Below are 229909 nucleotides of genomic sequence, written 5' to 3' on the forward strand. Positions count from 1 at the left end.
AATAAAGCTTATAGATTATGTTCAATTGAATAATCATCAACCCTAGTAAAAATGAGCTATACTTTACCATTGACAAAGCTAAAAGTAATGTTATGAGTCGGTATTCGGCACAGCACTTACTGCTAGCAATCATAAGGTAAAGTTGAGGAGGAGGCTATTCCTGAGCAGCTAAACCTGACTGTAAGCTTAAGAGGCTCCCGCGAAGTCAGGGAAAACTATCAAATATTTCGTCTAACTGGGTTACTCGATGCCTTTTCAGAACCAGCATTCCGTAAGGTTATTGGTAACTGTATAGACGAGGGACCAAAAAACCTAATTTTGGTTCTTGCACAAATTGATTTTATCGATAGTTCTGGTCTGGGAGCTTTGGTGCAGCTCGTGAAAAAGGCGCAGACAATAGGAGGTAGTTTACAGGTTGTTACTAACCCTAGGGTTACACAAACCGTTAAGCTAGTTCGTTTAGAGAAATTTCTTTCTCTCCAGCCTTCTGTAGAAGTAGCCCTAGAAAGCCTAAAAAAATAACGTCCTTGATGGATGCTTTTTTACCAGAAGAATAAACTCGATAATACGCCAATAGACACGGCTCATACTTAGGTAAAGTTCGGAGTTATGGGAGATTCGACCACGACAAGTCAATTAAATCAAATTGAATGCTTGTCGCCGATCGCTCTAGCGTATATAGGAGATGCTGTATTTGAACTATATGTTCGCACCAAATTCTTAATGCCCCCGAAACGTATGACTGATTATCATGGTCAAGTCGTCACCCAAGTAAGAGCCGAAAGTCAGGCGATACATTTATCTAATTTATTGCCTTGCTTAACTGATGGGGAAAAAGAAATTTTACGCCGAGGACGCAACGCTTGTGTAACTAAGCCTCGTCGTCTATCTCGTCACATTTACCAGCAAGCAAGCAGCTTGGAAACATTAATTGGTTATCTTCATTTAACTAATCCTCAGCGTTTACAAGAATTGTTGGCTAAATTGGATTTTGCTTTCCTTGACGGTGGAGAATAGATATTCAGCTCTTTTTTGTAACAGGCATCAAATAATGAAACCCAAATCGTCTCCGCCAAGGAAAAAAATTCAATCAAAAATTAACTCTGATGGTAATAATACTCCTGAAACTTTTACTCAACCAGCAGAAGAAATTGATTTAACCTATGGTCGTCATCCAGTTTTGGCTGCTTTAAAAAGCGATCGCCAGATTAATCGAATTTGGCTTACGGATAAACTACTTGCTCACGGACAGTTCTATCCCTTAGTTAAAGAGGCTAAAGCCAACGGCACAATTATTGATGAGGTAGATTCCCGTCGTTTAGCTCAACTAACCCAAGGAGGCAATCATCAGGGCATTGCAGCCCAGGTTGCTCCCTATTCTTATTGGGATTTGTCCGTTCTAATTGACCATGCTAAAAAAACTTCTGACCCTGTAATTGTAATTGCCGATAGTATCGAAGATCCTCATAACTTAGGAGCAATTATCCGTACTGCCGAAGCGTTAGGAGTTCAGGGAATAGTTATTCCCCAACGACGCGCAGCAGGAGTTACTTCAACGGTAATGAAGGTGGCAGCAGGGGCATTAGAAAATATGGCGATCGCCAGAGTAGTAAACTTAAACCAAGCAATTATCAAGCTTAAAGATGCTGGCTTTTGGATCTATGGCACAACAGCCGATACAGATACGATGCTGCACCAGACCAACTTTAGTGGCTCAGTGGGTTTAGTTATCGGCTCAGAAGGTCAAGGCTTGAGTCAGTCAACCGAGAAAAACTGCGATCAGTTAGTAGCTATTCCTTTAGTTGGTAAAACACCTAGTCTTAATGCTTCTGTGGCAGCAGCGATCGCTCTTTACGAAGTATTTAGACAGAGGCAATAATTAATTACTAACTACGGAACTTCAATTTCTGACAACCACACAGAATCTCCTTGATGAATAGTGCCTCCTTGAATAACTGACAATCTTATTCCTGCAATAACTTCGTTATGCTGTGCCGTCGTTTTTAAAATAGTCAGATCTTGTGGCAATCCTACCTGTGCCAAGGTGGTGACAACACATCGAGGACAGGCTGTATCAATCTTCAGCCTGACAGAATCTCCAATCACAAGAGTATTTCCCACCCAAGCATTTTCGACAAAATCATTCTGCGCCGATGGGGTATCTATCAACAAGTTAGGACGAAAGCGACAGGGAGCAAACTCACCATCAGGGTAAAGTTCTTGTAAGCGATTGAGAGTAGCGGTAGTGATAGCGTGGATCGGGCAAGAATCAAAAAAAGTTCCAGGGGGCATAAACAATTGAGTCACCGTATCTTGATAGGCAGTACCTTCTACATCTGGCCAATATTGATCGAGGCTAGGAGTTTCAGGGACAGTAGCCAGAAACTTTACTTCTCGGTTAATCCAGTTAGATAGCTGGGTATCAATATCAGGCTGTTCGCTGGTTACAGTAGAACCATCAGGGAGAGAAATATGTACGGTAGGTATGAGTTTATCTACCTGGGTTGTTTGGGCTAAGGTTGCATGACAGTTAAGTAAAGACGACCATTTTCGTGGATTTTTGGCACTGGCAATACGCTTAGTTTCTACGTCCCAAAGGGCATAAGCGCGATCGCCTAATAATCCTTTTGTCCCAATATCTGACTTATCTAATTTTTCCCCCTGCATAGATTTGACTGGATAACGCCACAAGGTTTTGAGAGTACCAACAAATGTACGTTCCATAAAAGATATTTTGCCAGATTGCATTTTTCAAGGATATTTGGACTTAACATTACCATGGGGTTTTGACTGTGGCAGTAGCGATGTTTACGTTTAACGAAACATATATAATCTTCCTAAAGGAACGCGATCAACTGGTTCGCAGATTGCTAGTTCGCCATCAACTCTAACCTGAAATGTGTCAGGATCGACTTCGATATCTGGACAAATATTATTGTGTGTTAGGTCAGACTTCGATAATGAACGAGTACCACTGACGGCTAAAGCAGGCTTTTGCAAGCCTAATTTATCAGGGATACCTTTATCTATGGCAGCTTGGGTCATAAAGCTAAAAGAAGTGGCTTGAGGTGCTATACCAAAACTACTCCACTGTGGTCGATAAATAATTGGTTCGCAAGTCATCAACGAAGCATTAGATTCTCCCATTGGCGACCAAGCAATAAAACCACCTTTTATAATCAATTCTGGCTTGATACCAAAGTATCCAGGTTGCCATAGTACGATATCGGCGATTTTTCCTGGTTCTAATGAACCTACATAACGATCTATGCCATAAGTGCGAGCAGGGTTAATTGTATATTTAGCTAAATAACGTAAAGCTCTTTGATTATCATGGCGATCGCTATCTTCTGGTAATATTCCTCGTTGGTCTTTCATTTTAGAAGCCAGTTGCCAAGTACGGCAGATAGTTTCGGCGATGCGCCCCATTCCTTGACTATCCGAACCCATCATGGAAATTGCTCCCATATCGTGCAAAATATCTTCGGCAGCAATAGTTTCGGCTCGAATACGCGAATCGGCAAAAGCAATATCTTCAGGAACTCTAGGATTGAGATGATGACAGACCATCACCATATCTAAATGCTCGTCAAAAGTATTTACCGTATAGGGATTGGTCGGGTTGGTAGAAGAGGGTAAACAGTGAGGATAGGAAGCTACTTTGATAATATCTGGTGCATGACCGCCCCCAGCCCCTTCTGTATGGTACATATGAATAGTACGGCCCGCGATCGCATCTAGCGTATCTTCCACATATCCCGATTCATTAAGAGTATCGCTGTGTAGCTGTACCTGAAAATCGTATTCATCTGCCACCCTTAGACAAGTATCAATGGCAGCAGGCATTGCCCCCCAATCTTCGTGAATCTTCAAACCAATTGCACCACCTTCGATCTGTTCGACTAAACTGGCAGGTAAACTAGAGCTACCCTTACCCAAAAAGCCAAAATTAATCGGAAAGCTTTCTGTGGCTTGCAGCATAATTCCCAAATTTCGCGCCCCACCCGAACAAATTCCCACGGTAACAGGGCCTAAACCACCACCAATCATGGTAGTAATACCGCTAGAAAGAGCTTCAGCGCACAACCCAGCACTATCAAAATGAACGTGACCATCAATACCTCCAGCCGTAGCAATTAAGCCTTCTGCCGAGCGCACATCTGTATTGGCACTGACAATTAAATTAGGTGTGACCCCATCCATAATATCTGGATTACCAGCCTTACCAATGCCGACTATCTTGCCGTCTTTAATGCCCAGATCGGTTTTAATAATGCCCAACATCGCATCCATGACGATGACATTGGTTAGAACTAAATCTAATGCCCCTTGGGCTGCCGTTACCCCTGGTGCTAAACCCAAACCATCCCGTAACGTTTTCCCGCCACCAAAAACACATTCATCACCATAAACCCCTGTATCCGCTTCAATTTCAATAATTATCGAAGTATCTCCCAGACGCAGGCGATCGCCTTTAGTCGCACCGAATAGTTCTCCGTAACGTTCGCGGTTTATTCTCATGGTTTGGTTAGTCGTTAATGGTCAATGGTAGGGGCGATTCGCCCTTATAGTTATTGATAAAAACCCGATTGTTGGGCTTGAGCGATCGCTTGAGCCTTAGTTTCAGGATTATCCAATACACCGTTGGTTAAATTATTAAGTCCGATAACTCGTCTATTTCCTCCAATAGCAACTAGAGTAATTTCTTTGGTATCTCCAGGTTCAAAACGAACTGCCGTCCCCGAAGGAATATCCAAACGAAACCCAAAAGCAGCAGGGCGGTCAAATGCTAAGGCTCGATTGACTTCAAAGAAATGAAAGTGAGAACCTACTTGTATCGGGCGATCGCCTGTATTATCTACCGCGATCGTTTTCTTCTCTCTACCTGCATTAATTTCAATCTCATCCTCTGCAAAAAATATTTCACCTGGAATCATTATTTAGTAGTTAGTGATTAGTGGTTAATGGCAGACCGCTAAAGCGATCTAATCGGATTATGAATACTAATTAACTTTGTGCCATCAAGAAAATGTGCTTCTACTTGAATTAAGGGAATCAATTCTGCTACTCCTGGTAAGACATCATCCATTGTCAGTAATTGGGCCCCCTCACTCATTAATTGAGCTACGGTTTTATCTTCCCTCGCCCCTTCTACCATGACATCGGTAATATAGGCGATCGCTTCAGGGACGTTTAATTTAATCCCTTTTGCTTTACGACGACGAGCAATTTCCGCAGCGGTAAATATCGTCAAGCGCTCCATTTCTTTTGGTGTTAGATACATAAATTTACCATTTTTTATAAGGCAAGAATTTCCCGCACATCACTATTTGGACGCGATCGCCTTTAGGATCTTCTACTTTCTCTACTTCCACCGAAAAGTCGATCGCACTCATAATTCCATCCCCAAATTTTTCATGGACTACCGCTTTGATAGGCATTCCGTATACCTGCATAATTTCGTAAAAACGATAGATCAATGGATCGGTAGGTATTTGAGGATCGAGAGAACCTTTTAGAGGTGCTACGGTAAGAGGTTCAGCCATTGATTCTGGTAAGCCCAAGGTAGTAACGATTTTGGTTGCTTCGTCCATATCTGCACTAGCTTGACGATAGATAACTGAAGCAATCCAGGTTTCATCTTGTCCCACTGCTTTTTCTAAATCCTCAAAGGTAATACCTTTTTCTTTTTTAGCTGCTAATAGTTTTTCAGTAATTTCTGAAATAGGCATAATTCTTGCTCCTTGTTTTTCGTTAATTGGGGAGGGCGAACAACCGTTCGCCCCTACGGTTTAATTCTTAATTTTTCTACCGCCCTAGTTTCTCGATACAAATGGTCTTCCATTTCTTTTTTTAGCTTTGGATAATCGGGATGGTTGGCGACGGTAGTGCGATCGCGAGGACGAGAAAAAGGGACTTCTAAAACTTGGGAAATTTTGGCAGCAGGTCCTTTAGTCATCATGGCAATGCGATCGGACAGCAGCAAAGCTTCTTCAATGCTGTGAGTAATCATCACGGCAGTTTTACGCTGTTTGTTCCAAATATGTTCAATGAATACCCATTTCTGTCAGATCTTCGTCATGTTTACTGGATCTTTGAGCATACCCTCTGTTATGAATTTCTAGTGATCGTCCGTTAGGTGAAAACCACCACAATCCCTACATCTTGAATCTAATTCGCTCAGATTTCCTCGCCAGGAGTTAAGATTAATCCCTTTATCTGTAGCGTTTGTACTTGAGGAAATTACCATAACTGTAACCAATATTTTCGTTATGAGTAATTAGAACCTTTTTTGTATTTCCAGGCTGTAGCAATTTTTACGTAATTTGCATCACCTTATATGTTTACACAGCAAAACAAGCGATTTTGTAGATTTATTTTTTTATAATTACCCCGCTTCTGTCACTCTCGGAAAATAAAACTACAATAGAAAAAGTTCTTGGTAGCTGTGAGGTAGATAGGGTAATAGATGTAGAATTACAGATTCTCAACAGGCGCAAACAAAGGCGCGCTTCCGTATGTAATGCTTTTTGATGCTGAACCATGCGCGGGAGTCTTCTCTCATTTCCTCGCCTCAGACATTTTTATTTTTATATTTAATTGGGTTTAATTGAGACTATGCCAAAATTTTTTTTAAATAAATTCATAAATTCTTTGTTCTCGGCTAACTTCTCGACTAATTATGTCCCTGGCTTGATTTCCTTAACTATCTGTAACTGATAAAGATGCTCCGCTACTAACCAATAACTCAACTATTTCCATTCTGGCGTTGCCAGTGGCATACATCAAAGCAGTCTTACCATTTGGCGTTTGAGCATCGATTTCTGCACCACTTTCGATTAAGTGCATAATTATTTGTAACTTGTCCTCGATTGGTCTGGCATCTTGAATACCTAAGATAGCCGTTTTCATCAAAGGAGTAATGCCATTTTTATCGCTAAAATTAGGATCTGCTCCATGAAGCAATAATAGCTTAACAATATGAGGCATACACCAGAGAATAGCTACTTCTAAAACACTACGCCCCAAACTATTCCTTACATTTGGGTTTGCTCCATATTCTAGTAGTAACCGCAGACACTTCTCTTTGGCTGTAATATAATAACTGCTTCTTGAGCGATCGCTAATTAACTCCTGAGGCAAGGTGAACCAAACTTTCTCAAATGCCGAAAATATCAGTGATTGAGATGCTTGCCCCACTATTTTTGTATTGGGATCTACTCCCTGCTCCAATAGCTTTTTGAGAGCAGCAACATCATTAGCTGCCACTGCCTTAGCTAGTCTTGACTCTTCTCTTTGGGAGTAAGGTCTAATTTTTTCGACAACATTGAAAATAATCCAACTCATAATATACGCTTTAAGTGAATTAGCGTCGTTTAAAGCTTACTAGTTCGTAGCTCTTAGCTCTTAGCTTTTAGCTTTTAGCCTTTAAACTAAGAGCTAAGGATTGTTCGCTCCTAACTGTTCAACTCGCGCGTTCCCTTGCTAAGTCAGCATTCCCTTGCGTCTTACGCCGACGCGGGGTCTGACTTCTGACGGCGACGCGGTGAGACAGTTGCGGTGGTGAGACACTTGCGTTGCGGACGGCAGTTTTTGGGACAGAATACTCTGACCCAACCTCGACAGTTCCTTTAAGCGGGGGAACCCCGCCAACGGACTGTCTCGCAAAACACGCCTCGTCTATGACACGTTGCGAGACACCCTCAACAGTCCTCTGCGGAGGGAAACCCTCCTGCAAGGCTGTTTCGCAAAACCGTTGCGGGGGTTCCCCCCGTTGAGGTACCTGCGGGGGGTACCCCTTGATTGTCGAGGGTGAGCAAAGTGTCGAAAGGGTTTCCCGGCATAAGCAAACTGTTGAACCCTTTAGGGGGTCGCTCGTCAATGCTCAATGTTCACTGGCGTGCGTCCATAAAGATAAGTTAGATGTCGCAAGCGACCGCTCAACTCGTCATTGAATGCCTCTACCCGACAACGCCAAGACCAATTTCCTGTAGGTTGAGCAGGAGTATTCATTTTAGCATCTGTACCTAATCCTAGAATATCTTGAAACGGCAACACCACCGTATTTCCCACAGAAGCCAGTGCCATGCGAATTAATGCCCAGTGAATACCATCTTGACCAATACAGCCTAAGTAGTCTATGACCTTAGCCTTATCTTCAGGCGATCGCTGTTCATACCAGCCTACAGTAGTATTGTTATCGTGAGAACCAGTGTAAACAACACAGTTGCGGTCTGTATAGTTATAAGGTAAAAAACCATTGTCACGGTCAGAATCAAAGGCAAACTGAATAATTTTCATGCCTGGAAAACCAAATTTGTCACGCAACGCTTCTACCTCTGGCGTGATTACTCCCAAATCTTCCGCCACAATTGGTAGCTTACCCAGTTGTTTTTCTAACTGTTGAAAAAATTCATCTCCAGGAGCCTCAAGCCATGTACCGTCCATTGCCGTATCTGCTCCTTGAGGCACTGCCCAGTATGCTTGAAGCCCTCTAAAATGGTCAATACGAATAATGTCTACATATTCTAGGATGCCTTCAACTCTCCTAATCCACCACTTAAAGTCTGTTTTGGCTAGTTCTTCCCAGTTGTAGACAGGATTACCCCAGAGTTGACCAGTGGCACTAAAGTAATCTGGAGGAACACCAGCCATTAATGTTGCTTCTCCCGTTTTTTGATCTAAACAAAAGATTTTGTTGTGCGCCCAAACATCAACGCTATCGTGCGCCACGTAAATAGGAATATCGCCAAATATTTTTACTCCTTTTTGATTAGCATAGTGCTTGAGGTTCTTCCATTGAGAGAAAAACTGATACTGGACAAATTTGTGAAAGAATATCTCGTCAGCCAACTCATTTGCCCACTTGACCATGGCTTGAGGCTGACGATAAGCAATATCTTGTGACCATTGATTCCAACTGGCATTATTATGAACCTTCTTGAGGGACATAAACAGAGCATAGTCACTTAACCAGTCATTTTGACCATCACAAAAGCGTTGAAATTCTTTATCTGTTTCTGAACCCTGTTCTTTAAAGCGATCGCTTGCCAGTCGTAACAAAGGCATTTTACTATCAATTACCGAGCCAAAATCAACATGATCTACAGGAAAGTCAGGTAGTCTGTCTAATTCTTCCGTGGTCAATAATCCTTGACCTTGTAAAATTTCAGGGCTAATTAATAGCGGATTTCCTGCCAAAGCAGAATAAGATAGATATGGTGAGTTTCCGTAACCAGTGGGTCCAATTGGCAAAATTTGCCATATCTGTTGGTCGCTGTTGGCTAAAAAGTCGATAAATTGATATGCGTTCCCGCCCAAATCGCCGATGCCAAAACGGCTAGGCAGAGAAGTTGGATGAAGCAGAACACCGCTAGCTCGAAAATCTAACATTTATGATCGGGAAATTTTAGTAATTTTTACCTAAATTTATCAGAAAAATCAAAGCTTTCTGGTAAATTCAAGATTGTTCTATCTTACAAAGTTTACAGAGGTTTGAGTAAAGTTATCTAGCATAGTGTCAAAGATCCCTTCTCAGATGTAGTCAATTTTTGGTAGCGTAATATATTAGGAAAAAAAACCAAATTAAAACATTATTTAAAGATTTGCCAGTTGACCTTGGCTATCTTACATTTAGGAGAATCAAACAATGACTATTTTATTTCAGTTGGCATTAGCTGTTTTAGTTTTATTTTCGTTTGTCATGGTAATTGGCGTGCCAGTTGCCTATGCTTCCCCCCAGAACTGGGAACAGTCCAAATCCTTGATCTACGTTGGTTCGGGAATTTGGACTGTTTTGGTTATAGCAGTTGCTGTTTTAAACTTTTTTGTTATTTAAAGAATAAATTTATCAAGATGATCGCTTTGCTAGCAGAGCGATCGCCTTATTTAAGATTAAACATACAAAATTACTATACTTATTGTCGAACATTAGCTTATGGCTGTTTTTGAAGGGACTTTCACAGGGGATATATCTACTTGGCGTATGGCGATCGTCATTGGTCGTTTTAATGATCTGGTTACAGAAAAACTTATTTCAGGCTGTCAAGACTGTCTAAAACGTCACGGTATAAACATCGATCCCGATCATGGTCAGATAGACTATGTATGGGTTCCAGGTAGCTACGAAATTGCTATGGTAGCCCGACAGTTAGCCCTTTCTGGTGGTTATAACGCTATTATCTGCCTCGGTGCAGTAATTCGTGGACAGACTCCTCACTTCGACTATGTGTCCTCTGAAGCTGCTAAAGGGGTAGCAGCAGCAAGTTTTCAGACAGGCATTCCCGTTATTTTTGGGGTGCTAACTGTTGATACTATGCAACAAGCCCTAGAGCGTGCAGGTATCAAAAGTAATTTGGGTTGGAACTATGCCCTAAATGCCTTAGAGATGGCTAGTTTAATGCAGCAGCTAGGAAGCAATAACTCAACTAGGCTTCGTACCGATTTACCTCCAGGAAACGAAACTATTGCTTTACCTAGAGTTTCTACTCAAAATGTAAACAATGGCTAAAATCATCTGAATTATGATTGAAATCGCCGTCTTATATTGCTTTGAATTTCGCTTTTAAAACTTATTAGAGATAGTCTAATAAATAGGTAGGGACGATTAAAGTTAACTGTGACGGCAGGAAGTCAAAATTCAGAAAGCTTTGAGAGATTCATTTTATTTGTATATGATTAAGTTCATTAGTCTTACATTATGAAATAGCTGAGCTTTTTTGGGTTTAAACTGGGTTGAACGCTTGCGCTAAACTGGATTATTTGCCAGCAAAATTTCTAGCTTGTTTAAATCTGTCTTATTATTTTGCGGTATTGCAGATGCTGAAACTAAATCCTTTCTGCGAGAAGTAGTTGCACATCAATTCACGTGTGAATAGCTTTGGAGTTGAGAAACAGAATTAGATTGGCGAGATCTACTGACCAAGTTTGTAGTGTTTTGAAAAGAAGTAAAACAGATAAAATAAAAAAACTACTTCTTATCAAGTTAAAGATTTATGACTAGCGCTGCACTCCCTAAGACAGAGTATGAAGCAATAATTGGCTTAGAAACTCACTGTCAACTCAGTACCAAAACTAAAATATTTAGTCGCGAATCTACTAAATTTGATGGCGATAACCCCAACACTAATATTTCTCCTATCTGTTTAGGATATCCAGGAGTACTCCCCGTATTAAATGAAAAAGTGCTGGAATACGCCGTCAAAGCTGGATTAGCTCTTAACTGTCAAATTGCTCCCTATAGTAAATTTGACCGTAAGCAATATTTTTATCCTGATTTACCCAAAAATTATCAAATTTCTCAATTCGATCTGCCGATCGCCGAACATGGCTGGATTGAAATTGAGATTGCCGAAAAACCTAATACCGAACCGATCAGAAAAAAAATTGGCATTACTCGCCTACACATGGAAGAAGATGCTGGGAAACTAACCCACGGCGGTAGCGATCGCATTGATGGTTCTACTTATTCCCTGGTAGACTTTAATCGTGCTGGCATACCTTTAGTAGAAATAGTTTCCGAACCAGATCTGCGTACAGGCAAAGAAGCAGCCGAATACGCCCAAGAAATACGCCGTATTATGCTTTATCTAGGCATTAGTGATGGCAAGATGCAAGAAGGCTCTTTGCGCTGTGATGTGAACATTTCTGTGCGCCCTGTGGGTCAAGAGCAATTTGGCACTAAAGTAGAAATCAAGAACATGAATTCCTTTAGCGCAATTCAAAAGGCGATCGATTACGAAATTGACAGGCAAATTGAAGCTGTAGAAAATGGCGAACCGATCTATCAAGAAACTCGTCTTTGGGAAGAAGGCTCACAACGAACTAAGAGTATGCGCCTCAAAGAAGGCAGCAGCGACTATCGATATTTTCCAGAACCCGATTTACCTCCCATTGAAGTATCTTCTAAACAATTAGAAACCTGGAAAGCAGAATTACCAGAACTTCCTATAGCTAAACGTTATCGCTATGAATCTGAATTGGGCTTGTCAGCTTATGATACTAGAGTACTAACAGATGATCGCACCGTGGCGGAATATTTTGAAGCGGCGATCGCTGCTGGCGGAGACACTAAACAGGTTGCTAACTGGGTAATGGGAGATATTGCAGCTTATATAAACAGTAATAATCTTAAGATTACCGAAACTGAATTAAAGCCTGAAATCCTAGCAGAACTTGTTAGTTTAATTACGGCAGGAACAATTAGTGGCAAAATTGGTAAAGAAATTTTACCAGACTTGTTAACCAAAGGTGGTTCGGCAAAAGCTTTAGTTGAGAAAAAAGGTTTAATTCAAATCTCTGATACGGACGAAATTGAAAAGATTATTGATGAAGTGATTGCTAACCATCCCCAAGAGTTAGAGCAATTTCGTAATGGTAAAACTAAGCTCAAAGGTTTCTTTGTGGGGCAAGTAATGAAGAAAACTGGTGGACGCGCCGATCCTAAATTGACAAATCAAATGTTAGGTAAAAAACTGCAAGGTTAATTAAATAGTAGATCTACTTTTATTGGTTGATATTTTCTCAATCTTAATTACAGTAAAAGTTTCAGGCTTGGTAACAATAAACAGAAAAAATCCCACCCTTGAAAAACAAGGAGTGGGATACATAAGAAGGACACCACAAAGCACACAATATTTATAATTTACTGATTGTTTATAAAATAGCTGAAATACCAAAACACTAATGTTTCTATACAGCTTGACTAAATAGCTTATTAAAATTACTCTTTTTATTACTTATCATTATAGACAAGTATAGTTAAAAATAACTAATTCTTTTCTTGTCTTTATCAAACTATTAAAAAGCTAATTCCAGAAAAGCTATTAAAACCGTTGATTTAAGTGGCGTAAAACAGTATTTATTAAAGCTAAAATAATCTTTATCTACCCAAGAATATTTCTACTTATTTTCTAAAAAGCTTACAGGAAGAGTGTTTTGCTCGTAAATATTACAATGCCGAAAATATATGCAGTTTTTAAAACGAGCTTTCTTAATCGTGTTTTAGATTATTTGTATAGCAAGGCTATTTCATTCTGACTATAATCAACCAAGAAATGAATTTAACGAGCGACCTTGCTGCTTGGTAAGCAGCTAAGGAACGCGCGAGTTGGCTTAAAGTCCAAGTCCGTTTAAACGGACTTAATATATAAGATGCGAGAATTTATTCTCTGGCTTTCGAGAATAAAATAGCCCTGTTTGTATAGTTATCTTAACTTTATAAATGTATCTTAGTATTGCTAACTATATTCAATACCAAAAGCTAGATATATCTAGTTTATAGAGTTTTGAAATCAAAATAATAACTATTAGTCAACTGTACTGAATAATTTGAGCAAGTCCGTTTAAAACATAAACAATAATTAAGTGAAACCCTTAGTAAGTAGTTGTTTGCTAGTTAATTTAAGTTATTAATCAATTTGATGAAAAGCAGTAAACTCAAATGGCTAACCTTAATTATCCTAGCGTTAAGCGTTGTTTATTTTTCTTCTATGACTTTTGCTTTTGAAAAACAAGTGCCTAGCTATATGAATGATTCCTTGTTGAGCGATCCTTTTCTCCAGCTACCGACCCAAACAACTGTAAATGTTGTCTGGTTCACAGAATTTGCAGGAGATCGCCATTTAGTTAAATATGGCACAAGATTTGAGCAACAAGCTGTTGCCAATACTGCTAAACTAAGTCGAGTTAGAGAAGATCCAGACTCGCAATTAGATAATCCTCCCACTCAATCTACTTCTAGAAATATTTGGCGACATGAAGCAACTATCAAAGGCTTAACTCCTAACCAACGTCTGCCCTATAAAGTAATTAGTAGAAGCGGGCAAAAAAACATCAGTAGCAAAGCTTTTACTCTTGCTAGTCTACCTACAAAAGAAATAGCTTTAAAAATCTTACTCACTTCAGATCATCAGCTTATGCCTATGACGACGGCTAACTTAGAACAGGTTGTAAAAACTGTAGGTCAAGTGGATGCAGTTTTCTTTGCAGGAGATTTAGTTAACGTTAGCGATCGCGCTTCAGAATGGTTTGATGATCGCCGTGGAGGAGCATTTTTTCCTGCTTTACAGGGTAAAGCTAATTATGAACTGGAAAGTAATGGTGTCAAAACTATCTATCGCGGAGGAGAAATTATTCAACACGCTCCTTTATTTACTGCCATAGGTAATCATGAGGTTATGGGGCGATTTTCTACCGAAGCAAAGCTGAAGGAAGTATTTAATAATCCTATTCCTCGTAAGGTAGCTACAGAGTCTTATCAATCTGTGGCGACAAAAATCAATCCTGCTAATAATGCAGAATTTAAAGCCGGCTGGATCGAGAATAACTCATTCAATACCGATACCTACGAGGAGATATTTAGCCTCCCCCAAAACACTAATGGCACAAAGCGTTATTATGCCACAACCTTTGGTGATATCAGGTTGATTTCTCTATATGTAACTAATGTTTGGCGCAGCCCTAGTTTAGAAGCGGATGAGCAAGGCAGGTACAAAGAAAGCGATTTAGACCTCGAAAACTCCAAAGCATGGGGATATGGACAACATATATTTGAACCTATAGCCCAGGGAAGTTCCCAATATGAGTGGCTAAAACAGGAATTAGCTAGCGAAGCCTATCAACAGGCAAAATATAAAATAGTCATGCTGCACCATCCGCCTCATACTTTAGGGGGTAATATTGTTCCAGCCTATACCGATCCGCAGCCCAAGCTTTATTACGCTGAAGACGACAAGGTAATTGGGCGATATTATGACTACCCAATTGAAAATGACTATATCATTCGTGATTTAATTCCCTTACTCGAATCAGCAGAAGTACAGCTAGTTTATTATGGGCATTCTCATTTATGGAATCGCTTTGAAAGTGATTCGGGAATGCACTTTTTGGAGTCTTCTAATGTGGGTAATAGTTACGGGGCGCACTTGGGAGATAATAAAAGACCAATTCCTACTTACAATCAACACAACTACGCTGAAATAGGCGATCCAAATGGTTTAAACCCAATCGTACCCAGCATTGCTCCTATTACTGATAAATTAGGTGAGCCTCTACCATATATTGCTAGTAACGATATTACTGTATTTAGTATTCTGGAAACTCAAACAGGAACAGTTAGCAGCTATCGTTATGACACCCGTAAACCAAACTCTTCTGCAATCAAATTTGATGAGTTTGAACTGATTCGGTGAACTTAATAAACGGCGTTGCTGATTTAAGTAGTAACGTACAAAATAATACCTTTCGTAGCTCTTGGCTCTTAGCTATCAGCTATTAGCTTCTTGGCAATCATACATTCAGTTAACAACGTCTAAGATAGCCTGTAAACGTTTGCGAAATTCTCCTTTAGGGTGACCACCTTTAACATCGCCAAGAATTTGAAAATCTGCTTCAGGGGAGTTACAAACGATATATGTTGGCCACCCCATTTCTTCTTTATTGGGATATTGCGCCATCAAAATTTGCCGATACTTACGATAGGTAGAAGCATCCTGCATTTTGACATCTATAAATTCTAAATCTAGTTCTTTAGCAACTTTGGCATCATAAAAAGACATTTTGTGGCAGACACCACAGTCTTCAGAAGAGAACTTAACAACGGCTTTAGTCATTTTATTTCATTTAACAATTATCATTGTTAATTTCAGAGAAATTTAGCATAAAGATAAGCTAGCCCGTAAATTGACAAATAGCAAATCTAAAAAACTGTAGGGACACTAAAAATAGCATCCCTACTATGGTCAAATATTGCTTTTGTTGAGTTTTAGGCTTCGCCTCGCTTATCGCGCCCTTGACGACGGCGATCGCGCCATCGAACTATAGTTAGGTATGAAATCCCCAAACTAACTAGCCCTAGGATGCCTACGGCAGCAAGAAATAGAGTGTTTAGTAATTGGTTTGTTTCCACGACTTAGAATCCGTTACGACCCCAAACAACCATAGCAATCGACCATGTAAACAAAGCCAGGATTGTCACCCAGCCTAGCGTCAAAATATCCATATTAGTATTTTTGGGAAATATGTAATTAATCTGGCAATATAAACCCTATCATACTTCTTAAGTGGTCTTTTGTGGTGAGGATTGTGCCTAGTTTAGTAACTGAAAGAATAGAATCTGTCAAAGCAGGAATATTAGGTGCGATCGCTTTTACTGTCGCCGAATTAGTGATTGTTTTGATTAAGACTTTAATTATCGATCTACTGATAGAGCAAGAAACAACAGCAGTATTAAACTGGCAATTGCCGATACAGCTAGCTATTGGTGCAATTAGCGGTTTTTTATTTGGCGTTACCTATCGGTATATTATTCGCGACGATCGCAACTTTCATTTAAATGATGGTGCAGTATTGGCATTTGGCTTGGTTAGAGGACTTGCCCTGGTTGAGGTAAACTTTGTTTTATCTGAGCTATTATCTTTATTATTTTTAGTCTTTCAAAGTATTATCTGTTTTGCGATCGCTCGTTCTATTCTTGATTTGGCAATTGCTCGTAAGCTGCTCAAACCGTTTGTTTGAAGGGATGAGGTACGTCCAGTAAAAGATACAAGTGCTTTTGCTAACTGCATCTTTACTACTTTTGATAGATGGCAAAATATGTCTTTGTAGAGATGTCATAAGTCGTATAAATTTCTAAGATGTTTGGTATTAATTATTAAATACTTCTTATGCTTACTACTTCTAACACAAAATTTATACGCAAATATATTGCGATCGCTCTAGGACTTTTATTAACAAGTGTTTATAGCGTGCAGGCAAATGCCCAGACTAATCCTTCACAATCCACAGGGAATTCGTCCACCACACCTGCTGGTAACTCAACCCCTAATGATTATAATTCTGGTTATCTTGAGGGTATTGAAGCTGGGCATAGTAACTGGGGTTTTTCTAGCGCATCAGAATCTAAATCTCTAGACAATAATCTGAATAAACTAGGTCAGTATAATATTTCTGAGTCGGATTCAGATAAAAAAGATGTGATTATAAATAGAAGTTGGGGCAATCAAGGAGATGTAAAAAATCGCTCTGTAGAAACACCCGTGTATAAATTTTAATAGGTTGATTGCATACGCCCATTTACCGCCAAAAGCGACTAAATCAAGAGTGCGTCTCCAAGTATTGTCCGTCTTCTCTTTTGTCTTGTTTGCTTATGTCGAACTCACGTTATTTAAACGCACCACGTACCACTGCAAATATTGATCTGCACCTATATCTAACTCAAAATAATTATCTAATAAATGCTGTGCCTGCAACTCCAGCGAATCAAACTTCTCTAATTCTCTAGGAATAATTATTTCTTCTAATAACAGAAGATTAACCAGTTTGGCTTTTAATTCTTCAGCAGTCATAAATTGTTCTGTGCGGTCTGATTCGAGGACAACATAGCCATCCTCTTGATACATGATCGGGTCTGCCATGAGATAAATAAGTTAAGTGAATTGAGTGATTAGACGATACATTAATTCTAAAGCCAGTTAATTGTCTAATCTTGTAACTATATATGGAAATTAATCCCAATCCTTTCCTCAATCTTGAATATGAACCAGTGATGGAGAATTTGGGAGATGATTATTATGATCTAGTGGCAGCGGATGAGTTTCCTGCACATTGGTTACGCTTTCGCAACGATTTATTGTTACCTTTATTAGGTTTACAGCCAGCCAAGGTTGACGATGCTGATTTTATTAAAGCTTTTGGTAAATTCTCAGGAGTACACCCTTTTTTAGCTTTACGCTATCACGGTTATCAATTCGGTGCGTATAACCCTTTTTTAGGTGATGGCAGAGGCTTTTTGTACGGACAGATAAGAGGGAAAGACGGTAACCTGTACGATTTAGGGACTAAAGGTTCAGGCAGAACTCCGTATTCTCGTACTGCCGATGGGAAGCTAACCCTCAAAGGTGGAGTAAGAGAAGTTTTGGCTGCCGAAGCTTTACACCAATTAGGAGTAAAAACTTCTCGTTGTTTAAGTTTAATTGAAACAGGGGAATCTTTATGGCGTGGTGATGAACCTTCTCCAACGCGATCATCTGTAATGGTGAGATTTAGTAGTTCTCATATTCGTTTTGGCACATTTGAAAGACTTCACTATCTTCAGCGTCCAGATTTGATTAAAAAGCTATTAGATAGCGTTATTGACACCTATTATGGTGATATTGTTGATACTAAAGCTAAATATCACCAATTCTACGCTGTATTAGTTCTTAGAGTTGCCCAACTAGCAGCACAATGGATGGCAGCAGGCTTTTGCCACGGCGTACTCAATACCGATAATATGTCAATTACAGGGGAAAGCTTTGATTACGGCCCCTATGCTTTTATTCCCAATTATAATCCTCGTTTTACAGCAGCTAGCTTTGACTATGGTGGACGCTACAGCTATGGCAATCAACCATATATTTGTAAATTTAATTTAGAGATGCTGCAATTACCTCTAGCAATGGTTACAGACAAAGTAGAGCTTGAAGCTGGATTGGCACAATTCGATGATTGCTATCAAGAACACTATCGAATGTTGATGTTGCAAAAGCTAGGGTTTGAAGTCGAGAGAGGCTTTCGGTCAGAAAGCAACTCTCCCCTCGACAATAGCTATTTGTTGGAAACCAACAAGACCGCTTTGTCTCGCAATCGACTTGTTGAAGCCTCTTCTGAACCATCTTACTCTCAGTTGTTAACTCAAACTATTGAATTATTGAAAAGTACTGATATTAGCTATCATGGCTTTTTTGCTGCCATAGCTGAAGAATTTAATTATGGTTGGCGAGAAGACAGCAATTTGATTTTAGAAAATGCTGCTTTTACTCAGCAGATCAGCGATCGCTGGCGCAACTCATATCATCAATGTTTAAATCAATTACCAGCAGCAGAAATGAAAATAATAGGCGATCGCTTATTATTTTATAATCCTCCCACTGCTTTGCTACGTTCCACTATTGAATCCGTATGGCAAGCTATTAGTGAAGACAATAATTGGCAACCTTTTAATGATTTGGTTTATCGATTACAAACTAAAACATAATTTGGATAATTTCACTTTTTAGTTAGGGTAACATGACTAGAGCCATCTTCACTCACGGGAAGAAAGCGTACAAAAACGTTATAAAAATGCTTAGTACCTCTTAACAGGCAAAAAGCAGCAATCAAAAACACTTGAGGGTTCACGATCAAAGATAAGTCACGCTCATTGGCTGCTATTGAGCCGATTAATAAAAGATAGATTAATAAGCAAAAAAAGTATCTAGGAAAGTCCATTGGCCAGCTGCTATTTTTGCCGCCTAAATAACGATACAATATATACTGAATTGAGCGAGTTACAATGTTGCTGACCAACAGCATTAAGCCTACAGTATTGGTAGTCATAACTGCCAAAAAACCTAAGTATCGACAGGCCTGTAATAATGAATAAAACCAAACTCGGCTTTGTTTATTAATCTTATTGTATACGTGAAATAAAAACCTCAAGGTTAGTAAAAAAATAAGCCATAAAACTAATTCTTGAGAAACCCAGCTTAAGTCATACCCGTATTCATGAAAGGTTGTTATTCCCGCGCTATTTCTAATACCTCGATCCTTGGAAATTGCCAGAATGCCGAAAAAAGATAATGCGATAGACCATACCCAAGGCTGCCAAAGCCTGAACGAGTATTCATAGCATTTGTAATTGTAAGAAAGAACGGCTCTATGCTCAAATTTCTCGCCGATTATGTCATTTTCTATATAACCCAGTTCGTAAATGCACCAAAAAGCTATTTGCAAAAAGAATAAGCCAAGAATATCTAGCGGCAGGTGAGAACTTGAATAAGCAAAGGATAAAAGCAGGATTAAAAAATCTTCTCCAATAATATTATTTAAGAAGTATTTTCTATCTGGTCTTTTTACTTTTTCCGAATATAGAAGCGGAATATAAATTTTCACTTTAAATATATAAATACTTAGCTTTAGTAAATGTCGTAAACCACAGAGCTAAAATTACTTATTTTTTAAACAATAAAATGTTTAAAGATACTGTTCTAGTTTAATCTATAAAAAGCAAGTTCAACTAAGTTTAGTTATTGACTGTTGCAAAACATTTAATAACTTTTGATGATGCAGTTGCTATTGGCTTACTATAGCAAGTAGCAAGATAAAAGAATAAAAATCTTAAAATATTGTTGGCTTATCTTAGACATATTTTAATCAACTTTAGCTATAAATTAATGTTATCGTTATTACTCCTTCTTTGTATAGTATTTTTACGTTAAGTACTATAGGCAACTAAAGAAATGTATTATGTTGATAATATACAATTTCATATTGCTCAACACAAGCAAATACTAAAAAAAATACCTTATCTTCATCTTAATCTTTATGAAGATAGAGTATTTTAAATGTTTAATATAAATTATTTATTTTCATGCTCATGGTGTTTGCTTTTGATGTTAAGCTTTACAGCCATCAAATCTCGGTTTTCTTAGGAAAAGATAATTAACTAGTATTAGGCTAAATTAATTACGACAGATGACTTAAGAATATTATATATATATTTAACCGAGATTTTTGATTGATTCTTTCAAATCTTTGCCCGACTCAAAACTATTTTAGTTAACGACTCAAACTATTAGTGCCACTTTAACTAAAGCTTAAAAAGTAAGTCTTACTATAGAGGGATAAAACAATTCTATCTGAGCAATATTTTAGAGATAGGTTGTGTAAAATATCCTAAGACTATATAGGCAAACTCCTAAAGCACTAAGCAATGACCAATACCAAATCCGTTGATAAAGCAATTAATCTTGATGACCCCAAGTATTATTTCAATCGAGAATTAAGCTGGCTAGAGTTTAACCGCAGGGTTTTGGCGGAGGCATTAGACAAAAGGACACCATTATTGGAACGTCTCAAGTTCATGGCAATTTTTAGCTCTAATCTAGATGAGTTTTTTATGGTTAGGGTGGCAGCACTAAAAAAACAGATGGCAGCAGAAGTAACTAAGCTGTCTATGGACGGACGCAATCCTCAGCAACAGCTAGAAGCGATCACTGAAACTCTCACCCCCATGATTGAGCAACAGCATCAGCATTTTGAAAAAGTATTAAAGAAAGAACTAACTAAGTCTGGCGTGTATCTGCTTAATTATGTAGATTTAAATCAAGAACAAAGAACCTACATTAATCAATTTTTTGAAGACTATATTTTTCCTGTTTTGACTCCCCTGGCTGTCGATCCGTCTCATCCTTTTCCCTATATTTCTAATCTCAGCTTGAATCTAGCTGTAGTATTAAAAGATCCCTTCCTAGAGCAAGAATTGTTTGCTAGAGTCAAAATCCCCCAGGTATTGCCCCGTTTTGTAACTTTCCCCGCAGAACTGAGCCAAAAACATCGAGGCAAAGATGAGATTTGGACTGGCGTGCCAATTGAACAGATTGTTACTCATAATTTAGAGTATTTGTTTTCAGGCATGAATATTTTAGAGTCTTATGCTTTTCGGGTTACACGTAATGCCGACTTATCGGTAGAAGAAGATGAAGCAGATGATTTACTACTGGCGATCGAAAAAGAACTACAAAAACGGCGCATTGGCGGTTCTTCGGTACGGTTAGAAATTGAAGCTTCTATTCCTGCTGAACTTCGTAGCACAATTATTCAAGAATTAGCTTTAGAAGAAAGCGATGTTTATGATGTTGACGGTTTACTGAGTTTAGGAGATTTGATGTCCTTTTTAGGATTACCTTTGCCTGAACTAAAAGATGAACCTTGGAAGTCTGTACTTCCTCCCCGTCTTAGTTGGTTGAAAGAAAATGAAGAAGAAGAAAGCGGTGAAGGACAAAACTTTTTTAACGTCATCCGCCACGGAGATCTTTTTATTCATCATCCCTATCATTCCTTTAGCAATACTGTGTTGCGCTTTATAACTGAAGCTGCTTATGACCCTGATGTTTTAGCGATTAAGATGACCCTGTATCGTACTTCTGGAGACTCACCAATTCTTAAGGCTTTAATTGCAGCAGCGCAAAATAACAAGCAGGTGGTAGTTTTAGTTGAGCTTAAGGCACGTTTTGATGAAGAGAATAATATCCTGTGGGCAAGAAAATTAGAAAAGTCTGGAGTTCATGTGGTTTATGGGGTAACAGGACTCAAAACCCACACCAAAATTACCTTGGTGGTACGTCAAGAAAAAGAAAAAATACGCCGTTATGTCCATATCGGCACAGGAAACTACAATCCTAAAACGGCAAAAATTTATACCGATCTTGGTCTTTTAAGCTGTCGAGAAGAATTGGGGGCAGACTTAACAGATTTATTTAACTTCTTGACTGGTTATTCACGGCAAAAATCTTATCGCAAGTTACTAGTTGCACCCGTTAGCTTACGGGGACGGATGATTGAAATGATCGACCGTGAAGCAGAAAATTGCCGTCAGGGAAAAACTGGGCGCATTGTGGCTAAAATGAACTCACTAGTCGATCAGCAGATAATCCAAGCTCTCTATAAAGCTTCTCAAGCAGGGGTAGAAATAGACTTAATCATTAGAGGTATTTGTTGTTTGTGTCCTGGCAAATCTGAAATAAGTGATAATATTCGCGTAATTAGTATAATTGGGCGTTTTCTAGAACATTCTCGTATTTTCTATTTTCATAACAATGGTAAAGAAGAGATTTATATTGGTAGTGCTGACTGGATGACTCGCAATTTAAGTCGTCGAGTAGAAGCGGTAACGCCGATTGAATCTCCTGAAATTTTTAAAGACCTACAGGAAATCTTGGGAGTGATGTTAGCAGACAACCGTAAAGCCTGGGAACTACAGCCAGACGGTAGCTTTGTGCAAAGGAAACCGAAGAAAGACGAAGAAACACGCAGCACTCACGACACCTTTATGGAAATGGCACTTCAGTCCGCAGGAATCTCCCCGAATTAAATTAGATGATGAAAGTTGCAGTATTTAGTGCTGAACCCGACGACAAGCTAGAGAATGAATCAAGCTCGGATACGCCCTCGGCAATAGCTATATCGGGACAAAGGCGTGAGCCGCATGTAACCCTCAACCGCTTTGCCTCGCAAATGAGAATAATTCCTATTTGTATCCGAGCTTGCCACCATCTATTCTTAGAGATAATAATTTGCGGGGGCGATCGCTATTTTGTTGAGCATTGGTTTTTGAAGTCAGTAAAATTCTTGCTGTAAAACCTTCTAGCCATTTGAGTAAAGAACGTCGCTCCATAGTCAGATAACCACTAATGCTGCTAAAACTTTTGAGACACGGTAATATTAGACCTTTTGCACGAATCAGAAATATCGGTTGAGAATGAGGTTAGAGGTTAGAGGTTAGAGGTCAGAGGTCAGAGGTCAGAAGTCAGAGGTCAGAAGTCAGGAATTTAAAACTAGTATCGAAAAAATATATTCACGCAAGAAGTCTATTCATAGTTCATCGATAAACTCGGTCGATTATCTTTTCTTCTCCCGTTGTCTCCACTTCAATCAAAGATAGTCCTTGCTCAATTTCTCCTTTTAAGTACATTTCCCCTATTGACTCTCCACCCAGATCTATATTTCCTAATAGTTTTTGGGTTGTCGGAGCGAAATTAAATTCAAAATAAGTTCCCTGAGAAACTCCATCAACAATATTGTCGTAGCTGGCAATTATTTCACCAGAAGGCTTATAAAAACTGACCTTCATTGAATCTATGACATTAGTTTTACCTACTCCCTGTTCCTTAATTATCATCGGAGTTTGATTCTCATCGTAGCTAAACGTTGTTTCGACTATGTAACCCGCTGCGCTATTAAGCTGTAGTTTTTGGGTTACGGCAGTTGCAGGGGATATAAAACACAAGCTAATGATAACTGCGCTCGCCAAACTTGTAACTAGCTTTACAAAAAGATTTTGATAATTAGACATACTAAATATTACGAATATAGATAAATAAATTTATCAAGAAACTATAACCAAAGAAAGAGTGGCGGTAATATGAATTTGTGATAAATTAAGAAATATTACGCAAAGAGTCTTTTTCCTTGACATAAAGACTGATATATAAATCAATCAAAAAATAAAGAGGTTTTTCAATGGTATTTGCGGAAACAACAAATATTGCCTTACAGTCTTTAGCAGTCGATTTTTTCCGTAAGTCGGCAGGTAGTTGGGATTCCCACAGACGCTACTATAGTCTTAACAAAGACGCAGAACCTCAAGAGGTAGAAAGCTTACTTAATATTTCATTTTTAGAACAAGGCGCACCTGAGTTAGCTGAACTAGCTCAAAGCCATGAATTAGAAGATTTATCAGCCTTAGTTTGTGGAACTAAAGTTACTTGGGAAAGCAACTATACTAGCGAAAGTCGCAAGCCTGTTACTGGTTCTACTGTATTTGGGATAAAAGGTAATATACTATATCGCGATCGCGGTTTTGCCACCCCCAAACCTATTATCGCTGTTTGTTCTTTTACTAATCCAGACACTATGAGTTTGCGTACCGAGTATAATTCCAACGTCTTTGAAGAAGAAATCAAGTTAGTTGGTAGTAAGTATCGCACTAGACAAACTATTATTTCCCGCGCAGGACAAGAGATTACTATTGGTCAGTACTTAGAAAAGCGAGTGTAGATTGAATCACGTTTACCTTTGTTTTTAAGTAAAACTTAGGCGTTGGTGAACTTAGGGATGATTTTTGATTTTTTCAGATCTTAAAACTAAATTAAAAAAGCTAAGAGCTAAGAGCTACGAACAGAAACGCTCTGTACGTCACCTCATTTCTTGAACGAGTCGCTCGTCCGCTAAATCACCAACGCCAAAAAAAACTATGCTTCGACTTTTGCTTTTTCTAAAGCAGCTTTTAAACTTGCCTCATCTGATTTTGAGAGAGAAGTTCGTAGCAGTTTTCCGCCATAAGGACGTAATTCTTCTAAAACCTTATCAGGAGTAGCTTTGCGTACTAAGAGAAATAAAGCCGATGTACTTGGTTCTATGGTTTTGCCTAAATCTTTGATAAACTCGTCGTCAACCCCTACATCAGTTAAGGCACCGCTCAAAGCTCCAGTAGCAAGTCCTGCTGCAACTCCTAAGAGGGGATGGAGAAATAGAAGTCCAATTAGCGAACCCCAAAAACCACCGCTGAGCGCACCTGATGTAACCAAGTCATAAGACTGTTTTACCTTGACCTTTCCTTTTTCGTTTTTAATAACGACTACGGCATCATCTAGATCGACTAAATGCTCTTTTTGCATATCTCCTAACTTGTGTAGCACTTCATCGGCCTTTAGTTCGTTATCAAAACCAACTACAATTAGTTCGCTCATGATTTATCTCCTGTAATTTTTAAATGACTCAACTTTGAATAAAACTTTAGCATCGGTACAGAAAAAGCGATCAAACCGTCGCATTTAAGTATTTTCAAGTGCTTGTTCCAAACCAGCAATAATTTAGAATTAGATTAGATGTAGCTTAATCCATCTGTTCTGCTCCTTTTTTTACATAATAGGGCAATAAAAGACCAGAAAAAGCAAGAAAAGAAAAGAAATTCAATATTTAATTGGATTATATTGCTACTAGTTGGAAATTTTACTAATCAAAGCCATCTGATAAGTAAACATATCTCAAAAATGCTAATAACTGGATTCAACTTTGAGACAATGTTTGTTTATCACACCGCCAAAGTTAATGATCTGAAGCTCCACTTAAATTAAAATGAATCTAAAATTTGGTCGAGAAATTTGCGGGGACTTAAATGTAGCCGAACAGCGAGAATGGTTGGTAACTAATCGCATTGGTGGTTATGCCTCTGGTACTGTATCGGGATTATTAACTAGAAGCTACCACGGCTTACTGTTGGCTGCTCTTGAGCCTCCTTCTGGCATAACTTTATTACTAGCTAAACTCGATGAAACTGTCGTCTATGACGGCAATTCCTACCCTCTGCATACTAATCGCTGGTTGAATGATGTAGTCTCTCCTCACGGTTATAAATATCTAGAAAAATTCTATTTAGAAGAGACGACACCTGTATGGATTTATGCTTGCGCCGACGCGAAGCTCGAAAAGCGAATCTGGATGCAGCAGGGAGAAAATACGACCTATATTCGCTACAAGATGCTGCGTGGTACTCTACCTTTGACTCTTTCTCTCAAAGCTTTAGTTAATTATCGCGATCGCCATAGTACCACTCAGGAGAGCAATCGCCATTTTGAAATTGTTAATCAACAGCAGGGTATTAGAGTTAAGGCATCAGCAGATGCTACAAATCTATATTTGTCTGGGGTAAAAGAGCAAGAAATAGTAAGTTGGCAGATTAACCATGAATGGTACAAAAATTTTGCTTTGGCAATAGAAGAATACCGAGGCTTAAGTAATATTGAAGATCATTTATATGCAGGAAACTGTAGCGTTACTCTCAAGTTAGGTGAGTCGGTGACAATTGCTGCCAGTACTGAAGAGAATAGGAGACAGGGGGAGGAGAAGACGGAGAGACTAGAGGACAAAAAGTTAATCGACCTTTTTTCTAGACATCAGCGTAAAACTATACCTAGTTGGATCGAACAATTAGTTTTAGCAGCGAACCAGTTTATTGTCGATCGCCCTTTGGCAGATGGATCTCAGGGTAAAACCGTTATTGCGGGGTATCCTTGGTTTGCAGACTGGGGAAGAGATACGATGATTAGCCTACCAGGATTAACCTTGACTACAGGTCGTTTTGAAATAGCTAAAGTTATCTTGCGTACTTTTGCCAAATATATTGATCGAGGAATGTTGCCCAACGTATTTCCCGACCGAGGAGAAACCCCTGAATATAATACCGTTGATGCAACTCTATGGTATTTTGAAGCTATTAGAGACTACTACGCTCATACTCAAGATAAACAGCTATTAACCGAGCTTTTTCCTGCTTTAGCTGAGATTATTGACTGGCATCGTCGCGGAACTCGCTACAACATTCATCTCGATGCCGATGGTTTAATTTACGCAGGAGAAAAGGGAGTTCAGTTAACCTGGATGGATGCCAAAGTAGATGATTGGGTAGTTACACCCCGCATTGGCAAACCCATAGAGGTGAATGCCCTTTGGTATAACGCTTTAATTATTATGTCTCAGTTTGCTGGCTATCTCGGTAAGTCACAGACAGAATATAAAGAAATGGCTGACAAAACCAGAGAGGGTTTCGGACGTTTCTGGAATCAAGATAAGCAATACTGCTATGACGTATTAGATACCCCTGATGGTAATGATGATGCCCTACGTCCTAATCAGATTTTTGCCGTCTCCTTACCTGTTACCAGCAAAGACTATTCTTTGGGCGAAGGATACTCACCGCTTTTAAATGCTCGACAACAAAAACAAGTAGTGGATATTGTTGCTCAACGTTTATTAACTTCTTATGGATTGCGATCGCTGTCTAGCGACCATCCTGATTATATCGGCATTTATGGTGGCGATCGCTATAAACGAGATGGGGCATATCATCAGGGAACTACCTGGGGCTGGTTAATTGGACATTTTGTCCAGGCTCATTTGCGAGTATATAACAATCCTCAACTAGCTCGTAGTTTTATTGAACCAATGGCAGATCACTTACAAAATGGTTGTTTGGGAAGCATTAGTGAAATCTTTGATGGAGATGCGCCTTTTGTGCCTAGAGGTGCATTTGCTCAGGCTTGGAGTGTAGCCGAAGTGTTACGTGGGTGGCAATTGGTGAATGGGTAACTAATATTAACGTGAGTTCGGGTTAACAAGATTAGTCTGTTAAGGTAGCTATTAGCTGTTAGCCATCAGCTTTTGAAAGATTTTTCAATTCTCTAAATTTTAAGACTTTTGGAAAAATATTTAGCCCATTATAACTGCCGAAGCGGGTGTGGAACAGCGAGAAAGGACGCTTCGTCCGCATCTCAGTCTTGCAGGAACGGCGGCTTTTGAGTATGAAACTTCATACTCAACCTCGACAGTTTGCTCAACGGGGGGAACCCCCGCAACGCAACTGTCTCGCAAAACGCGCCTTGGCTTTCCCTCCGCAGACAAACGAACAAAGGGCTTGCCCGCATGTACTTGTCCGCACGTACTTGTCCGCATGTACTGTCTCAAGACAGCTTCTTAAACACAAAGGCGCTTTGCGAGACAGTTGCGTTTCCACCTGCTCTAACTACTTTAGATATCGACAATTCCCCGTTGGTAGGCAGCAACAACAGCTTGAGTGCGATCGCTCACGTCCAATTTGTGCAAAATATTAGTGATGTGAAATTTAACCGTTCCTTCGCTGACGTATAACGCAGCACTAATTGCTTGAGTGCCATTGCCTTTGGCTAACAGCTTTAACACCTCAATTTCGCGCTTGCTTAGTTGTGGACTATTCATACGGCTGGCTAATTTAGCACCTACAGATGTCGAAACGTAATTTTGTCTAGCGTGTACTGTCCGAATTGCCCCTAATAGTTCAGCGCGCTCGGCAGTTTTGAGTAGATAACCTTTAGCTCCAGTTTGCAGCCCCTGATAGATGTTTTCGTCGCCATCATAGGAAGTGAAAATGGTGATGTGTGCGTTGGGAAAATCTTGGAGAATCGCTGCGATCGCCTCGACTCCTGTCTTAGCTTCACCGATAGGTTCTAAACCTGGCTCTGAATCGAGGATCATTATTAACCCGCTTCGCACCATCGGATGATCATCAACTACTAAAACTTTGATTTTGGGGGATGAAGTCATGATGATGGAGACGTAAGTGGAATCTGAACGATGATACAGGTTCCCTGTTCAGGTTGACTGTGGAGGGCAAATTGCCCCCCTAAACGATCGCAACGCTGCTGCATTGATACTAAGCCAAAGCCACGGCGATCGTTAGCCAGTTGCGGATTAAATCCTTTGCCCTTATCTTCAATACGAAGGGTAATCATATCTGTCGCCAAGCTGAGTTCTACCTTCAGGTTTTGTGCCTGAGCGTAACGCAAGGCGTTGGTAATGGCTTCTTGTCCAATTCGTAATAGATTCATGCCGATGTCGGGTGGCACAGGCTGCACCCTTCCCACCAGCTTGAAGCTAACCTATAGGTCAGTATTAAGGGTGAGTTGAGTTAGAGATTGCTGTAGCGACCCTGCTAAATCTCGGTACTGCTCGGCATCGGGATGCAGTGACCACACCGAACGACGAGCTTCGATTAGTCCAGAATGGGCTAAGTTTTTGACCTGTTCAATAATGTCCCAGGCGATCGCGGGGTCATGAGTGGAGTAGTATTGAGCGTTATTGAGTTGCAGCGAAATACTATTTAAAGTCTGGGCGAGGGTATCGTGAATTTCTCGCGCTATACGGTTGTGTTCTTCAACCACCGCCATTTGTTTTGCATCCTCCGCCAAGCGAGTCAGTTGAATTGCTAAAACGACCTGCTGCCTTAGAGCAGCGAGAAGATATAAGTATTCCGACGAACAAAAATAACTTTCTAGATAGCTAATCGTTAAGGTACCCAAAAAGCCGTCACCAGAAACGAGGTGAATCAGCACCATTGTTTGAACGCCGTTGCGCACGGCTGACCAAGGGCGAAAAAGCTTTAGGTCAGGATGGTTGGGAAGATCTGAATATACAAACGGCTGTGCTGCCTGACAAGGGATTCCCAAGCTGAACCCTGCTCAAAAACAGACAAAGGAATCGGATTACTCATAAATTGCTTATCCAACAAACATTTTTAATGTTAAAAATCTCATTTTAGCGATCGCCCTTTTCTCGGTTCACCAAAATTGTGCAAGACCCTAATGTGGTCTCAAAATAGTCTTGGTTAATCAAGTATTGACGATCAAGCTTGATGTCGTCTAGATCTGCCTCTAGTGGTGGTACAAGATTGTTCCTGCACCACTCAAAATATTGTCTGCTTTGGCAGAGATAAGATTTAACAGTATCAATTGATGCTGCTCCATCTCCCACCTCAAGCTCAAGAAATTTAGCAAAAACCTGCTCTATGTCAATGTCAATAACTTCAGGAATAATAGCTTCAGTTGAGATTTCAACTAGATCCAGATATTTTGGTTTTATACTTGATTCTACTGGGGTTATGTTAATTCCCATACCAATATCTTTTTACTTTTATAAAGCAGCATCACCACCACGGTTCAGAGTCCAAATGCTTCGATTAGATTAAAATTTATCTTTTCTGAGTCATCATCACTCAGTTTACGGGGTTTGAATAGGTGCGATTCGTTGATGTCAGGAACTTCTAGAAAATAGGAGGGTATGGACATCCAGGGGATGATAGAGAGAAAACTATAAGTACCCTGAACTGATACATAGATGGAGGTGAAAACCCTTCCCTTAAGGAGAAAAGTGACTCCCAATCTGCCCACATCGAGTAAGCTCGGAATCTTACAGAGTGAAGCTGGGAACAGGACGCAATCAGAGCCAAAACAGATAGGCACAAGCCGCGTTAACGGGGAGACAGCATGGATAAAATAGGTTCTTAAAAAGTGTCTTAAACGCGAACCACAATCTGAATAAACAATGTGGATTTCATTACCTAAACTCACGGCATTTCTACTCCATAGCCGTACTCTCCGAGTTGGTAATAGGCAAAGTGAACCGTCCTAAACTGTCAGACAAATCTAAGTATCGGAACGAATAAAAACGTAGCACCAGGTCTGGGGGTCGAAACTTCAGTAGGATGGACGAGCATCAGAAACCCTGGCTACGGGTAGGATGAGGCGTGCAGAGTGCGAAGCACTCAGATCGTCGTCTTCGACGACTGGGAAAGCTTTGCTTTCCGCGCCAAAAGGAAATCAGAACAAACATTGTTGAGTAGAGTATGGTTGGACGCATAGAAAACTATAGCGAACTATGGGAAAGAGCCGATTGGAAGCAATTCCAGAAGGTACTATTCCGCCTACAACACCGTGTAAGGACAAAGCAGTTAGAACTGGAGACATGGCGAAAGCTAAGAACATCCAAAAGCTGATTCTGAAATCTCATTCATCAAGAATGTTAGCTATCAGACAAGTAACACAGTTAAATCAAGGGAAAAAAACTGCTGGAGTAGATGGCTCGGCAAAACTAACATTTGAAGAAAGATTTGAGCTTGAATCTACGCTCAAAAAATCAGCTAGTGAGTGGAAACACGAAAAGTTGAGAGAAATTCCTATCCCTAAAAAGGATGGAACAATGCGGATGTTGAAAGTGCCTACTATCGCAGATAGAGCATGGCAATGTCTTGTCAAATATGCTCTAGAACCAGCTCACGAAGCACAATTTCATGCTAGAAGCTACGGATTTAGAACTGGACGTTCGGCACACGATGCCCAGAAGTTTTTGTTTTGTAATCTCAGAAGTAACTGCAACGGAAAAGATAAAAGAGTACTGGAACTCGATATCGAAAAATGCTTCGATAGAATAAGCCACAAAGCAATCATAAAAAGAGTTATAGCGCCTCAGTTTATTAAACAAGGAATATGGCTCTGTCTCAAAGCTGGGATAAATCCTCAATTTCCCGAACAAGGAACACCCCAGGGCGGAGTGTGTTCACCACTTTTAGCCAATGTAGCCTTAAATGGGATAGAGGATTTAGGCAAAAGCGTTAGATATGCTGATGATATGGTGTTTATTCTCAAACCCAATGAAGATGCTGACAAACTACTAGAAAAGATCAAAACATTCTTAGCAGAAAGAGGAATGAAGATCAGTGAAAGGAAAACCAAGCTGACAGCCACGACAGACGGATTTGATTTTTTAGGTTGGCATTTCAAAGTGCAAAGCCATGGAAAGTTTAAAATTACCCCTAGCGAGGAGAATTTTAAGGCATTTCAACAAAAAGTCAAAAAAGTCGTCAATAGTTCAAATTATGGTGCAACTGAAAAAGCTGACAAGCTAGCCCCCATTATACGAGGATGGCGTAACTACCATCGCTACTGCGATCTGAGTAGTACTAGAGACTCCCTTTGGTTCATAAATCATCGAACTTTCAAAGTATTCAACAAAGAAAAGAAGCAAACTAAGTATAGTGCAGAAGCATTGGTTAGAAGAGCTTTTCCAAAAGTTGGATACAAAGAGAGCAAATTTATTCCCGTCAAGGGTGAAAAATCTCCCTATGACGGTGATGTGATTTACTGGAGTCAAAGGAATAGCCGACTATACAATGGAGCAACAGCTATAGCTTTGAAGGAACAAAACCATTCATGTGGAAGATGTAAATTAAAATTCATCTCAGGTGAAAGAGTACATTTACATCACTATGATGGAAATCATGGAAACTGGGACAAGAGCAATCTTCTAGCAATACATGAAAGCTGCCACGATTATATCCACATGGGCAAAAGTAAAAGCTAAGATTTTCGGAAGCTGGATGCATGGAAACAGGCACGTCCAGATTTCACAGAGAGGGGCGAAGTGTAATAACTTCCTTCGACTCTAACCAACTGATACGCTCGTCGCGAACTTAACAAATACAAGTAGAGCGATCGCGAACTTTGAAAGATATATAGCTATAGCCAGAAGTGTTAGGATGTAGCATCTTTAAGAACCGATTCAATTACAAATCTTCAAGAAGTTGAGTCTGTCAAGCGATGACGAATACGGCTTTTGAGCCATGCCCAACACTTTTCAATTCGATTTAGATCTGGAGAATAGGGTGGTAAATACAAAATTCGACAGCCAGACGATTCAATTAATTCTTGAATCCGACCCCCTGCTTGGTGCGCCTTCCCTTGCGTCTTACGCCGAACGGCGCTGTCCGCGCCATCGTCATGCGGAGCATGACTTGGCCTCCGAAGGAGGCTGTGGTTCGCATCCGCTTTATGAAAAGTGGCATTATCTACGCAAGAATCATTTTCAGTAAAGGATTTTGAAGTTGCTGAATTAAATAATCCTGGAGAAGACCATTTTTAAATTGGTAAACAGTAGAATAGTTGGCGATCGCTAATGCTTTTAAACGAAGCCAAACTAGTAAAGCACAACCAATATGATTACGTTAAATTCTAGCTTTGCGACACTGGCATTTTTCCCATCCTGTTAGTTGTTTTCCTTCACGGTGTAACTTTTTTGCCTCTAAGAAAAAGATTTATTTTATCATGGCTAAACTTGCTGCTATGATTGGCAAAGTTAGTCAGAGTATAGTTTATCTGAGTTACCAGAAGTTATTGGCAGTAGTCCAAACAAGTCATTTTATTTGCCATATTCTGACCTTAACTCGTTCGTGCTTCTATAATCAGATTTTTCTTTTGCGTAAGTCCTAAACAGTTTATTTAGATGAAGCGATCGCTATTTCATTCATTCATTTCCCTGATGTAGCGGAGATCGCTTTTTTTAGAGTCTATCCCCATCCCAAATGCTCGTGAGCAATTACTTTAATCCTTTTGTCAGTGGCAGCATACTTTTTAGCTATTTCTACACTTCTATCAGTTGAGCCATCATCCAAAATTAGTAATTCAAAATTTGGATAAGTTTGCCCCAATACACTTTCTATAGCTGATGCCTAAGTACCGTTGACGATTGTAGACGGTAATAATTAGGGAAATTGGTGGTGATGGTGACATTTGAAATGATAGAAAGCTATCCTTTAATAATTCCCAAAATTCAGCTTTTATATACTATTAATTGTGTTCTATTAAAGCTTTTTTGTTAGCGTATTCTATTATTTTTTTAGGTTTTATAGTTTCACTCATGTCATGTCTGTGTCCGACTAATTGAAAAGCTACTAATTGGTTGAGCAAGCTTTCTAATTAGTAGTTTTCGTACCTAATTGGGACAAGTTATTTCGTTCATTAATCCTTCAAGCGTCGAGTAGCTCTTATTGCATATTCAATACCAGAAGTGATTGAAGCTATAACTTCCTTATTTTAAGCAACTGTGGGAGCTGGCTGCCTGACACAAGTAGCTAAAAGAGTCGAAATGCGGTCAGAAAAAAGAAAAGGTAGAGCAATTATGGGAAGCTGAAAATGAATAGTTTTAGCCTTATATTCCATGTCAAGATCTACCCCTCTTTATCATCAACTGCTGAGTCTACTGAGTCAAGATTCCACATACAGAGATTTCAGGCAGATCAAAGCGTTAGCTTGGATGATCAACGCGCTGATATGTAGCAGCAAAATTAACCTTAGTGAGTGGGAATCTTACGTGATAAGTAGGGCGAACCAAGCACAGAGTATTGAGCGAAGATGGCAAAGATTCGTTCATAACAGTCGAATTAAAGTCAAATCTCTGTATGTACCTCTAGTAATGGCGGCAATTAGTAACTGGAGTGGACAACGCCTCTATCTGGCACTGGATACAACAGTTTTATGGAATCGATACTGCATGATTCATCTTTCTGTGATTTGTGGTGGTAGGGCAATTCCTTTCTTATGGAAAGTAATGGAACATAAAAGTTCAACAGTAGCATTCAAAGAATACAAAACCATGCTGAAATTTTCACGTAGATTACTCCGCAAGTATCCTGATGTGATGCTTCTAGCTGACCGAGGTTTTGCCAACCATCAGTTGATGAATTGGCTCATCACTAGTCAATGGCACTATTGTCTACGCTTACCCTGTGACGTAACTATTCAGGGGGCAAGGAGACATCTTATTGAACTGAAATATCTTTATCCGCCAAAGTCAGAGGCGATTTTGTATCACAATGTTGGACTATGGCTCGATGGAGAATGCCGAAGCAACTTTGTCTTAGCCAATGTCAAGGGGACAAAAGAACCTTGGGCTGTTATTACTGATGAAGACCCGACTCTACAAGCTTTATGGCAGTAGGCTCTAAGATTTCGTATTGAAGAATTATTTTTAGATTCTAAATCTGGAGCTTTTCAATTGGAAGAATCTAAAATTGCCAGACAGCCCGTTGCGCGGGTTTCCCGCGTTGAAGGGACTGTCGAGGTCGCGATCGCAAGGCATTGGAACGTTTATATTTGGTGGTAGCCTTAGCACTTTTATTTGCGACTACTCATGGCATGACAGTTCAATTGAAGGGACTTAGAAGTCAAGTAGATCGGCATTGGGAGAGAGGTTTAAGTTATCTCAAAATTGGGATCAGATGGCTCAAAGGAGTTTTACATAAAGGTCGTAGTTTGTTTGACCCTACACCTTTATTTTCTCAAAATACTTTGCCCTGTTTTGCATCTTCAAAGGCTAGAAGAAAATACTATGATGCCATTTCGTTTATCAGAATTTCGGAATTAAAGTGCTTAAGAGTTTAACTGTCCTCAAATAAATGTGTCAGGCAGCCAGCTGTGGGAGTCATAATTGACTTTACTGTACTAGTTACGGATATTAATGATACGAGGGACTTGGGTTGGCAGGAACAGCAATAGCTGGTGCTGCTGGACTGAACAAGTAGAAGCGAACAAGATTTTTCTGTCAAACAAGATGGAAATTTAGAAGTTGAAACTCCAGCAGATTGTTAAGGCAACTAAACCTAGTTGTTGACACAAACAAAAACTATAGTCATTCCAATTAGTTTCCGTAGGTTTGAATGATCCGATCTAGTGTGGTGCCAAGAGGAGCATAAGCTCTTCAAGCTTTAAAACTTACAACATAGTCTTCGAGGAGAGAATAATGAAAAAAAATTTTTCTAAAGCAATTGCCATGTTATCTTAAAAAGCCCAAGAAGACTTTATTATCGGTATCGTAATCGGTTTATGCGTAGTAACAATCAGTTAAATTATACATAGTATTCTTCCCGACTTAACATTTACGAAAACTGCTAATTTAGCAGAATTTTTTGGTGCTATTTTTGCGAGTGCTTATTGTTTGTTGTACTGTGGCAAGCAATTAGAAAATACCATTAGCTTACCTTTGATTCGCTGATTAATTATGTATGAGTCATTAGGCTGTGATCTCATGAAAATAATTGTTACAGCCTAATCAATGACAGCATAAGCTATATGATTAGCTATGACATTATCTGTCTTTTTGTTGGCGGCACTATAGAAATATATTCTCAATTGCTTGAAGAAAAAAGCAAATAACGATTTATTTTTAATAAAATCAAATGTTTCTTTACAAAGATATATTTTAAGCATCGCCTTTTGGCGATGCTTTTTTATTTGCCAGCTTTTTTAACACCAGTGCAATCCTAAGTTTAAAAGCTTAGTGATTTAGCTACAATTCTTTCGAGCAACATCCACAAGTGCATAAGTTGTTTTTATGGTCAGCTATTAATTAGAAGACAACACAACCAATTCAGGATAAAGTTATGCAACTTACCTATCGCGGTATTTCTTATCAACCTATCACCACATATTTAGCAACCGTTGAACAAAAAAACAATGTCAAATATCGAGGAGTTTGCTATCAGCTATCAAAGGTTAAAGAGAAAAAAATCGCTGATATTCGTATTTTGAAATACAGAGGTGTTGAATTTATTAAAGTTCTCAGTCATTAAGAGGAGCAATTCATCAAGGATCTAGTTACCAAAAGGACTAGTAATTAAAGGTTATGACTAATTTTAAAGAAACAACACAGTTATTAGTATTTTTGTCGTTTGCTTTAATTGCAGTTTCTACCAGATGCGGTAATTATTTGGAAACTCTTTGACTGTTTGGGCATCTGAAAATTTAAAATAATTGCACCATCCTCTGATAACAGGGTTAAGCTCAGTTATTAACTTTGCTTGAGGGGAGCTTTTATGCTTCCTGATAATGCTATTAATTTTTTCTTGATGCCTTTTACATGAGTCTTTAGAAGGGGTTATGAGTGTAGTAAAACCAACTAGGTCTTTATTAGCTTTTATGGCTGATTTGTATTTACCGACAGGATATTGTCGGATACTGTATCCAAGAAAGTTAAATCCTACTATACCGTCTTCGCTTGACTCTGAATGCAGAGTGTGGGCGATTCTGGTTTTTGCTGGTTTTAATTCTAAGCCTATGTCTTTTAACCACTCCGAGATTAATTCTCGGCATCTTTGGACTACCTTTAGGTCATAATGTATCAGTAAAAAATCGCCCGCATATCTTATAAAAGTCAAGGACTTGACTTTAGACTGCCAACTGATTTGATTGCCTTTATGGTTTCTCATATCGAGAGTTCTGGCGAAATCCATCAACATTTGTTCCATTCCGTGTAGTGCGATATTCGCTAATAAGTGCGAAATCACGCCACCCTGGGGTGTTCCTTCAGATATAGCAGTGAATGCCCCTTGATCTATGACTCCAGACTTTAGCCAGGATTTAATTTGTTGCCTGACTTTCCCCGTATGAGCGAGTTTCTGAAGTAGGGCTGTGTGGTTGATGCGGTCAAAGCATTTAGCAATGTCAGCATCAAGAATATACTTGGCTTTTTGCTTAATTGCTATCTTTATTTGACAAATTGCATCGTGACATGACCTTCCTGGTCGAAAACCAAAACTGTTTGGCTCGAACCGAGCTTCTCATTCTGGTTCAAGGGCAGATTTTACTACTCCTTGTAAGGCACGGTCGTAGTTAAACTAAGCCAGATTGTTACCAACCTGACTCGTCAAATGAACGCAGCATGAGACTTTTACCTCACTGCGCTCCTCTCCGACAAACCCCTTGTCATGGGTACAAATCATCATCAAATTATTAATATGTCGTACTCATTCCATCGCCAACCGTCAGGTAGTTTGACTGGTTTAAATGGTTTATCATACGAGCCATCTGTTTTTGATTTCTTATCATGGCAATGTCGGTGAAGTAGTTGTAGATTATTATATGTATCCTTAACATATTTCGGTTGGCTACGAATAGCCAGGAAGATTGCTTCTATGGCATCGTGTCCTGACCTGGCTGGTCGAAAGCCGTAACTATTTTCCTCGAATTGTGATTCCCATTGTGGTTCTATTGCCATTTTTACTAGGCATTGTTTAGCTCTTTCCTCCAAGGTGGGTATTCCAAGAGGTCTTTTTTCTCCATTGGGTTTTGGTATCCAAACTCGTCGAGTTGGTTTACTTTTACCTGTAAGTTTGAGTTGTCCTACGAGCTTCATACGCGCTAATGGTGATAGGGATTTAATTCCATCCACTCCTGCCGTCTTTTTGCCACGGTTCTCTTGTGTTACCCGACGTACCGCTAAAACCAACCTTATTTGACCAAGACCTCAATAGTGTTTTTTGGAGTCTACGTACTTGTTTTATTTCTCCGTATAGGAGAGGCAGCATAAATGCGCGTTACGGACGCGAATGCGTCCCAGTCGTCTTACGACGATCTGCCGCGAATGCGGCTGTGCTTGTAGACATATCTATCGACTTGATGCCAATTGATGTTGTCCCATCCCACAGTCTTCTTGTTTGAATCTGTATTAGGCTTATGCACTGTTAATTACACCTTTAGCTTTGATACATTTGCGAGTCACGTCTGCATATCCTGGGCGTTACCCCATCCTTTTTCTGATATTACCTGTTGATTCAGGTTAGGCATTAGCTTCTTGACCCATCCCATCCAATCACACCATACGGTTTGATACCTACCAGTTAATCTGGGGATGCAATTGGGTTACTTCGTTCCTACAGCCATTTATTTGAGTTCTTTAGGGTTCATCTGTCCACCTATTGAGCTAGTTGTGCGTTACAGGAAAGCCGAAATCCTATAAACTTAAGCTCTATCTGATATTTCAGACGCAGGGTGTGGCATTATCCACTAGCTTATGTCCCCTGCACACCTTTTAAGATGGTTCATTAGATGATTCGTTTATCTACCCCACGATGTCCTTTTCCTTGATGTAAATCTTAGTCTAGGGTCGGATATAGAACTCTTGCTCTAATCTCCCCTATCTTTTCTATTCCATTGAGCGCAATGTTTGCTAAAAGCGGTGATATCACCCCGCCCTGTGGAGTTCCTTGATTGGGGAATTTAGGATTTATGCCTGATTTTAAGCAATAGCTTATGCCTTGTATTATAAACTTTGGAGCTATAATCTCATGGCGTTGGTAATTTAATATATGACGTACAAAGTGTTTCTGCTCGTAGCTTTAAGCTATAAGCGCAGGGCTAACGCCCAGATCGTCGCCTCAAGGGGACGACTTCGCTGCATCCGCAGCGTGCAGCTTTAAGCTTTTTTTGAATAAAGTTTGATACAAAATTGAAAAACCATACTTTGATTTACCAACGCCAATCTCATTTAAGATTGCAGCATGGTTTATTCGGTCGAAGCATTTTTCGATGTCTATTTTTAAGACTCGTTTTTTTGCTCCGTTAGCTTTGCTGTTAAGATTTAGAAATAGGACTTTTTGGGCATCGTGTGTGCTTCGTCCTGGTCTAAATCCATAACTCTTGGCATGGAATGTAGCTTCGTGTGCTGGTAAAGTGAGCATATTTGACAAGACATTGCCAAGCTCTATCGGCTATTGTTGGGACTTTTAGTAGTTGACACATTTGCTAGTTGAACCATCCTTTTTGGGGATGGGTATCTCTCTTAGACCTTGATGTTTCCATGTCTTTGTATTTTGATTTAGAGTTTCCTCTAATTGGAATCGTTCCTTGAACGTTAAAGACTTTTTGCCATCAATCCCTGCCGTCTTTTTCCCAGTGTTGAGCTGGGTTACTTGCCTAATTGCTAGCATTCTAGCTGAATGAGAGGAAAGAATTAGCTTTTGAAGCCTTCTTGCTTTAGCCTTGTTTCCATCTCTAATTGCTTTGAATATTCTCTTTTGTAGGCGAAATAATATTTTCTGGAATTTCTTCCAGTCTCTAAATTCCCAATCATCGCTATAACTTAAGGCGGCTTTTTTGTAAGAGTACTCTTACAAAAAACGCGCCGTGCGCTATGCGTCATAATTATTTCCTACTCGATTGAACATTGTCTAGTTTCCTAAAGGCAGTTACGCCCTGTCCTACCCGTAGCCAGAGTTTCCGATGCTCGTCCATCCTATTCAGGTTTCTTACCCCTAAAATCTGGGGCTACGTTTTTATTCGTTCCGATACTAGGATTGACTGATGTTTTAGGGTGGTTCACTTTACCTACTACCTTCTCGGAGAAACAGCTAGCCAAATTAAACTTCTGTGAGAGTTGCGGTAGTGAAGTCCATATTGTTTGTTCAGATTATGGCTCAACGTTGAGGCACTTTTGTAGAACCTGTTTACCCATTACATCTCCCCGTCAACGCCAGTGTGGTGTATCTGCTTTACCTCTGATTGCGTCCTGTTCCCAGCTTGAGCCTGTAAAATTCCGAGTTTACTCACTGTAGGCAGATAGGGAGTCATTATTCTCTTTAATGGTGGGGTGCGATTCGTTCCTACGAAATCTTCTTTGAAGAGAGATGTAGGGCTTCTGTTAAGTAATCCAATAATGGATTGAGTTCGCACTTTAATCCTTAACAGAATGATAACTTGTATTTTCTTCAAGGTGAGGCTATTAACCTAGAACGTCAAGTCCTTGTCCTCTTGTGCGGAGGAAAAAGCACACAGCGTCCCTCTCGGCGACGAGAGAGAGAAGTTTCCCTTATCTCTGGGATGACAACCCAGATTTAAAAGCGGGAGTGAACGCGAGAGAGTAAATTGCTGAAAACGCCTACTCGCTAGCATGAGTTCTATAACCGACCTGGACTAAGGGTAATACCAAGGAATAGGAAATCGTGGGGTAGAAAAAACGAATCATCTTCTGAACCATCTTTAAGAGATAGCAAGGAGTATAAGCTAGTGGTATCAAAGACCACACCTTGCGACCCGAAACATCGGGACGAGCCTACATTTACGAAATTTCCCTCCTTTACGTAACGCACAATTAGCTCACATAGGTGGATAGATGAACCCTAACGGACTCCAATCAACTATATATGCCGTCATATACAGCAAAGGAATACAGGAACGAAGTAACTCAACCTCATCCCCAGACTAACTGGTAGGCATCGTCAAAGCCGTATGGTGAGATTGAGAAAGATGGGTCAAGAAGCCAACGCTTAACCCGAATCAACGGGTAATGCCTGAAAAGGGATGGGGTAACGCCCAAGATACGCAAACGTGACTCGCAATATATCAATGTGTAAAGGTACGAGTAGTAGCAAATATGCCTAATACAGATTCAATTAAACCGAATACTGTGGGATGGAACGATATCGATTGGCAATCCCCCCTTCAATTCCGCCCTTAATAAGGGGGGCTAGGGGGGATTTAAGCAACAAAAGCGCATTTACGCAGCATCTCGTCATGGAGATGTAAAACAAGTTAGAAAACTCCAAAAGACATTAATGAGGTCTTGGTCAAATAAGGTCTTAGCGATTCGGCGGGTAACTCAAGATAATAGAGGGCAAAAGACAGCAGGAGTGGATGGTAAGAAATCACTATCTCCAGAAGCACGTCTTAGACTCATAGGACAACTCAAACTTATAGGAAAAAGTAGACCTACTCGAAGAGTTTGGATACCCAAACCTGGAAAGGATGAAAAACGTCCACTTGGAATCCCAACAATGCACGACCGCGCCTTACAAGCGTTATTAAAACACGCCATAGAGCCAGAATGGGAAGCTCTCTTCGAGAGCAATTCCTACGGATTTCGACCAGGACGTTCCTGTCAAGATGCTATCAAGCAAATAAAAAATGCAATTCAATCTAAAGCCAAATATGTGCTGGATGCTGATATTGCAAAATGCTTTGATAAAATCAACCACTTAGCCTTACTACAGAAACTCGGTTACACGGGCAAATTCAGGCAACAACTTAAAGCTTGGTTAAAATCTGGAGTCATAGACCAAAAGGTATTTACTGCCACATCCGAAGGAACACCTCAAGGTGGGGTTATAAGCCCTTTACTTGCTAATGTTGCTCTACACGGGATGGAAAAGATGTTAATGAAGTTTGCCAAAACTCTTGATGTTAAAAGGAAAGATAAACCAAACAGCCAGATTAGCTGGCAACAAAAGGTCAAATCTCTTACCTTTATCAGGTATGCAGATGACTTTCTTCTAATACATCATGACCTAAATGTAGTCAAAAGATGCAGAGAATTAATCTCTGAGTGGTTAAAAGACATGGGACTGGAACTAAAACCTTCAAAAACCAGAATCGCCCACACTTTAATTTCAGAGCAAAGCGAAGATGGACAAGCTGGGTTTGACTTTTTGGGCTATCACATTCGACAGTTTCGGGTGGGAAAATACAAAAGTTCAATACATCCCAGCACCAAAGAAAAACTTGGTTTTAGAACATTCATTATTCCATCAAAATTTGCCTGTAAGAAACATCAACAAAAGATTAAAGATGTTTTTAAGAAACACAAATACTCCCATCAAGCAAAACTTATAGTTGAGGCGCACGGAAGCCTCGATGCATCGAGGCTGTCCGCCGTCGCCTGCTTGCAGCTTAACCCGATTATCCGAGGATGGACAAATTATTATTCATTTTCTGATGCTCAGGGAACAGGAGTACTAACAGGTCAAGATTACCTCGTATTCCAAAAACTTAGAGCTTGGAGTCGTCACCGTACTGGTGATTGGGGAAAAGCAATTAAAAAGTATTGGACAACCATTGGTAATAGAAACTGGGTATTCGCAACCAGAAAAGGAGATAAAAATCCCCTTCGGTTACTAACACATACTGAATTTGGAAGCAGTAGCATTGAATATGTGAAAGTTAAAGGTGATGCCAGTCCATTTGACGGGAAATTAATCTATTGGAATACCAGGATGGGACGTAGCCCCGATATGCCTTCTCGAAAAGCATTACTGCTCAAGAGACAAAAAGGTGTGTGTTCCTGGTGTTGCTTACGCTTTCGTGAAGGAGATTTGTTAGAAACTGACCACAATATTCCTCGCGCCCTCGGTGGTAAAGACGAATATAAGAATCTACAACTCCTACATGGGCATTGCCATGACGAAAAAACTGCCCTTGACATGGAATTTATTAGAAATCAAAGATTCATAAAATACATGGATTACATCAACCAAACACTAGCTAAATCTAACTGGCTTTGGAATGAAAATGATTTTCTAATAGTTTCAGACAACAAAGAGTAGGATGTCCCACTGACAATGGGGAATATGTTGAGTAGCCGAGTGAGGAGAAATCTCTCACGCTCGGTTTCGGACGGGAGGGGTGTAGTGGTAACACTCACCTCGACCTTTCTACTTTAACCCATATCCTAGTGTCAGTTCAGGTTACATTGCGGTTTTATCTCCGCCTTCTCCTGGAGTTTCATACATTCCTATTTTCTAGGAATTCCTAAACCCGACGAACCGCACAATTTATACGTTTTTATTCAATAATTGTACCATGAATACTACATCAAAAGTCGCCGTTCTACGGCGAGGCTTTAGACCCAAAATTATCGGTAAATCCGCTGGCTATGTCTACGTTGGTTCAAATCCAACTCGGCTCATACCATCTATATGTAAAAAAGAGGCTTTAAGCCTCTTTTCTTATTGTTTATTGGATATTGATTTACCAAAGGATAACAATCGATATCTAGAAGTCGATCGCCAAAAATGTCGTTACCGTTTTGACTTGTGAAATATTTTCCCAAAAAAATAAGATGAGACTTGCCCACCTTACAAAAACGTTTATTTTTTTTTTGAATCTAGCGATCAACTGAACCCATAATGATATCTATACTGCCAAGAATAGGCATGATGTCTGCTAATTTAACTCCCTTGAGTATATTTGGCAGAATTTGTAGGTTATTAAAGTCAGGGGCGCGAATTTTCCAACGCCAAGGAAAGACATTATCATTGCCAACAATAAAGATTCCTAGTTCACCCTTGCCACTTTCTAGGCGAACATAGTGTTCTCCTTCAGGTATTTTGAACGTCGGCGCAACTTTCTTGGCTATATACTGATACTCAAAGTCGTTCCACTTAGATTTGCGTCCCTCGTCCATCCTGCGTGCTTCAAGGTTTTCATAAGCACCGCCTGGAATACCTTTTAGAGCTTGACGAATAATTTTAATCGATTCGCGCATTTCACGGATACGCACCAAATAACGGGCAAAACAATCTCCCGCAGTTTCCCAATGTATATCCCAGTCGAAGTCGTCATAGCATTCATAGTGATCTACTTTGCGTAAGTCCCATTTAACCCCAGAAGCTCTTAACATTGGTCCTGATAAACCCCAGTTAATAGCTTGCTCACGGCTAATTGTTCCTACCCCTTCAACGCGACGACGAAAAATAGGATTATTGGTAATTAGCTTTTCATACTCATCAATCTTGGGATCGAAGTAATCACAAAAATCTTCACATTTGTCGATCCAACCGTAGGGTAAATCAACAGATACTCCACCAATACGGAAATAATTATTGTTAATTAATCTTTGTCCAGTAGCAGCTTCCCATAAATCATAAATCAACTCCCGTTCACGGAAAATATAAAAGAAGGGAGTTTGTGCGCCCACATCTGCCATAAATGGACCTAACCACAGTAAATGATTAGCAATGCGGTTTAACTCTAGCATGATCACCCGAATATACTGGGCGCGCTTGGGTACTTCAATACCAGCTAGCTTTTCGGGGGCATTGACTGTAATTGCTTCATTAAACATCCCCGCAGCATAGTCCCAACGGCTTACATAAGGAACATACATAACGCTGGTGCGGTTTTCGGCAATCTTCTCCATACCTCGATGAAGATAACCGATTACGGGTTCACAATCGATTACATCTTCCCCATCAAGAGTTACAATCAGGCGTAAAACGCCGTGCATTGAAGGATGATGAGGTCCCATGTTGAGAATCATGGGTTCGGTTCTAGTTTCTATCTGTGCCATAAATCAGCAATATTTCTATGATTAAGAAATGAATTAGTTCTTACCTGCTACTAGTTATCTATCTTATCTAGTTTCTGGACGGGATAGAAACTTAAACTGATTGTTTGAGCAAAAATTTCAACTTGTTATTTGTTTGGCTGGGTTTGCTGCTGTGCTACGTATAAAGCGATCGCAATTACGAAAATTTTATTAAATTCAAGATTTGAATATTACTGCATTACGCTTAATCTACAATCTATAAATTATTTAATTCACGACCTTTAGCTGTTGTTGATCTTATCTCTGTGTCTTTAACTGAAATATGCTCAAATCATTTTTTTGCTTTTTAGGTTAATTACCTATGGAATCTTGGGTACTATACGGACAGTCTCATAAAGGTGAATCATGTATCGGGCTAATAAAGAGCGTACTGGAATTTATAAAACTCAAGGTCTTCGCAACTTAAGGGGAATAAAGTGGAAGCTACTAATAGATTCTAATCCAGAAATAATCCCATCAAATACTGGTCTTAACTGTCCTTTAGTTATTACTGATCGAGTAATTTATCTATGTAATAAAAAAGGATATTTGTATGCAATAAATGCTCAAATTGGAGAATAAAAATAGGTAGTACTAGCATAGATAATTTAATATTACATAATCAAACAATCTACGCTAGTGAAAAGAATGGAAACCTTTACGCAATAAGTATTGAAACACGGAGGATAAAGTGGAGGTCATCAATCAATTTTATTCGCTATTCCAATCCAGTAATTTACAATAATGTTCTTTACGCTAATTGTATAGATGGAAATCTTTATGCTTTAGATGTGGAGACTGGTCAGGAAAAATGGAGATTTAAAACTATTAAAGATATGGCCGTAACTCCTCCTACATTGAGAAATGGAGTTCTTTATATTGGTAGTGAGAATGGTAATATTTATGCCGTAGATGTTAATACAAGGCAAAAAAAATGGAAATTTGAAATAGGTCAATTAAGATGGCTATTTTCCCTTCCTGTTATAGTTAATAATGTGGTTTATATAGGAGTTAAAAATAGTATTATCTATGCCATAGATGCTGAAGAGGGAACAGAAATCTGGCAATCTCAGATAGAGGATACATATTACCTTTCTCCGTTATGCCCACTAGTAGTTGACGACGAGTTTATCTATATAGGGATAGGCATTGGTTCTCTGTGTGCGATAAATATTAAAAGCCAGGAAAAATCATGGCAGAAATTAGGGCGTGCTATTCAACGAATCAACAGTATTTCACTAGCAGATGGAATTATTTATTGTGAGCGTTCAGGAGCTATCAATGCAATTGAAGCAGAATCGGGAAAAGAGTTATGGGAGTTTGCTGCACCCGAACCCGATTGGTGGATCTTAAAACCTAATCTCTGGCTACCTCAAATATTCAATAACTTAAGTAAGAGATTTGCAGGAAGCTCAACAATCCAATTTTCTTCTCCTGTAATTGCTGATAAAGTCATCTACACTTTCTGCGATAATGGATATTTATATGCTTTACATTAAGTTTAAATCGTACATTTATAATTGAATTAATCATATAGAAAGCAAGTTATTTCAGACATATCTTAAAAATGCAGCATGAGTTAGAAAAACTAATAGTAGAGCAATATCGGATTATAGATTTTTTGGGAGCAGGTCTAGGCGGGGAAACTTACAAAGCACTCGATCTTAAAAACGAACAATTAGTAGCTTTAAAGGTTTTATCTCTACAGCAGACAAGCAACTGGAAAATATTAGAAATGTTTGAAAGAGAAGCTAGTATTCTCGCTCAATTAAAACATCCTAGAATTCCTGATTATCTAATTATTTTCAGATAGATAATACCCACGAAAAACACTGGTATTTAGTTCAAAAATTCATCTCTGGGAAATCTCTTTTTACTTTAGTAGAAAATAGTTGGCGGACAACTGAAGCTGGTTGACTGACAAAAGATGAAGAGAAAAACCTGAGAATAGAGATTCAGTAAAGAGTTGAGGGATTGACACAAAGCAAGGGGAGTCAGCACTCTGAGATTAGATACCACTCATAATTTCAGAATACTGTGAATCAAAACTCCCGTCTCTACAATGCCTTGAATCAATGGATGAGTCAATAGAAGTTTGAAGACAGAAGTATGAAGGCGCGAAGTTTCAAGTTTGTTCGAGGGCTTGTACCTCATACGAAGGAAGAAGTTTGAAGTTTGAAGGAAGAAGGAATTCGGAATTCGGGAAGGATTTTTTGTAGCTCATACCTCACACCTCATACTTCGCGCCTTCATACCTCATACACAGGGCTATCGCCCAGATCGTCCGTCCTTCGGACGACTTCGATGCTTCGCATCGTGTAGGGCGAAGCCCTGGTACCTCTACCAAACTAAGAGCGATCGTGAACGACGGGGCTTGCAACTATAGTGGAACAAAGGACTTGTCCGCATGTAGGAGGAAGTAGCTGTTTACGAAGTTTGAAGGAAGAAGTTTGAAGGAAGAAGGAAGAAAGATTTTTTGTACCTCATACGAAGGAAGAAGTAGCTGTTTTACTTCATACTTCATACCTCATACTTCATACTTCATGCAGCTGTTTTACTTCATACACGGACTCTCTGTCCGTCGCCGTTCCCGAGGAGACGTCGGAACGCAGAGAGCGTTCACCTCACACTTCGCGCCACAGGGCTATCGCCCAGATCGTCCGTCCTTCGGACGACTTCGATGCTTCGCATCGTGTAGGGCGAAGCCCTGGTCAAGCTACTGACTGGTTACATTTATGTCATCTTCAAACTTGTATTTGGATGATAATTGCTTTAATACACACGGGCAATGTCAACCTGACAAAATGGTCGATGTACATCCCTGGTCGAGGGAAGTTGGCTGGGGGTAGACAGAGACGTATTCAGCGTTGGCTAAACAATCCTCGAATCAATGTCCATCGAATCAGAAAGTCCTTGGTCAAAGCAGCACTTGATGATTGGTCAGAATCAAAAATATTTTTGGCATTAGACACTTCACTGTTCTGGGATGAGTATTGCCTTGTGCGGCTTTGGGTTATTCATCGAGGGAGAGCTTTACCGTTGGTGTGGAGAGTGATGAACCATGAAAGTGCTAGTATTTCAGTTACCGATTATCGAGAGATGATTAAGCAGGCACAAGTTAGGCTACGAGAATCAGTTAAGGTAATTTTACTCGCGGAGCGAGGATTTATACATACCGAATTGATGACCATGCTGACAACTCAACTAGGATGGCATTATCGTCTCCGAATTAAGAGTAATACCTGGATTTGGCGTGGAAGTTGGTGTCAACAGAAGTTTGAAGACAGAAGTATGAAGGCGCGAAGTTTCAAGTTTGTTCGAGGGCTTGTACCTCATACGAAGGAAGAAGTTTGAAGTTTGAAGGAAGAAGGAATTCGGAATTCGGGAAGGATTTTTTGTAGCTCATACCTCACACCTCATACTTCGCGCCTTCATACCTCATACACAGGGCTATCGCCCAGATCGTCCGTCCTTCGGACGACTTCGATGCTTCGCATCGTGTAGGGCGAAGCCCTGGTACCTCTACCAAACTAAGAGCGATCGTGAACGACGGGGCTTGCAACTATAGTGGAACAAAGGACTTGTCCGCATGTAGGAGGAAGTAGCTGTTTACGAAGTTTGAAGGAAGAAGTTTGAAGGAAGAAGGAAGAAAGATTTTTTGTACCTCATACGAAGGAAGAAGTAGCTGTTTTACTTCATACTTCATACCTCATACTTCATACTTCATGCAGCTGTTTTACTTCATACACGGACTCTCTGTCCGTCGCCGTTCCCGAGGAGACGTCGGAACGCAGAGAGCGTTCACCTCACACTTCGCGCCACAGGGCTATCGCCCAGATCGTCCGTCCTTCGGACGACTTCGATGCTTCGCATCGTGTAGGGCGAAGCCCTGGTCAACCTAAAAACTTTCACTTTCATTTAGCAGAGGCAATTTGCTTACACAACGTACAGATTCACAAAGGTGAATTTTCTGGCAAAGTTCATGTGATTCTTGGTCGCAACAACGTTAACGGCGAACTATGGGCAATTGTCAGTAATGAAAAAACTACTCTACAAACCTTTGCTGAATATGGATTACGTTTTGATATCGAAGCGAATTTTTTAGATGACCAATCTGGTGGTTGGAATGTTCAACGCTCGATGATTCGAGATGTATGCGCTTTGTCCCGTTTGTGGTTTATCTTATCTGTGGCTACTCTCTACGTTAGTGCCCAAGGTGTTGAGGTAGTTCGTATTGGCAAACGAAGATGGGTTGATACTCATTGGTTTCGTGGTAATAGCTATTTTAGGATTGGTTGGGATTGGGTCAAAGCTGCACTCATTAATGGTTGGAATTTACTTCATTGCGTGACTTTCTCTAGTAATCAAGATCCCTCACCTGCAATGGCATCACGATCGCAATATCAAAAACGAGCAGATCAGTTGGAGTTCAAAGTTTTAACTTATTCCTACAATATTTCTTGAAAGTTTTGTCAGTCAATCAGGATCTAATGATACGTAGTATTTTAGCTGTTCCAGTAGTAACTGCTTTATCTTATTTTTCGTTCAATTATTTTTTCTCTACTTTTGGAGTTACCAAGCTTGAAATTAATCAGCAAAACTTTTATTTAACATATAGTTTGTTTGGCTTAAAGCGAAAAATATCTGGTGAGACGAAATATATTACAAAAGCAGAAATTGGGTATAATTTCTTATCTGGTTACTCTTATGATGAACAATATTATTCACGTTCAGTTGTTGCTAGATGTTTTATTGTTGAAGGAACAAAGGCTAAACAATTTGGCAGATACATAAAACGAGTTGAAAAAGAATGGTTAATTAAAGAAATCAACTACTTTCTTGATAAGTTGATAATTGATTGATCTATCATCAAGGGTTAATAAAATACTTGTTTTGAGCGAATAGTAAAAATAGGATAAATTCTACTATTCGCTCACTTTTTAAAGATCAACATAAAAATCATTATTAGACCTCTTGCACGAATATATTTTTTCAACTACAAAGGCAATTTTTACCAGAGGAAAAATGTAGTTCAACAATTAACGCAGGCTAAATCAGAAACAACCTTCATTTCGATGGGTGAGTAGTCTACAACTTCACCATCCACCACTAAAATACCCTTGTCAGTTAACGGCTCAAGTCGAAAAGCACTAACTTTGTAGTATTCCATGTGGGGTAAATCTAAATGTTGACCTTTACCGCAGCGCAACAAGGCTTTGAGTAATTCTAGACGGGATGTTCCTTGACGCATAATTAGCACATCCATCGCCCCATCGTTTAACTGGGCATGAGGCGTAACGTTCATATCCTCGGCTGCCCAAGGCACATTCATTGCCCAAAGAAAAATAAAATCAGCTTCAATTACGCGCCATTCTCCTTGGCTAGAGATATTCTTGTCTGAGGGAATATTGCATTCTGGATGAGGAATAAAAGAAAATCTACCTTTATAGGTGCGTAATAAACTAATCAGCATCAAGGCATATACATCGAACCTTAGAGAACCTAAAAACTTGAGCTTTTCCGACTCAATATCAGCATCGCTAATCAATCCCCAAGCTAGAGAGAGAAAGCTATAATAGTATTCTTTGCCATTTTGCTTGACCGTAGCCAGATCGAAGGTTTGCTGTCTACCTTTAGCAATCAAAAAAGCAGCGTTTAAAGGATGATAAGCTTCTTTAGACAATTCCAATAAAGTTTTGCAAAAGCCATTGCCTGTGCCTCCAGGAATGATACCTAAAGGGAGTTTAATTGCCGTTTCCCAATCTGAACGACTCATCAAATCAGCGATCGCATCATGAATTGTGCCGTCTCCTCCCACAATAACTAGTCCGTCTGTATCTGACAAGTTTAAGTTGTGAACTAAGTTTTTGGTATCTGCTGCACTACGGGTTTTAGTAACGGTATATTTTAGGTTGCTCTTGTCAAAAAGAGGACGTACCTGCTCAAATATTTGAGCAGCTTTGTTCTTACCACTAGTGGGGTTAATAACAACCTGTAAATGTCGGGGTTTAACGATGGCATCGACAGGCTTTGCTCTTAGTGTATTGATAATTGCCCTGTGCCATTGCGATCGCACTTTTAAATTTGGACAAGCAAAACAGTATTCACGCAACACTCTTGGCTGGCTTCTAGCTGAATGATCGGTTTTAGTCAGAAGATAAGTATGAACTAAGATACAGGGAAAATCTATTTGTTCTTGCTCAACTAAAGAAACACCCACCACGTCTTGAAGAGCCAACTGTTGTTTTTGACCGTTTTGCAGCCAAAACAAAGTGTCTTTGGTTAAAAATGCAGGTTCTTCAAAATTTTCTGCCCCAAAAGCCAGCTTTTGTTCAAATATGACAGTGTTTTTCATTTAAGTTAATTTTAGATTAAAAAGAATTTAATTTCTCTGAAACTAAAGATTAACAAAAAAAGTTGTGCTTATTTATTTATAGTCATCAATTTAAAATATATTTCCAATTTTAGTAAATCTGAAAAGCCAAGCAACAAAGTCTATCTAAACTGAGAGTTAGAGTTGGTTTTCTCTTTATTATATTGTCTGTTTAGATGCTCAATTATTTCGAGATTTCAGAAGTAAAAATTGGTTTTTTAGGGTAAGAAGCATTAATATTTTGATAAACCTTCTTCAAATCTAGTTTAGATGCCAATTTATTAACGAAAACATAAAGCAGTCTACTAGTTACATCTGCCAAAAGATAAGGTTTCTCAACTATCTGTTGATAAATTCTCTGTATTTTTTTGCTCATGATATTTTCTAATAAATGATGATAAGCCAATCTTCTTTCAAAAGCTGCTAAATTTTGAGCTAAAGCTTCAAGCAATTTACTATCTGTAGAGACACAGTTTTCCTGATTGATAAAGCGTTGAGTTATTTCACAAGACTGAGATAGATATTCTGTAGGTTTTCTGGTAGATAGAGAAAGAGAGCGAGTTTGATAATAGTAGTAGGCTTCGGGAATAAGATAAAAACGTCCTCGATGTCTTAAGCATTCCAAGTAGAAACTAAAATCTTCACCAACGTTTAAAGCTTCATCGTACCAAATATTGTTTTTAATTAAAAATTCTTTTCTAATTAGAGGTTTTAGATAACCGAGACTCCAGTTGCGTTTAGCACCAATAGAAGATGGGCGATCGCTTGTCACAAATTCTACAGCATTAATCAGTTTTGCAGAAGATAGATCCTGTGCATTTTCTTGCAAAAGGGTACTCCAATACTTTGTTGCTTGCTCTTGAATAAGCAACAAATTATCTGCAATCATGTCTACACAGCGTTTTTTCGCTACAGACAATAACCTTTCAAGTCGCTGAGGTGCATACCAATCATCAGAATCCAAAAGTGCAATCCACTGTCCTTTTGCTTGTTTGATGCCACAGTTGCGTCCATAACTCACGCCGCGATTGTATTTATTGGCAATTATTTTGAGTCTTTTATCGTTAAAGCTACGGGCAATATCCACCGTAGAGTCGCTTGAGGCATCATCAATCAATATTATTTCAAAATTACTGTAGGTTTGATTCAAAACAGATTTTAAAGCTTTAGCAATATAATTCTCGCTATTGTAAGTGGGGATTATTATCGATACTTCTGGATTCATAGATCTAATTAATTTTAAGTTTGGTATTTTTTTCTATATGATGTAGTTGACTATATTATGCGCAGGACTATTGCTTGAAATTTTCTAGTGTTAAATAAAAAACAGCAAAATAGTATCATTTGCCTGAAAAACAATACATTTTACTGAAAGATCAATTTCAGCAAAAAATTTACTTATCTAGTTTGTAGTATAACTTGTTGCCTATTAAAAATTATTAACTTTCAATGAAGAGTTTGGCAAAAAAGAATAAGATATGACTAAGTTTCGGCTTATTGCACAACAAATCCAGTCATATCAAGGATTTTAAGACCCGAACTCAATTTATACCTTTTTGAATGGCTGAAACTTTTACTCAAGTTTTGAGTTTAAAGTAATTTGCTTCTAGGGCTATTTCATTCTCACTAGCCTTTGTCAACATTTCTTTACTTGTTTAGTGCTTAATTACTCTTAATTAAAGGAGACTGAAAATTGGCTAAATAGAGATTTGAAGACTTAAAGATAATTTATTACCTACTCGATCCTTTTTAAAGTCCTCCATCAGGTACAATTAAATGTCGATCTCTAAGCAAGTATTTTTAGCTTCATGATTTCTAGTAATGACTTTCGCACAGGGGTTACTGTTGAGCTTGATGGCTCTGTCTGGCGAGTAGTAGAATTTCTTCACGTCAAACCAGGCAAAGGTTCTGCTTTTGTCAGAACTAAGCTCAAAAATGTGCAAGGGGGTAATACGGTAGAAAAAACCTTTCGCGCTGGTGAAACTGTTCCCCAAGCAAATTTAGAAAAGCGCACCATGCAGCACACCTACAAAGATGGAGAAGAATTTGTCTTTATGGATATGCAAACCTATGAAGAAACGCGCATGAGTGGAGAGAACTTGGGCGATCGCATTAATTTTCTTAAAGAAGAAATGGAGGTTAATGTTATTTTCTGGGACGAAAGAGTATTGGAGATCGAGTTACCTACTTCAGTAGTCTTAGAAATTACCGATACCGATCCTGGAGTTAAAGGAGATACGGCGACAGGAGGTACAAAACCTGCCATCGTTGAAACTGGAGCGCAGGTAATGGTACCTTTGTTTATCTCTATCGGTGAAAAAATTAAAGTTGATACTCGTGATGGTTCTTACTTGGGTAGAGAAAATTAATCTCCTCCTGAATTGAGCAACGAGTTTCTTAATCTCTTAGATATGTAATACTACACAGCTATCTTGGAGATCTGGCAAAATTACTAGAATAATGGTTGTATAGTTTGTGTCTATAAATTTTCAAGAACTTCGTGATTTGCTAAAGGCGATCTCTCAAACTGATATTACAGAGTTAACTCTCAAAAATAGCGATTTTGAATTGGTTGTCAAAAAACAAACAGGGCAAAGTGCAGTTTCTATTCCTCAAGCTACTGTCGCACCTTCCACTGCTGTTGAGTCAATAAATATCCCTGGAGCGATCGGCAGTCAAACTGTGGCTACCCCAGAAGTAGCACCTATTACTCCTACCGTAGATGACAAAAAATGGGTAGATATTACATCGCCTATGGTAGGGATATTTTATTCTGCCCCTGCTCCAGATGAAGACTCTTTTGCTGCCGTAGGCGATCGCATTAATAAAGGAGATACGGTCTGTATTATTGAAGCGATGAAGCTAATGAACGAAATAGAAGGAGAAGTATCAGGACGAGTTATGGAAATATCTGTCCAAAATGGCGAACCAGTAGAGTTTGGGCAAGTTTTGATGAGAGTCGATCCAGGATAATGAAGGGGTAAGGGATCGCGGATGAGGAGATAGCAGTCTTCTTGCTTTTTATGGTTAATCCCTTATAGTTAAATACTGCTTTAACTGCCCTAACTGCCGAAGCGGGTGTGGAACAGCGAGAAAGGACGCTTCGTCCGCATCTCAGTCTTGCAGGAACGGCGGCTTTTGAGTATGAAACTTCATACTCAACCTCGACAGTTTGCTCAACGGGGGGAACCCCCGCAACGGCTTCTTGAAGCGATGGCTGCACAACGCGAAGCGTTGAGTCGCGTCCAGCGACGCTCTGGGCTGTACCCAGCCCTGCGGGGAAACCCCCAAGACCGCCTCGCTTCGCTTTTCGCGCTTGTCCGCATGTACTGTCTCAAGACAGCTTCTTAAACACAAAGGCGCTTTGCGAGACAGTTGCGTTTCCACCCGCTCTAACTTGCCCTAACTGCTAATATCTCTATGGAAATTCTGACAATAGTGCTAGCTGGGTTGCTGTCTCTGACCTCAAGTGGAGGCACAATTTTGGATTCTGTAGCTGCTCATCGAATTAAGTCCCAAATTATTAGTTCTCAAAAGCAAGCAATTAGAATTGACAACACTCCTAATTATCAAATTGCTCAAGGAAAATTATCAAAAGTTAGAATTGCTGCTAGAGACTTAAAAGTTAAGCCCAATCTAGAAATTGCAGTTTTAGAACTGGAAACAGATCCCTTAGATGTTGATTTAGCAAAATTAAATTTTAATAACATCGGTGAATTAAGAGAGTCTTTGAAGCAGCCTTTACAGGGAGCGGGGAAACTAGTCTTAACCGAAGCTAATCTGAATCAAGCTCTAGAATCTCCTGAAATTTTGGCAAAATTGTCAAAAAACCTCAATCGCCTTATAGCTCGTAGGGCTGGTTCAACAAATATTGCCTATCAATTACGAGATCTTCAGGTGGCATTACTCCCTGCAAATCGCTTAAGAGTCAAATTTAAATTAAATAGACCCGTAAATAATTTCGAAGTCGATGAAACTGCCAAAGGTTCTCTTTCTAGACCTAGTAGGGAATTAGCGATCGCCTTGGAATTGAAAATCAGAGTTTTTAAGGGTAAAACAATTCGCATTACCGAGCCACAAGGAACTGTAAACGGTCGTCCTATGTCATCCAGGCTACTTAATGGTTTTGCCGAAGGCATTAGCGATCGCCTTGATTTAGACTCTCTACAAGCAGACGGAATCTTAGCTCGTGTCTTACAATTAGAGATCGACGAGGATAAACTAAAGTTAGTTGGCTTCCTCAAGCTGGAAACAAAAGGATCACAATTGTCTTCAAAGGAGATAAAAGCAATTCCCTAACTTTAAACTTGTTTTTTTGTCTTTTACCTATTTCTCTTAAGCAGGAGTATTATCCATGCAGGATCAAAATAAAAATCGCTTTTCTCTGCCTGTGGTAGCAGTAATCACGGGGATTATTCTGGCTGCGGGGGGAGGTGCTGCTTGGTGGGCAAAATCTTCTTTAGAGCGAGACGCTAGTAAAACTCAGCCCCATCCTTCTCCCATAGTAGAAGACCAAACACCAAGCGCGCCCAAACCCATTACGCAAGAAAAAGTTGTCCAGATTTGCTGGCTCAATCCCCAAGGAAACAAGATTGAATTGGTTTCTAAGACGATGACTTTTGAAAAGTCGGTTAAATCTGAGCAAGTCTTAGAAACTGCTTTTAAAACTTTGTTATCTAGTCCACCTGAAGACTCTCAATACACTACGGCTATTCCTCAAGGAACTAAGTTATTGGGTTTAACTGTAGATAAAAAAGGCATTGACCTGAACTTATCTAAAGAATTTGTTGCTGGTGGCGGTAGTGCCGCTATGAGCAGTAGATTAGCCCAAATTATTTATACGGCTACTAGCTCAAATCCTGATGTTCCTGTCTGGATTAATGTTGAAGGAAAACCGCTTAAAACATTAGGTCAAGAAGGATTGATAATTAATCAACCTATGACTAGACAAGATTTTAAAAATAACTTTACTCTGTAAAATCGATTTTTTTACTCTCACATTTACTCCTATTCCTCACACTCTTAATATTAATAGATAGAAATTCATCTATTAGTCAATTTTATAAGCTCAGTAATTATGGCTCTACCGAATCTGTGATGTAAAACCAATAAAAAGTTTAAAGAAACATTAAGTATAAAATAAGCCTTTTGTAACTTAAATCAATCTCAGATTTTATCTAGTTCTGACCGTGGAAGGTTTAGTATTCCGAAGATTAAATTTTAAATCAATTAATAAGAAATTATTTTCTATCCTTTTTCTGCTGAAAAGCTTCGTTCCAAAATACACATCACTATCTTAAGGAGGATGAATTCAAAATTGCCTTGTGGTGATATGAAATAGCGAACTAAACCAAAGAATTTACCATTTAGTTTGCTAATAAAATAATGAATTTAGAAAACATTCCTCAACAAAGCAAAAAGTTAATGAATCGAGTCACTGGTGCAGTTGAGAAAACAGGTAAGAAAGTCGCAAATCAAGTTTCTAACATTACCGACGGCAAAATAGAAGAAATTACGGAGGAAGCTATCCAAGCTGCGGTCGATCAAGCTTTAGATGTGATTCAAGTGGCTGGTCAACGAGTACGAGAAAAAGAGCTAAATGGCGAGCGAGTGACATTAGAAGTTGGTGTCGGCGTAATGAACGTAGCTCATCTCAAGATAACTACTGACATACCAGGAAGTAAGGAATCTGAAGAAGTTAATGTTGAACTTAGCTGACATCAATTATCAAATAATTTTTTGAGCATCAGAATTAAGCAAATTTAAAAAACTAATTCAAGAGGATCGACATGGGAATTAAAGATGTGTTTGACCGAATTTAACGCGGTTTAAGAAAAGCCAATCGCGATCGCGACTATGATAACCGCCGTGATTGCCGCGATCGCGATGATGACGACAACTAAGAATCAAGCTTAAGCAAATCTTTTTGGAGAGATTGGACGTTAGTTTAATCGCTAAGGCTATTTTAATTGAGGTCTATTTTGATTTGACCTCTACTCCAGGTAAATTATCCAATTGTTCATCAGCCTGAACTTCAAACTCTAGGGGAACAAAAACAGTTAATCCACCAGGGATACACTTAACTTCAATCGGCATTGTGCCAATTATTTCTCCATCTAAAACAACTTTTTGTGGCGGATCGGTAGTCACTTTTACTCAACGCCAATATTATTGACGAACAAGTCTAGTAAATACAATACTCAAACAGGGCTGCCTAAACCCTCATCCGAAAATATGAGTCAGCGCGATCGCAGTTTAGAATATTGGAGACAAGACATGGTTAGACTGGAACGGGAAGCAAAACAATATTGCGACTACAAGCAAACATGATGTTGACTTTTTTGAAGAATCTTAATCAAATTTAGGTATTTGAATATTGGAACTATATGCTGGTTTATAACCCAGAAGTAGGAAAATTATTCAAGAATTTACTTAGTTAGCTGTCTAAAAGATTACTCTGCAAAAAATAATCTTTTCTTTTGAGCCTTGAACACAGTTTAAGGCGATCGATTATCTTGAATATATAAGCTTTTTATAAGCAGTTCTATAAATATAAAGCATTATTTGCTACATCTCAATAAATCCAAGAAATTATAGATTTTAATTAAATATTAAGTAATTTTCTCGCTTGGATGGGAACTATATAAATAGATATCTAGAGAAAATTAAAATAATGGAATTTTTAAATCCATCTATCGAACAGCTAGTCACAGAAATAATAGCTGTAAATCGTGCTTGGAAAGAAGCTAAAGATTTATTTGACCATGCAGATAACTCTTTAGCTAATTCTCTACGAGATTTAAAAGCACGTTTACAGGTAAGACTCTTACATAGCTATGCGCCAAGTCGAGTTTATCTGACAGTAGACACAAACCTAAATTCAGATTACGACGAACCCCTTTATGGTTTGCAGTTAATGAAATCAATACATGGTAGAAAAGATGCTGCACATATGCCTGTAAGAGTCGCGGAAAAAAATTTGTCAGCGCAAGAGTTGCAGCAGTTCGTTAAAGGTTGATTTTAAAGGAGTAGACAAAAATGATTAATTTTTTATTTTGTTTGATTATTGTCGGCGTAGCAATTTGGATTGGGTTAGAAGAAAAAAAATTTGTAGATGAATATAAGAATAAAGAATTGCAAATTGCTAAAAGTTCTATTAGTGAATTAGCTAATAACTACAGCCAAAGCAATCATAATAGATTCATAATAAAAGCTCAAGAGGAAAAAACCAAAATTGTTAGATGGTTATCAGAACATCTTAAAGGAGAATTTAGGACATCTGATTTTCAGCCAGAACGAAACAATAATGGTGATTTTATTTTACTGTCTTACCCGTCTATTTTAGGAAAACCAGTACCTCAAAGTCCCGTTAGTTTTGCTCCTGCACTATTAACCGCAATTGGTATTTTAGGAACTTTTACTGGTATTTTCTTGGGTTTACAAGGTATAGATTTAGGAAATATTAGCGAAACTCAAAACTTAATAGCTGCAAGCACTAAGTTATTAGCAGGAATGAAAACAGCTTTTTTAACTTCTCTGTTTGGCATGGGGACTGCTATTTTTTTTATTGGATATTTATCTTTTGGAATCCAAGAACGGACTAAATCTCGCAATAAGTTACGCAAAGAACTGAGCGATATTGCCTTCTTAGAAAGTCCCAACCGTCTTTTATCACAATTAGATAACGAAGAAAATTTAGAAGTTGCTAAAACTCTTCAAACTGTTGCTGATAATTTATCTGGTTTGAGTGCCGATGTAATTGCTAATGCCGTTAAAAGTGCGATTGCGGAGCTAGCCGAAGGCATCGCACCACTAATTTCAGAATTAAAATCTTTAGAAAAAATCGAACAGCTTGTAGACAATACATCAAGTTTATCTAATTTAACTCCCAAGGCGATCGCTTCTGCGACAAGCGATAATTTCACACTCTTAATTAATCCGATTTCTCAAGAGATAAAACAACTTCGCGAACTCCAAGAAAGTCAAGGACAAACTGTAGAAACTTTGGTTAAACAGTTACGCAATGAGTTAATCGAACCTGTTGTTATTAGATTGGATCAAAGTGCAGAATTAACCAAAGAAGCGTCCGCAGCAGTAACAGATTTGAAAAACGAATTAGGCGGTATTAGTACAAGTTTAGCTGGTGCGGTAGAAACTATTCAAAGTTTCCAACAGGATACTTTAACTCGTCTTCAGGAATTTGCTGCTGATTTACAATCTATTCTCGGTCAATTTCGTACAGATACTCAAGGAGTAATGGAACAAGTTGCTGTAGAAATTCAGCAAGCAGTAAACCAAAGTATTACGGGAATGGAAGCACAACGAACTGCTTTTGAAGCCAGCGCAAACCAAGCATCTCAAACTTTTAGAGGAATCAGAGAAGACTTACAAGCAGCACTTAATACCCAAGCCGAACAGCAAAAGCAAATGTTGCAGGATGTTCAAATCTCTACCGAAAGTGTTTTAGTTAAAGCCAACGAAGCCTTCTTGAATCAGTCTAATACTTTGGTAACAGTAGGAAGAGAAGCTTCGGGATTGATGAGCCAAGCTAACGATAATTTTCTCGGTACATTAAGCAATATTGGCGGAATGCTGCAAAATACTCGTCTTACAGTGCAACAGGAACTAGAACAATTCCGCATTGATTATCAAGCAGCCTTACAAGATTTCTTTACCCAGCAGAACAACCTACTCAACGACACATTAGGAGAACAAAGAGAAGGATTAGCAGGAGTAGTAGTCAACCTACAGCAAACCTTTAGTGAAGAAGCAACACAACGGAAAGAAATGACCGCACAAGTAAACCAAAGTTTAAACCGAATTGGAGAAACAGTCAAAACTGTAAATAATTTGGCTAGTGCAATGGGTATGACTTCTAGCGAACGTTTAGGTCAACTACAAGAACTAGCTCGCACTATTGGTAGTGAAGCACACCGCGTAGAACATAGTTATCAAAGTATGACCGAGCAATTTAATGAAGCTCTAGAAGATGGCAACAAGCATCTAGATGATTACCTAAAACAAGCTAATGAAACTTATAGCAAAAGTATACAGGATGCCGATAAAGCTGCCGCCGAAGTTTGTAATAAATTAAATGAAACTTCTCACGGTTTGATGAGTGTGGCTGAATTTTTGGTTTCGGCTGCTAATGACCTAAAAAACAGCAATGTCGGTAATTAATTATGAACTCTTTTGAACACTTTGAACCAGATACAGAACTTGAAGAAGATAACTCAGGTATTTGGTTATCTATTAGCGATTTGATGTCTGGATTGTTGATGTTTTTTGCTTTGCTATTTATTGTTGTTCAAGTTCAACTTCAAGAATATCAAGAATTGTACAAAAAACTTCCTCTTGCAATTCAACAAGCACTTCACCAAAAACTGGGGGATAAATATGCTTTTGAAGTCGATCCAGAAACAGGAGGAGTAACTATTGGGGACAGCATTCTGTTCGATGAGGGAAGTGCAAATTTAAAACCAGCAGGAAAGCTTTTTCTAAAAGAATTTATACCTGTTTATAGCAATATAATTTTCTCAGATGAATTATTTGACCGCCAGATTACTCGTGTCGTTATAGAAGGTCATACTAGCTCTAAAGGCTCAGATAAAGCAAATATGGAATTAAGCCTTAGACGTACTTTGTCGGTATCAGATTATATCTTTTCTCAACAATTAAACTTCGATACTAAACAACAGTTTAAGCAAAAAATTCTGGCATCTGGCAGAGGTGAAATAGATGCAGACAAGAGCAAAGATAATCTAAGCGATCGCAAAGTTGTTTTCCGTTTTTAATTCCGACAAGTAAACTTTGAGAATTTAAAGCAAGATACTGTTAAGCCATAACTACAAAAATGAATATTCAATTTCGCAAAATACATTTACCTCCACTTCCAGAAGTTAATGCTGATGCTCTAACTAAGCTAGTAGAAAACGATAGAAATATTAGTTTTAAACCGCCCTCTTTACCTGCTGGTGTACCCAAAAGCCAGATTGTTTCCCGTTCTAATCTAGATGAAATTATTCAAGATATTGAAAATAGTAAAACTGAAAATATTACTGTTTTAGAATGGGTTCATTGTCTTTATAACAAAGATAAATGGGATGCTAAAAATCCAGGTAGAAGTATATCTACATCCAAAAAAATTTGGAAAGCAGCCGAACAAAATACTTGGCTAAAACAGCGATTGTTTTGGAATTTAGTTCTTAACTATAATGGCAAACAAGCTTTAGCTTCATCTTTAGTGGAAAATCATTCTGCTTTTTCACCTCAAAATATATTAGACAAAGAAAAACTAAAAATAATTCAAGTTCTTACAACATCTGAACCAGTTAATGGGTTAGTAAAACTGTGTCTTCAAGAATTTCTTACGCCTTATAAACTATTTCAAAAACATCAACTTCCGACCAAATCTTTAATTTTAGAGCAAGCTTTAGACGATATTGTCATTGTATTTTCTCTAATACCTACTCCCAATCAAAAACAAGTTAAATGGCTGTTGCAATGTTTAGAGGAGATTGAAGACAATACAACAAATTAAAGCTGTAGAACTTGTACTTACTCTAGTTGATCCTAAACTTGGTGCAGAACATCCAGGATTGATTAATTGGTTAAGTCAACATTATGGTTCTCCTGTAACTAACTCTCGTTGGAATGAATTGTCTTCAGAAGCTAAAGCAGCAATGCGAAAGTGGCTTGGTGCAGTCAGCTATCAAGATTTCCAAAAATTAGCAAACCTTGTTTTAGATCGAGTAAGCTTAGAAAAACACGAACATAGACGATTGAAAAGCCGTAGTGGATTTTGGTCAAACTATAGCGATCGCTTTGAACGTATTCAGATTTTATTACCTGAAAGTTCAGTCAATATTTTAGGTAATTATCTTAACAATCAGGATGTCAGTATTTTACTAAATGATGGCAGCGACCCGACAGAAATATGCGTTTTTGACTTCGGTAATTGGTTTGTAGTTGAGTTTTTTCGTGGTGATGGTAGTGAAACTTCTATCATTAGAAAAGATAATGAAAATGAACAAACACTTTTTCACACTCAATTATCAGTTAAACGTCTTCGTTGCTTAGAACGCGATATTCACGATCATGAATTTTGCTGGCAATATTTCTGCGAACAATTACTAAGATCGAAAGGCATTTTTCCTAATGACAATATTCAGGATTTTGAAGGTTTACCCGATCAACATAGAAAATATAATCGACAAACAGGTTTACCTAAACCTTCATCCGAAAATATGAGGAGGCGCGATCGCAGTTTAGAATATTGGAGACAAGACATAGCTGAGTTAGAACGAGAAGCAAAACAATATTGCGACTACAAGCAAACATGATATTGACTTTCTTGAAGAATCTTAATCAAATTTAGGTATTTGAATATTAGAACTATAAGCTGATTTATAACCCAGAAGTAGGAAAATTATTTAAGCAGCTTGGCAAATAGTAGTTTTCTCTTGCTTAAATAATGGTCAAAATAATTAAACAAACAGCATCAATGCAAACTAGGGACGGAGTAAGATTAGATGCAGATATCTATCGTCCCGATACTGATGAAGAATTACCGATACTGTTAATGCGTCAGCCCTATGGCAGGGAAATTGCCTCTACAGTAGTTTATGCTCATCCTCGTTGGTATGCAGCCCAAGGCTATATTGTGGTAATTCAAGATGTACGAGGTAGAGGAACATCGGGCGGTGAGTTCGATCTGTTTACCCATGAAGTTGCTGATGGCTTAGATACAATTAACTGGGTATCGCAGTTACCGAACAGTACAGGTAAAGTAGGGATGTACGGTTTTTCCTATCAGGGGATGACGCAGCTATATACTGCGGTGCATCAGCCAGAGTGTTTAAAGGCGATCGCACCTGCTATGGTAGCTTACGATCTTTATGCCGACTGGGCTTACGAAAACGGAGCATTTTGTTTGTATGCTAATTTAGCCTGGGCAATTCAGCTAGCGGGGGAAACTGCAAGGCTCAAAGGAGATGAAGCAGCATATTTAGAATTACGCGCTGCTTCGGGTAACTTGCCGTTAAATGGCTCGATTCCCGCCAATCCTGAACTGATGGAGAGGCTAGCCCCCGATTCTTTTTATCACCAGTGGTTAAACAACCCCGATCCCACGGCGGAGTATTGGCAAAGGCGATGCCTTCGGCTAGCTTCGCAATCGCCTAAATACCTTCTAGCCAACGTCAACATTCCGATGCTGCACGTTGGCGGTTGGTTCGATCCCTACCTACGGGGTACATTAAATCTGTATCGAGCCATGACAGCCAAAAGTAAACAACCACAGCATCTTTTAGTAGGGCCTTGGGCGCATCTTCCCTGGGGAAGAAAACTTGGGGCGGTAGATTACGGCATCGAAGCTCAAAATCCCCTTGATGAAATTCAAATACGCTGGTTTGATCATTGGCTCAAAGGCAAAGACACAGGACTATTAGAAGAGTCACCGATTTCCCTATTTGAAATGGGTAGTAATCAATGGCGCGAATTCGATTATTTTGCTGATAACTTGAAAATTTATTACTTAGCTAGCGATGGTTTAGCAAGTATGCGAGAAGACAGCGGAATGCTCTGGGAATACGAAGAAGCGATCGCAGAATCTATTTCTCCCAGTGGATTATTAGAAACTAACTTAACTGAACAAGTGACAGAATTTGCTAATAATACCGATGTTTTAGTTCACGATCCTTGGCGACCAGTACCTGCATTAGGAGGACACGCTAGTTATCCTGGTGGCTCTTTTGAGCGTTCTGGTTTGGACTGTCGTTCAGATATTCTTACCTATACTTCTGCACCTTTAGACGCAGATTTACATATTGCTGGAGCAATAACTGTAGAAGTTTACTGTACCGTAGAATATGCTAGTTTCGATCTTTGTGCAGTACTGTCAACAGTTGATGCTGATGGTAGAGTATTTAATTTTACCCAAGGTTATCTTCGAGTAGCTTCTCCTGCTCAAGATACGAACATAGTTTCTATTCCTCTTCAGGCTACCTGTATGTGCATTAACCAAACTCAGAGCTTACGTTTAAGCCTTAGTGCTGCCTGTTTTCCTGCCTATCCTGTTAATCCTGGTACGGGTAAGCTGCCTCATGAATCTCGTTTGATAGATATGCAGATAATTACTTTGTCAATTCATTCTGGTGTTGATTATCCATCCCAAATTAAGTTATCGGTTGCTAATCTTTAAAGTCAAATTAGCCCCCGAATCTCATCTACAGTACGGTTGCCTAGCTATCAACTATTAGGAAACTCTTGAATTGTGGTGCGAGCAGCCATAGTCATTTTTCCTTGACCTATATCAAGTCGATCGATGTGTAAAGTCATTTTACCAAGTTCAAAATTTCGTAGATCTAATAATTCTTCAGTGCTACGCAACAAAGCGTCTGTTAGTTGAGGATCTGTGTTCTCACCATCAGGATACTCTACGTCTTCGATAACAATTTTATTACCCTGTTCATTTATAGTTGGTTTGGCTAAAAGAGCAATCTGCTTTGTTTGTTGCGACTCGACTATTTCAAGTTCTGCCTTGAGGCTAATTTTTCCCTCTCCTGGTAAAGCAAACTTCACATTACTTGCGTTGACGGTAACTGTTTCACCGTCCAAATTCACTTTTTGATTTTTGAGCTTATCCTTGATATATTCAGAATTGAAGGCTTGCTGTAAATCAGATTCTAATAAAACTATTTTAGTTTCAGCATTAGTAGAAGTCTCTAACTTAATCTTGCCAAGGGCAGCTTTAAGAGGATCGATATTTATACTATCGGTCTGTAAAATTACTCTCTCTGCTCTTAGCTCTTTTTTCATCACCATACCTTTGCCGTCGACGATCACAGATTCTAGCTTTCCTTGAGCCAATTCTAGGGGATCTGCTCTTATATCTACATCCAAATTGTCTACTTTGTCTAGCTGACTTTCTAATCCAATTTCTACTGCCTTACTAAGTGCTTGTTCGCCAATATCTGGTGTACTCACTAACTTTTTTTCCTTTAAATACTATGATTATCTATATTATTTAAGGTCAAATATATAAATTAAATATCCTCCCAAAGTGATAACTTTTATTAGTTAGTAGATTTATTTTAATGACGCAAAAAACTAAAGACTACTAGCAATTAGCTAATAGCCTTAAAATTAAAAAATGATCTAGTAATTAAACGATCGTCAATCTAGATTCCTGCACCAGATTTTGGTTCTGCACCAGCATTAACCACTGCATCTCTTAAGAAAGTAATTTGCTGTTCAAATTCCATTTGTTCTGTTTGAGATAGCAATTCTGTTACACTACCAGCAGGTTTGTAATCGTCGGGTACAGGAATAATAGTTCCAGCCTCCATTCCTTGAGCCAAACGATACCAAAAATATAGCTTCGTATTTTCGCTTAAAGAGCCGTATTCACGAGAAATCAGGCTGTCTTGTCCTTCAATAATCTGGCGCTGTACTTCCAACTGTTCTTCTTGAGATAATTCTTTTACTTGATTGAACAATCCTCCAGCAATCTCGTCTGCTGCTGCTCCTGGTGCTGCGGGAGTTACAGATTCTCCCATTTTAGTATAGACATACCAAAGCAAAGCTAATTTTTCGTCTGTGGATAAGCCATTGTAGCTGTTTAATGCTTGGGTGACGTTTTGATCTGAAGCTGCTGTAGCCATATTATTTACTTGTCTCCAATATTATATTTTTAAAGCTTTGATTATTTATAAGAGTACAAAGCTGTTAATAACCACGCTATACATTTTTATGTTTAAAAGTAACCGTATAAAGACAGATAAACATTTAAAATAAGCTTCAACCACAGATAGATGTGATAATATTCAATGGCTATCAACTTTCTAAAAGTAAGTGAAAAAGATAGTAAATTGAAATTTTAGATTCTCGTTAGGCAAGGTTAATGTTACTTGTCTTGCTTTTTTGACTGTAAACCTAGTAATTCTTGTGGTGATGCTAGTAATTTGATCTGTACTTGAGTAATTTGCTGCTGAGTATTTAAGCTAAAGTGCCAGGCTACATTAACACTAAACAAAGGCGTTTTAACTTTTCCCCTTACCTTTATTTCCTCAAGATCATTTTCAATTATTTTTTCTCCTTGTTTTGGAAGTAGCTGCATTCCTTTGGCTTCTTTAGTCAAATAAGATGCGATCGCACTTCTACCTATGATAGGCTTTTCAAAGGGTGCCAATAGTTCTCCTGCTTCGGCAAATAGTTCGGCAGTTAATTCAAACTCTTCTCTATTGATAGTTGCAAAGTAATTAACAATAGCTGATTCTTCTATTCCCTCAATAGTTAGAGGTTGCTCTTTTGTATCTGTATAAGTCATGTAGTTGATAAATATAGTTTCTCTAGCTAGAAATTAAGCTAAATACAGATGCGATCGCTTCTATCTAAAGATTTATACTGGCGATAATTTACCTTTTGTCTAACAGTTCGCTGACGGTGACGATACGATAATCTCTTTGTCTTAAGTCTTTTAAGATAGTTTCTAGAGCGAGTGCCGTATTTTGGGCTACTTTCAACGAATTGGCATGAAAGACTAAAATTGCCCCAGGAAAAATCATTTGTCTAGTATACGTTGCCGTTAACCAAGGATGATTAGCAAAATCGAAAGTATCAAAAGGAATCATCGAAGCCAGCACTAGCCTAAGATCGTAGTTTTCTGCTGCCGTTAAATTGGCGATCGCCTGGAGCATTTTTTGATTATACAAGCCTCTTCCAGGGCGATACCAGCGAATCTCATTATTCCCCGTAAGCTCTAATAATTTTTCATGAGCCTCTTTTAACTGTTGTTCAAACTGTTGGGGAGTCAACCACGCATGAGTCTCATCAATAACGCCATGATTGCCTATTTCATGACCATTAGCGACAATTTCGGGTATAATTTGCGAATCTGGACACAAATGACTGCTAATGATAAAAAAAGTGGCTCTAGCTGGTTCTAGTTGACTATATTGCCGATTATGCGTTGCGATTGCCTTTAAAATCAGTTTAGTACCAAAATCTTCTCGATCCTGATAACAGGGCGCATCGTCAATAGTTAAAGCAACTACTTTTTCGGTAGTTTTTTTATAGAAAATAGCATCAGGAAACATTTGAGCTACACCATTTGCTAGTTCCTGAGTTAAATTCATCATTAGCTTAATAATTCATCTCAATAGGTTTAGGCTGTATTACTCTAACAATTAACATTTATTGTGGGCAATCAACTTAATCAATTTCCCATGCGAAAAAAAGCTAATTCCTAAAATAAAACTCCATGACTTTATTCGCGTCTATAACTTTGTCTACTACCCTGACGACAAACCAAATCATAGTCACAATAGCGACAGGCTTTGCGGTCTACGTCAGGGGCGACGGGATAATGTCCCTGTTCTAAATGAGTTTTTACCTGTTCGGCAAAAGTAGCTAGTGATTCAGCATCTTTTTGAGGACGGCTAATAGTTTTTTGCTTAGTTACAGAGTAGTATGCTGCGTCATCTATAGCTTCACCAGGATATTTTTTGGCGATCGCATCTTGGTATACTGCTAGCTGGATATCAAGATTGGCTTTACCCGTAGCATCTTTTACCCCCGCAGGAATTACGCCACTAGTTTTGTAATCAATTACCGTTAATCCTGTAGTGGTGCGATCGATTCTGTCTACCCGTCCTTTGATGTTTAAGCCGTACCATTGGGTAGAAAATTTGGTTTCTCTGGCAATGACTTCCCTTTGGTTGGGAAGAAATTCCGCTGTAGCTAAATTAAGTGCCAATAAGTTTAAATGTTCTTGGCGTTGTGCCGACCATCCTGGTAGTTGAATTAAGTTTAATTCTGCTTCGGCTTTGGTAAAGGCTTTTGCTAATTGTTCCTGGTTGAATTTAGCTAGATCATCAGCAGTTTTAATCTGTTCCAAGGATAATTCCAAACAGCGATGATATAGGTTGCCTCGCACAGCAGCACCAAGATCTAATTCGGCTTCGCTTAATTCTTTGAGCTTGAGCAACCGCGCACTAAACCATTTAAAGGGGCATTGACCTAACTGAGTTAGCTGAGAAGCACTGAAAACATTGCTTTGAGGATCGATTTTAATCCCCAGCATCCCCTCGTATTCATTGGGTGTCCCCCCCGTTTCTCGATGTGCCTCTACCTGCCAAGCTTTAATTATTTTGGGCAAAAGCAATGATGCGCCTGTTGGCTGAGTCAACAGACTTGGTTGACGTAGATATGATTGTCGAGCTAGTTCAACACTAGCAAGAGGCAAGGTGTCCAAAGAAGTAACTTTCAGTCCCAGGCGGGTTAAATAGGGACTAGGTAAAGTTAAACGGCGAGCGATTAATTCAGGATAAGAAAAGATAATACTGTAGGTGGGAATACCCAGCAGACAATAAAAATAAAAGGTTTCTCTTTGAGCGATATCTACGGCGGTTTCAATTTCTAGGTCTTGTTTGGCTAGCTGCTTGCGACTATGAAAATCTAAGATTGGGTCGTCACAAATTGCTGTCGGCAAAATTCCTTCTGCACTACCCAAAACAAATACATAGGGATATTGAGTACCTAGTAAAGAAGTAGGATTGTATAATTCAACTCCTCCCATACCCGGTTGGGCAGGAACGGTCAATAAAGCTAATATGTCGTTGATTTCTTGAATAAAGACTTGTTTACTTAACTTTTGCGCCTCTGGCTTGGCTAATTCTTGTAAAGCTTCCTGAAAACGATAAAAGGCTGCAACTTCTTTTGCCCAGCATTTTCCTTTTTCCAAAACATCCCATGCAGCTAAGATATCCTGCAAATATTTAATCCAACTTGAGCGACTATAGCTATTGTCTTCTAGCTTCAACAAGCTCAAATCTACGCCTAATTTTTGCCAAGCATCGACCCCGTGAGGATGTAAATGTCTAGCTTCTGCCCAAATTTCAGCAGACATATATTTGGCTAAAGGATGAGCTAGTAGTTTAGCCGTTGCTTCAAAAGAAAAGTTGTCCCCAATTACCTCTAGCAATAGTTTGAGCCATGCACCTATGCGAGTTTGTTCTAGGGGAATTTCATAACCTACCCGCACAGGAATACTATATTCCCAGGCAAGATCAATTAAAGTCTCGCCGTATAGTTTTTCGTCTCTAGTTACTAAAACAATATCTTTAGCTTCGACCCCTTGAGTCAGTAAAATCTTTACCTGAGTCAATACGCCTCTTACTTCTTCTAGCAAATTAGGAAAGACCTGAAGGCTAACTCCTGCTGGCAATTCTCCTGTCTGCTTAAAACACTGCTGTAACCGTTGATTAAATCCCGTAGGCTGTATTTGGTTTTTTTGTGACCACCCTTGAGCTTTTAGCCAGTCTAACGCTTTTTGATTTTGAGTCAACAAATTATCTACGGGCAACACTAATATACTATCTTGAGCAGCGATCGCATTTATCAAAGCCAGTTCATCTTTATTCGGGGCAAAATAGCCATAAAATAAATAAACTTTTTGATAAACAACTTTGGCTGCACCCTGCCAATAAAGTTCGGCACTATCGAGCTTATTTCTCTGTCTTAACAGTTTTTGATAGGCGATCGCGATCTTGGCTAATTGCTGCATTTTAAGATCGGAATTTTGCTGTAACTGAGCTAAATTTATACCACTACGAAATAGATCTTTAATAGTTGATAAATAGGCTTTAGCCGTACCTTCTACATCTGGGGTTTTAATTACTTCTGTGACCGCATTTTGGAGTAGACGACGGCTTAATAGAGTAGAAGCAATTCCCCATCCCTGACGACGGACGATATTTTGCGCCAGACTTTCCAAGCTACAAGAAGATTGACAAGTAGATGGAATAAGCTGGCGAGTATGTCGGGCGATCGCTTCTTGAACGGCGCATTCGCGCCAGCGTCCCGAAGGGACTTTGAGCCGATAGGCTCTGTGTCGCTCATGGGGGAGACCCCCGCCCTCGACAGTTCCTATAACGGGGGGAACCCCCGCACCCTCGGCAATAGCTCTATGAGGGAAACCCTCAAGACCGCTTTGCCTCGCAACGGACTCAGATGCGGACGAAGCGTCCTTTCTCGCAAGACCGCGCTGAATCGCTTTTGTTGGCGTAATTATTTGGATATCAGGCGGGAGCGAAACTGACGGACTAAACTCAGGTAAGATATATCTGCCCATGTTTTTGAGGAATTAGTCAAGGAAAGGTTAAAAGCTGGTTAATTTTTGCAGCAAAAAGTCTAGAATAGACTGAATGTAATCTGGCTGTTTGTTTAGAGGAAGATGTCTAAAAAAAATATTGGTTTTTTAAACAAAGTGTTGAAATTTTAACCAGATGAAAAGTTCGTATAAAATTAGCAAAGCAAATCTGGTTTTTATTTTACTTTGCACTATTCCTTTCGCGCATCTTTGCTATCTAATATTTACTCGCAATTATCCTCAGTTCGACTCGCAAGTATTACAAATATTGCAGTCTCAAAGGCGGGTGTTGCTCAACTTTTTTTTTATAGGTCTCTATACAATTGGTAACACATATATTGCTGGATCTTTAGTGCTTGCTACCCTAGGATTTTTGATTCGTAAACGATATTGGCAAGAAGCCAAAGCTCTAGCATTTGCTACGCTAGGTATTTTAATAATGGTTGATAGAATCCTCAAGCCTATTTTTGGGCGTTCTCGTCCTCCACAACCCAGATTAGTACACGATTTAGGTGGAGATAGTTTTCCTAGTGGTCATGCAGCAGGAAATCTGGTTTTTTACTTTTACCTGGCTTTTTTGTTAGCTGCACAATACCCTAAATCAACCAAATATATTTATATTCTTGCCACCATAATCGTCTTATTAATCGGCTTTGGCAGTATCTATACCAAAGCTCATTGGGCGACAGATGTTATAGGAGGGTATCTTTTTGGCTATTTATGGTTATTAGTTAGCCTGAGCGTTTTAAAATTTTTAGATCGCAATTCAAGAGTCAAAAGTTAGCAAGGGGTACTAGATCCTGTTTGATGAAGCTCACGCCTAATAGCTGGGTAAAGCCCTTTTACCTCTGCTTGAGCTTAATAAACTTCAGCAAGAATTTAGACTCTGGCAAAAAATCTATGCAGCAAATTACTTTGACAAGCCCAAGCTTGCCAATCAATCGATCAAAGTAACATTGAATCCCATTTGACATTCATAGACTGTAGCTTGTCTGGGAGTAGATTTTGCTAAAGCTTTTCCACAACCTAACTGACCACTATACCAACGAGGTAAACCGCTATTATCTGCCATTAAACAACTTTGACAAACCTGTTTAGCTGATAAAATTTGCTGGTCTGCAATCATAACTATCATTACGTTAGTCTCATCAGAAGCTTTGTAAATAATTGTAGTTTTTTCGTTGCTTCGATTGCAGTTTTATCCATATAGCTTAACAGTAAATAAAGTTAAGATCCTAATTAGTTAGATAGAGAATAAATCTGACCATCAATCAGTAATCTAGTAATACCCTTATTTTGAAGATAATGGGAAGTTTTTTGCAGCATACGCCCATCAGGAACTTTGATTACTCGCTCACGACGATGAGAAAAACGCTTAGCAATACGATGATTATCAAATACAGGCAAAGTCGTTTCCCTAACTTCTGCTTGAGGAATTGCACCCAAATCAGCAAAATCGGCTAAAGGTTTGACAATCAATTCTGCTGAGCGATCGATAACTAAATAGCAAGTTCTCGGAAAAGAGGCTTGAGAAAGAGGCAGAATTTGAACGTCACTTAAATTGGAACTTTTGCTATGATAAGTTATTCCATCTTCGTTATCGTCTTCCCAATCATCATCATCATCATCGTTATCGTCATTGATGTCTTCTAGGTCTTCTCCCAGCATTTCTTTGAGAGTAATGATGTCTACTCCATTATCGTCATCGTCATCGTCACCGTCCTCATCTTCAAGATCGACTCGATCGGCTTTGAGAATTAAACTATTGCTTTTATAAGAGGCTAATTCCTCCGTGTCTTTACTTGAGTTTTTGACAGTGCCACGAGGCTGTTTATCAATTATTAATTTATTGGGTTGTTTTGCTGTCAAGGGTTCTTCTGAATTGCTTGTCTGGGCTTCTACCAATTCTTCAGGCTGATTGTCTTCAGTCTGTGTCGGAACAACCTCAGCGACTATAGGTTCTTCGGTAACGTTGGAACGACGACGACGACGAACAGATGGTTTTAATTCAGTTTCGGGCTTGTCAATAGCTTCTTCTATCACTGAAGGCATTGTGACTTCGGCAGTAGCAGCATTTTTAGACTTATCTAATTTGGTTTTAGGAGATTTTGTCTTAGTTTTTGACTCTTTTTCAGAGGATTTTTCACCTCTAGGTGTACGTGCTAAACGTTTTTGCTGAATTAAATCTTCATATTCTGAAGTAGATAGTTTGTTTTTAAGAAAGCGACTAATCGTCGAACTGCTTACCTCATAATTATTTGCCAAAGTTGAGGTGGTTGCCTGGGAGTTACGATATAGCTGAAGAATCTCTTGTTTATCGTCTTCGGTTAGTTTTCTAGGACTCATGCTTTCTTAATCAAATTCGCGTTAGTTTGGCTGTGATATCAATATCAATATTAAGTTAAATCTCTCTAACTATGTCATCTACCTATGTGAACAGTTTATCTTGTTGGGCAGGTCTTAGTAACCATGACTACAGTAAAGATTTTAAAAGCCTGAGTAAATCAAAGAAATAGTCCATCTTATCTTTACCGATAACTGCTAGATTATTTTGTGGTCACAGTAATTTAGTCAAGCTCGTAAATTAATGGTCAATATGCTCAAACCAAATACCAAACCAGCTTTACTGGTTCTTGCCGATGGAACTGCTTATCATGGCTGGTCTTTTGGTGCCGAGACAACTGCGGTGGGAGAGATAGTTTTTAATACAGGAATGACGGGATATCAAGAAGTTTTGACCGATCCTAGCTACTCTGGTCAAATTATTACTTTTACCTATCCTGAACTAGGAAACACAGGAGTCAATCCTGCTGATGAAGAATCTAGTATTGTGCAGGCAAAAGCAGTAATTGCCCGAAATATCACTTATCGTCCTAGCAACTGGCGTTCTACTCAGTCTTTACCTGACTATCTTAAACAGAAGCATATTCCTGGTATTTATGGCATTGACACCCGCTCTTTAACGCGGAAATTGCGAGATTATGGCGCGATTAACGGGGCAATTTCCACAGAAATTCTTGACCCTGAAGGGTTGCTAAATTTAATCCGCCAAGCACCCGATATGATGGGTTTAAATTTAGTCAAAGAAGTAACTACCCCAGAAGTCTACCAGTGGTCTGAAGAAACTGATACGAATTGGGAGTTTGCTCCTGCTATGAATAAAAATAATTCTTTAACCGTGGTGGCAATTGACTTTGGGATTAAGCGCAATATTCTGCGCCGTCTAGCAAGCTATGGCTGTAAAGTAATTGTTGTTCCTGCTAATACTCCTAGTGAGGAGATACTGGCTCATAATCCTGATGGTATTTTTCTCTCGAATGGCCCTGGCGATCCTGCTGCTGTTACTGAGGGCATAGCTATTACTAAAGAGCTATTAAAAGCTAACAAGCCGACCTTTGGGATTTGTATGGGTCATCAAATTTTGGGCTTATCTTTGGGCGCAGAAACCTTTAAGCTCAAGTTTGGACATCGTGGCTTAAATCAACCCGCAGGCTTGAAAGAACAACAGATTGAGATTACTAGTCAAAATCATGGTTTTGCGATCGCCGAAAAATCTTTAGGGGCAGATGTAGAAATAACTCATCTTAATCTCAACGATAGAACTGTAGCGGGCTTGCGTCATAAAACCCTACCTTTCTTTTCAGTACAGTATCATCCTGAAGCTAGTCCTGGTCCTCACGATGCAGATTATTTATTTGCTAATTTTGTCAAGCTGATGCAGCAAGCAAAAAATAGCTAGTATGGCTGCCAAAAATCTTACTTTTTGGCAGCAGATAGGTTGGAACTAGAGAAACATACCGCCAGAGACTTCAATTCTTTGGGCATTTACCCATCGGTTGTCTTCAGAAAGCAAAGAAGCGATCGCACCTCCAATGTCATCTGGCACTCCTGCTCGACCCAAAGCCGTTTGCGAGGCAACAAAGTCGTTCATCTTTTGATTGTCCCGCACTGCGCCACCACTAAAATCTGTTTCAATCGCACCAGGGGCGATCGTGTTGACGGCAATTTGTCTTTCACCCAGTTCCTTCGCCAAATATCGGGTCAACACCTCTACTCCTCCCTTCATGACTGCATAGGCAGAAGAGTCTGGGATGGCAAAGCGAGCCAAACCAGAGGAAATATTGACGATCCGCCCACCATCTTTGATCGAAGGAAGAAGTTTCTGCGTTAGGAAGAAAACACCCTTTAAGTGAATATTCATCAAGCGGTCAAAGTCTGATTCGGTTGTTTCTGCAAAGGGTTTATGAAGGCCAATTCCAGCATTGTTGACCAAAAAATCAAACTGCTCTGTTTGCCATTTCTCCTGAAGCAACTGCTTAACTTGCGCCACAAAGCCATCAAAGATTTTTGTGTTACCAGTATCTAGCTGTAACGCAGCAGCTTTGCGACCTATTTCTTCAATTGCAGAGACAACGCTTTTAGCTTCTGCTTCGCTGCTGTGATACGTCACGATAACATCCACACCTTTTTTCGCCAGAGCCAAAGCCGTATTTTTGCCTAGTCCTCTGCTTGCCCCCGTTACTAAAGCGATTTTTGTTTTGTCTTGTGTCATGTCTAATCCTTTGATTATTTTTTTTCTATGTATTCATCTTAGGAATAGCAGCAATGATTCTAAATACATAAACCTCGCAGATTATTGCCTAATTCTCTAGAATGATCCTATAAGGATAATTTCATCAAAAGTTAGCATGGTAGTTAAAATATCTAAACACGATGCGCCCGTTAATGAGTGTCGAGAGTTAGCGACATTACTAACCCAGCACACCGACGGCAAGGGAAACGGCCTTCATAAAACGGCTATAGATAAGCTGGAATTTATGCGAGAGTCTTCTATTTCCACCTCACTCCACAGTGACAATAAACTCGACCTATGCATTGTCGTTCAGGGAAAAAAAGAAGCTTTGCTTGGTGAAAAACTATATCGATATAGTGTGGCTCAATATATTGTTGTCTCAGTTGAATTGCCCATAACTGGATTTGTAGTGGAAGCGACCCCAGACAAGCCATATTTAGGATTTAAACTGAATTTAGATCCTGCTCAACTTTATGAGATTATCATTGCTCAAACCCAATTGAGTAGACGTAAGCCAGAAAACTCTGTTAAAGGCTTTTTTGTTAGCAATGCCGATAAATCATTAATCGATTGTGCTATTAGACTGACCAAACTTTTGGATACGCCACAGGATATTCCTTTTCTAGCACCGATAATTCTCCGCGAAATCTATTATCGTCTTTTGATGGGCGAACAAGGGGAGGCTCTGCGTCAAATTGCCATACCTGGCAGTAATATGCAGCGCATTGCCGAGACAATTAAACTGATCAAAGTTGATTTTACCAAACCTATCGGGGTCGAGCAGCTAGCTAAACACGTTAGTATGTCTACTTCATCTTTTTATCACCATTTTAAAAAAGTGACATCCATGAGTCCACTTCAATATCAAAAGCAATTAAGGCTATTAGAAGCACGTCGTCTGATGCTTACTGAAAATTTTGATGCAGCCAATTCTGCCTATGAGGTGGGTTACCAAAGTCCTTCCCAGTTTAGTCGCGAATATTCTCAAAGGTTTGGTGCGCCGCCTATTAAAGATGTGGAACGTCTACGTACTACTTGAGTGTAAATAATTACACTTCCATCCCACTCCAAGATTATCTAACTAAATCACAGATATGACGAATAGTATTCTTAATCTGTTGCGGTTTCTTTTGAAGGATACTCTTTACTAACTCCCAAATCAGTATGAACTGTTTTATATTCCTGATAATCAATTCCTAATAAACCTGCAAAAGTACCTGCACCACGATAAATATAGAGTAATGCACTGACAACCGCCTGTTTACCCATCAATAAGGCAGGAAGCAATTTAATGCTGCCAATCAAAACCAACGCTAATCCTTTCAAGGCTCTAATAAATTGCACCCACAATGAAGGATATAGTTCTTTCTCTAATCGGCTATGACTCCCCCAGGTACGATAACCTCTGTATAAAATCCATTTTGAGTTAGTACGTGATAAAGGAATCGAGTCATAGACTACCGCTTCATCTGCCCAGATAATTTTGTATCCTGCTTTATTAAGGGTAAGAAAAAAGTGAGAATCTTCACCTCCCGTAATCGCAAAGCGATCGTCAAAAACCTGCTCTTGCTGACGAATAATTTCACCGCGAATCAGGACATTATTGGTAAAGGCAACATGACGCTGTTCTCCAGTTGCGTAGCGAGGAGTATCAAAAAAGCCTCCCTTTATTATCCATTCAGGAACATCGCTATCTTGAAAGTGAGGTACAACAGGGCCAGTTACTACATCTGCATTATATTTCTGCTGTGTTAACAATAATTTTTCTAGCCAAGATGGCTCTGTTACTTCATCATCATCAATAATGGCGATAAAATCTGCTTCTTTTGAAGCCAAGTTAAGTGATTTGTTACGAGCATAGGTAATTCCTCGCTGTGGTTGCACATCCGTTTTTAGCGACCACTTAAAATTTAGTTTTACTTTGCTGCAAATTTCTTCTGCCACACCATAAGTATCATTATCCACCACAATAACCTCAATTTCTGGAGTGTCTATGGTTGCAAATGTTAACTGGTTGACGCTTTCTAAAAGGCGTTTTAATCCTTCAGGGCGTTTAAAAGTAATAACACAAATAGAAATTAGCATACTTTGTTTGGATTGCGAGTTATGAAAGCTAGCTTAGTAGAACAATATATTAATTCACTAAACCTGGAAGAATTTGAATTGCATGATTTAACGATAAGCATTGTCTTTGACCAAATACAGTTAATTGCCAAATCTATGTTGTCTCTATTACCTATTATCTATCTCACCAAACTTAACACGGTTTTCATAAGACACCTAGCGTAAATATAAAGCTGTTTAAAAAGGCGATTTACAACTTTACTAAGAGTTAGAGGTTAACATGGTATTGCTAATTGATAAACGTTCAAAATTATCGAGTTATAAATAATTATTCAAATGAATCTTATATACATTATTAATATCGCTTTCCTATTAACAGGCGGAATTTTAATTATTCCCTGTCTAATATTTTTTATAGAATGCTTGGCTGCTTTTGTTTCTGACTCATCTGATTCAGATCTAGCAAATATAGAAGAACTAGAACGACCAAAAACAACGGTTTTAATTCCTGCTCATAACGAAGCCGAACAAATTAAAGAAGTATTAGAAGTATTGCTGCAACAAATTACAGAACAGGATCGAGTTATTGTCATTGCCGACAATTGTCATGATGATACGGCAGAATTAGCCAGAGCAACAGGAGTCACAGTATTAGAAAGAGAGCATTTAACTGATCGCGGTAAAGGATATGCTTTAGATTATGCAATGCAGCAAATTAAAAATAATCCTCCTGAAGTATTAGTAATTTTGGATGGGGACTGCATTATCAAACCCAATACTATCAAAAATATTACCTGTAAAGCGATCGCCACAGGTAGACCAGTACAATCTACCTATCTGATGCAACAGCCAGAAGATCCTAGCCTCAAGGATAATATTTCGATGTTTTCGATTAAGGTAAAAAACCTAGTTAGATTATTAGGTTTAAATCGTCTTGGTTGGCACTGTTTGCTTACAGGTTCGGGTATGGCTTTTCCTTGGTCATTAATTAATCAGGTTTCTTTAGCAGGAAGCAAAACTACTGATGATATGCAGCTAACGGTGGACTTGGCTTTGGCTGGTTCTACGCCTGTATTTTGTGAGAATGCTTTTGTAGTTGGTCGCCTGATGAAAGACAAAGATGCTGCAAGTCAGCGATCGCGCTGGGAACACGGACACTTAGAAATGATCTTAGTAGAAGTTCCCCGACTCCTAAAAGCCTTTTTAAAAACTGGTAATTTTGCAGCTTTAGGATTAGCTTTAGATATTTCTGTTCCACCTCTTTCCTTGTTGGTAATGGCTTGGATGGTGAGCATGATTATTACTTGGTTAGCAGCCATTGTTGGCGGAATTTCTAACATTCCTGCAATTCTTGTCAGCATTGCGGGAGGATTTTTAATGACGGGAGTATTACTCGCCTGGGTTAAATTTGGTCGTTCTGATTTGCCTCTCAAAAATTTAATCGCTATTCCCTTCTATATCCTGGGCAAAATTCCTATTTATTTTAAGTTCCTAATTAAACCTCAAAGCAGATGGCTAAAGACAGAAAGAGATTTACCTAAGAATCAATGATCAATTGTAAGGCGGCTATCTGTGCTTCGGCTTTGCTTAAAGACTCGTACCATTCTTGTTCTGGATCGCTGTCGGCAACAATGCCAGCCCCAACCTGTCCATACACTTGAGCCAGATCATAATCAGCAGTTTTGACGTATAGCAAAGTACGGATAAGAATATTTAAATCTAAATTACCTCTGCGATCAAGATAGCCGCAAGAACCATAAAATAGACTGCGACGCACTGGCTCTAATTCTTCAATGATTTCCATGCAGCGCATTTTAGGACAGCCTGTAATTGTTCCCCCTGGAAATATGCTCTGAATTAAATCTACAGCATCATAATCAGGCTGTAAAATTCCTTTGACGTTACTTACCAAGTGCATTACGTGGCTGTAGCGTTCTATTGCTAATAACTCATCTACTTCTACTGAACCCCATTGACAGACTCTACCGAGATCGTTGCGCTCTAAGTCAACAAGCATGATGTGTTCTGCTTGTTCTTTAGTATTACTAAGTAATTCTGCTGCCAAAGCGCGATCGCTTTCTTGATTCTCACCCCGTTTTCTTGTCCCTGCAATGGGTCTAGTCTGAGCTTTTTTTCCTTCAAGCAATACTAATCTTTCAGGAGAACAGCTGATCATATCTCCCCAGGGCGATCGCCAATAACTTGCAAAAGGAGAAGGGTTTATCTGCTGTAGCTGACGATAAATTGACCAGCTATTAGCGGTAGTTTCTGTCTGAAACCGCAAGGATAAATTAGTTTGAAAGATATCTCCTGCCTGAATGTATTGTTTGGCTTGTTTAACGGCCTTTTGATATTGTTGTTTATCGGTTGAAAAACGTATTTGTGTAGGGGCGTGTCTTGGTGCGCTTTCCCTTGCGCCTAACGGCGACGCGGGGTCGCACCGCTTTCGCGAAACGCCCCTACTTTGCGAAACGCCCTTACACAAAGTCAGTCGGTTTTCTAAATTATCTAATTCTTGAAATTCACCAGCAGCTAACCAGAGGATTTGTTCTACATGATCGAGGACAGCAAAACAATCTGGCTCATACCAATATGCGACAGGAAAAGGTAGAGTATCCTGATTTAAATTAGGTAAGCGTTCAATTTCCCAAGCCAAATCATAACCCAACCAACCCAACCAGCCACCCGTAAAAGGCAAGTGAGCAACTTCAGGGTTATCTAAAGTAGGTTGTTGCAGGCGCGATCGCAAAAAAGGCAGAATTTTACCAATTTCAGGAGTCCATAATTGAGGCTGTCCAGCAACAGTGCGGGGAGAACCTGCACAAATAGAATAGCGAGCTAGCTGAGGATATTCTGGATCGGCTATAGCAGGGCTTTCTAATAGGGTGGCAATCTTTTCTTGGGCAAATAAGGCGGTAAATATATCTGAAGCGGTGCGATTTTCTAAATTCTGCGATCGCCAGAGCCATGACTGTATTTTTGTGGCTGGGGGCGTAGCTGTCTTATTGGTCATGCTTAGACTCCCCCCACAAACCAACGCGCACACCAAAAAGGAATTAAAATTCCTAAAGCTAGCCAATCGCGCCACCGCAACCGTAGCTGATGCCATTGAACCCGATGTTCATTTGGGGTAGTAAAACCGCGAACATCCATGGCTGTAGCTATTTGTTCGGCTCTTAATAACAAATTCTCCAATAGCTTCTCCGAGACAATTAACCATAGCTGTGTGCTACGACGTATACCTAGTTTCTTCCAGTCTATTGCCCTAGTACGGATGGAGCGAACTAAATTCTGGACTTCTTCTAAGACAAGGGGAATAAAACGTAAAGAAAGAGTTAGAGTCAGAGTAATTTCGGAGATTGGCAGATTAAAACGGCGTAGAGGACTCATCAGATCTTCTAGACCTGCGGTAATTTCTTCAGGAGCGGTGGTTAAAAGATACAGGCTAGTACTGTAAATCAGAGTAAAAATTAAAGTAGAAACTCTCACTGCTACATCTAAAGAGCGTCGGGTAACTACTAAACGAGGAATAAAAACAAACTTAGGCTGATCGAAATAGACATAACGGTAGCTTGTTGGTTGCGGTAACTGGGATTTGCACTCAAGCTGCTTGCTCGGCTTTTCGGCTGTACTACTTACGGTAGCAACATCAGCGCAAAATTCAGGCACTCTAGGCTGGGGTTTAGCTCCCAAGGAGTCAGGAGCAACGCAGGCAAACAAAAACATAAACAAACAGAGCAGCAATAACCAACCCATCTGCTTACTCCAAGCCCTAAAGGGAATGCCAGCGACAATAGTTAGCACAATTAAAGATGCAGCCAGACCGATACGCCACAAAGGATTGCCCAACAGCGGAGCAATCAAAAAAGTCATTAACCAGACTAATTTTACTCGCGGGTCAATCTTGTGTAGCCAAGTGACAGGCTGTTCGAGATATGAACCAATAGGAAGCGATCGCAATAAATCCATTTTAAAAGGATGAGGATTGAGGGAATAAAGGCTGAAGCCCTATCTAGAATGACAAACTACGCAAGTACCAAGTTATTTCCTTGGCACTCACAACTTATTTTTTATCCTTTCAGTTGTAAAAGTTTTAATTATCTGGATGATAGCCTTATCGTTCTTATTTTATAATTTTAAAAGATAGGAAAACTCTAAAGCTAAGAGCTAACAGCTTATTTAATCATTGTTCACTGGTATATTGATAATTGTTCATTGTTCATTGTTCATTGTTCATTGTTCATTGATTCCTTTGGCGGCGAATTTCTTTGGTGGCTGCTTCATGTTCATTCAAAGTTTTACTAAAGACGTGAGTACCATCATAACGAGCCACAAAGTATAAATAGTTTGTCTTTTCAGGGTTTAGGGTCGCTTTTAGGCTGGCTATGCCAGGGGAAGCAATAGGAGTAGGGGTTAAGCCAGTGTTCATGTAGGTATTATAAGGAGACGGTGTTCCTACTTGAGAATAGGTCAAGGGTCGATCTGCTGTTTGTCTAATATTTAAACCATATTCTACGGTGGGATCGGATTCTAACTTCATCCCTTGTTTAAGTCTGGCGGTAAATACTCCTGCAATTACAGGACGTTCTTTGCCTATTACTGCCTCTTTTTCGACGATACTAGCTAAAGTTACCCAGTCTAAAAGGCTCATTTTTGGTTTTGCAGCCTCGTAAACGGGCAGAGCATATTTTTCAAAGCGATTTAGCATCGTGTCAATTATTGCTTGGGGGTTGCTACTGCGATCGCTAGAAATTTTATAGGTATCAGGATATAAAAATCCTTCTAAAATAGGCAAGTTTGGTGGCAGCCAGGGGTATTTATCATAGGGAATTTTCTTGACTGCGGTGGCAAATTCCTCGGCAGAAAAATAGCCCAAAGATTCAAAATATTTTGCCATTTGCTTTGTAGACCAACCTTCAGGAATAGTAAAGTTAGTCTGCATAATGTCTCCATTCCAAATCTTGCTGGCAATATCTGGTAAAGACTCTTCAGGGGATACTAAATATGTACCCGCTTTAAAATCACCAGATGAATCTGTAACCTGCTTCAGCTTTGTCCAAAGCTTCCAGCCATTATTAGATTTAATCAAACCAGACTGTGCTAATTCACTCCCAATTTGATTGCCAGATGTCCCAGGCTTAACTGTAAACTGAACCTGTTTTTCTTGGCTTGATTGTTCACCTTGAGTTTCTACGGGAGCGGTCAAACCATGCCAACCAGCCCAGCCTACAAGTAATAAAACCCCTATACTTGCTGGGATTAGTTTAGCAGCCAAATTACTTTTAATTTTTTTTTTAGCAGCTTTTTTCTTGTTCGATCTATTACGAGTCATCATTTTGGATAGATATATTGAAATAGTTCAGTAAAATTATTAATAATTAGTGAGCTGAGGTGCAATCCCAAAAGTAGCGTAGCTAATCGCGCTTCATCTTACCTTGCTTTTTTAATAATTGCCCGATTTTTGTAATATCTATACCAAAAATCTGTATAACTAGTAGCAACAGTTAGGATAGAGACAAGCCTTGTCTGTACTGGACTTTCGTTATTTAATCTTCTGACAACAATTCTTCGAGGATAGGCATTAAATTCTCCTGATCGGGAGAAACTAATTCTAGATGGTTTTGTGAGTCGTATCTAGCAAAAAATAAGAGGGGAGTTAAGGGTGTATAGATCCCGTATTTTTGCTCGTCGTGATAGAAATACGCCAAAGATTGCAATTCTTCTTCTTCCATATCACCATCATCTTCGAGGGTTAAGATTTGCTCTTCTTCGATCGGCGGAAGTTCTCCTATTGCCGTCAGAGTGTAGGCAGTATGATGTAGTGCCAGGTTTTGTTCTGCCAATACCGCTTTAGCATTGTCAAAAATTTCGGCGATCGCTTCATCATCATCCAGCAATGCTGCTTCTAATTCTTCATCACTGTCGCTGTTGATGCTCATAATCACCACGGGGATATCAACGGGAAACAACAGCAAGTAGGTCATATCGTCGATTTCTAAAGACTGTTCAATGTAGCATGGCAGAGATCGCCCAAGTTCATCAACAATAGTCAGAGTTTCTTCTTCATATTCCTCGTTTCGATTAAACTGAGATGGTGACATAATTTTTAAGTCTAAAAAAGTTTTTAACTAAACTAAATAACTTTAAAACCTGCTTTAATCCTAATGATATTAAGCGTTAAGTATTTTTACTATAAATTCCAGAATAGCATTTTTTAGAGGATGAAAGATGAGGAATGATTTAATTAACGGTAAGCAGAACAAACAGAGCCGATTGAGAAATTATCAAAATGAGAAATCGAGAAGCTAACGAAAGTCTACCGCCAACAATTGTTTATCCTCATGACATAAATCGTAGAATTGTTGCTCAAAAAATTGCTCATCAAGGAAGCTTTGTTGTTTCTCATCATTTTGAACTTGACAATCAAAAAGAAGTAGCTGCTACCAATCATCATTGGCTGTGTTATTTGTTGAGAGATTGTAACTTGCAGCAAATTACTCGAATTGGCGATCGCGAATATACTGGTGAAACAAAACGGGGCGATATCTGGCTCAAGCCTAATTCACATCATGGTTTTTGGTCGTCGTCAGACTCTGATGAATGCTTGTCCCTGATATTCAAGATTGCGCCAGATTTTCTCCGGCAAATTGCCTTAGAGAATGATTTTGCTAACGCCGATAGTGTGGAAATTTTACCCGTTTTAAATAAACACGACTCTCAGCTACAGAATTTGGCGATGTTGTTTCAGCAAGAGATTGCTCACACTCAGTCTGGCAATCAAATGTATATTGAGTCTCTTAGCAATATGCTAGCCGTACATCTATTGAGACACTACTGTACCTTCCCAGTCAAGGTAGCGGAATATACAGGTGGATTACCTCCTTATAAACTCAAGCAGGTAACTGATTATATCAATACTTATTTGGCAGATGATATTTCCTTGGGTGAATTAGCCAGTCATGTAAAACTAAGCCAGTCGCATTTTTCTCATTTGTTTCGTCAAAGTACGGGAAAATCTCCCTACAAATTTTTAATACAACAAAGAATCGATCGCGCTCAAGAATTACTGCTCAAACAAGATATGGCGATCGCCGATGTAGCCAGTAGCGTTGGTTTTTACGATCAAAGTCACCTTAGTCGCCATATGAAAAAGCTATTAGGTGTATCTCCCAGACAATTAAGGCAGCAAAGATAATTAAACTAATCGTCTTCATAGTTTATTTACCCTAGCGGGATTTAAGCAATTTGATTTACCAGTTTCAATATTATTAATCCTCGCTACTTTTGCTGTCTCTATTATTCAAATGGTTTTAACGCTGAAGTGTTGGCGCGATTTTGCCTAGCTGTAACTATTTGTAAAGAACGTTGATAGCCAAAATAATCGTAATAATATCCTGCAATCGGCAAAATGTACAAGTTTTTACCTCCTTACTTTGTGCATAATCATAACTGTCAACCTTACAAGTAAACTGAGAAAACCAAGATGAATAAAAAACTAATCAATCCTCCTGAATTATTTGATGGTGCTGCATTTGGTATGTCACAAGGTGCGATCGAGACTCAATCGGGACTTATTTTTCTCTCTGGTCAAGTAGATTGGAATCATCAATATGAAACTACAGAACAGTCTGTTGAAGGTCAGATGCGAAAGGCTCTGGCAAATTTAACCATTGCCTTAGAAAATGCTGGGTCATCAGTCGATAAGTTATTGCGAGTTCGTATTTATATTCGAGGCGAATTCGGTGAATACACAAACGCGATTGTACCTATTTTCAATGATTACTTTGGCGAATCTCGTCCTGCTATGACATGGATTGGAGTTGCTTCTCTAGCATCACCAGAAACCCTTGTGGAAGTGGAAACGATCGCCTTTTGTTAGTTCTTATCTAATGGTCAGCGTGATTTTGTACAGATCCCGTCTTGTTGGCGATGAATAGGTTGTAGTGAAAGAACGGGTTGTAATTTCTCTAATTGATGAAAGTTACCTTAATTGGCACTTTCTTGGGCTTTGTCTTGATAAAGTAGTGCAATTGCTACCAATTCCAGAAAGAGGACAGCGATCGCATCATGTTCTGGAATAGTGCTACCAACTCATAGTTTATTTACCTAAGCGGGATCTTAGCAATTTGATTTACCATATAATAAATGGGTTTAAAGCCCCGCACAAAGAGTTCGATTGGGACTGGGGACTGGGGACTGGGGACTTCTACGTAGCTAATCAATCCCTAATCCCTAATCCCTAATCCCTAGAATCACCGTTTTTTTTAGGGCGGTGAGCAGTCACCAGTCTTAATTTAGAAATCCAAAATGAATAAAAAACTAATCAATCCTCCTGAATTGTTTGATGGTGCTGTATATGGTATGTCCCAAGCTACTATAGAAACTCAATCGGGACTTGTTTTTCTCTCTGGTCAAATAGATTCGCAGCGTCAATCTGAAACTAAACAGTCTGTTGAAGGTCAGATGCGAAAGGCTCTGGCAAATTTAACTATTGCCTTGGAAAATGCTGGGTCATCGATCGATAAGTTATTGCAAGTTCGTATTTATATTCGAGGCGAATTTGGTGAATACCTGGAGGCTCTCACGCCTATTCTCGCTAATTTCTTTGGCGAATCTCGTCCTGCTATGACAGGGATCGGAGTTGCTTCTCTAGCATCACCAGAAATTCTGGTGGAAGTGGAGGCGATCGCCTTTTGTTAGTTCTTATCTAATGGTCAGCGTGATTTTGTACAGATCCCGTCTTGTTGGCGATGAATAGGTTGTAGTGAAAGAACGGGTTGTAATTTCTCTAATTGATGAAAGTTACCTTAATTGGCACTTTCTTGGGCTTTGTCTTGATAAAGTAGTGCAATTGCTACCAATTCCAGAAAGAGGACAGCGATCGCATCATGTTCTGGAATAGTGCTACCAACTCATAGTTTATTTACCTAAGCGGGATCTTAGCAATTTGATTTACCATATAATAAATGGGTTTAAAGCCTCGCACAAAGAGTTCGATTGGGACTGGGGACTGGGGACTGGGGACTTCTACGTAGCTAATCAATCCCTAATTCCTAATCCCTAGAATCACCGTTTTTTTTAGGGCGGTGAGCAGTCACCAGTCTTAATTTAGAAATCCAAAATGAATAAAAAACTAATCAATCCTCCTGAATTGTTTGATGGTGCTGTATATGGTATGTCCCAAGCTACTATAGAAACTCAATCGGGACTTGTTTTTCTCTCTGGTCAAATAGATTCGCAGCGTCAATCTGAAACTAAACAGTCTGTTGAAGGTCAGATGCGAAAGGCTCTGGCAAATTTAACTATTGCCTTGGAAAATGCTGGGTCATCGATCGATAAGTTATTGCAAGTTCGTATTTATATTCGAGGCGAATTTGGTGAATACCTGGAGGCTCTCACGCCTATTCTCGCTAATTTCTTTGGCGAATCTCGTCCTGCTATGACAGGGATCGGAGTTGCTTCTCTAGCATCACCAGAAATTCTGGTGGAAGTGGAGGCGATCGCTTTTTGTTAGCTAGTGCTAAGAATATTTTCTTAGTTCTTACCTAAGCCGAAAGGCGCAAAACAAAGGCACACTTCCGCATATACGCGCGAGTTGGGGAATTTAGGGGGTGGATGCGTAAGTCCTAAACATTATGACGTTACCTACAAACTCAGTCCTTCTTTGGTTTGTAGGTAGAGGCTATTTCTAGTTCTTTTAGCTGTTTGGCATCGACTGAGGCTGGCGCATCTGTGAGTAGGCAGCTTGCTTGTTGAGTTTTAGGAAAAGCAATTACATCGCGAATAGATTCTTCTCCCGCCAATAACATCACCAAACGATCCAAGCCGAAAGCTATACCGCCGTGGGGAGGTGTGCCATATTCAAACGCTTCTAGTAAGAAACCGAATTTGTTATAAGCCTCTTCAGTAGAAAAACCAATCGTTTCAAAGACTTTTTCTTGAATGTCTTTTTGATAGATTCGTAGGCTTCCTCCACCTATTTCGATGCCGTTGTATACCAGATCGTAGGCTTGCGCTCTAGCGGTAGTTAAATCTTCAATATCTTCAGGATAGGGTGCTGTGAAAGGGTGATGCAATGCTTCGTAGCGTTTTTCATCGGCATTCCATTCAAACATCGGAAATTCTGTTACCCAGATTAAATTAACCTGTTCGTTATCAATTAATCCCATCTCTTGAGCAATAAATAAACGCAAGCGGTCTAGAGATTTATTGACTGTGACTGTATCTCCCGCTCCAAACAAGAGTAAATGTCCTGGTTTTGCCCCAGTACGGCTTAATAGCTCTGTTTTTTGCTCCTCACTCAGATTATCTTTAATTGCACCAATAGTATCTATTTCATTATTTTCTCGGACGCGAATATAGGCAATGCCTTTAGCCCCGGCGGTTACGGCTTCATTGAAAATATCTCCTTTGGGTTTGATGCGAACGTTGGAAATAGCGTCATTACCGCCAGGAATAGGCAAGACTTTTACTTGTCCACCACTTTTTACAGCACCCGAAAAGACTTTGAAACCAGAGTCTTGGACAATATCTGAGACATCTACTAATTCCATGGCAAAGCGGGTATCTGGTCGATCTGTACCGTAGCGAGCCATGGAATCTGCATAGGTAATGCGGGGAAAAGGACGAGGCATCTCAATATTTTTGACAGCCTTAAAGATGTGGCAGATTAAAGCTTCGTTGAGTTTAATAATCTCATCTTGAGATAAAAAGCTCATTTCCATGTCTAGCTGAGTAAATTCTGGCTGTCTGTCGGCGCGCAAATCTTCATCACGGAAGCAACGAGCAATTTGATAATAGCGATCGCATCCCGACACCATCAATAGCTGCTTGAACAACTGCGGGGACTGGGGCAAAGCATACCATTCACCAGGATTCACCCTAGAAGGTACAAGATAATCCCGCGCGCCTTCGGGGGTAGAGCGAGTCAAAATTGGGGTTTCGATCTCGATAAAGTTTTCTTCGTCTTCTAAAAAACGACGCATTGCTTTAACTACCTGATGACGTAGCTGGAGGTTTTTTGCCATGCGATCGCGTCGCAGATCTAGATAACGATATTGGAGACGTAGTTTTTCGCCAACATTTTCTGTGTCGGCTGTAGATACTTGAAACGGCAGTTGTTTGTTTACGGCGTTAAGTAACTCAATGGATTCGGCATAGATCTCTACTTGTCCTGTAGGTAGCTTATCGTTTAAGGATTCAGGGGGACGCTGGCTGACTTTTCCAACTGCTTTAACTACATATTCGCTGCGTAAAAATTCCGCGTCGGCATAAGATTGAGGCGTGCGTTGTGGATCGCTAACAATTTGAACCGTGCCAGTGCGATCGCGTAAATCAATAAAGATTACTCCTCCGTGATCGCGACGGCGATCGACCCAGCCATAGATGGTAACGGTTTGGTCTATATGTTCGGCTCGCAATTCGCCACAGTAGTTTGTTCTCATGCCTGGTAGCTAAAGTAATTAAAATTGGAAACACAGCGTATTCAAGAGTAACAAAATCTGAGTCACTCTTGTTTATTATTTCTGCTCTAAAATGATGGTTTCTTAATATCTAGGTCTGAAGTTGCTCTAGACGCTATTCTGCCCGATGATTACAATGCGATAAACTATACTCTCTTTTACTGCTAATCATGACTCAGATTATGACTCAAGCTCTATTGTCAGTCGCCAATCTTCGAGTTGCTTATCCCCATAAATTGAATCAAGCTACTGTTTGGGCGGTAGATGATGTTTCTTTTAGTCTTAAGCCTGGAGAAAAAATGGGGCTAGTGGGCGAGTCTGGTTGTGGCAAGTCTACTTTAGGGCGAGCAATTATGCGCTTGTTGCCAGAGGGAAGTCAGGTAGAAGGCAAAGCCATATTTCAGGAAAAGTCGGTTTTTGAGTTGAATAAAGCAGAATTACGCCAATTTAGGGGAGAGGTAGTGGCTTTAATCTTTCAAGATCCGATGACGAGGCTAGATCCTTTGATGACTATTGGCGATCACTGTCTAGAAACTATTAAAGCTCATCAACCTCAGCTATCCAAATCCGCAGCCAAAAAGTTAGCAATCGCAACTTTGGAAACTGTAAAAATCCCTGCTAACCGTTGGGGACAATATCCTCATGAGTTTAGTGGTGGCATGAGACAGCGAGTAGCGATCGCTTTGGCATTATTACTCAATCCGAAAGTAATTGTCGCCGATGAACCGACAACCAGCCTAGACGTTACGGTTTCAGCCGAAATTCTGAAGGAATTAACCAGACTATGTAGCGAAAGAGAAATGGCTTTGCTGTTAATTTCTCACGATTTAGCAATGGTAGGTGAATATTGCGATCGCCTTGCGGTAATGTACCAGGGTAAAATGGTAGAAACAGGAGATGTAAAGTCTATTCTCTATCAGCCCCAGCATGAGTATACTAAGTCTTTATTAAATGCAGCCCTTCACCTCCAGGTAGTTGATGATAGCCCACCAGAATTTACTAAGCAATCAGCAATTTTAGAAGTCAAAAATTTAAAGCAGCACTTTACTTTAGAGGCAAATTTTTTCCAGCAGTTATTTTCTCAAAAGAAAGCATCAATAATTAAAGCTGTTGACAACATAAGTTTTGAGCTTTATGCAGGAGAAATACTAGGGCTGGTAGGAGAGTCTGGCTGTGGTAAAAGTACTCTTTCGCGGACAATTTTACAGTTAATTAAACCGACGGCGGGACAGGTAAAATTTCTGGGACAAGATCTAACTACTCTTTCTAATTCTGCCATGCGGAGTCAACGACGACAGCTACAGATGGTGTTTCAAGATCCTCATGCTTGTCTAAACCCTCTAATGACCGTGGGAAAAAGTATTGCCGATCCTTTGTTAATTCATAAATTGGCTACTGCTACTGAAGCCAAACAGCAAGTAGCAACCATGCTCGAAAAAGTCGGTTTAACGCCGACCAAAGAATATGCTCGACGTTATCCTCATGAACTTTCTGGAGGACAACAGCAAAGAGTTGCGATCGCTCGTGCCTTAATTACTAAGCCTAAATTAGTAATCTGTGATGAACCAGTCAGTATGCTTGATGCCACGGTACAAACTCAAGTATTAGAGCTTATGTTGGCTTTAAAAGCGGAATTTGACTTAACTTATTTATTTATTACCCACGATCTTTGGGTAGCCAGATTCTTTTGCGATCGCATTGCCGTAATGAATGCAGGTAAAATCGTCGAAATAGACACCACCGAAAAGATATTTACCCAAGCACAACATCCCTACACCAAAAAGCTTCTGTCCGCTGCACCTTTGTTAGCTAATACAAACTAAGATTAGCGGTTTAACAATCATAAATTAAATCGCCGAATCAGACTCCCAAATTAATTCATCTCCGTCATACAAACAAATTTTAGTAATCTGCAAAGGTTTGGCAAACAGTGAACTCAAACTACCAAAGAAGTTATTATCTGTTGCTCGATCGGTGTTTAATTTCAAGGAAATCTGCTTCATATATTTCTCGTTTCCGCCAGGATAAATAACCGTTCCTCCACAGGCAATTTCAGTATAGTAAAGACCTTTTTTCAGCTTGACTACGGTTGCCGAATCAATAGAACAATCGTTAGACGTTGCCGACGCTGCTATATCTTCTACCTTATTTGAACCAGCAGTATAAAATACCCGCATTAAAGGATCTTCCCAGCCTTGTGCTGGTGCAGCAGATTTATTAACTATTGACAGATTAATTTCTGTAGCATTTTTGCTGGCTTGACTAACTCTAGATTCTACGTATATTTCTGGTTCATCATCTAATTGAGGAAAAGACACTTTAGTTAAAGGTTTTCCGCCAAACTCTTGATACATTTTGGCTAAAGCACCTGCAAACCCAGCATTATAGCTAACGCCGACTTCATTACGTACCCAGTCGTTGCGATCGTCTGCCCAGTGTTCTTGTTCATCGGGACCTCCAACTAAGGCACCGATTAAAAGATTACGTGTTTCTGTAGGCTCGTTCATTGAGTTTAACCAGCTACCATGAGCAGTACGATGATGAGGATTGTGAGGATAATTATCGCCGTAGCCAATTAGGTAACTGCGTTTTGCGGGATTTTGTCCCAAAATATAGTTGATTTGATTAACGCCAAAATCAAAATAACCTTCGGCTTTTTGTGATTTTCCTTGAGTTTGTAACCAATCACTATAGATAAAAGCGAGAAAGCTCGTGTTGGCTGCTAAAGGTAAAGAACCCCATTTCGCTAAGAAAGCTAAACCCCCTGGAGTATATTTAATCTGTTCACCTTCATGTCCTATTGTCCAAAAGTTTAACCAGGCTTCGGTGCGTTGTTGATATTCTATTTTTCCTGTTTCTTGTGCCAGTAAGACGTAGATTCCATAGGATTTGTCATCAAACTGATAGGTGTAATTAAAGGGTTTGCCCATTTGCTGATATTCAGTTTCGGCGATCGCCAAATATTCAGCAGAATAACTAGAGTTTTGGGCTTTTTTGGCTTTATGCAGCCAAATTGCTCCCCAAATTAGTTCATCTAGATAGCCATTATTGGAGGTGTAAAAAGGCACTGCTTCTTTTAGACAGTCAGAATATTTACCGCGATATTTATTAGCAAAATCAAACAGCTTCTCAGCTTTATCTACCAACAAATCGGCGTATTCTGTATCGCCATTCTTGCGAAATAAAATAGAGCTAGAAGCCATGGCAGCAGAAGTTTCCCCTGCTAAATCTGTTCCAGGACAACTCGTATCAATTTTAAAAGCGGGGCGTTCCATTTGGTAGTTAACTACTTCAACTGACCCCCACCATTGATGATCTAGTTCACCATTACCTACCTGTCCATAAAGCACATATTCTCCAGGAGTATCATTAGCAAAGGCGTTGAGAAAATAATCTGTAACCCATTTAAGGTTTTGCGATAAATGAACTAATTGACCTGATTTTTTATAAGCATCATAATATTCGATTCCTCCCCAAGCTAGGGTTGTGACGCTAAATGCCAGGGGAAAATTAAACTTGACGTTATCTCCAGCGTCTACCCAACCACCGCTTAAATCTACCCCTACGTCTGCACCATCTTCTAGGGTTGCGTCTCCTCGCCAAGGTACACGATTCCATTCTGGTAGCCTTCCTGTTTGCTGTGCTTCATAAAAGAGAATAGCTTTTTGTAAAGCTTCACCATAGTTTTCTGTGGTTTGACTAATAGTAGGTGCAGAGATTATGACTACCATTATTAATGCTAGTAATCCTGCTAAAATCTTCGATTTACGCAGTTTTTTTAACGCTTGTTGGCTAATAGATATTAAATACATAGATAAATATATAAAACGTCTGATGTGAATTAAAAAATGTTTATTCTCGCTTCTAAATGAAATTGGTCTATAAAAAGCGTGGTTTATTCCTGGGGGAACTTTCCCCCAGACCCCCAGTTGGGGACGTTACGACCCTCCCCAAACCCCTTCCGTAAACATTAACATTGATTCTTATCATAATTAGGTAGAGTCTGAATCCGCATAATTAATACGATTAAAATTGCTTGAATTTTATTTAAATAATAAATCTCTTTATTCACGGAAATATATAGATTTTTTCTAAGCTAAAAAAGAAACTTAATTCATATCAGGCGTGCAAAAAAGTGATTTTAGATAACTAGGCTAACGTGCAGTTTGTTATAAATTGAGTAAGGTTTAACAAAAATACGCCCGAAAAATTAGTATATGCAACGTTGATTCAAGTTAGCGATATTTGCTCGGCAGTAGAATTAGCTACTCCCGTGACTAGTTGACACTCCTGATTGTCATGAATGGACTGTGATTCGTAGGTTAAAGGATGGAGTTAACTGACTACGTAGCCAATTAATCGATCCTTTACCCCTTACCCTTTGTCCCAATCTTCATCAGTGACAAGGCTTTAAACCCATTCATTAAACCGTATCGCATCATACCTTAACTACAAACTTAGTTCGATCTTAACACTTAGTATTTATTGAGAATTATTTGCAATAATTGTGCGGGTAATGATATCTTGATATTAAACAAAAATAGCTATATTGAGCTTATTGCTGTAACCAAAAAATCGTAAACAATTACCAAAGTAAAACCTATGAGTAGAGACAAAAACAACCAAAAAAATAGTATTCCTCAGTGGCAGTCAGAAAAGATGAAAACAATTATTGTAGAGAGATGGAAAGAGATTAGACAAGTTGTTGAAGCAAGACAAGATCGAAATTAATAACCAGATGTTATTCTGCGCTTGATACGCCCCGCCCAATTCCGCGATTAAACTTTACAATATAAGACTGGAGCAATTATAGAAGAAATAGCAATGAGCGATTTTGATTACGATTTAATTATTATTGGCGCGGGTGTGGGTGGACATGGTGCAGCACTTCATGCAGTTAAAAGCGGTCTAAAAACGGCAATCATTGAAGCGGGGGATATGGGAGGCACTTGCGTTAATCGTGGCTGTATTCCCTCTAAGGCTTTGTTAGCAGCATCTGGCAGAGTTAGAGAGTTTGGCGATCGCCATCACCTACAGGACATGGGAATTCAGCTAGGAAATATTCAGTTTGATCGTAGCGCGATCGCCGATCATGCGACAAATTTAGTTAACAAAATTCAAGGAGATTTAACCAACAGCCTTAAACGTCTCAAGGTGGATATTATTCGCGGTTGGGGTGAACTTGCAGGGACACAAAAGGTTAAAGTTGTAAGTCAAGAAGGTGACAAAACCTACACTACCAAAGAAATAATGCTTTGTCCTGGATCTGTGCCTTTTGTCCCGCGTGGTATAGAAATTGATAACAAAACTGTCTTTACTAGCGACAACGCGGTTAAATTAGAGTCCCTTCCCAACTGGATTGCTATTATTGGTAGTGGCTATATTGGCTTAGAGTTTTCTGATGTTTATACCGCCTTGGGTTGTGAAGTAACCATGATCGAAGCTTTGGACACTTTGATGCCTGGCTTCGATCCTGACATTGCCAAAATTGCCAAAAAAATTCTACTCGATCAGCGAGATATTGAAACTTACAAAGGTGTATTTGCGACCAAAATTACTCCTGGCGCACCAGTACAAATTGAATTAACCGATGCCAAAACAAAAGAAGTTGTTGAAGTCTTGGAAGTAGATGCTTGCTTGGTAGCTACTGGACGTATTCCCGCCACCAAAAAAATTGGTTTAGAAACTCTGGCGGTTGAAATAGACAAGCGTGGTTTTATTCCCGTCAACGACAAAATGCAGGTATTGCGCGACGGCAAACCTGTTCCTCATCTTTGGGCGGTGGGTGATGCTACAGGTAAAATGATGCTAGCCCATGCTGCCTCTGGACAAGGAGTTGTGGCGGTAGAGAATATCTGTGGCGCAGACAAAGAAATAGACTATCGCTGTATTCCTGCTGCTGCTTTTACCCATCCTGAAATTAGCTATGTGGGTCTTACTGAAGCACAAGCCAAAGAAATAGGCGAACAAGAAGGATTTAAAGTATCTACGGTCAAATCTTTCTATAAAGGCAACTCCAAAGCCTTGGCAGAGGGAGAAACTGAAGGGGTTGCTAAGATTATTTATCGCCAGGATACGGGAGAACTTTTAGGAGTACATATCATTGGTATTCATGCTTCAGATCTGATTCAAGAGGCGGCAAATGCGATCGCCAAACGAGAATCAGTCCAAAATCTCTCCTTTAATATTCACACTCACCCTACTCTTTCCGAAGTTTTAGATGAGGCATATAAACGCGCTCAAGTAGTAGGTGTCTAGATTAATTTAGGTAATCACGAACATCTAATAATAAATATATGATAGTCTTTCAGGTAAATTACTGATAACTAAACACTGGTAAGCGTAATGGCTAAAGCCATCTTTCAACCACCAAGATTACGACGGGAAGAATGCGAGGAAGGAGAGCGTAGCGCAACCTGGCTAGAGTTATTTTTTGATTTAATCTTTGTGGTAGCGATCGCCCAATTAGCTCATAATTTCAAATCAGACTTTAGTTTTTTAGGCTTTGCTAAACTAGCACTATTATTTGTACCTGTTTGGTGGTGCTGGATCGGCGCAACCTTTTACGATACACGTTTCGATAATGATGGCTTAGTAGATCGTCTAATTACGCTGTTGCAAATGGCGATCGCAGCAACGATAGCTGCCAATATTCATCATGGATTAAGTTCTTCTTCAGTTGGTTTTGCCTTGAGCTATATTGCTTTTCGTGGAGTGCTAATCTGTCAATATCTTCATGCAGGATATCATGTACCTCAAGCAAGACAATTAACCAATTGGTATGCCTGGGGTTTTGCTGGAAGTATTGTCTTTTGGCTGGCTTCTATATTCGTTCCCCTCCCCTGGCGTTTTTTGTTTTGGGGTATAGGACTAATCATTGATTTTGCTACCCCCCTGACAGCCGGAAAAAGAGTGGTCAACGTGCCTCCTGATATGGCGCATTCTACCGAAAGAATTGGATTATTTACCATTATTGTTTTGGGTGAGTCGATAGTTGCGGTGGTAAGTGGAGTAGCCGATAGAGAATGGACTCCTGTATCGGTGGCGATCGCTTTGTTAGGTTTATCGATCGCCTTTAGCTTCTGGTGGATGTATTTTGACACGGTGGACGCATCTCCCCTTCAGGCTATGAAAAAAGGTCAAATGAAAATTGCTCTTGCTTGGCTTTATTCTCATCTTCCTTTGACAATTGGTTTAACTGCCACAGGGGTAGGAGTAGAAAAGATGATCCATGGTCTAAAACATGACTCAGCTAGTGGGGAGAAGTTTCTGTTTTGCCTAGCAGTAGCTCTGTGTTTGCTTATCCTTTCTAATCTTCATTGGACAAGCTGCGAACTTGGACAAACTAAGTGCAAAAGAATTTTAACTTTTTATCGTCTGGGTGCAGCAGCGTTTATTCTAGCTTTGGCTTTAGCTAGTAATATTTTATCTTCCTTGGTAATAATTACTCTTGTCGCGTTCGCCTGTGCGATTCAGATTGTTTTTGATATTTTCAACACCTGCCCTTGAGTCACTAATAGCCGAAGAAGGAGTAGTGATCTTGGGTTGAGAAAGACTAGAATCAAATCTGGTTCTATATCATGTTGTGAAGATTCTATTTGACTTTCCGAGAAATGGCGATCGCCCGTTGAAGAAATATCTTCCTGTTAAATACTCATCTTGCCCCAGGAATGCGTAAGCTACCTTCGGAGCTTGATGTACAAATTATCCAGGCACTTATTGCTACTGAGCTTGAGAAAAATGGTAGCAAGCCAGCAGGAGAGGAGCTACTGGCAAAATTAACCTCAAATCCTTATTTTGCTGGGAATTATGACTCTGGTTTTGGTGGGCAAGGATCTTTACCTAAAACGCTTGTCGATCTCAATTATGTTTTGCCCACCCTACAAGGCTTTTTCAATCAATGAAATTGAATCCTTGACTGGGCTAGATTTCTTCTCTGAAATTCCAGATGAACTGGAAGATCAGCTAGAAAGTAGAGATGACTCTAATAAAATCAATTCAGCAAATCTGCTCGCCTCATCATTCATTGATCGTGGGTCATTCGACATAGACTCCATTGGGCAAAGTAACTTTCCAGAAGAAAGCCTGTTCATGGGTGAAAAATCCTCTGACATCAACTTTGGAGAAGTCAACTAGAAAAATAGTAGCAAGTTCGAGATCGCCATTGCTGAAATCAGCACCATCAACAGTACATTGGCACATAGTAACACCGTACATGTTCGCCCCAGTAAGGTCGGCACTGAGATAACTACCTGCCAACATATTCGCTCCAGTCAAATCAGCGGAACGAAGACTAGATAACCACAAACAACTAGCTCTCAACATAGTACCGACAGCGACAACCTCATCCAGATTAGCTTCCCGCAAGCTGGCGTAACTCAAGATAGCCCCACTCAAATTAGCCCCATGCAAATCGGAACCACAGAGATTAACCCCTCTGAGGTCAGCACCACCAAGATCGACCCTACCCCGTCTACTTTCAATATCACGGACAAATCTAATAGCAGAGAAGTTTCTCTCTCCAGCAGCATACCTGCACAACAGCTCGTCAACAGTCATTTCAATCATACAAGTACCTCATCGCAAGCCTTCTACTGCCATCGATCGCTTTGCTTTATCTGCTTCTGCTTAAACCGAACTCATGTTACTTAAACTCGTAAGAGCGGTCATCGCCATCGATTAAAGATCTTTACGAACAAAATCAAAGTTAGTAATTTTAATTTCACTGTCGTCAAAACGAGCAGTAATTTCTAACTCGCCTCCCATAGCCTCAATAACTTACAGATGCAATATTACATTGATGTAATACTTTTGGCTTGGCATTATCTAAGCTTCCAAATCCAAAAAAGTGGGGTGAAGTTCCTCAACCGCTGTTTTAGGTTTAGAGAGCGATCGCGGTAGCAAACAATTTCTAAAAATCTCTTAGGCTGTCAATTAACAATTATCAATCAAGCCTGAGGTGGGCAAGAAAAATAATTGTGTTCCTAATAACAGTACAAAGTAACTAATATTCACCATAAATTGTCTGCATAATTAGTCCAAATTAATTATTTCAATCGGTTCAATTGGTTCTGCTGGTTGAAAACCAAAGACGCGGGAATAAAAGTAGAATTCGCTGTCCAAAGCTTTTTTAATATTGTCTGACATCCGAAAGCCATGTGCCTCTTCCTCAAAAGACACATAAGCCACGGGTAAGCCTTTTGCTTTAATCGCCTCGAACATCATTTCTGCCTGATTGGGAGGAACAACCTTGTCTTCCAAGCCTTGAAAGAAGATAACGGGACAGTCTAATTGTTCGGTAAAGTGAATTGGCGATCGCTCTTGATAAATTTCTCGATCTTCAGGATATTTGCCAATCAGGCGATCGAGATAACGGGACTCAAATTTATGAGTGTCTTTTGCCAATATTTCCAAATCGCTTACGCCATAGTAACTCGCACCAGCTTTAAACGTATCGCGAAAAGTTAATGCTGCCAGGGTTGTATAGCCTCCTGCACTGCTACCCGTAATTACAAGCCGATTTTTGTCTACTTTTCCTTGGTTAACTAAATATTTAGCAGCATTAACGCAATCATCTATATCAACAATGCCCCATTTGCCATCTAGTCTTTGGCGATATTCTCGACCATAACCAATACTACCGCCATAGTTAACGTCTACATAGCCAAAACCCCGACTAGTCCAATACTGAATACGCAGGTTTAAATCTACCGAGGCTGCTGCGGTAGGTCCTCCATGACTCTTGACGATTAAAGGAGGAAGTTCGTTTGTTGGGGCGGTATAATCTTTATTGGTAGGGGGATAATACCAGGCGTAGGCAGTCAGATCGTCGGTAGTCGGAAAAGCGATCGCCTCTGGCAAAGAAAGATACTCAAGATCGATAGTTAAATCTCCTGTTTGCTTTAATACCTGTTCTTGACTACTATTTAAATCCAGTTTGATCACCGCAGTTGCTTCTGTGGGTGAGCCACCAATAAACACTACACAACCGCTTTTTGTACTTTGTACATCAGATATATTGGTGTATCTAGTTTTAATTTCGCTAAAGTTTTTAGTCTCGAGATCGATAACGCCTAAATTCCAACTTCCATCAGCCGAATAAGCACAGACCAAGCGATCGCTGCCGACAAAAGCATAGCTAGACAAGCCAAACACCCAGTGAGGATAAGCAAACTCGGCTGCCATTTGGTGTAATATTTCTACTGAACCATTAGGATTGCGTCGATAGATATTCCACCAATTAGTGCGATCGCTGGCAAAATAGAGTCTACCATCTTTATGCCATTTTGGTTCACAGATAGACTCAGCTTCTCCACCTGCTACTAGTTCAGGTTTGCCGACACCGCGATCGTCAATCTTAGCTAGCCATAGATAAGTACTGTCCCAAGGCATATCTGGATGATTCCAGCTTAACCAAGCTAATTGTTGACCATCAGAACTTAAACGAGGGGAAGAATAAAAGTCACTACCTTCAATTAAGGTTTGAATTTTTCCTGTACCCAAATCAATTGTAATAATGCTGTTTTTAGCTTCAGCGTCATTTTGGGAATGATCTTCACAGACACAAATCAAACGATCTCTATTTTGATCGACAATAATATCTGCATAGCGTTGCTGTAATTTATTGGTCAGAGGCTGAGGCTGCTTGTTTAGAACCTGCTGATATATTCTCCCGTCTTCATAATTAGAAAAATAAACTGTCTCTTTGGCTACTGTATACGCTCCTCCACCATACTCGTGTATTTTGTTGCGAACGCTTAGGGGAGAAGGGGTGATATTTTTAATTCCTCGCTCGTTGAAATAACCCACAATTAGATTGCGACCTTTTTCCTGAGGACGTTTTTCTAACCAGTAGATATCATTATTATTTACGGTAATTTCCCCAATTCCAATTGTTTTTGAGACAATTAGATCTGAGGTGATAGGAGATTTCCAAGAACCATAAGTAACTGTTTGAGACATAATCATGATTTTATTGCTTCGCTTTAAATATAATTCTTTGCGTTTACGCTTAATTATTTTTACAGCTTTGAGAACACAACTCTTATAGTAATATTTTAGGTAGCACTGTATAGCAGAAGACCTAATTTAGTAGTTTAAGTAGAATCAGTGGTTCTCTATAATCACTTACAAATTAGTTCTTTTAGTAGACTTATTGCATGAATATATTTTTTCGATACTAGTTTTAAATTCCTGACCTCTTTCGAGACCCCGCGTCGGCGTAAGACGCAAGGGAATGCTCGAATTGACCTCATTCTCAACCAATATTTCTGATTCGTGCAAGAGATCTAGTGTTATATCTTCTACAGAATTTTGCCACTACAAAACGCAGCTAATTTAAGCAATTAAGTATTATAAAGAATAAAACCTCAATTTATAAGGTTTTTTGTTGCAAATATTGCATTTATAACTAGCTTTTATCTGTATGATCGGTGTTTAGGGAAAAAACGAAGTTTTAATTTATTTAGTTTTGTAAGCAATTTTTGCTAATAAAAGTTACATAAGTTAATAAATATCGTGTATTGTAGAAATAAGTAATTGAAAAGATAAAGATTTTAGTTTTGTCTATTTCAAGGAATTTTGGTAAAAGCTGATACCAAAAAATCAAGACAAAAAATTGCTAAAAATACTAAACCTGGAAGTCAGAGATTACTCCGCCCTAAACGGACGGAGCCTTCTTGCTCAATAGCCTCAACGGGGGCAACCCCCGCAACGGCTTTTCGCGCTGCTCTGACCGTTGGTCAAAGCCATATTCTTAACAAAAGTAAACATAAATTCTCATAAAACTCTGGGTTTTATCAGTTTAAGGCTTTTCAAGGCTTAAGATTCCAGTAAACGAGAGAATTTCATTCTTACCTAACCAATAACAGTAAGTAAATCGCGTCATGAAAACAGCACAAAAATCTAACGACTTAGTTAGGAGCTATCTTAAAGAAATAGGTCGCGTTCCTCTGCTGACTCACGAGGAAGAAATTCTATATTCCAAAAGAGTTCAAAAAGCGATCGCTTTAACTCAAATCAAAGAAGAGCTAGAAGCAGAACTAGGGATAGAACCGACAGTCGAAGAGTGGTCGCAAGCTGCAAAAGTAACTCAAGAAGAGCTACAAACCCTAATTGAGGCGGGAGAGTCTGCCAAGCGCAAAATGGTAGAGGCAAACCTGCGTCTGGTAGTTTCAGTTGCCAAAAAATACCTCAAGCGTAACCTCGATCTGTTGGATTTGATCCAAGAGGGAACGATTGGGATGCAAAGAGGAGTGGAGAAGTTCGATCCCACTAAAGGATATCGCTTTAGTACCTATGCCTACTGGTGGATTCGTCAGGCAATCACCAGAGCGATCGCTGAAAAGGGTCGTACTATTCGCCTGCCGATTCATATCACTGAAAAGCTCAACAAAATCAAGAAAGCTCAAAGGCAACTAGCTCAACAAAAAGGAAGAACAGCAACTATTGCCGAATTGGCAAAAGAACTAGAGCTAACGCCCAAGCAAGTACGGGACTACCTAGAAAAATCCCGTCAGCCTATTTCCTTAGATGTCAGGGTTGGTGACAACAATGATACCGAGTTAGGAGATATGTTAGAAGACACAGGACAATCTCCAGAAGATTTCGCCACCTCTTCATCTCTTAGAAGAGACCTAGAAAAGCTGATGGCAGATTTAACACCCCAACAAAGGGAAGTGCTGTCTTTGAGGTTTGGTTTAAGCGATGGTAAACCGATGACTTTAGCTAAAATAGGCGAATGTTTAAGCATTAGCAGAGAGAGAGTTAGACAAATAGAGAGAGAAGCACTATCAAAGTTACGCAAGCGTAAAATAGTGATTCGCGAATATTTAGCTAGCTGAAGGCTTGCTTATTTTAGAGTTAGATCGGGAAACTTGCCGAGCATAGTTCGGTTCTACGTAATCCTTAATTTGACTTATGGTGATTAAATTAAGTAACGATTAAATAAATATGATCTAAGATCAATCTTAAGTATAGAGGTAAGAAAGTGCAGAGCCAAAATAGTTCTCAGAACGGTTTTATGCAGAATAAAGAAGATAACCATTTATGGGAGTATGTCCAATCTTTAAGCCCAGAAGCCACGGCTCAACTCTCCCAACCCGAATCGAGAGAAGTTTTTCAAATCATAGAACAAAATATAGTTGGATTATTAGGCAATTTGCCTACAGATAACTTTGAAGTAGCGATCAGCACTAATCGCGAAAGCTTAGGTCGTATGTTAGCTTCGGCGATGATGAGCGGTTATTTCTTGCGTAATGCAGAGCAAAGAATGACCTTTGAAAAATCTTTATCGGCAGCTCAGGTAGATAGTCAACAATCTTAACTGTAAATTAGATTTGTGAATTAAATTATTCATGTAGGCAACCTTTATCGACGTAAAATAGAGGTTGCCGTTTGTTTATAATCATTAAGTCAGATCTCAGTAGATAAATTAAGCTTCGACACTTCATGGCAAAATCACCAACTCCTCATAAGCAGATTGGGGTAGCTGTAATCACTAACCAGCAGGGAAAAATTCTAATCGACAAAAGAAAACCTGAAGGGGAGATGGGAGGCTTATGGGAATTTCCTGGAGGAAAAATTGAACCAGGAGAAACCATCGAAGAATGTATCCAGCGGGAAATAAAGGAAGAGCTAAATATTGAAATATTAGTAGGCGATCGCCTGACAACTATCGTTCATAGATATAAAACGTTTAATATAACTTTATATGTCCATGATTGTCAGCATTTGAATGGAACACCAGAATGCCTAGAATGTGACGAAATTCATTGGGTAAGTCCCTTGGCGATGAATCAATATCAATTTCCTCAAGCTAATATACAAATTATTAATCTTCTGCAACAAAGAGGCATAACTAGATGAATGCCAAAACTACTTCTAATAGCCTAATCATCAGAGAATTTACGGCCTTAAAGCAGCTTAAATTATTTAATTCTTTACAAGAGTCTCAGGTAAGCGGAAAGTTAACTTTTACCGAGCCGATGCAGAAGAGCGAATGGCATTTATATCTTCACTTGGGCGCAATAGTTTATGGTACGGGGGGAGTTCACCCCATTCGCCGTTGGCAAAGAAATCTCATTTCTAATTTACCTCAAGTTCCTTTTGGGCTTTCTAGCCTGCAAGAAGAGCTAACCGAGCGCGAAGCTGACTTAGACGACAATATCTGGGAGTACGAACAGCTACATCATTGGGTAGAACAAAACATAATCACTCCTCAACAAGCAAGAAATACAGTTTTGTTTGCCTTAAAAGAGATATTGTTTGATATAACTCAAGCAAGACAGATAATTTGTCGCCTTAGCCAAAACGATGCTCTCGCCCCTCAGCTTGAGCCGATTGAACCTGAAGAACTTGTCAATCAGACTCAACAGGTTTGGCAAAGCTGGGAAAATGCGAGGGTGGCTGATAGATTGCCAAATCTAGCTCCTGTAATTTTACAACCCCAAGAACTACAGAAAAAAACTTCTATCTCTGCTTACCAAAGTTTATGTAAACTACTCAACGGTAATAGAACCATGAGGGATCTTGCCGTACAGCTAAGGACATCACCTCTACAGGCGGTTTCTTCTCTGTTACCCTATATTCAGTCTGGGATCTTTGGTCTGGTAGACGTTCCTGATTTCCCAGATGATGGAACAAATTATCGGCATGGCAGGTTATCGTTTTGTAGCAGTTAACGATCCTACACAAGCGACATCCACCCTCATTGAGCGTCAACCAGACCTGATATTTTTAGACGTTGTTATGCCCAAGGTAAGTGGGTACGATCTTTGCGCTCAACTGCGTAAATATCCTGAGTTTGCCGAAACCCCAATTATTTTCCTGACTAGCAATTCGGGTATTATTGATCGCCTTAGAGCTAAAATGGTTGGCTCATCGGATTTTCTCAAGAAAACGGTGGATGCTGATGAACTATTACAAAAGATTGTTGAATATTTACCTTGATTTTCAGCCATAGATTCTTAGGGCGTGTCATCAATTAGTAAAATTAAACATAGTTTTAGGAGCGATCGCAATTTGCGCATAATCTACCTATGCTCAATCGTTAAGCGCAACCTATTAAATAGCTTTTGTTTACTGATTACAATCTTAATATAAGACTGCCCAAAATTGATGACTACTGCTACTGATAAATTAACTCTAGAAGAATACTTTAACTATGAAAATAGTGAAGAGCAACATTGGGAATTATCGGCAGGTAATTTGATTCAAATGCCACCAGAAAGCCCCCAAAATGCTGAGATTGCCATCAAATTGCTCTTGATTTTTGCTCAATTTGTTGCCCCTGGTTTGCTGCGCTGCAAAGATACCGAAATTGTAGTTAGTGGCAGTCGTACCACAGTTCGTTTACCAGATTTGATGGTGCTGACGGCAGAATTAGCCGATGCTTTACGTAGTTTTGGACGCAGTACGATTATGTCGGATATGTCTCCTCCTGCTTTAGTTGTGGAGGTGGTTTCTCCTGGGAAAGTTAATCAAGACCGAGATTATCGTTATAAGCGATCTGAGTATGCAGCTAGAGGCATTGCCGAATATTGGATTGTCGATCCTCAAATTAATAAAGTGACGGTTTTGATTTTGAACGAAGGACTTTACGAAGAGAAGGTATTTGAAGGGGAACAAGCGATCGCATCTTGCCTTTTTCCTCAACTTCAACTTACTGCCGAGCGAATTTTCTTTAGTTAAGTTTACTTGTGAGCAAGCTTAGTTGTTGCCCAAAAAACAAAAAAGTAATCTTAAATCAGAAAGGGATGTCTTTAAAAAGACATCCCTTTTTGCTGTTGATTGACTAACGGTCACTGTTCCGTTTTACGCTGGAGTAATTTGTGACAATTTATTAGTCATGATTAATTACGTTGTTTTCCTGACTGTATGCTTCCAAACTGATTTCAACTGGTTGTAAATCCCAGATTTGCTCACAGTATTCTTTGATAGTGCGATCGCTAGAAAATTTACCCATCCTCGCAGAATTAAGAATAGACATTTTTGTCCACTTGTCTTGGTCTTTATAGGTTTCTGAAACCATATCTTGACAATAAATATATGCCTGATAGTCTGCCAACAGCATATAAGGATCGTCATAAAGTAAAGAATCAACAATTGGCTTAAATAGCTTAGTATCACCATAGCTAAAGTCACCTTTAGCAACGCGATCGATTACCGCTTTTAGTTCTTCATTACTATTGTAATAAGCCATGGGATCATATCCTTCTTCTTTCATTTTGTATACTTCTTCAGCAGTCAGACCAAACAAGAAAAAGTTATCCGCGCCAGCTTCTTCACGGATTTCAATATTTGCTCCGTCTAGAGTACCAATGGTTAAGGCGCCATTCATGGCAAACTTCATGTTACCAGTACCAGAAGCCTCTTTTCCTGCGGTAGAAATCTGTTCTGATAAATCAGCAGCAGGATAAATTTTTTGCCCCAAGGAAACATTAAAGTTAGGCAAGAAAACAACTTTTAAACGACCTTTAACATCAGGATCTTTGTTGACTACTTCTCCTACTGCGTTAGCAAATTTAATGATCAACTTTGCCATAAAGTAACCAGGCGCAGCTTTACCACCAAAGATAAAGGTGCGAGGTACGATATCAATATTAGGGTTTTTCTTGATGCGATTGTAGAGAGTAATAATGTGTAACACCATCAAATGTTGACGTTTATATTCGTGAATTCGTTTGACTAGAACATCAAATATCGAATCAACGTTAACGTCAATATTTTTAATTTTCTTGATTTGTGCAGCTAGAGTAATTTTATTTTTGCGCTTAATTTCCCGCCATTCCTGGCAAAATTCAGGATCGTCAAGAAAGTTCTCTAATACTCGCATCTCGTCTAGGTTTTTTAACCAGCTATCGCCTTCGGTTTTTTCCGTGATTAATTTTGCTAATCGAGGATTACTTAACAGAATCCAGCGACGGGGAGTAACACCATTAGTTTTATTAAAGAATTTTTCAGGCCAAAGTTTAGCAAAACCTTGAAGCGTGTATTTTTGGAGTAATTGTGTATGCAGTGCAGCTACTCCATTAATAGCATGACTACCAACACAAGCTAAGTTTGCCATGCGAACTTTTTTGTCTGCGCCTTCTTCAATGATCGAAAGCTCAGAAGCAAGCTCCTGATCGTCAGGAAACCAGGTGCGAATATCTTCTAAGAAACGATGATTAATCTCGTAAATGATTTCAATATGTCTGGGTAGCATTCTAGCAAACAAAGTTACCGACCATCTTTCTAAAGCTTCTGGTAATAAAGTGTGATTTGTATATGCCAAAGTCTTTTGAGTAATATCCCAAGCCTGATCCCAGTCTATGCTGTGTTCGTCGATAAATAGGCGCATCAACTCGGCTACCGCTATCGCTGGGTGGGTATCGTTTAGCTGAATTGCTGCTCGTTCGTGGAAGTTGCTGAGATTAGGATGAACATTAAGATGAATCTGAATTAAGTCTTGCAGAGAAGCAGAGACAAAGAAATACTGCTGCGCCAGACGTAGTTCTTTACCCTGTGGAGTATTGTCGTTGGGATACAGCACTTTGGAAATCGTTTCCGAACTCATTTTTTCGCCTACGGCGCGGTCATAGTTACCTGCATTAAATGCCTCGAAGTTAAATTCTTCACTGGCTTCGGCTTTCCATAACCGTAGGGCGTTGACTGTATTAGTACGATATCCTGGTACTGGTGTATCATAGGGAACGGCCTTGACTTTGCGATCGCAAATCCAACTAACGCGGCTGTTTCCTTTTTCATCGCGATAGACTTCGGTATGTCCGCCTAGCTTAATTTCCGCTGAATCTTCAGGACGAGCAATTTCCCAAGGATTTTGGAACATCAACCAGTTATCAGGAATTTCTGCTTGCCAACCGTCTCTCAACGCCTGATGGAAAATACCAAATTCATAGCGGATACCGTAACCGATAGCTGGCATTTCTAAATTAGCCAAAGAATCAAGAAAACAGGCAGCCAGTCTACCCAAGCCACCATTACCCAAGCCTGGATCTGGTTCTTGTTCGATCAGATCCTCAATTTCTAAACCCGACTCGTTGACTACCTGACGCATTTTTTCGTAGATACCCAAAGAAATGAGGTTGTTTTCTAAATGACGACCCATCAAAAACTCTGCCGAGAGATAAGAAACCACCTTGACGTTTTCTTCGTAGTAGGTGCGTCCTGTTTTAATAAAGCGGTGTAACAAGCGATCGCGCACGGTATATGCCAATGCTTGGTAGTAATCGTGAAGAGTGGCAGTAGATTCGTCTTTTCCCTGAAGATAAAACAGATTGTCGGCGAAGGCTCGTTTGAGAGTCTCAACGCTCATTCCTGTGCGATCGTCTTCTATTTGAATATTCTGTGCCAAATTGCTAGTAGTAACGGTCTGATTAAGCTGTTGAGAAGATTTTATTTCCATGTTTGCCTAAATTATAGTGTCTGAATGAATAATTGTTGAGGTTATCGAGTAATTTTTTAAAAACCTTTGTAGGGGCAAACGCTGTCTAGATTAAATTTCATATAACCTGTTTATTTATTTATATAATGCCATGCCAAGTTTAACTCGACTGTTTATAGGTTACTATTAGATTTGCGATTAAAGCCTGGGAGCAACCCAAGCCTTAATCTTTGGTTTAGAAACTGAGGTTATGAGTTTAGCTTTTAGGACCCAAACCAACTTTGCCAGCATAAACAGCGCGATCGCCTAATTCTTCTTCAATTCTCAATAAGCGATTGTATTTAGCTACTCTTTCGCTACGGCAGAGAGAACCAGTCTTAATTTGTCCTGCACGGGTGGCAACCGCCAAGTCAGCTATAGTAGTGTCTTCGGTTTCTCCTGAGCGATGGCTAATCACTGAGCGATAGCCACTGCGAGTTGCTAGTTCAATAGTTTCTAGGGTTTCAGTTAAGGTACCAATTTGATTTAATTTAATTAGAATGGAATTAGCTACTCCAAGCTCAATTCCTTTTTGAAGTCTGGTTTTATTGGTCACAAACAAATCATCGCCCACTAGCTGAATTTTGTCACCGAGCTTTTCAGTTAAGGTTTTCCAGCTATCCCAATCATCTTCGTGCAGGGCATCTTCAATGGAAATAATCGGATATTTTTCCACTAATTCAGCCAGATAAGTAATAAATTCTTCAGGAGAATGAGCTTCACCGTCATAGGTATACTTACCATCGGCATAAAATTCACTAGCAGCTACATCCATTGCCAAAGCCACTTCCGTTCCTGGCTTATAGCCTGCTTTTTCGATGGCTGTAATCAACAAATCTAAAGCCTCTTGATTAGAACCCAAATTAGGCGCATATCCGCCTTCGTCACCTACCCCTGTTAGGAGATTTTTATCACCCAAAACTTTACTAAGAGAGGCGAATACTTCTGCACCCCAGCGCAAAGCTTCCCTAAAAGAATCTGCTCCTATAGGCATAATCATAAACTCTTGGAAATCAACGTTATTATCCGCGTGCGAACCACCGTTGATCACGTTCATCATCGGTACGGGGAGCAGATTAGATAATGGTCCTCCTAGATAACGATAGAGGGGCAGTTCCAGCACTTCAGCAGCAGCTTTTGCTGTAGCTAAAGACACCGCTAAAATCGCGTTTGCGCCCAAATTCTTCTTATTAGGAGAGCCGTCGCGGTCAATCATGATTTGATCGACGGTTGCCTGTTCTAAAGCATCTACGTCCAGCAATTCAGGAGTAATTTTTTCTTTGACGTTGCGAACTGCAATTAAAACACCTTTGCCACCGTAACGATTTTTATCGCCGTCTCTTAATTCATGTGCCTCAAAACTGCCTGTTGATGCGCCACTGGGTACTTGAGCTAATCCCACAACGCCTGACTCTAAACGTACTTCGGCTTCAATGGTAGGACGACCACGGGAGTCTAAAATTTCTCTAGCAGCGATCGCTTCAATAGCAGCTTCTGATTGGTTTAGCATCGATTCTCCTCTTTAATTTTCTAATTATCTATTTCTTTGTCGTAATGCCAGCGGAAATTAATATATCTTTTTTTGAGACAATCAGGTTAATCAATAGCTACAAATGTGCCTGACCATAAAAGATGCACCTTTGTCTACTTTTTGCATCAGTGCAAAATTTTAGGTTAAATCAAAAGTATAGAATAGATAGAGATTGCATACTGTCTAGATCTATACAGCAATTAATATTTATGTTTTCTGAGCTACTATCGCTACAATCAATATTAATCCCACTATTGTAGTAACCTGATTCAATGAACAATAAACCTAAAGAAAATATTGATTTAGGTCGCACTATGGTTAATAAAGCTGTCGAAACGGCGATCGCAACTCAAGTAGAATCTGCTGAAAACATCAAGATCAATGTTGATAGTCAAGCATCTCAAACAATTCAGGGAAAAGCAGAGTCGATAGAATTTTTTGGTGAAAAGATTGTTGCTTTTAAAGATATTCAGCTAGAACAAATAAACATTACTTCTGATAATATTTCTCTCGATCTAACTCAGGCGATCTTAGGCAAGATTGCTTTTGAACAGCCAGGCAACTTTAAGGTCAAAATCATCTTTACTGAATCGGATTGCGATCGCTTATTAAATTCAGAGTATGTCAGAATTCTCTTACAAAGTTTAGCCTTAAAAATAAATCACTCCTCAGCAAATTTTTATCTCCAACAGGCGAAATGTCATTTAAACGACAACGGTAAAGTATCTTTGATGGCCACTGCCGTTTTAAATCGAGAACAGCAAATTAAAACGGCAGAATTTCAAATGGCACTTCAGTTTAAGCAAGATGGTGCAGTAATTAAGTTCAAAGGCGGTAAATATTTAGACAAACAGAGTTTAGATTTAGACGAAACAGTAGCCATCCTGAACAAAGTTCGAGATCTATTTTATCTGCGTCACTTTTCTAATGCTGATTTGGCTATCGACATCACCAGCATCGAAATTAAATCTCAACAGCTTACTCTACAGGGAAATATGCAAATCAAAAAATTACCTGATTCTCTGGCTGAGTCCATCAAGTCTGTCGCCTCAGAAATAAATAATAATTAATTCTTGCTAAATAAAAATTTTAGATGTCAGTTTTAAGCTCCTACGATTAAACTAAGTGGTCTGAGGTTTTAAAATAATCTATAGGAGTAAGGGCAATTGACAGAACAACATAGGCAAGTTCCTCAGCTACCAAAACTACCTACTTCAGCTATTGAGCCAGAGCAAGGGTTAGAGGCTCAAAGTCAGGGATGGTTTGAGTACCCAGTCAAAGCTCAACCCCACCACACAGATTATGCTGGTATTGTCTGGCATGGTACATACTTAACCTGGATGGAGGAGGCTAGGGTAGAGTATTTACGCTCTGTTGGCGTTGAATTTGCTGATTTAGTAGCGTTAGGTTGTGATTTGCCAGTAGTTGAAGTGTCTTTGCGCTATCACTTGCCAATTCGCTTAGGAGTATCAGCAATAGTCAAAACTCGCTTGATCGAAACCAAAGGAGTCCGTATCAACTGGGATTATGAAATTCAGTCTTATAACAGAGAAGAATTATTTGCTTCAGGAACAGTAGTTTTAGTAGGAATAGATCGCGAAAAAGGCAAAATTATGCGCCAGCTTCCTCCTGTAGTGCAAGATGCTTTGGTCAAACGCACTATACTCTGATTAAGGTTACGGCAATATTACCGCCAAAGCATACGTCTACATCTGTTCCTGAAGTGCGATCGCGCTTGGCGTATTCTCCTTGATAATAATACATATCTCCTTCAACTCGAAAATCTACAGGTAAAGGCGCAGTACTAGGTTCACACAGAATAATTTTGGGTTCTGGCTGTTCTGGTTCTAAATGGGGTAAATTAACATTCCAAAAACTATTAGGGGGGGAAGGACGAGATAGCAAATCTTTGAGTACCCTACTTGTCCACAGAGTAGCCACTTCCCAATCAATCAGCAAAGGTCTTTTAATCCAGTGAGAAATAGCAACACCAGGAATACCGTGAATTGCGGCTTCTCTCACCGCAGCTACCGTCCCTGAAATATAAACATCTACACCCAGATTTCCCCCCGCATTAATTCCTGACAGGACTAGTTTAGTATTTGTAGCTATTTGCTTGATTGCTAAGCGGGTACAGTCAACAGGAGTACCCTCTAGGGCATATTCTGTGTTCGATCTTCGTTCTAGCTTAATTCCTCGCTGGGTAGTCACCCGATGTCCGCAACCCGAATGCGGTTTCTTGGGAGCAACAATTATAGTTTCTCCCGTGACGGCTTTTTGTAAGGCACGAATCCCAGGCGCGTCGATTCCATCGTCGTTAGTCAAAATAATTGTCATTGATTATTGTCCGAGATAAGCTTCTAGTACCGACTCATTATTCTGAATCTCTTCAGGTGTACCTTCTGCCAAGTTAGTACCTTCTGCCAAAACCCAAACGCGATCGCATAAGCTCATAATTACGTCCATGTTGTGTTCAATTACTAAAAAAGAAATTCCCTGCTGATTCCAGTTAACTATATGTTCGCAAATTTGATTGATTAAAGTCGGATTGACTCCTGCTGCGGGTTCATCTAATAAAATTAGCTTGGGGTTGGTCATTAAAGTTCGAGCCATCTCTAAAAGCTTTCTTTGTCCTCCCGACAATGCGCCTGCATAGTCATGAGCTTTGGCTGCCAATCCCACAGACTCTAAAATATTCATTGCCCTTTCTTTATTTTCTCTTTCTTCTGTTTTCAGTTTAGATTGTTGAAACCAAACTCGAAAAAAGTTTTCTCCTGTTTGATTTGGTGTAGCCAGCAACATATTCTCTAATACTGATAAACGAGCCAGAACTCTAGCCACTTGAAAAGTGCGAATAAATCCTCTGGTAGCAATTTTGTGAGACGGTAGATGATGAATTGGCTGATTATCAAACAAAATCGTACCACTATCAGGCTGAATAAAATTAGATAGTAGATTAAATAAAGTCGTTTTACCTGCTCCGTTTGGACCAATCAAGCCCGTAATACTGCCATAATTAACTTCTATATGAGCATTATTTACTGCTTTAATTCCACCAAAGCTCTTAGACAGTTTTGTTGCCTGAAGTAATGATTCGGCTGATAATTTTTTTTGCACGACTCAATCAAATAAATTATGTTTGTTCGGTAATTTATTTAAATTACCAAAAATTTTTGTTTAATTCTTAAGGAAATCAAACATGATGACAACAATGACAACTAAGTAAGTGTCCCGCTTGTAACACACATTTTGTTAAAGAAAAATTAAGCTAGTAAATAGAATGAGTATAATCTTAGTTCATTAATGACTCAGCTAGAACCATCCAAGAACTCAAACAGTTTATCTTCAAAACAATCAAAGGAACTAAATTCTTCTGTATCTCCTTGGGTAGCCAAAATAATTTATCCCCTAGGATGTTATTTTGTGTTGCCTTTTTTCTTTAGCAAAATCCAAATTACTGGACAGGAGAATATTCCTCAAGATGACCCCGTTATTATTGCCCCAACTCATCGTTCTCGTTGGGATGCCTTTATTGTTCCTTATGCAGTAGGAAGATTAGTAAGTGGCAGAGATCCTAGATTTATGGTTTCTGCCAATGAGGTCAAAGGAATACAAGGCTGGGTCATTCGCCGTATGGGAGGTTTTCCTGTAGATACTGAACATCCTCAACTAAAGAGCGTGCGTCATAGTGTTGAACTTTTGAAAAATGAGCGAGAAATGTTGGTTATTTTTCCTGAAGGGGGAATTTTTGACGACTACCAAATTCATCCGCTTAAAAGAGGTGTGGCAGCGATCGCCTTGCAGGCAGAAACAGATAAGTCAAAGGTTAAAATATTACCGATGGCGATTCGCTATAGCAAGCTTTATCCTACTTGGAGAACAGAAATTAGAGTAGATATAGGCTCACCTTTAGCCGTAGCCGACTATCTCGATAGTTCATTGCGTCAAAGCTCTTTAAAGTTAACGGCAGCTTTGGAGAAAAGTTTAAAAAAACTATATGAATATTAAAACTGGATAGAGCAATAGTTGCCGATTGAGACTGACATAAAAATTGCAAAATTTTCGACTACCATAGAGATTCATTTACTAAACTATTTGAAGCCATAAACCGCTCGATGAGTTTATAATATTTGTCTAAAAGTTACAGATTAAGATCGAGTTTATGTGATTGCTATTTGTATACAAGCTTTAGTAATCCTTGTGTCCAAACATGATCTAATCTCCAATAAATATGGAGTATGCTCAATAGCTCAAAATATCTATGCCACATCCTGAGCCTAAAATACAATGCTCGAATCCTCAATGCGCAGCGTCTAACCAACTAGAAGCTAATTGTTGCCATCGATGTGACACTCCACTGATTAGAAGATATCTATGGAGCAACAAAGCAGTATCTTCAGAACACAAGCAAGCTTTAATTAACGGTAGATATTTGGCGTTAGGCACTCAAATATTTCTCGATACTAAACCAAATAAACCCCCCATCACTCCAGAAGAAGTTCCCCAAGAAATTGTAGTTTATTTACAGCTTTTTTCCTGTTATCCTCACGTACCGCAAGTGTACGGACTTTTAGATGGTACGGATGTTTGGCTGTTTGATTATGGTACTGTGCCAAGCAATGCTACAGGAAAACTAGATTATCCTCAGCAGCTTATTCCCAAACTAGATGGTTTATGGATCGAGGCTAACGCTTTTCAACAAATCAGTTGGCTGTGGCAAATAGTTAAACTCTGGAAACCTTTATTAAATAAAAAAGTAGCTTCTACCTTACTTAATTCAGACCAGATCCGAATTAATGGACAAATAGTTCAAGTTATTCAGCTACAGCAGGATAATGATCTTCAGCCGACTTTAAAAGATTTGGGAAGTTTATGGACGCAGTGGGCAAACAATGCTCGCCCTGAAATTAAAGAGGTGTTAGGACAAATTGCCTCTTGTTTGGAGACTGGCAAAATTGAGCGAGTTAGTCAAGTACTGGCACTATTAGATAAAGTAGCAGACCAATGCAGCAAAGCCAGAAAGTACTCTTATCGTATTTATGCTCTTAGTGATTCAGGACCTAATCGCTCTAACAACGAAGATGCAGCCTATCCTATCTATCATCAACCAAATGAAATTAATGGGTTAGAAAGTTCCTTAGCCATTGTTTGTGATGGAGTGGGGGGACACGATGGTGGAGAAATTGCCTCTCAAGCAACCATCAAATATTTGCATGACCAAATATCAGCTTTAAAGCCAAACGAGCAAGATCATGATCCTCGGAAAATATTAAAGCAGTTGACCAAATATATTAATGGGTCTAATGATATCATTAGCGATCGCAATGACAGCGAACAGCGTCAGGAACGACAGCGCATGGGAACTACCCTGGTCATGACTCTTGCTTATGCCCATGAAATGTATCTGGCTCACGTTGGTGATTCTCGTATTTATTGGATTACCCCAAATAGCTGTCATCAAGTAACTATTGATGATGATCTAGCTTCTAGGGAGGTGCGTTTAGGTTATGCCGTATATCGAGATTCTTTGCAGTATCCTTCGGCAGGAGCTTTAATTCAGGCTATAGGTATGAAAGATTCAGCAACGCTTCACCCCAATATACAACACTATATGATTGACGGTGACTGTGTTTTCTTACTTTGCACCGATGGTTTAAGCGATTTTGACCGAGTTGAACAACAGTGGCGACAAAAGGTATTACCAGTATTAGAAGGAACTCAAAATCTTACGAGCGCAGTTCATGATTTAATTGATTTTGCTAATCAAGTAAATGGTCATGACAATGTGACAGTAGCCCTAGTTCATTGCCAAGTAAAAGATCGCGATCGCGATCTAAGCACAACTGTTTCTTGGTCGGATATTGAATATGCTCTTAAAGAATCAAAAGAATGGTCTGGGGATAATTCGACTGATTCTTCTGCAAAAGAGCAGAGTCTGGTTGATAATACATCTGCTACAGCCTCTCTCCCAGAACAGCAAATTGGCAAACCGACAATTGGCGAGCCACTAGCAGCGAAAAAACAACCAAAGTTGCTCAAACCCTTGATTATAGCTTTAGCCACAGCGACCGTTATCGGACTAATCGCCTTTATTATCTTGCAAGATCGCATTGACAAACCAAATAATAAACCACTGCCAGACTCTGACTCAGAAATCAGGCAATGAGATTAGCTGATGAATAAGTAGGAAGTAGGGAATAAAATCTTGCTTATTCAGTTTTATACGAATACGATGCTGTGTTAGGACACTTAATTACTTACGAGCAATTAAATTTTCTGTCCTAACCGATTAACGTACTGCGATATATTTAATTCTGCCTACTTACTTAGTTTTTGAAAGCTGATAGCGCGACACTGCGGTCTTGTTGGTTTCCGTGACTTGAGCAAGTGTCGTAAGAAGCTGAAAGCTAAAAACCAACAAATCTAAGCAAAGCCTGATTCACATTAAATGTATTGGTATGAAGGGGAATTAATTAATTCTGAGCGACTGCAACTCAATATTAATGAGCCAGGATTACTTTATGGTGCTAATGTTTTTACTACGCTGCGAGTATATGAAAAATCATTGGAACATCCTCTTACCTATTGGCAATCTCACTGCGATCGCCTTAGTCAGAGTTTGAGCGCATTTAAATGGCAGCAGCCTAATTGGCAAAATTTTAGTCAAGGAGCAAAAGAACTAGCTGCTTATTTTCCCGTCTTAAGGATGGTAGTATTTCCTGATGGCAAAGAACTAATTTCAGGGCGTAATTTGCCAGGTGATTTAAAACAGCGGCAAACTGAGGGGATAACTGCCTGGGTGGCTACGGGTAATTTATACAAAAGAGATTTAGCTAGCCATAAAACGGGTAATTATTTAGGGGCTTACTTAGCCCGAAATCAAGCCTTGAGCTTTAATGCCACCGAAGCAATTTTAATTGATCGCCACCAAAATTGGTTAGAAACCAGTACTGGGAATCTCTGGGGGTTGCGAGATGGCTGCTGGTATACTCCTAGTTTAGATGTAGGAATCTTACCAGGTATAGAGCGATCGCATCTACTCAAGTTTTTCCAAAAGCAAAATATTCCAGTCAAAGAAAACCTTTGGACTCCTCAATTTACCAGAACCTTGGAAAGCTTATTCTACAGTAATTGCGTCGTCAAAATGATACCAGTCAAAAAAGTTTTGGATTCAGGGGAACATATACATTACTCTGTTGGCAATTTCCCTTAAATACTATTTAATTTATGTAGCGGTTATTTCGTTAATAATCTGCTCTATTTCCAGAACAGCTTTTCCAGGTTCTGCATCATTTGTTATTAATTGCTCCATTTGCGAAACTTGATTACCGATAGCATCTAGAGCATCTTGTAATGGCTGTAGCTCTTGCTGATAAAAATCAATCTGAGACTGTATCTGAACTACATCAAAATTTAATTTACGCCAAGTGTCTTGCTGTTGAACGAAGGCTGACTCTAATTCGCTTTTTTCTGTCTGCTGCTTGTTTAATTTAGCTTCAAGGCTTTTGATATTCTCTTGGACTTGAGCTACTTCTTGAGCTAGTTCTTGCTGCTGTTGCTGTAGCTTTTGAGATTGTTTCTCCAATCCCTGTTTGATAGGTGTCAAATCAATATCCTCAATCGCCGATTCCAGGTCAAAATCAATTATGCCCTGACGACGTTTAAGGACTCTTGAATGTTGTAACAAAAAATTATATCTTTCCTTAAGCGATCGACGTTGACCAACTAGAGTTTGATCTAACATCTTTTTAGCCTCAAGCTCATCTGCTAATTCTTGCTCTAAAGTAAAACGCTCAAATTCTGCCATGTTCGCAATTTTAGCTTCTAGCTCTTCCACGGCTTTACATTGCCACCCTAGTTCCTCTTCCTGATCGTTGACAAATAGAGCCACCTTCTCCAAATCTTTTTTCAAGTTGGCTACCATCTCCTCTAAATTTGGTAGAGGCATATTCTCTAGCTCTTTGATGCTCACTTTTTGCTCTGCATTAGAGTCAGATTCAGAGCCAGCCAGCATCGATATCATACTGTTTTGAGCATCTGATTGAACATTGAGAAACTGCGTTAACTCTTGTTTAGCCTCTAATGATTTTTGTTCGATACCTAATTGTCTCCCTATTTCGGCGATCGAAGCTATTAAAGGCTGTATTTTTTGATTTTTCGCCGCTAGTTCCGTATCAGTAAGTTTTAATTCTTGACGTTTTATTTGCAAATCCTGAGAATATTGTGTCAGATTTTGCCAGTGAGGTTGCAAAATCTCTTGTTGATTTTCAACTGCTTCAGCAGCTAAATCAAGCTTACTTTTAAAAGATTTACTGGAGTCTATGACCATAGCTAAGACAGACAAATTTTCCTTGATTGTCGCAGCCTGAGATTCATTTAATACTTTAGATTCTTTTAACTGCTCATCTAAATTTTGCTGTTGTCCCCGTAACTGTTGCCAAGCACCCTGAAGTTCTGTGCTTTTTGTTGCAAATTCGGCTCTAGCTTTTTCTGTTTCTGCTTTAGCTACTGCGATTTCTTCTCTCTGCTGTTCAAATTGCTCAAACTCTTCTTCCATATGTTCGACTTGCTCAAGACGAGTTTCCATCTCAATTTGTCGTATACTTAATTCTTCACTTTGTCTTTCTAGTGACTCTTTCCACTGTTCAATTTCTTGTTCTTGATCCTTGGTCTTTTCCAAAAGACGAGAAAAGTTCTTTAAAATACCAACAATTTTGGGAGAAGCTAATTCCATATTACCCTGTATCTGACGGTTAACACCTAGGTTAACGGCAACTAAAGCACCATCGCCAAAATCACTAGCATCGTTAATCGCAATAGATTCATTGCCGACAACACTCCAACTTTCATCGTTACGTTGACAAGCTATGAGCTTTAGCTTAGTGTCGGTACCGCCCATAAATCCCTTACTTTGTTTTTGTACTTCTGCCAGATATAGCACTATGCGCCTTCCTCTTGATTTTTTCTGTGCTGAAACTCAGAAAAATTAAGCTTTTCTAGTTTACTGTCGATTTATTGAAACATCCAGATTAGAATCTAATTTAATCTAATAGAGTTAGTGATTAATCAATTTTAATTTCCTTAGCATAACCAGCATTAGAATAGGTTGCCAATACTTTTGCTCGAATATCGCTCTTAAGTTAAATTGCCAAACATTAAATACCATAACTATAAGTATCAATTAAGTTCGTCCGTTAATTGACTAGAGTTTACACATCTAGTTTTATTTGTTACGTAATTTCAACTAGATTTATCTTACAAATAAAGCAACGTTATTTTAAAAGACAAAAAAGCAATATATATTTATTAAAATGCCTTAAACCTGAGCAATCTTTAATTAAAACTCAAAATTTGACCGCGGAAGGCGGTCAGCGCAGGCACCGCCTTTTCAAGGCGGTGTACCGCTGACTTTATTGGTAATTTCCTGCCAACAAATTGTTTAAAACTTAATTAATTAAAATACAAACCCGATCTAGTTTATGTTGCTCGTGACGTGGCGATTGGTTGAAAAGTAGAGTATATTCTGAAGCAAAGAAGTTAGTAGTCTACTTTTTATTGATCAATTCGCTTTACTCGATTAAAAAAATCTTGTAGATTGAACCAAAGCTTAATCTCTGCTCAACTTATTAATTTTGCTCGGTTGAATGTAGCTTTAATAAAATGGAGGAATATATGTGGTGAGTAAGTTATTCTCTTATAGGGTAATTACCAATTAGTAAATTAGGCAAAAAGTTTGATTTTCCTATATTTAATAAACTACCAAGTAGATTTAAACTTGAATGTGACTTTTGTAGATAGCGTGTTATGAGCAAAGTTCTAATCGTAGAAGATAGTTTGGCACAAAGACAAATGATTTCCGATCTTTTAAAAGGTAGCGGTTTGAAGGTGACTGTTGCTTGTGATGGAGTAGAAGCTTTGGAGCATTTGGAATCATTTAATCCTGACATAGTTGTTATGGATATTGTTATGCCTAGAATGAATGGCTATGAGCTATGCCGCCGTTTAAAATCAGATCCCAAAACACAGAATGTTCCAGTAGTTATGTGTTCTTCTAAAGGAGAGGAATTTGATCGCTACTGGGGGATGAAGCAAGGCGCAGATGCTTATATTGCCAAACCTTTTCAGCCAGTTGAATTAATTGGCACCGTCAAACAACTGCTACGGGCTTAAGATTACCATTTATATTTAATAATATAGTTAGCAGTGGTTGAGTAGTACATAAAAAAGAAATTATGGTTAGTAATTCAGAACCGTATACGGATGATCTAGATTTATCTTTAGATATACAGCCCTTAGAAAATCCAGAGGGTGAATTACATCTTCGTTTCTATCTGCCATCAGGAGAAGCTTGCGCTTTTCCCGCTACAGGTATTGCTGAGGTGATGCAGCAAACCCCCGACCAGATTGCGCCGATTCCTAATGCGTCGCCCTTATTGTTGGGGACGATCAACTTGAGAGGAAGAGTAATTTGGGTAGCAGATCTTGGTCAGTTTTTAGGAGATCAGGCTGTGCTTAAAACAGATCGACCGACAATTCCTGTAATTGCGATCGAAGATCAAGAGCAAATACTAGGTTTAGCCATAAATAGTATTGGAAATATGGATTGGTTGAACGTGGAACAACTAAAAATTAATTATCCTCTATCAGATACTATGGCTCCTTTTGTTCAGGCTCAATGGCAGCCAGAAGATGAAAGTGGTGTAGTCGTGAATTTATTAGATTCAGCAAAAATCTTGCGTTCGGCACGATGGGCAACCTAAGAATATACTGCGCATGATTAATTAATGCGTGGGTTTAAACTTATACTTATTGGGCAATATTAATTAAAGAAAACATCATTATTTATTTTAACTTTCTTATTTTCTTATAAAAATTGACTGTCATTGACAAGTCTAAATTTTAAAGCAATATCATTCGTCAGCGCAAGTAATAAATAACTTAGATTAATTTGGCAAGAAGCACATGGCATCAGGAACTAACTATTCACAAGAATACGAACAAGCAGAAAAGGCTTATTTAGAAAGTAATTTTGCTCAAGCAGCAGAAATAATCAATCATTTAGCTGAAGAATTTCCCAACGATCCTAATGTCTTGTTGCTGCGAGGTCATATTTATTGTTATGGATTTCAAAACTACGATCTGGCTATAAGACAATATGAAAATGTATTAGAATCAAGCGCACAAAAAGATTTGCTTGATTTTGCCCGTAGTGGAATTGAACAGGCAGAGCAGCTACAGCAGCAGTTGGGTGAGCCACAATTAGCTTTCGATCAAACTAATTTTGCCCAGACACAAATGCTGAATGTAGGGCAGATTGACGAAGTAGAAGATTCAGTAGAAATTGATTTTCCTGACGACGAAGAATTTGCCAAAAGCTTTGGTGACGATGATTTTGATTTTGACCAAGAATACGATTTGAAATTAGATGATGGTGCAGAATCAGATATTAAGCATAATTTTATTCCTGAGGGTGATAACTCTTACGGAAATTCTTTTGCAGAGTCAGGGTTGGAAGATGCTGAGGATTTGACATCAATTGATGATGATACTAGTTTGAGCAATCCTTTTACGCCATTTGAATCAGAGCCATCTCCAGAGTCTCAAGATTTTCCCTCATCGCCAGTACAACCAGGAATTCAGACTAGATCTACCTTTATGATAGATTCTGATGATGATGATTCACTTCCTGATTATACTGAAGAAGACTTTGCGATCGCCAATCAAAAGGAATATGAAAATGATTATGATGACAGTTCTGAATTAGAAATTGATACGGTTTTAACTGAACCATTCTCTATGGATGGCAGTCAAGAATATGGAATAGAAATGCCTGATGTTTCCGAGCACGAGGGCTTAGATTATCAAGATGAACTGGAATTTGATGAAATTGACAGTAGCTTTTTTGACCTGGAAGAATTGGAACAAGGTTTGCCTGATACTGGTTTATTTAATGTTGCCGAAGAACCAAGCAGCATTAGCGCGAATTTATCTAACGATTTAGCTTCAGAAACAGATGCTATTGGTATCGATGAAGTTGCTATTAGTGAAATAGGAGTGGAAACAAATGCTTCAACCTCTTTGACAGCAGATAAAGTAGAAGTTCAGCAAGGAGCTTTAGCTGGGTTTATTAATGCGCCGATTCAGAAAAAACAGTTGATTACGGCTGGAGTTACAGGAGTAGTTTCGGCGATCGCCGTTTTATTAATCGGCACAGCGGGTTCGGCTATTATCAATCCCAACCCTGATGAACCCCTTGAGGGTGCTAGAAATAGCCTGCTTTTAAGTTTAATTGCTGGGGTTACCAGTTTTGGCACAGCAGCCGCTTTGGGTAAAATTACCGCTAAACACGTAACCAGAGCTAGTCATAATTTACAGGCTCAGTTTGATGATGTCTATCAAGGAAATCTCAACGCCAAAGCGACGGTATATGCTCAAGATGAATTTGGGCAGCTAGCCAGTGGTTTTAACCGCATGACTGGGGTTATTTTGACCACCACCCAAGAAGCCCAAAGAAGAGCCGAAGAAACTGAGCAGGCAAAAGAAGACCTCCAACGTCAGGTAATCCGTCTTCTAGATGATGTAGAGGGCGCAGCTAGAGGAGATTTGACCGTACAGGCTACCGTAACTGCCGACGTATTGGGCGCAGTGGCTGATGCTTTTAACTTAACCATTCAAAGTCTAAGAGAAATTGTCCGTCAGGTAAAAGAAGCAGCAGAACAGGTAAATAAAGGTTCTACCGATAGTGAACTGTTTGCCCGTAATCAATCGAGTGAAGCATTACGGATGGCAGAAGAGCTTGCTGTTACCTTAAATTCGGTGCAGATGATGACCGAATCTATTGAAAGGGTGGCAGACAATGCTCGTGAGGCAGAAGAAGTTGCCCGCTCATCTTCTGTAACTGCCCTCAAAGGCGGTAAAGCGGTAGAAAGAACAGTATCGGGAATCTTTCAGATTAGAGAAACAGTATCAGAAACAGCCCGTAAGGTAAAACGTTTAGCCGAAGCATCCCAAGAAATCTCGAAAATTGTTCTGTTGATTTCGCAAATTGCTGAAAGAACTAATCAGCTTGCACTTAATGCCTCAATTCAGGCAGCAAAAGCAGGGGAAGCAGGTCGTGGTTTTGCGGTAGTTGCCGATGAGGTAAGGCAATTAGCAGATAGATCGGGTAAATCTCTCAAAGAGATTGAGCAAATTGTACTGCAAATTCAAAGTGAAACGGGGTCGGTAATGACCGCCATGGAAGAAGGTATTCAAGAGGTAATTGACGTAACAGAAAGAGCAGAACAGGCAAAAACTGCCCTAGAGGATATTATTCAAGTATCTAATCGCATTGATACTCTGGTGCGATCGATTACAGCCGATACTGTCGAACAAAAGGAAAACTCCCGTGCTGTGGCTCAAGTAATGCAGTCTGTAGAGCTAACGGCTCAGGCTACTTCTCAAGAGTCTCAGAGGGTTGGAGGCGCACTCCAAAATCTTGTGGGTATTGCTCGTGGTTTGCTATCTTCAGTTGAAAGATTCCGCATTGATCGAGGTGATAAGTGACCTACCTTCACTAAAGCTACTTTCTAATTAAGACAATTAAACGGTTGAGGTAGCTATAGGCTCTAAGCCTCATTTAGTAATTTTTAACTCTTCCAAATTCCAAAAAGCACCGCCTAAAGCCGAATACTCTACACCTTTTATCTTATTGCGTATTGCTGCCATAGAATAGGGATTTACCAGACAAATTACAGGTAGTTGTTCTGATACTAGCTGCTGCACTTGGCTATAGGTTGCTTTGCGTTTTTTTCGATCTAGTTCTCTTGCACCTTCAATATAGAGTCTGGCTATTTCAGATTCCCAGTCAGCTATTTTTCTATCTTTCAAATCTGGAACGTTTTGATTAAACAAATGAGAGTTACCATCAACCGCCCATAAGTTATAACCGTTATTAGGCTCGTTGCCACCAGTAAAACCTAATAAAATACAGTCCCAATCAAGAGTGTTATCTAGTTTGCCGATTAACACGTTAAAGTTAACGGTTCTAAAGTTAACTTTAATGCCAATGGTAGCCAAGTCTTCTTCGATCTGATTACCCATCGCCTCGCGGATAGTATTGCCTGTATTGGTGTTCAGAGTAAAGCTAACGCGATCGCCTTTTTGGTCAAATAACTGACCCTGCTTGTTGTATTTAAATCCTGCTTCTAACAGTAACTGTTTGGCTTTTTCAGGATTGTAGGGATATCCTTCAATGCTTGCATCATAAAAGGGAGACTGCTTGGGCATAAAGGAATTTTGTGGCGCACCTAAGCCGCGAAAGATATTCTTGATCATGCGATCGCGGTTAATTCCATAGGATACGGCTTGCCTAAAATTAACGTTGTTAAACCAGTCTGATTTATTAGGACTGATTACAGGTTTGCCATTTTTTTTGCCTTGATTGAGGTTAAAGGCGATAAAGGTCATGCTGTAAACTTCTCCGCCTTCTTCAATTCTAAAGTTTCCTTTCTTCTCTTCTTTTTTAAGCAGGGAAAAATATTCAGGTGAAACGCTCAGAGAATCTAAACTTCCAGAGCGAAACTGCACCAAAGAAGTATCTGTAGATTCAACAATTTCCCAAATAACACGCTTGATATAAGGGAGAGGTTCGTTGACGACCTCTTTTTTCCAATAATTAGGATTTGCTTCAAAAACTAGTCTTTCGGAGGTAGCGTAGCTTTTTAGCTTGTAAGCACTACTAGCAACAATATTTTCTGGAGGAGTATCCAACGACCAAGTAGAAAGAAACTTTAAATTCCCATCTTTGCCCTTTTGCTCGACAGTTTCTCGCAAGATATGAGCGGGATATATAGATGCTCCAGTTACTTCTAGAAATGGGGCGAATGGTTCGGGGATAGTAAACTTGACCTGAAGATCATTAATCTTGATAATTTCAGGAAAACCTTCGCTTTGCCCAATTTTCAAGATATCTCTCATACCTGTAGGAATATCTGGATTGAGATAAATCTGATTATAGGTAAAAACTACATCATCTGCGGTTAATGGATAACCGTCAGACCATTGAAGATTTGGTCTTAGAGTATAGACAATTTCGAGATTATCGTCGGAAATTGACCACGATTTAGCCAACGCTGGTTTTACTTCCCCTGTGATGGGATTTTGGGTAGTCAAGCCATCGAATAGCATTCCTCCCACACTGCTACTAGTTTCATCAGTGGCGATTACAGGATTAAAGGTTTTGGGGTCGCTGAGAATTGTCATGACTAGTTCGGGTGGTTGATTAGGGTTGGCAGTCAATGCAGCAGGGTTACAGGCGGTTAAGGGAATTAATAGCACCGTAACCCAAATTAAGATCAGACATTTAGTGACCAATGTGCGGAGAGAATTTAGTAAACCCAAAACCAACAATTTCCCTTACTCAGTTTTATGACACATTATATTTGTTACTTTCAATTTGAGGTGCCAATTTGATGGCGATCGCCGTCTGTCGTAGATTTGAAATGAAGTCTCAGACAAATTTATTCCAGGCTAAATTAAAGATGTACAATCATTTTTTATAAATTGATTACCAAATTGCCTCATCATTTAACAAATCTTTCAGAGAATGGCAGAGTTTTAATTCCTGCCGAAATCAGAAAATCACTCAATCTTCAGGCGGGCGATCGATTAGTCATGACCGTTATTGATGGTGAGATTCGGTTAGTGCCTCAGTTTGAAGTCATTAAACGCGCTCAAGATATCATTGCCAAGTATGTTGACTCTAAGCGATCGCAACATCTTTCTACTTGTTTCTCCTATGTCTTATCTAACTTCAGGTAAGTATAGTTATTAAGGCTACTAGAATAATTTTCCAACAGCTTTCTCGCCTCTGGCAAAGTTATACTTTTGCTTTGCAAAGCTGCTTCAGTACGACAGCGCATAGTTTCTAATAAATCTTTACTTTCATACTGCACGTAGCTTAAGACTTCTTTGATACTGTCCCCTTGAACCACAGAATCTACTTGATAGCCATCAGGGGTAATTTTAATATGTACTATATTTGTATTGCCAAAAAGGTTGTGCAGATTACCCATAATTTCTTGATATGCACCAACTAAAAACATCCCTAAATAATAAGGAGTTGAAGCTGAATGAGAATTATCTAGAGGGTGCAACTCTAAAACATTTTTAACATCTTTGCGATTAATAAACCGATCGATCTTGCCATCACTATCACAGGTAATATCAGCTATAATCCCTTTGGCGGTTGGTTTTTCATCTAAGCGATGAATGGGCATAATCGGGAAAAGTTGGCTAATTGCCCAGGCATCGGGGGCAGATTGAAAAATAGACAAATTGACGTAATAAATAGCTGACATGATCTGTGACAAATCTGCTAAATCATCTGATACATAATCACAGTTATTGACAATTGCTGCAATCTTGTCACAGCAAGACCAAAATAGCTCTTCTACTTTAGCTCGATCGCCTAAACTCAAATAACCAAAGTTAAAAAGGCTCAAAGCTTCTTGCTTAAATTGAATAGCATCGTTATAGCTTTCTTGGAAGTTTGTTTCGTCAATAGATTGATAAGTTTCCCAGAAATTGCGAATAATCAAGGGTGCGTTAGATTTTGGCGCACAAATCTTAGGAGACGACACGCTACTTGTTCCTAATACATCAAAGATTAGCACCGACTGATGGGCTGCGATCGCTCTACCACTTTCACTCACCAAAGTTGGCACGGCTATATTACCCTGATCGCAAGCATCTTTTACCTGTGCCACAATATCGTTAGCATAATTTTGCATATTGTAGTTTTTAGAGGCAGCAAAATTAGTTTTCGAGCCATCATAGTCTACTGCTAATCCGCCACCCACGTTGAGATAGCGCATATTTGCCCCTAGCTTGACAAGCTGTACATAGATCTGGCTAGCTTCGCGGATAGCGTTTTTAATCACCCTAATAGCAGAGATTTGAGAACCAATATGGAAATGCAGCAGTTGCAAACAATCTAAGCGATTTAAAGTTTCTAATCGCCTGACTACCTGAAGAATTTCGGCGATCGTTAAACCAAACTTGGCGCGATCGCCTGTAGAATCACCCCATCTACCTATGCCCTTAGAGTCTAGCTTGGCACGAACTCCCAAGACAGGCTTGATATCTAACTCTTGACTAATGGCTAAAATCAAATCGAGTTCTTGCGCCTGTTCAATGATAATTATCGGTTTTTGCCCTAGCTTGGTTGCGAGCAAGGCAGTTTCAATGTATTCTCTGTCTTTGTAACCATTACACATTAACAATGGTTGAGTAGCAGCTTTTTCTGTGTGTAAACACGCCAAAGCAATCATTAGTTCTGGTTTTGAGCCAGCTTCTAAGCCAAACTGATAGGATTTGCCGTAATGCACCAAAGCCTCAATAAAATGGCGGTTTTGATTGCATTTAATCGGAAAGACTCCCTGATATTTACCAGAGTAATTATATCTGGCGATCGCATCTTCCATGCAGCCTTGTAGCCTTGCCATTCTATCTGCCAAGATGTCGGGAAAACGGATCAGCAACGGCAAACTAATATTGCGTTTTTTCAAAGATTCAATTAGTTGAGCTAAATCTATTTGGCTATCTTGCTTGTCCAGAAGCGACACCGTGACGTTTCCTGCTTGGTTTATGCCAAAATATGGTTCTCCCCAACCTTCAATGTTATATAGTTTGGCACTGTCTGCAACTGTCCAATCTACTTCACTTTTAGATACTAAACAGGAATCTACAACAGTATTTTGTGGCTGTGGCAATTGAAAATTAGATTCAGATTGGCTATCAAGCATGAAAAATTTATGGCATCGTTGTTTACTTAAACATTAAACATTATAGTTATAGGCTCTAAAAATTTGAATAAATAAGTAGGTGGGCGAAATCATTTATAAGATACCAATACTAACTTTTGCCCTGACCTCTGACCTCTATCAAAACCATTCTATATTTAATTACACCTACTTACTTAATGAATACTTTGATATGCCAGTTTCGCTGAAATAATCAAGAAGTAATAACTAAAACATACTACTATAATGTTTCTATCGAATAAATACGCCAAACTTTTTACCAAGATTTCAACTAATTTATTTGATTATTGTATTTGAAATTTATTTAGTTTGCTCAACATCATTTAGTAACTTAAAATAGTTAATAAAATATTTTGTCGCTAGTTGCTAAATACTCAAGTAATATCTTCCTAATTTTAGCGCAAGCTTTTTAAAAACTTTTTTTGTATAGTTTTAAAAATATAATTTTTACCTTTAAATTGCTCACAAATATTAAGCTAATCACACAACTTTATAATATTAACTAATATTATTTACTCATTAAAAATCAACATTTGCTCTTATATTTATCTATTTTATCATGCATAATAATTCAATAAAAAAGTGCAATTTAAGCGAAAACATTAAGGTAATAAATCTAATTAAAAATGCTGCTCAAAATACGCCGATAATTTTAGATTTTGACGAAACGCTGTTATTAAGAAATTCTACGGCTGAATATATTAATAGTTTGCGTCCTCGTCTCATCGGATTTATTTTAGTAAGCATTTTAAAAGTTTTTAGACCTTGGCTTTGGCTACCACAACCATTTAGAGGCGATAAAATTAGAGACTGGTTTTTAGTTGTTATCCCTACGATTTTATTACCTTGGACGCTTTTTTTATGGCAGAAAAAAGCGCAAAAGCTGGCTCAAAATCAGGGTAATTTAGAATTAATTGAAGCAGTAAAGCAAAATTGCGATTCACCAATAATTATCGCTAGTTTAGGATTTAACTTTGTCATCAATCCCATTCTCAAACATCTGTCAATTAGATACGATCGCCTGGTTGGCTGTCGATTTTGGCAAGGAGCAAGCGATCGCCATCAAGGTAAACTATTAATGATGCGCTCAGTATTGTCAGAGTCCCAAATTCACTCAGCAATTGTGGTTACTGATTCTGAGGATGATATTCCGTTATTACAGGTTGTGGCTCACCCTTGTTTACTAGTTTGGTCTTCAGCTAAATATATAGATCCCTTTAGTGATTTTTGGTTATTTAATTTATTGAGGAAAATCAAGAAATAATCAATGATTTTACCAAAAGAAGCTGTCAGCTTTTAGCTCTAAAGATTACCTAAGTAAAAGGCTGAGAGTTTTTAAGCTATTGGGTTTAAAGCTCTGTCTAATTGGCTGATAGCTGATAGCTAGGGCAAAGCCCGTTACCATTATTTCTATTAAGTTAATATACCTGTTATTTGGTTAAAGTAACCCGTCGAGGGATAATAGGATTATAAAAGAAGATGAACTAAGACACTATCGTGCAGTATGGTACAAGCCGACAAAAAGCTAACAGAGCCAAAAAAGTTTGACTTAAATAATTATTTAAAGCAAAAAAAAGTTCTTGTTGAACAAGCGTTAGATAGCTCAATTGCGATCGCCAGACCAGAGAAAATCTACGAGGCAATGCGTTACTCATTGCTAGCTGGAGGCAAACGCCTACGCCCAATTCTTTGTTTGGCAACTTGTGAACTAACTGGTGGCACTATAGAAATGGCGATGCCTACTGCCTGTGCCTTAGAAATGATTCATACCATGTCTTTGATCCACGATGACCTACCGTCCATGGATAATGATGATTTTCGTCGGGGAAAGCCAACTAATCACAAAGTTTATGGCGATGATATTGCCATCTTAGCAGGAGATGGCTTGTTAGCTTATGCCTTTGAATATGTTGCCACTCAAACCCAAAACGTCAAAGCAGAAAATATCATCAAAGTTGTAGCTTGTTTAGGACATACCGTAGGTGCTGCGGGTTTGGTTGGCGGACAGGTTTTAGATTTGGAATCAGAGGGAAAACCAGACATTACGGCTGAAACCTTAAGTTTTATTCATACTCATAAGACAGGGGCGTTACTAAATGCTTCCGTCGTGTCAGGAGCAATTTTAGCCGATGCCCAAAAAGCTGATATAAACAGGCTGTCCAACTATGCTCAAAATATTGGTCTGGCTTTTCAGATAATTGATGATATTTTAGATATTACAGCGACAGACGAACAGTTAGGCAAAACTGCTGGTAAGGATTTAGAGGCACAAAAAGCCACCTATCCAAGCTTATGGGGATTAGAAAAATCACGTTTCAAAGCACAGGAGTTAGTAGATAGCGCGATCGCCGAGCTATCTACCTATGGTGCAAAAGCCGAGCCTTTAAGAGCAGTAGCTAAATATATCGTCACTCGCGATCGCTAAAACGAAACTCTATTTATCTAATATTTTTGGGGCAAGAAGATAAACCATGCAGGAAGTTGCTGGTATTTTACACAATCAGATACTAATGGTGGCACTCTTAGCCTGTATTTCAGCACAGGGATTAAAGCTAGTCATCGATCTTGTTAGAAATCGTAAGCTAAACGTAACTTACTTAATGTCTCCTGGAGGAATGCCTAGCGCCCATTCAGCTTTAGTCGGTGCGTTAGCTACTAGCGTCGGCTCACTAAAAGGTTGGTCTTCTGCCGAATTTGCGATCGCCTGTTTATTTGCCATCATTGTCATGTATGATGCTGCGGGGGTACGTCAAGCAGCAGGGAAACAAGCAAAAATTCTCAATCAGCTAATTGATGAACTGTTTCAAGAAAAGCATAATTTAAATGAAGAAAGACTAAAAGAGCTATTAGGACACACGCCTTTTCAAGTTCTAGTTGGTCTGAGCTTAGGAATTAGTATTGCCATGGTATTTTCTAAGTATGTGTGGGTGAGCGGTTAGTTGTCATACCAAGTTCATTTTATATCCATCGAAGGAAGCAAATAAGAGTCTAAATACAGCATGATAGGCTGATGTTTTTTATTGTGTGATTTTAATGACAAAATTTAATAACGTTCAGCAATTTTATCATCACCAATTATTATGATTCCTTCCTGGCTAGCGATCGCTATTGTTACTCTGATTGTTCCCTTTGGTTTAAATCGTTTAATTTCAAGTCAAGACTTTCGTTGGTTTAAAAACTTGCGTCGTCCTAGCTGGTTAACCTTTGAAGGAGCTATTCCTATTATCTGGACAGTTATTTTTATCTGTGGTGCATGGTCTGCCTACAACGTCTGGGAAACTAAACCTGGTGGCAATTCTCCTTGGTTACTAATGGGTTTTTATTTGCTGGTTGAAATATCAATTTCTCTTTACACCTTGGTAATGTGTAAAACGCGCAGCCTCAAGGTAGGCACAATTATTGGTGGGACTGGCTTCTTTTTAGGAGCAATCTTAGCGGTAATAGTTTTTCCTATATCTACTACTGCGTTTTGGCTACTAGTTCCTTATCTACTTTGGAGTCCAGTAGGAACTTTTGTTACGTGGAAAATGATGCAGTTAAATCCAGGTGATGTTTGATGCTCAACCTTATACTAAATCCTGTTCGTATAGGTGAGTTATTTATTCCAGAGGTCAGAGGTCAGAGGTCAGAGGTCAGAGGTCAGAGGTCAGAGGTCAGGAAGTTAATACCTACCTTTGTTAATCTGATTTAATCTTATTTGGTAATTAGTTGCTAATGAGCAAAAATAATGACAATTTTGATTAGTTCTAATCCTCGATATATTACCCATATCAACCCTACTTTCAGGTTAAAGACAATTAATACGGTTGAGGTAGCTCTAAGCCTTGGAGATAAATGTAAGAACCAGTATTAAGAAAATGTCAGTTCGACGAAAACATTTAAGAGGCTCGTTAGAGATTGATTCAAAGGAAAAGGGGACAAGGGAAGAGCTTTATTTTTCCTTCCTTGAACCTTTTCCCCCGTATTTAACCGATGCTTTTTGACCCATTGAAGAACGTAGAACCACGCTCACGCAAGGGTCTTAAAACACTATTGTTCGGTCGCTCTTAACTGCTAAGACACTTTTATTCTCAACTAGTCAGTTTTGGTGAGTTTATTTCTTTCTAACATTCAGAATCTAAGTTCTTTGGACACTCACGTTAAATAAAGTAACAAAAAATAAATAAATAACTTTTACTTTAACTTACTGTAAATAGTAGGCAAACAAGTAATTGTTTTAACCAAACTTATATTTTTAATCAGTAATACCTTATTTATGCCATGATGCACTGCCGTTAGAACCATTATTATTGTTATTTGTTGGTAAAAGAGAATTAGGCAGTTCTTCAAAATTTTGTTTTACTGCCTTGCAAAATTGCCTCATTTGGGAAACTGTCATGGTAGGTTCAGCTTGTCCCTTTTCCCAGCGTCTAATAGTTGAAACTGCTACGCCGATTTCTCTAGCTAATTGTTCTTGAGAAAGTTTGACGTTTAATCTTAATCTTTTAAATGGAGAATTGGTTTCTTGATGCTGAGATTTTTTTGGTCTGGTCATAGTCATAAATTACGATAGAACTGAGTATTAGAAATATCAAACAGCAAATAGTATACATATTGAATTTACTTTATTTCAAGATGCTATGTATAGTGGTAAAGCTAATAACTAATGTTTTTTAGCTGCTACTAACTATAAAATCCAATGCTTAATATGGCAATATACTTTGGTACTGCTGTTTAGATAAAATAAGAGTAATTAGCGAATTAGAAAATATATTTGCTAGGCACTATCAAATTAACAGCTTTATTTAGCTTAAAAATAGATTAGGGAAAAAATATAGAGATAACAATCCGCTTTATTTATCCGTTCAATTTTGTCTATACTAACAAAAAAAAAAAAGAACACTATTAGCAAAAACACCTAAATTCAAAAGTTTGATATTAAAGTTAATCTTAAATTAAGCGATAAACTACGCAACACATAGCGAATATATTTAAGCAAATTCAGTAATTGTTCTGAAGCGGTTTAGCAAACAAACTAATATTTAAGCTTGAAAATGGACAACTAATTGAGATTTAAAAATAATTAGTCAAAAAAATGATTAGCGTTGGCTGGATTTCAAATCCGTTCAAGTTTAAAATAATTAAGATTTAAATCTTTTGGCTATCAATAAGCATCTATGCTTTGTATTTATTCAAGCATATTCGTGTATTTGAAAAATAATTTCCTTTGCTGTTCAAAAACTGTCTTAATCGTAAATAATTAGAGTAATATAAACATAAACATCTGTAAAACGTAAAAATTCAGGTATCAAAAAGAGAGAAATGGGTAAGGATTTAGGTTAAAAAAAATCAGTTGTGATTCGCGTTCTATGGCGCGATTTCAAGACACCGCCATTAATTTGAGTGTGATACAGACTTCTCGCTTTCAAAGTCGCTCTGTCGTGCATTTTTTTGCTTCTGCTAAGGCTTATGTTGGAGTTGAATAACAACTCTGTTTAATTCTTGATACCTGAATTCTGACGATGCTTTTTTGCTTTGATTAGCGATACAAGTGTTTGATTATGTTTATCAAAATATTAAGAGTCGTAGAGAAAAGCTGCTTTCTTTTAACACTAGTGTAAATAAGCAGCTTGCTTCATATTCTCAAAGACAGTATTTTATACTATAAAAATGTTGAGTTATTTATGGAGTTGCCCTATTAAATCAGGTAGCTAAAAAAGTTTATGAGGATATAATATCTCTAGTGCCTGCTTTGCCATCTAAAGACTAACTGTTTTTAGCATCGCTTTAGGGCTACTAATTACTGATATTTAACAATTCGTGCAAAGTTAGCTGCTTCCAAGCTTGCTCCTCCGACTAATGCTCCATCAATTTCTGGTTGTGCCATAATTTCGTCAATATTACCTGGTTTTACAGAACCGCCATACTGAATTGAAATATCTTTATTATCAAGCTGTTGGCGAATAACACCGATGACACGGTTTGCTTCTGTAGATTTGCAAGTATCGCCTGTACCAATTGCCCAAATTGGCTCATAAGCAATAATTAAATTACTCTGGTCTATTTCTAGCAAACCTTTTTTTAGCTGATTGATAATAATATTTTCTGTTTCACCAGCATCTCTTTGTTCTTTAGTTTCTCCAACACAGAGAATAGGTTTTAGTTTGTATTTTTGAGCAGCCTTCAATCGCAGGTTTACTGTCTCATCGGTTTCACCAAAATACTGTCGTCTCTCACTGTGACCAATAACTACATAATCTACGCCGATTTCAGTCAGCATTTCTCCTGAAATTTCTCCAGTGTAAGCACCTTCTAATTCCCAATGAACGTTTTGCGCACCCAGCTTGACTCTACTACCATGTAAGTTTTTAGACATTACAGTAAGAGAGGTAAAAGGCGCACATAAAATGATTTCTCGTTCTTCTGCGGTATCCTCAATCTCCGATTTAAACTCTTGCACAAATTTCAAGGACTCCGCTTGATTTTTGTACATTTTCCAATTGCCAGCAATAACTATTTTTCGCACAATATAAAAAACATCTCAAATTCTCTGCAAATCCCAGTTTAAAGCTTTGTGGGGAGTTAAAGCTAGATTTTGATTTTTGCTCGTGTTTAATAGATGCTTGATTTTAAACAGAGTGAATGTTGTTGTCTATGTAGGTATAGATAAAAGTTAGGTCACATATAAATAACGCTACTTTCGGGTTATGGACATAAAATAGTTGGGCTGTAACCTATATAACCTATAACCTGTAATCTATAACGGAAAATCCTTTGAAAGATTTGTTGATTTTTCTAACCTAAAATTTCATCATCGAAAAACGGTTTTTCAATTACCTCTCTTTACAATAGTTCTACTCTTCCACGCGAACTCACGTTGAATAGTTGTTTTATTAAAAAACTTAACTTTAATTGGCGATCGCCTGTATTAGAGAGCGATCGCTCTTTTGCCGAGCGACAATCAAAAAATATTAAAGATCATCCTTTGTTAGAATACAGATATTCATACAAAGGATATCTATAATTAATGCAAAGAAAAAGTTCTTTTAACTCCTCTCAAATCATGTATCGTTCTGAAGAACTAGTTAGTGCTGCTTCTAATCGCTACCGTATCACTGTCCAGGTAGCCAATCGCGCTAAACGTCGTCGTTATGAAGAACTTGAAAGTTTTGACGACCCAAATATGAAACCCGTAATTCGCGCCATTATCGAAATGTCAGACGAATTAACTCAGCCAGAAATCATTGGCGACTAAGTAAATTGCCAGCTTTCAGTTTTCAGGTTCAAATTAGATTCAAAACCAAAAACATTGTCACGTATGATGAAAAGTGGGGATGGTTGGCGTGTTGGCTGGCATCCTCATGGTTCAAAATATCAAGGTTTAATAGGTGCAAACAATTGGGCAATTGAGCTTACTAAAGCCGAATTAAATGATTTTTACCGTTTATTAAATCAGCTAGTCGATACTATGAGAGAAATGGAGGCTGAGTTGATGGACGAAGAAAAAATTAGTTGCGAAGCGCAAAGCGATCGCCTGTGGCTAGAAGTAGAAGGATATCCCCAAAGTTATACCTTAAGAATAATTCTTAATGGCGATCGCCGTTGCGAAGGAAACTGGACAGAAGGCATAGCCCCTAAAATAGTTGCTGCCCTTAGCTGCTTTGATTTAAGCTGAGTCTTCTGCAAACACTTAAGATTTAAAGTGATTAATAGAATATTATCTACGGCAGTTAAGTTTTATTTACGATCGCAAGTTTCACAGGTAAAAGATTTACAGGTAAAAATTGTTGGTAAAAATAGGCAAATTCTTCAGGGCTATATTCCCCAAGTCTTGCTTAGTTGCGATCGCGTTATATATCAAGGGCTGCACTTAAATCAAGTTGAAGTTAAAGGAGCTAATATTGGCTTTAATTTACCAGAAGTTCTCAAAAAGAAACCTTTTCAGCTTTTAGAGCCAATCGTAGTAGATGTTAAATTAAGCATCAACTCTGCTGACCTACAATCCTCTTTGACTTCGCCTTTATTACAAAGTGGATTAACAGATTTGTTGCGCTCGATCCCGTTGATACAAGATCGAGCTATCTCAGAAATTAACTGGCAATCAATTGCGATCGCTGCTCAAAGACTAAATTTAACAGGGATTTATCAAGATATCGAAAATCAAGCGCAAAAGCTGTATTTATCTACGGGTATTAAGTTGGCTGATTATCATACTCTTGATTTATCACCTGTAGAAATCGAGAGCGTTTTAAAATTTAAAGAATTTGCTCATTCTTTAAAAATCGATTTGGGACAAGACGTGGCAATCAAAGAATTAGTTGTTAAATCTGAGCAAATATTATGTTCAGGTAAAATAACAATTAACAACCTCGACAGTACATGCGGCTAAAGCCTTTGTTTCAACGCGGGAAACCCGCGCAACGGACTGTCTCGCAATGATTATTGATCAATTACAAAGGGCTTCTCAGCGTATTCATGCCATTGACGCTGATGCCATTGGGCTACATAAGGATTGACAACAAACTCAGGCTGCTCTCCAGCCTGGACATCAATACGTAGAAAAGAATAGGGTCTTTTGGTATTTCTACCTTTACCATGGCGACCAATAAATAACTGAGACTGCCCTATGGGCTTGGAATCGAGATCGCCATCTTGAAATAACACTGCGCCTTCTCTTCTTTGCCGACGCAAACTATGACCACTTCCACCACAGACAATCCAGTCTGTATATGAATCAGCGTAACCTGTATCTTTAGTATACAAATGCTCCATACAGTGAGCGTGACCTGATAAAACTAAATTTACTACAGATCTGCCTGGCGGTAATTCTCCTATATCTTTGACCACGTTATCAAATACTTGACGCAAGCGATCGCGAATTGCTATAGTTTGTCCCTGATTCCATTTTGTAGCTTCGGTAACATAGGGAGGATGATGGAAAAAAACAATTCTGCCTCGTACAGATTCATCCTGCCAAGATGCGATTAAGCTATCCCTAAACCAATCTAATTGTTCCCAATCAGTTGCTTGTTGCACTTGATTTAGCTGCTTTTCTATATCTCTCTGACTTTCGGCAGTATATTCTAATTTTGCGTAGTAATCATCTATTTGTTCAGCATCTTCATAGTTATTGGGATCGAGCTTGTCCATTGCTGCTTGAATCGCTTCTTCTCGCTTGGCTAACTCACGTTGACGCTCTAATAGTTTGACTCTTTTATTTTTTCCTGCTTCCGTATCAGGAATCACTAAAGGCTCATTGAAAGTATTGGAATCTAAGGCAAAAAAATCAATCCCACCATAGCGAAAAGTATAGTAACGATTGGGCAAGCGAGTAAATTTGCCTGGTTGATAGTTTAAACAGCGATCGCCTTGATGTTTAGCTGTATAGTAATTATCTAAATGCTGTTTTAAATTGACCGTACCTTTAATATCTAATAAATAGTCTAGAAAAGCCCTAGCATAAGCATTTCCTTGCTCTGAGCCGTGCCAACCCACATCTAAATCTAATCTGCCTCGCAGCAATCGACGTGGCAACCAGGTAGCCTGAAACAAGATGCCATAAACAAGAGATAAATCATAGTAGTCGTGATTACCTGGAACAGGGAAAAATGGTAATTTAAACGTTAAGTCATCGTATTTGAGGTGTTGGGGATTTTCTCCGCCAACTAAAAACTCTTTATAAGGATTAATAAAATTATTGTGATAATATTCGCTAGAACCTACTTGATAGACTACATCTCCCATATGCAGGATAAAACGTGATTGCTGATGTTCTAGCATCATCTCGGTAATTTTACGTTGGGGGTGATGTTTTAAGTGTGAGCCACAGCCACTATCACCAATTACTAAAAAAGAAAATTGAGGATTATCTGTATCCTTCTCGTCAATTACTAATTTAGTTTGAGCGATCGCCTCTTCTTTAAATAAAGATTCTTGCCAACGCACTCTACGCTGCATCTGGTCTATCTTGACCGATATTTGCGGATCTGAGACAAATTCAAATTTCATATACGGTTAGCGATCGCCTGATTCATGCAAGAAGTCCATTATCGTTTTTTTGTTCTTACTTTCAGTTACTCTTCCACCTTTTAAGGCTATCTTATGTGCTTCTTTGATTAAGTATTTGATATCAATGCGATCGCTATTATTTACTATTGCTTCAGCTGAGATTTCGGCTATAGCTGTCAATATCCAATTCTTCAATTAAGTATAGTAGATATTTTAGAGGAACGGAGTCAATAGAAAATCATGGAAGTCGTGAATTCAAGGAGAGGAGAAATACTTAATAAAATTGAATATATAAGTATAGACTTGTGGAAACCGTACAAAAGTCTGGTAAAAAAGCTAATGCCAAATGCACAAGTAGTAAGCTGTTATTTACTGAAGAACTTTACTTATAACTCTCCACAACGCTACTAAAACATAACGCCTAATAAGATACCATGTTCGCTCAAACCTTTGAAAGAATAAAAAAAATTCAGAATATTGCCGAATTAAGATTGCCAGTATTATTTTTTGGGTTTGCTGTTTGGGTATCATTTCCGATTTTGGGAATTATTCCCATGCTCTTAGCTATTCAACTAGATTTTTTAAGACCATCTAAAAAGTACAGTAAGCTTTTATCTTTAAATAATTTTGTTTTAATTTTAATCGTTTTAACTATCTCGCTTTATCTTACTAGCATTGATGCTTTTGCTGATACTAAAGTTTATTTAGATATTTATGATAACTTAGACCGCCAAAGTCCTTTTGATAACTATATTGCTAAAGATCGTTCTGAAGTTGTCTTATTTTTATTTTTTGCAATCATTCACTATCTAAGTAATGAATCTACATTTTGGTGCTTATTTTCCTTTGCCTTATTTAATAATTCTGTAATCGTTTTTTATATTAGTAAAAATCTATCGCCGAGGTATTATCCTACTTTACTTATAATTCTCTTTTCTAGTTACTTTTATTACTCACAAGTATTTTATATGCGCCAGTTTTTTTCTCTTGTTTTTGTACTAGCTGCGATCGCTAGTATGGAATCAAATTGGCTTTTATTTTGGATTTTCTCTTTGTTAGCAATTTTTTCTCATACCAGTAGCGTTATTTATATAGGAGTTTGCTTAGGAGTTCAAACAGCAGGAAATATTAGTCAAATTATTAAAAAAATTCAATGGAAAAAAGAAGATAAAATTTTCTTATTGATTGGGTTAGGATTAGCAGTAATTACTTTGCTGTATATTGGATTGCAAGTATATAAAAATCCTCAAAGTGTATATCGATTTATAGGTAGTATTTTAGAGATTGTACCTAAAGCTCAAATAAGTAGATCGATACAGGGTAGAGTCGAAAACAATGATCGACGAGATACGGAACTATTTAGCTTAAATATTTTTCTGGCTATTGCTATTTTGTCTGTAGGAATTTTTATAGTATCTAGAAATTACAAAAAAATTACTCCTAAAATATGGTCTTTTATCTCTATTTATTTTATGTCTTTGCTACAAATTTTGTTTATTTTAGTGACAGGATTTAATCAAAGAATCGTTTATTTATTCTTAGCTTTTTTTGGTTTGTTTTTTTGTATTGGGTTAGATGACCAAAAGTTAAATGAGCCTAATAAAATCAAAAATTTTGCCGTAGTTTCTGCCATAACTATTTTTATGGCGGCATCTAATACATTTAACTTTATTGGGGTTCAAGCAAAGATGCAGGATATTGTAGGCATAACCTTTTTTGATAAGCATCCTTTAGGTATGTCTTTATTTGATTATATTGTTTACTTTTTTCAGTCAATTTAAAAGTTTTGCAGCAAATATTTAGAAGCTGCAAAATTCAATAGCTTTATTTATCTTGCGCTAGTTCAAATATTGGCGTTGCTGAATGAGTAATGATAAGTACTGCACGTAAAGATTCAGATACTAAATTGAGGGATTAAAGAAGGACGTTGGTAATACGGTTTCTATTTGTGTAGGCTACAAATGACTGACTTGGAGACTAGGGGGCTAAGGGATGGGGAGAAAGATTTGTAGCAGCGATTTTTATAATTGGTATAAAAGATCACTGTTTACTGGTTAGTAGAAATTTGCCGATTAAGAATAACAATTTTCCACTGTCCAAGTTGACTAGCTTGAAAAGCAATTTTGCTACCGTCACCGTTGATTGTAGGCTGGGAAACAGAGCCTTTAATGTTTACAGTCAATAGCTCTGTTTTCTGTTGTTGGCGATCGTAGACAAAAACATCTGTTTTTCCTCTTTCCGTAGAAACATAGGCAATATAGCGACCATTATCACTCAAGGCAGGTTGATCTTGACTAGAATCTCGCCGATTGAGGTTGGGCAAAGATACAAGCTGTTTAGATTCTAAGTCGTAAAGAAAGATATTTCTGCGACCACGACGATCTGAGGCGAAAGCTAAGTAACGACCATCCGAACTATAGGCAGGATATTCTTCTACAGAATTGCTGTTGATACCTCCAGGAATAATTTCTGGTTGAACTAATAAACTACTGCTACAACCATTAATTAAAAAAAAACTTAGCAAGAATAATCTTAAAATCATGCTTGACAATCTACCTCCAGATAAACTCGCATTTCTCTGGCAAACTACGGTAAAACATACTACAATCATGCGTTTTATTTTTTAGATAAAGTGTAATTTATCCTCACTTCCCTACTTCTCTATCTTTTGGTTTTTAAAAATTAGCAGACGCAGAACATCAGTTAGTAAACTAATTGTCTAGCCTATTTTTTGATATTGATTTAATATTTGGCAACATTCCAAGATCGCCATTATTTAATTGATTTATAGATAAATTTGACTAAATATATATGCCCTGATTCTATGATTTCTCGTACCAGTAGTTTCACTGTTAATAACAATTAAATTAAAACAATGCTTTTTAGGTGTTTTTACTGTTTTTCTTGTAATATGAATCTTAATTATAAAATTTCCTGAACTCAATATTCTGTTTATCAATGCTATACAGTAAACAACGGTCTAAATATTCATCGACCTTGCTGGTATATAGTAGTACCTCCCGTGTGGTTATTGTCTCCTTACTAATTATTGGAGACATCCTTGGTTTACTATTGTGTTTCAATATAGCTCTTAAATTACGACTATCCAAATCCCTTGACTTAGGTTCGCCAGTTCTCTATGCTTTGATAGCTATATATCTGTTTGGATTATATTTAACCGACACTTACAAGCTAAATAGACAGGTTTCTGGTGTACGCCTTTCAGAAAGAGCCGTCTTAAGTATTGTGATAACTATGGCAGCAGTCACCTCTGGTATCTACCTTACAGGTTTGTGGGGTAGTGAGTTTCTAGTTGGCAGAGGCGTACTATTAATTAGTGGGTGCCTTTTTTCTATTTGGGCAGTAACCAGCCGAATGGTTGCTGATAAATGGTTTAAAGCAAATCAGCAAAATAGTAGATTTTTAGTATTAGGAGACTATCAAAAGGTTATCGAGTTTGGTAAGGAACACCGCAAGCTAAATTCGCGTGCTGAATTTGTTTCCTTTTCAGATAAACTGGCTACCAATAGTTCTAGTTCTCTGGAGCAAAATTTTAGCAGAGGAGATAACAACTCTTTAATTTTAGACAAGATAAATAGTCTAAGCTCAACTTGGAAACAGCAACATTGGTCAGGAATTTTGATTGATGGGGCAGAGCGTAATTTATCTGAGCAAATGATTCGAGAATTAATGGATATAAGGCTCAAAGGGGTATATGTCTATAGCATAGCTGATTTCTGCGAACAGTTTTGGCAAAAAATTCCCCCCGCTTATGTTCAAGATGATTGGTTTGCCTTTACCTCTGGTTTTAACATTTTACACAGCCGCATTAAGGCAAAATTAAAGCAGCTAATCGACTTTTTGGTTGCAGCAGTTTTGTTGATTGCAACTTTGCCTATTACAGTTCCCATTGCCTTAGCCATTAAGTTTAGCAGTGAGGGCCCAATATTTTATTCTCAGATAAGAACGGGTCTAAATGGTAAAAAGTTTCGGGTATATAAATTCCGTTCTATGTACCAAAACGCTGAGGCTAAAGGCATTCAGTGGGCAAAGAAAAAAGATCCTCGCATCACCCGTGTTGGCAACTTTATCCGCTTAACTAGAATTGATGAACTACCTCAACTGTGGAATGTCTTTAAAGGAGATATGAGCTTGGTAGGGCCTCGTCCTGAGCGTCCAGAATTTGATATTAATCTCAGAGACGAAATACCTTACTATGATGTTCGCTATTTAGTTAAGCCAGGGATTACTGGTTGGGCGCAAGTTTGTTATCCTTATGGTGCTTCAGTTGAAGATTCATATCAGAAGGTAGCTTACGATCTTTATTACATCAAAAATTACTCTCTCTTTTTAGACTTATCGATCGCCTTGAAAACTCTTAGAGTAGTGTTCTTAGGCAAAGGCAGATAGTTATCGCAGTACGTTAATCGGCTGAGAAAAAATTCAACTGTTCGTAAGTAATAAGTCTTTTAATACAAGCCCGTATAGCTTTACTTTTCCTAAAAATTACTTGCCAATACAAAAACGGCTAAAAATACGTTCTAAGACAGACTCTGTGACCTCTTCCCCCGTAATTTCCCCTAAAGCCTGAATTGCGCCTCGCAGATCGATTGTCCAGAAGTCTAAGGGTAGTTGATTAGCAACAGTCTCTTGTACCTGCTCTAAAGATGCTTTGGCTCGAACTAAAGCTGCGGCTTGCCTTTGATTAACGGCTATTTCAGCATCAGCAGCAGTTGCTCCTTGATTAACCAAGGACAAAATAGCTTTTTCCAAATCTTCAATTCCCTTATAGTTAGCTGCGCTGGTATGAACTATCTGCTTAATTTCTGAAGGATAAGCATCTTGAGGAATAGCTAAATCAGTTTTATTAATTACTAAAATTAAAGGTCGGTGTTTTACCTGCTGATATATTGCCCGATCTTCGCTTGTCCAGCCTGTGGTTGCATCGATGGTTAACAGAATCAAGTCGGCTTTGGCTGCTGCGGTGCGCGATCGCTCTACACCAATTTTTTCTACCCGATCGGCAGTATCTCTAATACCTGCGGTGTCTAATACCTGAACGGGAATTCCTCCCACAACTAGAGTAGATTCAATCACGTCGCGGGTTGTACCAGGAAGCTCGGTAACAATGGCGCGATCGCTTTTACTCCAGGCATTGAGCAAGCTAGATTTGCCAACATTTGGACAGCCAACGATCGCAACTTTTAAACCACTCCTCAGTAATTCCCCTTGCTCTGCGGTGGCTAAAATATTCTCTACCTGGGTTAAAACAGCCTGTATTTGTTGTTTGGTTTCAGCCTCATTTAAAGGCGGTAAATCATCTTCAAAATCGATCCGAGCTTCTACCTCTGCCAATATATCAAGACAGGCAGCCCGTAACTCATTTATAGGACTGCTTAATTTTCCCTGTATTCCTGCCAAAGCTAATTGGGATGCTTCAACTGACTGGGCAGCAACAAGTTCGGCAATACTTTCAGCCTGGGTTAAATCGATTCTGCCATTGAGGAAAGCCCTTAAGCTAAACTCGCCTGGCTGTGCCAATCTTGCTCCTTGAGCAATAGACAATTGTAAAACTGATTGGACTGCCATGATTCCCCCGTGACAGTGAAATTCAACTACATCTTCACGGGTAAAAGAGCGAGGCGCAAGCATTAATAGTAGCAGTGCTTCATCTACAGTCTCTTTAGTTAGGGGATGGCGGATATAACCATAAATAATTCGATGACTTGACCAATCTTGTTTCCCTGGGGCAGAGAATAGGGCTTTGGCGATCTCTAGAGATTTTGCTCCTGATAAACGAACTATACCCACACTGCCCTGCTGGGGGACAATTGCCGTGGCGATCGCTACTATAGTTTCTCCCTGAATTAAAGACATTTAATTTGCCTGATATAAGCTAGCCTAATACGTTACATATTAACCTTTTAAAGCCTTTGCTCTTGTTGTATAAAGATAAGAGGTAAAAGGTAATAGGTAATAGATTATGAAAAAAGCAGTAGTTTTACTTTCTGGAGGTTTAGATTCGGCTACCACTGCTGCAATTGCTATTGAGCAAGGTTATCAGTTAATTGCTCTTTCTTTTCGTTATGGTCAAAAACATCATAAAGAGATAGAGTCTGCCAAAAAAATTGCCATTGCCCTCAACATCCAGAAGCACTTTATTATCGATGTTAATTTGTCTCAGTGGGGTGGATCTTCATTAACCGATGACTCGATGACTATTCCTCAAGCTGGTTTGCAAGCAGATGTAATTCCCTCTACCTATGTACCAGGGCGCAACACGGTTTTTATTGCGATCGCTCTTTCTTTAGCCGAAGCTCAAAATGCTCAAGCAATTTACCTGGGCATCAATGCAGTAGACTATTCTGGTTACCCTGATTGTCGTCCCGAATATTTGCAGTCGTATCAACACTTAGCCAATTTATCATCTAAAGCTGGAATTGAAGGTCACGCCCCGCAGCTAGTTGCTCCTTTGGTGGAAGATTCTAAAACAGATATCGTGCGTCGCGCCCTAAATTTAAACGTTCCCATTGCCGATACTTGGTCATGTTATCAAGGTGGAGATACTCCCTGTGGTTTATGTGATTCTTGTCGTATCCGCGATCGCGCTTTAATTGAAGTCGGACGCTCTGATTTAGTTACTCAAGCACTTAATTATGATTAAATAATTAATAATTAATTCCCAACTTTATGTTGATAACATTCCTCTTTAGATCATTCCGCAGAGATGCAACGCCCAGAATATTTTAATAGTGAATAAAGTTTGATATACTAATTGAGCATTACGCGAAAGTGTAGGGCGACATAGCCAAGCGGTAAGGCCGTGGATTGCAAATCCATTATCCCCAGTTCAAATCTGGGTGTCGCCTCTGAGTGTTTGTGATCTTGTTAATCACAATGAGAATAAAAGCAAAAAACAGCCAGCACGATAGTAGTCACCATAAATTTTTGGTTGACACTAATCAACAAGGTAACGACAGTGCGATCGCGCTAATTAATTAGCCTTAGACGGGAATTATGGCTCTTTGGCGTATCTTCTAGCAAACAATAGGGACGACTATAAGATAAAGGGGACTCTAATGAATGCTGTACCAAAAAATCGGGATTACTCATAATTTTTTCAGTTGCTCCATCGTATACAATCTGACCTTGACTTAAAACGACAGTGCGATCGCAAAGTTCTAAAGCTAAGTCTAAATCGTGGGTTGCCACTAGTTGAGTTAAAGACAAATTTTTTAATAGCTCAATCAATTGACGACGAGAACGAGGATCTAACTGTGCCGAAGGTTCATCTAAAACTAACACCTGGGGTTCCATTGCCAAAACCCCAGCGATCGCAATTCGTTTTTTCTCTCCCCCCGATAAATTTTCGGTATTTCTTGACCCATAATATTCTGGATCGATATCAACCATCATCATGGCGTTTTTAGCTCGCTCGGCTAACTCTTCATCTCGCCAGCCACGATTTTTAGGACCAAAAGTGACATCATCCCAAACTGTAGGCATAAATAGCTGATTATCTGGATTTTGAAAGACTAAGCCGACAAAATTGCGAATGTCGCGCAAATTATCTGAATCAATTAACCATTCTCCTACTTTAATACTTCCTGATTGGGGCAAAATAATTCCATTGAGGTGTAATTGTAAAGTTGACTTGCCCGAACCATTAGCACCGATAAGTGCTACTCGTTCACCCGCTTCGATGGCTAAATTAATGTTGTTTAAAGCCTTGGTTCCATCAGGGTAAGCATAGGTAAGATTTTTAATAACGATGGGATTGTGGTGCATTAAGATTTGAGTAATTAATTTTTAGGTAGGATGGGCAATAATATTTTTGAGTACGCTATCAAGTCAAATTTGGGTGTTGCCCACCTTACTAGGTTTTCCCTGCTACCACTGCGGTAAATAAATAGCTTGTCCTAGTAATGCTAAAGCTGTGGTCAAGGTAATTACAATTGCATCTCGTCGTCCGCCAGATGGTACTTTTTCGACTACAGGTATTCCCTGATAACCACGGGCTAGCATCGCTTGATAAACTCGTTCTCCTCGCTCGTAAGTGCGAATAAATAAAGTACCCATCATGTTGCCAATAACGAGCCTTTGCCAAACGCTACTATTAGATAGGTTGCGAGACGCAGCAGCTTTACGCATTGCCTGAAACTCTCTAATTAAAACGCCGATATAGCGATACATTGATGCCAAAGTAGCAACCAACAGTGGAGGTACTCGTAAGGCGGTCAAAGCATTAAGCAGGGCTGGAACTGAAGTAGTAAGAGTTAGTATGTTTAGCGTCAGCAGCGATAATAAAGCCTTGGTCGTGACACTACCCAAAACAGTTAAGCCTTCTGTGGTAATTCGTAGTATTCCCCAAGACCAAAGAACTTCACCGCCGTCTCGAAATAAAGTTCCCAGCAGCACAACACCAATAAAAGCAAACTCAACGACGATCCTTTTAAACAATACTTTTTTGGTTACGCGACTGAAAAAAACTACGCCTAATACTCCTAACCCGTAGATTGCCCAAGTCCACCAGCGTCCATTTGGGGTTAGGGCGATCGCAAATACCATGAGTAAGGCACACAATAGACGAGTACGGGGAGCAAGAGAATGCCAGAAAGTAGCTTGTTTGCTATCGATGTCTAAATAAAACGCCCCAAGATGTAGCAATAGCATTCACTTACTTCTTAATTGATTTAATTTGCTCGTTTGTTACTCTTCTCGATGAGAAGAAAGATGATTATCGGCAGATGAATGGGATTTTCTAACCACTAGTTTGCCAACTCCCCACGCCAAACCAAAAGTAACTAAAGTTCCAACTAAACCTGCCATGGGTGTAGCTATTCCTTCGGGTACGCCTTTAAGAGAGTATTCATCGAATACTCGAGCAAAAGGCAATTTGTGGGCTGGTGCGTCTTCAGCAGCGCGATTTCCGAACTTCAAATCTTGGGAAACGCGATCGAGTCCATCGGGATTTGGGCTGGCAAAAGGAGAAACAAAAATGGCAATTAGCAATGCCACACCTAAGCCAGTAATAATAAAAGCGAAGTTACGATCTGGATGTTTATTACTCATAAATTTAAAATCCTATTTAATTAGATCTAATTAACGCTGTACTACTGGGCGTGAACGAGATAATTTGTTTTGGCGAGGATCGTAAAGCAAATCTGGTCGAGTCCGCCAAATAAAACTGACTACCGCTACGGTAATTAATGCTTCGCCGATTCCAATTAGCACGTGCCAAAATGCCATTGCCGATATGGCTACGTTTAGAGGTACAGTTCCTGATAGGGCTAGTTCTGTAGCAGCTACAAGTGAAGCAATAAATACACTTGTCCAAGCACTTATGGCTGTAGCGATCGCCATTCCCCGCCAGCTATCGCGACCGATCGCCGAGCGAATTGCCCGATAAAGATAATAACCGCCAAAAGTGCCTATTAGCCCCATATTGACAATATTTGCTCCTAATACAGTAATTCCGCCGTCTTGGAAGAAAACCGCTTGAACGATAAACACTACGCTTACTACCAAAGTACCCGCCCAAGGACCGAGTAAGATTCCCGCTAACGTCCCTCCGAGTAGATGACCAGAAGTTCCTCCTGGTATGGGAAAATTAATCATTTGAGCAGCAAAAATAAAAGCAGCGCAGACTCCCATAATGGGAACTGTCCGCTCTTGATATTTCGCCTGTACTTGATTCAAAGCGACGGTGATTAGGGCGATCGCAATAACCCAAGTTACTAAACTAACTGGCAGGTTTAAAAACCCATCTGGAATATGCATTGCCAATTGAGGCTGCCAATTCCAAAATAACCAGTTACTGAAAGATATAGTAGATAGCACAATACTAATTGTTTATATTTTGTGGATTTTGGCAATATTTCTAGTTATTGCTATTTCTCTTGTAGATTTTAAGTATCTTTACCGAATAAAAGCAATCCCGTGGGGGGGTATTTTGGCAATTTTTACTAAAAGATTTAACTTTTTACCTATTACTTATTACTTCCGCACAGCAGTATTAGTTAAGAGCTTTTTCTGAGTTTTCGCTTGAGTTCAAAGCAGCAAAATAAGATAATTGCAGTCAACAAAGGCAATAAAAAACGAATTGCTCGATATGCCAAAAGTGAACCTAAAATAGTGGTTGTAGGAATCTTGGGTAACAAAAATACAATGATGGTTTCAAATATACCAATCCCACCAGGAATATTACTCAAAATTGATATAGCCATACTAAACAAATAAATACTAAAAAAGCTCAGGTAAGATTTACCTACATAGTCAGGAATTAGGCAATATAAAACTGCTGTTGCCGATGCCCAATCTAATGAAAATATGGCAATTTGAGACAGCGAAATAGTAAGTTTAGGAAAAGAAATTATGTTTTTGCCAATTCTTAAACGTTTTCTACGTTTGCATAAAAATAGATAAATTCCAATTAAGATTAAACAAACAATTCCTAAATAGCGAATTAGTGAGATATCAAAACTTATAGATTTAGGTAACTGTAGGGGATTAAGAACAAATGTCAGACCACTTAAGGTTAATAGTCCTAACCAAAAACTAAGATTACCTAAAGCAATTATCTTGGCAATACTTTTAGCTGGGACACCCCAGATAGAGTAAAAACGATAGCGAATTCCTCCGCCAATAAGTAGAGTAAAACCTGTAGTGTTGCTAATAGCATAGGTAATAAAGGTGGTAAATAAAATTCGCTTGATACTCAGATAATACTGGAGATGTAGAAAAGCAATTAAATCATAACTACTAATTACTAAACAATTGAGAATAGTAAAAGCGATCGCAGCATATAATTGGCGATCGCTTATTCTAGATAAGCTATCTAAAATATCATCCAGGCTATATCGCCCTAATTCTCGGTTGAGTATGTAAAGACAGAAAACCAGCAACAGAGATCCCAAGACAGGATAAAGCCAACGAGTCAGGCGATCGCGATTCATTAATTAGTTAGAGTTATTGACAGGCACTTCTTGACACTTGGTTAATTTCAGTAAAAACAACTAACAAAAAAGAGAATTATCAAGCAAATTCTCGTAAATATACTGTTGTTATTTATAGCAATAAACAGGATGATAATTCTGTTCACTAAATAAAATAGTTGAATACAAAATTTTTTTGCCGTTAGCCTAGTCCAAGATAAACATTGCTCTTCATAGCTAGCCTAACTATCATAGTCTTGCTCCAGAACCTAGCCTTTAAGCTAGGTTTTTTCTTGTCAAAACAATGAACAATATTGTAAATTGTAACCTTGCAAACATAAAAATTAACTCAATTGCAACCCTAATTAACTAGAATCTCCACCAATTGTGACATTTTTGATTCTTAAGCTAGGGCCACCACAGCCTACAGCAAGACCAGATTGACCTCCTTTGCCACATCCTCCAGATTCGTCCCAAATAAAATCATCGCCAATTGCTTCAATATCAGCCAGAGTTTTGAAAACATTACCAGAAAGAGTAACGTCCTTGACAGGTTCAGCTAATTCTCCATTACGAATCATCCAAGCCTCTCCTGCACTAAAGATAAATATTTCGCCATTTGTCATTCCACCCAACCAATTGCGCGCATAAACTCCCTTAGAGATTCCTTGAAATAATTCTTTTACTGGAGTATTGCCTCTACCAATCCAGGTATTAGTCATTCTGACTATCGGCGAGTAGTGATAGTTAAGACAGCGTGCATTGCCTGTGGGTTTTGTATCTAATTTACCTGCGGTTTCTCTAGAGTGGAGTCTACCAACCAAAACTCCATCTTTAATTAGTTGGGTAGTGGTAGCGGGAGTACCTTCGTCATCATAATAGTAGCTACCCCGATGAATATAGTTCTGCTCGGATTCTCTGGGCGCAGCACCATCAAATATCTGTAAATCATCTGTACCAAAACGTTTTCCCATACTCATTGTTTCGAGCAGATCGGGATTTTCATAAGCCATATCTGCTTCAGATAAATGTCCAAAAGCCTCATGGACAAACAGTCCTGTTAAAATGGGATCGATGACTACGGTATAAATATCCCCTTTAATTTTGGGCAAGGACAAGGCATCTACCGCTCTTTGTGCCGCACTGTTTACCTGTGAGTCTAACTGAGTTAAATCTTCGTAAGCCTGACGAGATCCCGTTGTTTCTCTACCTGTTTGGATTACCTCTTCTTTTCTAGCAGTAGCTGAAAAGCGCATTTCCATATCTGACCAAGATTGCTCAATGACGCTGCCTTCGGATGTGGCGATAATTATCTTTTGGGAACTGTCACTGTAGCCCACAGTGGTAGTGGTTAGACAGTCATGATAACCGCGTAGTAAGTCATTATAGCGATCGCATAACGCTTTTTTATCTGCTAAAGGTATTTCACGAGGATCGCTGCCTTTGAGGGGAATTTGACAGATTGCTTGTACAGGTTCAACTGGGGCGAGTATAGTTTCTGAATCACCTACTATTTTTGCAGCAGCAATTGCCTCCTCAAGTCTAGCTACTAGGGTTGTCAAATCATCGAATGCTGCAAAACCCCAACCACCGCGATAACAGGCGCGAACTTGTCCCCCCAAAGCAATACTCTCGCTTAGGGTTTCTATTTTATTGCTACGTAGAAAGATGTTTGTTTCTTCTGCCTGTTCTAGGCGAATAGTCAAAAAGTCAACGCGATCGCTATAGGCAGCAATCAGTTCAGTTAATCGATTTTTGTGTTCAGCAAATAGCTTAGACATTACAATTTTAAATAGGCTTAAGCTTCAAGTTTACCGCTTTTTCAAGCTCGATAAATTGAACCTAATATTTAACAGCTATCTAAACCTTAATTTTGTAACAAGGGCAAACATTGATATAGTTTTTCATCTAAATACAAAGATTGCGGATAATTAATTGCCAAATCCATAGCTTCCAAAATGATGGCAGCATCACTTTCTTTGGTGCAGAAAGAATTGACTCCCAAAGAATACAAAAGCTCAATTACTTCTGGATGTTGATAATCACTCCAGTGAATAAAACTTGTTTGGGGGGAAATAGCTTTGATTAAGCTCAAGTTATCAGTATCAGATTCTTCTTCAATATCAAAAAATAAGACATCAATGGTCATCTCACCATACATTAAAGAAAATACCTGTTCTGAATTATTTAGCAAAATTACCTGAAGATTTGGTCTGGCAGTTTTTATAAGTTGATTTAACTGTTGTCCTTGTCTATGAGATTCAATTATGACGACGTTTAAGGATTTAAATGATGATGGTTTTGGGGCTAAAATATCATCTAGCATAATTTTTAAAACGTATATTTTGCGTATATTTATTTAGATATTATTACCTACATTATTACACGTCTTATTTATCCTTAAGTATTTTTACGGTCAATTGTTGAAAACTTGATATAATTGCCTCTCTTTTTAAAATTTGTTTAAAGATCTGATCTAGGTATTTAGACGCTCAGGACGAAATAGTTGATTTAAAATATTTAAATCAATAGGCATATTCTTTACATTCTGTTACAGTAGTGAGCGTAATTAAAAAATCGGGCAAAAAGCTCAATCAAAAATATAAGCTATGATACCAGTTCGGTTTTTGATTAAGACTTATTTTGCTTGTGTTAGATATTAGCTTTTAGCTCTCAGCCATTAGCTTTTAACTATTGCTGACAAATTTTTTTTGTAACTCAAGCTCATTTTTGATAATGTCTATCAATCCAATTAGAATTAATGGCGAAAAATCATTCATTGTCGAAAAGCTGCCAAAAATTTCCTTAATACCCAATAAAAATAGCCAAATTTTGTGTCAGCTTGATTTTATAAATTCTCATCAATGGCTGCTGTTAGGTATTATCAGTACTATCTGTTTAGTTTTTATTATTGTTTCTTGTACTTGGATTGCCTAAACAAAGATAATAAATAAATATTGAAGCTACTAAGTTATTTTCAACTATAGATAGCTGGCAAAAAGATAAACTAAAGGCGCAATAGCGATCGCAGGTAAAAAAGAAGCGACGCGAATTTTAACAATTTCTAATAAGTTAAAGCCGATCGCCATAATTATTAGACCACCAATGCCCGTAATTATTAACAGATAGGGATTATTACTAGGATCGGGAATAGTATCGGCTACTAAACCAACAATTAAAGATAATCCGCCTTGATAAATCCCAATTACTAAGATAGAAAAAGCAACTCCAATGCCATAAATATTAGCCAGAGCAATAGAAATCACTCCATCCATAGTTGCTTTTAAAGTTAATAAAGTATTGTCGCCATTTAGACCATTATTAAAACTACCAATCAAAGCCATTGGACCAACACAAAATAACAAACTACTAGCAACAAAACCTTCGGTAAATAATCCTTTGCCGCGAAACTTTTTCTTGAGCCAATTACCAATATTGGTGAGTTTTTCTTCAATTTGCAATAATTCTCCCGCAACCCCTCCCAGCACTATTGACAGTAGTCCTAAAATTGCGCCATCAATACCTCCAGACTGAACTTTGCCTAGACTGTTTGCCATAGTTAAACCAATCCAAATCGTCAATAAGCCAATGCCTTGAGTAATGATAGTTTGGAGCTTAGGAGAAAGGCGATCGCTGAGTAATAAGCCCAGACTACTCCCTAACAAAACGGTAAGAACATTAATCCAGGTACCGCTTGTCTTCGCCCAAAAGTTTAAATTCGCAATCAAGTAGATTGATAAAATAACGTTCAAATAAATATTTATCTAAGCCTGCGTAGATTATTACATAATGAAGCTTTAACCTGGACAAATAAGGTTTTAAGGATGTTCAAGTTTTACTTTGGTCTTTAGTGATGCTGATGTAAGATATATCCTGGGAATCAGATCGGCAAATATAAAAGAATAATATCAGGAGATAGCTTTGGATAATAATCAGCCTGAAAAGTTAGCAGAAGTTTTGAAGGTGGCTCGTTCTGTCGCCTGGGGAGCAGCAGACATTCTTAGCTCTTTCTATCATAAAGATACTTCTGACTTGGATATTAAAAATAAAAAGGATGGTCCTGTTACTGACGCTGACATGGCTGCGAATAAATATATTCTTGGTCGGTTTAAAGAAGAGCTAGGTACAGAAGATTTTGGTTACTTGTCCGAAGAAACTTTTGACGTTAAAAAAGCCGAACCAGTTGACCACGATTGGGTTTGGATTATCGATCCTTTGGATGGTACACGAGATTTCATTGACAAAAATGGTGAATATGGGATGCACATCGCCTTGGTTTATCAAGGTCGCCCTGTAATTGGAATTGTAGCTATTCCTGAAGCCGAAAAAGTTTATTTTGCCTCAAAAGGTAATGGTACTTTTGTGGAAACTAAAGATGGTACGGTTACACCGATCAAAGTATCTGAACGTAACACTATTGAGAATCTATATTTAATCGTTAGTCGATCGCACCGTGACGATCGCTTTCAACAGCTAATCGATCGCTTGCCCTTTGCAGGTAAGAAATATATGGGTGGAGTTGGAGGAAAAATTTCTACCCTTTTAGAACAAGAATCAGATGTTTATATTTCACTCTCAGGTAAGTCGGCAGCTAAAGATTGGGATTTTGCTGCACCAGAATTGATTCTCACCGAAGCAGGTGGCAAGTTTACCTATGTCAATGGTGAACCCGTTTATTATAATCAGGGAGATGTGAAACGCTGGGGTTGTATTGTAGCTACTAACGGACATTGCCATGAAGAACTTTGTACTAAAGCCAGTGCTATTATCGATGAGATCGATCGTGGATAATATGTTTGGTTAGGCTAAATACTCTAGCAGCAGGTAATTTTTGCTTCTTGAATTTAATCATGATTTCTTGGAGTAAGCTAAATATCTAGAAAAATATTCTTGATAAACAACGGTATTGATTCAAATACTATTTATCCCGATCTAAAGGCTGCTGCTGCTGCGGTGTGTCGTAGGTGGTGTGAGCAACATGGCTATAGCGATTGTTTCTATCAACAGGGAAGTTGGTGGGCATTTCCTGCTAACGGCGTGCTGCCTATCAAAATTTATGATGTAATCGATCTAGAGCATACTAAAGCCGAGCGGATTCAAGTTAAATATTACTCTATTGCTCTATCAGTTGCCTTACTTCCAGATGGCTGTATTGCACCTCATAATCATCCTGAGATTTAATTTATTTGCCAGCGTTCGAGATGATAGGCACTATCCCAAAACATCCATTCAAACTGAGAAGCGCGATAAAATACCTGATTCATTAAAGCCAATTCGGAATTGCTAGCCTTAGTTGCCATGTCATTTGCCACGTTAATGACACTTTCAACAGATGCTTCAAAATCTTTATCAATATAGGTATCAATCCATCTTTGATAAAAATTATCTTGCTCATTTACCTGTTGATAAATATGTTTGCCTACTTCCAAGTAAATCCAAAAACAAGGCAAAACAGCAGCAACGCTAATAGGAAAACTATGTTGATAGGCAGTGGCTAATAAAAAATTAGTGTAATTCAAACAAGTAGGAGAAGCTTGACTGGATAATGCTACTTCTGGCGAGATATTAAACTCCCGAAAAAACTCTGTATGTAAACTACGTTCAACGGCGATCGCAATTTGAGCATTAAGAGCAAACTCTAACTGTAAGTCGGCAGTTGGTGCTTTGGCAGCAATAATAGCTAATACGCGGGCAAATTCCCCCAAATATATGCCATCTTGAATTATGTAATGCTGAAATATCTCTTTGCTTAATGAACCTTGCTCAAGCTGCTGAATAAACTCCATCTTCAAGATAGAGCTATAGATGTTATCAATGTTGTCCCAAGCCTGAGCAGAAAAATTCATATACACATTAAATATTGAACCTTAAGTATATTGACTGCGAAAAACTATTGAATATAATCTATGATTCGATTTGTACATCTAGCTAATCAGCTTGTCATATTTTGCATGAGTACAAACCCACACCCCTGAAATACCATCTTTAACTTCAACTTTCAATGGCTCTATAACCTTTCCCAGCAAGAATCGATCAATATTGTCTAACCTTTTTGAAGTGTAGCGATTGATGTCATGGATCTGTTTTTAGCAATTCATAATTTTCGTCTGCTATTCGCTTATAGACATGACTTAATGAGCTTTGGTTTAGTATTATCCAATTTTATCAGAAAGTCTCAGTCAGATTTTGTTTAGAGATTTTGCACTCACTCAATTGATAGCTTTTTCGGCGATCGCACTCAAGCAGCGATTTTTGCTACTCAACGTCGATTTTTGTAGTAACTGTCTAAATATTTGACAAAGTATTTAACCAATTGCTATTATTTATAACAATTGTTCGATATAAATAAAATATGCCCAAGATTGTCGACCGCGATCGCTATCGAGAAGAATTACTTAGTAAGTGTTTCGATCTCTTCGCAGATAAAGGTTATGGTTCGGTAACGATGCGTCAAATAGCCGAAGAATTAGAAGTTTCTACAGGAACTTTGTATCATTATTTTCCTAGCAAAGAAGCATTGTTTGAGCAGTTAGTAGAAGCGTTGTCTCAAAAAGACATTAATCAAGCATTGAAAGAATTGGATGGAATGCAAACACTGCAAGAAAAAGCAGCAGGAATTGGAGAATATTTGCTTAAAAATGAAGATTATTTTATCAAGTGGACTTGTATTATGGTCAATTTTTATCAACATCAAGACGCTAAAGAATTTAAAAAAAGTGGTGTATTTAGGCGAGCAAATGAAAACTACGCTAAGGCAATTTACGATCTATTAGGTGTTAAAGATAGAGCATTGGCTATATTTATTTATTCTTTTATTGATGGTCTAATTCTCGAAAGATTATGGGGAGATGAATCAGTTTCTGTTCCCGAACAATGTCAATTATTAGGCAAAATGCTTACTGCTTATTTAGAAAAGTAAGATTTACGTTGTTGTACAAAAACTTAGAAAAAATTTTATTTCTGTTAAGGAAGAAGAAATTATGACTTTTAAGCTATTTGTGAAATCTAGAAATAAATGGTTAATTAGTTCGATAATTACCGCTACTGCCATTACTGGTGGAATTACAATCTACGGCATTTCTCAGTATGGACAAGTAAATCAAACGACATCAAATTCAGTGCCAACTAAACCGCTCGCGCCGAAAATAACCTCATTAGGAAGACTCGAACCAGAAGCAGAAGTAATTAAATTATCTGCACCCTTAGCATTAGATGGCGATCGCCTTGCGGAATTATTAGTAGAAGAAGGCGATCGCGTTAAAGCAGGACAAGTAATTGCTATTCTCGATTCAAGAGATTCCTTGCAAGACGCAGTGCAGCAAGCACAAGAACAAGTAAAAGTTTCTCAGGCTAAACTCGCTCAAGTTCAAGCTGGTGCTAAATTGGGGGAAATTCAAGCTCAAAGAGAACAGATTTCTCGCTTAAAAGCCGAATTAATTGGCGAAATTAAAAGTCAAAATGCAGCGATCGCTAGTTTACAGGCACAGGTAAATAATGCCCGCAGTGAATACAATCGTCATCAGCAACTATATCAAGAAGGTGCGATCGCAATTTCGACTTTAGACAGCAAACGTCTGGCTTTAGAAACGGCACAAGAACAATTGAAAGAAGCACAAGCAACGCAAGATCGCACCAATAGCACTCTTAAAGCGCAGTTAGCCGAAGCTAAAGCAAATTTAGATCAGATTTCTGAAATTCGTCCAGTAGATGTTAATGCAGCACACACCGAAGTTAATAGCGCGATCGCTGTCTTAAACAAAGCAAAAACTGACTTAGCACAGGCTTACGTTCGTGCGCCGATGGATAGTCAAATTCTTAAAATTCAGACGCGATCAGCGGAAAAGATAGGCGATTCGGGTATTGTCGAATTGGCACAAACGGATTCCATGATAGCCATAGCTGAAGTTTATCAGAGTGATATTGCTAAAGTAAAAGTGGGACAGTCAGCAGAAATTACTGGTCAAGCTTTTGAGGGAATAGTCAGAGGCAAGGTCGTTCAAATTGGCTTACAGGTTAGCAGACAGGATGTATTTAGCGATCGGCCTGGAGAAAATTTAGATCGCCGTGTGATTGAAGTAAAAATTCGTCTCAATCGAGAAGACAGCAAACGGGTTACTGGTTTGACTAATTTACAAGTGCAGACAGCAATTAGCAGCGCAAGGCTTGCGCCCTGAAAAATAATGAGCGATCGCCTTTTTCTTTCAATTTATTTATATCGAACGTTCGATCGTATACGAACTTGAAATGATGTCCACAGATAAATATTTGCTTGCTAATCACTTAATAAACAGATGAGATTGATACTATGTTTTCTAAACTATTTCGCAGAACACCGTTAGCACTTAGACAAGTAGTGAAAGACAAGACTCGTTTAATGGTGGCGATCGCGGGAATTGCTTTTGCAGATATCTTGATGTTTGTGCAGATGGGATTTGAAAACGCGCTTTACGATGCTGCAATTAAACCGCATTTGAGTTTACAGGCGGATTTGGTGATGATTAATCCCCAATTTCAAACTCTATTTTCCGTCAAAGATTTTTCTCGCGATCAACTTTATCAGACATTAGGAAATAACGCAGTTAAATCAGTTAGTCCTGTTTATATCTCCACTGGACAATGGCGCAATCCCCAAACGAGACAGGAAAGAGCAATATTAGTCTGGGGAATCGATCCTACTGTCAGTGCGTTTAAGTTTCCTGAAGTCGAGCAAAATCGAGATAGTTTAAAACAATTAAATCAAGTATTATTCGATCGCGCTAGTCGTCCCGAATATGGTGCAATTCCAGACTGGTTAAAACAAAAAGGTAGTGTCGAAACTGAGATTAACGATAAAGAGATCGCTGTCAAAGGATTATTTACTCTTGGTTCGTCTTTTGCTGCGGATGGCAATATTATTACTAGCGACTCAACCTTTTTGCAAATTTTCCCCCAACGCCAAAGCGATCGCATTGACGTTGGCTTAATTAAATTAAAGCCTAAAGTCGATCCCAAACAGGTGCAGTTGCAATTAGAAGCAATGTTACTCCATGATGTCAAAATTTTAACCCCCAAAGAATTTGCTGAAATTGAAAAACAATATTGGGCAAACGGTACAGGTATCGGCTTTATTTTTGGACTGGGTGTAATCGTAGGTTTTATTGTCGGTATCATCATTGTCTACCAAATTCTTTACTCCGACGTTTCTCAACATCTGCCTGAATACGCCACTCTCAAAGCAATGGGTTATAGCGATCGCTATTTATTATGGGTTTTGCTACAAGAAGCCTTACTTTTGGCTTTATTAGGTTATTTTCCTGGACTGCTTCTGGCTTTCGGACTTTATCAAATTGCCTATGCTGCTACTCTACTGCCGATCATTATGAAGTTAGAAACAGTAATATCCGTTTTGATCCTAACTATAGTCATGTGTAGCGTTTCAGGAGCGATCGCGATGAAAAAACTGCGCTCGGCAGATCCAGCAGATGTTTTTTAAAAAAGTAAAAAGTAATTTTTCAGGTAACAAGTAGCTAGTAGCAAACTAAAATGATTATTTCTATCGACAATCTCAATCACTATTTTGGTGCAGGCGCGCTTCGCAAACAGGTCTTATTCGATATCAATTTAGAGATCAAAACAGGAGAAATTGTAATTATGACAGGGCCTTCTGGTTCTGGTAAAACTACTCTTTTAACCTTAATGGGTGGCTTGCGCTCGGCACAAGCAGGAAGTTTAAAAATATTAAAACAAGAAATCTACAATGCTAGTAAACGACAATTAACCCAACTTCGCCGTCAGATTGGTTATATTTTTCAAGCGCATAATTTAATGACCTTTTTAACAGCTAAAGAAAATGTGCGTATGTCTTTAGAATTGCATAACGAAATTTCAGATCGAGATTTAGATAATAAAGCGATCGCTATCTTAGAAAAAGTTGGCTTAGAAAATCGGGTTGATTACTATCCTGAAAGTTTATCAGGAGGACAAAAACAAAGAGTTGCGATCGCCCGCGCCCTTGTTAGTAATCCTAAAATAGTTTTAGCAGATGAACCGACTGCTGCACTCGATAAAAAATCTGGGCGGGATGTAGTAGAGTTAATGCAGCAGTTAGCTAAAGAACAAGGTTGTACCATTCTTTTAGTTACTCACGATAACCGTATTTTAGATATTGCCGATCGCCTTGTTTATCTGGAAGATGGTCGTTTGATTCAAAATTGAGTCGACAAATATCCGTATGGGCAGCTTGGTAACTTTTATAATCAAGTATTTAGGCAGCAGAAGATAAATTATATTTTGCACTCACGACGCTACGATAATACTCCTGTAGCTGCCTAGTAGCAGCAGCCCAACCCCATTGTTCAGCTTCAGAGCGAGCATTTTGACGTAATTTTTCTCTTATTTTTGTAGCTGATAACAAAGATTTGGTGGCGTTAATTGCACCATCAGGATCATCTGGTTCAAACAAATAACCATTCACTCCATCTGTCACAATATCAGGAATACCGCCCGAACGAGCAGCCACTACAGGACAACCCGCAGCCATTGCTTCGAGTAAAACTAAGCCTAGGGTTTCGGTGCGGGAAGGGAATACAAAAGCATCAGCAGAAGCAAAAGCCGAGGCTAATTCTAATCCTTGTAAATAACCAACGAAATTAGTCTTTGTACCTGCAAAATGCGCCTCTAATGACTCTCTGCTAGGACCGTCTCCCACTATAGCCAAACGAGCTTCGGGAATGGCTTCGAGTACAGGCTTGATCTGATCGATCTGCTTTTCTGCTGAGACTCGACCAACATAGAGCAATAAAGGAGCATCAGGGTTTCCTTGAGATAGGCGCGATCGCATTTGGGCAGAAGCTAAATGAGGCTGAAACATTTCTGTATCTACCCCCCGTTGCCACAAGTCCACCCTTTCAATGCCATGATTGACTAATTCTTTGACCATCACGCTAGAGGTACAAAGATTTAATCTAGCTTTATTATGAGCAGCCTTTAATAATTCCCACAGCAGCCCTTCTAAAGCACCTAAGCCGTAATGCTGAAGATATTGAGGTAAATGAGTATGATAAGAAGCTACTAAAGGTATGTTCATGGTTTTAGCGTAGTAAATACCGCCCACTCCTAAAAATGCAGGATTTACTACGTGGATCAAGTCTGGCTGAAATTCTTTGATCGCATTTTTTGTTCCTAGAGGCAAAGCTAATTTGAGTTCTGGATATAAAGGCAGAGGAACACCACGCACACCATATACTTTTGCTCCTTTATACTCGCTTAAGCCACCTTCTGGCGCAACTACTAAAACGCGATCGCCATTTCTTTCTAAATGCTCAATCGTATGTTTAAGACGAGTAACAATACCATCAACCTTTGGTAAAAACGTTTCTGTAAAAAGGGCAATACGCATAATTTGTCAATTATAAATAGAGTCAGTCCAGAGTAGAAGATAATTTAGTAATACTGTAGGTTGCAATTTTTAATCTTGATTAAGATTTTACAGCTATTTTTGGCGAAATATGCTAACAATTTCTTATGTTCTCATTAATTGTCTTAACAAAGCAAAAACTGCTGCCGAGAAAAACCAGAACAGGTTAGTATTTTTCAATGACTCTTAAAGTTTTGATACGGATTTATGTCGATCAAGAAAAATTTATTACCGACAGAAATTATTCTGACACCTGCTCGTCAATGTATTGCCAAGCTTAATATTGATCGCCGACTTCAGCCAGGCGGCTATATGGATTATGAGGGTAAAACCTATGCCATCCTTGAACGTCATCACTTTTATCAATATCGGGTAGGTGGCTATCGTTTTAATAAAGCCACTCTTCATGTCCAAGAATCAAAAAGACCAGAAGAAACTACTTTAATTGGCGATCGCTATGTAGTTGGCAACGCTAACTGTCGCTTTAATGCTCGCTCAGAAATTATGCGCTGTGCGGTTGTCCCTGAAGGTCCTTGTAAAGGATGTCGTTATTTTGAACCAATAGACAATTAGTACGTGACTTAATTTTAAGAATCACAATTCATTCTAGTTGAAAATGATTATAGCGTCCTGATTTATGGAGAAACTATTCTGAAAACTAAGAATATAAAATTAACTTGAGAACTTGAAATTATGTTTCGCTCTAACTTTCAAAGAACTGGAGTTTATAGTACGTCAGAAATTCGTCAATTCAATAGACTTAAGTGGCGATCGCCTAAATCTCCTGATTTTTTGACTTGGTGTTTTGGTTTTACTGCTGGAGAGGGGATAGTTTGTATTGCTAGTAGCGATCGCCATGTATATGGATTGGATTCTGAAACTGGACAACAATTGTGGATATATCAGCTAGGCGAAAAAATTTCCTCTTCCCCAACAATTTGTGATGGAATAGTTTATGTCATTAGCCTTAAATTTAATGGAGCGATAACAGATCAATATCTTAGAGCAATAGATATTAAATCTGGACAAGAGTTATGGCAATTTAAACTAGAATTTCAACCATCATCTTTAATTTATGGTTCTGTGCCTTCATCACCAGTAGTATCCCAAGGAGTAGTTTATATCGGCGCAACAGATGGCTATCTTTACGGAATAGATATTTCTTCAGGAGAATTGGTGTGGAGTTTCAAGACAACTAAAAATATGCCATTGACTCCTCCTGCACTTCAAAATGACATTATTTGTGTAGCTAGTGGCGATGGCTATTTATATGCCATTGACCTATCAACAGGACAACAAAAATGGAAGTATGAAATTGGCGGTTTAAAGCCTTTTTCGCCTTCTTTTCCAGCGATCGCTAATCAGTCAGTCTACATCATCAGCAGTGATAATACTCTTTATTCTTTGAACCTTCAGACAGGAGAATTAATCTGGACATTTAAAGACAAGGGAATGTGTTTATACGCACCTATAGTTACTGAAAAAGCCATATATATTTGTGGTTCTAATACTCCTTTGTCCGCTTTAAATATTGAAACAGGAAAAACTTTGTGGGCATTTCAAAGTGATGTGAAGTATCTTTCTAGTCCAGTAATGGTAGGAAACATAATTTACATTGGAGGTCAAGGATTTTTACAAGCATTAGATTTAAGTACGAGAAAAGAGCTTTGGCAATTTTCAACTCCTTTGCCTGAAAATATAATGTTAGAACCACAATTTTTGATTGGTAAATTGGGAGAACAAATTTTATCTAAATTAACAGGAGCTACATTTCGTACCGAAAAGTTTTCGACTCCAATAATTTATGAAAGTGTAATATACGTTGGGTGTAAGAATGGATATCTTTATGCTCTACATTAAAAATATGACTTTTAGTTAATGAAATTTGTTTTGCCGCAAATGATTAGTGAAAATATAATTATTTGTGCTTTAATCAGTACATCGACCATAAAAAAAAGTCATTACTTCTTCTACAAAGCATCCTTTCTGTACTCTCTTTTATTCTTTCGGCGATGCCACATCTAGCAATAGCTGAAAAAATAGAATATTGATCACTAGGTATGAGATTATGTACTATTTTTGCTTCAGTGATACTTTTAGTTTCGCCAATAATTGCACGCTGTAAACCAAATAAAATATTAAGTCAAGTAAAAGTTTTTTATGTTGATAAGAAATGTATTTTTTTTCTTTTCCTTATGATGTTTTCTATCCTTCTTTTTACCTAATTAAATTGAGTCTCGTCCAAGATAATTTTTGTTGTTTATCCCAATGCCAACGTAACAGGTTAGCTGGTTGTCCAATACCAATTCCTGATAAATTGATTGCTTTGCGGGGAGATTCTGTTGCCATAGCGATCGCTTTTTCGACATCGCAACCCCACTTGACTAAATTGGTTACGCCGACTAACAAAGGTAAAGTTGTGCCTGATAGTGTACCGTCAGGTAATCGAGCGATACCCTCTGTAACAGTAATCTTGCGCTCATCCCAGGGATAATCCCCGTCAGCTAAACCAATAGGCGATAGAGCATCGCTAACTAAAAAGATTCCCCGATCATAATTGCTGGCTTTTAGAACAATTTCCAACATTGTTGGACATACATGATTACCATCAGCAATTAAACCGCAATACACATGAGGATCAACAATTGCTTCGCCCAATAATCCTGGTTCGCGGTGGTGCAGAGTAGGCATGGCATTAAAAGCATGAGTCACCATTGATGCACCCTGCTTAAATGCTGTTTTTGCGATCGTAGCTGTAGCTAGAGAATGCCCCAGACTAACAATAATATTTTCTTCCGTTAAATAATTAATTGCTGTTCGGCTGCTGTCTAATTCTGGCGCGAGAGTCATCACCTTAACAACGTGGCTATAGTTTCCTAGAACACTTTTAAGATTGGCGATAGTTAAAGGCAATAAATATTGTTCTGGATGTGCGCCTCGCTTTTGATAGTTCAAAAATGGCCCTTCTAAATGAACTCCCAAAACTTGTGCCGTATCTTGTAAACTATCTTGGTTTGCCATAAATTGGGCTATGGTAGCTAGCGAGCACTGTATTTTGTCAACCGCCGTGGTCACAATAGTTGGTAAAAAGCCATCTACTCCCTGCTGCCAAAGGAAGTCACAGATTTGTTTTAGTTTGGGTAAATCTTTTGCTTCTAGATCGGGAAAAGCCAAACCCAAGCCTCCATTGATTTGTAAATCTACTCCTCCCAAGGACAGCCAATCGCCATCTAAGTCTATAATTGACGCTTGACAGGCTAGCTGAGGAGCAATTTTGGCTATTTTTTTGTTTTCAATAGCAACTTGTTGTAAAGTCTCATGTCCAGCAAGACGGGCATTGACGATTAATTGGCTGACTGTCATTTATAGCGTTGCTTTTTTTATTTAATATTAATAAAGGTTGCCAAACAAGATAAAATACATAATTCAGAATTGGTAGAAAATATTGACTGAAACTACGCCGTTAATTGGAATTATTATGGGCAGTGATTCTGATTTGCCGACGATGGAAAAAGCGATCGCTGTTTGTGAGGATTTTAATGTTGCTCATGAAGTAGCAATCATTTCTGCCCATCGGACTCCAGAGAGAATGGTTAGTTATGCCCGTAATGCACACCAAAAAGGGATCAAGGTGATTATTGCAGGTGCTGGGGGCGCAGCGCATTTACCAGGGATGGTAGCGTCTCTCACTCCTTTGCCTGTTATAGGTGTTCCTGTTACTACTCGTCAATTAAATGGAGTTGACTCTTTATATTCTATTGTGCAAATGCCTAGAGGTATTCCTGTTGCTACCGTCGCTATTGGCAATGCTCAGAATGCAGGATTATTAGCCGTGCAAATTTTGGCTACGGGCGATCGCCAACTGCAAAAAAAAGTAGAGCAGTATCGGCAAAATTTAGCGCAAACCGTGCTTGACAAACAAGATCGGCTTGATAGATTGGGGTATCAAGCATATCTCAAAGAAATGTAATATTCACCGATTCTTGTTTATGGCTTGTTCTTGTAGAATTAAACCGTATGCTCAATATTAGCAAATAAGAAAATCGGTTCTTAAATGAGAAATCAGCAGGAAAACTTTACATTTCTTTACCATAGCTAAGAATTAGTGTAAACTACCTGAGAAACGTCATATATCAAACTATATCAAAAGTAAGAGGAGCAAAAGAAAAGATGCAGTCGGCTCAGACACTGCGAACAGTACCAAGAGAGTATTTAAAAGCTCCTGGTGGATTCAATCCCAATGTGTTGATGGTGATTGCAGCAATTATGTTGCTAACTATCTCGACCACTGGTTATTTTCGATGGGGATTCACAGCTTGGTGTTGTTTTATAGCTAATGTCCTAGCACTACATTTGTCAGGAACAGTTATTCATGACGCTTCTCACAATAGCGCTCACAGCAATCGTATAATTAATTCTATCTTGGGGCATTGTAGTGCTTTGATGCTGGGTTTTGCTTTCCCTGTGTTTACCAGAGTGCATCTGCAACACCACGCTCACGTAAATGATCCTGAAAACGACCCTGACCACTTTGTTTCTACGGGTGGTCCATTATGGCTTATTGCCGCCCGTTTTTTCTATCATGAGTTTTTTTTCTTTCAAAGAAAACTATGGCGCAAATATGAATTGCTAGAATGGTTTCTCAGCAGATTGTTTCTCGTTACTATAGTTGCTTTAGGGATTCATTATGACTTCATCGGTTATGTAATGAACTTTTGGTTTGTACCAGCAATGGTAGTAGGGATGGCATTGGGGTTGTTTTTTGATTATCTACCCCATCGTCCGTTTCAAGAACGCGATCGCTGGAAAAATTCGCGAGTTTATCCTAGTGCAGTTTTAAATTTGCTTATTTTGGGGCAAAACTATCATCTGGTTCATCATTTATGGCCTTCTATTCCCTGGTATAAGTATCAAGCAGCCTATTACAAGACTAAGCCCTTATTAGATGCCAAAGGCTGTGAACAATCTTTAGGTCTATGGAATAAAAACTTTTTTAGCTTTTTATACGATATATTTTTAGGAATTCGCTTTCGTAAACATTAAACTGCGAAGCAGTTAGCTTTAAGCTATAAGCTTTCCTAGTTTTGCAGAGCAAAATGGTCGATAAGTTTAAATTTAAATTTGATATTTATCAACGTCGTTTTAAGCAACCCTTGCGTACTAGTCATGGTCTTTGGCAAATACGTGAGGGTATTATTATTAGCTTAGAAGATTCAACAGGCATTGCTCAAGGGGAAATTGCTCCTTTGCCTTCTTTTGGCTCAGAAACTATGTCTCAAGCATTAAGTTTCTGTCAGCAGTTGGGAGATACTGTCAAAGTACAAGATATTTTCAGTATTAGCGATCGCCTGCGGTGCTGTCAATTTGCTTTTGAGTCAGCCTTATTAAACCTGAAGCAACCTTTAGGATTAGCTAACTATACTAATCGTAATCTTGATTATTGTTATCTTTTGCCCGCAGGAGAGTTGGCTTTAACAAGCTGGCAGTCAATTTATCAGGCTCAATCAAATTCTACCTTTAAGTGGAAGATTGGCGTGTATCCTTTAGCAACAGAAATTGAGATTTTAAAACAATTAGTTAAGAGCTTTCCCGCACACATTAAATTAAGACTTGATGCTAATGGGGGGTTAAATTTAACTCAGGCAAAAACTTGGTTAGCAGTGACAGATCAATTACCAGCGATTGAATTTGTAGAACAGCCACTACCTCCTGACTGTTTTACTGAAATCCTAAAATTAAGCCAAGAATACAATACCCGAATAGCATTGGATGAGTCTGTTGCTAGCTTTGAAAAACTCCAGCAAGCATATAAGCAAAAATGGCGAGGAGTATTTGTCATTAAAGCAGCAATTATGGGTTTTCTTAGCAGAATCGAGGAGTTTTGTACCAGTAACTCTCTAGATATTGTCTTGTCTTCAGTGTTTGAAACCAAGGTCGCTCGTAGTGCAGCGATCGACCTTGCTCACAGGTTAAATCATCCTCGTGCAGTAGGTTTTGGCATCGACCATTTTTACTAGCTTATTAAGCTAGGACTTACGCAGTGAATCGAAAATTGGGTGCGTAAGTCCTAATAGTCATATCTAGTGTGGGCATAATCTTTAAACTGCACTAGAAAATACATTTCTGCATCAGGTTTTGCCACTCAAGAGATGAAGTAAGAGAGAGAACATCAAACTCTTTGCCATATTCAGCAGAATAGTTTTTAAAAGATTTAATCCAGTTAAAAATAATTTTTGTCGGATATTTGGGACTGTGAAACCAAGACTGATAGAGATAGTAATTCATTTTGGTCAAATGTCCTGTTTGATATAATCGCCAAGCACTCCAGATTAGAGTTTGGCAACGGGATTTCGCCTCTAAGGCTTTAACTTTTGGAGGTAAGTTCGATTGAGCAAAAAATCTGGTGACAATCTGATCTAATTCTTGAGTCTGTAGCAGGGTATTGTTAGAGGCATTCGCTTCATGCTGGCGATATTTTACAGTCGTTTGTTCTACCCAGGCAGCAGTACAACCCATGGCAACCAAGCGTAATACCAAATCTACATCAGGTGTTTGTTCTAAGCTGGTATCAAAGCCAGGCGATCGCTTTAGCCAAGCAGCACGAAACAACATTGCCCCCAAAAACACAGGTTTCCAGACAATTAAATCAGCCAAACTGAGATTAGGAATGTGTTGCCAGGGCTGCACCGCAGCCTCTACTTCGCCTTGCTCATTAACGATTTGCCAACCGCTATTAACCATGCCCAAAGAGGGATTTTGTTCTAGTAAAGCTACTTGAGAAGCCAGCTTACGAGGCAGAAAAACATCATCCTGATCCAAAAAAGCAACATATTCCCCTTGAGATACTTTTAAGCCAAGATTACGGCTAGCAGCAACTCCTTGATTGGTTTGGCTGAGATATTTAATTTGATCGCCGTATTGTTTGACAACTTGACGGGTGTTATCTGTCGAGCCATCATCTACTACTATAATTTCATAGTCTGTATAGGTTTGAGCCAAAATACCATCTATAGCTTCGCCAATAAAGCGATCGCCATTGTAGGCGGGAATAATTACACTAACTTTGATCATAAGTATTCAAGCAATGAGGGATAAGCGCGAAGTTGCGTTGCGGGGATTCCCCCCGTTGAGCAAACTTCGTAAGAAAAGATCACGGATGAGGCTAATTAGCATTACTGAATTTATAGGTTATACGTATATCCTCAAAAGTCTACTCTTCATACATGATTTTAGTTAGTAAACCATGACATTTAGATACAGCTACGGTAACAAGTTATACATTTTTGTCTACAGCAAGTAAGTATCTTGAGTGTAAGAAAAATTTCAGATAGCTTCTAGGGTTCCGATTTAAGGCAACTAATAAATGGCTGGTCCGAGAGAAGCAAGCTACCTACAAAGTTAATAATTTCAGTAGATTTTACTACTAGGTAGCTCCACGGCGGGAAAAAAGCCCGGGAGGATTCGATGCTTTATACTAAGTGTCGAACTTCCTGGGTTTTTTAATTTATAGCAAATTGTGGAGAAATAATTTAATGAGCGGACAACCCCCATTTCAACCACCTAATAACAATGAAAATGAATACAGCAGTGAAGCGCAAAAAGCGTTAGACAAAGAAAGACAGCTACCCCTTACAGGCTGGCAGCAAGAAGTAGACCAAGGCTTAGAATATGGTTTAGAAGCAGCAGAAAGTATAAATGACCGAACTATTTCTACTTTTTCGCGGGGAGAATTGCCCCACTATGCAGGAATTAATACTTTCATGAAAGCTCCCTATTTGGAGAATGTAAATCAAGTAGGCAATTACGACGTAGCAATCATTGGCGTTCCTCATGATTCTGGGACTACCTACCGCCCTGGCACAAGGTTTGGGCCTCAAGGTATTCGCAAAATTTCTGCTTTATACACCCCCTATAACTTTGAGCTGGGGGTAGATTTACGCGAACAAATTACTCTCTGCGACGTGGGAGATATATTTACTATTCCTGCTAATAATGAAAAGTCTTTCGATCAGATTTCCAAAGGTGTGGCACACGTTTTTAGTTCGGGAGCATTTCCGATTATCTTAGGAGGCGATCATTCCATTGGCTTTCCTACAGTTAGGGCTGTTTGTCGTCATCTAGGAGATAAGAAAGTTGGTATTATTCACTTTGATCGCCATGCCGATACCCAAGAAACTGATTTAGATGAAAGAATGCACACCTGTCCTTGGTTTCATGCGACCAATATGGTAAATGCTCCCGCCAAAAACTTAGTGCAAATGGGCATCGGTGGCTGGCAAGTACCCCGCCCAGGAGTAAAAGTATGTCGAGAAAGAGCGACTAATATTTTGACCGTAACCGACATTGTGGAAATGGGCTTAGATGCAGCAGCAGATTTTGCTATAGAGCGAGCTTCAGACGGTACGGATTGCGTTTGGATTAGCTTTGATATTGACTGCATCGATGCAGGTTTTGTCCCTGGTACTGGTTGGCCCGAACCTGGCGGATTGTTGCCCCGCGAAGTTTTGCATTTACTCAAGAGGATTGTTCAAAATACCACCGTATGCGGAATAGAAGTTGTCGAAGTCTCTCCACCCTATGACGTTAGCGACATGACGGCATTAATGGCAACCCGCGTAATCTGCGACACAATGGCACATTTAATTATATCGGGACAGTTACCTCGTACAGAAAAGCCCTCTTATATTCACGACGAAGCCCAAGTAGTCGATGAACCTTGGCAATAAGCAGAGGTGCAGAGGAAGTAGGGGGAAGATAAGGTATAGCAGTCGAAGCAAAGGTTAAGACAACTATTATTTGTTTCGCGCAGAGACGCAAAGCGGTGCGACCCCGCGTCGACGTAAGGCGCAAGGGAACGCGCACCAAGACAGACGCAAAGAGATTTAAGAGATATTTTAAATGTCTTAATCTATAGTTCGGTTGCTATAAAACTAAGAACTACTTATTAGTCCAAGGATGAGATAAATGACGGACAATCTATATCAAATGAATCCTCAAGAGCGATTTAGCGATCGCGCCGAAGATTATGCTAAATATCGACCTAGTTATCCATCTGAGGCTATAGACTGTATTTTAGATGAATTGAGCGCACCATCTCAGTTAATAGCTGCCGATATCGGAGCGGGGACTGGTATTTCTGCTCGCTTGCTAGCCGATAGAGGAGTTAGGGTAAAAGCGATCGAGCCTAATTTAGCCATGAGAGAAGTAGCAACTCCTCATCCATTAATTCAGTTTAAAGATGGTAATGCTGAGAGTACTAAATTAAATAACAATTCAGTCGATTTAGTTACTTGTTTTCAGGCTTTTCACTGGTTTAATCCCGAACTAACTTTAACCGAAGTTGCCCGTATTGTTAAATCTCAAGGCAAAATCGCTCTAATTTGGAATGACCGCGACATTAATGGAAAAGACGAATTTACTCGTCAACATGGAAAGATTATTACTCAAGCATCTGGTAACAGCCCCATTCACTCTCGTCTCGATGGATATAGTTATGAGCTAATTAATTCTTGGTTTACCAATCTGGTTCGCTATAGTTTTCCCTATCAGCAAGCTATGACTAAAGAACAATTAATTGGGTTAGCTCTTAGTGCTTCCTATATACCTAAAAGAGGAGATATACATCAACAACTGGTTAATAATTTAACTAATTTACACCAGAAATATAGCGATAAATTGGGTTTAGTTTACCTGCAATATCAAACTAACGTTTATTTAACAAATGCACGAAACTGATATGACCAAGGCTTTAATCTTAACGGTTAAAGATTGGTATTATTCTCAATCCGAACCACTAAAAATAGACAAGATTCATTTAGTAGTTGGCAAGTTTACCTGTGTCGAACCCGTAAGTTTGCAGTTTGCCTTTGAAGTTCAAACTCGCAATACTTTCTTGGAAGGAGTGGAACTAGCCATTCGCGACATTCCTTTAATTGCTTTTTGTCATGCCTGTCAACACGAGTACACACCCGAAATTGGACTGCAATATAGCTGTCCCGATTGTAAATCTCCTATGGAAGATATTCGCTCTGGTCGAGAACTAAAAATTGATCGCATTGAATATTCTGCAAATTCCTGTAAGGGCGAACGGAGAGGCACTTTCGTTGGGCGGGTTCCCCGACTTGAGAAAAGTGCCGAACCCGAAGGGCCGTTCGCCCCTACTGATTACTAATTACTATTAATTGAAAAAATGCACCAAACATTTGACGCTGCAATTGAGCTTAATTTACTCCACGCCAACCAAGAAGGCGCAGACCATAACCGAGAACACTTCGATCGCTGGGGTATTACCTGTCTCAATATTATGAGCAGTCCTGGGGCGGGAAAAACTGTTCTTCTCGAACAAACATTAGCTGCATTAAAAGCTAAATTTAAGCTCGTAGTCATTGAAGGAGATATGACCACCGAACTGGATGCTGATCGCCTTCGTAAATATGATGTTCCTGTAATTCCAATTAACACTGGACGTTCTTGCCATTTAGATTCCAAGATGGTCGCGGGAGGCATTCACACTCTTCAACATCAATACAATCCCAGCGATTTCGATTTAGTTTTTGTAGAAAACGTGGGGAACTTAGTTTGTCCCGCCGAATTTGAAGTAGGCGAACACGCTAAGGTGGCTTTACTCAGCGTCACCGAAGGAGAAGACAAACCCTTAAAATATCCCGTGATGTTCCAGCAAGCAGATTGCCTGTTAATTACCAAAACCGATTTAGCACCCTATTTAGACATTGACCTTAATCGCATTGCTGACAATGTACGGCAGATGAATCCCCACGTAACCATTATCTACCTCTCAGGGAAAACAGGCGAGGGTTTGCAACAGTGGTTTGATTGGGTCGGTCAAAGTCTAAAAGCAAACCAAGCCAACCAGTTGGCAACAAAAGTTTAAAGAAGTTGGGGTGAACTGCCATTCGCCCCAACAAATATCAAATACATGACGATCAAAATTGACCAGTATTATAATTATGACAACAAAACTTCTGTTCTGGGGAATTATCGTATTTTTGGTTGGTACTTTAGCAATTGGACTATGGGCTGCCAAACAAGTTAAGGGAGATAGCGAAAACTATCTAGTTGCAGGAAGAGGGCTAGTTTTGCCTTTAGCAGCAGCGACTTTGATGGCGCAGTCAGTAGACTCTAATGCCACTTTGGGCAATACTGATTTGGTAGCCGAGTTTGGTTTTTGGGCTGGGGCATCTTTACCAATTGGGTTAGCACTGTGCTTGTTTTTAACTGCCCTATTTTTTGCTAAACCAATGAACCGTATGGGTTTAATTACTCTGCCAGATTTTTATAGAGTTAAATACAATCATCTCACTGAAGTAGTGGCATCGCTGTTAATGGTGCTGAGTTTTTCTTTTCTGCTAGCTGGTAATTTAGTGGCAGGGGGATATATGTTCGAGGCTTTTCTCGGCACGAGCTATACGGCTGGGGTAATACTGTTAGCAATTGTGGTCTTTATCTATACTGCTAGCGGTGGGCTGTTTGCTGTGGCATATACTGACGCTATTCAAGTTGGTATCGCTCTTATTGGTTCATTAGGTTTACTGGCTTTTATCGCTGTTAATTTTGGGTTAGAAATTCCTGCCGATACTGGTCCATTGGCTTTTGCACAATTAACCGATCCTGGTGCTGGTGCAGTAGTTAACTGGGCAACTCTACTCGCATTGGGATTGGGAGATATCGTGGCGATCGACTTTATGGCACGCATCTTTGCAGCTAAAAGCCCCGAAACCGCACAAAGAGCCTGTTTAATTGGCTGTGCTGGTACTTTGATTATTGGTATTCCTTTTTCTCTTATTGCTCTTTCTGCACCACAAATTCTCGCTGATGCGGGGATTACTCCTGATGGTCCCATTTTGTATGCCTTAATTGATGGTGTGGTACCTCCCCTACTGGGATTGATAGTTATTATGGCAATCCTTTCTGCTTCTCTTTCTACTGCTGATGGAGCAATTTTAGGCACTTCTTCCGTCATCGCCCACAATATTGTAGGGATTCAAGCCAATGACAACAATGCAGCAGGAGACAGACTTTTATTAATTACTCGTACCATGGCTTTTGTAATTACCACTTTGGGAGTGATTTTTGCCCTCAAAGTTCCTCAAACTGGGGTTTTGCTGCTACTGGCTTTTGATCTCGGCTTCGCAGGTCTTCTAGTACCTCTTGCTGGGGGTATTTACTGGAGTAAGGCAACTTGGCAGGGTGCGCTATCCTGCATTGTTTTAGGTTCGCTGACGCGATTAATTTTCTTTGTGCTAATGCCTGTTACCTTTGGGATCGACAATACGCTGCTATATATTCCTAATGATATTTTTACGGCAGATTTTGATGGTTTTCCGACTCTGATTAGTCCTTTGGTAGGATTAACTGCATTTATTATCGTCTCTAATCTGACAGGAGGAAATAAAGCTACAAGAGAGCGCGCACGTTCTAGCAAAAGAGAAGCGCAAATATATCGAGGTTAAGATTATGGCGATCGCTTTGATAGAGAAATAAATTTTTACTTTAGAGAGTTCAGTAGCTTGATTGGACGAGTAGCCTTAATTACGGGATAATCTTGAGGATATTTCTGATACATATATTGTTCGTATTCGTACCAGTGCTTTTCCCCTTTTTCACGGTTACAAGTACGACAAATTACCCAGAGATTTGACCATTCTAAAGATAACCAAGGATATTGCGATCGCGGTAACTTATGATCGATAGTTTTACCTCCGCGATCGCCATATTTTTCGCTACAAATTGGGCAATACCAGTCAGAATGTTCTGTGACCCAAGCTTTGCTTTCGGCAGTAGTACCACATTCAAAGTCGCCGTTTATATATCGCCAGTAATTAAATTTTAAATACTCTTGAAAGTCTTGGGTTGTTAATCGGTTATATCTACGGCTACCAATCTTATCGGCTAATTTAAAAAGTTCGCTTAATTCTTTATTTTCTAAATCCATGATTAATTAATATAAATTCATTTACTATAGTCAACTATTTCTACCTTTTGGTCGGGATATTGACTGTCGATAATATCGGCAATTTCATCTAATTCTTGAGCAATTCTTTGATTACGCTGGTTGATTTCTTGACTATCAAAATATTTATTACCGATACGGTCTGCCTCGATAAATAATTCTTCTAGACTCAAGCTTTTAACTGTTTCTTGTTCCTGTAGTTCCCTAATTTTTTCAAATAGCTTAATAACATTTGTCCAGCCAAGATTACGATACTTATGCACCTTGAGCAAAGTTTGATTTTCTTTAGTTAATTGCTGGCGATCGCGAGAGTTTTTACGCTGAACTTTGCGGTAACTCATGCCTCGAAAAGTTCGTGCTGATGATTTTTTACTGCTCATGAAAAATTAACCCAAAGTAGATTTAAGTAGCTCGAACAGACGTTTTCTAATTTCTAAAATATTTTCTAAATTGAGCAAAGATTTAATTTCTACGGTTAATTTAAATCTAATTTCATCAACTATATTTTTGAGATGTTTGTTGTCTTTTTTAAGAACATCGTTAGCTTCAACTAGGTTGCTTATTTTATCTTTGAGTTCCTTAACTTGCTCTTCTAGTTCTGCTGAATTTTCGCCGTTGCTGCTGCCTATTTTTAGAGTAAGTTCTTCTATCTGCACAATATATGACTGAATTTCTTGATTGCGCTTGGTGACCATCCCTTTTTGAGCAGCCTGAAGTCGCTGACGATTAGATAATTCCGCACCAGCAAACTGCGATGCAGCACGACGAATAAACAATTCATCAATATCAGTATCGGTTTTAAAATTAATTGATTCTAAAGCTCTTTGAGCATCGGCTTTCGTCCAACCTTCATGATTGAGTAATTCAATCGCCTCTTTTTTATTCACGGTTAAATCTCAAAATTAGTGAGGATTGGTCTAATTTTAAGTATTCTTTATCAGCTTGAAAGCGATCGCGATCATCAACCAGTAAAATATAGCAATCGAATAATAGATTAGGACATCTTCTAACCTCTCTGCGCCTCTGCGTCTGTCTTGGTGAGCGTTCCCTTGCGTCTTTCGCCGACGCGGGGTCTCACCGCTTTGCGCGAGATAATTATTTACTGTCTTAACCTTTGCTTCGACTGCTATAAGTAAAAGCGATCGATATCTTCCTATAGCCGATGCTGTACTGCTTGACAGATAGAGCGATCGCTTTTACTTATTTATAATAGGTTACGCCACGATATTTTAATTTGGTTTTCTGTTGCTTTAAAGTCTTGCTTTTTTCAATTTGTAAAGTCAAATTCCAAGCGCAATCGAGTTTTTCTATATGATCCAAATTCCAGCAATCTTGAATAAATTCTCTTTTGTGGTCATACCAAAATGCGATCGGATCGAAAACTCTTAATTCAGACTTCTGGAATAGCTGTTTGATATAGTTCAGCCAGGGAAATTTAGGATTAATTCTCGCGCTAAGAGAATTTCCTCGATAGATAATCTCTCTGTTTTCAACTATTACTGCTGGTGCGGAAAGGGTCTGATGCTCTTCGTTGTATGGCACTCCCCGATAAGTTAGCTTCATGGATGTCACCTCTGTTACTGTATTTTTGTGAGGTGCGTTCCTTCAGGATGCTTGAGTTATTCCTTACTTCCGTCTTCTCTCATAAGTGCAGAGGAAAGATGAACGATTTAATAGTTCTACTCTTATGATAATCAATAAATTACAGATTGAGAAGGTGGGATAATACTAAATTCTCTTCAAGTTAGGTAGCTAATAATTGATTTAAGCTGAAACAAATTCTTTATTGGCTATTTCTAAATACATTTGTTCTAGCTTGTTGATATTTTGATGAAGAGTATATCTTTCTAACACTCTTTGTCGAGCTTTGTTGCCTAACAAGCTGGTCATTTCGGGATGATTACGAAACAAAGGTAACAAAATTTTTAGCTGTGCTGCGACTTTTTGGGTATCTAATACTACTCCCGCGCCGTCTTCTAAGACTTCACCGTCTGCCCCTGCATCTGTTGCTAGACAAGCTACCCCACAAGACATAGCTTCTAAGAGAGATATAGACAAACCTTCTACCAAGGACGGTAAAATAAACACATCAGCAGCCCTTAAAATATTAATGCGCTGTTGTTCATCAGCAATAAAGCCAAGCCAGATAATATTGTATTCTTTGCCATAATGAGGCTGAAGGGAGGCTCTAATCGGACCATCGCCAACCATTACTAGTTGACAATCATCTCCCATGTCGGCTGATTTCCAAGCTTTAAGGAGAGATTCAATATTTTTTTCGGTAGAAATACGTCCTTGATAGACAAATAGTTTTTTGGCATTTAGCTGATACTTAAGACTGGAATAGCCAGGAGAAAACTTACGTTCATCAACGCCATTGGGAATAATAACTACGCGATCGCCTGGTACTCCCAGTTTAATCAATAGATCTCGCTGAATTTCGCTAAAAACAATGACCCGATCGTAACGAGCTAAAAAGGGGGCATATAGCTGATAAGTCAAGTATTGGGTACTAGACTTCAGATTGCGGATTTTGCTGTCAAAAGGGGGATGAAAAGTAGCAACTAGGGGAATGTTTAATTCCTCGCAGATCTCTGGCAGCAAAAAATCCAAAGGAGATAGAGTTAAAGAAGCATGGACTAAATCTGGTTTTAGCTTACGCAGCGATCGCAACAAGATCTTACTAGACTTGAGTGTAGGAATAGTGTAAACCTGAGATTTATAAATAAATGGCAGCGGAATTTCATGGCAGTTAGAGGAGTCATGAAGATTTGTTTGATGCTCCCAGTGAAGTTTATAATCACTCTGAGGTTGAGAGAAATGCAGAAAGCTAACCTTATAGTCTCTGTCTAACAATGAGTTAGTTATTTCCCGACCATAGGTTACATTGCCACAAAAGGGCGATTTTTTTCCCAGCCAAGCGATGTGCATTCAAATGATTTTTTCCTTTAAGCAACGACAATTAATAATTGATTTTTAATTACTGTCGATCGACTTTAGTTAATTTACCAGATTAGGGGTGCGGTTTGGCTGATTACTGCAAAAATCAGCCTTTCCAGTATTAAATTTTAATCTTTTCTAATTTTTAATAATGATTAATAGCCAATTTAGGCTTTGTTTGAGGATTGCTGAGAAGAGGATTGTTTACTTTCTTGAAGAATGTACCAGGTTAAAACTCCACCTAGGGCTGCGATCGCTCCTAAGCCCAACATCACCGCAGGTAATCCAAAACGAGCCTCTGCTTCGGTAGCTAATACTAAAGGTAAAGAAAGGGCAATATTAACTGCGTTGTTTTGTAAACCAAAGACTTTACCCCTCATTGATACAGGGGTTTCAGACTGGATGGTAGTTTGCATTGGCACACCAACCAAAGCTGCAAAAGCACCCAGCAAAGTAATCATGCTTAAAGCAAACCAGAGATTCTGGGTAGCAAAAGACAGTCCTACCAAAGATGCTGCTACACCAATTGAGCCGATTAAGCTCAATAGAGTAGGATCGAGATTTTCTCCCTTACTACCGAGAATAGCTGAACTAATAGCCATACCCACTCCTGCTGCTGCCAGCAAGATGCCAAATTCTTCGGCTTTGATCTGAGGAATTTGATCTGCCATGCTAACCGCTAAAACTGCCAAAGCAGCAAAGATAGAAAACAAAATAACTAGCTGAATCAGGGCATTGCGTACAGTGCTATTTTGTTCTAAATATTTAAGACCATCCTTGATATCCTGCCAGACGCGGGGCAGCTTTTCGTCGGCTGACTTAGGTTGTTCATCCGTTTGTAGTGCTAATAAAATAATACCAGCGATCGCGTAAGCTCCACCAACTAAAAGTGCTTTACCTATACGACTAGGCAAACCGATCTCAACAGCTATACTATCAGCAATACTTAGCAATGGCTCTCCAATGGCAAAACCAATAATTAGCAACGCCATCATCGTTGTAGTGTAAAGGGAGTTAGCTGCTAATAAATTTCTTTTTTTAACGATTAGAGGAATTACAGCTTGTTCTGCGGGGGCAAAAAACTGCGTAAAGGTAGAAACAATAAAAGTAATACCTAACATGAAGGCAAATCCTAAAGAAACGCCTTCAAATAAAGTTTTTCCTTGGGATAAGAGTAATAGAGGCGGTATGGCTAGTACTAATATTCCTCTTAATAAATTAGAAATAACTAAAATTGACTTTTTCTGCCAGCGATCTACATATACCCCCGCAAAAGAGCCAAACAAAACCGCAGGGATGGTAAAAGCGATCATCACAGGGGATACCCATTGGCTAATTGGCTGATCGGGCAATTGAAATTGATTAGCAATAATGGCGATCATTAATACTAAGTAAACTTTGTCTGCTAGCTGAGAAAATATTTGACCACTCCAAAGGATCAGGAAGCGACTATTTTTCAATACAGGAGCAAACCCTTGGGATTTTTCTCTGGGCTTTGGCTCTACGGTAACTTTATTATTTATTGTATTTTCTGAAGTTTCTAATTCCGACAGTGGCATTGTAAGTAGTGCTAATTTTATTCTAAAACTCTACGTATAAGTTATCTACTAGATTAGCCGAACGAATTGTTCTACCAATATGGTATTGAATATATTCTCGCAGAATTCTTTCAACTCTGATCCAGGCAGTATGCAAATCAAAATTATTTAATTGCTCGGCAGTAAATTTTGCTGCGGGGGGTAGTTGGTGATGATTAAGCTGCTGTAACAAAGATAACTCTAAACTATTTACTCGGTGGTCTATTTTGGGCAGACGACTATTATAATTTTCTGAGTGATCATCATGTTCACCTGTTTTTCTATTTTGTTCTGGTTTTAACATTCTCAAATCGACAATTCCCCCAGCTTCAAAACTAAAGCCTACCCGCCATTGAGCAGAAGTTAGATCTGGAGTAATAAGTTGTTGTGTCAAACAGCAGTCAAATACCTGGGGACTTAAACCAGCGATCGCAATTAAATGAAATACCCCTTGAGCTAAATAAGGGTACACTGATTCGCCTACTGGAAACTTCTCTAAACGTCGTAGATGTTCATTTAATAATTCGTATAGTTCTGGTTGAGGTTGTTCATCCACCGCCAAAAATATAGTTAACTCTGCCAAATATTGAGCAGCAGCCAGTTTACCAATATCTCGACTCAAACCAGGATAAGTATACTGAGTATCAGCCTGAATAATCTTATCAAGCGATCGCCCTTTAATAATCAATAGTTCATTGACTACAAATAGCTCTGTTCTTCCTCTCAAGCTAGATTTGAGCTTTTTTGCCCCAGGAGCAACAGCCCGAATCATACCATATTCTGGCGTTAATATTGTCACCAGGCGATCGTTTTCTTTGATTGACGAGCCTTTCAAGATAATTCCCGTGGCTTTATATTTTTGATTCATTAACGGTAATTAGTAATAAGCTAGAGGCGAACGGCTTTTCGCCCTTACAGTATTAAGTAATCAGTAATTATTTAGCTGATTCATTCTGTTGGCGAATTAAATAGATACCGCGAGATGTACCTAGACGTGTTGCTCCAGCGTGGATTAAAGCGATCGCCTGTTCGTAGGTACGAATGCCTCCTGATGCTTTAATACCCACTTCTCCTCTGGTAATTTGCTTAAGTATTTCTACATCCTCAACCGTTGCGCCACCAAACCAGCCAGTACTAGTCTTGAGGTATGCTGCTCCCGCATCCATACATATTTTTCCTGCTAGCCTTTTTTCTTCGTTAGTCAAAACGGTAGTTTCTAAGATTGCTTTAATGACTTGCCCAGTTTCGGAGCAGATTTCGGCTATTTCGTCGTATACTTTGCTTGATTCTCCTGATTTTAGCCAGCCAAGGTTAATTACTACATCTAGCTCGGTTGCGCCGTTTTCCACCGCTTCTTGTGCCTCATAGAGCTTGGTTGCTGAAGAAGTAGCACCACTTGGAAAACCAATTACCGTACATACTTGAGTTTTTTTATCGTGTAATAGTTCTTTTGCCTGTGTTACTGCTATGGGGTAAATACACACCGAGGGAAAATCATATTGCCAAGCTTCCTGACAGACTTGCTTAACTTCTTCGGGAATAGCACTAGGCTTGAGCAGCGTATGCTCGATGTAGGTAGCAATATCGATGTTAAAATCCTTTGCAGACATAATTTTTGTTGATAAACAGACTAGCTATATAAATAATTGTCGCAAATTTTCAGTTTCAAATTGGTGGGCAAATTCCCAAAATTAGATAGTAGTATTTAATAAAATAATTTTTGTCCGCTCTACTACTGCCTTAAGATGTTAATCGGCTTATGAGGTGATATTGGTATAACCTGATGATATACCTTGCAAGTCCTAGAGTGTCGAGCGGATAGCTATGAAAAATGTTGTCGAAACCATTGTCGTCTCTGCTTCTCAGATGCAGCAAATAGAAGAACAGGTTTTTAACGCTGGTATGCCTGTGGCAGCATTGATGGAAAAAGCGGCAAGACTTTGTGCTGAGCGCATCCAAAGTTTATATCCTCGATCTAAGTTTGGCAGCGTGGGAATTTTGGTAGGGCCAGGACACAACGGCGGAGATGCTTTGGTAATTGCTCGCGAATTACATTTAGCAGGATATCAGGTCGAAATTTATCGTCCATTTTTTAAGTTAAAGACGTTGACATCTCAACACTGTAACTATGCCAATAGTTTGGGCATTACATTTTATGAAGAGATTCAGCCTTTAAAAAAATGTCAGTTGATTGTTGATGGTTTGTTTGGCTCTGGTTTGACACGAGATTTGCCTGATAATATTATTGAAGCCTTAAACTCAATCAACAGTTGGTCTAAACCAATAGTCAGTATCGATCTGCCTTCGGGAATACATACCGATACAGGGGCAGTATTAGGTTCTGCTATCAAAGCAAGCCACACATTCTGTTTAGGCTTGTGGAAACGAGCTTTTTTCCAGGATTTAGCTTTAGAGTATTTTGGTGAAAGTGAAAGAATTGATTTAGGTATTTTACCGCACCATATTTGGTCTGTTTTGCCTCAACCAGCACCAGTAAAACAGATAACAAAAGCGATCGCCTTTCAATTTTTACCTCTTCCTCGTCCTTTAGTTACCTACAAATACCGTCAAGGACACCTGCTCTTAATCTGTGGCTCTCGCAAATATACAGGAGCCGCTATTTTAACCTCCCTAGGAGCAAGAGCTAGTGGAGTCGGAATGCTGTCTATAGCTGTGCCAGAATCGTTGAAAAACTTACTGATTAGTCATTTACCTGAAGCGTTAGTAGTTAGCTGTCCTGAAAACAAAGAGGGTGCGATCGCCTCTTTACCTTTTTCTACAGCTAATTTAAGTCAGTTTACAGCGATCGCCTGTGGTCCTGGTTTAAGTAGCGATGCTAAGTCTGTGGTGGAAAAAGCATTGCAATCAGAATGTCCTCTTATTTTAGATGCTGACGGTTTAAATTTTGTGGCAGAACAAGGAGCAACAGAAATTTTAACTCAAAGAGATGCTCCTACCGTCCTAACTCCCCATTCGGGAGAATTTAAACGCTTGTTTCCTGAGATTAGCGACTTAGAAAATGACCGCCTCAATGCAGTAACGACCGCAGCCAAACAAAGCCAGGCTACCGTACTCTTAAAAGGAGCAAAAACAGCGATCGCTAATCCTGATGGTTTGACTTGGTTAATTCCTGCGAGTACTCCAGCTTTAGCCAGAGGTGGTAGTGGCGATGTCTTAACAGGTTTGATTGGCGGTTTAGTTGCTCAAGGAACAAAAATAAAAAGCAATAATTTATTTAATATTGTGGCTAGTGCTGCCTGGTGGCACGCTCAAGCAGGAATTATGGCAGCGCAAGAATATTCTGAATTAGGTGTAGATGCAACTACTTTGGCTCACTATTTAACTAAAGCAATTAGCAGATATTCATCAAAAGTTCCAGATTGATCTACATTTGGCAATTATCATCTAAGTAGTATTTAATAATACAATTATATTTTCTGTGTAACATAATTATCGGTATAAGCATAAATTCTACCTTTAGTGCGATCGCTTTCTTTCTTAAACTCCTTCAATTTCATTTAGTGGCAATCAAACTTTTTTTTGTTGATTAAACATAGTAGATATCAAATAAACAACTAAATCCCGCAGTCATACCTGGAAAGACTTCATACACTGCATCTGATAATCCTAAGCCTAATTTCCAAAGTAGAGAAACTACGATACCTGAAATCATGATGGCGATCGCAGCAGGAGTAGAGACAGGTTTTTCATAGCACCTTAATATTAGCAAGACTCCCAAACCAGAAGCTAAAATCGACCAAGCAAAGGTGATTAAACCAAATACGCTATCGTTATTAGCAAGCGCAATTATTAAGACAATTGCGGTAACAATTAAAGTACCTATTTTGGCGTATTTATAGGACTTGGCTAATCCTGGAAACAAGTCTTGAGTTAAAGCAGCAGAACAAGACAGTATTTGAGAATCGGCAGTAGAAATAGTACAGCAGCAAATAAGCCAGCTAACATTACTCCGACTAATATTCCTGGTAACAATTCCTGAGATAAATCGAGCAAAGCTAACTCTGGATCGCTTAAGTTTGGTAATATTGTTCTGGCTGCAAAGCCAATAAAAATGGCAGTAAAAGCAGTAATAAAACCGCAAATAGTTCTGATATTTCGTGCTTTGTTCATATTATCAGCCGAATCTAGTGCCATAGCCCTGACTAGTATGTGAGGCTGTCCAACAGCACCAAATCCCGCTACTAGCCAGCCGATGAAGAATGGCAAAAATCCCCAGGCTAAATCGCTCGGAAATAAAGCTACCAAGTTTGCATCTATCTGTCTTAAGTTGGTAAATATGTTACCAACTCCATCACCTGCAAAGATAGTGACGGTAAACAACAGTAGCAACGCACCAATCATCACAATAGTTTGTACTGAGTCTGTCCAAATTGAGGCGCGAATGCCTCCAGAGAAGCAGTAGACAACTACAATGATTGCACCAATGATAATCCCCCAAGCATAATCCCAACCAAAAAGACTATTTAATGCTTTACTTCCTGCTAGCAGTTGCGCTGCTGCATAAGCACCCAAGAAGAAAATTGTAATCAACGCTGAAATAACAGAGATCCAGCGATAACCGGGTTGCTTTTGTGCCAGAAATGCAGGCACAGTTTCAGAGTCAGATGCTTCTGAAACTTGGCGTAATTGCTTAAAAACGAACGTCCAAGCTAGATAGTCGCCGATCGCCCAGCCGATCGCTAGCCAAATTGCTGATAAACCTTGAGTGTAAGCATATCCTACTTGCCCAGTAAATAAAAACCCACTTTGTCCAGTAGATAAAGCAGATAAAGCGATCGCCCAAGGATTAACATTTCTCCCTGCAAGTAGGTAATCACTCGTACTGTCTTGCTTCTGAGTTGCTGCATAAGTACCTACAATAGTAAATAATAGCAGAAAAAATAAAAAGGAAATTAGGGTCAAAGCCATAAAAAATTAGATTAGATGTCTAATGAAATGAAGCAAAAGGCTCGGTATAATAGCATTTCCCCATTTAAAAGTAAATGCTATTATAGGTAAGTAAACTCAATTTTTCAGAAAATTATATTTTCTCAAAATAGTCTGTATTATCTTTTAATTTAGCGAAAATGAGAGAGCATTATGATTGTTGCTAACAGCCAAGAAAATCAAAAAAGAATTGTCACAGCACCTCAACCAAGCTTATCTTTAGACTCTACTGCGACTAATATTCCCTCTACTGTAATTAGTGTTGAATTAAACGAAAATGAAGAAGTGGAGTGGATTTGGACAACTTATTCTAATGGTCAAAGAGTAGTAACAGGTTATAACATCATTCAAAAATAGTTTAAGCAACTTTATCCCGAACAATCTACTATAGCCATTATTACCTATCATCCTGTGGCAAGATATTTTACTGTTTGATAATTTTATTGAAAACATAAAGAAGTATGCCCAAAATTGATTTAAGAAAAGCTGTTCAGAATGTTCAAGATTATATCGTTGAGTTCAATGATATTCTCGAAAATAATTTAGAAGGAGCAATGGTTGAAGAAACTGAGTTATCAGAGGATGAGAAATATTGGTTAATTACTATTGGTTTTAATCGTAAGATTGATCCACGAGAACAATATGTATCTGCACTTATGGGTGGTATCCTCGCTAAAGCAGAGAAACCAGCGACTATGAGGAGAGACTACAAAATTTTCAAGGTAGATTCATCGACAGGGGAAGTCGTATCGATGAAAATTTACAAACTGTAATGACTGAAATTTCAGCATTATTATCTAAATATAGTGTTAAAGGAATTTTAATTGATACAAATATTTTGCTTTTATATTTGATTGGCTTAGTCAACCGTGACAGAATTCCTCGGTTTAAGAGAACTGCACAATTTATTCCTGAAGATTATGATCTTCTTTTTCAGTTAGTTAATAGTTTTCAAAAAGTAATTACAACTCCAAATATTCTTACCGAAGTTAATAGCCTAGCTAATCAGTTAGGAGAACCTGAGCGATCGCAATGTCTAAACATATTTGCTGGGCTAATTGCGGGAATTAGCGAACAATGCCTCGATAGTGGTTCTGTTGCCAAGCACGAATTGTTTGCTCGTTTTGGTTTGACCGACTGTGCAATTATGTATCTTGCTAAAGATAAATATCTTGTTTTAACTGATGATTTAAAGCTATCACTTCATTTAAAAGCACAAGGAATTGACGCTATTAATTTTAATAACTTGCGAACATTATAGAATTAATAACTGCTGAAACTACGATTGCGATCGCTATAAACTAAATTCCATTCCTGATAGGCTATTATTGGTTTTAATAACCTGTTCGAGTTTAAAACCACTCTTGGCAAACAATTCTTGAAACTGTTTTTTAGTGCGCCAACCACCACCAGGAGTAGCGACATTTATTTGTACCGCAAAAATACCTGGCATTATTCCATCCGCTTCGGTTTTAGGTTCATCGATATCGGGAACAAAAGACTGTAGAAGGATTAGTTTGCCATCATCGGGTAATGCTGCTTTGCAGTTTGCCAAAATTTTCATCGCATCTTCGTCACTCCAGGCAGAGATAAAGTGCTTCATGACGATCGCATTTGCCCCTTTTGGTATCTCTTGAAAGACATCTCCAGTTTTGATTTCAATATCATCTGGATCGACACCCAAACTGCCAATATATTCCCTGGCTGTTTCTGCAACATCAGGCACATCAAACAAAATCCCCTTACAGCCATAACGTTTAACGATGTTGGCTATCAAGCCGCCCTGTCCACCACCGACATCCATTACCGTTTCATACTGACCAAAATCATAGGCATCTAGCAAACCATCTACCTGTGAGTTGGTTAGGAAACTCATGGCTTTGATAAAAGTATCTTTACTCCAGTCGTTGTCGTAACAGTATTGATAAACACCTTTATCATTAGCCAACTCAAAAGGAACTACACCCTTGGCTAATGCCTCTGGTAAAACTTTCCAAGCATCCCACTGTGCAGGTTCAATGAGGTGCATTGCTAAATGCCCTACGGACGGTTCTTTGTTGGTTACTAATAAGGTGGATGTTTCTGTAGCTGCGAATACTCGTCCTGCTTTTTCTTCTAATACCTCAACATGAGCTAAAGCGCGGAGAATAAAGTACAGTCGTTCGGTATCAGTATTTGTTTTATCTGCCAAACTCTCTACAGTTTGTTCTCCAATATCATCAAGTAAATTAAAAATTCCTAAACGAGTTGCTGTATAAAGACATTGACTTTTTACAAAGGTCAACATTAGATCGAAAGCTCTTTTTTTTGCTTCGGTATTGGGATTTGCGCGAGTAGATACCATTTTGATTACTGATTATTAAAACAGTCTGTACAATATTTAATGATTTAATGTTTTAGCGAGGTGGGCAAAATCGGCTTATTGAACTTGTTGTACAATTTGAATTTTAGACTTGCCCACCCTACAAATTGATAAATGTTTAATGCTCGCCCTCGACAGTTTGCTCAACGGGGGCAACCCCCGCAACGCAACTGTCTCGCAATGTTCAATGTTTCAGTCTCCGCCGATTTCGACTAATTTGCCGATATTAAAATCGATTTTGACCCAGCCTTGAAGACGACGTAAATTATCGAGTAAAAGCAAAGGAATTTGCCAGTTATGCAGCATTAAAAAGGGTAAAGGATCGTCTGGGCTTAGAACAGCGTCAGTTCCTTTGGTTATCTTTTGCCACCAAGCTTTAAGTTCTGCTAAAGAACGGATACTTAATAACCTCCAGAGTTCGTGATACGTCCAGTAGGTAGGTTTGCTATCGGGTAAAGGAGTAATGGGCTGTTCTTGTGGTTCACCATCTGATAGATAAGCTTCTGCTACTCCTGAATGATCGTGAAACATAGTAATGGCAGAATGCAGACGAGGATTACATTCAATGGGATAAACTGTTCCGTCTTCTGTTTGAATCATGTCAAAACAAATTTGTCCTGTTAGATTCATTTTCTGCACAAAGGTTTTTACCCATTGATAGATCGTGGGATTATCTACCTGTTCGTAATTAACCTGAGAAGGAGAAGATTTAGAACAGCAGTGCAGTCTAATTTTTCCCTTGCGGACAGTTGCATGAAAGCAATATTCTTGTCCGCGAATAAATTCTTGCATTACCCAGGGCTTTGCTTCGCTAATAGGTAAACTACGAACATAGTCTTCCATTTCTGAAAAGGGCAATCTAGTTAAATCTAGTCGCAATACCGAATCATAAGGAATACTTTTAACAATATATTTACTACCGTCACTCTCGAAATCGAAGTCTAGGATCTGTTGCGGATCGGTAATACGAAATACTTTAGGTGCAGATAAACCTAGTTCTCTAGCTTTTGAGCAAAAGGCGTGTTTATCGTCAAGAATGGCAGTAACTTCTGGATCGAGATGAATTGATTCGCAGTAAGGTTCTAAAGCTTTCTTGGCTAAAGAATCATAGTAGCTAGAAATGGGACTGGATACGGGAACAAAAAGATCGATATCTTGCTTTTTGGCTATATCAACTAAAGCTTGACAGTATGCCTCTGGTTCTTTTTCGGGAACAGGTACGGTAAAAAACCCTTTGACAGCGCGGGAAAAACGATGACCCGACAGCCAATATTTATGGGTTTCTACCAGATATACTTCATGTCCATCTCTGTGGAAAGATCTTGCTAGCTGTAACGCCTTGGTCATTTTTGCACCTGTGATCAGGATGCGTTTTTTTTCCGTTGGGGTATTGGGCGCGATCGCGCGATCGCCCTTACCTGAGATGATATTTTTAATCATAGACAAAAACACCAACGCCAAATTAAAAGGAAGTAACAGCAATAGTAATGCCAGTGTACCCAAATTTTTGGCGATGCCTTCGGCTAGCTTCGCAATCGCCAAACCACGGGAAATAAATAATGTTTGCGCCATCTGAAATAAATTCAAGTACATTGTGGTAGGGGCGTTTCGCGAAACGCCCCTACGGGTTATTTACGCTTAATGAGGGTTACGCCATCCCGCAAGGGAATCATCACCTGTTCGACACGAGGATCTTCGGCAACAAAGCGGTTAAAACGGGCGATCGCCTTACCATTTTCTGTCCGTTGTTCTTCGGGCAAATAAGGTTGTCCCTGCATCAGAGTATTATCTACACAGATAAAACCATCAGGTGTTAACAAATTACTCTCCAATAACAGGTTGACATAATTGATATATCCACCTTTATCAGCATCGATAAACACCAAATCAAAAGACTCCCCCGTATCTATTAGCTGATTCACAGTCTCAATTGCGGGGGCAACCTTAACCTCAATTTTTTTACCGTGGGTAGAAGCAGCAAAACAGTCGATCGCAAACTGGGAAACGTATTCGTCTACTTCGCAAGCAAGTAAGTAACCGTCATCTGGTAAAGCTTCGGCGATCGCTAAAGCGGAATAACCAGTGAACATACCAATTTCTAGTACGCGCTTGGACTTGCTGATAGACACCAACATCTTGAGTAGTTGTCCTTCAATATGCCCAGAAAGCATTTCTTGTTCTAAAGCGCGAACCGTTTCGCCATCGTCAAAACGTTTACTCCAGTCTTCTTTTTGGGTTCTATCTGTCAAATTAGCTAGAGCCTCTGATTCAGAAGTAGTGCAGGCTTCTAAATAGGGGTCGATTCCCGCAGCTAAATGATATGCTTCGTCTAAGAATGTTTTAAATTCAGTTGAAATCGATTCTGTTTTGGCTGCGTTTAGAATGTGTTCTAGCTGCTGGACAAGAATCCCTAAAGGAGTAACTGGTCTTGCGGTTTTCTTCTGAGCTTCTGCTGTTCCCACCACGACTATCTACTCCCTGCTAACGCTTCTTCAGTTGATTCTTTGCCTTCATTCATGTATACTTGCGTTCCTAAACCTGAATCAGGATAGTCGGCGCAAATACGTCTGTGTTCGGCTAAAGTTTCTTCCAACTCGTCTTTTTCTAGGTCGTTGATAAAGAAACAAGTTCCAATCGGTTTGGGTACGGCTGCTCTAAGTAAACCATCTCTAGTTTGGGTAATAGATTCACCAGCTTTCCACAGTAAGTCTATATCTAAAACTGGGTTATCTAATGCCAGTCCGATATTATTCATGGTGGTTAAAATGCGATCGCGATCTTCAGGAGTAATATAGCCTCGCGTTGCTGCTATTGTAGCCGACAGTGCCATGTCAATATTGACCGCATGACCATGATATAGAGGAATTTCTGGAGTAAGCTCAAAGGTAGGACTCCAGGTATGTCCGTAAGCAATTACCCGATCTAAATCTAGTTCGTGGAGGTTGGGTGCTTCCAACTCCAGCATTTTTTTGATTGCTTTATAAGTTAGCTTACGTCCAATTTCACGGATTTCTTCACTACCGTTAAGATAACCAAAGCGAGTCTCTAATAGTTCTTTGCCATATTTTTCTAATAGCTCAAACACCTCTTTATGAGAGACTACGGCAATTTTGACTAATTCTGCCATTCCATTACGCACCTGTGCTTCTGGTAAAGTACGTAGAAAAGAAAAGTCAAGAATTACTTTTTTCGAGGCGTGATAAGCACCAAGACGATTCTTTAGTTTCTTGTGGTTAACTGCAACCTTGATAGCTACACTAGCATCAACCAAGCCAATCATAGTCGTAGGAATGCGAATATAGTTGCTGCTGCGACGATAACTAGCACAAGCAAAACCAGCCACGTCAGTAATCAAACCACCACCAACTACTAATACAGGCTCTTTACGTACCAAACCAAAATCAGCAAAAGCGTCAACTATCTTTTCTAAAGTTTGTAAACTCTTATCTAACTCACTAATAATGATCGCGAAGACTGTTAAATCGATATCGTAATGCTTGAAGTATGCTTCGATTTGGTCTTTGTAAAGCCGATGCACGTTAGCATCTACAACCATTAAGCAGCGTCCGAACTTTTCATAGCTGTCTGCAATTTCTCTATTTTTGGTATCAAACACTCCTTCTACAAACAGAAGATCGTACTCAATTTTTTCGTAGCCTTCAACTCTAAACGCTGTGTCTGTAGCTACAAATTTTGCTTCAATTTGACTCATTATTTTTGCCTAAATACAACTGAAATATCTACAAGATTACTTTGTAAACTATTTACAAATCATCTTTTTTTTTATGGGCGAAAGAAAACTAACTGAGGTAAAATTTACCTCAATTTATTGGTTAACTCCTATAAATATCTTCCATCCATTGAAGGCAATGACTTGGCTTTTTTATAAGATGTCAGTTTTTTGCTTATTTTCAATCTAAATTTTAGAAGCTACTACCTTTTAAAAAGATAAAGTAAACAATCTAAATTTAGAACAAAAACCTCGGTAGAAAAAGTACTGGTGGATAGCCTGTAATCAATTTATTTAACCTTACCTATTTATATGTAACACAATTCTTATTCTTAAGTATCTGCACATAGTCATAGTTCAGAAAAAATCGTTCAACAGATTAAAAGTGATTATCAAGCTATGCAATTGCCGATTTATTTAATTCTCACTTACTTACATTTTCATTAAAGCAAGTTTTTGGGGCTTAATTCGCCATCATTTGTAAATTTATGTTAAGATTGTCTTAAGTTTGTTAACGTAATTTACATTTATCTCAGATTTACCTTGATGAAAAGCAAAAAAATATAATTAAAAACAACAAAACGATACTTACGCTAATATTTTTGATTAATCAAAAATATTGCCTGTATAATAACCAAATTACTAAGGCAATTTTTTGAATAACTTTTATGACAATAAAAATTTCAATTTATGCTTGATAAAGTATGAAATACGAAAAGAAATAATGCTAATTTAAACTAAATAGAAGAAACTGCTAACTGCTATTAGAAGACATCTGTTACAAATACTGTCTAATACCATTTGCAACTTCAAGCATAAGCTTGATGTACATTAACTAATTATTTGTTATCTTAACAAAATAATGTCATTTATTTTTTAACATCCCAAAACTGTTACAAATGATAGACTATAGCCAGATTAATCTAATTAAATTGCTTCAACAAGTCGATTCTATAAGCTTGGGAAACCCAAGCATAGCCAGACTTCAAAGTGCCATTTGAACAAATTAACAAATTAGGTGGCACTTTCTGTATTTATAACAATTTAACTGTCATACCATTTCTCCATGAAGATGCACTAAATTAATAATGGTGATCTGGCGCAAAGAAATGGGAAATAGATTTCAGGTAGAAGTCAATGAGAGTAAAAAAGAATTAAGACATCGATTGCATCATTCAGTTACCTCTAGCAGTAGAGAAAGATTACAGATGCTGTATTGGCTAAAACAAGATGCGATCGCGCTTCTTATTGGATTATTGCAAGATATCAACATGGCGATTGGGTATGCCTCCTAAACGGAGGCACCCCTCGCCATCAAAACAAACGAACTAGAGCATAAGAGTAGAATTTGCCAAAATTTCTTTTAGTTTAAAGATGAAGTAACCGCTGGCTTACAATCTCGGATCGACAGGTTCGCTTTCGAGTGCCAACACTCCAAACACACATTCATGAACCTTTCTCAATGGTTCGTTACTGACAAAACGCTTTAAAGCCTCAACACCAAGAGCAAATTCTCTGAGGGCGAGCGATCGCTTCTTGAACGGCGCATTCGCGCCAGCGTCCCGAAGGGACTTTGAGGCGTTAGCCTCTGTGTCGCAGAAGACGGGGGTAACCCCCCTTCGGGTGAAGCAGTTTCGCAGGGCGGGGTACCGCCCAAGTCGCGTCTAGCGACAGGCTCTGGAGAGCCTCGCCTAACGGGAGGAAAGTCGGCACGTTCCAACGTGCGCTGCTTTGCAGCCTGCAGCGGGGAAACCCCGCCACTCTCAGCAATAGCGCTACTCGGAGGGAACCTCCGCAACGCTTTGCTTCGCAACGAACTGCTTCACCGCAACGCGCTGCATCGCTTTCTAGTCAAGCCTCTTTGTTTGAGTCGTTCTAGATGTTCTGGTAATGAGTATTCCAAACTGTAGATAATTCTGAGATATTCCGCACGACGAGCAAGTAATTTTGTCTTGATTGAAGAACTTTCTCCCAGTACAAGTATAGCAAATACCAATTCCTTCATCTCTAATACCAAAGCCTTTTTCAACCACGCTTTCATCGCGACACAAAACAACTATGACGCGAGAACCCATGTGTTTTTCTTCACAGATAACTTGCTTGACATTATGTTGCTGATAATAAGTAAAAGCTTCAGTAGGATGTTCTAAAAAATCTGGTAGTTTGGATGTGGCGACAGGAGACATAGTGGGAGGAAGATAAATAAGCCATTTGGGATTGACCGCAAAACGGCTCATAACTTCTAAAGCAGTAATGCTTTGGTCTTCGCGGATGACGATCTTGCCATAGATATCAGTATTGATAAACCGTTTACCCGTTACGTCTTCAATATCTAAGACATCATTCTGTTGCTGAAAATTGTTATTGATTTCTGCATCCAAAGGTTTAGCAGGTTGGCAATACACCTTAGCAGCATTGACGCTAACTAATTCTCGTTCGGGATAGCGCAAGGCGGTTAACTTTCCACCAAAAACACAACCCGTATCAATATCAATAGTATTATTCAACCATTCTGCCTCTGGTACTGGAGTATGTCCGTAGACAACGATCGCCTGACCGCGATATTCTCTCGCCCATTCGTAACGAACGGGAAAACCAAACTCGTCTATTTCTCCTGTAGTTTCACCATAGAGAGCAAAATATCGAAAGCACCCCGTTCGTGTTTGCGGTTGGTCCACATTGGTTGGATAGCAACTTCTACCGCTTCAATTTCCTCGACAGAAGACAGCTTATAGATAAATCTAAAACCCTCCCGTTTTAAATTCTTGAGCGATCTCTTTAAACTACGAGCATGGTTTTTGACCACGTGAGAGCCAAACTGTCGATCTGGTCGTTGTTTGTTTCTTTCGTGACATATCGACTCAGGCAGATCGAAAACAATTGCTGCTGCAAAACAATGAAACTGTTTGGCTAAATTAATTAAAGGCTTACGGCTTTCTGGCTGTACATTAGAAGAAGCAACATAAGGGCGATAGTTTACATATTGTTCTAAAAGGCTGTCTTTTGCTGAGAGTTTACCCCGAACTAATTCTATTGGGTCGATGTCTAAAAGTAAGGCTGCGGTGCAGCGTTCTGTAGTTGCTTCTGGATAGAATACGTGTGCTTTACCAACCGAAACCCAGAATGTCTGACATTTATTTGGATGTTTGTGGAGTAAATATCCTAAGTCTGTAGCGGGTTGATGGGTAGTAGTAATAGTCAACAGCATTTTTCTTGCTCACACATAAAGTATCGAAAGTTAGAGTCAGGCGCTCGACTGTTTTTAACGTCGATAATTTGCTCGATCTTAAATGAGTCACCAATCTTACCCATTGTTATAGTTCATTAGAACTAACATACAGCAATATTAACAATTTCAACTTATTGGCGATCCGAAGGCTACACCCATTCGTCCTACCTATTCAAGTATTTATGCTCGAAGAGTACAAGCCATCAAGTGGGATAACAAGTGCAAGCGCGGGGCATAATCTCAATATGGCGTTGAGCCGAGATACGTGTAAAATCATGCCACATCGACTTACAACTACTGCTACTATTGCGTTTCAGGTTCGATAGGAATAACCATTGCTGTTTCCAACGGTTGAGGTAGATTATCAAAATCAACGATATAGTCTCCATAACGCGCTTTGATGACCAGTCAGATAGGGACTCAAAGTAGCTAATGTTCGAGGTTTAATAACATATCTTTCAGCACTCAAAGAGCGAATAATCGAAGAAATATCAAAAGCATTCTGCCAAATAATAGAATTAGCAATTAAATTTAGATACTTGAGCCTTTTCTTGATGCAGTCGCTTCAACGGAGAGAATCTCCGCAACGCGCTGCATCGCTTTTCTTGTTCTAAGGGGTCATTATCAGTAATCAATCCATCTTTGCCAAAAAACAGCCATTTAGAAAAACCGTTATAGGCTTCTACAATATTTATTGGTACAGGAAGTAATTTGCCTTCTCAAACCCATGTCGGAGATATATTGCAATACGTCGCGTTTTTGGTGGGAAGCTTCCCACCAAAAAGCCGACTGTAGAAACATGGTTCTGACGACTCTACCTAATTCGCGAAAAGCCTGATAAAGCCTGATAAAGCCTATTTTTACGACTATAAGTTCCCGCCCTCGCCAACCAAGGGGTACCCCCCGCAGGTACCTCACCCTCGACAGTTCCTTCAACGCGGGGAACCCGCGCAACGGACTGTCTCGCAACGGGGTGAAACCCCGCAACGGTTTTGCGAAACAGCCTTGCAGGAGGGTTTCCCTCCGCAGAGGACTGTTGAGGGTGGCTCGCAATTTTCTCAAGATAGTCGAGGGCATCAATTTTCCTGCTCTGATAGATAAAACCACTCTCATTAAATCTTGCCAATGAGTTTTAATTAACTCCCAATTAATGACATCTCCAAATAAAGGTTCAAGATATTTATATTTGTCGTCAGCACTGACACGACAAAAGGTATCGCACTATATTCCTCACCCAAGTTCAAACAGGTACAGATATGGTCAATAATAGGATGAGGGATAAACTCAAATTGACCGCACAAAAGTAGCCTAATCGCTGAAAGGTTTTGAGCATGACCAAAAAGCTAAACTGTCCTTAATAACTACAAGTTTTAGATCTGGCTAATTTAATTTCTTTTTCTGTGGAAGTGTAAAATTCGATTAATTCCTTGTTACTGGGGTTGGGTTTAAAACGAGGGTAAGCAGTACGCTCAATTGATGTAATTAAAAATTACCTTCTCATTATGTTGAATTATAGTTTATGATAACGATTATCATTTTACATCAATCGAGAGTCCAATAAATGCTAATAGGTAGTCACAAGATTAAGATACCCTTCAATGTATCTTCAGCTTTTAGAATAAAATTCTTTAAATACTCTTTAATTACGGGTTTAACTTGCTTAAGTTCTATTTTGGTAAATACCGTTGCCACAGCACAAAGTAATTCCAGTCCCAAAATTGTCGCGACTTTTCTGCCAATCGATCTATTTACCCAAGCCGTGGTGGGAGATACGGGACAGGTAGATATTTTAATTGCTCCAGGTACAGAAGTTCACGAGTATCAAGCTACTCCAGACGATGCTAAGACCTTAGCATCAGCAGATGTTTTAGTAGAAAATGGATTGGGTATTGAAGAATTCTTGGCAGGTTTAGTAACTAATGCAGGTAATTCGCAGCTACAGCAAATTGATTCTAGTAAAGGAATAACAGTCATTAAAGAAGAAGAACCAGGAGACGATCGCGAAGAGGTAAATCCCCATGTTTGGTTAGATCCAGTGTTAGCGCAACAACAGGTAGCGACTATTCGCGATCGCTTGATTGCCATCGATCCGACTAACGCAGATAGCTATCGTACCAATGCCGAGGCTTATATTCAACAACTAAAACAGTTAGATGGTGAATTTAAGCAAAAATTAGCACCCGTTAAAGGCTGTAATTTTATTACTTTTCACGATGCTTTTCCTTACTTAGCCCGACGCTATGGACTCAAACAAGAAGCGATCGTCGAAATTCCCGAAGATAGTATTACGCCCAAAGATATTCAACGGGTACAACAAGCTGCTAACCAGTACAAAGTTAAAGCCTTATTAACCGAACCTGGAATTGAAGATAAACGCATTCAACAGATATCTAGTGACTTAAACCTCCCATTAGAAGTAATCGATCCTCTAGAGTCGGGAGAAACCAATCCACAATATTATTTTCAAGTCATGCGGAGTAATTTAGCAGCTTTAGAAAGAGCGTGCAAATGAGGGAAAGTCAAAAGTGATTGATTGTTTTTTCTGTTTTTGTAAAATCAGTAAATTAAATGCGTCAAAACTTATCTGTTACCCAACCCATAGTTACGGTCAAAGATTTATCGGTGATGCGTGGGGAATACTTAGCAGTAGATCGTGTCTCTTTTGAATTATCGCCAGGTACTCATACGGCGATTATAGGTCCTAACGGTGCGGGGAAAAGTACACTAATCAAAACTATTTTAGGCTTAATTGAGGCGCGATCAGGTGAAATAAAGCTGTTTAATTGTAGTGGCAAACAGTTAAATCGCTTGAAAACTGAAGTTGGCTATATTCCGCAAAATTTTCCTTTTGAGCGCACCTTTCCTTTAACCGTATCCGAGTTAGTGGCTTTGGGATTAAATACTAAACAATGGTGGTACGACCGTAAACGCAAACATGGAATTATCCAACAGGCATTAGAACAGGTTCATCTAAGTAAGCAAGCTAAACAAAAAATCGGTACTCTTAGTGGAGGAGAATTAAAACGGGTATTACTGGCTTATTGTTTAGTTGTTCCCCGTCGTTTGTTGGTTCTTGATGAAGCTTTAGCAGGGGTAGATGCTACGGGAGAAATTGAGTTTGCTACTTTGCTTAATAACCTCAAGCAAGAACAAAACTGGACAATTTTGGAGGTTTCCCACGATTTGGATTTAGTTAGTAAATATTGCGACTCAGTTATTTGTTTAAACAGTCGCTTACTTTACCAAGGTTCACCTAAAAGCACCCTAACACCTGAAAACCTTCTGCAAATATACGGCTCTTTAGTTAGTCCTACCTGTCATCATCATGAACCTACCAGACGTACTGAGTCTATTTAGTTTACCTTTTATGCACCGGGCAATCCTGGGAGGCGTGCTGTTTGGTATTTTGGGGGGAATCTTAGGCAGCTTTTTAATCCTGCGTCGTCTATCTTTGTTTGGGGATACGGTGGGACATTCGGCAATGTTGGGGGTAGTTTTAGCTGCTTTATTGCAACTTCCCTCTACTTGGACGTTGATCGGTTTTACTGTCGCTTTTGGCTTGGGAGTTATTTATTTAATCGACAGAACCGATTTAGCTAGCGATACAGTTTTGTGTATTTCCCTATCGGGTTCGGTAGCTTTGGGAACGATTGGCTTTAGTTATTTAAAAGGATATCGGGGTAATTTATTGTCGATTTTATTTGGCGATATTCTTGCAATTAGTAATACTGATTTAATTTTATTATTAGTACTTTTAGCTGTAACTTTAGCTTACTTAATCATCAGTTTACCAGACCAAATCCTCTTAACCCTGAACAGCGATTTAGCTATAGTTAAAGGCGTACCAGTTCGTAGGCATCGCTATTTTTTTATCGTTCTTTTAGCAATCACTATTGCCCTAACTATTCGTGCCGTTGGTATCTTACTCGTCAATGGTTTTTTAGTTATTCCTGCTGCTAGTGCCAGATTAATTTGTCAGCAGTTTGTGCCGTTTTTGGCTACTGCTGCTGGTATGGGTGCAGCCAGTGGGGTAATGGGAATGGTGATTTCTGGGGCGTTCGATCTGCCCAGTGGTCCAAGTATTGTTTTGGTTCAGTTATTTGGGTTTTTGGTAGTGGCTTTATGCTGTCGGCGAGGTTAAAGATTTTGGGTTTAGATTATCAAGAGTCGAGAGGACTTTTTACGCCTCTACTGCTGCTTATTATGAAAAAAGATGTAGCGTTTAATCCAATGAATATAAGTTTTTTATTATCATTCAATATTTCTGGAAAAACGTCAGTATAATAATGTTTATTAGTGATTCAATTCAACACACTAGGGCGTTTGATAAATAATCCTCATGCTTAAATTCATGTTCACACTTACGCAAGTGTTGATAGGTATTTATTGGGCTGGCGAGATTGCCAGACAGAATACTTATATAGATAACTTCGTTTCATCTCTTGAAAGTGGCTACAGATATTTTAATCAAAATATCAAGGAAATAAAAATAGTCAACAATCTGATAGCTGTTCGCAAATTATATGGTTGGCTTACTATTATCAATTTCTTATTCCTCGTTATCTTTCACTATTTCTTCTCAAGTAGTATTGGACTGATTTCATTTTGGTCTATTGCTTTCATTCTCTGCCTTTTTGGATGGTTTTCGTTAAAGTGGTGTCTTGAGCATAAGAAAACAGTTTCTGAGTTCAAATTACAAATCTTTTATATAACATTCAGCCCTTTTGCGTTAAGTATATTGTGTTTTGTAACAGATAACCAAATTATGCAGCTCATTGTAGAACCTTTGCGAGAAAGTCTAATTCAGATGGGTCTCTCGTTTCCAACACATCCTATTCTCTGTGGAGCATTGCTTTCTACTTTTGTAGGATTTATATTCTTCATATATTATATCTCTACATGGTTTTTCAGCGTTCCTATAGCATTTATATCAACATTAATCATTGCTACTCCAGTATTTGTCGCTCGCTTCATCCATTTAATCTCCCCAAATCAGCCTTTTTTCGGTTTTACAGCTATTCTTTTTGCCGTTATTTCTTTTCTTTAGGTAGATGTCTCTTGACTCATAACCGTGTTGATTTCGAGAGATTGCATCTTCAGTATATGAAGGAAAATCAAAAACATTCTGGGATTATAATTGTTCCTCAGAAAAATCTCTATGAAATTGCGAGGCGTATCGGTGTTTTAGTAAGTGCGTTAAAAGTTGAAGAAATTAATAATCAATTATTGTATGCTTAATTGTTTTGTTGTAGCGCGATCGCCTGTAATTTATAGAGCAGTTAAAAAAGCGATCGCACTTTGTCTAAATAACCGAATCAAGAAATACGATAACAAAGATATAATCTAACAGTATCAAAGATTTAACCATTAAATTATGAGCTTTAGCGATGTATTAGAAACAATTAAAAACCTTTCATTAGAAGAAAAGCAAGAAATCCAAGCTTTATTATCTCAATATCTTCGTGAAGAGCGACGAGAAGAAATATATAACAATTATCAAAAAAGCATTAGTGAGGAGCAAAAAGGCGAATTAAACTTTTCCTCAAACATTGATGAATTGAAACAACTGATAGAAGATTAATGATTAAAGTTAGCTTTAGTTCATCTTTTCGGCGGGTATTCAAAAAAAGAATTAAAGGCAATACAGAGTTAGAATCTTGATTTTGGACAAAACTAGAGGTATTTACTAATAACCCCTTCGAGCCAAGTCTGAGAACTCATAAGTTATCGGGAAAAATGAAAGATTTATGGAGCTTCAGTATAGAGTACGATCAACGAGTTATATTTTACTTTACAGACGAGGGAAATGTTGTTTTGATTGATATTGGCAATCATAATGAAGTTTATTAGTTGATATTTCAATGGAAGCCTGGAATTTGTAAAGTAGTTAAAAGAGCGATCGCACCTACCCAACTTAAATTAGCCAAAACCTTTACCGCGCTTAGACTGTGACCAAACAATCAACTCTCCATTTTGACCGCCAGCAGTCAACTGTTGACCATCTTTACTCCAAGCTAAACAAGAAAACCCACCCCTAGCACCTTCTAAGATTTGCCCGACTTGTTTGGCTTTTGTCCACAAACCCAAGCAGCCATCATCCGCAGCAGAAGCGAGTAATAAACTATGAGGGTGAAACTCCAAAGCCTGAATTTTACTCTTATGTAAAGCTAAAACATCAGCATTCCAACCATCTTTATCGTTAGCTTCTTTTTTCCAGACGGCAATTCCTTCGATACTAGATGCTGCTAGTACAGGTTCGTTATTTAGTCGAGATTGTGACCAAGTTAAATTAGAAATCTTCCCAGGAAAACCCCGCATCACCCAAGGAATAGGTAAGCCATATTCTAAAACGGTGATGGTATTATCTAAATTACCAGAAGCTATATATTTACTATCCCCAGACCAGGCAGTAACAATACTAGCTGAGGGCATATCGATTAGATAGGGGTCATCATCCCAATCCTTAGTAGACCATACTTTGACTCCTCCATCACCTGCGATCGCGATACTTTCGACCTTTGGTCGCCAAGCTAAATCTAAAACAGAAGAATTAGTAAAGGGTAGAGTAGTCATAACTGTTTGAGTATCTGCATCCCAAATTTGCACGTAACGACCCAAACTAAAGGCTAATTGGTTGCAAGTAGGACTCCAAGCCAATTTATCGACCCATTTCGGTGCATTATCTAAGATATAAATTCCCCCTAACCCCCCTTCCAAAAAGGTAGAAGCCATAGACCAGACTCTAACCTTGCCATCCTGTCCCCCAGCAGCTAGAAACTTGCCATTAGAGGAAAAAGCCAGACAGTCTATCGATGTTGACCTCACAGGTAATAAACTAACCAGGCTGCCATCTTGCCATAAAACCACTTCCCCCGCAGCCGAACTAGCAGCTAATACATCGCCAGACCAAGCTACTGCTGTAACGTATTCTGAGAGACTACCCTGCCAATGTTGTTGAAATATGACTTTAGTCTTCGCACCTACACCAAACATTGCTTAAAGTCCTCTCTCAGTTCTGCCTCATCCAAATTGCGACCGATAAACACTAATTCATTCTTACGGGTTTCTCCTTCCTTCCAAGGGCGATCTGCTTTACCATCAAGCAACATATGTACTCCCTGGAAGACAAACCGTTCATCTTCCCCCGCAATATTTAAGATGCCTTTCATGCGGAAGATATCTACCCCTTTAGTTTGTAGTGCGATTCGTTCGGTCGAAACCTAGTAACTAGGGGGATGACTGGCTTCTATTGAGTAACCCAACCTGGGTAAAGTTCGCACTTTTAATCCTCAATAGACGATAACTTAGTTTCCGATATGGGTGAAAATCCCATCGCCCTAATGCGGGGTTGAAAAGCATACAGCGTCCTCACTCATAAGAGTGGTGTGAAGTTTCCCCAACATCTGAATTGATAACTCAGATGTTGAAGCGGGAGTAAAGCGGCGGTACATGGCAACATGAACTGGTGATAATTGCTGAAAACGCCAACCCGTAGCAAAGAGTTCTATACTCGACCCTGGACTGAGGTTTATTCCAAGGAATAGGACATCGTGGAGGAGAACAAACAAAGTATTGAAACCATCTTTAAAAAGGAGCAGGGGATATAAGCTTGTGGATAATGCCACTCCCTGCAACCCGAAATATCGGGAAGCCATAATAAAGAAGTACACCTCTTGCAGAAGGTTGTATCGCATTTTCTGGCATACAGGTGGATAGATACCCTCTAAAGAACTTAAACAACGGAAACTCGGAACGAAATAACCTTCTTTGCGCTCCTGAATTTACTTCAGGTAGTCAATCAAGACAAACACTCTAGGAAACTAGGCAATAGGAAGTAAAGATGGAATAAGAAGCAAATGCCTAACCTGAAATGACAGGTAATGCTGAAAAAGAGATGGGGTAATGCCCAGGATACGCAGACGTATTCCGCAAATTGCTGATTAAAAAAGTTGTAAGTAAACAGTTAATATGACTAATTCTAATTCGTTAAAGAATATAGAGGTATGGGAGAAAATCGATTGGCTTAAGGTCGAACGATATGTCTACAAGCTGCAAAAACAAATTTTTAAAGCTTCAAGTCATGGCGATAAAAAGAAAGTTCGTCAGCTTCAGAAAACATTGATAAGGTTTTGGTACAACAGGCTCTTAGCTGTACGAAGGGTATCCCAGGATAATCGCGGAAAGAAGACGGCAGGGGTAGACGGAATTAAATCCCTAACACCAGTTGCTAGAATCAGACTCGCCAAACAACTCATCATAAGAGGAACTAGTAAAGCTACTCTCAGAGTATGGATACCAAAACCTGGAAAAGATGAGAAAAGACCTCTTGGGATTCCAACAATGCACGACAGAGCCTTACAAGGTGTTGTCAAAAACGCCATCGAACCTGAATGGGAGGCGATTTTTGAGCCAAATTCCTATGGGTTTCGACCAGGACGAGCCTGTCATGATGCCATTACACTAATTAGATTTTCAATTGAAAAGAAGCCCAAGTATGTACTTGATGCGGATATTTCAAAGTGCTTTGACAAAATCGACCATGCTGCATTACTCAAAAAAATAGGGTACAAGGGTAAGGTCAGGCAACAAGTCAAAGCTTGGTTAGAATCAGGTGTAATTGACAATAAAACCTTCTTAGAAACAGAGGAAGGAACGCCCCAAGGTGGCGTAATTAGCCCTTTACTCGCAAACATAGCCTTGCACGGATTAGAAGAACATTTAAATGAATTTGCCAAGACCATTGATATGAAAAAACCTGATGGTCGTCATCAACAGGGGTGGCAGGATAAAGTGAAATCTCTCAACTTTATCAGATACGCAGATGATTTCGTCTTAATGCACAAGGATAAAAAAGTAATTCTAGAAGGAAAAGCAATTGTAGAAAAATGGTTATCAAAGATAGGATTGGAACTGAAACCCTCTAAAACCAGAATCGCTCACACACTTCTACCAGAAGAAAGCGAAGACGGTAAGGCTGGTTTTAACTTTCTTGGATTTCACATTCGTACTTTCAAAGTCGGATATCATTCAAGTATCAGGTTAAGTACTGGTAAAAGACCAGGAATCAGAACCCTTATCACTCCAACTAAGGAAGCCTACAAAAAACATCAGGAAAAGCTTAGAGAAACAATCAAGAATAAAAAGATTGAAGGACAAGCAGAATTAATAGGAAAACTCAACCCTATCATTAGGGGTTGGATGAACTACTATAAAACCTCTGATATTAGTACCGTAGGTGGACACTCTAATCAGGATAGTGACTTATATCATAAACTGAGAAGTTGGAGCAGGAGAAGATGTAAAGCGAATTGGAAAAGAGCCTACACAAAGTATTGGAATCACGTGAGTATTAGAGGAAAAATAGTCAGTCGCTTCTCAACCAAAGGAGTTAAAGGCGGACTATACCTTACTAAACACACCGATACACCTTGTAGCACCAAATACGTGAAAGTAAAAGGTAAAGCAAGCCCTTATGATGGAAACCTCATATACTGGGCAACCAGAATGGGTAGACATCCAGAAATGGACAGCCTAAAAGCTAGTTTATTGAAAAAACAAAAAGGGAAATGCGCCAGATGCGGACTATATATCCGCAATGGTGATATACAAGAAACCGACCACATAATAGCTAAAAAGCTAAATGGAAAGAATGTATATTCAAACTATCAATTACTTCACGGACATTGCCATGATGAAAAAACTGCATCTGATATCAAATTAATCAATGCAGCTAAAAAGCCTGTAAAAGACAAATAGCAGCACTTTTGAGTAGCCGTGTAAAGCGAAAGTTTTACGCACGGTTTCGGACGAGAGGGGAGAGATGGTAACATCCTCCTCGACTCTTCTATAGGTTACTCAACCAATCATTTAGTTTTTGTCCATCTAGTTCTCCAGATTCGACTATGGCAAAAGATTTTACTGTCTCGTCGTGTTCGTGGGCATCTTCGTTTAAAAATTCGGGGTCGATTTCTAAAGCGCGTTCTAAATCGAATGCTTGTACTCCTAACAACGCATCCATCGATAATTCAGAATTTTGAGTGGGATAAATTTTTGCCATCCCATTCATGGCTTTTATTTTGCTTTCTAATTCTGTCAATTCTTCAGGACTAACGAGATCGGTTTTATTGAGGAGAATTACATCGGCAAAAGCAATTTGTTCCTGTGCCTCATCTGCATCCCAATGTTGCTGAATATGTTTGGCATCGACGACGGTAACAACTGCATCTAAAGCAATCTTGTCTTTCATATCTTCATCGACAAAGAAAGTTTGAATAACGGGGGCGGGATCGGCTAAACCAGTGGTTTCGATTACTAGATGATCGAATTGATGACGACGCTTCATTAAATTGCCGATAATCCGAATCAAGTCACCACGCACCGTACAGCAAATACAGCCGTTATTCATCTCAAAGATTTCTTCATCGGCATCAATTATCAGTTGGTTATCAATTCCCACTTCCCCAAACTCGTTAACGATGACTGCTACTTTCTTACCGTGTTCGTGGGTGAGAATGCGATTGAGGAGAGTCGTTTTTCCCGCACCCAGATAGCCAGTTAATACTGTGACGGGAACGGTGTTGCTGGTTGTCGCTACCATAATCTAATTCCTAAGTTCTTTTAGATAATGATAATCGATCTCATTCTCAAATACCCGTTTTCAATCTAAAATTAGCCTGGAAGATCATTAAACATTGATGCTAAAGAAAATTCTGAATGCCTTCTGTCACCGCTTCAGGATACTCCTCATAAATCCCCAACGTTCCTGCTAATCTAACTGTTTGCACTTGTTCCAATTCTGCGATCGCTTCCATTTCCGCCTTCGATTTAGGTGGTGCATTTTCTGCCAGAATAATTAATACGGGCATCGATACAGAATTCAAAAGCTGCAAGAATTCTTCTCGCTTAGTTACAGGATCGATCGCGCCAGTTACAAAAGCAGCAGGGGCATACCTCGCACCAGATTTTGAGGTTATTTGGTGTTTTTGAGCGATAAATTCGGGGGTTAATTTAGTTTCATCCACATAGACGTGGCGTTTATACATCAATCGTAGAAAAGATGGCGTAGTGTTGAGATAATACAAAGTCTGACCCAATAAAGGCGATCGCACTAAGTTTTTAACGCCATTTCTCACCCCATCGGGTAAACCCATGACTCGTAAAGGTCCTTGCCAAGTGGGAGCAACTAAAATTAGTTGGGAAACCAGATATGGATTATCTTGAGCTAGTTGTAAAGCGTATCCTGAAGCATGACCCGCAGCAACAAGGATAATTGAGCTATTAAAAACAGATTTAGTAAAATCTGACAACAACTGCTGAAATAATACGGGACTATAATCCACAGGGGGACATTGAGACTCGCCAAATCCCAACCAATCTAAAACCGTTACTCGATATTGTGTAGCAAGTAGATTGGCAATACCCTTCATTTCTGTGCGACTAGAAACCGTGCTAAAGGCTGGAAGTAAGGTCAGCTTTTGTGTATGAAGCTTCATACACAAAACGTGACCGTAACAGTATGGGGTTTCCTGCGCCGATGGTTTCATAGACTATTTGATATTGTTTACCTAAAAAATTCCAGTTGTAAACATTTTTTATCCCGCCAATACTAGAATCAAGTTGAGTTGGTAAGGTTGCTTCAGTCATAGCTATTAGTAAAGAGATATCTATCTATAATAGGATTTTAGTCAGATAGTTAATTAACTTTGCAGTTGTCTTAAAGCATTGATACACACAGGGCGATCGCAACCATACAAAGCTACAGCAGCATCACTTTCTGCTTCTATAAATTCATACAGAGGATAGTTTTCATCCGAACCTTGGGGAATATTAATTAATGACGATAAATTCCGATTGCTCTAAATTAATTCTGCTCTTGCTTGAGTTATAACTTGTCCCGCAGATTGGGCAAAAACTACAGTGAGTAATAGCCCCAAAATGAGATCGGGTAAAAATGAGTTAGTCAATAAAACTAAGCCAGCAGTTAGCAACACTGAAGTATTGGCAATAATGTCATTACGGGAACACAGCCAAACTGAAGACATATTAATATTGTCATTACGGTGACGAATCAACAGTAAAAAGCAGATTAAATTAGCTACCAGAGCTAAAATACCAATCTCGCCCATTAATTGAACTGTGGGGACGGTTTGAGCAAATAATTGATAGGTGGCTCTAGCAAATACAGCGATCGCCGTTAAAAACATAATACCGCCTTTGAGCATTGCCGATCGCGCTTGGGCTTTTTTACCTTTTTGAATGACGTAAAGGCTACAGCCATAAACTAAAGCATCGCCCAGCATATCTAAGGAATCGCCTGTCAAAGATAGAGAGGCTGCTTTCATGCCTCCGCTAAACTCCACCACAAACATCACCGCATTAATTACCAGAATAATCCATAATACTTTGCTCTGGCGTTGCTGTAGCTTTTCTAATTCCTTGGCTTTATTTTGACAACAATGTTCTGCCATTTTTTTGCTTTAACGTTCAAATGATTGTTTGAATAAAGATTATTGTATCTTCAAACGTTCAAAAGAACATTAGAATGTAACCCAAATTAAAACAATCAAAATGAGAAGACGAAATATATTGGTTATTAGCTACACCAACTCTTGCAAAGAATAGCTGAGGATATCGGTCACACGCCGATCTCTTAGGGAGTAGTAAGCCAATTTGCCGTCATTACGATATTTAAGTAATTTCAAATCTCGCATTTTCCGCAAATGATGGGAAGCAGTAGCGATTTTGACATTTAACATGGCGGCAATATCGCAAACACAAAGTTCATCGCCGTTTCTGAGGGCATAAAGTATCTTAACCCGCGATCGGTCTGCTAAAGCACCAAAAATAACCGTAACTTCCTCTAAGATATCTTCTGAGGGCAAAGTTGACCGAATTTGAGTAACTAAATCGGTGTTGAAACATCGTACCTGACAAAGATCGTCTGTTTTGGTTTTACTCACGGGTATTTTAGGATAACGGTTAAATCTATTAGTTCAATGGTACAAGATACAAGTTACCTGAGTTAGAGATGCAATCTTGCTTCGCAATATATTCTCGTTTCAGAATAAAAAGATAATCGCGTTTATTTTCTGCAAGCTCGCTATCATTATCAAAAAGGTGATTGAATATATTTGCAGTGTTTTACTCAACAAGTATCTTAAGCATTAAAATTTAAAAGTTAAGCTGTCCATAAGATAAAAACCTATGAACAAGAAAGGGTAGTCCTAAAGATGTAAGGACGTGTTGTAATGATGGACAAAATACCAGATTGCCCCGATCTGATTTTCGATTTTCTTAGAGAACGATAGAGTCTTCCTGACTAATCGAGAAACTCTTTGTCGCATTGTGCAATTAAATCGTTCTATGTAATTGGTTTTTCTCTCTTTCCCCACCGCTTGATGGCGTTTTGAAGGAATTACCTGTTCATAGGCTTCCCAGAAGTCACTATAACAAACGGCACACTGTCGATAGACTGAGGGCAAAGATTGCCATAGCTTTCTCGCTCCATGACGACGGCGATCGCCGATATGAACCCCGACTATTTCTTTAGTTTTTGCAGCCAAAGCCAACCAAATCCATTGTTTATTGGCTTTATTACCGACAAATGACCACATTTCATCACACTGAATCGTTAATTTTCCTTTTTTTTTGTTCTCACTTTAACTTGCTGAGAAACTGATTCGTATTTAGCATTGACATAACTCTGTAACCAAGGTTCTGAAACTTCTGTAACTCGGGCAATTCCAGCTAAAGGAATCTTCTCTAAGAGTAATTTGTCAATCAAGTTTTTGGTTGGTTGGTCGATCATTTTATTCTGTGGATTTTCCACATATTGTCTACCACAGTCGCGACATTTATAATTTTGCTTGCCATTGTGAATGTGACCGTTTTTAACAATTTGTTCTGAATTACATGATGGACAAGATGGCAAATCTACTGGCATGGAAATCAAATGATCTACAATTTCCTATTTTATATCCTTACATCTTTAGGACTACCAAAATCTGTAACGATACCTGAGTAGCTGCCAACGCGATAAGGTTTAGTATTCCCCCTAGTTTTCCCAGAAAATTTAAAAGCTTGCCTCCTAATGCTTTTACTTCACCGCCAATTTTAGCTAGTTCAGCTAATAAAGCCTGTATTCTGGGGTCAAATATACCAAGTGCAGCAGTAGCTCCTAGAGCAGAAGCGGTTTGTATTATTCTGGGTTTTTCTGACTGGTCTAGCTTGCCAGAGACTTGAGCTTCTACTTTCTTTACTTCTAGCTTGGTGGCTAACGCTGTACATTCGCTCATATTTGATTACCTATTTTTTAAAACTTTTCACTACTTCGCCTGTCTTTTCGTCGTAACAGCAAACGGTATTCCCGCAGCTACATTCACAAGTACCTGGAGGACATTGATTTCCGCATGAGTAAGTAACTTCAGGGCAGGTATCTTTTATTTGTTGATAAACGACATTGCTGTTTTTGAGGATTCTAAAATTACAATTAGTTGGTATTGGTTGATTGTCGGCAGCTATAAACCTTTGACTCCAGTGTCCATCATTCGAGCCTATAAAAATAGTCGCTATTTCTCCTAAAGAATCAACGACCTCTACATAAAAATCGGCAGTACGTTGACCTGCTGGTCTTGTATCGTATTTGTCTGTGCTAGGCTTATAAACATAGGTAAAAAATTTGTTGTCGGCTGGATAAGAGATAACCCCTTTATAGACTACCTTTAGTCGCCAGGATAGAATGCCATTAAACCGATCTGAGTTGTACCTCGTGCGGTCGCTATTCCAAGTCACTACACCGTTATTAATATTAGAAGAACGATAGACAAGGTTGTAGTAGGTATCACGCGGGTAAACGAACTGTGTGCTGAGAGTATAATCATCAGCTTTTAAAATACGCTGTTTTGCTCCGCCTGAGTACTGCCATTCAATAATAGGGTCTTCGTTATTAAGACACAAAACCATAATAGTTAAACCGCATTGTCAGGGTCAAATGCTGTTGAGTCTACCGTATAGACAGAAAACACAAATTCATTTTTAACCTGCGCAGTTTCTTGTCTGACTTCAAAGGTTTTAGGAGAAAAAGATTCAGAAGCTACAAGAGAATTAGTTTTATCTACTACGTCTAATCCGTTAGCGTCTTTAACTGGCTTTGAATTCTGATGGATTCCAGCAACCAAAGTTGCTATCTTTTGACTGACTGTAGCAGTGGCAGGAGTGTCTAACATCCGTGTGCCGCTGGCAAACTTGAAATCAGTTAAATCAATGGTAATAGTTGAACCGCTTGAGGTAGCGTTTTCGCCTAAAATACTAGTTAAAGTTTGAGCCATAATTGTTTTTATTGTTGGTGGTTGTACAGATTGTTTTGTCAGCTTGATTGCTGTTTTTTAAACATCAAGAAAATGTTTTTTAGATTGCAAAACAGAGGCTGATAACGATACACGAGTGCTTAAAAAGAACTAGTTAGAATCTTAACACCTAAAATTAAAAGTTAGTATAAATGTATTAATCAAGACAAGCGAGGTACGAACTTGTGAGTAAACCAGATGTAGAAACGTTTCAAAGTTACTGTAGAACCTACTTTAATAGGGCTATAAACAAGCATTTTAGAGACGTTGACGGTAGTGACGACGCTAGTCTTAGTACGGCTGCGCCTAGACAACTAATTAAACGGATTTGTCTACATAAGGATACAGATACGATGACTCTTACTTTAGCCAGGATGTTGACTTGGTGGGTAGAAGCAGGGAACTTGTTAGATGAATATATCTATGGTATTCCTAGTACTGACTTTGAGATATCTAACACCTATTATCCTCAAGTAAAGCTTCACTTTAGAGAAGATAAATACGAGGCTTACGATAATGACAGAAAAGTCGCTAGAAGTGAAGTAAGTTTTCGCTGGAGAGAAGAAGATTATTCAACGGTAAATATTAATCAACTGGCTACAAAAATATTAAATGACTTTGCTAAACCTGTATTTTTTTATAGAAAAGGAAGAAAAGCCTTTACCTATTGGGACAAAGAAAAAGCATATAGATTTACAGTTTATACAGATGACGGAACGGATGCTAAAAAGATAATTGAACAAGTAATTAGAATACAAGACAACAGCGAGCCAGATTGGGATAATAACTTGAGAGAACATAAAGACGGCAAAGACTACAACGTACCTGGTAGTGTTCGAGTAATGGCCAAGCTTATACGCAAGCCAAAGAGAAGGCCGTTAGCTACAGTAAAATTTGCTTATGCAGAATTATTCATTCCTGGTACTACGCAGCCAATAGTTTTAGTAGACGCTTCAGGCTATAAAACCAAAGCTATAAAACGCGCTTGACAAACTTCGCGCCCTATAGGTCGACTATCTTGGAACACAGTTGAAAATAGGAAGAACAAGAGTTATTAATGGATTACTAATCAACCATTTTTAAACAGCCATGGGAAAACCGTATTCCGACTTAGATAAACGCGCATTTGCGATACTTAGCAATGGTGGAAACCCTGCTACCAGTCAAGATAAAGAACTAGCAAAATACTGGGCATGGAAATTAGACCCGTCAGCTACAAGTCATGATTTAGACGCAGCTTCAGTTAGAACGACAGGCAGAAAGCTGAATTACATAGGTATTAATCCTTTTGGAATAGACATGGCAGCTAACAACTACGCCAAGGTAACCGTCACCAAAAGAACAGACGCTATTTTAACCGATGTTTTAGAAAATATTCTAAAACACGAAAAAGACCCCACAGGAAAAGTATTCTATCCTTTAAAAGGGTTTAAACCAGCGAAAGTTTATTTTCGTAGAGGCGCAGCTACTAGTCCGCGTCCTGAAACTAGCCGTATTACGGGTAGAAAGTACAAAACCTACTATCAGAAAGGAGATTTAGGCTATAGCGCACCTTTTGGTCAAGGCGTTGAATCGGATACTTTTTTATCAAAGTCAGCACAAATAAGAGGTGCTATTCAAACAGCATTTGCAGACGCTAGCTTAATTACTTTTTCTCCTGAAAAAGTAAGAGGTTCGTAACTAGTGAACAACCTGCCAGAGTCAATAATGTTATGGTTACCTTCTTATTTAACTGAAGACGAAGAAGCAATGACTAACGTTACCAAAGCGAACGGTCTGCTTATGGACTTTTGCGATTGCGACGTTAGCTTTGACGAGTTCTCAACCATGGACGTTAACGTAGATGATTTCAGAGAGAACCTAGATTTTTATTTAAGACAGAGAGAATAACGTAATGCCAGCAGGTCAGGACCTGATATTCTTTGATAATTCTAGGGATTGGCAGGTTGTGGCTGATGTTAGTACGTTAGCTCAGCCTTTGCCAGGCGACAGGTTTGTCCCTATCTCACCTATTGACCTTGGTGTTAGCTTGCTTTGTGACTACATAGCTGTTGTAGCTACAACAGAAGTAGGTAAGCCTAGCTGGCAGTTTGCAGGGGATATCAGACAGGTTTACAACTTTGTACCTGGTGGCAGTAGTCCTGTGACAAGCGTTCTTCAAAGTTTACCGACACGCTTGTTTATTAATAAGTTACAGATAGTTGAAACAAATCGGATTAGTACCGATAGGTTTAGGCTTAGATATACCCCACCGTTTTGGTTTAGAAGCTGTGCGATTAGGGTGTACGAGTACACGGGAGATACGCTTAACTTTGTTGAAGATTCTTTGTTTAACATCGGTAATGCTTTGGGTGCTTTCTCTAATCAGCCAGAAAGCTTGATAGAGGCTCAGCTAACAATCATTGAAGAGTTGATAACCGATAAGTTTGCAGAATTAAGAAACAGGGAGTCTTCCCAAGTACAGCTTGATGACTTTAGAGAGTCGCAACTTAATACTCGGATTAGTCAGACAAATGCTGGGGTTTACACCTTAGCTGAGGGACTGGCTGCGATACTGCCACCTGAACAAGGAGAGGCTTTGAGACGAGCGGTAAGTAACAGATTACAACTAGATTTAGGATTCTTGTAATGGAAAATTCAATAAAGAAAGATATTATTTTAAACGGTACGGATTCGATAACCGTATTTAAAGAAGATGGCTTGGTGTATAGGGCAAAAGACTTAGAAAGCTATACGCCGATAGTACTTAAGAATCTAAGGGCAAATATCGAACATACTTTTGACTTGGAATCAGTGTCTAGCTGTAATTATCAGGTTATTAGAATAGTAACAGATGTCAAAGCAGATGACGATGTTGTCGCCCTTGATGAGCAAACAGCTTCTAGTTACACAAGTGCAAGCGGGTTTATATCTGTTATCAGACAGGGCAAAAGGGTTTATCAACAATACTTTACGTTTACGCAATTTGTTGGCACCTATAATGCTTTGTTTTTCGAGACAAACGACTTAATACGCGTTAAAGCATTTGAAGACACGAAGTCTATAACGCTTTACTGTCAGCCTGTTTATTTAGAAAAAACAATAATTGTACCAGAGGTGATAACAGATGAGCCTGTCATTTCATAAGGCGAGAGAACGAGCGATACAAATAATATCTAGTAAAAAGAATGAGGATGGGTATCTGGATGTAGATTATTTAATCGATGATGAAGCAAGAAAAGTCTTAAACCTGCCTTCTAGACCAAAAGATGCGTTACCTTACGTTGGCTGGATGGTAGATAACAAGGACGTCAGTTTAGCACCTACTAAGACTTCTCTATTGGGAATTAATCTAATAAAGAAATACGAGGGACTAAGAACCAATGCTTACCTGTGTCCTGCAAACGTTTGGACAATTGGCTATGGGCATACCAAGGGAGTCAAGCAAGGACAAATGATTAGTCATTTAGACGCAGAGAAGCTATTGAAAGATGACCTGACAGTCTTTGAAAAAGCTGTAGTCAAGCTTGTTAGTGTACCTCTAGGTCAGAATCAATTTGATGCACTGGTTAGCTTTGTTTTTAATGTAGGCATTAGTGCGTTTAGTGGTTCTACTTTGCTTAAGCTACTTAACCAAGGTAAGACCAGTGCAGTAGCAGAACAGTTTAGTCGTTGGGTTAATGCTGGTGGTCAAAGGCTACCTGGTTTAGTTAACCGCAGACTAGATGAACGTGATTTATTTGTAAAACAATGATTAATAAGAACTTTTCTAGACTACCTCCATTGTCATTAAACTTGCTTTCTGGGGGTGCTTTTGTTTTTATCGTCTGCTTAGGTATTCGTGTTGCCCGTGCACCTGAGGTTGGCTTAAAAGTAGCCAATACACAATTGATTATCGGCAGTAGTGCAAACAAGCTTTCTGAAGTAGCAGTTAAACTAGATAATCAAGCTGAGATTATCAGACAGAAGGACGAGGCTTACGAAAAGCTAAGGAAAGTATATGAAGAGTCTTTAAAAGGACAAGAAGGATACGGAAAGTTACAAGGAGCAATAGAAGAGATTCAAGAATTACCAGAAGTAAGAAATACAGAAGAATTACGAACAGAAATATTAGCTACCAAGAAAATAATCAAGCAAGTGGCTAGTGAGTAGATGTGTATCTGAAAAGTCTAGTAGAAAGTCTAGTAGACTTTTAGAATACGTACTCAAAAGAAGGAACAAGCAAGGTTTTTATATAAGTATTTATTTCCCTGTGGCTACGCCCACCCGCCCCTAGTATATTTCCCTTGAAGCAAAGCGGAATAGGGTTATTAATATAATTGCTTTTGAAATCACTAACGTCAATAGTTAGTAAATAATTATTTACATAAAAAATAATATTTTCAATTATTTAACGAACAAGCTAATTTTTATCTAAAATTTAAGTGTTTTTACTGATGCGAGAGAAAAAAAAGGATAGTAGATGAAGTTTAAAAAGTCAAATTCACTTACCTTTGAATCAAAGCTCTGAGAGATTACTTTTAAGACTTTAGTTAACAATTGAATAGAAAAATTATGCTTGATTTGGAAACTATTAGTTGGCAAGAAATGGTAGGTAATAGATATACTAAGGCTTTGCATCCTGCTATGGTTAGTAAAGCTGGATACGAAAAGGTCAAAAGCGTTCGACGTATTGGTGACGCTGTACCAACCGCCTTTAGAGTTATTTATGACCGTCAATATGTTATTGATTACGTAGGCAGAGGAATATGCAAAACTCTATTTGTTTTAGGTAAACAAGGTGTATTAAATCTTGTTGATGAAGCATGGGACAATTACTACGGAGTCCTGGACGTTGAACAAGCTACTACCGAGGAATCTGTATAATGCCAGTAAAACCAAAATACAAAGCAAAGCCTGTCATTTGGAATTCAAAAGATTGTCGTGTTGAACCTGCTGAAATAATAGAAAGCTTTCGAATAAAGGAAAGGTTTAAATTACCTTCTCATATCTGGAGGTTTGATTCCCAGCATGAGTTTAAAGTTTATTTAGAACTCGAAAGAATGTATGGCGAACACAGGGTTTTAAGGCAAGTCCCTGTATTGGTAATTGCACCTGGTTTCTCTTATCCAAAAGGCAAAACATGGAAAGTTGACTTTGCAATCTCTAGTGGTGCTGAAGGTGTTAAGCCTCTGCTTTACGTAGAGGCTAAGGGTGCATTCTTAACTGAATTTGCTCTAATTTTAGGCATCCTAGAAGAATACCAGTTTAATGTTTGGTAGTCCTGCAGAAGTAATGATCTAGAATGAGCCTTGACATTTAAAAAGCTAGACCAATGCCAACTTGCCCAAATTGTTCTTCTGAGGAAACTGTTAAAAACGGTCACATTCACAACGGAAAACAAAGATTTAAATGTAATGAGTGCGAGCGCCAATTTATTGAAAATCCTCAGAAAATCATGATTAGCCAAGACAAGCGCGAGCTAATTGACAGGCTCTTATTAGAAAGAATTTCCTTGGCTGGTATTGCACGTGTGGCAATGGTTTCTGAGAGATGGCTACAAACATACGTCAATAATAAATATGCTCTGGTAGCAAGAACAATACAAGTAACACAAAAAAAAAGGAAAGTTGACTATTCAAGGTGATGAACTCTGGTCATTTGTAGATAATAAAGGCAACAAACAATGGGTCTGGTTAGGGTTAGATGCAGATACTAAGGAAATTGTGGGAGTTTATGAGGCGCGATCGCGATGAATTAGCAGCTAGAAAACTCTGGGATTCGTTACCTTCGGTCTATCGTCAATGTGCAGTTGCTTACACTGACTTCTGGTCATCTTATGGGGCAGTATTTCCCCGTCAACGACATAGATCAGTAGGAAAAGAGACTGGTCAAACGAGTTATATTGAACGATTTAACAACACACTTAGACAACGGGTATCTCGGCTAGTTAGGAAAACCTTATCCTTTTCTAAATCCCTAGAGAATCACATAGGTGCTATCTGGTATTTCGTACATCACTACAACTCATCATTACATCTTTAGCACTACCTAATGTTTTTCGCAAGCTTAAGATTGTTTTTCCTGAAAAGCTACCAGTCAGAAGCAAAGTAGCAAAGTAGCAAAGGCACTGCTTGAGTCAGATTTTAGAAAGAACTTGCTTACGTTAAAAGAATTAGAGAAATTTAGAGTATTGCCATGACACCAATAGAATCACCTTACGATGTTCGACTTGTTACCTTAATCGGTTTAGCTATCAACGCAGTTGAAACGTTAGCACTCGAACAGGATAGAGACCCAGAGACAATCATAGCAGAGTTGCTATATGTAACGAACAAGAGGCTACACGAAACAGGAGAAAAAGACTATCTGAGAAAACTATCTTCTCATTATTCTATCCTCTCAGAAGCAATCTATTAATCGTTTTAACGCAAACATATACCGAGAACAGTAATGACAGTAAAGTATTTAGACCCCTACAAAGACGACCCCTATGGCAAACTCAGAGGAGACAAAGCAGAAGCTTACTTTAAAATCTCGTTTGACGAGGCTAAGGTTTACTCTACAGATGATGCTTACATTGTGGCTGCTTTTATCACTAATTATTCTGGGGTCGTTAGGAGCTTCAAAGCAAGCGACGCGCTACTGCCAGGACTATGCGCCATCCCTATCTACGGACGAGAATACGAGATAAGAGGAAAAGATGCTAACGGTAACTGGCAGGGAGTTAAATATCAACCATCTGTGTTTGAGAAGGCTTTGTATGACCATATTAAGGTGCATGAAGCTTTCTTTATTCCTCCTTCTGGTGGTATTAAAGGCGAACTTACTTTTGTACCTAACGGGATATGTGCGTCGATGGACGAGGCTGCTTTAAATGCCTTGGTGGCAACAAATGTAAACACTCAGGTCATTGGTCATTGACTTAAGTGGGAAGCTGCCAGAGTACTCAGTGCCGTTTAGTGGGGGTTTCAAGAAGAATGGTAGCGATAGCAAAGGAATATCTATGGATGAAAAAGTAGCTTTTCTCAAGAAGCTATTGATTGCAGAAATTACAGACGTTGCTTTTACTGAAAGCGATTCTTTAGGTGTTCTTACAAGACAAATACAAGTGAGATTTGAAGATTGCGACGGTTTTGCTGATATTTACTTTGAAATGCTGATGGCAATTATTAGATAACTATGGCTTTTGATTACTCGGGATTATTCAAGTCTGAGGAGGGAACAGGTGACACTTGGCAAGGCTTTTATAACGATGAATTGACTTTAGCCCAAAACCTGTTAATCGCTCTAGAACAAACAATATTTCTGCCTTATGACTTTTACGATATTATCGCTGCTTACTTCCTGTTGCCTTCTGCTTTGTGCAAGATTGTGCCTTATCTATTCCTTAACGGACAATCGGGAAGCGGTAAGTCAACAGTTGCTAAACTGGCTGGATATTTACACGGCAGTCCAGTTAACTCTAGTAGTGATACTTTTGCTGCGATAAGGAACAGTCTTTCAAAAAGAAAAAAAGCATGGGCATACAGGCAAGGAGCAGAACCAGGGGAAGTAGGCAGTGCGGTATCTGTTGAGAAAAATATCTGTATGGTTTGGGATGACGTAAGCGCGAGTACCTTTACCAATAGCCCTGAACTTTACAATATGTTTAAGTTCGGCTATGACAAAAGTACAGACAAGATAATTGTTTCTTCTAGAGAAACAGGGGTGAACATAGAGTTTAGATGCTTTTGTCCAAAGATATTCTCTAGCATTACACCACTGCACCTAGACGACCGCTTTAAAGAGCTAAAAAGACGATTGATAGTAATCCCTTGTAAACGAGTAGAAGAACTTACGGACGAGCGTAAAAACGAGCTAGGGATAACTGACAATAACTGGCAAAATAAGCTGCTCGACATTAGTAAAAAAAATATTAAAGAGTTTGACAGGCTTGTTAGGCAAAGAAGCTATGGAAAGCAAACAGGCAAGGCAGAAAGCACTTAAGTTCTGGGAACTTAAGCACGCGATAGATGATGAGGTGGCTACTCTAGGCTGGTCTACTACAGCCTGTAGGAATGTTATCAATAAACGCTATCGGAAGCGTTCTAGGTTGCTTTTGAGCGATGAGCAGCTAGAAGACTTATTGGCTTATTTACAGGGTTTGAATGCTGGTGTAGACAGGCAGAAAGCTATTGAAAAGAAAGAGAAAAGAAAGAAGCGTAGGCATAAGTAGAAAACGTATCACGTTTCGTATCACGTTTTAGGAATATATAAACATCAACGGAGAGCTATGAGAGAAAAAGTTAAGCGACACAGGACGTTCAGCTTAGATACGGAAACAGTAAAAGTAATAGAGCGAAAGTCTATTGAAAAGAACGGCAATTACAGCAGAGCTCTAGATGCAATAGTACGAGAATGGATAATACTTAAACGAGAAGAACCGCTTGACCTTTGGGAACTTGACCTCACGAGTACGACATTAGAACTGCGGTTAGCAGAACTTAGTGACAGCCACATCCTACTGGGGTATGCTCTTAGTCGTCTCTGGCTTGACGTCAGAGACACGAACATAGCGATTGAAGAAGAAGAGGCTAATTAGCCTCTATTATAACCCCAAAGAAGCGTTTTCAAAAAGTTTCAAATCCTCTCCTATGGAGGGGGTCAAACCAACGCTTATAGCAAAAAATCAGAGCTATTTGAGTGATTTTAGGTAGATTCGATAAATTGTACGTATTGGAGAAAAATTATGGATAGAGAAAATTTTGAACCTAGAACTTTTATGATGTCAGACAGAACCGTGTCTATAATAAGCACGGTCGCTACGGATAGAGACATCAGAGCAGCTAGTGCTTTGGATTTAATAATACAAGAGTGGTTAGATTACGAAAGAGGAAAAGTGGCAAAGAAGATATCAATAGCACGTAATTTACGCAGAATAATAGAAACTCAAAAAGAAGCAATGAGGTTGATAGATAAAATACAAGAAGAAGTAAATAGCGATTGAAAACAGGCTAATAGAGGTAAGGGAAAATAGAAATAATAAGGTACGCATGGCGGGATGTGCATAGGGCTAAAATCGCATCCTCGTGTGAGCAGAGGTCAGAGTAAATTTCAATTCCCAGGTTTGACAGTTTGACGAGGTTGTGATATTTTACAGCCCGTCTTTTTTGTGTGCTTATTTAAGCGCTTGATAAATTGAGGTACATAAGTACTCGTTGCGCTCGTTACTAGGTTATTGCTATATTCAGTTTTGAGTAAGTTTTGAGTAAAAAGCTGCTTTTGGAAAGCAGGGATAGAGGTGAAAGTTAAAGATACCGAGGTTTTACGAGGTATCGGGATGAAAGGATTTGAACCTTCGACCCCTGCTTCCCGAAAGCAGTGCGCTACCAAGCTGCGCCACATCCCGCATTCGCATATATGCTAACATATAAAGCCACAATCAAGAGGTTTGAAGGATAAAGGATAAAGCCAGTTTAGTTTAATACTGTAGAGAAATTGGGTCAAATCTGGGTCAAAACCCATGTACTCAGACCCACAACAAAAGAAAGCTAAAATCGGCAAGGTGACTGTTGACTCCAATGCAAATCAATATAGGTTGAGGTTTACCTATCCCAAAGGAAAACGCAATCAAATCCGACTAGACTGCAACTGGAATGAAGCACTCCGAATAGCCCAAATTATCGATCGCGACATTCAACTTAATGATGTCGATCTGTCGTATGCGCGTTACTCTGCCAAATATGCACAAAAGATCTCAGTAGTAGATAAACCTCTTAATCTATTGGACTTATGGGAAACCTATAAACAACTTTCAAAAAACCGTGTAGCAGAAACGACTATCAAGCGGTCATGGATACCTTGGGAAAAGCATTACTTAGGAAAAACACCACCAGAATTACTAGAGATAGATAAATCATCAGAGTTCATAGCTCACTTGCTTACTCGTTACGCTGTGGGGAGTTTAGACTCGTTCTTTAGTAACTGTCTCATGCCCTCGGTTAATCTCGCTGTCAAAACAGGTAAAATCAAACGCAATCCTTATGCTGCTATACCTTTAGCTAAGAAAAACAAAAAGCAAATTGAGGCATACGAACCGCACGAAGTAAAAGCCATAATACAGGCTTTTTATGAGGATACTTATTTGAGCAAATACAGCAATAGATATCCACACTCTTACTATGCCCAAAAGATAGAGTTTATGGCTCTTACAGGTTGCCGTCCTTCAGAATGTAATGCTTTAACCTGGGATGATATCAAGCAAAAAATTGATAAGAGTTACATCAGGTTCAATAAAGCGTATTCAGTAGGTGTTTTATTACCTCACACTATAAACACATGAAGTTAGACTATTCCCTGTCAATGACCAGCTAAATAAGCTCATAGATGCCACTATAAGGAGAAATAACCCTAATAATTTAATCTTCCCTAGTGTCACAGGCGGATACATCAATCAGAAAACCTTTAGCCGTAGATACTGGAATACCGTAACCAAAGGGTTAATAGCTGATGGTGTATTAGATAAACATTATATCAATTACTCTCTGAGACATTCATTCATCACTAGGTTAGTTAGAAGCGGTGAGGATATTGCCACCATTGCTAGAATCAGTGGCAATTCTACCGAGACTATCGTTAACTTTTATCTATCCGCTAAAAGAGACGGTTTTGAGATACCTGAACTTTAAGCCTTATCCACAAATTAAAAACCGCCAACCGAGGCGGTTAATTAATCTATTTAGCGATCGCTTTTCCAATTGTAAGTTTTTCAAGTTCTGCATCAGGAGTGTTCCTGAACTGCCTTACACTAGATGCTAGAAACATTTCGTTCTCAAGCATTTCCTCTATTGGCTGGGAATTACCCGTGTCTTGGTAGAACAGAATAAAAAGCTTAGTAGTTTGCAGGTCAAAATTGTTTCCCTCTAGCTTCTTTTGTACAAAAGCTTCAAGTTCAGTCTGCGCACTCTGTCGTTCATTATCGCTGCATCTTGCTTGATCTGAGTTCTCAATACAGCTTTGTATAGTTGAGATGGTACTATTACGCTCTGTGGTTTGTTCATTTCTTTGTACTAGCTCTTCCTTAATAATGGTTTCAGCAACGTTTGTAGCTGTTTCTAGTTCCTCTATTTTAACACTGGCGATCGCTAATGTCTCTGTATCTCTTTGTTCTATTAATTCTTGGCTGCTTATAATCTTTGACTGAAGCAAAGGGAAATGTGCAATTACTGTGGCGATCGCTTCAGTTCTTACTAGCCTAGCGCGTCCCACAGCTTGCTCTTGTTGAGCATTAATAGCTTCGAGTTGAAACTGAAGCAAGTCTTTATCCTCAAACGAATGTAGTCCAAAGCGGTAATTATTAAAAGTTACTAGTTGGTTTTTAATTAGTCTCAAACTGCGACCTTTCAGGGAAAAACCCGCACCTACAAACTGTTTAATTAAAGCTTGATGAGGTAGTTTTAATTCACCAACAAAAGATATATTCTGACCTGTGAGATGGTTATAACCTTCTACATTGCCGTGATGACATTTACTATCGGCTTTGAAGTGCTTTTTAAATTCTTTGTGAGTAATTACAATATCATCAGCAACTAATTTCTGTAAATTATTGAAGTCTTCAAGCTTTCTAAGCTGAGTCTTAGAAGTCTTAACATCTACAACTTGCCGTATTTTGCCCTTTAAAGCAACTGTTGGCGTTTCGAGTACTTTTACCCTATCACCATATTTCTGCTTTAATATATCGTTTCTAGGGGTTGCAGAAAGTTGAATATAGTTATTAGTCAAAGGTAAAACATCTTTATCAACATAGAATGTGAATTGCCCTTTTTCTAACTTCAAAACTCTGGTTGCACTATATAAAACTGCGACATCAAGGTTTAAAGAATAAGTATAAATTGACTTTTCAATATCTGAAAAGTCAGGGTTGATGTGAGTAATGTCTAAAGTTGAGAATTCTTTCATCACTTCCAGTTCACCCACTAACTTTTTACCCCAAAAGTCTATGCGATCGCTTGAATGAGCAATATTAGTGATATCACCTATATTTAAATCTACTGAGTGATAAAGACTATTCGTAAAATCTTCGTCAATAATAATCGGTATTCCTCTAAAGGCTTTAGCACGATATAATAAGAAGTCATGAGTAACTAGTTTTGGTAACTCACACTCAGAACTACATAGTTCTTTGTTGACTGCAAGATATTCCCTTATGTGTTCTCTCACACCTTTATCGACATCATTAGTAGCCTCAACCAAACCGTCAAATTGAATGTAAGTTGGTTTAACCCCATACGCTTTAGCATGAGTATCCATTTTTAAGATGGTACTGTCGTGTTTTGATGGGTAACGGCTTGTCCCAAAATTAGCTAACTCAGTCAGAATTTGATATACAACACTGTTCAAGCCACAAGCGTAAAGCTTATTAAAGAACTTTGTAAGTGCTTCAGGAAGTTTTAACTCAATTTGCTTTTTGTAAGTAAGACCTTTCAATTCGCCAGCAAAATCATCCTTCAAGGTATGGGTCTTGAAGGCTATAACACAATTATTCAAGCGACCGCTTTTCAGGTTCTCAAGAACTAACCTAGTTTTACCAATTCCAGTATCGGCATTGTTGCTATATATTGAGCCATCAATGACGGCGGTTAAAGCACTATTAAAGTTATTCTTGAGTATTTCATAGGCTTCATCGGCAGGGATGGTTACAGGCTGTTTTAAACGTAATACAGAAGATGTTCTAAGTAGTTCAAATAAATGTCCTTTTTTGACCTTCATCTGACGGGCGATCGCCACAAAGTTTTTGATATTTGCTAGTCTTCCACCAGCTTCAAGATAGTCTGAATGTAGATATTCTTGATAGACTTTTTCACCACCTTTAAAACCTGCTAAATTAACTGCAATTTCAAAATATTCTTCAGAGGTTAACTTTTCTTGGGCAATAAACCGAGAAAATAGTAAATTTTGGGTTTTAGCGAACGAGATATCAATGTTTTCAGCCAATATTTTTTGCTCATTTTCAAACTCTGTATCGGTTGCTGTATATAGGTCAAAGGTACTTTCAGAGAGTGTTTTTGTACTATTTGGGGGGTGCAAAAGTTGTTTCTCTATATATATATAAGAGAAACGTCTTTGAGGGGTATCAATTGTTCCAAATTCGTCTTTGAAAACGCTGAAAATACTTGCTGGTACTAACGTGCAGCGTTTCAAAATGAGAGTGTCAATTTCGTCTACATCCTTGAATTCTCGTTGTCCCTCTGTTGCAAAAAACTGTTTCCAGTCGGCTACAAATATCTCGAATGTCTGACCAAGTTTGTCGCGCAATTTGGAAATGAACTCGATAGTTTTTAATATTTTGTTAAATACATCTGTGTTGTTAAAACAACCAGCATCTACAGCCAAGATATAACGGCTCGGTTTGAGTGCTTTTAATGTCTCTTCAATTTGCCAAGGTGTTGATGGTGTTCCAGTAGAATTGGCAGCAACAACATTAATATTGTGTTTATGACTCGCGATAAGCGGTTTTAACGTACCTTCACACTCCCACAAGTCTTGTCCAATTTCATAAGAAGCGATCGCATTCTGCATTGGTAGTTCCAATGTCTTAAGTGGTGTGATGATGGCTGCATTATTAACAACTTTATCTTGGCTATCACTGTGAGCATTCCAAGTATATTTAGGGGCATCTTTACTAAAATTCTTAGGTTGATGACCTATTACCGTGCCATCGTAAAAGTAAATGGGGATATTAATAGCATTACCCCATGCGCTATGAAAGACCTTGCTTGTCTTAGTGGGGTGTTTCTACTGCCTTTTGTGCCTGTATTTGTTCTTGTAATGTCTGCATTAAGAATTTCATGCTACTACCTCCGCTTGTTCTAGATATTGAGCTATCAGCATTCTTATAATTCCCGCACCAGTCGCACCTTTTGATGTAGCGATCGCACTTAACTTTTCGTATTCACGCTCATCAACTCTAATTGACTTGTTTATTAATTTTGGTTTTTGCATTGTTTTGTCTCTCTAAAAATTACTTTGTCTTACTTAATAATGACCAAGCGTTTTGAGAAAAGTTATAGTTGTAATTTAAATAGTTAAAAGAGATAGAGCTATGGTTGGTATTACATTAAATGGTCAATACCTACGTTTTTGGCGTATTGTTGAAACTCAGGACTGTTCATTTCGGCTATCATCTCAGCTTCAGTAAGACCTAGAATTGCAGCCACATCACCTAACATCAATTTGCCGTTAAAGAGCTTTAACTTGGTATTTGTGCCTGGGATAGACATCATTTGAGTTTTATGGTCAATACTGCCTTTAATTCCTTCGTCCAGCATCTTGCTTTGTAGCCGACTACCTGCAACATTACCTTCATGGCTTAATATCCACATCGCTCTGTTAACACCTTTGCCATCTATATAGAAAGCAGTTTCGTCATGTTGGTCAATACAAGCATAGACCTGCACATCCTCATATCTTCTATTAGCTGGCTGGTCGCAGTGCTTATTCAAGTCAGCTAGTTTTAGCAGGTCTAAATTATTGGCAGTATTTCTAGCTATTTTGACCGTTGCTCCGTGAAAGTCTACAGTTTTTGACTTAATGCTTATTGCTGGTGCAAAACCTTTTGATGTTTTCATAGTTAAATAGTTTTAATTAGGTGGTTAAAGTGCTTAGTCACTCCGCACTTAGTTAATGAAACGACGATGCAGGAAACGGCAGTTTAGCAGCGATCGCTTTAGTCAATTCTTCTTGAGTTATTGTCAGTGTCGGGTTATATTTCTCGTCCCAACCATTCAACAAACCGACGTAGGCACTCTTCAGGAAAGCAAAGCGTTGGGATGCTATATCAGAAGGGTAAGAACTCGCATCTGGATGCTCTTTAACCCTTAGCTTCCTGTAATTCGATACCAACATATCTTTAGTGGTTGGCTGCCCAAATACTTTGAATATAGGAGTCTCTTGACGACCATTTAGAGGTTTACCTGCTTTAAGTAAAGCGATCGCCTTCTCCTGCTTTTTAATTGTTTCTTTGGCACTGACTAATTCTTGCTTTACTGTTTCTAATTCAGCCTCTAATTGGCTTGGCTCAACATAGCTATCTAATTCGATGGATGCAGCAATTTGAGCGAATTGAAGTTTATCTTGGGTAATTCTTAAATTCAAGTCGTGTTGATGCGCTAGCGACTTGATAGCTTGCCTTGACCATAATTGCTTGATATAGCCATAGAACTCAAGTAAAGAGTCTACAGTCGTTTGATAACGTAGTGGTGCTGTAGCGAGTTCTAGTAGTTGTTCTGAAGTGTATTGAATTGGCATTAGACTTAGTTGATGATGGTGCATTGCTCTTAAATGTGTAGGTGGTGGTGAGATAAAGCTATTGCACAGAGGTATTAACCGTCTATCCAGCTATTAACCTCGTCTTCGCTAGCAATTAAACGCATATTAGTTTGTTCGTCTCTGGCTGCCGATAACTGAGCTTGTAAGTCAATTGGCTTTAGCGACCATTCAAGTTGTAATGGTTCAGATACAACACTATTAGCTTCAGCAGTTAATATCTTCTCTGAAAGGTGTTCGGCTACAGAGGCTTGATGTTGGGTAGCGATCGCCATTAGTGAGTTTTGGATATCAACTATTGCCTCATTTCTCGCTTGACTTAACTTGCTTTCTAACTTTGCACTAAACATCTTCTCAGTGGCTTGAATTATCGCTTGCTTTTCGTTGCTAGCTATATTGTCGGTTAAAGCTTCTATGGCTTGGGATAGTTGGTTAGCGGTCGAATTTACTTGGTTATTCATAATTGTTTATAGTTTTTATTTATTTTACTACTATAGCAATAGCATAGTGCTATAGTAACTAGTATTTATACTGAACTTTAAAAAAAACCCTCTTAATTGAGGGCTTAAAGTAAAACTATCTTTTTCCAATTTGTCTTGCCTGTTGGCTCGTAGCCTATTTTCTCCCAGTAATGTTTCTTACTCTTCTTCCGATATTGTTTAACTGTGTCAAGCTTGGCATCACGAAAAAACTTCTCTTTAATTTGCTCGTTGGTTAAAACGCTATCGCTTTCAGGGGTGTCTGTCTGTTCCTGAGCATCTTTTAATGTACCTTTCTGCTTATCCTTGAACGGTTCAATTAGACCTGGACGGGCTTTTTTAGCTCTTCTACCTCACTGCTAAGGTTAGCGACTTTCTTATTAACCATCTTTTCGACCATTGCCTCAATGTCGGCTGCTTTGGGTTGGACATTAGTTATGTTAAGGTCGGCAACTCCTATTAGATATCCAGCTTTCTTTGATGCTTCTATCCAATTCGTTACGGCGATCGCTAGTGATATTGGTTGACCAGAAGGTGTTAGGACTCCTTCGCAAAGTTTTTTAAGATCTGCTTTCAGCCCTTCTTTTAAATTTAAATTTAATTGCTCTCTTGACATGGAGGTTTTAGGGGTTAATTTACCTTTATATTGTAGCAATAGAATAGTGCTAGTCAACATAGTAGAAATACTTAACTATTTGTGATCGCGATCACAGACATAGCACTACAATAGCAATAGAATAGTAAGCATAAGAGAAGGGCAGTTTTCCCGCTAAGAAACACCTGCCCTCTCAGTCCACTTACTTAATGAACCAAGATGAGTTTAACAAATTTGAGAATTGCCAACTATTTAGAACTAGAAACAACTTGCAATATGGAGCGAGTCAGAGAATTCCAGTATGTTTATCTGATTGTGTTTACCAAAGAATTAAAACGTAGACCAATATTCGTTTCTAAGAAAGCGATCGCACCAGTCAGAGAAAAGCCAATTCTAAGAGCAAAACCTATCACTCCTGTCTTTGTCTCTGTACCTGAAACTAGGGAAGCAATCTATACCGTTCTTAAGGTGTGGGATAACGGCAGTTCTTATCGTGGCGATCACGTCCACAGCGTTTTGATAATTGAGCGTGGGTCAAGACGCGCTCCATTCTGGGCTTCAGTCTTTGAGAAACAATGTATAGACCGAGGTGACGTTTTGAGGAAAAGCGATAACGGTCGCTTAGTCAAAGTCCAAGGTGCTGATGAACTAGAACATTCCATCTATCTAGGAGCTTCAAGATGAAAACTACTAAATTCATTGAATTAATGCCTCAAATAGACCGCGTTTTTATTTTTGTACCGACAGAAACAGGTTATTCTATTTGTCTTCAAGTCGGCAAGGAAGACATACTCAAAGAAATAAAAAAACAACCTAAATTAACAGCTTTGGGCGTGTCAATACAAAGATATGAGTACCAAGAAAAAATAGATGTATATCTGAGTCTTTAAGAAAACGAGGTTTGACATTCCCGCTTCTCTGGTGCGGGAACTCTCAGAATTAGCCAATTTTAGTCACCTTTAATTCTCAAATGGCTACTTATGCCAATTAAGAATTATCGTGGCTAATAGGGGCAATTCTGTCGTGCTATTGAGCTATTAGGGTAATTGCCTCTGAGTGACTAGCTGTTGGAAAACGAGGGATAAAATAACCTATATTCGGTCATCACAAAGCCTATATATACTATAGGGGATGTGATACCTTGGAAAATGTTAATGTGTATGGGTTATAGCGTTTTCTTCTCTTTTATATAAATAGTTAAGCTAAATAGTTAATTTAGAATAGAAGACCATTAAAAAACCACCTTGAGTTAGGTGATTTTAAGTAGTTAAATTAGCGTTTCTTCTTCTTCTCTGGTGGGATATCCAGGTTCAAAGATAATTGCCCTGGTACAGTCTTAGGAGATCTTTGCTTTCTAGTTTTTGTTGGCATTAGTTCTTGAGTCAAGATAATGTTGCCTAGCTTCTTCTAGAGACATCCCTTTTGTATTTGGAGTATACTTGTTTCTTCTGCTATCCTCATACAGGTCTCTAGCAACCGCGATCGCTGCGTGGTTATCTGTCTTTGCTGCCGATTCCTGCGTGTCACGATAGTCTAGAAAGCTGAGGTTAAAATCGAAAGGATTGGAGTTGAACATATTACTTTCTGTTTTTGGTTGGTTAGTTAATGAATCAATTTTGACTAGTTCTCTAGTACTATCTGCGCGATCTAACAAAGGCAAGCCTAGTAATTTTCTAAACCTCTTTAATTCAGCTTCATGATCGTAGTTTTCACTGCCGATCTCAGCTAGGCGATCGTAACGGTAGATGCTATAGTCTAGTGCTACTCTCTCTTGCTCTGTTAAAGCTGCGATTTTAGCTGCACTTAAGCCACGAGTGACAATTGGCTGGTACATTTAAATTTCCTCCGCTTCAATTTTTTTAGAACTAACAAAGGAATATTTCAAACGCTCTTCAATAATTGGTTTTATACCAGCTTCCATCTCTGCCCTGGTAAAAGACCCAATTTGTTCACGGTTTAAAGTACCTTCGACCGAGTAAAGTTTTGGGTTATTCAAGCCATCAGTCCTAAACCCTAAACCAGTTTCTTTAGCAGCTTCGTTTAATGTAGCTCTAAGTTTTTTATCAATGTTCATGACCAACTTGCAAGCGGTACGATATGCTCCTGCGATTGTTTCCAACTCATCGCAGTATTTAGCTGCTAGTGCTTCGTTTTCTAACTTGGCTTGTACTAGGCTCTCACCTTCTAGCGTGGTTAATTTCGCTTCCTGGTTTCGTATCTTTAGATTGATTTTAACCTTTTGTTTTTTAAGGTTTGAATTATTGTGTTGAACCAAGTCTATTAAAGTATCGATTTCGTCTTCATCTTGGCAATTCTCGATTTTTAGCTCATTGGCTTCTATTTCAGCTTGAGTATTATCTAACTCGTCTTTTAATGTTGCGATCGCTATTTTAATTGCATCGATTTCTTTCAGTATTTGGCTTAATTTCATTTGAATTAATTTAGTAAGTTTCATCTATACAAATAATGAATAAGAAAAAACCGCCTCTATGACAAAGACGGTTTAGATGAAACTAATATGAGACACGAAAAACAAATTTAAATTCAAATAGAGAATGACTAACTGGTATGTCCAGTCTAATTAATAATAAACTTGCTTAATTAAGGTGTTTCCTCATCTCATCTGAAAACGCGATCGCTAGTTCCTCTGATGACATAGTATAGATATCCTTACCGTTTATGATAATTGGCTCGTGATGTTCAGACATCTTAGCGTTAAATTCAGCCTCTAGCTCTTCTTTGGACATCGCTGCATATCTATCTTTAATAGCTTGTTCCGTTTCCATTTCCTTCTTGGTTTTAATATCCTTGGTTAGTTCTTTTAAACGGTTTAATTGATACTTATTTAGCTTTAGCATTTTTTTAATTCACGTTCTCACTCATGGTTTTATTCCTCATCTAATTTTTGTCGTATTTCTGCTAGTTGTTCGTGCATATCCAGGTATTCAAAGTTACCAGTGCTATCAAGAGCCAGTTTTACGATTCTGATAACATCTTTGCTTTCTGTCTGAGGTTCTTTGATGATTGCTAATAACCGCGTTACCCCAATATCCAAGACTTCGTGAAAACGCATTAACTGATGTCTCAAGTTAGCAGTAGAAACTTGTCTGAGGTGTTTCTTAAACTCAGTTTGATGTCCCCACCTATTTAAAGTACATGGGTTAACATCTAGCTCTTTGGCAGTATCACCGACACTAGTTCCCGTAGAAAGCAAAGTGATCGCCTGTAGCTGCTTTGGGGATAATGCAATGTTTTCTGTAATTTCGTGCATTTTCTTGCATTTTTAAGTACAGTTAATAATGGTTTCTTATTTCTAAATATTTAGGTGATTGCACTAATACCGTTTTGTAGTCTTTAAAGTTACATTTGTAGAGTAGTACAGACAAATGTGAACAATGGAAGTTTGGAAAGACATTGAAGAGTTCCCAGGTTATCAAGTTAGTAGCTTAGGTAACGTGCGTAGTAAGGGCAAACTACTTAAACCCTACAATTGTAAAAAGAACTACCTATCCGTTGGTTTATGCAAAGATGGTAAAAGACGCATTGTTAAAGTACACCGTTTAGTTATGGAAGCATTTCACGGTAGGAGCGACTTATCTGTTGACCACATAAACGGCAATTCTCTAGATAACAAGCTTTGTAACCTGCGATATCTTTCTAGCAAGGAAAACACTAGCATTGCGAGAAAAGGTAGGAAATGCAGCAACACTAAATTAAAGAAGGTTGATGTAATTCAAATCAAGCAGCTTCTCCAGACTAGAAAAAAAACTCAACCTGAAATAGCATTACAATTTAGTGTAAGTCTAAGAACTGTAGAGTATATTTCCTCTGGAAAAACCTGGAAGAACACAGTTTAGATACAACTAGATAAAGACACTATAAAATTGCTAAATTGGGTCAAATCTGGGTCATAATACACTAAGTAATTTCACAACCCAGATAACCCAAATCTCTAAACCTTTGTTATGACTTGGCTTTACCGTTACTGGACAGTTGGATAACACTGTGTCTCCCGAAAGCAGTGCGCTACCAAGCTGCGCCACATCCCGCATTCGCATATATGCTAACATATAAAGCCACAATCAAGAAGACTGTGAGATGTAGTCAATCTCTCATCCCGATCCCTTAGACTTACTTGTGATCGGCTACCGAACGCCAAATACCAACTAAAATTCCCTGAACATCAACATTATTAGCTTCTACCTTAATTGGTTCATATTTTTGATTAGCAGGTTTGAGGATCACTTTTTCCTGTTCTTGATAAAAATGTTTCAAAGTTGTACCGTATCCAGAAACTCTAGCAGCCACAATATCGCCATTTTTGATTTCTGTTGAGGATGAAAGCGATCGCATGATCGCATAGTCACCTTCATTAATTAAATCTTCGATCATACTATCTCCCACGACACGCAATACGTAGCAATCTGATTGAGAAAATAGATCTGATAAATCTAACCTGTTTTTTTCATCGTTAAAAGGTTCAACTAAACCTCCGGCTGCAATCTCACCCTCAATTGATAACCCCTTATCAGGTTGATGCAATATTCTTATAGTCCGAGCTTTCCCGTCAGTCCAATTAATGTAACCTTTGTTTCGTAATCTTTCTAAACGACTTTGAACAGGGGCAGGCGATCGCAAATTCATCGCTTTCATCATCTGTCTAATAGACGGCGCATATTGAGTAGATTTGATATATTCCACCAGCCAGTCATAAAGTTCCTTTTGCGCGGGAGTAAGACTTTCCATTACTTTTATTATCTAGGGTATGTTTGTGAGGACAAGCATTTGGCAATTACAGACAAAGCTTGGTATGTCCATTCAGAACATAGGTACTAAATATTAGAAACTATTGACCCTAGCAAAGTCAAGTATCGTGAGATGAAAGTTTAAAGCGCATTAATAGTTTACATTCATTGTTTAAAACCTTGCTGGGGCATGAGAAACCATCCAGGGTCTATTACTAGTGGAGCTTTGATATCTTGGCTTAGCGGGTTCTTTTTGTTCTTGTTTAACTACTCTCGGTTCAGAAGATTGTGCTCTGGCGATCGCCGATAAACTTCCTGAATTAAGATTGATATTAGGAGCAGAAAATATTTTTATAGCAGCTTGGTTACAATCAGGACAATCTATAGGTGCGTTATATTTGTCCATGCTGCGCCAAGCTTCAAATTCTCCACAGGTGCTACAGCGATATTCGTATAGGGGCATTTTCTCAATGGATAATAGATAATAGACAATTGATAATTAATAGTAGGGTGGGCAAGGGTTTTGTTTGAACTTTTCAAATTGAAAAAATACTTTTGCCCACCTTTTTAATCGGGTATACTTAACCTGCCAAAATATCTTTATGTCGGGACAATACTCTTGTCAAAGATGGCAGTAGGTAATGCTATGGTACAGCAAGCGTTAGGCACATCGACAATACCGCTAATTCTACCTTCGACAGGGGCACAACTAAGCAAAAGATATGCTTGTTCTCCTGTGAAGCCGAATTTTTTTAGATAATTAATTGCATTCAAGCAGGCGTTTCGATAGGAAACATGAGCGTCTAGGTAATATTGTTCGCCGCTAAACTCATCAACCGAAATACCCTCAAAGATTAAATATTCCGAATAATGGGGTTCAACAGGACCAGGTTTGAAAATGGGGTTAACCATTGCATATTTTTCCACACCCCCTTTGATAATATCTACGTGGAGGTCAATATAGCCCGACATTTCGATCGCACCACAGAATGATATTTCTCCATCCCCTTGAGAAAAATGAATATCACCCATCGATAAGTTTGCCCCATCTACATATACAGGAAAGTATATTTTTGAACCTTTGGATAAGTTTTTGATATCGCAGTTTCCACCATGTTCTCTTGGTGGCACGGTGCGGGCAGCTTCGGCTGCTACGCGCTCAAATTCAGAACCCGACAAAGTACCTAATACTGCCTCCTCTGGGTTAGGTAAAGCTGCTAAATCTGGTATTTCTGGTTTCCAAGGCGGTCCGCCTTTTTCCACTAAAGCTCTTTCTCGTTTATTCCATGTTTGCAATAATTCCATCGATGGGGCGCAACCAATCAAGCCAGGATGAGTAATACCTGCAAAGCGTACTCCAGGAATATGACGCGAACTAGTATATATTCCCTGTATATCCCAACAGGCTTTAGCTGCTTGAGGATAATGATCGGTCAAAAAACCACCGCCGTTATCTCGCGAGAAAATCCCAGTGAAGCCCCACTCATCTCCAGGCAAAGTACCAATATCTAGCAAGTCTACAACTAGGATATCTCCTGGTTGGGCTCCTTCTACTCGAATTGGACCACTAAGCATATGGACTTTTCTGAGATCCACCTTCTCTATGTCGCTGGGGTCATCGTTATTACTAATTTGACCGTCCGTCCAGTCTTTACATTCGATGCGGAAGACATCACCAGGCTTAACAGAAACAACCGCAGGGATATCAGGATGCCAACGATTATGACCAGGAACATCCTGCTTTGCCATTGGTTTGGTCAGGTCAATTTTGAAGAGAGTTTCTGGCATTTTATTCTGCTCTTTACTAATAAGTGTATAGAAGAGGAAATCTGACAAATGTGATTCCTCAAAACTAAAGATTGCAGCTAGGAACTATAGGACTTTTTAACAATCTTTTGATATTTTCGTGTAAATAATTTCGTTAAAAAGAGAAATCATTTGAATAACAAAAACGGACTTATTTAGGAATATTGGACTATTTGCAGAATATTAAAAGTAACAATAGCTACAAAATGAATTTTATCTCCAGTTTAATAAATAATTAAATATTGCAACTGCCTAAATTGTCTTGGATGTTATTTATAGATAGTATTAATGATTTAAAAATAATTAATAAAGCTGCTTGCCATACATGATTTAGTATGATGCAGTAACTTTTATAGCCAATGATGTGTAAAAAATAAAAACTATTGAGATATTGTTAAAAAATATGTAGCCTTTCCATCTGAATCTTAATTTTAGAGCAAAATAATTACTCAAAACGATTAAAGTTTAAATGCTTAGTGCTTAGTTACAGTATTAAGATTCTCGAAGATTTACTTTTAAAATAACCAAAATCAGCACTAGCTAGTCTACCCAATTATGATAATTGGAGCAAATTAGAGAAGACGTTAATTATGTATTCAATTTTACAAAACAAATAGGAAGACAAGTTTATTCTTCAGTAAAGCAAAAACTAATAATCTAAAATCCCTAATACCTTATATACGATCTTTACGAGCTTTTATGAGCTAAAAAAAGAGATGTTTTTCATTTGCTTCTGCAATTAAATTTATTTATTGCAACTATCTTCAATTTCATTCAGTAGAAAAGACAAACACATGAACAAAAAGTATCAACCTCCCACTTTTGGGGGTCTAAGTCGCCGTAAATTTATTCAATATAGTTCATTAGCTGTAGGTACAGGCATCTTAGCTGCCTGTACTGGTGGTGGGACTTCTAGCACAGGAGACGAAGACTTAGGAGAAAATCCAATCAAAGTGGGAGTAATGTACTCTACTACTGGAACGATCGCGATTGTTGAAAAATCTTTACAAGATGCTACTTTTCTAGCTCTAGAACAGATTAATACCGATACTGGTCCCTGGAAAGGTAAAGGAGTCGGTATTGAAGGCAGAAAAATTCAGAAGGTGGTAGTTAACCCCAACTCGGACTGGGATTTGTATAACCAGATGTCAAAACGCCTCATCGACGAAGATAAAGTAACCTGTGTTCTTGGTTGCTATACCTCTGCAAGTCGCAAATCAGTATTGCCAGTATTTGAAGAAAAAGATACTATTCTTTATTATCCTGTTTACTATGAAGGTAACGAATGTAGCTCTGATGTTTTCTATTCAGGGGCTGCACCAAACCAACAAATTACCGATTCTATTCCCTATAGTTACAAAAATTTTGGACCTAAAGGATTTTTCATTGGTTCAGACTATATTTATCCTAAAGAAAGTAATCGTATAGCTAAAGCCCAACTAGAAGAAATTGGCGGTCAAGTCGTCGGTGATGAATATTCTCCCCTCGGAACTACAGAATTTATCACCATTATCAATAAAATTAAACAGGCTAAACCTGACTTCGTTCTCAGTAACTTAGTTGGAGACAGTATTCCCGCTTTCTATCGTCAGTATAAAGACGCAGGGATTACCGCCGACCAAGTACCAATCATGGCTTATCCCACTACCG

Annotated in this window: 230 protein-coding genes, 2 tRNA genes, 19 pseudogenes and 2 riboswitches (1 of these 253 running past the window's edge); of the genes and pseudogenes, 132 read left to right on the plus strand and 119 right to left on the minus strand. The window is 38.9% G+C overall.

Features of this window, described 5'->3' with window-relative positions; genetic code table 11:
- The first annotated feature begins 156 nt into the window (after nt 1-156).
- From SLP02_RS00305 to rlmB, 3 genes are all read left to right on the plus strand, one after another.
- Nucleotides 157-522, plus strand: coding sequence for an STAS domain-containing protein (locus SLP02_RS00305; RefSeq protein ID WP_413467298.1), 366 nt, complete (start codon nt 157-159; stop codon nt 520-522).
- Between the two features lie 87 nt (nt 523-609).
- The gene (locus SLP02_RS00310; protein WP_319418666.1) at nt 610-1017 is read left to right on the plus strand and encodes a Mini-ribonuclease 3; all 408 of its coding nucleotides are present in this window, start codon (nt 610-612) and stop codon (nt 1015-1017) included.
- 34 nt (nt 1018-1051) lie between these two features.
- The gene (rlmB, locus tag SLP02_RS00315; protein ID WP_319418667.1) at nt 1052-1879 is read left to right on the plus strand and encodes a 23S rRNA (guanosine(2251)-2'-O)-methyltransferase RlmB; all 828 of its coding nucleotides are present in this window, start codon (nt 1052-1054) and stop codon (nt 1877-1879) included.
- A gap of 11 nt (nt 1880-1890) precedes the next feature.
- Here rlmB and SLP02_RS00320 read toward each other — a convergent pair whose 3' ends face one another.
- The 8 genes and pseudogenes from SLP02_RS00320 to malQ form a co-directional block, all read right to left on the minus strand.
- On the minus strand, nt 1891-2724 hold the full coding sequence (locus tag SLP02_RS00320; protein WP_319418668.1) for an MOSC domain-containing protein: 834 nt from the start codon (nt 2722-2724) through the stop codon (nt 1891-1893).
- 90 nt (nt 2725-2814) lie between these two features.
- Nucleotides 2815-4521, minus strand: coding sequence for an urease subunit alpha (ureC, locus tag SLP02_RS00325; RefSeq protein ID WP_319418669.1), 1707 nt, complete (start codon nt 4519-4521; stop codon nt 2815-2817).
- A gap of 50 nt (nt 4522-4571) precedes the next feature.
- On the minus strand, nt 4572-4937 hold the full coding sequence (locus SLP02_RS00330; RefSeq protein WP_319418670.1) for an urease subunit beta: 366 nt from the start codon (nt 4935-4937) through the stop codon (nt 4572-4574).
- 38 nt (nt 4938-4975) lie between these two features.
- Nucleotides 4976-5263, minus strand: a complete 288-nt coding sequence (locus tag SLP02_RS00335) for an urease subunit gamma (protein WP_413467060.1) — start codon at nt 5261-5263, stop codon at nt 4976-4978.
- Nucleotides 5264-5288: 25 nt separating this feature from the next.
- Entirely contained in the window at nt 5289-5732 is a 444-nt protein-coding gene (gene cynS / locus SLP02_RS00340) for a cyanase (RefSeq protein ID WP_319418672.1), read from the minus strand.
- Nucleotides 5733-5785: 53 nt separating this feature from the next.
- Nucleotides 5786-6052 (minus strand): annotated as a pseudogene (locus tag SLP02_RS00345) (ABC transporter ATP-binding protein); the annotation flags it as partial.
- A gap of 650 nt (nt 6053-6702) precedes the next feature.
- Complete coding sequence (locus SLP02_RS00350; RefSeq protein ID WP_319418674.1) at nt 6703-7347, minus strand: ankyrin repeat domain-containing protein; 645 nt, start codon at nt 7345-7347, stop codon at nt 6703-6705.
- Nucleotides 7348-7878: 531 nt separating this feature from the next.
- Complete coding sequence (gene malQ, locus SLP02_RS00355) at nt 7879-9393, minus strand: 4-alpha-glucanotransferase (protein ID WP_319418675.1); 1515 nt, start codon at nt 9391-9393, stop codon at nt 7879-7881.
- A 256-nt stretch (nt 9394-9649) separates the two neighbouring features.
- Here malQ and psbZ point away from each other — a divergent pair, with 256 nt between their 5' ends.
- The 4 genes from psbZ to SLP02_RS00375 all read left to right on the plus strand — a co-directional run bounded on the left by psbZ (nt 9650) and on the right by SLP02_RS00375 (nt 15191).
- Complete coding sequence (gene psbZ / locus SLP02_RS00360) at nt 9650-9838, plus strand: photosystem II reaction center protein PsbZ (RefSeq protein ID WP_319418676.1); 189 nt, start codon at nt 9650-9652, stop codon at nt 9836-9838.
- Nucleotides 9839-9937: 99 nt separating this feature from the next.
- Nucleotides 9938-10510, plus strand: coding sequence for a 6,7-dimethyl-8-ribityllumazine synthase (gene ribH, locus SLP02_RS00365; RefSeq protein WP_319418677.1), 573 nt, complete (start codon nt 9938-9940; stop codon nt 10508-10510).
- A gap of 484 nt (nt 10511-10994) precedes the next feature.
- On the plus strand, nt 10995-12485 hold the full coding sequence (gene gatB / locus SLP02_RS00370) for an Asp-tRNA(Asn)/Glu-tRNA(Gln) amidotransferase subunit GatB (protein WP_319418678.1): 1491 nt from the start codon (nt 10995-10997) through the stop codon (nt 12483-12485).
- A 1005-nt stretch (nt 12486-13490) separates the two neighbouring features.
- Complete coding sequence (locus tag SLP02_RS00375; RefSeq protein WP_413467299.1) at nt 13491-15191, plus strand: metallophosphoesterase family protein; 1701 nt, start codon at nt 13491-13493, stop codon at nt 15189-15191.
- A 105-nt stretch (nt 15192-15296) separates the two neighbouring features.
- On the opposite strand, the gene SLP02_RS00380 is transcribed toward SLP02_RS00375, so the two are convergent.
- The 3 genes from SLP02_RS00380 to petN all read right to left on the minus strand — a co-directional run bounded on the left by SLP02_RS00380 (nt 15297) and on the right by petN (nt 16000).
- Complete coding sequence (locus SLP02_RS00380) at nt 15297-15611, minus strand: thioredoxin family protein (protein ID WP_319418680.1); 315 nt, start codon at nt 15609-15611, stop codon at nt 15297-15299.
- A gap of 152 nt (nt 15612-15763) precedes the next feature.
- Complete coding sequence (locus SLP02_RS00385) at nt 15764-15907, minus strand: hypothetical protein (protein ID WP_319418681.1); 144 nt, start codon at nt 15905-15907, stop codon at nt 15764-15766.
- A 3-nt stretch (nt 15908-15910) separates the two neighbouring features.
- Complete coding sequence (petN, locus tag SLP02_RS00390) at nt 15911-16000, minus strand: cytochrome b6-f complex subunit PetN (protein ID WP_229640413.1); 90 nt, start codon at nt 15998-16000, stop codon at nt 15911-15913.
- 83 nt (nt 16001-16083) lie between these two features.
- Here petN and SLP02_RS00395 point away from each other — a divergent pair, with 83 nt between their 5' ends.
- Both SLP02_RS00395 and SLP02_RS00400 read left to right on the plus strand, forming a co-directional pair.
- Nucleotides 16084-16515 (plus strand): hypothetical protein, encoded by a 432-nt coding sequence (locus SLP02_RS00395; protein WP_319418682.1) that lies wholly within the window; start codon nt 16084-16086, stop codon nt 16513-16515.
- A gap of 149 nt (nt 16516-16664) precedes the next feature.
- The gene (locus SLP02_RS00400) at nt 16665-17051 is read left to right on the plus strand and encodes a hypothetical protein (RefSeq protein WP_319418683.1); all 387 of its coding nucleotides are present in this window, start codon (nt 16665-16667) and stop codon (nt 17049-17051) included.
- Between the two features lie 93 nt (nt 17052-17144).
- On the opposite strand, the gene SLP02_RS00405 is transcribed toward SLP02_RS00400, so the two are convergent.
- Nucleotides 17145-17414, minus strand: coding sequence for a chlororespiratory reduction protein 7 (locus SLP02_RS00405; RefSeq protein WP_319418684.1), 270 nt, complete (start codon nt 17412-17414; stop codon nt 17145-17147).
- Between the two features lie 83 nt (nt 17415-17497).
- Here SLP02_RS00405 and SLP02_RS00410 point away from each other — a divergent pair, with 83 nt between their 5' ends.
- On the plus strand, nt 17498-19015 hold the full coding sequence (locus tag SLP02_RS00410) for a protein adenylyltransferase SelO (protein ID WP_319418685.1): 1518 nt from the start codon (nt 17498-17500) through the stop codon (nt 19013-19015).
- A gap of 11 nt (nt 19016-19026) precedes the next feature.
- Here the strand turns inward: SLP02_RS00410 and SLP02_RS00415 are convergent, their stop codons facing one another.
- Nucleotides 19027-19911 carry a hypothetical protein gene (locus tag SLP02_RS00415; protein ID WP_319418686.1) on the minus strand — a complete coding sequence of 295 codons (885 nt, stop codon included), beginning with the start codon at nt 19909-19911 and terminating at the stop codon, nt 19027-19029.
- A gap of 820 nt (nt 19912-20731) precedes the next feature.
- Between SLP02_RS00415 and ppk1 the strand changes: the two genes are divergently transcribed.
- On the plus strand, nt 20732-22891 hold the full coding sequence (ppk1, locus tag SLP02_RS00420) for a polyphosphate kinase 1 (RefSeq protein WP_319418687.1): 2160 nt from the start codon (nt 20732-20734) through the stop codon (nt 22889-22891).
- Between the two features lie 156 nt (nt 22892-23047).
- On the opposite strand, the gene SLP02_RS00425 is transcribed toward ppk1, so the two are convergent.
- Both SLP02_RS00425 and SLP02_RS00430 read right to left on the minus strand, forming a co-directional pair.
- Nucleotides 23048-23194, minus strand: coding sequence for a hypothetical protein (locus SLP02_RS00425; protein WP_319418688.1), 147 nt, complete (start codon nt 23192-23194; stop codon nt 23048-23050).
- 204 nt (nt 23195-23398) lie between these two features.
- Nucleotides 23399-23872, minus strand: coding sequence for a hypothetical protein (locus tag SLP02_RS00430; protein ID WP_319418689.1), 474 nt, complete (start codon nt 23870-23872; stop codon nt 23399-23401).
- 167 nt (nt 23873-24039) lie between these two features.
- Here SLP02_RS00430 and SLP02_RS00435 point away from each other — a divergent pair, with 167 nt between their 5' ends.
- Complete coding sequence (locus SLP02_RS00435; protein ID WP_319418690.1) at nt 24040-24576, plus strand: phycobiliprotein lyase; 537 nt, start codon at nt 24040-24042, stop codon at nt 24574-24576.
- A 194-nt stretch (nt 24577-24770) separates the two neighbouring features.
- Here the strand turns inward: SLP02_RS00435 and SLP02_RS00440 are convergent, their stop codons facing one another.
- Entirely contained in the window at nt 24771-25268 is a 498-nt protein-coding gene (locus SLP02_RS00440) for a DUF1269 domain-containing protein (RefSeq protein WP_319418691.1), read from the minus strand.
- 388 nt (nt 25269-25656) lie between these two features.
- Here SLP02_RS00440 and SLP02_RS00445 point away from each other — a divergent pair, with 388 nt between their 5' ends.
- Entirely contained in the window at nt 25657-27666 is a 2010-nt protein-coding gene (locus tag SLP02_RS00445) for an amylo-alpha-1,6-glucosidase (protein WP_319418692.1), read from the plus strand.
- Nucleotides 27667-28104: 438 nt separating this feature from the next.
- Here the strand turns inward: SLP02_RS00445 and SLP02_RS00450 are convergent, their stop codons facing one another.
- The 4 genes from SLP02_RS00450 to SLP02_RS00465 form a co-directional block, all read right to left on the minus strand.
- A complete protein-coding gene (locus SLP02_RS00450; RefSeq protein WP_319418693.1) occupies nt 28105-28656 on the minus strand; it encodes a response regulator transcription factor in 552 nt (183 codons plus the stop codon).
- Complete coding sequence (locus SLP02_RS00455; RefSeq protein WP_319418694.1) at nt 28653-28976, minus strand: sensor histidine kinase; 324 nt, start codon at nt 28974-28976, stop codon at nt 28653-28655. Before SLP02_RS00455 ends, SLP02_RS00450 begins: the two co-directional genes overlap by 4 nt.
- A gap of 15 nt (nt 28977-28991) precedes the next feature.
- A complete protein-coding gene (locus SLP02_RS00460; protein WP_319418695.1) occupies nt 28992-29558 on the minus strand; it encodes a sensor histidine kinase in 567 nt (188 codons plus the stop codon).
- Between the two features lie 88 nt (nt 29559-29646).
- Nucleotides 29647-30003: a hypothetical protein gene (locus SLP02_RS00465; RefSeq protein WP_319418696.1), complete on the minus strand. Its 357-nt coding sequence runs from the start codon at nt 30001-30003 to the stop codon at nt 29647-29649.
- Between the two features lie 730 nt (nt 30004-30733).
- Between SLP02_RS00465 and SLP02_RS00470 the strand changes: the two are divergent.
- Nucleotides 30734-32247: pseudogene (locus SLP02_RS00470) on the plus strand (reverse transcriptase domain-containing protein).
- Between the two features lie 212 nt (nt 32248-32459).
- On the opposite strand, the pseudogene SLP02_RS00475 reads toward SLP02_RS00470, so the two are convergent.
- Both SLP02_RS00475 and SLP02_RS00480 read right to left on the minus strand, forming a co-directional pair.
- A pseudogene (locus SLP02_RS00475) lies at nt 32460-32606 on the minus strand (transposase); the annotation flags it as partial.
- 623 nt (nt 32607-33229) lie between these two features.
- Nucleotides 33230-33370, minus strand: a complete 141-nt coding sequence (locus SLP02_RS00480) for a glycosyltransferase family 2 protein (protein ID WP_413467063.1) — start codon at nt 33368-33370, stop codon at nt 33230-33232.
- Nucleotides 33371-33879: 509 nt separating this feature from the next.
- Here SLP02_RS00480 and SLP02_RS00485 point away from each other — a divergent pair.
- The 3 genes from SLP02_RS00485 (at nt 33880) to SLP02_RS00495 (ending at nt 36289) form a co-directional block, all read left to right on the plus strand.
- A complete protein-coding gene (locus tag SLP02_RS00485) occupies nt 33880-34659 on the plus strand; it encodes a hypothetical protein (protein ID WP_319418698.1) in 780 nt (259 codons plus the stop codon).
- Nucleotides 34660-34817: 158 nt separating this feature from the next.
- Nucleotides 34818-35102, plus strand: a complete 285-nt coding sequence (locus SLP02_RS00490; protein WP_319418699.1) for a hypothetical protein — start codon at nt 34818-34820, stop codon at nt 35100-35102.
- A 998-nt stretch (nt 35103-36100) separates the two neighbouring features.
- Entirely contained in the window at nt 36101-36289 is a 189-nt protein-coding gene (locus tag SLP02_RS00495; RefSeq protein ID WP_319418700.1) for a DUF4278 domain-containing protein, read from the plus strand.
- Nucleotides 36290-36406: 117 nt separating this feature from the next.
- On the opposite strand, the gene SLP02_RS26330 is transcribed toward SLP02_RS00495, so the two are convergent.
- From SLP02_RS26330 to SLP02_RS26350, 5 genes and pseudogenes are all read right to left on the minus strand, one after another.
- Nucleotides 36407-37216 carry a reverse transcriptase domain-containing protein gene (locus tag SLP02_RS26330; RefSeq protein WP_413467300.1) on the minus strand — a complete coding sequence of 270 codons (810 nt, stop codon included), beginning with the start codon at nt 37214-37216 and terminating at the stop codon, nt 36407-36409.
- A gap of 224 nt (nt 37217-37440) precedes the next feature.
- Nucleotides 37441-37560 (minus strand): annotated as a pseudogene (locus SLP02_RS26335) (HNH endonuclease); the annotation flags it as partial.
- A 21-nt stretch (nt 37561-37581) separates the two neighbouring features.
- Nucleotides 37582-38023 (minus strand): annotated as a pseudogene (locus SLP02_RS26340) (reverse transcriptase N-terminal domain-containing protein); the annotation flags it as partial.
- Between the two features lie 609 nt (nt 38024-38632).
- Nucleotides 38633-38782 (minus strand): annotated as a pseudogene (locus tag SLP02_RS26345) (HNH endonuclease); the annotation flags it as partial.
- 192 nt (nt 38783-38974) lie between these two features.
- Nucleotides 38975-39571, minus strand: a pseudogene (locus SLP02_RS26350) (reverse transcriptase N-terminal domain-containing protein); the annotation flags it as partial.
- 1413 nt (nt 39572-40984) lie between these two features.
- Here SLP02_RS26350 and SLP02_RS00525 point away from each other — a divergent pair.
- The 3 genes and pseudogenes from SLP02_RS00525 to SLP02_RS00535 form a co-directional block, all read left to right on the plus strand.
- Nucleotides 40985-42304, plus strand: a pseudogene (locus tag SLP02_RS00525) (reverse transcriptase domain-containing protein); the annotation flags it as partial.
- Nucleotides 42305-42499: 195 nt separating this feature from the next.
- Nucleotides 42500-42811, plus strand: a complete 312-nt coding sequence (locus tag SLP02_RS00530; protein WP_319423637.1) for an HNH endonuclease — start codon at nt 42500-42502, stop codon at nt 42809-42811.
- 256 nt (nt 42812-43067) lie between these two features.
- Nucleotides 43068-43304: a hypothetical protein gene (locus SLP02_RS00535; protein ID WP_319418703.1), complete on the plus strand. Its 237-nt coding sequence runs from the start codon at nt 43068-43070 to the stop codon at nt 43302-43304.
- 67 nt (nt 43305-43371) lie between these two features.
- Here the strand turns inward: SLP02_RS00535 and SLP02_RS00540 are convergent, their stop codons facing one another.
- A complete protein-coding gene (locus SLP02_RS00540; protein ID WP_319418704.1) occupies nt 43372-44556 on the minus strand; it encodes an NAD(P)H-quinone oxidoreductase subunit H in 1185 nt (394 codons plus the stop codon).
- Between the two features lie 602 nt (nt 44557-45158).
- On the opposite strand from SLP02_RS00540, the gene SLP02_RS00545 reads away from it, so the two are divergent.
- The 5 genes from SLP02_RS00545 (at nt 45159) to SLP02_RS00565 (ending at nt 49436) form a co-directional block, all read left to right on the plus strand.
- Entirely contained in the window at nt 45159-46073 is a 915-nt protein-coding gene (locus SLP02_RS00545; protein ID WP_319423638.1) for an outer membrane protein assembly factor BamB family protein, read from the plus strand.
- Nucleotides 46074-46141: 68 nt separating this feature from the next.
- Complete coding sequence (locus tag SLP02_RS00550) at nt 46142-46387, plus strand: protein kinase domain-containing protein (RefSeq protein ID WP_319418705.1); 246 nt, start codon at nt 46142-46144, stop codon at nt 46385-46387.
- 947 nt (nt 46388-47334) lie between these two features.
- A complete protein-coding gene (locus SLP02_RS00555) occupies nt 47335-47928 on the plus strand; it encodes a hypothetical protein (RefSeq protein ID WP_319418706.1) in 594 nt (197 codons plus the stop codon).
- Nucleotides 47929-48558: 630 nt separating this feature from the next.
- On the plus strand, nt 48559-49038 hold the full coding sequence (locus SLP02_RS00560) for a hypothetical protein (RefSeq protein ID WP_319418707.1): 480 nt from the start codon (nt 48559-48561) through the stop codon (nt 49036-49038).
- 5 nt (nt 49039-49043) lie between these two features.
- The gene (locus SLP02_RS00565; RefSeq protein WP_319418708.1) at nt 49044-49436 is read left to right on the plus strand and encodes a hypothetical protein; all 393 of its coding nucleotides are present in this window, start codon (nt 49044-49046) and stop codon (nt 49434-49436) included.
- A gap of 170 nt (nt 49437-49606) precedes the next feature.
- On the opposite strand, the gene SLP02_RS00570 is transcribed toward SLP02_RS00565, so the two are convergent.
- Together SLP02_RS00570 and SLP02_RS00575 are read right to left on the minus strand one after the other, a co-directional pair.
- Nucleotides 49607-50929 (minus strand): diacylglycerol kinase family protein, encoded by a 1323-nt coding sequence (locus SLP02_RS00570; RefSeq protein WP_319418709.1) that lies wholly within the window; start codon nt 50927-50929, stop codon nt 49607-49609.
- A gap of 202 nt (nt 50930-51131) precedes the next feature.
- On the minus strand, nt 51132-52172 hold the full coding sequence (locus SLP02_RS00575; protein WP_319418710.1) for a glycosyltransferase family 2 protein: 1041 nt from the start codon (nt 52170-52172) through the stop codon (nt 51132-51134).
- 583 nt (nt 52173-52755) lie between these two features.
- Here SLP02_RS00575 and efp point away from each other — a divergent pair.
- The 5 genes from efp to SLP02_RS00600 all read left to right on the plus strand — a co-directional run bounded on the left by efp (nt 52756) and on the right by SLP02_RS00600 (nt 56665).
- Nucleotides 52756-53316: an elongation factor P gene (efp, locus tag SLP02_RS00580; RefSeq protein ID WP_319418711.1), complete on the plus strand. Its 561-nt coding sequence runs from the start codon at nt 52756-52758 to the stop codon at nt 53314-53316.
- A 106-nt stretch (nt 53317-53422) separates the two neighbouring features.
- On the plus strand, nt 53423-53920 hold the full coding sequence (accB, locus tag SLP02_RS00585; protein WP_319418712.1) for an acetyl-CoA carboxylase biotin carboxyl carrier protein: 498 nt from the start codon (nt 53423-53425) through the stop codon (nt 53918-53920).
- Between the two features lie 447 nt (nt 53921-54367).
- Nucleotides 54368-55246 carry an LmeA family phospholipid-binding protein gene (locus SLP02_RS00590; protein ID WP_319418713.1) on the plus strand — a complete coding sequence of 293 codons (879 nt, stop codon included), beginning with the start codon at nt 54368-54370 and terminating at the stop codon, nt 55244-55246.
- A gap of 55 nt (nt 55247-55301) precedes the next feature.
- Entirely contained in the window at nt 55302-55925 is a 624-nt protein-coding gene (locus tag SLP02_RS00595) for a GerMN domain-containing protein (protein WP_319418714.1), read from the plus strand.
- A 407-nt stretch (nt 55926-56332) separates the two neighbouring features.
- A complete protein-coding gene (locus tag SLP02_RS00600) occupies nt 56333-56665 on the plus strand; it encodes a hypothetical protein (protein WP_319418715.1) in 333 nt (110 codons plus the stop codon).
- A gap of 258 nt (nt 56666-56923) precedes the next feature.
- Here SLP02_RS00600 and SLP02_RS00605 read toward each other — a convergent pair whose 3' ends face one another.
- Nucleotides 56924-57097 carry a hypothetical protein gene (locus SLP02_RS00605; RefSeq protein ID WP_319418716.1) on the minus strand — a complete coding sequence of 58 codons (174 nt, stop codon included), beginning with the start codon at nt 57095-57097 and terminating at the stop codon, nt 56924-56926.
- A gap of 21 nt (nt 57098-57118) precedes the next feature.
- Between SLP02_RS00605 and SLP02_RS00610 the strand changes: the two genes are divergently transcribed.
- The 7 genes from SLP02_RS00610 to SLP02_RS00640 all read left to right on the plus strand — a co-directional run bounded on the left by SLP02_RS00610 (nt 57119) and on the right by SLP02_RS00640 (nt 64148).
- Entirely contained in the window at nt 57119-57277 is a 159-nt protein-coding gene (locus tag SLP02_RS00610; protein ID WP_319418717.1) for a hypothetical protein, read from the plus strand.
- A 343-nt stretch (nt 57278-57620) separates the two neighbouring features.
- Nucleotides 57621-57965 (plus strand): hypothetical protein, encoded by a 345-nt coding sequence (locus SLP02_RS00615; protein ID WP_319418718.1) that lies wholly within the window; start codon nt 57621-57623, stop codon nt 57963-57965.
- Between the two features lie 20 nt (nt 57966-57985).
- Nucleotides 57986-60127, plus strand: a complete 2142-nt coding sequence (locus tag SLP02_RS00620) for a hypothetical protein (protein WP_319418719.1) — start codon at nt 57986-57988, stop codon at nt 60125-60127.
- A gap of 2 nt (nt 60128-60129) precedes the next feature.
- Complete coding sequence (locus SLP02_RS00625) at nt 60130-60741, plus strand: OmpA/MotB family protein (RefSeq protein WP_319418720.1); 612 nt, start codon at nt 60130-60132, stop codon at nt 60739-60741.
- Between the two features lie 59 nt (nt 60742-60800).
- Nucleotides 60801-61487, plus strand: a complete 687-nt coding sequence (locus SLP02_RS00630) for a hypothetical protein (protein WP_319418721.1) — start codon at nt 60801-60803, stop codon at nt 61485-61487.
- Nucleotides 61465-62289 (plus strand): EH signature domain-containing protein, encoded by an 825-nt coding sequence (locus SLP02_RS00635; protein ID WP_319418722.1) that lies wholly within the window; start codon nt 61465-61467, stop codon nt 62287-62289. The genes SLP02_RS00630 and SLP02_RS00635 overlap by 23 nt, the downstream gene beginning before the upstream one ends.
- A gap of 131 nt (nt 62290-62420) precedes the next feature.
- The gene (locus SLP02_RS00640) at nt 62421-64148 is read left to right on the plus strand and encodes a CocE/NonD family hydrolase (RefSeq protein ID WP_413467065.1); all 1728 of its coding nucleotides are present in this window, start codon (nt 62421-62423) and stop codon (nt 64146-64148) included.
- 47 nt (nt 64149-64195) lie between these two features.
- Here the strand turns inward: SLP02_RS00640 and SLP02_RS00645 are convergent, their stop codons facing one another.
- The 5 genes from SLP02_RS00645 to SLP02_RS00665 form a co-directional block, all read right to left on the minus strand.
- A complete protein-coding gene (locus tag SLP02_RS00645) occupies nt 64196-64933 on the minus strand; it encodes an LmeA family phospholipid-binding protein (RefSeq protein WP_319418724.1) in 738 nt (245 codons plus the stop codon).
- Nucleotides 64934-65127: 194 nt separating this feature from the next.
- Nucleotides 65128-65610, minus strand: coding sequence for an orange carotenoid protein N-terminal domain-containing protein (locus SLP02_RS00650; protein WP_319418725.1), 483 nt, complete (start codon nt 65608-65610; stop codon nt 65128-65130).
- 242 nt (nt 65611-65852) lie between these two features.
- On the minus strand, nt 65853-66275 hold the full coding sequence (locus SLP02_RS00655) for a nuclear transport factor 2 family protein (protein WP_319418726.1): 423 nt from the start codon (nt 66273-66275) through the stop codon (nt 65853-65855).
- An 88-nt stretch (nt 66276-66363) separates the two neighbouring features.
- Nucleotides 66364-67086, minus strand: a complete 723-nt coding sequence (locus SLP02_RS00660) for a polysaccharide deacetylase family protein (protein WP_319418727.1) — start codon at nt 67084-67086, stop codon at nt 66364-66366.
- Nucleotides 67087-67214: 128 nt separating this feature from the next.
- The gene (locus SLP02_RS00665; RefSeq protein ID WP_319418728.1) at nt 67215-70079 is read right to left on the minus strand and encodes a PD-(D/E)XK nuclease family protein; all 2865 of its coding nucleotides are present in this window, start codon (nt 70077-70079) and stop codon (nt 67215-67217) included.
- 370 nt (nt 70080-70449) lie between these two features.
- Here SLP02_RS00665 and SLP02_RS00670 point away from each other — a divergent pair, with 370 nt between their 5' ends.
- Nucleotides 70450-70881 (plus strand): phosphatase PAP2 family protein, encoded by a 432-nt coding sequence (locus SLP02_RS00670; RefSeq protein WP_319418729.1) that lies wholly within the window; start codon nt 70450-70452, stop codon nt 70879-70881.
- A 153-nt stretch (nt 70882-71034) separates the two neighbouring features.
- On the opposite strand, the gene SLP02_RS00675 is transcribed toward SLP02_RS00670, so the two are convergent.
- Complete coding sequence (locus SLP02_RS00675; protein WP_319418730.1) at nt 71035-71232, minus strand: hypothetical protein; 198 nt, start codon at nt 71230-71232, stop codon at nt 71035-71037.
- 104 nt (nt 71233-71336) lie between these two features.
- On the minus strand, nt 71337-72443 hold the full coding sequence (locus tag SLP02_RS00680; protein ID WP_319418731.1) for a hypothetical protein: 1107 nt from the start codon (nt 72441-72443) through the stop codon (nt 71337-71339).
- A gap of 250 nt (nt 72444-72693) precedes the next feature.
- Between SLP02_RS00680 and carA the strand changes: the two genes are divergently transcribed.
- Nucleotides 72694-73836, plus strand: coding sequence for a glutamine-hydrolyzing carbamoyl-phosphate synthase small subunit (carA, locus tag SLP02_RS00685; protein ID WP_319418732.1), 1143 nt, complete (start codon nt 72694-72696; stop codon nt 73834-73836).
- Nucleotides 73837-73881: 45 nt separating this feature from the next.
- Here the strand turns inward: carA and SLP02_RS00690 are convergent, their stop codons facing one another.
- The gene (locus SLP02_RS00690) at nt 73882-74649 is read right to left on the minus strand and encodes an SDR family NAD(P)-dependent oxidoreductase (protein WP_319418733.1); all 768 of its coding nucleotides are present in this window, start codon (nt 74647-74649) and stop codon (nt 73882-73884) included.
- Nucleotides 74650-74785: 136 nt separating this feature from the next.
- Between SLP02_RS00690 and SLP02_RS00695 the strand changes: the two genes are divergently transcribed.
- Nucleotides 74786-75709, plus strand: a complete 924-nt coding sequence (locus SLP02_RS00695; protein WP_319418734.1) for an AraC family transcriptional regulator — start codon at nt 74786-74788, stop codon at nt 75707-75709.
- 71 nt (nt 75710-75780) lie between these two features.
- On the opposite strand, the gene SLP02_RS00700 is transcribed toward SLP02_RS00695, so the two are convergent.
- Nucleotides 75781-76755, minus strand: coding sequence for a glycosyltransferase family 2 protein (locus SLP02_RS00700; RefSeq protein ID WP_319418735.1), 975 nt, complete (start codon nt 76753-76755; stop codon nt 75781-75783).
- Between the two features lie 315 nt (nt 76756-77070).
- Here SLP02_RS00700 and SLP02_RS00705 point away from each other — a divergent pair, with 315 nt between their 5' ends.
- Nucleotides 77071-78285, plus strand: a complete 1215-nt coding sequence (locus tag SLP02_RS00705) for a glycosyltransferase family 2 protein (protein ID WP_319418736.1) — start codon at nt 77071-77073, stop codon at nt 78283-78285.
- Here SLP02_RS00705 and SLP02_RS00710 read toward each other — a convergent pair.
- The 4 genes from SLP02_RS00710 to SLP02_RS00725 form a co-directional block, all read right to left on the minus strand.
- On the minus strand, nt 78272-79747 hold the full coding sequence (locus tag SLP02_RS00710; protein ID WP_319418737.1) for an anthranilate synthase component I: 1476 nt from the start codon (nt 79745-79747) through the stop codon (nt 78272-78274). The genes SLP02_RS00705 and SLP02_RS00710 overlap by 14 nt on opposite strands.
- Nucleotides 79748-79749: 2 nt before the next feature.
- Complete coding sequence (locus SLP02_RS00715; protein ID WP_319418738.1) at nt 79750-80703, minus strand: energy-coupling factor transporter transmembrane component T family protein; 954 nt, start codon at nt 80701-80703, stop codon at nt 79750-79752.
- Between the two features lie 271 nt (nt 80704-80974).
- Nucleotides 80975-82069 carry an endolytic transglycosylase MltG gene (mltG, locus tag SLP02_RS00720; RefSeq protein ID WP_319418739.1) on the minus strand — a complete coding sequence of 365 codons (1095 nt, stop codon included), beginning with the start codon at nt 82067-82069 and terminating at the stop codon, nt 80975-80977.
- Nucleotides 82070-82280: 211 nt separating this feature from the next.
- Nucleotides 82281-82835, minus strand: coding sequence for a DUF3727 domain-containing protein (locus tag SLP02_RS00725; protein ID WP_319418740.1), 555 nt, complete (start codon nt 82833-82835; stop codon nt 82281-82283).
- Between the two features lie 188 nt (nt 82836-83023).
- Here SLP02_RS00725 and SLP02_RS00730 point away from each other — a divergent pair, with 188 nt between their 5' ends.
- From SLP02_RS00730 to SLP02_RS00755, 6 genes are all read left to right on the plus strand, one after another.
- Nucleotides 83024-83929: an AraC family transcriptional regulator gene (locus tag SLP02_RS00730; RefSeq protein ID WP_319418741.1), complete on the plus strand. Its 906-nt coding sequence runs from the start codon at nt 83024-83026 to the stop codon at nt 83927-83929.
- A 288-nt stretch (nt 83930-84217) separates the two neighbouring features.
- The gene (locus SLP02_RS00735) at nt 84218-84613 is read left to right on the plus strand and encodes a RidA family protein (RefSeq protein ID WP_319418742.1); all 396 of its coding nucleotides are present in this window, start codon (nt 84218-84220) and stop codon (nt 84611-84613) included.
- Nucleotides 84614-84677: 64 nt separating this feature from the next.
- Nucleotides 84678-84815 carry a hypothetical protein gene (locus SLP02_RS00740; RefSeq protein WP_319418743.1) on the plus strand — a complete coding sequence of 46 codons (138 nt, stop codon included), beginning with the start codon at nt 84678-84680 and terminating at the stop codon, nt 84813-84815.
- Between the two features lie 226 nt (nt 84816-85041).
- Complete coding sequence (locus SLP02_RS00745; RefSeq protein WP_319418744.1) at nt 85042-85434, plus strand: RidA family protein; 393 nt, start codon at nt 85042-85044, stop codon at nt 85432-85434.
- A gap of 64 nt (nt 85435-85498) precedes the next feature.
- Nucleotides 85499-85636, plus strand: a complete 138-nt coding sequence (locus SLP02_RS00750; protein ID WP_319418743.1) for a hypothetical protein — start codon at nt 85499-85501, stop codon at nt 85634-85636.
- 219 nt (nt 85637-85855) lie between these two features.
- A complete protein-coding gene (locus tag SLP02_RS00755; RefSeq protein ID WP_319418744.1) occupies nt 85856-86248 on the plus strand; it encodes a RidA family protein in 393 nt (130 codons plus the stop codon).
- 139 nt (nt 86249-86387) lie between these two features.
- Here SLP02_RS00755 and aspS read toward each other — a convergent pair whose 3' ends face one another.
- Nucleotides 86388-88178 (minus strand): aspartate--tRNA ligase, encoded by a 1791-nt coding sequence (aspS, locus tag SLP02_RS00760; RefSeq protein ID WP_319418745.1) that lies wholly within the window; start codon nt 88176-88178, stop codon nt 86388-86390.
- Nucleotides 88179-88378: 200 nt separating this feature from the next.
- Here aspS and SLP02_RS00765 point away from each other — a divergent pair, with 200 nt between their 5' ends.
- The gene (locus SLP02_RS00765) at nt 88379-90019 is read left to right on the plus strand and encodes a dipeptide ABC transporter ATP-binding protein (RefSeq protein WP_413467301.1); all 1641 of its coding nucleotides are present in this window, start codon (nt 88379-88381) and stop codon (nt 90017-90019) included.
- 24 nt (nt 90020-90043) lie between these two features.
- Here SLP02_RS00765 and SLP02_RS00770 read toward each other — a convergent pair whose 3' ends face one another.
- Nucleotides 90044-92008 (minus strand): glycoside hydrolase family 9 protein, encoded by a 1965-nt coding sequence (locus SLP02_RS00770; RefSeq protein ID WP_319418747.1) that lies wholly within the window; start codon nt 92006-92008, stop codon nt 90044-90046.
- A 790-nt stretch (nt 92009-92798) separates the two neighbouring features.
- On the opposite strand from SLP02_RS00770, the gene SLP02_RS00775 reads away from it, so the two are divergent.
- The 4 genes from SLP02_RS00775 to SLP02_RS00790 all read left to right on the plus strand — a co-directional run bounded on the left by SLP02_RS00775 (nt 92799) and on the right by SLP02_RS00790 (nt 96100).
- Nucleotides 92799-92927, plus strand: a complete 129-nt coding sequence (locus SLP02_RS00775) for a hypothetical protein (protein ID WP_319418748.1) — start codon at nt 92799-92801, stop codon at nt 92925-92927.
- A 93-nt stretch (nt 92928-93020) separates the two neighbouring features.
- Nucleotides 93021-94454 carry a dihydrolipoyl dehydrogenase gene (gene lpdA, locus SLP02_RS00780; RefSeq protein WP_319418749.1) on the plus strand — a complete coding sequence of 478 codons (1434 nt, stop codon included), beginning with the start codon at nt 93021-93023 and terminating at the stop codon, nt 94452-94454.
- A gap of 87 nt (nt 94455-94541) precedes the next feature.
- Nucleotides 94542-95705 (plus strand): low temperature requirement protein A, encoded by a 1164-nt coding sequence (locus tag SLP02_RS00785; protein ID WP_319418750.1) that lies wholly within the window; start codon nt 94542-94544, stop codon nt 95703-95705.
- A 161-nt stretch (nt 95706-95866) separates the two neighbouring features.
- Complete coding sequence (locus tag SLP02_RS00790; RefSeq protein ID WP_319418751.1) at nt 95867-96100, plus strand: hypothetical protein; 234 nt, start codon at nt 95867-95869, stop codon at nt 96098-96100.
- Nucleotides 96101-96233: 133 nt separating this feature from the next.
- Here the strand turns inward: SLP02_RS00790 and SLP02_RS00795 are convergent, their stop codons facing one another.
- Together SLP02_RS00795 and SLP02_RS00800 are read right to left on the minus strand one after the other, a co-directional pair.
- Complete coding sequence (locus SLP02_RS00795; protein ID WP_319418752.1) at nt 96234-96764, minus strand: pentapeptide repeat-containing protein; 531 nt, start codon at nt 96762-96764, stop codon at nt 96234-96236.
- Between the two features lie 465 nt (nt 96765-97229).
- Complete coding sequence (locus SLP02_RS00800) at nt 97230-99164, minus strand: S9 family peptidase (RefSeq protein WP_413467068.1); 1935 nt, start codon at nt 99162-99164, stop codon at nt 97230-97232.
- 917 nt (nt 99165-100081) lie between these two features.
- Between SLP02_RS00800 and SLP02_RS00805 the strand changes: the two genes are divergently transcribed.
- The 6 genes from SLP02_RS00805 to SLP02_RS00830 all read left to right on the plus strand — a co-directional run bounded on the left by SLP02_RS00805 (nt 100082) and on the right by SLP02_RS00830 (nt 103886).
- Nucleotides 100082-101038 carry an RNA polymerase sigma factor, RpoD/SigA family gene (locus SLP02_RS00805; protein ID WP_319418754.1) on the plus strand — a complete coding sequence of 319 codons (957 nt, stop codon included), beginning with the start codon at nt 100082-100084 and terminating at the stop codon, nt 101036-101038.
- Nucleotides 101039-101217: 179 nt separating this feature from the next.
- Nucleotides 101218-101520, plus strand: a complete 303-nt coding sequence (locus SLP02_RS00810) for a DUF760 domain-containing protein (protein WP_319418755.1) — start codon at nt 101218-101220, stop codon at nt 101518-101520.
- Nucleotides 101521-101645: 125 nt separating this feature from the next.
- The gene (gene mutT, locus SLP02_RS00815) at nt 101646-102062 is read left to right on the plus strand and encodes an 8-oxo-dGTP diphosphatase MutT (protein ID WP_319418756.1); all 417 of its coding nucleotides are present in this window, start codon (nt 101646-101648) and stop codon (nt 102060-102062) included.
- Nucleotides 102059-102877 (plus strand): DUF4388 domain-containing protein, encoded by an 819-nt coding sequence (locus SLP02_RS00820; protein ID WP_319418757.1) that lies wholly within the window; start codon nt 102059-102061, stop codon nt 102875-102877. Before mutT ends, SLP02_RS00820 begins: the two co-directional genes overlap by 4 nt.
- Nucleotides 102828-103145, plus strand: coding sequence for a response regulator (locus tag SLP02_RS00825; protein ID WP_319418758.1), 318 nt, complete (start codon nt 102828-102830; stop codon nt 103143-103145). The genes SLP02_RS00820 and SLP02_RS00825 overlap by 50 nt, the downstream gene beginning before the upstream one ends.
- Before the next feature lie 168 nt (nt 103146-103313).
- Nucleotides 103314-103886 carry a Uma2 family endonuclease gene (locus SLP02_RS00830; RefSeq protein WP_319418759.1) on the plus strand — a complete coding sequence of 191 codons (573 nt, stop codon included), beginning with the start codon at nt 103314-103316 and terminating at the stop codon, nt 103884-103886.
- A 151-nt stretch (nt 103887-104037) separates the two neighbouring features.
- On the opposite strand, the gene SLP02_RS00835 is transcribed toward SLP02_RS00830, so the two are convergent.
- Both SLP02_RS00835 and eno read right to left on the minus strand, forming a co-directional pair.
- Nucleotides 104038-106602 carry a glycogen/starch/alpha-glucan phosphorylase gene (locus SLP02_RS00835; protein WP_319418760.1) on the minus strand — a complete coding sequence of 855 codons (2565 nt, stop codon included), beginning with the start codon at nt 106600-106602 and terminating at the stop codon, nt 104038-104040.
- A 235-nt stretch (nt 106603-106837) separates the two neighbouring features.
- Nucleotides 106838-108130 (minus strand): phosphopyruvate hydratase, encoded by a 1293-nt coding sequence (gene eno / locus SLP02_RS00840; protein ID WP_319418761.1) that lies wholly within the window; start codon nt 108128-108130, stop codon nt 106838-106840.
- A 293-nt stretch (nt 108131-108423) separates the two neighbouring features.
- On the opposite strand from eno, the gene SLP02_RS00845 reads away from it, so the two are divergent.
- Together SLP02_RS00845 and SLP02_RS00850 are read left to right on the plus strand one after the other, a co-directional pair.
- A complete protein-coding gene (locus SLP02_RS00845; RefSeq protein ID WP_319418762.1) occupies nt 108424-109221 on the plus strand; it encodes an LmeA family phospholipid-binding protein in 798 nt (265 codons plus the stop codon).
- Nucleotides 109222-109317: 96 nt separating this feature from the next.
- Nucleotides 109318-109821, plus strand: coding sequence for an acyl-CoA thioesterase (locus tag SLP02_RS00850; protein WP_319418763.1), 504 nt, complete (start codon nt 109318-109320; stop codon nt 109819-109821).
- Here SLP02_RS00850 and surE read toward each other — a convergent pair.
- The gene (gene surE, locus SLP02_RS00855; RefSeq protein ID WP_319418764.1) at nt 109811-110488 is read right to left on the minus strand and encodes a 5'/3'-nucleotidase SurE; all 678 of its coding nucleotides are present in this window, start codon (nt 110486-110488) and stop codon (nt 109811-109813) included. The two genes, SLP02_RS00850 and surE, sit on opposite strands and share 11 nt — an antisense overlap.
- A 3-nt stretch (nt 110489-110491) precedes the next feature.
- Complete coding sequence (locus SLP02_RS00860; RefSeq protein WP_319418765.1) at nt 110492-111268, minus strand: ABC transporter ATP-binding protein; 777 nt, start codon at nt 111266-111268, stop codon at nt 110492-110494.
- A 186-nt stretch (nt 111269-111454) separates the two neighbouring features.
- Between SLP02_RS00860 and SLP02_RS00865 the strand changes: the two genes are divergently transcribed.
- The 3 genes from SLP02_RS00865 to SLP02_RS00875 all read left to right on the plus strand — a co-directional run bounded on the left by SLP02_RS00865 (nt 111455) and on the right by SLP02_RS00875 (nt 115364).
- Complete coding sequence (locus SLP02_RS00865; protein WP_319418766.1) at nt 111455-112159, plus strand: lysophospholipid acyltransferase family protein; 705 nt, start codon at nt 111455-111457, stop codon at nt 112157-112159.
- 253 nt (nt 112160-112412) lie between these two features.
- Nucleotides 112413-114317, plus strand: coding sequence for a PP2C family protein-serine/threonine phosphatase (locus SLP02_RS00870; protein ID WP_319418767.1), 1905 nt, complete (start codon nt 112413-112415; stop codon nt 114315-114317).
- Nucleotides 114318-114599: 282 nt separating this feature from the next.
- Nucleotides 114600-115364 (plus strand): aminotransferase class IV, encoded by a 765-nt coding sequence (locus SLP02_RS00875; protein WP_319418768.1) that lies wholly within the window; start codon nt 114600-114602, stop codon nt 115362-115364.
- 12 nt (nt 115365-115376) lie between these two features.
- Here the strand turns inward: SLP02_RS00875 and hmpF are convergent, their stop codons facing one another.
- Complete coding sequence (gene hmpF, locus SLP02_RS00880; protein WP_319418769.1) at nt 115377-117092, minus strand: pilus motility taxis protein HmpF; 1716 nt, start codon at nt 117090-117092, stop codon at nt 115377-115379.
- A gap of 863 nt (nt 117093-117955) precedes the next feature.
- On the opposite strand from hmpF, the gene SLP02_RS00885 reads away from it, so the two are divergent.
- From SLP02_RS00885 to SLP02_RS00895, 3 genes are all read left to right on the plus strand, one after another.
- Entirely contained in the window at nt 117956-118321 is a 366-nt protein-coding gene (locus SLP02_RS00885; RefSeq protein ID WP_229641419.1) for a response regulator transcription factor, read from the plus strand.
- Nucleotides 118322-118383: 62 nt separating this feature from the next.
- A complete protein-coding gene (locus tag SLP02_RS00890) occupies nt 118384-118911 on the plus strand; it encodes a chemotaxis protein CheW (protein ID WP_319418770.1) in 528 nt (175 codons plus the stop codon).
- 202 nt (nt 118912-119113) lie between these two features.
- Nucleotides 119114-121696, plus strand: coding sequence for a methyl-accepting chemotaxis protein (locus SLP02_RS00895; RefSeq protein ID WP_319418771.1), 2583 nt, complete (start codon nt 119114-119116; stop codon nt 121694-121696).
- 69 nt (nt 121697-121765) lie between these two features.
- Here the strand turns inward: SLP02_RS00895 and SLP02_RS00900 are convergent, their stop codons facing one another.
- Complete coding sequence (locus tag SLP02_RS00900) at nt 121766-123532, minus strand: ABC transporter substrate-binding protein (protein WP_413467070.1); 1767 nt, start codon at nt 123530-123532, stop codon at nt 121766-121768.
- Between the two features lie 162 nt (nt 123533-123694).
- On the opposite strand from SLP02_RS00900, the gene SLP02_RS00905 reads away from it, so the two are divergent.
- Nucleotides 123695-123952, plus strand: coding sequence for an AbrB/MazE/SpoVT family DNA-binding domain-containing protein (locus SLP02_RS00905; RefSeq protein ID WP_319418773.1), 258 nt, complete (start codon nt 123695-123697; stop codon nt 123950-123952).
- Here SLP02_RS00905 and speA read toward each other — a convergent pair.
- Nucleotides 123928-125937, minus strand: a complete 2010-nt coding sequence (gene speA / locus SLP02_RS00910) for a biosynthetic arginine decarboxylase (RefSeq protein WP_319418774.1) — start codon at nt 125935-125937, stop codon at nt 123928-123930. The two genes, SLP02_RS00905 and speA, sit on opposite strands and share 25 nt — an antisense overlap.
- 577 nt (nt 125938-126514) lie before the next feature.
- On the opposite strand from speA, the gene SLP02_RS00915 reads away from it, so the two are divergent.
- The 4 genes from SLP02_RS00915 (at nt 126515) to SLP02_RS00930 (ending at nt 129512) form a co-directional block, all read left to right on the plus strand.
- Complete coding sequence (locus SLP02_RS00915) at nt 126515-127219, plus strand: haloacid dehalogenase-like hydrolase (RefSeq protein WP_319418775.1); 705 nt, start codon at nt 126515-126517, stop codon at nt 127217-127219.
- 240 nt (nt 127220-127459) lie between these two features.
- Nucleotides 127460-128380, plus strand: a complete 921-nt coding sequence (gene crtE / locus SLP02_RS00920; protein WP_319418776.1) for a geranylgeranyl diphosphate synthase CrtE — start codon at nt 127460-127462, stop codon at nt 128378-128380.
- Nucleotides 128381-128426: 46 nt separating this feature from the next.
- Complete coding sequence (locus SLP02_RS00925) at nt 128427-128894, plus strand: divergent PAP2 family protein (protein ID WP_319418777.1); 468 nt, start codon at nt 128427-128429, stop codon at nt 128892-128894.
- A 141-nt stretch (nt 128895-129035) separates the two neighbouring features.
- Complete coding sequence (locus SLP02_RS00930; protein ID WP_319418778.1) at nt 129036-129512, plus strand: TspO/MBR family protein; 477 nt, start codon at nt 129036-129038, stop codon at nt 129510-129512.
- Between the two features lie 692 nt (nt 129513-130204).
- On the opposite strand, the gene SLP02_RS00935 is transcribed toward SLP02_RS00930, so the two are convergent.
- Nucleotides 130205-130489, minus strand: a complete 285-nt coding sequence (locus tag SLP02_RS00935) for a helix-turn-helix transcriptional regulator (RefSeq protein WP_319418779.1) — start codon at nt 130487-130489, stop codon at nt 130205-130207.
- A 1245-nt stretch (nt 130490-131734) separates the two neighbouring features.
- Nucleotides 131735-132460 carry a triose-phosphate isomerase gene (gene tpiA, locus SLP02_RS00940; RefSeq protein ID WP_319418780.1) on the minus strand — a complete coding sequence of 242 codons (726 nt, stop codon included), beginning with the start codon at nt 132458-132460 and terminating at the stop codon, nt 131735-131737.
- A gap of 351 nt (nt 132461-132811) precedes the next feature.
- On the opposite strand from tpiA, the gene SLP02_RS00945 reads away from it, so the two are divergent.
- From SLP02_RS00945 to SLP02_RS00960, 4 genes are all read left to right on the plus strand, one after another.
- The gene (locus tag SLP02_RS00945) at nt 132812-132958 is read left to right on the plus strand and encodes a hypothetical protein (protein ID WP_319418781.1); all 147 of its coding nucleotides are present in this window, start codon (nt 132812-132814) and stop codon (nt 132956-132958) included.
- 3 nt (nt 132959-132961) lie between these two features.
- Nucleotides 132962-133189: a DNA-directed RNA polymerase subunit omega gene (locus SLP02_RS00950; protein WP_319418782.1), complete on the plus strand. Its 228-nt coding sequence runs from the start codon at nt 132962-132964 to the stop codon at nt 133187-133189.
- A gap of 63 nt (nt 133190-133252) precedes the next feature.
- Nucleotides 133253-133609, plus strand: a complete 357-nt coding sequence (locus SLP02_RS00955; RefSeq protein ID WP_319418783.1) for a DUF1818 family protein — start codon at nt 133253-133255, stop codon at nt 133607-133609.
- 27 nt (nt 133610-133636) lie between these two features.
- A complete protein-coding gene (locus tag SLP02_RS00960) occupies nt 133637-134323 on the plus strand; it encodes an LmeA family phospholipid-binding protein (RefSeq protein ID WP_319418784.1) in 687 nt (228 codons plus the stop codon).
- Nucleotides 134324-134373: 50 nt separating this feature from the next.
- Here the strand turns inward: SLP02_RS00960 and SLP02_RS00965 are convergent, their stop codons facing one another.
- Together SLP02_RS00965 and SLP02_RS00970 are read right to left on the minus strand one after the other, a co-directional pair.
- Nucleotides 134374-135942: a metallophosphoesterase family protein gene (locus SLP02_RS00965; protein WP_319418785.1), complete on the minus strand. Its 1569-nt coding sequence runs from the start codon at nt 135940-135942 to the stop codon at nt 134374-134376.
- A 6-nt stretch (nt 135943-135948) separates the two neighbouring features.
- Nucleotides 135949-136122, minus strand: a complete 174-nt coding sequence (locus SLP02_RS00970) for a hypothetical protein (RefSeq protein WP_319418786.1) — start codon at nt 136120-136122, stop codon at nt 135949-135951.
- A 60-nt stretch (nt 136123-136182) separates the two neighbouring features.
- Between SLP02_RS00970 and SLP02_RS26355 the strand changes: the two genes are divergently transcribed.
- Both SLP02_RS26355 and SLP02_RS00975 read left to right on the plus strand, forming a co-directional pair.
- Complete coding sequence (locus tag SLP02_RS26355; RefSeq protein WP_413467071.1) at nt 136183-136353, plus strand: transposase; 171 nt, start codon at nt 136183-136185, stop codon at nt 136351-136353.
- A gap of 23 nt (nt 136354-136376) precedes the next feature.
- Nucleotides 136377-137723: an EpsG family protein gene (locus tag SLP02_RS00975; RefSeq protein ID WP_319418787.1), complete on the plus strand. Its 1347-nt coding sequence runs from the start codon at nt 136377-136379 to the stop codon at nt 137721-137723.
- Between the two features lie 266 nt (nt 137724-137989).
- Here the strand turns inward: SLP02_RS00975 and SLP02_RS00980 are convergent, their stop codons facing one another.
- Entirely contained in the window at nt 137990-138484 is a 495-nt protein-coding gene (locus tag SLP02_RS00980; RefSeq protein ID WP_319418788.1) for a TolB family protein, read from the minus strand.
- A gap of 416 nt (nt 138485-138900) precedes the next feature.
- On the opposite strand from SLP02_RS00980, the gene SLP02_RS00985 reads away from it, so the two are divergent.
- A complete protein-coding gene (locus tag SLP02_RS00985; protein WP_319418789.1) occupies nt 138901-140352 on the plus strand; it encodes a sugar transferase in 1452 nt (483 codons plus the stop codon).
- 96 nt (nt 140353-140448) lie between these two features.
- Here the strand turns inward: SLP02_RS00985 and mnmE are convergent, their stop codons facing one another.
- Complete coding sequence (gene mnmE, locus SLP02_RS00990; protein WP_319418790.1) at nt 140449-141819, minus strand: tRNA uridine-5-carboxymethylaminomethyl(34) synthesis GTPase MnmE; 1371 nt, start codon at nt 141817-141819, stop codon at nt 140449-140451.
- Nucleotides 141820-141922: 103 nt separating this feature from the next.
- Between mnmE and queC the strand changes: the two genes are divergently transcribed.
- Both queC and SLP02_RS01000 read left to right on the plus strand, forming a co-directional pair.
- Nucleotides 141923-142606 carry a 7-cyano-7-deazaguanine synthase QueC gene (queC, locus tag SLP02_RS00995; protein ID WP_413467302.1) on the plus strand — a complete coding sequence of 228 codons (684 nt, stop codon included), beginning with the start codon at nt 141923-141925 and terminating at the stop codon, nt 142604-142606.
- A gap of 134 nt (nt 142607-142740) precedes the next feature.
- Nucleotides 142741-142811, plus strand: a tRNA-Cys gene (locus SLP02_RS01000).
- 121 nt (nt 142812-142932) lie between these two features.
- Here SLP02_RS01000 and SLP02_RS01005 read toward each other — a convergent pair.
- From SLP02_RS01005 to SLP02_RS01035, 7 genes are all read right to left on the minus strand, one after another.
- The gene (locus SLP02_RS01005) at nt 142933-143730 is read right to left on the minus strand and encodes an energy-coupling factor ABC transporter ATP-binding protein (protein WP_319418792.1); all 798 of its coding nucleotides are present in this window, start codon (nt 143728-143730) and stop codon (nt 142933-142935) included.
- 102 nt (nt 143731-143832) lie between these two features.
- On the minus strand, nt 143833-144615 hold the full coding sequence (gene cbiQ, locus SLP02_RS01010; protein WP_319418793.1) for a cobalt ECF transporter T component CbiQ: 783 nt from the start codon (nt 144613-144615) through the stop codon (nt 143833-143835).
- A 36-nt stretch (nt 144616-144651) separates the two neighbouring features.
- Complete coding sequence (locus SLP02_RS01015) at nt 144652-145014, minus strand: PDGLE domain-containing protein (protein ID WP_319418794.1); 363 nt, start codon at nt 145012-145014, stop codon at nt 144652-144654.
- A 30-nt stretch (nt 145015-145044) separates the two neighbouring features.
- Entirely contained in the window at nt 145045-145722 is a 678-nt protein-coding gene (gene cbiM, locus SLP02_RS01020) for a cobalt transporter CbiM (protein ID WP_413467303.1), read from the minus strand.
- 239 nt (nt 145723-145961) lie between these two features.
- The gene (locus SLP02_RS01025) at nt 145962-146897 is read right to left on the minus strand and encodes a lysylphosphatidylglycerol synthase domain-containing protein (RefSeq protein WP_319418796.1); all 936 of its coding nucleotides are present in this window, start codon (nt 146895-146897) and stop codon (nt 145962-145964) included.
- 344 nt (nt 146898-147241) lie between these two features.
- Nucleotides 147242-148657, minus strand: a complete 1416-nt coding sequence (locus SLP02_RS01030; protein WP_319418797.1) for a TldD/PmbA family protein — start codon at nt 148655-148657, stop codon at nt 147242-147244.
- Between the two features lie 86 nt (nt 148658-148743).
- Nucleotides 148744-149202 carry a DNA-binding response regulator gene (locus SLP02_RS01035; RefSeq protein WP_319418798.1) on the minus strand — a complete coding sequence of 153 codons (459 nt, stop codon included), beginning with the start codon at nt 149200-149202 and terminating at the stop codon, nt 148744-148746.
- A 410-nt stretch (nt 149203-149612) separates the two neighbouring features.
- On the opposite strand from SLP02_RS01035, the gene SLP02_RS01040 reads away from it, so the two are divergent.
- Complete coding sequence (locus SLP02_RS01040) at nt 149613-149813, plus strand: hypothetical protein (protein ID WP_319418799.1); 201 nt, start codon at nt 149613-149615, stop codon at nt 149811-149813.
- Between the two features lie 44 nt (nt 149814-149857).
- Here the strand turns inward: SLP02_RS01040 and SLP02_RS01045 are convergent, their stop codons facing one another.
- Nucleotides 149858-150604 carry a DUF554 domain-containing protein gene (locus SLP02_RS01045; protein WP_319418800.1) on the minus strand — a complete coding sequence of 249 codons (747 nt, stop codon included), beginning with the start codon at nt 150602-150604 and terminating at the stop codon, nt 149858-149860.
- Nucleotides 150605-150797: 193 nt separating this feature from the next.
- Between SLP02_RS01045 and SLP02_RS01050 the strand changes: the two genes are divergently transcribed.
- Together SLP02_RS01050 and SLP02_RS01055 are read left to right on the plus strand one after the other, a co-directional pair.
- Entirely contained in the window at nt 150798-151667 is an 870-nt protein-coding gene (locus SLP02_RS01050; protein WP_319418801.1) for a 3'(2'),5'-bisphosphate nucleotidase CysQ family protein, read from the plus strand.
- A 99-nt stretch (nt 151668-151766) separates the two neighbouring features.
- Nucleotides 151767-152057 (plus strand): hypothetical protein, encoded by a 291-nt coding sequence (locus tag SLP02_RS01055; RefSeq protein WP_319418802.1) that lies wholly within the window; start codon nt 151767-151769, stop codon nt 152055-152057.
- On the opposite strand, the gene tenA is transcribed toward SLP02_RS01055, so the two are convergent.
- The gene (gene tenA / locus SLP02_RS01060) at nt 152054-152722 is read right to left on the minus strand and encodes a thiaminase II (protein ID WP_319418803.1); all 669 of its coding nucleotides are present in this window, start codon (nt 152720-152722) and stop codon (nt 152054-152056) included. The genes SLP02_RS01055 and tenA overlap by 4 nt on opposite strands.
- 506 nt (nt 152723-153228) lie before the next feature.
- Here tenA and SLP02_RS01065 point away from each other — a divergent pair.
- The 4 genes from SLP02_RS01065 to SLP02_RS01080 all read left to right on the plus strand — a co-directional run bounded on the left by SLP02_RS01065 (nt 153229) and on the right by SLP02_RS01080 (nt 157070).
- Nucleotides 153229-153795, plus strand: coding sequence for a TetR/AcrR family transcriptional regulator (locus tag SLP02_RS01065; protein ID WP_319418804.1), 567 nt, complete (start codon nt 153229-153231; stop codon nt 153793-153795).
- A gap of 61 nt (nt 153796-153856) precedes the next feature.
- Nucleotides 153857-155050, plus strand: a complete 1194-nt coding sequence (locus SLP02_RS01070) for an ABC exporter membrane fusion protein (protein ID WP_319418805.1) — start codon at nt 153857-153859, stop codon at nt 155048-155050.
- A gap of 131 nt (nt 155051-155181) precedes the next feature.
- Entirely contained in the window at nt 155182-156348 is a 1167-nt protein-coding gene (gene devC / locus SLP02_RS01075) for an ABC transporter permease DevC (RefSeq protein ID WP_319418806.1), read from the plus strand.
- Between the two features lie 50 nt (nt 156349-156398).
- A complete protein-coding gene (locus tag SLP02_RS01080; RefSeq protein WP_319418807.1) occupies nt 156399-157070 on the plus strand; it encodes a DevA family ABC transporter ATP-binding protein in 672 nt (223 codons plus the stop codon).
- Between the two features lie 49 nt (nt 157071-157119).
- On the opposite strand, the gene SLP02_RS01085 is transcribed toward SLP02_RS01080, so the two are convergent.
- Nucleotides 157120-158253, minus strand: coding sequence for a glycosyltransferase (locus tag SLP02_RS01085; protein ID WP_319418808.1), 1134 nt, complete (start codon nt 158251-158253; stop codon nt 157120-157122).
- 225 nt (nt 158254-158478) lie between these two features.
- Between SLP02_RS01085 and SLP02_RS01090 the strand changes: the two genes are divergently transcribed.
- Nucleotides 158479-158844: a DUF6464 family protein gene (locus SLP02_RS01090; protein WP_319418809.1), complete on the plus strand. Its 366-nt coding sequence runs from the start codon at nt 158479-158481 to the stop codon at nt 158842-158844.
- A gap of 120 nt (nt 158845-158964) precedes the next feature.
- Nucleotides 158965-160131, plus strand: coding sequence for an outer membrane protein assembly factor BamB family protein (locus SLP02_RS01095; RefSeq protein ID WP_319418810.1), 1167 nt, complete (start codon nt 158965-158967; stop codon nt 160129-160131).
- Between the two features lie 357 nt (nt 160132-160488).
- On the opposite strand, the gene nagA is transcribed toward SLP02_RS01095, so the two are convergent.
- Nucleotides 160489-161634, minus strand: a complete 1146-nt coding sequence (gene nagA, locus SLP02_RS01100; RefSeq protein ID WP_319418811.1) for an N-acetylglucosamine-6-phosphate deacetylase — start codon at nt 161632-161634, stop codon at nt 160489-160491.
- A gap of 115 nt (nt 161635-161749) precedes the next feature.
- On the opposite strand from nagA, the gene purE reads away from it, so the two are divergent.
- The 3 genes from purE to SLP02_RS01115 all read left to right on the plus strand — a co-directional run bounded on the left by purE (nt 161750) and on the right by SLP02_RS01115 (nt 164288).
- Nucleotides 161750-162241, plus strand: a complete 492-nt coding sequence (gene purE, locus SLP02_RS01105) for a 5-(carboxyamino)imidazole ribonucleotide mutase (RefSeq protein WP_319418812.1) — start codon at nt 161750-161752, stop codon at nt 162239-162241.
- A gap of 200 nt (nt 162242-162441) precedes the next feature.
- Nucleotides 162442-163314: a beta-carotene hydroxylase gene (gene crtR, locus SLP02_RS01110; RefSeq protein ID WP_319418813.1), complete on the plus strand. Its 873-nt coding sequence runs from the start codon at nt 162442-162444 to the stop codon at nt 163312-163314.
- Between the two features lie 53 nt (nt 163315-163367).
- Nucleotides 163368-164288, plus strand: coding sequence for an o-succinylbenzoate synthase (locus SLP02_RS01115; protein ID WP_319418814.1), 921 nt, complete (start codon nt 163368-163370; stop codon nt 164286-164288).
- A gap of 91 nt (nt 164289-164379) precedes the next feature.
- On the opposite strand, the gene SLP02_RS01120 is transcribed toward SLP02_RS01115, so the two are convergent.
- The gene (locus tag SLP02_RS01120; protein ID WP_319418815.1) at nt 164380-165342 is read right to left on the minus strand and encodes a glycosyltransferase family 2 protein; all 963 of its coding nucleotides are present in this window, start codon (nt 165340-165342) and stop codon (nt 164380-164382) included.
- Between the two features lie 252 nt (nt 165343-165594).
- Nucleotides 165595-165731, plus strand: a riboswitch (guanidine-I (ykkC/yxkD leader).
- A 72-nt stretch (nt 165732-165803) separates the two neighbouring features.
- Here SLP02_RS01120 and speB point away from each other — a divergent pair.
- The 5 genes and pseudogenes from speB (at nt 165804) to SLP02_RS01145 (ending at nt 170741) form a co-directional block, all read left to right on the plus strand.
- On the plus strand, nt 165804-166997 hold the full coding sequence (speB, locus tag SLP02_RS01125; RefSeq protein WP_319418816.1) for an agmatinase: 1194 nt from the start codon (nt 165804-165806) through the stop codon (nt 166995-166997).
- A gap of 238 nt (nt 166998-167235) precedes the next feature.
- The gene (locus tag SLP02_RS01130) at nt 167236-168006 is read left to right on the plus strand and encodes a class I SAM-dependent methyltransferase (protein WP_319418817.1); all 771 of its coding nucleotides are present in this window, start codon (nt 167236-167238) and stop codon (nt 168004-168006) included.
- A pseudogene (gene hypA / locus SLP02_RS01135) lies at nt 167993-168346 on the plus strand (hydrogenase maturation nickel metallochaperone HypA); the annotation flags it as partial. The gene SLP02_RS01130 and the pseudogene hypA, both read left to right, overlap by 14 nt.
- Nucleotides 168347-168460: 114 nt before the next feature.
- Complete coding sequence (hypB, locus tag SLP02_RS01140; protein WP_319418818.1) at nt 168461-169162, plus strand: hydrogenase nickel incorporation protein HypB; 702 nt, start codon at nt 168461-168463, stop codon at nt 169160-169162.
- 76 nt (nt 169163-169238) lie between these two features.
- Nucleotides 169239-170741, plus strand: coding sequence for a sodium:solute symporter family protein (locus tag SLP02_RS01145; protein ID WP_319418819.1), 1503 nt, complete (start codon nt 169239-169241; stop codon nt 170739-170741).
- A gap of 35 nt (nt 170742-170776) precedes the next feature.
- Here the strand turns inward: SLP02_RS01145 and SLP02_RS01150 are convergent, their stop codons facing one another.
- From SLP02_RS01150 to deoC, 8 genes are all read right to left on the minus strand, one after another.
- Complete coding sequence (locus SLP02_RS01150; RefSeq protein WP_319418820.1) at nt 170777-171223, minus strand: HNH endonuclease; 447 nt, start codon at nt 171221-171223, stop codon at nt 170777-170779.
- 17 nt (nt 171224-171240) lie between these two features.
- Nucleotides 171241-171621, minus strand: coding sequence for a hypothetical protein (locus SLP02_RS01155; protein ID WP_319418821.1), 381 nt, complete (start codon nt 171619-171621; stop codon nt 171241-171243).
- Between the two features lie 6 nt (nt 171622-171627).
- On the minus strand, nt 171628-172128 hold the full coding sequence (locus tag SLP02_RS01160; protein WP_319418822.1) for a hypothetical protein: 501 nt from the start codon (nt 172126-172128) through the stop codon (nt 171628-171630).
- 313 nt (nt 172129-172441) lie between these two features.
- Nucleotides 172442-172804, minus strand: coding sequence for a DUF4278 domain-containing protein (locus SLP02_RS01165; protein WP_319418823.1), 363 nt, complete (start codon nt 172802-172804; stop codon nt 172442-172444).
- A 31-nt stretch (nt 172805-172835) separates the two neighbouring features.
- Nucleotides 172836-172911, minus strand: a riboswitch (Glutamine riboswitch).
- A gap of 94 nt (nt 172912-173005) precedes the next feature.
- The gene (locus tag SLP02_RS01170) at nt 173006-174172 is read right to left on the minus strand and encodes a glycosyltransferase family 4 protein (RefSeq protein WP_319418824.1); all 1167 of its coding nucleotides are present in this window, start codon (nt 174170-174172) and stop codon (nt 173006-173008) included.
- A 176-nt stretch (nt 174173-174348) separates the two neighbouring features.
- Complete coding sequence (locus SLP02_RS01175; protein WP_319418825.1) at nt 174349-175740, minus strand: MFS transporter; 1392 nt, start codon at nt 175738-175740, stop codon at nt 174349-174351.
- A 22-nt stretch (nt 175741-175762) separates the two neighbouring features.
- Nucleotides 175763-176626 (minus strand): DNA repair protein RecO, encoded by an 864-nt coding sequence (gene recO / locus SLP02_RS01180; protein WP_319418826.1) that lies wholly within the window; start codon nt 176624-176626, stop codon nt 175763-175765.
- A gap of 67 nt (nt 176627-176693) precedes the next feature.
- Entirely contained in the window at nt 176694-177368 is a 675-nt protein-coding gene (gene deoC / locus SLP02_RS01185; protein WP_319418827.1) for a deoxyribose-phosphate aldolase, read from the minus strand.
- Between the two features lie 214 nt (nt 177369-177582).
- Between deoC and SLP02_RS01190 the strand changes: the two genes are divergently transcribed.
- On the plus strand, nt 177583-179142 hold the full coding sequence (locus tag SLP02_RS01190) for an NAD(P)H-hydrate dehydratase (RefSeq protein WP_319418828.1): 1560 nt from the start codon (nt 177583-177585) through the stop codon (nt 179140-179142).
- Between the two features lie 163 nt (nt 179143-179305).
- On the opposite strand, the gene SLP02_RS01195 is transcribed toward SLP02_RS01190, so the two are convergent.
- Nucleotides 179306-179641 carry a sodium:solute symporter family transporter gene (locus SLP02_RS01195; protein ID WP_413467075.1) on the minus strand — a complete coding sequence of 112 codons (336 nt, stop codon included), beginning with the start codon at nt 179639-179641 and terminating at the stop codon, nt 179306-179308.
- An 8-nt stretch (nt 179642-179649) separates the two neighbouring features.
- Nucleotides 179650-180687 carry a sodium/proline symporter gene (locus SLP02_RS01200; protein ID WP_319418829.1) on the minus strand — a complete coding sequence of 346 codons (1038 nt, stop codon included), beginning with the start codon at nt 180685-180687 and terminating at the stop codon, nt 179650-179652.
- 171 nt (nt 180688-180858) lie between these two features.
- Here SLP02_RS01200 and SLP02_RS01205 point away from each other — a divergent pair, with 171 nt between their 5' ends.
- The 3 genes from SLP02_RS01205 (at nt 180859) to SLP02_RS01215 (ending at nt 181966) form a co-directional block, all read left to right on the plus strand.
- Nucleotides 180859-181062, plus strand: a complete 204-nt coding sequence (locus SLP02_RS01205) for a hypothetical protein (protein ID WP_319418830.1) — start codon at nt 180859-180861, stop codon at nt 181060-181062.
- 104 nt (nt 181063-181166) lie between these two features.
- On the plus strand, nt 181167-181478 hold the full coding sequence (locus SLP02_RS01210) for a hypothetical protein (RefSeq protein ID WP_319418831.1): 312 nt from the start codon (nt 181167-181169) through the stop codon (nt 181476-181478).
- Nucleotides 181478-181966, plus strand: coding sequence for a PIN domain-containing protein (locus SLP02_RS01215; protein WP_319418832.1), 489 nt, complete (start codon nt 181478-181480; stop codon nt 181964-181966). Before SLP02_RS01210 ends, SLP02_RS01215 begins: the two co-directional genes overlap by 1 nt.
- A 33-nt stretch (nt 181967-181999) precedes the next feature.
- On the opposite strand, the gene SLP02_RS01220 is transcribed toward SLP02_RS01215, so the two are convergent.
- The 4 genes from SLP02_RS01220 to SLP02_RS01235 all read right to left on the minus strand — a co-directional run bounded on the left by SLP02_RS01220 (nt 182000) and on the right by SLP02_RS01235 (nt 186779).
- Nucleotides 182000-183049 carry a methyltransferase gene (locus SLP02_RS01220; protein WP_319418833.1) on the minus strand — a complete coding sequence of 350 codons (1050 nt, stop codon included), beginning with the start codon at nt 183047-183049 and terminating at the stop codon, nt 182000-182002.
- A gap of 210 nt (nt 183050-183259) precedes the next feature.
- Entirely contained in the window at nt 183260-184639 is a 1380-nt protein-coding gene (locus SLP02_RS01225; protein WP_319418834.1) for an ATP-grasp domain-containing protein, read from the minus strand.
- Nucleotides 184640-184695: 56 nt separating this feature from the next.
- Nucleotides 184696-185532 (minus strand): O-methyltransferase, encoded by an 837-nt coding sequence (locus tag SLP02_RS01230; RefSeq protein ID WP_319418835.1) that lies wholly within the window; start codon nt 185530-185532, stop codon nt 184696-184698.
- Between the two features lie 2 nt (nt 185533-185534).
- The gene (locus SLP02_RS01235; RefSeq protein ID WP_319418836.1) at nt 185535-186779 is read right to left on the minus strand and encodes a sedoheptulose 7-phosphate cyclase; all 1245 of its coding nucleotides are present in this window, start codon (nt 186777-186779) and stop codon (nt 185535-185537) included.
- Between the two features lie 1106 nt (nt 186780-187885).
- Between SLP02_RS01235 and SLP02_RS01240 the strand changes: the two genes are divergently transcribed.
- The gene (locus tag SLP02_RS01240; RefSeq protein ID WP_319418837.1) at nt 187886-188092 is read left to right on the plus strand and encodes a hypothetical protein; all 207 of its coding nucleotides are present in this window, start codon (nt 187886-187888) and stop codon (nt 188090-188092) included.
- 96 nt (nt 188093-188188) lie between these two features.
- Here SLP02_RS01240 and SLP02_RS26360 read toward each other — a convergent pair.
- The 8 genes and pseudogenes from SLP02_RS26360 to SLP02_RS26385 form a co-directional block, all read right to left on the minus strand.
- Nucleotides 188189-188332 (minus strand): annotated as a pseudogene (locus SLP02_RS26360) (hypothetical protein); the annotation flags it as partial.
- Nucleotides 188284-188517: a hypothetical protein gene (locus SLP02_RS01245; protein ID WP_319418838.1), complete on the minus strand. Its 234-nt coding sequence runs from the start codon at nt 188515-188517 to the stop codon at nt 188284-188286. The gene SLP02_RS01245 and the pseudogene SLP02_RS26360, both read right to left, overlap by 49 nt.
- A 102-nt stretch (nt 188518-188619) precedes the next feature.
- Nucleotides 188620-188838, minus strand: a complete 219-nt coding sequence (locus tag SLP02_RS26365) for a hypothetical protein (RefSeq protein WP_413467078.1) — start codon at nt 188836-188838, stop codon at nt 188620-188622.
- Nucleotides 188804-189034, minus strand: a pseudogene (locus tag SLP02_RS26370) (hypothetical protein); the annotation flags it as partial. The gene SLP02_RS26365 and the pseudogene SLP02_RS26370, both read right to left, overlap by 35 nt.
- A gap of 368 nt (nt 189035-189402) precedes the next feature.
- Nucleotides 189403-190005, minus strand: coding sequence for an AAA family ATPase (locus SLP02_RS01255; RefSeq protein WP_319418840.1), 603 nt, complete (start codon nt 190003-190005; stop codon nt 189403-189405).
- A 391-nt stretch (nt 190006-190396) separates the two neighbouring features.
- Nucleotides 190397-190582 carry a Tn3 family transposase gene (locus SLP02_RS26375; protein WP_413467304.1) on the minus strand — a complete coding sequence of 62 codons (186 nt, stop codon included), beginning with the start codon at nt 190580-190582 and terminating at the stop codon, nt 190397-190399.
- 43 nt (nt 190583-190625) lie between these two features.
- Nucleotides 190626-190903: pseudogene (locus tag SLP02_RS26380) on the minus strand (Tn3 family transposase); the annotation flags it as partial.
- Nucleotides 190904-191070: 167 nt separating this feature from the next.
- Nucleotides 191071-191220 (minus strand): annotated as a pseudogene (locus SLP02_RS26385) (Tn3 family transposase); the annotation flags it as partial.
- Nucleotides 191221-191587: 367 nt separating this feature from the next.
- Here SLP02_RS26385 and SLP02_RS01265 point away from each other — a divergent pair.
- The 7 genes and pseudogenes from SLP02_RS01265 (at nt 191588) to SLP02_RS26390 (ending at nt 195876) form a co-directional block, all read left to right on the plus strand.
- Nucleotides 191588-192538 carry a metal ABC transporter solute-binding protein, Zn/Mn family gene (locus SLP02_RS01265; RefSeq protein WP_319418842.1) on the plus strand — a complete coding sequence of 317 codons (951 nt, stop codon included), beginning with the start codon at nt 191588-191590 and terminating at the stop codon, nt 192536-192538.
- A gap of 56 nt (nt 192539-192594) precedes the next feature.
- Nucleotides 192595-193383 carry a metal ABC transporter ATP-binding protein gene (locus SLP02_RS01270; protein ID WP_319418843.1) on the plus strand — a complete coding sequence of 263 codons (789 nt, stop codon included), beginning with the start codon at nt 192595-192597 and terminating at the stop codon, nt 193381-193383.
- A complete protein-coding gene (locus tag SLP02_RS01275) occupies nt 193352-194167 on the plus strand; it encodes a metal ABC transporter permease (protein ID WP_319418844.1) in 816 nt (271 codons plus the stop codon). Before SLP02_RS01270 ends, SLP02_RS01275 begins: the two co-directional genes overlap by 32 nt.
- Nucleotides 194168-194377: 210 nt before the next feature.
- Complete coding sequence (locus SLP02_RS01280) at nt 194378-195073, plus strand: hypothetical protein (protein WP_319418845.1); 696 nt, start codon at nt 194378-194380, stop codon at nt 195071-195073.
- A pseudogene (locus SLP02_RS01285) lies at nt 195067-195264 on the plus strand (hypothetical protein); the annotation flags it as partial. The gene SLP02_RS01280 and the pseudogene SLP02_RS01285, both read left to right, overlap by 7 nt.
- Before the next feature lie 136 nt (nt 195265-195400).
- Nucleotides 195401-195607, plus strand: a complete 207-nt coding sequence (locus tag SLP02_RS01290; RefSeq protein ID WP_319418847.1) for a hypothetical protein — start codon at nt 195401-195403, stop codon at nt 195605-195607.
- Nucleotides 195607-195876, plus strand: a pseudogene (locus SLP02_RS26390) (type II toxin-antitoxin system YafQ family toxin). Before SLP02_RS01290 ends, SLP02_RS26390 begins: the two are co-directional and overlap by 1 nt.
- Nucleotides 195877-195945: 69 nt before the next feature.
- Here the strand turns inward: SLP02_RS26390 and SLP02_RS01295 are convergent.
- Together SLP02_RS01295 and SLP02_RS01300 are read right to left on the minus strand one after the other, a co-directional pair.
- Complete coding sequence (locus SLP02_RS01295; protein ID WP_319418848.1) at nt 195946-197019, minus strand: WD40 repeat domain-containing protein; 1074 nt, start codon at nt 197017-197019, stop codon at nt 195946-195948.
- Nucleotides 197007-197225, minus strand: a pseudogene (locus tag SLP02_RS01300) (GTP-binding protein); the annotation flags it as partial. The gene SLP02_RS01295 and the pseudogene SLP02_RS01300, both read right to left, overlap by 13 nt.
- A 769-nt stretch (nt 197226-197994) precedes the next feature.
- Between SLP02_RS01300 and ltrA the strand changes: the two are divergent.
- Nucleotides 197995-199782: a group II intron reverse transcriptase/maturase gene (gene ltrA, locus SLP02_RS01305; protein WP_319418849.1), complete on the plus strand. Its 1788-nt coding sequence runs from the start codon at nt 197995-197997 to the stop codon at nt 199780-199782.
- A gap of 91 nt (nt 199783-199873) precedes the next feature.
- On the opposite strand, the pseudogene SLP02_RS01310 reads toward ltrA, so the two are convergent.
- The 8 genes and pseudogenes from SLP02_RS01310 to SLP02_RS01350 form a co-directional block, all read right to left on the minus strand.
- Nucleotides 199874-200623: pseudogene (locus tag SLP02_RS01310) on the minus strand (CobW family GTP-binding protein); the annotation flags it as partial.
- A 100-nt stretch (nt 200624-200723) separates the two neighbouring features.
- A pseudogene (locus SLP02_RS01315) lies at nt 200724-201669 on the minus strand (alpha/beta fold hydrolase).
- Between the two features lie 212 nt (nt 201670-201881).
- Complete coding sequence (locus tag SLP02_RS01325; RefSeq protein WP_319418851.1) at nt 201882-202493, minus strand: cation transporter; 612 nt, start codon at nt 202491-202493, stop codon at nt 201882-201884.
- Nucleotides 202494-202622: 129 nt separating this feature from the next.
- Nucleotides 202623-202991: an ArsR/SmtB family transcription factor gene (locus SLP02_RS01330; RefSeq protein WP_413467305.1), complete on the minus strand. Its 369-nt coding sequence runs from the start codon at nt 202989-202991 to the stop codon at nt 202623-202625.
- Between the two features lie 258 nt (nt 202992-203249).
- Nucleotides 203250-203968, minus strand: a protein-coding gene (locus SLP02_RS01335) for an IS1 family transposase (protein ID WP_319418853.1) whose coding sequence is annotated in 2 segments (ribosomal slippage) — nt 203250-203680 and nt 203680-203968 — 720 coding nt in all. Because the reading frame shifts where the segments join, the coding sequence is not laid out codon by codon here.
- A gap of 37 nt (nt 203969-204005) precedes the next feature.
- Nucleotides 204006-204320: a hypothetical protein gene (locus SLP02_RS01340; protein ID WP_319418854.1), complete on the minus strand. Its 315-nt coding sequence runs from the start codon at nt 204318-204320 to the stop codon at nt 204006-204008.
- A 10-nt stretch (nt 204321-204330) separates the two neighbouring features.
- Nucleotides 204331-204987, minus strand: a complete 657-nt coding sequence (locus SLP02_RS01345; RefSeq protein WP_319418855.1) for a hypothetical protein — start codon at nt 204985-204987, stop codon at nt 204331-204333.
- A gap of 5 nt (nt 204988-204992) precedes the next feature.
- Nucleotides 204993-205352 (minus strand): hypothetical protein, encoded by a 360-nt coding sequence (locus tag SLP02_RS01350; RefSeq protein ID WP_319418856.1) that lies wholly within the window; start codon nt 205350-205352, stop codon nt 204993-204995.
- A 203-nt stretch (nt 205353-205555) separates the two neighbouring features.
- Here SLP02_RS01350 and SLP02_RS01355 point away from each other — a divergent pair, with 203 nt between their 5' ends.
- From SLP02_RS01355 to SLP02_RS01430, 16 genes and pseudogenes are all read left to right on the plus strand, one after another.
- Nucleotides 205556-206359, plus strand: coding sequence for a hypothetical protein (locus tag SLP02_RS01355; protein ID WP_319418857.1), 804 nt, complete (start codon nt 205556-205558; stop codon nt 206357-206359).
- A 100-nt stretch (nt 206360-206459) separates the two neighbouring features.
- Nucleotides 206460-207050 (plus strand): hypothetical protein, encoded by a 591-nt coding sequence (locus SLP02_RS01360; RefSeq protein WP_319418858.1) that lies wholly within the window; start codon nt 206460-206462, stop codon nt 207048-207050.
- A 3-nt stretch (nt 207051-207053) separates the two neighbouring features.
- A complete protein-coding gene (locus SLP02_RS01365; RefSeq protein WP_319418859.1) occupies nt 207054-207260 on the plus strand; it encodes a hypothetical protein in 207 nt (68 codons plus the stop codon).
- 4 nt (nt 207261-207264) lie between these two features.
- Nucleotides 207265-207999 carry a hypothetical protein gene (locus tag SLP02_RS01370; RefSeq protein WP_319418860.1) on the plus strand — a complete coding sequence of 245 codons (735 nt, stop codon included), beginning with the start codon at nt 207265-207267 and terminating at the stop codon, nt 207997-207999.
- Complete coding sequence (locus SLP02_RS01375) at nt 207999-208496, plus strand: hypothetical protein (RefSeq protein WP_319418861.1); 498 nt, start codon at nt 207999-208001, stop codon at nt 208494-208496. The genes SLP02_RS01370 and SLP02_RS01375 overlap by 1 nt, the downstream gene beginning before the upstream one ends.
- A complete protein-coding gene (locus SLP02_RS01380; RefSeq protein ID WP_319418862.1) occupies nt 208477-209103 on the plus strand; it encodes a lysozyme in 627 nt (208 codons plus the stop codon). The genes SLP02_RS01375 and SLP02_RS01380 overlap by 20 nt, the downstream gene beginning before the upstream one ends.
- Nucleotides 209100-209501, plus strand: a complete 402-nt coding sequence (locus SLP02_RS01385) for a hypothetical protein (protein ID WP_319418863.1) — start codon at nt 209100-209102, stop codon at nt 209499-209501. Before SLP02_RS01380 ends, SLP02_RS01385 begins: the two co-directional genes overlap by 4 nt.
- A 402-nt stretch (nt 209502-209903) precedes the next feature.
- Nucleotides 209904-210215 (plus strand): hypothetical protein, encoded by a 312-nt coding sequence (locus SLP02_RS01390; protein ID WP_319418864.1) that lies wholly within the window; start codon nt 209904-209906, stop codon nt 210213-210215.
- Entirely contained in the window at nt 210215-210610 is a 396-nt protein-coding gene (locus SLP02_RS01395) for a hypothetical protein (protein ID WP_319418865.1), read from the plus strand. The genes SLP02_RS01390 and SLP02_RS01395 overlap by 1 nt, the downstream gene beginning before the upstream one ends.
- 53 nt (nt 210611-210663) lie before the next feature.
- Nucleotides 210664-211373 (plus strand): annotated as a pseudogene (locus SLP02_RS01400) (IS1 family transposase).
- Between the two features lie 153 nt (nt 211374-211526).
- Nucleotides 211527-211748 (plus strand): hypothetical protein, encoded by a 222-nt coding sequence (locus tag SLP02_RS01405; protein ID WP_319418866.1) that lies wholly within the window; start codon nt 211527-211529, stop codon nt 211746-211748.
- A gap of 33 nt (nt 211749-211781) precedes the next feature.
- Nucleotides 211782-212252, plus strand: coding sequence for a hypothetical protein (locus SLP02_RS01410; protein WP_319418867.1), 471 nt, complete (start codon nt 211782-211784; stop codon nt 212250-212252).
- 82 nt (nt 212253-212334) lie between these two features.
- On the plus strand, nt 212335-212508 hold the full coding sequence (locus SLP02_RS01415; protein ID WP_319418868.1) for a hypothetical protein: 174 nt from the start codon (nt 212335-212337) through the stop codon (nt 212506-212508).
- A 2-nt stretch (nt 212509-212510) separates the two neighbouring features.
- Nucleotides 212511-213317, plus strand: a complete 807-nt coding sequence (locus SLP02_RS01420) for a hypothetical protein (protein WP_319418869.1) — start codon at nt 212511-212513, stop codon at nt 213315-213317.
- Nucleotides 213283-213546 (plus strand): hypothetical protein, encoded by a 264-nt coding sequence (locus SLP02_RS01425; RefSeq protein WP_319418870.1) that lies wholly within the window; start codon nt 213283-213285, stop codon nt 213544-213546. Before SLP02_RS01420 ends, SLP02_RS01425 begins: the two co-directional genes overlap by 35 nt.
- Nucleotides 213547-214059: 513 nt before the next feature.
- Entirely contained in the window at nt 214060-214317 is a 258-nt protein-coding gene (locus tag SLP02_RS01430) for a hypothetical protein (RefSeq protein WP_319418871.1), read from the plus strand.
- Nucleotides 214318-214645: 328 nt separating this feature from the next.
- Here the strand turns inward: SLP02_RS01430 and SLP02_RS01435 are convergent.
- Nucleotides 214646-214719, minus strand: a tRNA-Pro gene (locus tag SLP02_RS01435).
- A 114-nt stretch (nt 214720-214833) separates the two neighbouring features.
- Between SLP02_RS01435 and SLP02_RS01440 the strand changes: the two genes are divergently transcribed.
- On the plus strand, nt 214834-215652 hold the full coding sequence (locus SLP02_RS01440) for a hypothetical protein (protein WP_319418872.1): 819 nt from the start codon (nt 214834-214836) through the stop codon (nt 215650-215652).
- 52 nt (nt 215653-215704) lie between these two features.
- Nucleotides 215705-215998: a tyrosine-type recombinase/integrase gene (locus SLP02_RS01445; RefSeq protein WP_319423640.1), complete on the plus strand. Its 294-nt coding sequence runs from the start codon at nt 215705-215707 to the stop codon at nt 215996-215998.
- 46 nt (nt 215999-216044) lie between these two features.
- Here the strand turns inward: SLP02_RS01445 and SLP02_RS01450 are convergent, their stop codons facing one another.
- From SLP02_RS01450 to SLP02_RS01475, 6 genes are all read right to left on the minus strand, one after another.
- A complete protein-coding gene (locus SLP02_RS01450; RefSeq protein WP_319418873.1) occupies nt 216045-218900 on the minus strand; it encodes a hypothetical protein in 2856 nt (951 codons plus the stop codon).
- Nucleotides 218901-219155: 255 nt separating this feature from the next.
- Nucleotides 219156-219311 (minus strand): hypothetical protein, encoded by a 156-nt coding sequence (locus tag SLP02_RS01455; protein ID WP_319418874.1) that lies wholly within the window; start codon nt 219309-219311, stop codon nt 219156-219158.
- A gap of 110 nt (nt 219312-219421) precedes the next feature.
- Entirely contained in the window at nt 219422-219937 is a 516-nt protein-coding gene (locus SLP02_RS01460) for a hypothetical protein (protein ID WP_319418875.1), read from the minus strand.
- Between the two features lie 52 nt (nt 219938-219989).
- Complete coding sequence (locus tag SLP02_RS01465) at nt 219990-220616, minus strand: hypothetical protein (protein ID WP_319418876.1); 627 nt, start codon at nt 220614-220616, stop codon at nt 219990-219992.
- Nucleotides 220617-220690: 74 nt separating this feature from the next.
- Nucleotides 220691-221095 carry a hypothetical protein gene (locus SLP02_RS01470; protein ID WP_319418877.1) on the minus strand — a complete coding sequence of 135 codons (405 nt, stop codon included), beginning with the start codon at nt 221093-221095 and terminating at the stop codon, nt 220691-220693.
- A 337-nt stretch (nt 221096-221432) separates the two neighbouring features.
- Nucleotides 221433-221729, minus strand: coding sequence for a hypothetical protein (locus SLP02_RS01475; RefSeq protein ID WP_319418878.1), 297 nt, complete (start codon nt 221727-221729; stop codon nt 221433-221435).
- 198 nt (nt 221730-221927) lie between these two features.
- Between SLP02_RS01475 and SLP02_RS01480 the strand changes: the two genes are divergently transcribed.
- Together SLP02_RS01480 and SLP02_RS01485 are read left to right on the plus strand one after the other, a co-directional pair.
- A complete protein-coding gene (locus SLP02_RS01480) occupies nt 221928-222392 on the plus strand; it encodes a hypothetical protein (RefSeq protein ID WP_319418879.1) in 465 nt (154 codons plus the stop codon).
- Nucleotides 222389-222598: a hypothetical protein gene (locus SLP02_RS01485; RefSeq protein ID WP_319418880.1), complete on the plus strand. Its 210-nt coding sequence runs from the start codon at nt 222389-222391 to the stop codon at nt 222596-222598. The genes SLP02_RS01480 and SLP02_RS01485 overlap by 4 nt, the downstream gene beginning before the upstream one ends.
- 464 nt (nt 222599-223062) lie before the next feature.
- Here SLP02_RS01485 and SLP02_RS01490 read toward each other — a convergent pair whose 3' ends face one another.
- The 4 genes from SLP02_RS01490 to SLP02_RS01505 form a co-directional block, all read right to left on the minus strand.
- Nucleotides 223063-223542 (minus strand): hypothetical protein, encoded by a 480-nt coding sequence (locus SLP02_RS01490; protein ID WP_319418881.1) that lies wholly within the window; start codon nt 223540-223542, stop codon nt 223063-223065.
- Entirely contained in the window at nt 223543-224139 is a 597-nt protein-coding gene (locus SLP02_RS01495; protein WP_319418882.1) for a hypothetical protein, read from the minus strand.
- Nucleotides 224140-224305: 166 nt separating this feature from the next.
- A complete protein-coding gene (locus SLP02_RS01500; protein WP_319418883.1) occupies nt 224306-224566 on the minus strand; it encodes a hypothetical protein in 261 nt (86 codons plus the stop codon).
- Between the two features lie 29 nt (nt 224567-224595).
- Nucleotides 224596-224979, minus strand: a complete 384-nt coding sequence (locus tag SLP02_RS01505) for a hypothetical protein (RefSeq protein ID WP_319418884.1) — start codon at nt 224977-224979, stop codon at nt 224596-224598.
- A gap of 124 nt (nt 224980-225103) precedes the next feature.
- Here SLP02_RS01505 and SLP02_RS01510 point away from each other — a divergent pair, with 124 nt between their 5' ends.
- Nucleotides 225104-225565 carry an NUMOD4 motif-containing HNH endonuclease gene (locus SLP02_RS01510; RefSeq protein ID WP_319418885.1) on the plus strand — a complete coding sequence of 154 codons (462 nt, stop codon included), beginning with the start codon at nt 225104-225106 and terminating at the stop codon, nt 225563-225565.
- 274 nt (nt 225566-225839) lie between these two features.
- Here SLP02_RS01510 and lexA read toward each other — a convergent pair whose 3' ends face one another.
- The 3 genes from lexA to fmdA all read right to left on the minus strand — a co-directional run bounded on the left by lexA (nt 225840) and on the right by fmdA (nt 228241).
- Nucleotides 225840-226454 carry a transcriptional repressor LexA gene (lexA, locus tag SLP02_RS01515; protein ID WP_319418886.1) on the minus strand — a complete coding sequence of 205 codons (615 nt, stop codon included), beginning with the start codon at nt 226452-226454 and terminating at the stop codon, nt 225840-225842.
- Nucleotides 226455-226625: 171 nt separating this feature from the next.
- Nucleotides 226626-226916: an FmdB family zinc ribbon protein gene (locus tag SLP02_RS01520; RefSeq protein WP_319418887.1), complete on the minus strand. Its 291-nt coding sequence runs from the start codon at nt 226914-226916 to the stop codon at nt 226626-226628.
- Nucleotides 226917-227053: 137 nt separating this feature from the next.
- On the minus strand, nt 227054-228241 hold the full coding sequence (fmdA, locus tag SLP02_RS01525; RefSeq protein ID WP_319418888.1) for a formamidase: 1188 nt from the start codon (nt 228239-228241) through the stop codon (nt 227054-227056).
- Between the two features lie 812 nt (nt 228242-229053).
- Here fmdA and SLP02_RS01530 point away from each other — a divergent pair.
- On the plus strand, nt 229054-229909 hold the 5' portion of the coding sequence (locus SLP02_RS01530) for an ABC transporter substrate-binding protein (protein ID WP_319418889.1). It continues 518 nt past the right edge of the window; 856 of the gene's 1374 nt are visible here — the first part of the coding sequence; it begins with the start codon at nt 229054-229056; the stop codon falls past the right edge of the window.

It is taken from the genome of Pleurocapsa sp. FMAR1 (assembly GCF_963665995.1).
Lineage (GTDB): Bacteria > Cyanobacteriota > Cyanobacteriia > Cyanobacteriales > Xenococcaceae > Waterburya.

What these genes read in the sequence shown, in the direction of transcription:
- SLP02_RS00310 (WP_319418666.1), top strand. Translation starts at nt 610, where the DNA reads ATGGGAGATTCGACCACGACAAGTCAATTAAATCAAATTGAATGCTTG.
- rlmB (WP_319418667.1), top strand. Translation starts at nt 1,052, where the DNA reads ATGAAACCCAAATCGTCTCCGCCAAGGAAAAAAATTCAATCAAAAATT.
- SLP02_RS00320 (WP_319418668.1), bottom strand. Translation starts at nt 2,724, where the DNA reads ATGGAACGTACATTTGTTGGTACTCTCAAAACCTTGTGGCGTTATCCA.
- ureC (WP_319418669.1), bottom strand. Translation starts at nt 4,521, where the DNA reads ATGAGAATAAACCGCGAACGTTACGGAGAACTATTCGGTGCGACTAAA.
- SLP02_RS00330 (WP_319418670.1), bottom strand. Translation starts at nt 4,937, where the DNA reads ATGATTCCAGGTGAAATATTTTTTGCAGAGGATGAGATTGAAATTAAT.
- SLP02_RS00335 (WP_413467060.1), bottom strand. Translation starts at nt 5,263, where the DNA reads ATGGAGCGCTTGACGATATTTACCGCTGCGGAAATTGCTCGTCGTCGT.
- cynS (WP_319418672.1), bottom strand. Translation starts at nt 5,732, where the DNA reads ATGCCTATTTCAGAAATTACTGAAAAACTATTAGCAGCTAAAAAAGAA.
- SLP02_RS00350 (WP_319418674.1), bottom strand. Translation starts at nt 7,347, where the DNA reads ATGAGTTGGATTATTTTCAATGTTGTCGAAAAAATTAGACCTTACTCC.
- malQ (WP_319418675.1), bottom strand. Translation starts at nt 9,393, where the DNA reads ATGTTAGATTTTCGAGCTAGCGGTGTTCTGCTTCATCCAACTTCTCTG.
- psbZ (WP_319418676.1), top strand. Translation starts at nt 9,650, where the DNA reads ATGACTATTTTATTTCAGTTGGCATTAGCTGTTTTAGTTTTATTTTCG.
- ribH (WP_319418677.1), top strand. Translation starts at nt 9,938, where the DNA reads ATGGCTGTTTTTGAAGGGACTTTCACAGGGGATATATCTACTTGGCGT.
- gatB (WP_319418678.1), top strand. Translation starts at nt 10,995, where the DNA reads ATGACTAGCGCTGCACTCCCTAAGACAGAGTATGAAGCAATAATTGGC.
- SLP02_RS00375 (WP_413467299.1), top strand. Translation starts at nt 13,491, where the DNA reads ATGACTTTTGCTTTTGAAAAACAAGTGCCTAGCTATATGAATGATTCC.
- SLP02_RS00380 (WP_319418680.1), bottom strand. Translation starts at nt 15,611, where the DNA reads ATGACTAAAGCCGTTGTTAAGTTCTCTTCTGAAGACTGTGGTGTCTGC.
- petN (WP_229640413.1), bottom strand. Translation starts at nt 16,000, where the DNA reads ATGGATATTTTGACGCTAGGCTGGGTGACAATCCTGGCTTTGTTTACA.
- SLP02_RS00400 (WP_319418683.1), top strand. Translation starts at nt 16,665, where the DNA reads ATGCTTACTACTTCTAACACAAAATTTATACGCAAATATATTGCGATC.
- SLP02_RS00405 (WP_319418684.1), bottom strand. Translation starts at nt 17,414, where the DNA reads ATGGCAGACCCGATCATGTATCAAGAGGATGGCTATGTTGTCCTCGAA.
- SLP02_RS00410 (WP_319418685.1), top strand. Translation starts at nt 17,498, where the DNA reads ATGGAAATTAATCCCAATCCTTTCCTCAATCTTGAATATGAACCAGTG.
- ppk1 (WP_319418687.1), top strand. Translation starts at nt 20,732, where the DNA reads ATGACCAATACCAAATCCGTTGATAAAGCAATTAATCTTGATGACCCC.
- SLP02_RS00425 (WP_319418688.1), bottom strand. Translation starts at nt 23,194, where the DNA reads ATGGAGCGACGTTCTTTACTCAAATGGCTAGAAGGTTTTACAGCAAGA.
- SLP02_RS00430 (WP_319418689.1), bottom strand. Translation starts at nt 23,872, where the DNA reads ATGTCTAATTATCAAAATCTTTTTGTAAAGCTAGTTACAAGTTTGGCG.
- SLP02_RS00435 (WP_319418690.1), top strand. Translation starts at nt 24,040, where the DNA reads ATGGTATTTGCGGAAACAACAAATATTGCCTTACAGTCTTTAGCAGTC.
- SLP02_RS00440 (WP_319418691.1), bottom strand. Translation starts at nt 25,268, where the DNA reads ATGAGCGAACTAATTGTAGTTGGTTTTGATAACGAACTAAAGGCCGAT.
- SLP02_RS00445 (WP_319418692.1), top strand. Translation starts at nt 25,657, where the DNA reads ATGAATCTAAAATTTGGTCGAGAAATTTGCGGGGACTTAAATGTAGCC.
- SLP02_RS00450 (WP_319418693.1), bottom strand. Translation starts at nt 28,656, where the DNA reads ATGACTTCATCCCCCAAAATCAAAGTTTTAGTAGTTGATGATCATCCG.
- SLP02_RS00465 (WP_319418696.1), bottom strand. Translation starts at nt 30,003, where the DNA reads ATGGGAATTAACATAACCCCAGTAGAATCAAGTATAAAACCAAAATAT.
- SLP02_RS00485 (WP_319418698.1), top strand. Translation starts at nt 33,880, where the DNA reads ATGTCAAGATCTACCCCTCTTTATCATCAACTGCTGAGTCTACTGAGT.
- SLP02_RS00495 (WP_319418700.1), top strand. Translation starts at nt 36,101, where the DNA reads ATGCAACTTACCTATCGCGGTATTTCTTATCAACCTATCACCACATAT.
- SLP02_RS00530 (WP_319423637.1), top strand. Translation starts at nt 42,500, where the DNA reads ATGCCTTCTCGAAAAGCATTACTGCTCAAGAGACAAAAAGGTGTGTGT.
- SLP02_RS00535 (WP_319418703.1), top strand. Translation starts at nt 43,068, where the DNA reads ATGAATACTACATCAAAAGTCGCCGTTCTACGGCGAGGCTTTAGACCC.
- SLP02_RS00540 (WP_319418704.1), bottom strand. Translation starts at nt 44,556, where the DNA reads ATGGCACAGATAGAAACTAGAACCGAACCCATGATTCTCAACATGGGA.
- SLP02_RS00550 (WP_319418705.1), top strand. Translation starts at nt 46,142, where the DNA reads ATGCAGCATGAGTTAGAAAAACTAATAGTAGAGCAATATCGGATTATA.
- SLP02_RS00555 (WP_319418706.1), top strand. Translation starts at nt 47,335, where the DNA reads ATGATAATTGCTTTAATACACACGGGCAATGTCAACCTGACAAAATGG.
- SLP02_RS00570 (WP_319418709.1), bottom strand. Translation starts at nt 50,929, where the DNA reads ATGAAAAACACTGTCATATTTGAACAAAAGCTGGCTTTTGGGGCAGAA.
- SLP02_RS00575 (WP_319418710.1), bottom strand. Translation starts at nt 52,172, where the DNA reads ATGAATCCAGAAGTATCGATAATAATCCCCACTTACAATAGCGAGAAT.
- efp (WP_319418711.1), top strand. Translation starts at nt 52,756, where the DNA reads ATGATTTCTAGTAATGACTTTCGCACAGGGGTTACTGTTGAGCTTGAT.
- SLP02_RS00590 (WP_319418713.1), top strand. Translation starts at nt 54,368, where the DNA reads ATGGAAATTCTGACAATAGTGCTAGCTGGGTTGCTGTCTCTGACCTCA.
- SLP02_RS00595 (WP_319418714.1), top strand. Translation starts at nt 55,302, where the DNA reads ATGCAGGATCAAAATAAAAATCGCTTTTCTCTGCCTGTGGTAGCAGTA.
- SLP02_RS00600 (WP_319418715.1), top strand. Translation starts at nt 56,333, where the DNA reads ATGAATTTAGAAAACATTCCTCAACAAAGCAAAAAGTTAATGAATCGA.
- SLP02_RS00615 (WP_319418718.1), top strand. Translation starts at nt 57,621, where the DNA reads ATGGAATTTTTAAATCCATCTATCGAACAGCTAGTCACAGAAATAATA.
- SLP02_RS00620 (WP_319418719.1), top strand. Translation starts at nt 57,986, where the DNA reads ATGATTAATTTTTTATTTTGTTTGATTATTGTCGGCGTAGCAATTTGG.
- SLP02_RS00625 (WP_319418720.1), top strand. Translation starts at nt 60,130, where the DNA reads ATGAACTCTTTTGAACACTTTGAACCAGATACAGAACTTGAAGAAGAT.
- SLP02_RS00630 (WP_319418721.1), top strand. Translation starts at nt 60,801, where the DNA reads ATGAATATTCAATTTCGCAAAATACATTTACCTCCACTTCCAGAAGTT.
- SLP02_RS00640 (WP_413467065.1), top strand. Translation starts at nt 62,421, where the DNA reads ATGGTCAAAATAATTAAACAAACAGCATCAATGCAAACTAGGGACGGA.
- SLP02_RS00650 (WP_319418725.1), bottom strand. Translation starts at nt 65,610, where the DNA reads ATGGCTACAGCAGCTTCAGATCAAAACGTCACCCAAGCATTAAACAGC.
- SLP02_RS00655 (WP_319418726.1), bottom strand. Translation starts at nt 66,275, where the DNA reads ATGACTTATACAGATACAAAAGAGCAACCTCTAACTATTGAGGGAATA.
- SLP02_RS00660 (WP_319418727.1), bottom strand. Translation starts at nt 67,086, where the DNA reads ATGATGAATTTAACTCAGGAACTAGCAAATGGTGTAGCTCAAATGTTT.
- SLP02_RS00665 (WP_319418728.1), bottom strand. Translation starts at nt 70,079, where the DNA reads ATGGGCAGATATATCTTACCTGAGTTTAGTCCGTCAGTTTCGCTCCCG.
- SLP02_RS00675 (WP_319418730.1), bottom strand. Translation starts at nt 71,232, where the DNA reads ATGATAGTTATGATTGCAGACCAGCAAATTTTATCAGCTAAACAGGTT.
- SLP02_RS00680 (WP_319418731.1), bottom strand. Translation starts at nt 72,443, where the DNA reads ATGAGTCCTAGAAAACTAACCGAAGACGATAAACAAGAGATTCTTCAG.
- carA (WP_319418732.1), top strand. Translation starts at nt 72,694, where the DNA reads ATGCTCAAACCAAATACCAAACCAGCTTTACTGGTTCTTGCCGATGGA.
- SLP02_RS00690 (WP_319418733.1), bottom strand. Translation starts at nt 74,649, where the DNA reads ATGACACAAGACAAAACAAAAATCGCTTTAGTAACGGGGGCAAGCAGA.
- SLP02_RS00695 (WP_319418734.1), top strand. Translation starts at nt 74,786, where the DNA reads ATGGTAGTTAAAATATCTAAACACGATGCGCCCGTTAATGAGTGTCGA.
- SLP02_RS00700 (WP_319418735.1), bottom strand. Translation starts at nt 76,755, where the DNA reads ATGCTAATTTCTATTTGTGTTATTACTTTTAAACGCCCTGAAGGATTA.
- SLP02_RS00705 (WP_319418736.1), top strand. Translation starts at nt 77,071, where the DNA reads ATGAATCTTATATACATTATTAATATCGCTTTCCTATTAACAGGCGGA.
- SLP02_RS00710 (WP_319418737.1), bottom strand. Translation starts at nt 79,747, where the DNA reads ATGACCAATAAGACAGCTACGCCCCCAGCCACAAAAATACAGTCATGG.
- SLP02_RS00715 (WP_319418738.1), bottom strand. Translation starts at nt 80,703, where the DNA reads ATGGATTTATTGCGATCGCTTCCTATTGGTTCATATCTCGAACAGCCT.
- mltG (WP_319418739.1), bottom strand. Translation starts at nt 82,069, where the DNA reads ATGATGACTCGTAATAGATCGAACAAGAAAAAAGCTGCTAAAAAAAAA.
- SLP02_RS00725 (WP_319418740.1), bottom strand. Translation starts at nt 82,835, where the DNA reads ATGTCACCATCTCAGTTTAATCGAAACGAGGAATATGAAGAAGAAACT.
- SLP02_RS00730 (WP_319418741.1), top strand. Translation starts at nt 83,024, where the DNA reads ATGAGAAATCGAGAAGCTAACGAAAGTCTACCGCCAACAATTGTTTAT.
- SLP02_RS00735 (WP_319418742.1), top strand. Translation starts at nt 84,218, where the DNA reads ATGAATAAAAAACTAATCAATCCTCCTGAATTATTTGATGGTGCTGCA.
- SLP02_RS00745 (WP_319418744.1), top strand. Translation starts at nt 85,042, where the DNA reads ATGAATAAAAAACTAATCAATCCTCCTGAATTGTTTGATGGTGCTGTA.
- SLP02_RS00755 (WP_319418744.1), top strand. Translation starts at nt 85,856, where the DNA reads ATGAATAAAAAACTAATCAATCCTCCTGAATTGTTTGATGGTGCTGTA.
- aspS (WP_319418745.1), bottom strand. Translation starts at nt 88,178, where the DNA reads ATGAGAACAAACTACTGTGGCGAATTGCGAGCCGAACATATAGACCAA.
- SLP02_RS00765 (WP_413467301.1), top strand. Translation starts at nt 88,379, where the DNA reads ATGACTCAAGCTCTATTGTCAGTCGCCAATCTTCGAGTTGCTTATCCC.
- SLP02_RS00770 (WP_319418747.1), bottom strand. Translation starts at nt 92,008, where the DNA reads ATGTATTTAATATCTATTAGCCAACAAGCGTTAAAAAAACTGCGTAAA.
- SLP02_RS00775 (WP_319418748.1), top strand. Translation starts at nt 92,799, where the DNA reads ATGAGTAGAGACAAAAACAACCAAAAAAATAGTATTCCTCAGTGGCAG.
- lpdA (WP_319418749.1), top strand. Translation starts at nt 93,021, where the DNA reads ATGAGCGATTTTGATTACGATTTAATTATTATTGGCGCGGGTGTGGGT.
- SLP02_RS00785 (WP_319418750.1), top strand. Translation starts at nt 94,542, where the DNA reads ATGGCTAAAGCCATCTTTCAACCACCAAGATTACGACGGGAAGAATGC.
- SLP02_RS00790 (WP_319418751.1), top strand. Translation starts at nt 95,867, where the DNA reads ATGCGTAAGCTACCTTCGGAGCTTGATGTACAAATTATCCAGGCACTT.
- SLP02_RS00795 (WP_319418752.1), bottom strand. Translation starts at nt 96,764, where the DNA reads ATGATTGAAATGACTGTTGACGAGCTGTTGTGCAGGTATGCTGCTGGA.
- SLP02_RS00800 (WP_413467068.1), bottom strand. Translation starts at nt 99,164, where the DNA reads ATGATTATGTCTCAAACAGTTACTTATGGTTCTTGGAAATCTCCTATC.
- SLP02_RS00805 (WP_319418754.1), top strand. Translation starts at nt 100,082, where the DNA reads ATGAAAACAGCACAAAAATCTAACGACTTAGTTAGGAGCTATCTTAAA.
- SLP02_RS00810 (WP_319418755.1), top strand. Translation starts at nt 101,218, where the DNA reads ATGCAGAATAAAGAAGATAACCATTTATGGGAGTATGTCCAATCTTTA.
- mutT (WP_319418756.1), top strand. Translation starts at nt 101,646, where the DNA reads ATGGCAAAATCACCAACTCCTCATAAGCAGATTGGGGTAGCTGTAATC.
- SLP02_RS00820 (WP_319418757.1), top strand. Translation starts at nt 102,059, where the DNA reads ATGAATGCCAAAACTACTTCTAATAGCCTAATCATCAGAGAATTTACG.
- SLP02_RS00825 (WP_319418758.1), top strand. Translation starts at nt 102,828, where the DNA reads ATGATGGAACAAATTATCGGCATGGCAGGTTATCGTTTTGTAGCAGTT.
- SLP02_RS00830 (WP_319418759.1), top strand. Translation starts at nt 103,314, where the DNA reads ATGACTACTGCTACTGATAAATTAACTCTAGAAGAATACTTTAACTAT.
- SLP02_RS00835 (WP_319418760.1), bottom strand. Translation starts at nt 106,602, where the DNA reads ATGGAAATAAAATCTTCTCAACAGCTTAATCAGACCGTTACTACTAGC.
- eno (WP_319418761.1), bottom strand. Translation starts at nt 108,130, where the DNA reads ATGCTAAACCAATCAGAAGCTGCTATTGAAGCGATCGCTGCTAGAGAA.
- SLP02_RS00845 (WP_319418762.1), top strand. Translation starts at nt 108,424, where the DNA reads ATGAACAATAAACCTAAAGAAAATATTGATTTAGGTCGCACTATGGTT.
- surE (WP_319418764.1), bottom strand. Translation starts at nt 110,488, where the DNA reads ATGACAATTATTTTGACTAACGACGATGGAATCGACGCGCCTGGGATT.
- SLP02_RS00865 (WP_319418766.1), top strand. Translation starts at nt 111,455, where the DNA reads ATGACTCAGCTAGAACCATCCAAGAACTCAAACAGTTTATCTTCAAAA.
- SLP02_RS00870 (WP_319418767.1), top strand. Translation starts at nt 112,413, where the DNA reads ATGCCACATCCTGAGCCTAAAATACAATGCTCGAATCCTCAATGCGCA.
- SLP02_RS00875 (WP_319418768.1), top strand. Translation starts at nt 114,600, where the DNA reads ATGTATTGGTATGAAGGGGAATTAATTAATTCTGAGCGACTGCAACTC.
- SLP02_RS00885 (WP_229641419.1), top strand. Translation starts at nt 117,956, where the DNA reads ATGAGCAAAGTTCTAATCGTAGAAGATAGTTTGGCACAAAGACAAATG.
- SLP02_RS00890 (WP_319418770.1), top strand. Translation starts at nt 118,384, where the DNA reads ATGGTTAGTAATTCAGAACCGTATACGGATGATCTAGATTTATCTTTA.
- SLP02_RS00895 (WP_319418771.1), top strand. Translation starts at nt 119,114, where the DNA reads ATGGCATCAGGAACTAACTATTCACAAGAATACGAACAAGCAGAAAAG.
- speA (WP_319418774.1), bottom strand. Translation starts at nt 125,937, where the DNA reads ATGCTTGATAGCCAATCTGAATCTAATTTTCAATTGCCACAGCCACAA.
- SLP02_RS00915 (WP_319418775.1), top strand. Translation starts at nt 126,515, where the DNA reads ATGCATAATAATTCAATAAAAAAGTGCAATTTAAGCGAAAACATTAAG.
- crtE (WP_319418776.1), top strand. Translation starts at nt 127,460, where the DNA reads ATGGTACAAGCCGACAAAAAGCTAACAGAGCCAAAAAAGTTTGACTTA.
- SLP02_RS00925 (WP_319418777.1), top strand. Translation starts at nt 128,427, where the DNA reads ATGCAGGAAGTTGCTGGTATTTTACACAATCAGATACTAATGGTGGCA.
- SLP02_RS00930 (WP_319418778.1), top strand. Translation starts at nt 129,036, where the DNA reads ATGATTCCTTCCTGGCTAGCGATCGCTATTGTTACTCTGATTGTTCCC.
- SLP02_RS00935 (WP_319418779.1), bottom strand. Translation starts at nt 130,489, where the DNA reads ATGACCAGACCAAAAAAATCTCAGCATCAAGAAACCAATTCTCCATTT.
- SLP02_RS00950 (WP_319418782.1), top strand. Translation starts at nt 132,962, where the DNA reads ATGCAAAGAAAAAGTTCTTTTAACTCCTCTCAAATCATGTATCGTTCT.
- SLP02_RS00955 (WP_319418783.1), top strand. Translation starts at nt 133,253, where the DNA reads ATGATGAAAAGTGGGGATGGTTGGCGTGTTGGCTGGCATCCTCATGGT.
- SLP02_RS00965 (WP_319418785.1), bottom strand. Translation starts at nt 135,942, where the DNA reads ATGAAATTTGAATTTGTCTCAGATCCGCAAATATCGGTCAAGATAGAC.
- SLP02_RS26355 (WP_413467071.1), top strand. Translation starts at nt 136,183, where the DNA reads ATGGAAGTCGTGAATTCAAGGAGAGGAGAAATACTTAATAAAATTGAA.
- SLP02_RS00975 (WP_319418787.1), top strand. Translation starts at nt 136,377, where the DNA reads ATGTTCGCTCAAACCTTTGAAAGAATAAAAAAAATTCAGAATATTGCC.
- SLP02_RS00980 (WP_319418788.1), bottom strand. Translation starts at nt 138,484, where the DNA reads ATGATTTTAAGATTATTCTTGCTAAGTTTTTTTTTAATTAATGGTTGT.
- SLP02_RS00985 (WP_319418789.1), top strand. Translation starts at nt 138,901, where the DNA reads ATGCTATACAGTAAACAACGGTCTAAATATTCATCGACCTTGCTGGTA.
- mnmE (WP_319418790.1), bottom strand. Translation starts at nt 141,819, where the DNA reads ATGTCTTTAATTCAGGGAGAAACTATAGTAGCGATCGCCACGGCAATT.
- SLP02_RS01005 (WP_319418792.1), bottom strand. Translation starts at nt 143,730, where the DNA reads ATGCACCACAATCCCATCGTTATTAAAAATCTTACCTATGCTTACCCT.
- cbiQ (WP_319418793.1), bottom strand. Translation starts at nt 144,615, where the DNA reads ATGCTATTGCTACATCTTGGGGCGTTTTATTTAGACATCGATAGCAAA.
- SLP02_RS01015 (WP_319418794.1), bottom strand. Translation starts at nt 145,014, where the DNA reads ATGAGTAATAAACATCCAGATCGTAACTTCGCTTTTATTATTACTGGC.
- cbiM (WP_413467303.1), bottom strand. Translation starts at nt 145,722, where the DNA reads ATGCATATTCCAGATGGGTTTTTAAACCTGCCAGTTAGTTTAGTAACT.
- SLP02_RS01025 (WP_319418796.1), bottom strand. Translation starts at nt 146,897, where the DNA reads ATGAATCGCGATCGCCTGACTCGTTGGCTTTATCCTGTCTTGGGATCT.
- SLP02_RS01030 (WP_319418797.1), bottom strand. Translation starts at nt 148,657, where the DNA reads ATGTCTAAGCTATTTGCTGAACACAAAAATCGATTAACTGAACTGATT.
- SLP02_RS01035 (WP_319418798.1), bottom strand. Translation starts at nt 149,202, where the DNA reads ATGCTAGATGATATTTTAGCCCCAAAACCATCATCATTTAAATCCTTA.
- SLP02_RS01040 (WP_319418799.1), top strand. Translation starts at nt 149,613, where the DNA reads ATGTCTATCAATCCAATTAGAATTAATGGCGAAAAATCATTCATTGTC.
- tenA (WP_319418803.1), bottom strand. Translation starts at nt 152,722, where the DNA reads ATGAATTTTTCTGCTCAGGCTTGGGACAACATTGATAACATCTATAGC.
- SLP02_RS01065 (WP_319418804.1), top strand. Translation starts at nt 153,229, where the DNA reads ATGCCCAAGATTGTCGACCGCGATCGCTATCGAGAAGAATTACTTAGT.
- SLP02_RS01070 (WP_319418805.1), top strand. Translation starts at nt 153,857, where the DNA reads ATGACTTTTAAGCTATTTGTGAAATCTAGAAATAAATGGTTAATTAGT.
- devC (WP_319418806.1), top strand. Translation starts at nt 155,182, where the DNA reads ATGTTTTCTAAACTATTTCGCAGAACACCGTTAGCACTTAGACAAGTA.
- SLP02_RS01080 (WP_319418807.1), top strand. Translation starts at nt 156,399, where the DNA reads ATGATTATTTCTATCGACAATCTCAATCACTATTTTGGTGCAGGCGCG.
- SLP02_RS01085 (WP_319418808.1), bottom strand. Translation starts at nt 158,253, where the DNA reads ATGCGTATTGCCCTTTTTACAGAAACGTTTTTACCAAAGGTTGATGGT.
- SLP02_RS01090 (WP_319418809.1), top strand. Translation starts at nt 158,479, where the DNA reads ATGTCGATCAAGAAAAATTTATTACCGACAGAAATTATTCTGACACCT.
- SLP02_RS01095 (WP_319418810.1), top strand. Translation starts at nt 158,965, where the DNA reads ATGTTTCGCTCTAACTTTCAAAGAACTGGAGTTTATAGTACGTCAGAA.
- nagA (WP_319418811.1), bottom strand. Translation starts at nt 161,634, where the DNA reads ATGACAGTCAGCCAATTAATCGTCAATGCCCGTCTTGCTGGACATGAG.
- purE (WP_319418812.1), top strand. Translation starts at nt 161,750, where the DNA reads ATGGGCAGTGATTCTGATTTGCCGACGATGGAAAAAGCGATCGCTGTT.
- crtR (WP_319418813.1), top strand. Translation starts at nt 162,442, where the DNA reads ATGCAGTCGGCTCAGACACTGCGAACAGTACCAAGAGAGTATTTAAAA.
- SLP02_RS01115 (WP_319418814.1), top strand. Translation starts at nt 163,368, where the DNA reads ATGGTCGATAAGTTTAAATTTAAATTTGATATTTATCAACGTCGTTTT.
- SLP02_RS01120 (WP_319418815.1), bottom strand. Translation starts at nt 165,342, where the DNA reads ATGATCAAAGTTAGTGTAATTATTCCCGCCTACAATGGCGATCGCTTT.
- speB (WP_319418816.1), top strand. Translation starts at nt 165,804, where the DNA reads ATGAGCGGACAACCCCCATTTCAACCACCTAATAACAATGAAAATGAA.
- SLP02_RS01130 (WP_319418817.1), top strand. Translation starts at nt 167,236, where the DNA reads ATGACGGACAATCTATATCAAATGAATCCTCAAGAGCGATTTAGCGAT.
- hypB (WP_319418818.1), top strand. Translation starts at nt 168,461, where the DNA reads ATGCACCAAACATTTGACGCTGCAATTGAGCTTAATTTACTCCACGCC.
- SLP02_RS01145 (WP_319418819.1), top strand. Translation starts at nt 169,239, where the DNA reads ATGACAACAAAACTTCTGTTCTGGGGAATTATCGTATTTTTGGTTGGT.
- SLP02_RS01150 (WP_319418820.1), bottom strand. Translation starts at nt 171,223, where the DNA reads ATGGATTTAGAAAATAAAGAATTAAGCGAACTTTTTAAATTAGCCGAT.
- SLP02_RS01155 (WP_319418821.1), bottom strand. Translation starts at nt 171,621, where the DNA reads ATGAGCAGTAAAAAATCATCAGCACGAACTTTTCGAGGCATGAGTTAC.
- SLP02_RS01165 (WP_319418823.1), bottom strand. Translation starts at nt 172,804, where the DNA reads ATGAAGCTAACTTATCGGGGAGTGCCATACAACGAAGAGCATCAGACC.
- SLP02_RS01170 (WP_319418824.1), bottom strand. Translation starts at nt 174,172, where the DNA reads ATGCACATCGCTTGGCTGGGAAAAAAATCGCCCTTTTGTGGCAATGTA.
- SLP02_RS01175 (WP_319418825.1), bottom strand. Translation starts at nt 175,740, where the DNA reads ATGCCACTGTCGGAATTAGAAACTTCAGAAAATACAATAAATAATAAA.
- recO (WP_319418826.1), bottom strand. Translation starts at nt 176,626, where the DNA reads ATGAATCAAAAATATAAAGCCACGGGAATTATCTTGAAAGGCTCGTCA.
- deoC (WP_319418827.1), bottom strand. Translation starts at nt 177,368, where the DNA reads ATGTCTGCAAAGGATTTTAACATCGATATTGCTACCTACATCGAGCAT.
- SLP02_RS01190 (WP_319418828.1), top strand. Translation starts at nt 177,583, where the DNA reads ATGAAAAATGTTGTCGAAACCATTGTCGTCTCTGCTTCTCAGATGCAG.
- SLP02_RS01200 (WP_319418829.1), bottom strand. Translation starts at nt 180,687, where the DNA reads ATGGCTTTGACCCTAATTTCCTTTTTATTTTTTCTGCTATTATTTACT.
- SLP02_RS01205 (WP_319418830.1), top strand. Translation starts at nt 180,859, where the DNA reads ATGATTGTTGCTAACAGCCAAGAAAATCAAAAAAGAATTGTCACAGCA.
- SLP02_RS01210 (WP_319418831.1), top strand. Translation starts at nt 181,167, where the DNA reads ATGCCCAAAATTGATTTAAGAAAAGCTGTTCAGAATGTTCAAGATTAT.
- SLP02_RS01215 (WP_319418832.1), top strand. Translation starts at nt 181,478, where the DNA reads ATGACTGAAATTTCAGCATTATTATCTAAATATAGTGTTAAAGGAATT.
- SLP02_RS01220 (WP_319418833.1), bottom strand. Translation starts at nt 183,049, where the DNA reads ATGGTATCTACTCGCGCAAATCCCAATACCGAAGCAAAAAAAAGAGCT.
- SLP02_RS01225 (WP_319418834.1), bottom strand. Translation starts at nt 184,639, where the DNA reads ATGGCGCAAACATTATTTATTTCCCGTGGTTTGGCGATTGCGAAGCTA.
- SLP02_RS01235 (WP_319418836.1), bottom strand. Translation starts at nt 186,779, where the DNA reads ATGAGTCAAATTGAAGCAAAATTTGTAGCTACAGACACAGCGTTTAGA.
- SLP02_RS01240 (WP_319418837.1), top strand. Translation starts at nt 187,886, where the DNA reads ATGGTGATCTGGCGCAAAGAAATGGGAAATAGATTTCAGGTAGAAGTC.
- SLP02_RS26365 (WP_413467078.1), bottom strand. Translation starts at nt 188,838, where the DNA reads ATGAAAGCGTGGTTGAAAAAGGCTTTGGTATTAGAGATGAAGGAATTG.
- SLP02_RS01255 (WP_319418840.1), bottom strand. Translation starts at nt 190,005, where the DNA reads ATGCTGTTGACTATTACTACTACCCATCAACCCGCTACAGACTTAGGA.
- SLP02_RS01265 (WP_319418842.1), top strand. Translation starts at nt 191,588, where the DNA reads ATGCTAATAGGTAGTCACAAGATTAAGATACCCTTCAATGTATCTTCA.
- SLP02_RS01270 (WP_319418843.1), top strand. Translation starts at nt 192,595, where the DNA reads ATGCGTCAAAACTTATCTGTTACCCAACCCATAGTTACGGTCAAAGAT.
- SLP02_RS01275 (WP_319418844.1), top strand. Translation starts at nt 193,352, where the DNA reads ATGAACCTACCAGACGTACTGAGTCTATTTAGTTTACCTTTTATGCAC.
- SLP02_RS01280 (WP_319418845.1), top strand. Translation starts at nt 194,378, where the DNA reads ATGTTCACACTTACGCAAGTGTTGATAGGTATTTATTGGGCTGGCGAG.
- SLP02_RS01290 (WP_319418847.1), top strand. Translation starts at nt 195,401, where the DNA reads ATGAGCTTTAGCGATGTATTAGAAACAATTAAAAACCTTTCATTAGAA.
- SLP02_RS01295 (WP_319418848.1), bottom strand. Translation starts at nt 197,019, where the DNA reads ATGTTTGGTGTAGGTGCGAAGACTAAAGTCATATTTCAACAACATTGG.
- ltrA (WP_319418849.1), top strand. Translation starts at nt 197,995, where the DNA reads ATGACTAATTCTAATTCGTTAAAGAATATAGAGGTATGGGAGAAAATC.
- SLP02_RS01325 (WP_319418851.1), bottom strand. Translation starts at nt 202,493, where the DNA reads ATGGCAGAACATTGTTGTCAAAATAAAGCCAAGGAATTAGAAAAGCTA.
- SLP02_RS01340 (WP_319418854.1), bottom strand. Translation starts at nt 204,320, where the DNA reads ATGAGCGAATGTACAGCGTTAGCCACCAAGCTAGAAGTAAAGAAAGTA.
- SLP02_RS01345 (WP_319418855.1), bottom strand. Translation starts at nt 204,987, where the DNA reads ATGGTTTTGTGTCTTAATAACGAAGACCCTATTATTGAATGGCAGTAC.
- SLP02_RS01350 (WP_319418856.1), bottom strand. Translation starts at nt 205,352, where the DNA reads ATGGCTCAAACTTTAACTAGTATTTTAGGCGAAAACGCTACCTCAAGC.
- SLP02_RS01360 (WP_319418858.1), top strand. Translation starts at nt 206,460, where the DNA reads ATGGGAAAACCGTATTCCGACTTAGATAAACGCGCATTTGCGATACTT.
- SLP02_RS01370 (WP_319418860.1), top strand. Translation starts at nt 207,265, where the DNA reads ATGCCAGCAGGTCAGGACCTGATATTCTTTGATAATTCTAGGGATTGG.
- SLP02_RS01375 (WP_319418861.1), top strand. Translation starts at nt 207,999, where the DNA reads ATGGAAAATTCAATAAAGAAAGATATTATTTTAAACGGTACGGATTCG.
- SLP02_RS01380 (WP_319418862.1), top strand. Translation starts at nt 208,477, where the DNA reads ATGAGCCTGTCATTTCATAAGGCGAGAGAACGAGCGATACAAATAATA.
- SLP02_RS01385 (WP_319418863.1), top strand. Translation starts at nt 209,100, where the DNA reads ATGATTAATAAGAACTTTTCTAGACTACCTCCATTGTCATTAAACTTG.
- SLP02_RS01390 (WP_319418864.1), top strand. Translation starts at nt 209,904, where the DNA reads ATGCTTGATTTGGAAACTATTAGTTGGCAAGAAATGGTAGGTAATAGA.
- SLP02_RS01395 (WP_319418865.1), top strand. Translation starts at nt 210,215, where the DNA reads ATGCCAGTAAAACCAAAATACAAAGCAAAGCCTGTCATTTGGAATTCA.
- SLP02_RS01405 (WP_319418866.1), top strand. Translation starts at nt 211,527, where the DNA reads ATGACACCAATAGAATCACCTTACGATGTTCGACTTGTTACCTTAATC.
- SLP02_RS01410 (WP_319418867.1), top strand. Translation starts at nt 211,782, where the DNA reads ATGACAGTAAAGTATTTAGACCCCTACAAAGACGACCCCTATGGCAAA.
- SLP02_RS01415 (WP_319418868.1), top strand. Translation starts at nt 212,335, where the DNA reads ATGGATGAAAAAGTAGCTTTTCTCAAGAAGCTATTGATTGCAGAAATT.
- SLP02_RS01420 (WP_319418869.1), top strand. Translation starts at nt 212,511, where the DNA reads ATGGCTTTTGATTACTCGGGATTATTCAAGTCTGAGGAGGGAACAGGT.
- SLP02_RS01425 (WP_319418870.1), top strand. Translation starts at nt 213,283, where the DNA reads ATGGAAAGCAAACAGGCAAGGCAGAAAGCACTTAAGTTCTGGGAACTT.
- SLP02_RS01430 (WP_319418871.1), top strand. Translation starts at nt 214,060, where the DNA reads ATGGATAGAGAAAATTTTGAACCTAGAACTTTTATGATGTCAGACAGA.
- SLP02_RS01440 (WP_319418872.1), top strand. Translation starts at nt 214,834, where the DNA reads ATGTACTCAGACCCACAACAAAAGAAAGCTAAAATCGGCAAGGTGACT.
- SLP02_RS01455 (WP_319418874.1), bottom strand. Translation starts at nt 219,311, where the DNA reads ATGCAAAAACCAAAATTAATAAACAAGTCAATTAGAGTTGATGAGCGT.
- SLP02_RS01460 (WP_319418875.1), bottom strand. Translation starts at nt 219,937, where the DNA reads ATGAAAACATCAAAAGGTTTTGCACCAGCAATAAGCATTAAGTCAAAA.
- SLP02_RS01465 (WP_319418876.1), bottom strand. Translation starts at nt 220,616, where the DNA reads ATGCCAATTCAATACACTTCAGAACAACTACTAGAACTCGCTACAGCA.
- SLP02_RS01470 (WP_319418877.1), bottom strand. Translation starts at nt 221,095, where the DNA reads ATGAATAACCAAGTAAATTCGACCGCTAACCAACTATCCCAAGCCATA.
- SLP02_RS01475 (WP_319418878.1), bottom strand. Translation starts at nt 221,729, where the DNA reads ATGTCAAGAGAGCAATTAAATTTAAATTTAAAAGAAGGGCTGAAAGCA.
- SLP02_RS01480 (WP_319418879.1), top strand. Translation starts at nt 221,928, where the DNA reads ATGAGTTTAACAAATTTGAGAATTGCCAACTATTTAGAACTAGAAACA.
- SLP02_RS01485 (WP_319418880.1), top strand. Translation starts at nt 222,389, where the DNA reads ATGAAAACTACTAAATTCATTGAATTAATGCCTCAAATAGACCGCGTT.
- SLP02_RS01490 (WP_319418881.1), bottom strand. Translation starts at nt 223,542, where the DNA reads ATGTACCAGCCAATTGTCACTCGTGGCTTAAGTGCAGCTAAAATCGCA.
- SLP02_RS01495 (WP_319418882.1), bottom strand. Translation starts at nt 224,139, where the DNA reads ATGAAATTAAGCCAAATACTGAAAGAAATCGATGCAATTAAAATAGCG.
- SLP02_RS01500 (WP_319418883.1), bottom strand. Translation starts at nt 224,566, where the DNA reads ATGCTAAAGCTAAATAAGTATCAATTAAACCGTTTAAAAGAACTAACC.
- SLP02_RS01505 (WP_319418884.1), bottom strand. Translation starts at nt 224,979, where the DNA reads ATGCACGAAATTACAGAAAACATTGCATTATCCCCAAAGCAGCTACAG.
- SLP02_RS01510 (WP_319418885.1), top strand. Translation starts at nt 225,104, where the DNA reads ATGGAAGTTTGGAAAGACATTGAAGAGTTCCCAGGTTATCAAGTTAGT.
- lexA (WP_319418886.1), bottom strand. Translation starts at nt 226,454, where the DNA reads ATGGAAAGTCTTACTCCCGCGCAAAAGGAACTTTATGACTGGCTGGTG.
- SLP02_RS01520 (WP_319418887.1), bottom strand. Translation starts at nt 226,916, where the DNA reads ATGCCCCTATACGAATATCGCTGTAGCACCTGTGGAGAATTTGAAGCT.
- fmdA (WP_319418888.1), bottom strand. Translation starts at nt 228,241, where the DNA reads ATGCCAGAAACTCTCTTCAAAATTGACCTGACCAAACCAATGGCAAAG.